This window comes from Enterobacter sp. V87_3 (genome assembly GCF_029967835.1).
Classification (GTDB): domain Bacteria; phylum Pseudomonadota; class Gammaproteobacteria; order Enterobacterales; family Enterobacteriaceae; genus Enterobacter; species Enterobacter cancerogenus.
Genome location: NZ_JASCAM010000012.1, coordinates 1 through 195,257, shown reverse-complemented (window position 1 = coordinate 195,257; position 195,257 = coordinate 1). Strand labels below are relative to the sequence as shown.

The window sequence follows — 195,257 nt, the reverse complement described above, 5'->3', positions numbered from 1 at the left end:
CCGATGGTAGTGTGGGGTCTCCCCATGTGAGAGTAGGGAACTGCCAGGCATCAAACAAGTGAAGAGGCCATCCGGAAGGATGGCCTTTTTGCGTTTTTGTACCCCAAAACCTCTCCACAAACTAATCCCCCAATTTCCTGCATATACGGTAAACTATCACCGTTTTTGCATCAGGATAGCGTCTATGAACCACTCCCTTAAGCCCTGGAATACCTTTGGCATTCAACGCAATGCTAATCAAATTGTACGTGCCGAGAGTGCTCAGCAACTGCTGGAAGCATGGCAAAACGCAGCAGAAAACGGTGAACCCGTACTTATTCTGGGCGAAGGAAGTAATGTCCTGTTTCTCGATGATTTTGCGGGAACGGTTATCGTCAACCGCATCATGGGAATTGATGTTAAAGAGTGCGCCGACAGCTGGCATTTGCACGTCGGGGCCGGCGAAAACTGGCACCATCTGGTGCAATACACTCTTGAACAAGGCATGCCGGGTCTCGAAAACCTTGCACTCATTCCCGGTTGTGCCGGATCGTCACCGATTCAAAATATTGGTGCGTACGGTATCGAGCTAAAACACGTCTGCGAATATGTCGACTGCCTCGAGCTGGCGACCGGAAACGCCCTGCGTTTGACCGCAGAGCAGTGCCGTTTTGGCTATCGGGACAGTATTTTCAAGCATGAATACCAGGATCGCTACGTGATTGTGGCCGTAGGTCTTCGTCTGGCGAAAGCGTGGACGCCCGTTCTGACCTACGGTGATTTAACCCGTCTCGATCCCGCGACCGTCACCGCCCGGGAAGTCTTTGATTCAGTCTGCCATATGCGGATGACAAAACTGCCTGATCCGAAAGTGAACGGTAATGCGGGCAGTTTCTTCAAAAACCCGGTTATCAGCGGCGAAACGGCGAAAGCTTTCCTGGCAGGCTGGCCAACGGCACCCCATTATCCACAGGCGGATGGCAGCGTGAAGCTGGCTGCTGGCTGGCTTATCGATCAATGTGAACTAAAAGGCACGTCGGTGGGCGGTGCTGCCGTTCATCGTCAGCAGGCGCTGGTACTGATCAATCAAAGCAATGCGACCAGTGAAGACGTGGTCAAGCTTGCTCATCATGTTCGCCAGCGTGTGGGCGAGAAATTCAACGTCTGGCTCGAGCCCGAAGTGCGCTTTATTGGTCGCATGGGTGAAGTCAGCGCCGTGGAGACAATTGCGTGAAGGATAATACCGTTCCCTTAACCCTGATCGGCATTCTGGCTGACGGAGAGTTTCACTCTGGCGAGCAGCTGGGCGAGCAGTTGGGCATGAGCCGCGCCGGTATTAATAAACATATCCAGACGCTCCGCGACTGGGGGGTCGATGTGTTCACCGTGCCCGGCAAAGGCTACAGCCTGCCGGAGCCTATCCAGCTCCTGAATGAGGAGGCGATCCGTAGCCAGATTGGTCAGGGAAAGGTGGCCGTCCTGCCGGTAATCGATTCCACCAACCAGTACCTGCTGGATCGCCTGGCCGATCTCGATTCGGGTGATGCCTGCGTGGCGGAATATCAGCAGGCCGGGCGGGGCCGCCGTGGGCGAAAATGGTTCTCTCCTTTTGGTGCCAACCTCTACCTGTCAATGTACTGGCGTCTTGAGCAAGGGCCTGCCGCCGCTGTCGGCCTGAGCCTGGTGATTGGGATTGTGATGGCCGAAGTGCTTCACGATCTGGGTGCCGATAAAGTACGGGTTAAATGGCCGAACGATCTCTATCTCGACGATCGTAAACTGGCGGGTATCCTGGTTGAATTAACCGGTAAAACCGGCGATGCCGCGCAGATTGTGATTGGCGCTGGCCTGAATATGGTCATGCGTAACGTGCAGAGTGATGTGGTGAATCAGGCCTGGACCAACCTGCAGGAAGCGGGGATCACCATCGATCGTAATACTCTCGCCGTACGCATGATAAAAGAGCTGCGCAGTTCCCTGACGCTCTTTGAGCAGGAAGGTTTAACGCCGTTCCTGTCGCGTTGGGAAAAGCTGGATAACTTTATCAACCGTCCGGTCAAACTGCTGATTGGCGAACGCGAGATCGTCGGAATTTCCCGGGGTATCAATGCACAGGGCGCGCTGCTCCTTGAACAAGACGGCGCGATCAAGCCCTGGGTGGGCGGTGAAATCTCGCTGCGAAGCGCAGAATAAAAAAAGGGAGCCGGTTGGCTCCCTTTTTAGTTGTACGTCGTTATTGCGGATAAGGAACCCAGTCCCCGCCGTTGAGACGAACATACGGTTTTTTCTGGTACTGGATCACCACCGCATTGGCGTTCTCCGATACCTCAGCCGTCTGCGGCAGATTGCTGGTAAGCTGATCCCAGTTCACGCTATCTTCCACAAACAGCTTGCCGTCGACCGCGCGGGCAACGATTTCTGAGATCGCCAGGTAGCTGCTTGGCTGCGTGATCTCAACCGGTGCGCCCTGGTGCGGTGCCTTCATGCCGATGAACTTAATCCCGGCAGGCACATTGGTGATGGACGGGCTTGGGATATCGCGCAGGCCGGACACCTGCATTCTGTCGCCCTTCAGCGCACCGCCGTGTTCTGGCACCACAACCACCATCACCTTACGGCCTGATTTTTCCAGCTCGGTTAAGAACGCGTCCAGCTCGTCAAAGAGCTTCTGCGCACGCACTTTATAATCCGCCGTTTTGCTCACGCCCGGGAAGTGGTTCCCGTCATGCAGCGGCAGGGTGTTATAGAACGTGGCGCTGCGTGGGTTCGTGTCTTTGTCGATGGTCTGAAGCCAGCGCTGCAGCACGGCGGCGTCGTCGTATACCGGCGAACCGTCAAAGCCCAGCAGTTGCACCGGCAGGCCGGTTTGATCCATCAGCGGGGCCTGCATTCCCCCTTGCTCACGCACCTCTTTCAGGAAGTTACCAAACTGACCGTTATGGCCGAGCATCAGGTGCTGCGTGAAGCCCAGCTTAGCCAGGTTATCAAACAGGTAACACTGGTTGCCCGCTGGCTGGTAAAGGTTTTTGTGCGATGGCTGACCGCAACTCGCACGCAGCAGACGAATGGCTGCCGGGCCGCTGTACGACGTGGCAGAGTTAAAATCTTTAAACTGGATGTCAAAGTGCGACCACAGCGGGTGCGACATCAACCCGGCGGCATCGACGTCGGCCCAGGACAGGGAACAGATGTTGATCACCAGCAGTTCAAACGGCTGAGCATCGGCAGGCAGCGCGTCCGGGAATTTGGTCTGACGCTTGTCTTCAGCCGTATAGAAACTTGAAAGCCAGTTATTCAGGTTCGCCGAGGTCGGCGGTGCCGTTTGCGCAGGGATATCACCTACCACCGGCGTGTCGCCCGCTGTCGCCACGGTAGCCGCCGCAGAGCCACCAGTGGTGGTGACCGTGGTGGTTGGCTGACCGGCTGGCCACAGGGAGAAGCTCGGGCCTGTCAGCGTCAGCACGTTAAGCCAGACCATAATCGCGACCACAAACACCGTGACGCGGATCCATTGTGACAGGAACAGCCAGGCGACCAGCAGCACGAACACTGCCCCAATCATCTCCCAGTTAATGAAACGCTCGGTCAGATCGAGAATATAGTCGGAACTAAAGCCCGCAACCTGCGAGCCCTGACTCATAATGCTTTCCGGGCCAGGCAGCCAGGTGTCATGCCAGAACAGACCAAACCCTATCGGAATAGCGATCCAGTGGCGTATACGGTGCAGCCTGACGTTGGGAATGGGCATCAGCAGGAATGCCATAAACACCAGGTTCAGCAGAGGGTGGAAATTAAGATAGCCTGCCCACAGCAGACCAAATTTCACCAGAAAGTAGAAGTTCCAGCCGGAAAGGCCGCGCCAGTATTGCCAGAGCGGCGATGGCGCCGACGTGGTATAGGTAGAATTAGTCATGTTTTCGGGTTGCCTTGACGTTCGGAGCTCGTGTCAGTGTTCCGGCGGGTTTAACGTAGCGAGGTTTTATAAACAGTATTCTGGCCGTATCGCGCATCCGACGCAGCGAATGACGCGCATAGTAGCCAAGCGGGAAAAATATCAGCGCACAGAGTATGACCAGCTGAAGGATATCGCTGATGCTCATTTTGATCCCTCCGGCTGCTCAGACAACAGACGCAGAGGTTCGGGAACCCGACGCCAGGTATGTCCGTCATGCTGCGCATTGAGGATCGGTTTGACACTCTTCGTCATCGGGAGCGGTTTTGACCATTGTTCCGGTTTCAGGGTACGCATCTGCACCAGTTCTGCGTTGATAAGATTATCTTCGAACCAAATCATGCGGTTAGAGAAAATATCCCCGGTTGGTAGCGGGAAGATGTGGTTAAGGGCCGTATCGAGATCGTTCACCCGACAGAAGGATAAAAACAGCACCAGGCGGTTATCCCCAATCGTCATGATATCCCCCGTGCGGTTGGGCCGGCACAGGGTCAGCGCCTGTTCAACCCGAATACCCGGCACCGGGCGCAGCGCGACCATCACGCCTTTGCCATCTGCCGGAAGCAGCGTGTTGCTCATCATATTGCTGACCGCATCGCAGAAGGTATCCCACTTTTGATAGCCACGCAGTTTCATCGGCTGGGTCATCGAAAGCAGGGTGCTGATATCTTCCGGAACGTGGCGGTTAAACTGCTGGCCCTGAATGCTTTCGATAAGCGTCAGGCAGCGTGAGAGTGGCGCATTCCAGGGCACGATCATATTGGCACCGCAGCCCAGAAGCAGCCGCTCATCGGTGGCGCGCAGGCTGGTATTGTTCTCACGCACGACGATTTTCAGTGCGCTTCCGCGCTGACGACGCAACGTGTGTATATGTCTCGCCAGCGTTTCAATCTGGTTATTCTGCATTAATGAAAAAACAATGGTCGCTGCCTGCGTCGTGCGGGCTTCATTAAAGACCGCTTCATTTGTATCGTAGAGGGACCAGTTTTCCGAGAGCGCAGGCGCACCTTCTAATACCGCAACATGGCTGAGAATGCGTTTTTCATCGCTGCGCGGCTGCACCACCGCCGTTTCCTGTCGGGAGAGATGCCACTGACCGTCGATCTGTTTCAGGGTAAGTTGTTGGCGGGCGCTCACCCCTTTTTCATTGCACCAGAACGCAATATCGTAAAGATAACTGTCGGTCTGGTCACGGATACTTGCGAGACCGAAAAGGGAACGATATTGCGCCATTAAAAATGAAAAAAGCTTGTCATTATTACTGCCGGGGTTAATGACCAATACTGAACAGTTTCGATTTTTCGCCCATTTGTTGATTTTTTCTATCCACTGCACAATTTTTTGTGGGGATATATTTTGCAGCACGTTATTTGCGCATTTAAGTATCAGTAAATAGTGATCCGGATCAATGGTGCACTGAATATCACGGGGCAGGAAGTTCAGGCTTTCGGTTTCGGATGACATCGTAAATAGCCTTACCGTCTGTGGGCCATTATTTTCATCGAGCCTGATAACCTGTTTAGGATCGTCGCCCATGGTGATAACGGCAACGCGGGAATCCCCGCCCTGCGCGGCTACGGTCTGGTTTACCAGGCTTATGGCGTCTTCATTGCGCTCCGTATTAATCCACCAGACTCCACCGACTGGCATGTGGCTCAATTCGTCCCATAATGACTGGATGCCAATAGAAAATATGGAGTCCACGGTGTCCCTCTATCATCGAATTTATCTGTATCTCAGTTTACTAGCGAAAGCGTAGAAATAAACCTAACATTGAAATTAAAGAACATCAGATTTAGCATGTAAATGAAAATTCGCAGGCAGGAGGCTTCGCTTCATCTGATCCCGCGACTTTAATCAACGTGATGGAATAAAAATGCATAATAATGAACCCGGAACGCCGGTCGACAGTAGCCTGGGTTACACATTCCAAAATGATTTTCTGGCGCTCTCGCAGGCTTTTTCTTTGCCTGAAATTGATTACACCGATATTTCCCAGCGGGAACAACTGGCAGCGGCGATTAAACGCTGGCCGTTGCTGGCTGAGTTTGCCCAACAACAATAAGGGAGCCATTGATGGCCATACTCGGATTACAGGGCGTCCGTGGCGGTGTGGGTACAACATCCGTCACCGCGGCGCTGGCGTGGTCATTGCAACTACTGGGTGAATCGGTGTTGGTCATTGATGCCTGCCCCGACAATTTGCTGCGCATGTCGTTCAACGTCGACTTCCGCCATCAAGACGGCTGGGCGCGAGCATTTCTCGATGGTAAAGAGTGGCAGGACGCGGGCCTGCGTTACACTTCCCTGCTGGATTTGCTCCCCTACGGGCAACTGACCGTTGCAGAACGCGAGAACGAAAATGCGCATCAGCCCCTGCTTGCGCAGTTCAGCAACGCTTTGCAGCGTTTGAAAGAGCAGGGCCATTACCGTTGGATAGTGCTCGATCTGCCGCACGGTAGCGATCCGCTGACGCGCCAACTCATTACCCAGTGCGATCACGTGCTCTCCATTGTTAACGTTGATGCGAATTGCCATATCCGGCTGCATCAGCAGGCTCTGCCGGCGAATGCCCACATTCTGATTAACGATCTGCGCCTCAGCAGCCAGATCCAGGACGATCTGTACCAGATTTGGCTGCAAAGCCAGCGACGCCTCTTGCCGATGGTCATCCATCGTGATGAAGCCATGGCGGAGTGCCTCGCCTCCAAACAGCCGCTTGGCGAATACCGGAGCGATTCACTGGCGGCGGAAGAGATCCTGACGCTGGCGAACTGGTGCTTGCTGCACTACGCCGGGCGCGGGGAATCTGCCGGGAGTCCTGCATGATCCGCGTGTCCACCTGGCTACTCATACCGCCGGTCAGCGCGCGGTTGAGCGAGCGCTATCGTCATTATCGTCACCACGGGGCGTCGTCGCTAAGCGCTGCGCTTGGCTGTTTCTGGACGATCCTGGCCTGGCTGTTCATTCCGCTGGAACACCCCCGCTGGCAGCGCATTCGCGCGCGGCACGGGGAGCTTTATCCGCACATTAATCCTGACAGGCCGCGCCCCCTGGACCCGGCGCGTTACGCCATTCAGGCGCTCTGGCTGGTAGCAACTTCGCCCGTATCAGATAAGAAAACGCCGCACTGGCGCAGCTTTAATCGGGTGCAGAATTTCCGCGAGCGCTACCACCGCTGGCTGGACAGGCTGCCCGAGCGCGTGGGCGACAGGACCAGCCATCTGGACGATCATAAAGAGCTCGGGCATCTGCATCCGGGCTTGCGTCGTTTTATCCTCGGCTTAATTGTCGTCTTCTCGCTGATTCTGGCACTGGTCTGTATTACGCAGCCCTTTAACCCGTTGGCGCAGTTCACCTTCCTGATCCTGCTCTGGGGCGTGGCGCTGCTGGTCCGGCGTATTCCGGGGCGGTTCTCGGCCCTGATGCTGATCGTGCTGTCGCTGACCGTCTCCTGCCGCTACATCTGGTGGCGCTACACCTCAACGCTTAACTGGGATGACCCGGTAAGCCTGGTGTGCGGCCTGGTGCTGCTGTTTGCTGAAACCTATGCGTGGATTGTGCTGGTGCTGGGGTATTTCCAGGTGGTCTGGCCGCTGAATCGTCAGCCGGTACCGCTGCCGAAAGACACGACCCAGTGGCCATCGGTCGATCTCTTCGTGCCGACCTATAACGAAGACCTGAGCGTGGTAAAAAATACTATCTACGCCGCGCTGGGTATCGACTGGCCGAAGGACAAGCTCAAAATCTGGATCCTTGATGACGGCGGCCGGGCGGAGTTTCGTCAGTTTGCGGAAGAGGTGGGGGTGGAATACATCGCCCGTACTACGCACGAACACGCCAAAGCCGGGAACATCAACAATGCGCTGAAATATGCCAAAGGGGAGTTTGTCTCCATCTTTGACTGCGACCACGTCCCGACGCGCTCGTTCCTGCAAATGACCATGGGCTGGTTCCTGAAAGAGAAAGAGCTGGCGATGATGCAGACGCCGCACCACTTCTTCTCGCCGGATCCGTTTGAACGCAACCTCGGGCGCTTCCGTAAAACCCCGAACGAAGGCACCCTGTTCTACGGCCTGGTACAGGACGGGAACGATATGTGGGACGCCACCTTCTTCTGCGGCTCGTGCGCGGTTATCCGCCGTAAGCCGCTGGATGAAATTGGCGGCATTGCCGTTGAGACGGTCACCGAAGATGCTCACACCTCGCTGCGCCTGCACCGTCGCGGCTATACCTCGGCCTATATGCGTATTCCGCAGGCGGCCGGTCTGGCAACGGAGTCGCTTTCTGCGCATATCGGCCAGCGTATCCGCTGGGCGCGCGGCATGGTGCAGATTTTCCGCCTTGATAACCCGCTAACGGGGAAAGGGCTGAAGCTGGCGCAGCGCCTGTGCTACGTCAACGCCATGTTCCACTTCTTATCCGGCATTCCGCGGCTCATCTTCCTGACCGCGCCGCTGGCGTTCCTGCTCTTGCACGCCTATATCATCTACGCGCCTGCGCTGATGATCGCGCTCTTTGTGCTGCCGCATATGATCCACGCCAGCCTGACCAACTCGAAGATTCAGGGCAAATACCGGCACTCGTTCTGGAGTGAAATCTACGAAACGGTGCTGGCCTGGTATATCGCGCCGCCCACCATGGTGGCGCTGATTAACCCGCACAAAGGCAAGTTTAACGTCACCGCCAAAGGCGGGCTGGTGGAAGAGGAGTACGTCGACTGGGTGATCTCCCGTCCGTATATCTTCCTTGTGCTGCTCAACATCGTTGGCGTGATTGCCGGTATCTGGCGTTACTACTACGGCCCGGAAAACGAAATCCTGACGGTGTTCGTCAGCGTGGCATGGGTGTTCTACAACCTGATTATCCTTGGCGGCGCGGTGGCCGTTTCGGTCGAGAGCAAGCAGGTCCGTCGCGCGCACCGCGTCGAGATCAGCATGCCGGCAGCCATTGCCCGTGAAGATGGTCACCTCTTCTCCTGTACCGTGCATGACTTCTCTGACGGGGGGCTGGGGATCAAGATCAACGGGCAGGCGAAAGTGCTGGAGGGGCAGAAGGTCAACCTGCTGCTCAAACGCGGCCAGCAAGAGTATGTCTTCCCGACGCAGGTGGCCCGTGTGTCAGGAAATGAAGTCGGTCTGCAGCTGATGCCGCTGACCAAGAAGCAACACATCGATTTTGTGCAGTGTACGTTTGCTCGCGCGGATACGTGGGCGCTCTGGCAGGACAGCTTCCCGGAAGATAAACCTCTGGAAAGCCTGCTGGATATTCTGAAGCTGGGGTTCCGTGGCTATCGTCACCTTGCAGAATTTGCCCCGTCGTCGGTGAAATTAATTTTCCGGTCACTTACTTCGCTGATTTCCTGGGTCGTGTCGTTCATTCCGCGTCGACCCGAGCGAAATGAAGCGAAGCAGGCGGACCCGGTTATGGCTCAACAATGATGATAACGCGATGAAAACTAAACTTTCCTGGTTATGTGCAGTGGCAATGGGGATGAGTGCGCTTCCCGCAACAGTGGCTAACGCCGCGCCGGATAATGCTGCGGCGACGCCGGCTCCCACGGTTCCCGTCGTCGCGCAGGCGACCGACCCCGTCGTGACCGCGGCGCCAGGGCAAACGGAAAACGTTGTCCCGAATCAACCGACCGAGGGGAACACCCTGCCGGTAAACCAGAACGGGGCGCAGGCTGCAACGCCGGTGGTCGGGCAGGTGATGCCGGGCGTAACGGGAGCCAACGCGCCCGTCGTGGCGGATAACGTTCCGTCACGTGACGTGAAGCTGACCTTTGCGCAAATTGCGCCGCCTCCGGGCAGCATGGTGCTTCGTGGCACCAACCCTAAGGGTGGCGTTGAGTTCGGCATGCGCAGCGATGAAGTGGTCTCTCAGGCGGTGCTGAATCTTGAGTACACGCCGTCGCCCTCGCTGCTGCCGGTACAGTCACAGCTGAAAGTTTATCTGAATGACGAGCTGATGGACGTTCTGCCGGTCACCAAAGAGCAGTTGGGTAAGAAAACCCAGGCTCAGGTGCCGATCAACCCGCTGTTCATCACCGATTTCAACCGCGTGCGTCTGGAGTTTGTCGGCCACTACCGCGACGTCTGTGAAAACCCCTCCAGCAGTACCCTGTGGATGGACGTGGGGCGGAACTCATCGCTGCAGATGACCTACCAGTCACTGGCGCTGAAAAACGATCTTTCTGCTTTCCCGGTCCCGTTCTTCGATCCGCGCGACAACCGTCAGCTAACGCTGCCGATGGTCTTTGCCGGTTCCCCTGACGTGACGGAACAGCTGGCGGCGACTATTGTGGCCTCGTGGTTTGGTTCCCGCTCCGGCTGGCGCGGTCAGAGCTTCCCGGTCATGTACGATAAAATGCCGGACAAAAACGCCATCGTGTTTGCCACTAACGCTAAACGCCCGGCCTTCCTGCGTGACCACCCGGACGTAAAAGCCCCGACGGTTGAGATGATGAACCACCCGGATAACCCTTACGTGAAGCTGCTGGTGGTGTTTGGTCGTGATGACAAAGACCTGGTGCAGGCAGCCAAAGGGATTGCCCAGGGGAACATCCTGTTTCGTGGCAGCAGCGTAGTGGTGGATGAGGTGAAGCCGCTGCTGGCGCGTAAGCCATACGATGCGCCGAATTGGGTGCGTACCGATCGCGCCATCACCTTCGGCGAGCTGAAAACCTATGAAGAGCAGCTGCAGTCCTCCGGGCTGGAGCCGTCGCCGGTCAATCTGTCGCTGAACCTGCCGCCGGATCTCTATCTGCTGCGCACCAACGGTATTGATATCAATCTGAAATACCGCTACACCGCGCCCGCGACCAAAGACAGCTCGCGCATGGACATCAGCCTGAACAACCAGTTCCTGCAGTCCTTCAGCCTGGCCAGCAACCAGGAGACCAACCAGCTAATGCTGCGCCTGCCGGTGCTGCAGGGGCTGTTGGATGGCAAAACCGACGTCTCGATCCCGGCTCTGAAGCTGGGCGCGATCAACCAGCTGCGCTTTGACTTCCAGTACGTGAACCCGATGCCTGGCGGCTCGGTGGAGAACTGCATTTCCTTCCAGCCGGTGGAGAATCATGTGGTGATTGGCGACGAGTCAACCATCGACTTCTCGACGTTCTATCACTTCCTCGCCATGCCGGACCTGCGGGCCTTCGCCAACGCCAGCTTCCCGTTCAGCCGTATGGCCGATCTCTCTGAATCCATTGTCGTTGTGCCAAAAACGCCAAACGAAGCGCAGGTCTCCACGCTGCTGGACACCATGGCGTCCGTGGGCGCACAAACCGGCTTACCGGCGATAAACGTCACCCTGACCGACGATGGCAGCCAACTGCAGAACAAAGATGCTGACATCATGGTGATCGGCACCATCCCGGACAAGCTGAAGGATGACAAACGCGTCGACCTGCTGGTGCAGGCCACCCAGTCCTGGGTGAACACCCCGCTGCGTCAGACCGACTTCCCGAGCATTATGCCGGATGACAATGGCCGTCAGGCTGGGGCGCAGACCGCCATTACGTCGCAAGGCCCGATGGCGGCAATTGTGGGCTTCCAGTCGCCGTATCACGACCAGCGTAGCGTGATTGCGCTGCTGGCGGACAGCCCGCGCGGGTATGAGCTGCTCAACAACGCCATGAACGACAGCGGTAAACGTGCTGCGATGTTTGGCTCGGTGGCCGTCATTCGTGAGTCCGGCGTCAACAGCCTGCGCGTCGGGGATATTTACTATGTCGGGCATCTGCCATGGTTTGAGCGTCTGTGGTATGCGCTGTCGAACCATCCGGTGCTGCTGGCCATTCTGGCCGCCGTCAGCGTCGTGCTGCTGGCGTGGGTGCTGTGGCGTCTGCTGCGCATCATCAGCCGTCGTCGCCTGAACCCGGATCGTGAGTAAGTTGTGATGAAAGCCTTACGCTGGTACGTATTCGCCGCGATGATGCTGGCGGTGACGGATCTCCGCGCCGCCTGCACCTGGCCCGCCTGGGAGCAGTTCAAACAGGACTACATGAGCGAAGGCGGGCGCGTCATTGATCCCAGTGACGCGCGCAAAATCACCACCTCGGAGGGGCAAAGCTACGGATTATTCTTTGCCCTTGTCGCCAACGACCGTAAAGCGTTCGACCAGCTGCTGGCGTGGACGCGCGACAACCTGGCCGAAGGCGATTTAACGCAGCACCTGCCCGCCTGGCTGTGGGGGCAGAAGAACAAAGAGACCTGGGCGGTCATCGACGATAACTCCGCGTCGGACGCCGATATCTGGATCGCCTGGTCGCTGCTGGAGGCGGGGCGGTTGTGGAAAAATCCTGACTATACCCGCACCGGCAACGCGCTGCTTGAGCGCATCGCCCGTGAGGAAGTGGTGAAAGTGCCGGGGCTTGGCTCCATGCTGCTGCCGGGAAAAGTCGGCTTTGCCGAAGAGAACGCCTGGCGTTTTAACCCCAGCTATCTCCCGCCGCAGCTGGCAAGCTACTTCACCCGTTTTGGCACCCCCTGGACGACACTACGTGAAACCAACCTGCGCCTGCTGCTGGAGACAGCACCCAAAGGCTTCTCCCCGGACTGGGTGCAGTACCAGAAAAGCAAAGGCTGGCAGCTAAAACAGAGCACCTCCCTTGTGGGGAGCTATGATGCGATTCGCGTTTACCTGTGGGCAGGCATGATGAACGATAAAGACCCGCAGAAAGCCCGGCTGCTGGCGCGCTTCCAGCCGATGGCGGCGACAACCGCTAAACAGGGTTTGCCCCCGGAAAAAGTCGACATCGCGACGGGGAAACGAACGAATGACGGCCCGGTCGGGTTTTCGGCCGCGCTGCTGCCCTTTTTGCAAAATCGCGATGCGCAAGCGGTTCAACGTCAGCGCGTGGCCGATCGTTTTCCCGATAACAACGCCTATTACAGCTATGTACTGACCCTCTTCGGACAAGGGTGGGATCAGCACCGTTTTCGCTTCACCGCACAGGGTGAATTAATACCGGATTGGGGCCAGGAATGCGCAAGTTCACAGTAAATCTACTCAGTTTATCGCTTGGCCTGGCGCTCATGCCGATGGCCCAGGCCACCAACTCGCCGCAGCAGCAGTTGCTGCTGGAGCAGGTGCGTTTGGGTGAATCGATGCAACGTGAGGATCTGGTCCGCCAGTCGCTGTATCGCCTCGAGCTTATCGATCCCAACAATCCGGATGTCATTGCCGCCCGCTTGCGTTACCTGCTGCGACAGGGTGATACCGGCGCTGCGCAAAAAGCGCTGGACCGCCTGAAGGAGATCGCCCCCGGCTCCGGCGCCTACCAGTCTTCCCGCAATGCGATCCTGCTCTCCACGCCGGACGGGCGTCAGGCACTCCAGCAGGCCCGCCTGCTGGCCTCGACCGGCCATACGCAGGAGGCGATAGCCGCCTATGACAAACTCTTTTCCGGTAACCCGCCGGGCGCCGAGCTGGCTTCCGAATACTGGAACGTGGTGGCGAAAGATCCGGCCCGCCGCAATGCGGCCATTAACCAGCTGAAAAAAATCAATGCCGATAATCCGGGGAATACCCAGCTTCAGGCCACGCTGGCGCAGCTGCTTTTCCAGACTGAACGCCGGGACGAAGGTTTCGCGGTCCTCCTGGAGATGGCGAAATCCAACAGCGGTCGCGGCCAGGCGTCGGATATGTGGTATGAGCAGATCAAAGATCGGCCCACCAGCGCGGCCAGCGTCAGCGAGCTACAGAAATACCTGAGCGTGTTTAGCGACGGCGATAGCGTCACGGCTGCGCGTTCTCAGCTGGAAGCCCAGCAAAAACAGCTCGCGGATCCGACCTTCCGTGCCAAAGCCGAAGGGCTGGCCGCCGTAGATGCCGGGCAGGGCAGCAAAGCTGTTGCCGAACTGCAAAAGGCCGTCAGCGCGAATCATACTGACAGCGAAGCCATTGGCGCGCTGGGGCAGGCCTATTCCCAGAAAGGCGATCGCGCCCGCGCGGTGGCGCAGTTCGAAAAAGCGATTGCGCTCGACCCGCAGAGTGATAACCGGGGCAAATGGGACAGCCTGCTGAAAGTCAACCGCTACTGGCTGCTGATCCAGCAGGGCGATGCCGCCCTGAAAGCCAACGATACCGCGCAGGCGGAGCGCTTTTACCAGCAGGCGCGTAACATCGACAATACCGACAGCTATGCGGTGCTGGGCCTGGGCGATGCCGCCACGGCGCGTAACGATAACGCAGCGGCTGAGCGTTACTATCGCCAGGCGTTGCGCATGGACAGCGGGAACAGCAACGCGGTGCGCGGTCTTGCCAGGCTCTACCGCGCGCAGTCCCCGGAAAAGGCGGCGGAATTTATTCAGTCTCTCTCTGCCAGCCAGCGCCGCAGTATTGATGATATCGAGCGCGGGCTGACCAATGACCGTTTGTCCGCCCAGGCGGAGCAGCTGGAAAACGAAGGGAAATTCGCGCAGGCTGCGGACATTCAGCGCCGTCGTCTGGCGCTCTCGCCGGGCGACGTGTGGATCACCTATCGCCTCTCACGCGATCTCTACAGCGCCGGGCAGCACGGCCAGGCAGATAACCTGATGCGCCAGCTCGCCAGCCAGAAACCGGGCGATCCGGAGCAGGTGTACGCCTACGGCCTGTACCTCTCCGGTAACAATCAGGATCGCGCCGCGCTGGCCCATCTCGACACGCTGCCGCGTGATAAATGGAACGGGAACATTCAGGAGCTGGCGGATCGCCTGCAAAGCGATCAGGTGCTGGAAACGGCAAACCGCCTGCGCGACAGCGGAAAAGAGCAGGAGGCCGAAACCCTGCTTCGCCAGCAGCCAGCCTCCACGCGTATCGATCTTACGCTGGCAGACTGGGCGCAGCAGCGCGGCGACAACGCTACAGCAAAAACCGCCTACGGCACCGTTTTGCAGCGCGAGCCGCAAAACGAGGACGCCCTTCTGGGGTTGACCGAAGTGTATATTGCCGAAGGCGATCGGCAGGCAGCGCGCGCCGAACTGGCAAAACTGCCTGCCACAGAAAACGGCCAGCCGCGCTCGCTTAACGTGCAGCGTCGGGTCGCTATGGCGCAGGCAGGGCTGGGTGACACCGCGGCGGCAGACCAGACCTTCAGCAAATTGATCCCGCAGGCGACGTCTCAGCCGCCGTCAATGGAGAACGCGCTGGTGTTACGTGATGCCGCGCGTTTTCAGGCGCAGAACGGCCAGCCTCAGCAGGCGCTGGAAACCTATAAAGATGCGATGGTCTCATCCGGCGTAACCACCACGCGCCCGGCGGACAACGACAGCTTTACCCGCCTCACGCGTAACGACGAAAAAGATGACTGGCTGAAGCGCGGCGTGCGCAGCGATGCCGGTGATTTATACCGTCAGCAGGATCTTAACGTGACGCTGCAGCACGACTACTGGGGCTCCAGCGGCACGGGAGGCTATTCCGATCTGAAAGCGCATACCTCCATGTTGCAGGTTGATGCGCCGTTGTCAGACGGCCGGATGTTCTTCCGAAGCGATCTGGTCAACATGGACGCCGGTTCGTTTGCCACCACTAACGGCACCTACGATCCAAAATGGGGTACCTGTGCCGAAACGCCGTGCAGCGGCAATACCAACCAGTCGGCAAACGGGGCCAGCGTGGCCGTGGGCTGGCAGAATAAAACCTGGGCGTGGGACATCGGTACCACCCCGATGGGCTTCGACGTGGTAGACGTGGTCGGCGGCCTGAGCTACAGCAGCGATCTGGGGCCGATTGGCTACACCCTGAATGCCCATCGTCGCCCGATCTCCAGCTCGATGCTGGCCTTTGCCGGGCAGAAAGATACCAACACCGGCACCACCTGGGGCGGCGTTCGCTCAACCGGCGGCGGCGTTAGCATTAGCTATGACAAAGGCGAGGCGAACGGCGTCTGGTCGAGCCTGAACGTCGACAGCCTGACCGGCAAAAACGTTGAAGATAACTGGCGCGTGCGCTGGATGACCGGCTATTACTACAAATTAATCAACGAAAACAACGAGCGCCTGACGGTTGGCGTCTCTAACATGGTATGGCATTACGATAAAGATCTGAGTGCCTATACGCTGGGACAGGGCGGTTACTATAGCCCGCAGGAGTATGTCTCGTTCGCGCTGCCGGTGACCTGGCGTAAGCGCACCGAGAACTGGTCCTGGGAGCTGGGCGGCTCTGTCTCCTGGTCGCGTTCGAAAACCGATGATGTAATGCGTTATCCGCAGCAGGGGTTAATCCCCACCAATGAGCCGGGCCGCTATACTGACCGGGACGAGATGGAAACCGGGAGCAGCTCCTCCGGCACGGGTTATACCGCTCGCGCCATTATTGAGCGCCGCGTCACGTCCAACTGGTTCGTCGGCATGGGCGTGGATATTCAGGAAGCGAAAGACTATACCCCGAGTCATGCACTGCTTTACGTGCGCTATTCTGCCGCAGGCTGGCAGGGCGATATGGACTTACCGCCTCAGCCGCTCACGCCGTATGCGGACTGGTAATCGGATTTTACTTAATCCATTTGTAAGTCTCTCTTAAAAGCATAGCAATCGGGTATACTCAGGCGCACCGGGTTCACTCCCTGGTGCGCCCTGCGCTTCGAGTTTTGTGGAGAGTCATTTTGCGTGTCAGCCGTTCACTAACGATCAAACAGATGGCGATGGTTTCTGCCGTCACATTGCTGTTTGTCTTCCTTTTTTGCGTCATTTTGCTGTTTCATTCCGTACAGCAGAATCGCTATAACACGGCTTCGCAATTAGAAAGCATCGCCCGCTCGGTACGCGGCCCGCTCTCCTCGTCGATTCTGAAAGGGGATATCCCCGAAGCGGAAACCATTTTAAAACGCATTCAGCCTGCCGGTATCGTCAGCCGGGCGGATGTGGTCTTGCCGAACCAGTTCCAGGCGCTGCGGATGAGCTTTATCCCTGAACGACCCGTCCCGATGATGGTGATGCGCATGTTTGAGCTGCCGGTCCAAATCTCGCTGCCGATTTACTCTCTCGAACGCCCGGCCAACCCCCAGCCGTTAGCCTATCTGGTACTGCAGGCGGACTCCTACCGCATGTATAAGTTCGTCATGAGCTGGGTCGCTACGTTAGTAACTACTTACTTACTTTTGACGCTGATGCTGAGTGTAGCGCTGACCTGGTGCATCAACCGGCTGATTGTGCACCCGCTACGCCGCATTGCCCGCGAGCTTAACGATTTATCCCCACAGGAGCAGGTCGGGCACCAGCTTGAGCTGCCGCGTCTTCACCATGACGACGAGATTGGCATGCTGGTGCGCAGCTACAACATCAACCAGCAGCGCGTGATGCGCAACCAGGCCGAGCTGAACAGCAGTGCTACTCGCTTCCCGGTCTCTGATCTGCCGAACAAAGCCTTCCTGATGGCGATGTTAGAGCAGACGGTGGCGCGCCAGCAGACGACCGCGCTAATGGTCGTGGCCTGTGAAACGTTGCAGGACACAGCGGGCGTGCTCAAAGAGAGCCAGCGTGAAATGCTGCTGCTGACGCTGGTGGAGAAGGTAAAATCGGTGCTCTCGCCGCGCATGGTGCTGACGCAGGTAAGCGGCTATGACCTGGTCATCATCGCCCACGGCGTGAAAGAGCCGTGGCACGCCGTTACGTTAGGTCAGCAAGTACTCACTGTTATTAATGAGCGGCTGCCGATTCAGGGCATTCAGCTGCGCCCAAGCGCGAGCATCGGGATTGCGATGTTCTATGGCGACCTGACGGCGGAACAGCTTTACCGCCGCGCCGTGTCGGCGGCCTTTACCGCCCGCCGTAAAGGCAAAAACCAGATCCAGTTCTTCGACCCGGAACAGATGGAAAAAGCCCAGCAGCGCCTGACGGAAGAGAGCGACATTCTGACGGCGCTGGATAACCGCCAGTTTGCCGTCTGGCTACAGCCGCAGGTGAATTTACTCACGGGCGAGGTGAAAAGCGCCGAAGCGTTGTTACGCGTCCAGCAGCCGGACGGCGCATGGGAGCTGCCGGAGGGGCTGATCGAGCGTATCGAGTCCTGCGGGTTGATGGTCACGGTCGGTTACTGGGTACTGGAAGAGTCGTGTCGCCAGCTGGCGGCGTGGCAGGAACGGGGCATTACCTTGCCGCTGTCGGTGAATGTCTCGGCGTTACAGCTGATGCACCCGACCATGGTCTCGGAGGTGCTGGAGCTGATCCACCGCTACCGGATCCAGCCTGACACCCTGATTCTGGAAGTGACCGAGAGCCGCCGCATTGACGATCCTAACGAAGCGGTCGCTATCCTCAAGCCGTTGCGTAATGCCGGTGTCCGCATCGCGCTGGACGATTTTGGCATGGGCTACGCCGGGCTGCGCCAGCTTCAGCACATGAAAACGCTGCCGGTAGACGTCCTGAAGATCGACAAAACCTTTGTCGACGGGCTGCCAAACGACAGCAGCATGGTGCAGGCGATCATTCAGATGGCGCGCAGCCTCAATCTGCATGTGATTGCCGAGGGCATCGAGACCGAGGCCCAGCGTCGCTGGCTGGCAGACGCGGGTGTAGAGGGTGGACAAGGCTTCCTGTTTGGCCGCGCCGTGCCGTCCGACGCCTTCGAAGAACGCTATCTTTCTGACGCTGACCGCCCCGCAAACCTGTAATTTGTTGCTGGCTTGTGCGAGCCAGCTCAAATTTCTTAACATTTGTGTTTCAAATTTGAACCTGGTTTATTTCTGTCCTGTTATGTGGGTGTTATTTTAAAGCCGCAGGTTAACCATAACCTTACAAAGCCTGTGGTTTTTCTTCCCAAGGACACCCTATGAAAACCTCGATCTTCAAGAGCCTTTACTTTCAGGTCCTGACGGCCATCGCAGTCGGTATTCTGCTTGGTCACTACTACCCTGAACTCGGCGCACAAATGAAACCGCTTGGCGACGCGTTCGTTAAGCTCATCAAAATGATCATCGCCCCGGTCATATTCTGTACGGTGGTGACCGGCATCGCTGGCATGGAGAGCATGAAGGCGGTTGGCCGCACTGGCGCCGTGGCGTTACTCTATTTCGAAGTGGTCAGTACCATTGCTCTGATCATTGGTCTGATTATTGTGAACGTGGTGCAGCCCGGCGCAGGCATGAACGTTGACCCGGCCACGCTGGATGCCAAAGCGGTGGCGATTTACGCCGAGCAGGCGAAGGATCAGGGCGTGGTCGCCTTCCTGCTGGACGTGATCCCGAGCAGCGTCATCGGCGCGTTCGCCAGCGGCAATATCCTCCAGGTTCTGCTGTTTGCTGTGTTGTTTGGCTTTGCCCTGCATCGCCTGGGCAGCAAAGGCCAAATCATCTTCAACGTGATTGAAAGCTTCTCGCAGGTCATCTTCGGCATCATCAACATGATCATGCGTCTGGCACCCATCGGGGCCTTTGGTGCCATGGCCTTTACCATCGGTAAATACGGTGTCGGCACGCTGGTGCAGCTTGGCCAGCTGATTATCTGCTTCTACATCACCTGTATTCTGTTCGTGGTGGTGGTGCTGGGGTCAATCGCGCGCGCAGCAGGTTTTAATATCTTTAAGTTTATCCGCTACATCCGCGAAGAGCTGCTGATTGTGCTGGGCACCTCCTCGTCCGAATCGGCGCTGCCGCGCATGCTGGATAAGATGGAAAAACTGGGCTGCCGTAAGTCGGTGGTGGGGCTGGTGATCCCGACGGGTTACTCCTTCAACCTGGATGGCACGTCCATTTACCTGACGATGGCCGCGGTGTTTATCGCCCAGGCAACCAACAGCCACATGGATATCTTCCATCAGATCACCCTGCTGGTGGTGCTCCTGCTGTCTTCAAAAGGGGCGGCAGGCGTGACGGGCAGCGGGTTTATCGTGCTGGCGGCGACCATCTCTGCGGTGGGCCACCTGCCGGTGGCGGGTCTGGCGCTGATCCTCGGTATCGACCGCTTTATGTCTGAAGCCCGCGCCTTAACCAACCTGGTGGGCAACGGTGTCGCGACCGTCGTGGTGGCGAAGTGGGTGAAAGAACTGGATCACAAAAAGCTCGACGATACGTTAAATAATCGTCCTGCCGAAGAAAAAACCCCAGGTTTATCCTCCTGATATCTTAGCAATTGCCCGCATTCCCTTGTCGGAATGCGGGCGTCTGCGCATAATACCCCCTACATACCTGTCATAATTCGACAAAATTTTTTTTGGGTATATTTCACTTCGAACCGTGACGTTTCGAAGAACACGCGGTCTAATCCTCGTGTTTTCATCGTCATCTTTAAAGAGTGCTCACGTCACGAGATGCTCGTTTTAACCAGGAATGTTGATCAGGGGTTCACATGCAGGGCACAAAAATTCGACTCTTAACCGGCGGTTTGCTGATGATGGCAGCAGCCAGTTATGTGCAGGCAGATGCGCTCCAGCCAGACCCGGCCTGGCAACAAGGAACGTTAGCGAATGGGTTTCAGTGGCAGGTGCTCGCCACGCCACAACGCCCCAGCGATCGCGTTGAAATCCGTCTGTCGGTGAATACCGGCTCCCTCACAGAAAGCACCCAGCAGACCGGTTTCAGCCATTTTATTCCCCGACTGGCGCTCACCCAGAGCGGCAGTTTGCAAGCGGTTCAGGTGCGTTCAATGTGGCAGCAAGCCATTGATCCCAAACGCCCGCTTCCACCGGCCGTGGTCTCTTATGACTACACCATGTTTAACCTGAGCCTGCCTAATAACCGTAACGATCTGCTGAAAGAATCGCTTACCTGGCTTGCGGATGCTACCGGCAAGCTGGCAATCACGCCTGAGACCATAAACTACGCGCTGAGCAACAGCGACATGGTCGCCACCTGGCCTGCGGATACCAAAGAGGGCTGGTGGCGCTATCGCCTGAAAGGCTCAACGCTGCTGGGCCATGACCCGGCCGAGCCGCTCAAGCAGCCAGTTGATATTGAGCAGGTTAAATCCTTCTACCAGCAGTGGTACACCCCGGACGCGATGACCCTCATTGTGGTCGGCAACGTTGACAGCCGCGCGGTAGTGGAGCAGATCAACAAGGCCTTTGGCGATCTGAAAGGCAAACGCGAAACCCCTGCGCCGGTGCCTACGCTCTCGCCGCTGCGGGCCGCGCCGGTCAGCATTATGACGGATACCGTGCGTCAGGACCGCCTGTCGATTATGTGGGATACCGCCTGGCAGCCTATCCGCGAATCCGCCGCACTGCTGCGCTACTGGCGTGCCGATCTGGCCCGTGAGGCGCTGTTCTGGCATGTTCAGCAGACGCTCAGCAAAAATAACGTGAAGAACATCGGCCTGGGCTTTGATTGCCGCGTGCTGTTCCAGCGCGCGCAGTGCGCCATCAACGTCGAATCACCGGGTGACAAGCTGAATGCCAATCTGGCCGTGGTGGCGAAGGAACTGGAGAAAGTGCGCAAAGATGGGCTGCCGGAAGAGGAGTTCAACGCTCTGGTCGCGCAGAAATCCCTTGAGTTGCAGAAGCTGTTTGCCACCTACGCCCGCGCGGATACCGACATCCTGATCAGCCAGCGTATTCGCTCGCTGCAAAACCAGGTGGTGGATATCGCGCCGGAGCAGTACCAGAAGCTGCGTCAGGACTTCCTCAGCGGGCTTACCGTCGATATGTTGAACCAGGATCTGCGCCAGCAGCTATCGCAGGATATGGCGTTAATTCTGATGCAGCCGAAAGGCGAGCCGGAGTATGACATGAAGGAGCTGCAGGCGACCTGGAATGGCATTATGGCCCCTGTGGCCCCGACCGCACAGCCTGTGCCAGCGGACGATCTCCATCAGGATGCTACGGACATCCCGCAAGGGCAGTAACGCAGCAGAAGGAAAGGGTGCGGGCATTCGCCCGCACCGTTGTTATGCAGGCATCGCCTCGCGTGGAATGATGGCGCCACGATACTGAATCACCGTGCTTGCCGTCAGGTGTCCACGCCGGGCAGCCGCTTCCGGCGTGCCGCCCGTCAGACGTACCGCCAGATACCCCGCGCTAAATGAATCTCCCGCGGCGGTGGTGTCGATCACTTTCTCTTTATCTAATTTCACTGCGGGCACCTCAACCACGGCGTCACCCGCCACGGAGACCAGGCATGCGTCCGCGCCACGTTTAATCACCACCTCGTTCACGCCTGCGGCATGCGTGCGGGCAATCACCTCGTCGACCGGTTTTTCGCCCCACAGGGCATCTTCATCATCTAGGGTCAGGAAGGCGATATCGGTGCATGCCAGCATCTGCTGGTAAACCTGCTGCGTCTCTTCGCGGCTGGCCCACAGGCGAGGGCGATAGTTGTTATCGAAAATCACTTTTCCGCCGTTGGCACGGCATTCGTGCAGCAGGGAAAACAGCTTTTCCCGGCTGGTGGGGCTGAGGATGGCCAGGCTGATGCCGCTCAGGTAGAGGTAATCAAAGGTGGCCAGCTCTTCGCAGATGGCGGCTGCGGCATCGCTCTCTAGCCAGAATTTCGCCGCCGCTTCGTTGCGCCAGTAATAGAACGTGCGCTCGCCGGTGCTGTCGGTTTCGATGTAGTACAGCCCCGGCAGGCGGTTTTCCATGCGCTGGATAAGCGCAGTATCAACATTTTCACTCTGCCAGGCGTCCAGCATTTGCTGGCTGAAGCTGTCCGTACCCAGGGCGGTAACGTAGTTAACGCTGAGCGCGTCTGCAGCAGCCTGACGGGCAATATAGACGGCAGTGTTTAAGGTATCGCCACCAAAACCGCGGCTAACATCCGCTCCTTTTTGTGACAGCTCAATCATGCATTCGCCAATCACGGCAATTTTTTTGGACATAGTCGTGAACCTGAACAGAGTATTTACCAGCAGTGTGCGCTGAGTGGATTATGTGGTCAACTATATTAAAACGTCGTTCCATTAATTTTCATGAGCCAGCGCGTGTTCCTTGAAATTTCTGTCATCTTAATTTCATCTTCCCGGTGCGCTGAACATAAAGTTCTCAATGGCCGCGCCGATAACTCAGTGACGAGTCCAGAAAAGCCATCCCATACAACAGGACATCTGAAATGAAGTCAGAGCAGGTTATCCAGCGGCTGAGCACTACGCCTGAGGCAAGTATCGAGAGCTTGCAGGAGCATCGCTACTGGCTGCAATGTGAGCGAACATACACCTATCAGCCCATCTACCGCACCGATGGACGCCTGATGGCGATTGAGATTTTGACGGTGGTCACGCACCCCTCAAATCCGTCGCAACGTATCGCGCCAGACCGCTATTTTGCGGAGGTGGCCGTGCGCCAGCGCATCGACGTGCTGGAAGAACAGCTGGAAATGCTGGCAACGAAGCAGGCTTTCTTCGAGCGCCACGGCATTCTGGCATCGGTGAACGTGGATGGCCCCACCCTGATGGCGCTGCGCCAGAATAAGACGCTGCAGGAGCTGATTGCCCGCCTGCCGTGGATGCGCTTCGAGCTGGTGGAGCACGTCCGTCTGCCGCAGGACTCCTCGTTTGCCTCAATGTGTGAATTTGGCCCGCTGTGGCTGGATGATTTCGGCACCGGCATGGCAAACTTTTCTGCGCTGAGCGAAGTGCGTTATGACTACATCAAAGTCGCGCGCGACCTCTTTATCATGCTGCGCCAGACGCCGGAAGGGCGAAACCTGTTTACGCTTCTCCTGCAGCTGATGAACCGCTACTGCCAGGGCGTAATTGTCGAAGGTGTTGAGACGCTGGAAGAGTGGCGCGACGTGCAAAATTCCCCGGCTGCCGCAGCGCAAGGCTATTTCCTCTCTCGCCCGGTCCCGATGGATACCCTGGAAAACGTGATTACCCACCTCTGATCCGACCCTTTCCCTTTGTCTGTTCTATAGTTTTAGAGGCAAGGTCATTCAGGAAAGGGGAATAAAATGACAAAAACAACCAGGGTTATCGCCTGGACAGCAGGGATTTTCTTGTTGTTGATCGTGGTCGCAATCATCATTATCGCCACGTTCGACTGGAACCGCCTCAAACCGACCATCAACCAGAAAGTCTCAACCGAGCTGAATCGCCCCTTCGCAATACGCGGCGATCTGGGCGTGGTGTGGGAACGCCAGAAAGAGGAAACCGGCTGGCGAAGCTGGGTTCCCTGGCCGCACGTGCATGCGGATGACATTATCCTGGGTAACCCACCGGATATTCCGGAGGTCACCATGGTTCATCTGCCTCGCGTAGAAGCCACCCTGGCACCGTTAGCGCTCCTGACCAAAACGGTGTATCTGCCGTGGATCAAGCTTCAGCAACCTGATGCGCGCCTGATCCGTCTCTCTGAAAAAAACAATAACTGGACGTTCAACCTCGCCAGCAGCGAGGAAAAAGATCCCAATGCTCAGCCGTCGGCGTGGTCTTTCCGCCTTGATAATATTCTCTTCGATCGCGGGCGGATCGCCATCGATGATAAGGTCAGCAAAGCGGACGTGGAGATCCTGGTCGATCCGCTGGGCAAACCGCTGCCGTTTAGCGAAGTGACGGGCAGTAAAGCGAAAGGGGACAAGGCGAAGGCGGGCGATTACGTCTTCGGCCTGACCGCGAAAGGGCGCTACAACGGCCAGCCGCTGACGGGTAAAGGGAAAATCGGCGGGATGCTGGCGTTGCGCAGTGAAGGCACACCGTTCCCGGTACAGGCAGACTTCCGCTCCGGGAATACGCGCGTGGCGTTCGTCGGAACGGTTAACGACCCCATGAATATGGGCGGCGTCGACCTACAGCTGAAGTTCGCTGGCGATTCCCTGGGCGAACTGTATGACCTCACCGGCGTGCTGCTGCCGGATACCCCACCGTTTGAAACCGACGGGCATCTGGTGGCGAAAATCGACACCGAGAAATCGTCGGTCTTCGATTACCGCGACTTCAATGGCCGCATCGGTGACAGCGATATTCACGGTTCTCTCACCTACACCACCGGCAAACCGCGCCCGAAACTTGAGGGCGATATGGAATCCCGCCAGCTGCGTCTGGCCGATCTGGGGCCGCTGATTGGCGTCGACTCCGGCAAAGGCACGAAGTCCAAAGAGGTGAAGAAAGATCTTCAGCCTGCGGGCAAAGTCCTGCCGTACGACCGCTTCGAAACCGATAAGTGGGATGTGATGGACGCGGATGTGCGCTTCAAGGGCAAGAAAATCGAGCACGGCAGCACCCTGCCGATAAGCAATCTCTCCACCCACATCATCCTCAAAAATGCCGATCTGCGCCTGCAACCGCTGAAGTTCGGCCTGGCGGGCGGGACCATTTCGTCGAACATCCATCTTGAAGGCGATAAAAAGCCGATGCAGGGGCGGGCGGATATTCAGGCGCGCCGGCTGAAGCTGAAAGAGCTGATGCCAAACGTCGAGCTGATGCAGAAAACCCTGGGTGAGATGAACGGTGACGCCGAGATTCGCGGCGTGGGGAACTCCGTTGCCGCGCTGCTGGGCAGCAGTAACGGTAACCTGAAACTGCTGATGAACGACGGGCTGGTCAGCCGCAACCTGATGGAGATCCTCGGGCTGAACGTCGGTAACTTTATTGTCGGGCAGATTTTTGGCGACGATGAGGTGCGTGTGAACTGCGCGGCGGCGAATCTGGACCTGGTGAATGGCGTGGCGCGTCCGCAGATCTTTGCCTTCGACACCGAGAATGCGGTGATTAACGTGACCGGTACGGCCAGCATGGCCTCTGAGCAGCTGGATTTGACCATCAATCCAGAGAGTAAAGGGTTCCGTATCATCACCCTGCGTTCACCGCTGTACGTGCGCGGCACCTTTAAAAACCCGCAGGCGGGGGTGAAAGCCGGGCCGCTGATTGCTCGTGGCGCGGTTGCCGCAGCGCTCGCCACGCTGGTGACGCCTGCCGCGGCGCTGCTGGCGTTGATCTCGCCATCAGAAGGGGATGCGAACCAGTGTCGGACGATACTGTCGCAGATGAAGAAGTAACAACCCCCTCTCCCACAGGGAGAGGGAGCAAACACTAAAAAAGGCAACTTGCGTTGCCTTTTTACGTTTATAACGACTGATGCTTTGTCTCATGCGTCAGTAGCAGCGCTATCAGCGTCAGCGCCGCCATGGCCGCCAGATAGACCCCGACATAGAACAGACCATAATTCGCCTGCAGCCAGGTCGCGATATACGGCGCAACGGATGCCCCCAGAATCGACGAGACGTTATAGGAGAACGAGGCACCGGTGTAACGCACTTCGGTCGGGAACAGCTCCGGCAGCAGCGCGCCCATTGGGCCAAAGGTTAGCCCCATCAGGCTCAGGCCAATCAGCAGATAGGCCATCACCAGCGCAGGGCTGCCTGAACTCAGCAGCGGCGGGAAGACAAACAGGGCAAACAGAATAATCAGCGAGGTGATCACAATCATGCTCGCGCGACGGCCAAACTTATCGGCCAGCAGGCCCGCAACTGGCACCATCACGCCAAAACCAATGACCGCCATCATCAGCATCCACAGCACTTCATTACGCGGCAGCCCCAGGCCAACTGGCGCAGCGGCGGTGCTGTAGGTCATGGAGTAGACGGTCATGATGTAGAACAGCGTATAGGTCGCCAGCATGATAAAAGTGCCGAGTACGGTCACGCGGACGTGTTTGGTCAGCAGCGTACCCAGCGGTACTTTCACCTGTTTTTTAGCCGCGGCCACTTTGGCGAAGACCGGCGTCTCGTGCAGGGAGACCCGCACGTACAGGCCAATCAGCACCAGCACCGCCGAGAAGATAAACGGAATACGCCAGCCCCAGCTCATGAACTGTTCGTCCGTCAGCAGCCACGAGAGCAGCAGGAAGGTGCCGTTGGCAAAGAAGAAGCCAATCGGCGCGCCCAGTTGCGGGAATGAGCCATACAGCGCGCGCTTGTGCGCCGGGGCGTTCTCGGTCGCCAGCAGCGCCGCGCCACCCCATTCACCGCCGAGGCCCAACCCCTGACCAAAACGCGCCAGTGCCAGCAGGACCGGTGCCAGAATGCCGATGGTTTCATAGGTCGGCAGCAGGCCAATCGCCACGGTGGAGATGCCCATCGTCAGCAGCGAAGCCACCAGCGTGACCTTGCGACCCACGCGGTCGCCAAAGTGTCCAAACAGCGCCGAGCCAATCGGACGCGCCACGAAGGCGATGGCGAAGGTTGCCAGAGACTGGAGCGTGGCTGCCGTCGGGTCGCCCTGCGGGAAGAAGATATGCGGGAAGACAATAACCGCCGCGGTGGCGTAAATGTAAAAGTCGAAGAACTCAATGGCGGTGCCAATCAGCGAGGCGACGACGACTTTATTGCGCGAGTTTAACGGAACCTGTTCCGCTTCGGAATCGAGTGTGGTGGCTGTTGCTTGCATAATATTTTCTTATTTTTGGACGAACGAACGGCCATATTAGGCATAGCAAAAGCGACATTTCAATCTGTAACAAACCCGCGCACTGGCTATAAAATCAACAAAAAGCGGATAATATTCAGACCAGCAAAATCCCTTCCATGAAATGCTTCACAGTTTTTAAATATCAGCGGATAAAACTGGTTTTTGGTTAAATAAAAGTTACGGACTGGATTTATATGCTGAAATGATGAATCGGGCTGACATTTCAGCCCGATACGCTGTTTAGCGATGCGTTTTGCCCGGCATGCGCGGGTCATCTTTGTACTCTGCGGTGGCAATCCATGCGGCGCAGAACAGCGTCAGACGGGCAAAGAAGTAGAAGAACGCCATCAGCCCCAGCACCGAACCAAACGCCGCGCCGGACGGCGATTTGACCAGCGAAGGCAGGGTGTAGGTCATCACGATTTTAATCACCTCAAAACCTACTGCCGCAATGAACGTCCCGCGGATCAGCGCCTTCTTGCGCGGGCGGTGGCGCGGCAATCGCCAGAAGATCCAGAAGAACAGCAGGTAGTTAGCAAAGATGGAGATCGCAAGCCCGATGCCGCGCCAGGCGGGCTTCAGCCAGTCGATGTAATCCAGGTAGAGTGCGGAGATAATCATCTGCTGCGCCGACCCTGCGACGGAGGTGATGGAAAGGGTCACCACCAGCGCCACCAGCAGGCCTATCAGCGAGATAAAATCGCGGAAATATTTTACCCAGATTTTCTCCTGATCCTGCGGCGTGCGCTCCCACACGTCGCGCGACTGCGCGCGGATGGCTTCGCGCAGGTTGCCCATCCAGTTCACGCCCGAGTAAAGCGCAATCAGCAGGCCGACGATCCCGACGGTGGTACGCTGCTGCACGGCAGTATTGATGGTGCTTTTGAGCGTGGTGGCGAGCGTCTGGTCGCTGACGTTGGTCAAAATTTTATTGAAGATGTCCTGCAAAAGCGTCGGATGCGATGCCAGTACAAAACCGGCAGCGGCAAAGGAGACCATCAGGATCGGGATCATCGACAGGAAGGAGAAGTAGGTTATAGCCGCGCCAAACTGGTTCCCCATACGGTCGTTGAAGCGTTCGGCGGCGCGAATGAGATGCGCAATCATCGGACGGCGCTGAATTTTTTCCGCTGTGCTGGTCACCGCCGCGAGCGCCGAGTTGGGTTTGTCCGGCGTTTTCTCCTCCTCCGGTTGGGTGTCCATCTTTTTGATGGGATCGTAATCTAATTCTTGAGTGGGTCGTTGCGGGTTATTTTCCGGCGTCACGCGCATTTTCCTTTTTCGTTTGGCTGGATGTTATTGAATTATAGCTTGCGGCTAGTCCACGTAAGCTTTTGTGAGTTCAGTGAGCCATTCCATGAACAGATGCACCCGGCGGGAGAGGTTGCGGCGGTGGGGATAAATCAGTGAAACGGGCATCGGCTCAGCGCGATACTGGGGAAGGATCTCCGTGAGCTTCCTGGCACGCAGCGCATCACGCACCCCGACGCGAGGCACCTGAATAATACCCAGCCCGGCAATGCAGGCGGCCTGGTACGTCTCCGTGCTGTTAACCGTCAGTACTCCGCCCGTTTTAACCCACTGCGTGGTGCTGCCGTTGTAGAACTCAAACCCCTGCGGCCGCGTGCCCAGCGTCGCAGAGTAGTGGATGACCGCATGCGAGGCCAGGTCGTCCAGCGTCTCAGGATAGCCGAAACGCGTCAGATAGTCCGGGCTGGCGCAGTTAATCACCGACAGTTTGCCGAGCGGGCGGGCGATAAGCCCGGAGTCCTTTAGCGCACCCACGCGAACCACGCAGTCGAATCCTTCCCGAATCACATCCACCAGGCGGTCGCTGCTGCTCAGCTCCAGTTCAATACCGGGATACTGCTGCAAAAAAGCCGGCAGTTTCGGAATGACTAAATTTCGAGCAACGCCGACCGGCATATCCACGCGCAGGCGCCCGCTGATGCTTGAGGGGTCGTGCTGGAACATGCCGTCCAGTTCGTCGAGATTGGTGAGCAGATCTTTTGCCCGCTCGTAATAGACCATGCCGTCCTGCGTCAGGCTCACGCGCCGCGTGGTGCGGTGCAACAGCTGCGTGCCCAGCTGGTTTTCCAGCGCCTGAATTTGCCGGGAAACGCTCCCCTTCGGCAGGCTCAGCGTCTCTGCCGCCCGGGAAAAACTCTCCAGTTCAGCGACGCGGAGGAAAAGCTGCATTGCGTGAATTTTATCCATAGGCGCGGCTCATTGTTATTCAAACTGAAACAGTGAAGCGTTTTTAGCTCTCTTTATTGATTTTCTATCACCTAATAAGCTCTTACTCAATCTCCATAACAACCGAAACGAGGTTTCTTATGAACGAACGTATTGCATTAGTGACCGGCGGGAGCCGTGGACTGGGTAAAAATGCGGTGTTAAAGCTGGCCGCCGAGGGCGTGGGCATTATCCTGACGTGGAACAGCAGCCAGCAGGAAGCGCTGGACGTCGTGCATGAAATTGAAGCCAACGGCGGCAAAGCGGCAGCATTGCAGCTTAACGTCGGCGATATTGCCAGTTTTGAGGGCTTCGCTCAACGCATGCAGGAGATCCTCCAGACCGTATGGCAGCGCGACAGGTTTGATTATTTAGTAAACAATGCGGGGACGGGCCTGTACGCTCCCTATACCGAGACGACGGAAGCGCAGTTTGACGAGGCGCTGAACATCCATTTTAAAGGCCCGTTCTTCCTCACCCAACGCCTGCTGCCAATGATAAACGACGGTGGGCGGATCCTGAACGTGTCGAGCGGGCTGGCCCGTTTCACCCAGCCCGGTTCCGGCACCTATGCGGCCATGAAGGGGGCGATGGAGGTATTAACCCGCTATCAGGCGAAAGAGTTGGGCGCGCGCGGTATCGCCGTCAATATCATCGCCCCCGGCGCGATTGAAACCGATTTTGGCGGCGGACGCGTGCGCGACAACGCCGGGCTTAATCAGCAGCTGGCCGCGCAAACGGCGCTGGGGCGCGTGGGCCTGCCTGACGACATTGGCAATGCCATCGTGGCGCTGCTCAGCGACAGGCTGGGCTGGATGAACGCGCAACGGATCGAAGTGTCGGGCGGGATGTTCCTGTAAGCGAAAATCCAACGGACTTAAGAAAATCCTTAAGACAGATGTGTCGAATTCGCGGCAGATTTTACGAACGGCCGGTGATTTGTAACCTGGCCGTTCATTGAGTTTTATCTTAAATTCCTCCCCGCTAGAATCCCCCCTCGCGTTTCTCAGAGGGAGGAAAACAATGCGAGTAATCATGTTTGACAGGCAGTCAATATTTATTCATGGAGCGATGAACAGTCTGCAGCAGTTAATTCCGGAATTAAATATCACAGGTACCCGTCAGGCTGATGAATTTTGGACACTTTTGTCTGCATCACCTTCCGCGATTGTCATGATTGATGGCAACATCATTCAGGATGACGGCATGGCCCTGCTTGAGGAGATCGTGTACCGCTTTCCGGGGGCGCGGGTCGTTATGGTGTTATCCAGGAAAGATCCGCGGTGGGTCGAGCAGTTGATGAAGCGCAACGTCATGGCGATCGTTCCCCGCAATGCCCGCCCGGAAATCTTCAGCGCCGCGCTGGATTCGGTCTGTGCCGGGATGGCATGCATGCCGGGAGAGTGGCTTCAGCCACAGCCGCAGCAGGAGCTGTCTGCTCTGAGCGACCGCCAGCACGACGTGCTCAAGCTACTGGCCGCCGGGGAGTCGAATAAAGAAATTGGACGCTCGCTGAACATTAGCGCCGCGACGGTAAAAGCCCATCTTGAGACGGTTTTTCGTCGGCTGGACGTCAAAAACCGTACCCAGGCAGCGATGATCTACACCCGCATGACGGCCTGATGCAGCGCCGTTTCTGAAAGGGGGGTATCACCCAGGCTAAATATCCATGCCACCAGCGTATCGTGCTGCCGCTGGGTCAAAGGCCGGGTGATATTTTCCCTTAGCAGCGCCTCGCATATGCGAAGGTCGTTCTCCAGCAGCATGTCTGCATCGTCGGGCGTGATGATGATGTCAAAACGTTCCCACGCGCGAATAACGTGACCATATCCAATGACCCACACACCCTGTGCATCCCGATACTTCTCAAGGGAAAGTCCCTGCTGTTTTTTAATTAACTCTACGGCAGCAAGCGATATTTGAAGCGAGTAACCATTCATATACGTTTCCTCTTTCTGACGCTACTGTAGAGGAAACGATGTACAGGACATATCCGCCAAATGGCTGTGGATCACCGATGGCTGGCGAGAACGTCCTTTTTCAGCAGACCGAACAGCCAGTCGTTATGCCAGCGTCCGGCCAGCTGATAGCTCTCGCGCAGCTCACCTTCCAGCCGGAAACCCACCTTTTCAAGCAGCCCCCGCGAGGCCAGGTTGCCCGCCGTCACGGTCGCCGTCAGCCGACGAATTTTCCCCTCATCGAAGGCGAAATCCCGCAGCGCCACCAGCGACTCATATCCGTAGCCTTTCCCCTGCGCTAACGGGGCGAACAGAAAGCCCACTTCGGCACAATCATCTTCACGATGAATGTATCCCGTCACCCCCAGCGGCGTCTGGGTGGCGGTATCACGCACCACCAGACAGAGCCAGTGCGGGCTGCCGGGTTCCCACGGGGTGAGTCGGGAATCAAATGCGACGCGGATCTCCGCCTCCGGGCGCGCTTCTGCGATAAAACGCATCACGTCCGGGTGCTGCTGCAGGGCCAGAAAAAAGGGCCAGTCCTGTTCCTGCAGCGGCGAGCAGGTGAGGCGTGATGTGGTAAAACCAACCATGGGGCTTCTCCGGAGACATTTATCAGGATTATAGAGTTGTCACTTTATTTCAACAAAAAGTCAGGTATGTTTATAACGTCGTATAAATAAAAAGAAAAACGACCTGCGCATGGTCCACTTTGGTGTATTCGTTGCCTCTCAAGGAAAATAATGACACTCAGCACATCACATCATATTCGTGAGCAGTTTGAACACTGCCTGGCGGTTATTCGTCAGGCGTCGGTGGAAATATTACTTCTCCTGAATGTGCATGTCTCTGAAGGTAAAGATCCGCGCTGGTTCCTTGAGCAGCTGGATAGCGCCCGCCTGGCCCAGGGGGGATGGACGGGCGTGGCGAAACAGCTCAACCTGAACGACGCTGAAATGTCGGAATTTACGCTCCAGCTGCGCCTTCTGCAGCAGCGCGTTCCGCAGTACGAAAGCGGTCAGGACGTCAGCGAAAATCAGCTGATTGCCGCGATGCGCTTCGTCACCACGCTGGAGCACCTGCGCCTGCAACAGCCGCTGCTGACCTACAGTACCGACCTGATGCCCGGTAGCGAGCTGCAACAGCAGCAGGCGCACAAGCAGGTTCGGGCGATTGAGCTGATGATTAAAGGGCTGATCCAGCAGGCGTGGCCCGATCCGACCCGGCTGAACAACCATCTTAAAACCCTGTTCAACGCCGACCGCGTGCGCCGCTGGCTGAAAATGGGGGAAATTAACGACGTCCTGAGCGGCATGATGTTCAGCGAACTGGCGCAAATGCTGGTGGATAAACGCGAATTTAGCCGCTATTACGCGTCATTGTTTAACGACCCGATGATGCTGACCTTGCTGGTCGAGCCGCGTAAAACCCTGCAAACCTTCCTCGAAGATATTCGGCAAATCCGCAATAACATTACGGTACAGCAGGCGCTGAGCCCGGCGCAAATTCAGCTGCTGGATAACTACTATTCCCAGATTACCCGCCCCGTACAGCGCGCGTTTGAAGAGGGGCGAACCCGTATCAACCCGGCAGGGCTGATGTCGGTAGATGCCGCCGGGCTGCATGCCTTCTGGGAAAATGCGCAGAAGATGGACCGTATCACCGGCGGCGATCTCTTTGAAGTGCGCGATACCATTGAAAAACCGACCCAGCGCGCGCCTCGTTCGCCTGAACAGCGCGAGCAGCTTATCTCGAGCGCGCTGTGGGGGGCCGTGGGGGTGATGGTGATTGCCATTGTCGTCGGAGGATTTTGGCTGGTCACCAGCAGCAAACCTCAGCAGGCCACGGCACGCGCCGCCGAGCCGTCCCCGCCCCAGGAAATGCGCGAAACCCCGTCCTCGCGCGAGACGCTGACGCGGATGGGCGTCACCTGGGACGAGAGTAACTTCCGTTCCGCCATCAACCGTAACGATACCCGCGTTGCGCTGCTGTTCCTGCAGGGCGGGATGGACTGGAAGGTGTCGTGGACGGAGCAGGCGCTGTCAGCGGATTATGATGACGTGCTGGAGCTGTTGCTGCGCTATCACCCGCAGATGGTCGAGCAGAAGCCGTGCCGCCGCTTTATCAACACGCTTAGCCACGCTATGTCAAACGGTGAACCGCTGACGTCAATGCGTAAGCAATTTTTAAAAGCGTTCTGCACCGTCCCGGCGGTGGTGAAGCGCCAGCAGCACGACGCGGACATGGCGAAGCGCCGGGCGCTGGCACAACCGGATGCGACAACGAAAAAATGGCAGTCTATTCAGACCGCCATTTATGATGTGATTCGTTGATTTCCTCCCTCTCCCAGTGGGAGAGGGAGCTGATCGAGCGGTTTTCAGACCGCACCCCACTCACGGCTCTCCGTACAACCCAATCAATCGGCGCACCACGCCGTTGGTCCAGCCGAATCCGTCCTGCAGAGGATATTCCCCCCCGCCACCTTCGCGCGGGGTGCTGCTGGCGATGTGGTACTTCTCAATCATCTTGTGATGCGTTTTGTAGAAGACGTTGACCGTCTGCAGCCAGCTCCACGCAATCTCATCGCCCAGCGAATCATTGCCGTACTGTTTGAAGCCCTGGATCGCCATCCACTGCAGCGGTGCCCAGCCATTCGGCTTATCCCACTGCTCGCCGGTCTCATACTCGGTTGCCATAATGCCGCCCGGAGTCAGCAGGCGCGCTTTCACCGTGTCTGACAGCCGCTCGGCCTGCTCGTGCGTGGCCATCCCGACGTAAAGCGGCACAATGCTCGCCGCAGAGAACAGCGCCATCTCCTCGCGTCGCCAGTCGTAATCGCGATAACAGCCGTTTTCTTCATCCCACAGATAGCGGTTCACCGCGGCACGGCGGTCGCTGGCCTTCTGGCGGAACTGTTCGGCGGTCTCTTTATCCCCTTTCGACGCCGAAATATTGGCGATCGCGCTTTCCAGTTTGAACAGGAAGGCGTTCAAATCGATCGGGATAAACTGCGTGGTCCGGATGCTGGCAAGCCGACCCGGATCCCGCAGCCAGCGGGAGGAGTAGTCCCAGCCGGAGGCCGCGCCCGCGCGCAGGTCACGATAGACTTCATTCGGCGGGCGGCCAGAATGACGGGCCGTTTCCACATCCTCAATCCAGGATTCGTCACGCGGCGTGTCACGGTCGTCCCAGTAGCGGTTCAGCAACGAGCCGTCCGGCATACGCACCGCGCTGCGATAGGCCTGGTTGAGCAACAGCGACTCCGCGCCATCCATCCAGAAGGCATATTCCATTTTCAGGTGATCAAGATAACGCTTTGCACCGCGCACGCCGTCCTCTTCGAACAGCTCCACCATCAGCGCAAACACCGGCGGCTGAGAGCGGCTGAGGTAGTAGGTACGGTTGCCGTTGGGAATATGCCCGTAACGTTCAATCAGCCAGGCGAAGTTATCCGCCATGCATTTCAGCAGGTCGTTACGGCCACTTTCCGCCAGGCCCAGCATGGAGAAATAGGAGTCCCAGTAGTAGGTCTCGCTGAAGCGTCCGCCGGGCACGATATAGGCCTGGGGCAGCGCCAGCAGCGATGACCAGGGAATGTGATCCTGCGGCTCGCGCGTCAGCACCGGCCACAGGTTATCAATGTGCTCTTTCAGGGACAGGCCGGGGTCCGAAATATACTCTTTGCTGTAGTCCTCCGGCATCCAGAAATGATTTTCCACGAACCGCGCCAGGTCAAAATCACGATGGCGACGCACCTTACGGTAGCGGATCAGAATATCCAGCGGATCCATTTTGGGCGCGCAGTCAGGGAAGGTTTTGCTGTCCGCAAACAGTCGCGACGACTGGACGTGTTCAAACAGTTCAAGGTAGCGGTCTGCGGGCGTCAGGGCATCGGACGCCGGCAGCCCTTCAATCATTTCCGGTTCCGGCTCTGCCTCGATCATCTCATCCAGTTTTAACTCACAGGGATCGGTTTCGTAGCGCAGCTCTTCTGCAATGTCGAACTCGATATCCTCAACAATCTGTAGTTTCTGGTTGAACATGGTGTTCAGGACCTCCGGTTTTTGTCGTAACAAATACGGGTTTTTCCCGGTCATCTTTTAAGCGTAGACATTCGCTTCGGTTAATGCGGTGCGAAGTGTGCGGTTGATCACGCTTTCATAACAGTTGTCAATACGCTGAAAATTCAATATCTCGTTGATTAGTAAATCGTTAATGGTGAATTTTCGGGAACAGGGCAGGAATAAAATTCAGAGCATTCAGTATTCCGCGTTCACGGTAAATGCCCTTGTCGCCAGCGCTATTCTCAGCGTTTTTTACGCTTTCATACAGGGCTTAATGCGCCTGTCGCGCATCGCCTGAAAGACTGGTAGCGGCTTGATGTGCTTTCTGGCTGGCACCTTCACTTTTTTCCATCGCCTTGCTGGCGGCCTTTTCCGCATGGGCGGCACTATACGCGGCCAGATGGGAAATAACGATGGCGTAAATACTCATCAATGAGACCCACAGGATACTGTTTTTCCACCACAGCAGGGTCGGAATAGTCAGTATCGCCCATACCAGCGCGAGGACGAGGTGCATTTTGGCCATCAGTTTGGCGGTGATCTTCACGTGCATTTTCATATCTCTAATCTTTATCCGTATTAACAGGCAAGCGCGTAGCGCCTTCTAAGATTAGTTAATTCCACCGCGCGTCGCGGGTAAATTTGTTACCGTTTGTACACCCGCTGGGTTTACCCGCCACAGGCATAAAAAAACCGGCCCGCGGGCCGGTTTTTGTCGCGGTTAAGACCGATCAGCGCATGGTAACAAACTCTTCCGCTGCCGTCGGGTGGATTGCCACGGTGTTGTCGAAATCTTTCTTCGTCGCGCCCATTTTCAGCGCCACCGCAAAGCCCTGCAGGATCTCGTCCATACCAAAGCCAATGCCGTGAATACCGACAATCTTCTCGTCCGCGCCAACGCAGACCAGCTTCATGCGGCAAGGCTGACGGTGAGAGGTAACGGCGGTGTACATCGCGGTAAAGGACGATTTATACACTTTCACCTGGTCATCGCCGTACTGCTCACGCGCCTGCGGTTCGGTTAAGCCCACGGTGCCAATCGGCGGGTGGCTGAAGACCACGGTCGGGATGTTGCGGTAGTCCAGATGCTCGTCCGGCTTGTTGTTAAACAGACGCTCGGAGAGGCGGCGGCCTGCTGCTACGGCAACCGGCGTCAGTTCAACCGCGCCGGTGTTGTCGCCTACCGCATAAATACCCGGTACGCTGGTGTTCTGGAATTTATCGACGACGATGTAGCCTTTTTCATCGGTTTTCACGCCGGTAACCGCCAGGTTAAAGGTATCGTTCGCCGGTTCGCGACCAATCGCCCAGATCAGACAGTCCACGGTCTGGCTGCGGCCGTCTTCCAGCGTCAGGGTCAGGCTGCCGTCGTCATTTTTCACCACGGCTTTCGGTACGGCATGGGTGTGCAGCGCTGGACCTTCGGCGTTCATCACTTCCACCAGCGTTTCGACGATCAGCGGGTCAAAGCTGCGCAGCGGCGCGTGTTTACGAACGAACAGGTGCGCTTCAGCACCCAGGCCGTTGATCACGCCCGCCAGCTCAACCGCGATATACCCCGCGCCGACCACCGCAACGCGTTTTGGCAGGGCAGGCAGCTCGAAGAAGCCGTCAGAATCAATGCCGTATTCCGCGCCCGGAATGTCCGGGTGGCTCGGACGGCCGCCGGTGGCGATCAGGATATGATCGGCGGTGATCGTCTCGCCGTTCACTTCGATCGTTTTCGCATCGACGAAACGGGCGAAACCGCGGATCACGTCAACGTTGTTCTTGCCCAGCACGTTATCGTACGAGGTATGGATCCGGTCGATGTAAGCGGTACGGCTGGCGATCAGCTTGTCCCAGTCAAAGCTATTGAGGGTGGTGTCGAAGCCGTAGTCCGGGCCATACATATGGATAGCTTCACGGATTTGCGCCGCATGCCACATCACTTTTTTCGGTACACAGCCCACGTTCACGCAGGTGCCGCCCAGCTCTTTGGCTTCAATCAGCGCACACTTCTGGCCGTACATGGCCGCACGGTTGATCGAGGCGATGCCGCCGCTGCCGCCGCCGATTGCGATGTAGTCATAATGCTTAGTCATAGCTTTTATCCTTAATCGTGAATTGCCGCGATTGTATACCTGAAATCAATTGGTTCCACCAATGACTGCGATTACTCAGGCACGATCCAACTGACGGTGGCGTGGCCTGTACCTGCGGGCACCAGCGTTTTGTGCAGCCAGGGCAGCACGTTGTTCATTTGCGCTTCGAGCTTCCACGGCGGGTTAATCACAATCATGCCGGAGGCGGTCATGCCGCGCTGGTCGCTGTCCGGGCGCACCGCCAGTTCAATCTGCAGGATTTTGCGGATGCCGGTAGCTTCCAGATCTTTAATCATGCGCTTGATTTGCGCGCGCAGCACCACCGGGTACCACAGGGCGTAGGTGCCGGTCGCAAAGCGTTTATAGCCTTCGTGAATGCCGGTCACCACCGCCTGATAGTCGGTTTTGATTTCGTACGGCGGGTCGATCAGCACCAGGCCACGGCGCGAAACCGGCGGCAATTTGGCTTTCAGCTGCTGGTAGCCATCGGCCTTTTCGACGCGGGCGCGGTTGTCCTTCTGGAATTCAGAGCGCAGCAGCGGGAAGTCGCTCGGGTGCAGTTCGGTCAGTTGAATGCTGTCCTGCTCGCGCAGCAGCTGGCGGGCAATCAGCGGTGAACCCGGGTAGTAACGCAGCTGGCCGCTGCGGTTGAAGTGATTCACCACGCCGATGTATGGCTCCAGCTCGGCGGGCAGATCGTCCTGCTGCCAGACGCGGGCAATGCCTTCCAGATATTCACCGGTACGCTCGGCGTGCTCGCCGCTCAGCTGATAACGGCCCGCGCCGGCGTGGGTGTCCAGATAGAGAAACGGCTTATCTTTCTCTTTGAGCGACTCGATGATCAGGCTCTGAACGGTATGTTTAAGAACGTCGGCGTGGTTGCCTGCGTGAAAGCTGTGGCGATAACTGAGCATGGATAGTGATATTCCGCTGAAAATGACGATTTGCCACAGTTTACAGCAGATCGGAACAGATTACCCGCAGGCCCGCGAAGCGCAGCGTCACCGGGCGCTTTTCCGCTACGGCTGGCATTGAAATCCTCTACACTTATCCCCATTACACAAACAATATGCACAGCGCCGGATGCGCGCTTCATTCACTCATTTCAACAGGACAGCGTTTATGACCAATCCATTACTGACGCCTTTTTCGTTGCCACCGTTTTCTAAAATTCTGCCCGAGCATGTGGTTCCAGCCGTTACCCAATCGCTGGAAAACTGCCGCGCGGCGGTAGAGAGCGTGGTAGCGCAGGGCGCGCCGTACACCTGGGAAAATCTGTGTCAGCCGCTGGCCGAAGTGGACGACGTGCTGGGACGTATTTTCTCCCCGGTCAGCCACCTGAACTCGGTGAAAAACAGCCCGGAACTGCGCGAAGCCTATGAACAAACCCTGCCGCTGCTCTCGGAGTACAGCACCTGGGTTGGTCAGCACGAAGGACTGTACAAAGCGTACCGCGACCTGCGCGACGGCGATCATTACGCATCGCTCAATACCGCGCAGAAAAAATCGGTTGATAACGCGCTGCGTGATTTCGAACTGTCCGGGATTGGCCTGCCAAAAGAGAAGCAGAAGCGCTACGGCGAAATCGCCGCGCGTCTGTCCGAACTGGGCAACCAGTACAGCAACAACGTGCTCGATGCCACCATGGGCTGGACGAAGCTGATTACCGACGAAGCCGAGCTTGCCGGGATGCCGGAAAGCGCGCTGGCGGCGGCGAAAGCACAGGCCGAAGCCAAAGAGCAGGACGGTTTCCTGCTGACGCTGGATATCCCGAGCTATCTGCCGGTGATGACCTACTGCGACAACCAGGCGTTGCGTGAAGAGATGTACCGCGCCTACAGCACTCGCGCGTCCGATCAGGGGCCAAACGCGGGCAAATGGGACAACAGCCCGGTCATGGCCGAGATCCTCGCCCTGCGTCACGAGCTGGCACAGCTGCTGGGCTTTGAAAACTATGCCGATAAATCCCTCGCGACCAAAATGGCGGAGAACCCGCAGCAGGTGCTCGACTTCCTGACAGATCTCGCGAAACGCGCCCGTCCACAGGGTGAGAAAGAGCTGGCCCAGCTGCGCGCCTTCGCGAAGGCCGAGTTTGGCGTAGACGAACTGCAGCCGTGGGACATCGCTTACTACAGCGAAAAACAGAAACAGCACCTTTACAGCATCAGCGACGAGCAGCTGCGCCCGTACTTCCCGGAAAACAAAGCCGTAAACGGCCTGTTCGAAGTGGTGCAACGCATCTACGGCATCACCGCCAAAGAGCGTAAAGATATCGACGTCTGGCATCCGGACGTGCGTTTCTTCGAGCTGTATGACGAGAAAAACGAACTGCGCGGCAGCTTCTATCTGGACCTTTACGCGCGTGAGAACAAGCGCGGCGGGGCGTGGATGGATGACTGCGTGGGCCAGATGCGTAAAGCGGACGGTACTCTGCAAAAGCCGGTTGCCTACCTGACCTGTAACTTCAACCGTCCGGTGAGCGGCAAACCTGCGCTGTTTACCCACGACGAAGTGATCACCCTGTTCCACGAGTTCGGTCACGGTCTGCACCACATGCTGACCCGCATCGAAACCGCGGGCGTTGCCGGTATCAGCGGTGTACCGTGGGATGCGGTCGAACTGCCGAGCCAGTTTATGGAAAACTGGTGCTGGGAGCCGGACGCGCTGGCGTTTATCTCCGGCCACTATGAGACCGGCGAACCGCTGCCGAAAGAACTGCTGGATAAAATGCTGGCGGCGAAAAACTACCAGGCGGCGATGTTTATTCTGCGCCAGCTGGAGTTCGGCCTGTTCGACTTCCGCCTGCACGCCGAGTTCAGCCCGGAGCAAGGGGCGAAAATCCTTGAAACGCTGGCCGAAATTAAGAAACAGGTCGCCGTTATTCCGGGGCCAACCTGGGGCCGCTTCCCGCACGCGTTCAGCCACATCTTTGCGGGCGGCTACGCGGCAGGTTACTACAGCTACCTGTGGGCCGACGTGCTGGCTGCAGACGCATACTCTCGCTTCGAAGAGGAAGGCATTTTCAACCGCGAAACCGGCCAGTCGTTCCTCGATAACATCCTGACGCGGGGCGGGTCTGAAGAGCCGATGGCGCTGTTCAAACGCTTCCGTGGCCGTGAGCCGAAGCTGGATGCCATGCTGGAGCATTACGGGATCAAAGGCTGATTGTTACGTGAAGATCTGCTTAGTAGATGAATCAGGCGCCGGAGACGGCGCCTTATCTGTTCTGGCGGCCCGCTGGGGGCTGGAGCACGATGAAGAGAACCTGATGGCACTGGTGATGACGCCCGCGCATCTTGAACTGCGTAAGCGCGACGAGCCGAAGCTCGGCGGGATTTTTGTCGATTTTGTCGGCGGGGCAATGGCGCACCGGCGCAAATTTGGCGGCGGTCGCGGCGAGGCGGTGGCGAAAGCGGTCGGCATTAAGGGCAGTTATCTGCCGGACGTGGTGGATGCCACGGCGGGACTGGGGCGCGACGCCTTTGTGCTGGCCTCGGTCGGGTGCCGCGTGCGGATGCTGGAACGCAATCCGGTGGTGGCCGCGCTTCTGGACGATGGCCTGGCGCGCGGTTATGCCGACCCGGAGATTGGCCCGTGGCTGCAGGAGCGCCTGCAGCTGATCCACGCCTCAAGCCTGACGGCGCTCACCGACATCACGCCACGCCCGCAGGTGGTCTATCTTGACCCCATGTTCCCGCATAAGCAGAAAAGTGCGCTGGTGAAGAAAGAGATGCGGGTGTTTCAGTCGCTGGTGGGGCCGGATTTGGATGCCGATGGCCTGCTGGCGCCTGCTCGTCTGCTGGCGACAAAGCGTGTGGTGGTAAAACGCCCGGACTACGCGCCGCCGCTGGCGGATGTCGCGACCACCAACGCGGTGACCACGAAAGGCCACCGGTTCGATATTTATTCCGGTACGCCGGAATAAAAAAGCCGGGTGGCGGCTGCGCCTTACCCGGCCTACGTTCAATGCCGCTTGTAGGCCCGGTAAGCGTGAGCGCCACCGGGCGTTATGCATTTACTCGTCTTCTTCGTCACGCAGTGGAACAATCAACATATCCACGTGAACGGTGTTGATCAGCTGGCGCGCGGAGGACATCAGCTTGCTCCAGAAGTCCTGGTGATGACCGCATACCACCAGGTCCATATCGTATTTCTTAATCGCATCAACCAGCACCTGGCCCAGATCGCCGCTACCGCTTAAGGTTTCGGTGATAGGGTAACCTGCGTTGGTGGACAGCTCGCTCAGGGCGTGGTGTGTCTCTTCGGAGATGCGTTTTTGCATATCACCGAGATTCACGTCAATCAGGCCGGTATAGAGATCGGAGTAATTCACGTCAACGTGAATCAGGGAAACTTTCGCGTTGTAAGGGCGTGCCATGGATACCGCTTTATCAACCAGCACTTTGCTCTCAGGTGAGAGGTCTACCGCGATGAGAATGTGTTTGTAAGCCATAGTGTTACTCCTTCCTTAAGTTATCGATGACTAAAAGAGAAAGCCGTCGTCTGATGCCTTCATTACGGCCCAGTTAAACAAAATTATCAAGCTTTGGTGTTGATAACGATTAACCTTGTGGCAAAAAAATTAACGGATCTCCTACACTATTTAATGAGCCGTTCGGATATTAAAACGCGAACCGGATCGACTTTTAGTCATTCTTTCACTGAACTGTCTGTCAGGGCATTGGGGTGCGGTAGCTCAGAAGGCTTTCTTCGTGGGCGGGCGCCGGGGAGGATGTATGATTAGCACCGTCGCATTGTTTTGGGCGTTATGCGTGGTTTGCATAGTGAATATGGCGCGCTACTTCTCATCGTTACGTGCGCTATTAGTGGTACTTCGTGGTTGCGATCCGTTGCTTTATCAGTATGTGGATGGTGGAGGATTCTTCACCTCGCATGGACAGCCCAGCAAACAGATGCGTCTGGTGGGGTATATCTATTACCAGCGCTATCGCGACCATCATGATGACGAATTTATCCGTCGCTGCGAACGCCTGCGTCGTCAGTTCATCCTGACCAGCGCCCTGTGCGGCCTGGTTGTTGTGAGTATGATTGCACTGATGATTTGGCATTGAGCGCAGGAAAGGCGGGGGGTTCCCTCGCCTTTATTCCTGGGATCACGGTTTTATCGTGAACCGAAGGTCAGATACGTTTTCATGCAGAGAAAACACGTTGCCACTGTAGGTAATGGCTACCTCGCCTTTATCGTTTATCCGTGCTTCAGAAATGCTGCCTGTTCCCTCCAGAACTGGCGATTTTGTCGCTAGCTCCTGGACAATGTCAGCGTTTTTACCCTGTAAAGGCTGCGACAAATAATATCGATAAATCGTAGGTACGGTTGCGCCTCCTTGGTTGTTCACTGTCATATAAAGCCAGATGCTATTTGAAATTTGATATGTACGGAGAAGTTCATCGCTTGCTCGCGGATTGGGCTGATGGTTTAGCCATGCGAATCCGATGACCATAATGAGCAGCGCCAGTGTGGTAAATCGATGAAGCCATTTAATAGCCGCTCTGAATGGTTCTTTATTGAGTGATCCTGGAACAGAAGCCATACACTCTCCGATATGCAGTATTTATCCTGATCGGAATGATAGTGACTCGTTACGGGCAATGATGTGCAAAAAATGTTCAGGTTTTTCTTAGGGTTGTAAGGTTTTCTGTAAACCGACAGCCATAAAAAAAGCGGGTCAGTTTCCTGACCCGCTTTTTGTCGCTCTCTGCCGATTACAGCAGCTTGAGCGAAAGCCAGTACAAACCGCCGGACAGCAGGATAGAGGCCGGCAGGGTGAATACCCAGGCCATCAGAATGTTGGTCACGGTTTTGCGCTGCAGACCGCCGCCGTCAACAATCATGGTGCCTGCCACGGACGAGGAGAGTACGTGGGTGGTTGAAACCGGCATACCGGTGTAGCTTGCCAGACCGATAGAAACTGCCGCCGTCATCTGCGCGGACATCCCCTGCGCATAGGTCATGCCTTTCTTACCGATCTTCTCACCGATGGTGGTCGCCACACGACGCCAGCCAATCATCGTACCGATACCCAGCGCCAACGCGACAGCCATGATGATCCAGATTGGCGCGTACTCGATGGTGCTGAGCATATCGCCTTTCAGTTTCTTCAGCAGACGCTGGTCGTCAGCATTCACTTCCGGCAGCTTCGCCACTTTATCGGTGATGTCGGAGATGCAGAGCATGATACGGCGCAGCTGACCACGTTGTTCAACAGGCAGTTTGTCGTAACTTTCGATATCGCCCAGCATACCTTTTGCACGTTCCAGCGCGTTAATCGCGTTTGCCGGATGACAATGGAACTCGCCAGGTGCCGTGGTTGCGCCCGCTTCCGGAGAAGGGATCAGCTGGTCAACGCCGGTCGCTTTCTTCAACAGCGCAGGGTGCTGCTGGAAGTAAACTTCAACGTTGTTGACCGCATCACGGGTACGGGTGATTTCGTAGCCGGAGGCATTCATGTTCACCACGAAACCTGCCGGGGCCACGCCAATCAGGACCAGCATCACCAGACCAATGCCTTTCTGACCGTCGTTCGCACCGTGTGAAAACGCCACGCCGATAGCGGAAATGATCAGGGCAATACGCGTCCAGAACGGCGGCTTTTTCTTGCCGTCTTTCTTTTCACGCTCTGCTGGCGTCAGGTGGATACGTGCACGCTTCTTCGTGTTGCTCCAGTAGCGACGCAGGATGAAAATTAATCCCCCCGCAACCACCAGGCCGACAATCGGGGAAACGATCAGCGAGCCAAAAATCCCCAGTACTTTCGGGATATTCAACGCATCAACGACGGAGGTGCCGGTCATCAGGGCATTGGTTAACCCGATACCGATAATCGCGCCGATGAGGGTGTGAGAACTGGATGCAGGCAGGCCGAAATACCAGGTACCGAGGTTCCAGATAATTGCAGCAAGCAGCATTGAGAACACCATGGCAAGACCATGGCCAGAACTAACGTTAAGAAGCAGATCCGTTGGCAGCATGTGCACGATGGCATACGCAACGCTCAGTCCGCCCAGGAGGACACCAAAAAAGTTAAATACCGCCGCCATAACAACCGCCAGTTGCGATCGCATTGCGCGAGTGTAGATAACCGTTGCTACTGCGTTTGCAGTGTCGTGGAAGCCGTTGATCGCTTCGTAAAACAGTACAAAAACCAGAGCAAGCAAGAGTAAAAGCCCGGTATGTAAATCCAGGCCAGCAAACAAATGTAGCATAGGACGTTACGCCATTTTGGAGGACATGAACGCGGCGCATTATCCAGGACAAATGCGCAACGGGCAAAGTGAAATATAGACTTTTTTTGACATACCACCTGTTTTGAGAAATATGCCAGAAAGGTTATTCGTTAAATTTCAATGGAATGGCTTTGTAATATCTTTTTACGCTGGTGTGACCACATAGGAAACTTTACAATCCGCGGCAGTTAACGATGAGGATTTAGACGTGGAAAGGTTTGATGCCGTGGTAATTGGCGCCGGTGCGGCGGGTATGTTTTGTGCGGCAATGGCCGGACAGGCGGGTCGTCGCGTGTTGCTGCTGGATAACGGTAAAAAACCAGGCCGTAAGATCCTGATGTCGGGCGGCGGGCGCTGCAACTTTACCAACCTGTACGTTGAACCCGCGGCCTATCTGAGCCAAAACCGTCATTTTTGCAAATCGGCGCTGGCGCGGTACACCCAGTGGGATTTTATCGACCTGGTGGGCAAGCACGGCATCGCCTGGCACGAAAAGACGCTGGGACAGCTGTTCTGCGATGACTCCGCGCAGCAGATTGTCGATATGCTGGTGGCCGAGTGTGAGAAGGGCGGCGTGGTGACGCGTCTGCGCACCGAGGTGCTGGCGGTGTCCCGTGACGAGCAGGGCTATACGCTGCAGCTCAACGGTGAAACGGTTAGCGCTGATAATCTGGTGATCGCCAGCGGCGGCCTGTCAATGCCCGGTCTGGGCGCATCGCCGTTTGGCTACAAGGTGGCCGAGCAGTTCGGCCTAAAGGTGCTGCCCACGCGCGCCGGGCTGGTCCCGTTCACGCTGCATAAACCCTTGCTGGAGCAACTTCAGACGCTGTCTGGCGTCTCGGTGCCTTCGGTTATTACCGCAGAAAACGGCACGATGTTCCGCGAGAATCTACTCTTTACCCATCGCGGGTTATCAGGCCCGGCGGTGTTGCAGATCTCCAGTTACTGGCAGCCGGGTGAGTTCGTGACCGTCAATCTGCTGCCGGACTGCGATCTCGACAGCTTCCTCAGCGAGCAGCGCGCCGCGCATCCGAACCAGAGCCTGAAAAACACCCTGGCGATGCAGCTACCGAAGCGTCTGGTCGAGTGCCTGCAGCTTTTGGGGCAAATCCCGGATGTGTCGCTCAAGCAGCTTAATGGCCGCGAGCAGCAGGCGCTGGTCGACACGCTGACCCACTGGCGCGTTCAGCCTAACGGTACCGAAGGCTACCGCACGGCAGAAGTGACGCTTGGCGGCGTGGATACGGACGGGTTATCGTCCCGCACCATGGAGGCGCGTGACGTGAAGGGCCTCTACTTTATCGGCGAAGTGGTGGATGTCACCGGCTGGCTGGGTGGCTATAACTTCCAGTGGGCATGGTCAAGTGCCTGGGCCTGCGCGCAGGCGCTGGCCGCAGAATAATTTTTTTAAGGAAAGACGTATGTCCTCTGCTCATCTCGGTTTCCCAACGGAAACCGTTGTTGTCTTTGTGGTGATGGCCGTTGGGGCGATGTTTATCGACCTCTTTATGCACCGTCACGATAAACCTGTCTCACTGAAAAGCGCCGCGATGTGGTCCATCTTCTGGGTCATGATGGCGATGGCGTTCGCCGGGTTCCTGTATGTGCATCACGGCGCGGAGATGGCCAGCCTGTTCCTGACCGGTTACGCGCTGGAAGAGGTGCTCTCCGTCGATAACCTGTTTGTGATGATGGCGATTTTTGCCTGGTTCGGCGTGCCGGATAAATACCGTCACCGCGTGCTCTACTGGGGCGTGCTGGGGGCGATTGTGTTCCGCGGTATCTTCGTTGCCATCGGCACCAGCCTGCTGAGCCTGGGGCCATACGTAGAGGTGATTTTCGCGCTGGTTGTCGGCTGGACGGCGGTCATGATGCTCAGACGCAACGAAGAGAGCGATGAAGTCGAGGACTACTCCGGTCATCTGGCTTATCGGCTGGTGAAGCGTTTTTATCCGGTCTGGCCAAAAATCAGCAGCAACAAATTTATCCTGACGCAGAAAGAGGTGGATGCGGAGCTGGAAAAACCGGAAAACCGCGACGTCATGGTTGGGCGCGTGAAAAAGGCGAAGCGCTACGCCACGCCGCTGCTGCTCTGCGTGGCGGTGGTGGAGCTGTCCGACGTGATGTTCGCGTTTGACTCCGTTCCGGCGATCATCGCCGTGAGCCGTGAACCGCTGATTATCTACAGCGCGATGATGTTCGCCATTCTGGGCCTGCGTACGCTCTACTTCGTGCTCGAGGCGCTGAAGCAGTACCTGGTGCATCTGGAGAAAGCGGTTATCCTGCTGCTGTTCTTTGTGGCGTTTAAGCTGGGGCTGAATGCCACCGACCACTTTTGGCACCACGGGTACAGCATTGGCGCGACGGCCAGCCTGTTCGTGGTATTGGGCGTGCTGGCGCTGGGGATTATTGCGAGCGTGATGTTCCCGGGGAAACGTGAAGCCTGATGTTCGCTTACCGGGCCTGCGATGCTAACGTAGGCCCGGCAACAAAGATTACTTGATCGGCGAATTGCGACGCTTGCGCGGGTGATGGAAATGCCGCCAGTGCGGGTCCTGGGCGGCCGCCAGCAGTTCGTGGTCACCACGGGTATCGCCCCAGGCGCGCAGGTGGTAGTCGCTCAGGTTGCCATACACTTTTTCCAGGCGCGCGACCTTCTGCGCACAGCGGCAGTTATGCCCGGTGATCCGCCCGGTCAGCTTGCCGTCTTTCACTTCAAGCTGAGTACCGATCAGCTTAATGCCGAGCTTGTCCGCCCACGGCTGCAGCACCAGAGCCGGAGACGCCGAGCAAATGGTCACTTCCGCACCGGCATTCACCTCAGCCGCCACGGCCATCACCCCTTCCGGGCGCATCAGCTTGTTCCAGTATTTTTCGCAAAACGCTTCCGCCTGCTGGCGTAACCAGCGCTCATCCACCCCCGTCAGGAACGTCCTGATGAGCACCTCTTTCAGCTCATCACGCGTTAACCTGCGGCGCACACAGTGAAGCGTAGGAAGCGCCATCCGTACCAGGCGGCCCGCAAAGTAACGCTTACCAAACGCGAAACGCAGGAAGGGGATAAAGCTGTCGTGGTGCGTCAATGTTCCATCAAAGTCAAAGACTGAGAGGACGCTGGACTTGGCTACTGCCTCGTCGGCAATCATATTGGTCATAAATACGTCTTAACTGAAATACACATTCTGCTCATTAGTTTACCTGTTTTAACGCCACAGTCCGTAAACCACACGCCTTTTTTTCTCGATCTTGCGACATGGCAAGCCTGTCCGAAATTGGATCCGATAAACATTGGGTAAAAAATGAGCTGGCTATATTATCGCCGCATCGAAAGATATTTTCAGGGGGTCGTTGGCCTCCACGCGTAAGGAAAAAATCACTCACTGCTGCTTTTGGTTATGAATTTTAAACATCTTATTTCAGTACTCTCGTTAACCTTTGCTTCGTTTTCGGCCTTCAGTTTTCAGTTGCCTGCGTCAATGCTCTTGCCGCACAGCCCGTTTGCGGCATCATCCGCCCGTGCGGCGCTGGTTCATCAAGCGTCGGGGCCGCTACGTTCCCGAATTATCGATCAATACCAGAAATGGAAAGGGACACAGTATCGGTGGGGGGGCACGACGCATCGCGGGGTGGATTGCTCGGCACTGATGCAGCATCTGTTCAGCGACGCGGCGCATCTCACGCTGCCGCGCACGACCGGGGAACAGATTCAGCGTGGCGTGCAGGTGGCGCAATACCGCCTGAAAGCCGGCGATCTGGTTTTCTTCCAGACCGGGCCGCACCGCCGACACGTTGGGGTATACATTGGCAACAGCCAGTTTATTCACGCCTCAAGCAGCCAGGGGGTGACGGTTTCCACCCTGACCGATAACTACTGGCAGGATCGCTACATTACCGCCCGCCGGGTGGCGGGCAGCCTGTCCTGACGGCTTTAGAGAATGTCATCCACCACGCCACCATCCACGCGCAGCGCGGCGCCGGAGGTGGCGGAGGCCTGCTCTGAACAGACGTAGATCACCATACTGGCGACTTCCTCAACCGTTGCTGCGCGCTGGATAACCGAGCTGGGGCGGTTCGCCATCACGAACTCTTTTGCCAGTTGCTCCAGCGATTTGCCCGTCTTTTCCATTTCGTCTTTCATCATGGCGGCAAAGCCGTCCGACATCGTCGGGCCGGGCAGAACGCTGTTTACCGTCACGCCGCTTCCCGCGACAAATTTTGCCAGCCCGCGCGCCAGCGAGAGTTGCGCCGTTTTGGTCACGCCATAGTGGATCATGTCTGCCGGAATATTGCGTGCGGATTCCGATGAGATAAACACCACGCGGCCCCAGCCTTTCTGCACCATGCCCGGCAGCAGGGCACGCGCAAGGCGCACGCCGGACATCACGTTGGTTTGCCAGTAGCGTTCCCAGGTCTCGTCGTCGGTGGAATAAAAATCCTGCGGCCCGTAAATGCCCGCGTTATTCACCAGAATATCGACGCTCGGGGCCACCTTCAGAAGGCTATCGACGCCCTCCTGCGTGCTGAGGTCGGCAATCGCCGCGCGAACCTGTACGCCCGGCACCACCTGCTGGAGCGCCTGAATTCCCTGGTTGACCGATTCGGTGCTCCGGCCGTTAACGATCACCTCTGCGCCGCTTTCAGCCAGCCCCCGGGCGATGGCAAACCCAATTCCACCCGTTGAGGCGGTGACCAGCGCCACTTTCCCCGCAAAATCGATTTTCATTATCGGCTCCTTATCGTTATCAACATTCAGACCTTAAAGCGTAGCAGGTGCAATTTACGGAGCCGGGCTAAAAAGGCGCAGCAGCGTCTCGACCTGCTCGTCCAGCGGCGTGAGCGTGCGTTTCACAATCAGATGCAGCGGCGTGGCGCGACGCACGCCGTGGCTAAGCGGCAGCGTTTTAAGCACCCCCTGTTCAAGCTGGGTCTGGATGCGCTCCTCCGGCAGCCAGCCGTAGCCCACCTGCGAAATCACCGCTTCGATGGCGGCATCGATAGTGGAGAAGGTCCAGGAGCCGCCTGCATCCCGCGCCGCCGTGTGGCTATCGGCAATCTGGATCAGCGGCCACGGGCGCAGCATGTCATCGTTAAGCGGTGCGTCGAGAGTAAACAGCGGATGATTACGATTGGCGACGGCGACAAAATCGATGTTCATCAGCCATTCGCCCAGCCCGGTGATGTCCTGACGCCGGGTTAACACCATGATGTCGGCTTCACTGGCGGCCACGTCAATGCTGGCGTTTTCCAGCACCTCGGTCAGCCGGACCTGCGTGTGCGGATAGCGCTGCTGGAACTGACGCAAAATGGCAAACAGGCGGCGGCGGGGGAAAATACTGTCTACCATTAAGTCGATGCGGGTGCGCATTCCGCTACGCAGGGTGGCCGCGCGCGTCTCCAGGTAGGTAAAGCCTTTAAGCAGGGGTTTCACCTGGCTCAGCAGCTGCTCCCCGGCGGGCGTCAGTACGGCCCGTCTCCCTTCCGCCACCAGCAGCGCCACGCCGATGCGCTCCTGCAGTAAAGAGAGGTTGTAGCTTACGGATGACTGGCTGCGGTTTGTCAGCTCTGCCGCTTTGGCAAAGCTGCCGGCTTCTACCACTTTTTCCAGTAATGACCACTGTTCAAGCGTTGTCTTGTGCATAACTCATCTAAATTTTGAATTAATTTGATTCAAACATAGCGTTATTCATTTGATTTTTGAAGGGGTACGATACGTTCATCAAAACAAAGGAGACACATTATGAGCAACTTCGACAAACACGACTTAAGCGGCTTTGTGGGTAAACACCTGGTCTATACCTACGATAACGGCTGGAACTACGAAATTTACGTCAAAAACGAAAATACCCTCGACTACCGTATCCACAGCGGTCTGGTGGGCAACCGCTGGGTTAAAGATCAGCAGGCGTATATCGTCCGTGTTGGGGAAAGCATCTACAAAATCTCCTGGACCGAACCTACCGGTACCGACGTCAGTCTGATTGCGAACCTGGGCGACAAACTGTTCCACGGCACCATCTTCTTCCCACGCTGGGTGATGAATAATCCGGAAAAAACCGTCTGCTTCCAGAACGATCACATTCCAGAGATGAATGCCTACCGCGATGCCGGCCCGGCCTATCCGACCGAGGTTATCGATGAATTTGCGACCATCACCTTTGTGCGAGACTGTGGTCCAAATGATGACAGCGTTATTGCCTGCGCGGCCAGCGAGCTGCCAGAAAACTTTCCCGCTAATTTAAACTAAGCGCGACAATTAACGTAAATGAAAAGTTCCCGGCGCATTTGTTATTTATTCAAATGGCCGGGATTTTCTTTTATTGGTTGACCTTCGGTTTAGGAAAATATTTTCAAATGTTAACGCAGCGCACAAATTAAATAATTCATATTAATACTAAGCTCTTGTTTACTAATGGTTTAAATTGAATTCCCGCATTTAAATAACTCCCTTCTTAATTTTTTCCTAAGAAATCAGCATTACCTTGAGATGAGTTTATGGTTCGTTGAAATAAACGGACCGGCTTTTGGTTAATATCCAAAAAATGCTTTTCACATCTCAAGGAAATTAAAGATGAGTGATTTCTTGCCTTTTTCCCGCCCGTCGATGGGGCCGGAGGAATTAGCGGCGCTGCAGGAGGTATTAACCTCTGGCTGGATCACCACAGGCCCCAAAAACCAGGCGCTTGAAGAGGCATTTTGCACGCTGACGGGCAACCGCCACGCTATTGCCGTCAGCTCCGCCACCGCCGGGATGCACGTTACGCTGATGGCGCTGGGCATTGGCCCCGGCGACGAGGTGATCACCCCTTCGCTGACCTGGGTGTCGACGCTGAACATGATCGTTCTGCTGGGCGCGACGCCAGTGATGATCGATGTCGACCGGGATACGCTGATGGTCACGCCGCAGGCGGTCGAGGCGGCGATAACGCCCCGTACCAAAGCGATTGTGCCGGTCCATTATGCCGGCGCGCCGTGTGATATCGACGGGATCCGTGCCATCGCTGAACGCCACGGTATTCCGGTGGTAGAAGACGCCGCACACGCCGCAGGAACCTACTACAAAAGCCAGCACGTCGGCCATCAGGGCACGGCGATCTTCTCTTTCCACGCCATCAAAAACATGACCTGCGCCGAGGGCGGATTGGTGGTCACGGACGATGAACAGCTGGCGCAGAACATCCGCAGCCTGAAGTTTCACGGCCTGGGCGTGGATGCCTATGACCGGCAGACCCATGGCCGCGCGCCGCAGGCGGAGGTCATTACCCCCGGCTTCAAATACAACCTGGCGGATATCAACGCCGCGCTGGCGCTGGTGCAGCTGGGCAAGCTCGGAGAGGCCAACCGGCGTCGCCGCGACATTGCCGACCGCTACCTGCATGAACTCTCTGATACGCCCTTCCAGCCGCTGCGCATTCCGGCGTGGCCGCACTTGCATGCGTGGCACCTGTTTATCATTCGCGTGGATGAAGCGCGCTGTGGGATATCCCGCGATGGCCTGATGGCCGCGCTGAAAGAGAAGGGCATTGGCACCGGCCTGCACTTTCGCGCGGCACACACGCAAAAATACTACCGCGAGCGTTTCCCGGATGTCTCACTGCCGAACGCCGAATGGAATAGCGCGCGCATTTGTTCCCTCCCTCTTTTCCCGGATATGACCCATGACGACACAACCCGCGTCATTACCGCGCTCCATCAGCTTGCAGGACATTGATATGTTCAGCGCCCCGACCGTACAGAAAGTTTCCGTGGTGATCCCGGTCTACAACGAACAGGAGAGCCTGCCTGAGCTTCTGCGCCGCACCACGGCTGCCTGCGAGACGCTGGGCAAGGCATACGAAATTTTGCTGGTGGATGACGGCAGCAGCGACGACTCCGCCCACATGCTCACCGACGCCGCGAACGAGCCGGGGAGCCACATTGTCGCCGTGCTGCTGAACCGTAACTACGGCCAGCACTCGGCGATCATGGCCGGTTTCAGCCACGTGACGGGCGATCTGGTCATCACTCTGGATGCCGACCTGCAAAACCCGCCGGAGGAGATCCCGCGCCTGGTTGCCAAAGCCGATGAAGGTTATGACGTGGTTGGCACCGTGCGGCAGAACCGCCAGGACAGTCTTTTCCGCAAGCTGGCGTCACGCACCATCAACCGCCTGATCCAGCGCACCACCGGCAAGGCGATGGGCGATTACGGCTGCATGCTGCGCGCCTATCGCCGCCATATTGTCGACGCCATGCTGCACTGCCACGAGCGCAGCACGTTCATTCCCATTCTGGCGAACACCTTTGCCCGTAAGGCCACGGAGATCCCGGTGCTGCACGCCGAGCGCGAGCACGGGGAGTCGAAGTACAGCTTCATGCGGCTGATCAACCTGATGTATGACCTGATCACCTGCCTGACCACCACGCCGCTGCGTCTGCTGAGCGTCTTCGGCAGCGTGATTGCGCTCGCCGGGTTTGCGCTTTCCGTGTTGCTGGTCGTTCTGCGTCTGGTCTTTGGCCCGCAGTGGGCGGCGGAAGGGGTCTTTATGCTATTTGCCGTGCTGTTCACGTTCATCGGCGCCCAGTTTATCGGTATGGGGCTGCTGGGTGAGTATATCGGCCGAATCTACAACGATGTTCGCGCGCGTCCGCGCTACTTTATTCAACGTGTTGTCCGTCAGGAACACAAAGCGTCTCAAGAGGAAAAACACCCATGAAAGCTGTCGTCTTTGCCTATCACGATATGGGGTGCACGGGCACACTGGCCCTGCTGGAAGCAGGCTATGACATTGCTGCCATTTTTACGCATCCGGATGCCGTCGGTGAAAACACCTTCTTCGGGTCGGTGGCGCGTATTGCGGCCGAGCGCGGCATCCCGGTTTACGCCCCGGATGACGTAAACCATCCGCTGTGGGTTGACCGCATCCGCAAGATCGCCCCGGAGATGATCTTCTCGTTCTACTACCGCAGCCTGCTGTGCGACGAGATCCTGAGCGTGGCGACAAACGGGGCGTTTAATCTTCACGGCTCCCTGCTGCCCGCCTATCGCGGCCGCGCACCGCTGAACTGGGTGCTGGTTAACGGCGAAACGGAAACCGGCGTAACCCTGCACCGCATGGTCAACCGCGCCGATGCCGGGGCGATCGTCGCGCAGCAGCGTGTGGCCATCGGCCCTGACGATACCGCCCTGGAACTTCATCATAAGCTCTGTGCTGCGGCGCAAACGCTGTTGCGTGATACGTTGCCGACGCTTCTGAACGGCTCCTTCAGCGAAATCGCCCAGGACGAGAGCAAGGCCAGCTGCTTTGGCCGCCGCACGCCGGAAGACGGGCGTCTGGACTGGCATAAACCGGCGCGACAGCTGCACAACCTGGTGCGCGCCGTGACCGACCCGTGGCCGGGGGCGTACAGCTTCGCCGGGGTCAGCAAATTTATCGTCTGGAAATCCCGGGTGCGTGACGATATTCCTGCCGCCAGGCCGGGCACCGTTGTCTCCGCCTCGCCGCTGATCATCAGCTGCGGCGAACAGGCGCTGGAGATCGTCACCGGGCAAACCGACAGCGGCCTGTACGTGCAGGGCGCGCAGCTGGCGCAGTCGCTCGGTCTGGTTGCCGGGGCACTGATCACCAGCGCGCCGGTTGTTGCTATTAAGCGCCGCACGCGCGTGTTAATCCTTGGGGTGAACGGGTTTATCGGCAACCACCTGACCGAGCGTCTGCTCAGGGACGACAACTACGAGATCTACGGTCTGGACATTGGATCCGATGCGATCGGCCGCTTCCTCGACAACCCGCGTTTTCACTTCGTCGAGGGGGATATCAGTATCCACTCCGAGTGGATCGAATATCACATTAAGAAATGCGACGTGGTGCTGCCGCTGGTGGCGATTGCGACCCCGATCGAGTACACCCGTAACCCGCTGCGCGTGTTCGAGCTGGACTTCGAAGAAAACCTGAAGATTATCCGCGACTGCGTGAAATACGATAAACGCATCATCTTCCCGTCGACCTCGGAAGTGTACGGCATGTGCACCGACAACAACTTCGACGAAGACACCTCGAACCTCGTGGTCGGGCCGATCAACAAGCAGCGCTGGATCTACTCCGTGTCCAAACAGCTGCTGGATCGCGTGATCTGGGCCTACGGCGAAAAAGCGGGGCTGCGCTTTACCCTGTTCCGTCCGTTTAACTGGATGGGGCCGCGGCTGGACAACCTCAACGCGGCGCGCATCGGCAGCTCGCGCGCCATCACCCAGCTGATCCTTAACCTGGTGGAAGGGTCGCCTATCAAGCTGATTGAAGGCGGTAAGCAGAAGCGCTGCTTCACGGATATCAGCGACGGCATCGAGGCGCTGTTCCGCATCATTGAAAACAAGGATAACCGCTGCAACGGCGAGATCATCAACATCGGTAACCCGGATAACGAAGCGAGCATTCGTGAGCTGGCCGAGATGCTGCTGGCGAGCTTTGAGCGCCACCCGCTGCGCGATCGCTTCCCGCCGTTTGCGGGCTTCCGCGAAGTGGAAAGCAGCAGCTATTACGGCAAAGGTTATCAGGACGTTGAGCACCGCAAGCCCAGCATCCGCAATGCGAAGCGTTGTCTGAACTGGACGCCGACCATTCAGATGGAACAAACCATTGATGAAACGCTCGATTTCTTCCTGCGCACCGTGGAGCTATCGGAACAGGCCTCATGAAAAAAGTCGGTTTACGCATTGATGTCGACACCTTTCGCGGCACGCGTGACGGCGTGCCACGGCTGCTGGCGCTGTTGAACAAGCACGGCGTGCAGGCCAGCTTTTTCTTCAGCGTCGGGCCAGACAACATGGGGCGTCACCTGTGGCGCCTGGTTAAACCGGCCTTTCTGTTCAAAATGCTGCGTTCGCGCGCAGCATCTCTCTACGGCTGGGATATTTTACTGGCCGGCACCGCCTGGCCCGGCAGACGTATCGGGGCAGGCAATGAAGCGGTTATCCGCGACGCCGCGCGCGATCATGAGGTGGGGCTTCACGCCTGGGATCACCACGCCTGGCAGGCGTGGGCCGGGGTCTGGGACATACCGCGTCTGACGCGCGAGGTGGATCGCGGCATGCTGGAGCTGGAAGCGATTACCGGCCAGCCTGTTCGCTGCTCGGCGGTGGCCGGGTGGCGGGCCGATCAGCGGGTGGTGAAAGCCAAAGAGCCGTTCGCCTTTCACTACAACAGCGACTGCCGGGGCACCGGGCCGTTTTTGCCGCTGTTAGGCGAGAACCGCTTCGGCACCGTGCAAATCCCGGTCACGCTTCCCACCTGGGACGAGGTGGTCGGGCGCGAGGTCTGTGCCGACGGCTTTAATCGCTTCATTCTGGACGCCATGCATCGCGATGCCGGGACGCCGGTCTACACCATCCACGCTGAGGTCGAAGGCATTGCGTATCAGCAGGATTTCGATGCGCTCCTGACGATGGCGGCGCGGGAGGGCATTCAGTTTTGCCCGCTGAGCGCGCTGTTACCGGACGACCTCCAGAGCCTGCCGCCCGGCAAAATAGTTCGTCGTGAAATGGCTGGCCGGGAAGGCTGGCTTGGCTATCAACAAACCGTGAGTTCGGGACTATGAAAACAGCCCGTTATGGCGCAGCACTTCTTGCCCTGTTTATCGTTTACTACCTCATTCCGGTCGATCTGCGCCTGCTGTGGCAGCCAGACGAAACGCGCTACGCGGAAATCAGCCGCGAAATGCTGGCCTCGGGCGACTGGGTGGTGCCGCATTTTCTGGGGCTTCGCTACTTCGAAAAACCGATTGCCGGATACTGGATCAACAGCATCGGGCAATGGCTGTTTGGCGACGGCAACTTTGCCGTTCGCGCCGGATCGATTTTCTCCACCGGGCTGACGTCGCTGCTGGTGATGTGGCTGGCCTGGCATCTCTGGCGCGATAAGCGCGTCGCCTTGTTATCCGGCGTGATTTTTTTAACCCTGCTGCTGGTCTACGGTATCGGGACCTATGCCGTGCTGGACCCGATGATTACCCTCTGGCTGGTGGCCGCGATGTGCAGCTTCTGGCTGGCCGCGCAGGCAAAAAGCCCCGGCGGGAAAGCGGCGGGCTATCTGCTGCTGGGGCTGGCCTGCGGCATGGGCGTGATGACCAAGGGCTTTCTCGCCCTGGCGGTACCGGTCATCGGCGTGCTGCCGTGGGTGATTGTGCACAAACGCTGGAAAGAGGTGCTGCTGTTTGGCTGGCTCGCCGTTCTGAGCTGCGTGCTGATTGTCCTGCCCTGGGGGCTGGCGATTGCGCACCGTGAACCTGACTTCTGGCGCTACTTCTTCTGGGTGGAACATATCCAGCGCTTTGCGCAGAGCGATGCCCAGCATAAAGCGCCGTTCTGGTATTACCTGCCGTTCCTGATTGCCGGTAGTCTGCCGTGGCTGGCGCTGCTGCCCGGCGCGCTGCGTCTGGGCTGGCGCGACAGGCAAGAGGCGGGGCACGGGTGGTATTTACTGGGCTGGGTGGTGATGCCACTGCTGTTCTTCAGCATCGCCAAAGGCAAGCTGCCGACCTACATTCTGCCGTGCTTTGCACCACTGGCGATCCTGATGGCACGCTATGCCTGCACCGTGGCGGAAAAAAGCGTTCGGGTGCTGCGCGTCAACGCGGGCATTAACCTGGCGTTCGGCGCGCTTGGCGTGGTGGCCGCGCTGGTGGTGTCACCGTGGGGGCCGACCGCGCATCCCGTCTGGGCGCCCGTTGAGCTGTATAAAATTTTCTGTGCGGTCATGGCGTTCCTCGTCTGGGCGGCGGTGGGCATGTACACCCTGCGCGACAGCCCGCGGCGCTGGTGGCTGGCGGCGCTCTGTCCGGCCGGGCTGGCGCTGCTGGTTGGGTTCGCCGTCCCCAGCAAGGTGGAGGATTCAAAGCAGCCTCAGTCGCTGATCGAGACCGTGCGCGTGCCGCTGCAGGAGAGCCGGTTCGTGCTTGCAAACAACGTGGGCGTGGCGTCGGGACTGGCCTGGGAGCTTAAGCGTAACGACATCATTCTTTACGGTCAGGCAGGGGAACTCCGCTACGGCCTGAACTACCCCGACGCACAGGGGCGCTTCGTGAGCAACGAGGCGATCGCCCAGTGGCTGGAGGAGCATCGCCAGCAGGGGCCGGTGTCGATGGTGCTTCTGCTGTCTAAAAACGACGATCTTGTTCGCGCGAAGCTGCCTGAACCGGACAGCCTGTACGTTCAGGGCCGCCTGGCTTATTTGCAGTATTTCCCGCAATGATGACCTGGATCGGGCTGATACTGGCAAGCCTGCTGAGCTGCGCAGGCCAGCTTTGCCAGAAACAGGCGACCCGTCCGGCAACAACCGGGCGGCGCGGCGCGCACCGTGCGCTCTGGCTTGGCCTTGCGCTGCTGGCGCTGGGCAGCGGGATGCTGGTCTGGCTGGTGGTGTTGCAGCATCTGCCGGTCGGGATTGCCTACCCGATGCTGAGCCTCAATTTTGTCTGGGTGACGCTGGCGGCGAAAACCCTCTGGCGTGAGCACATTTCGCCGCGCCACTGGCTGGGCGTGGGCTTGATTATCGTCGGGATTATTGTGCTGGGAGGAAGCCTGTGAAGGGCGTGTTATGGGCATTATGCAGTGTGATTCTGGTCAGCGCGGCACAGCTGTTGCTGCGCGCGGCGATGTTGGCCTTGCCCCCCGTCAGCGATCTCGCGGTATTTATGCCGGCGCTCTGGCACCGTGCGCCGGGCACCGGTTCGCTGGTGCTGGGCCTGATGGGCTATGTGGTATCAATGGGCTGCTGGTATCTGGCGCTGCATCGTCTGGCGCTCAGCAAAGCCTATGCCCTGCTGAGCCTCAGCTATGTGCTGGTGTGGGGCGCAGCCATTGTGCTCCCCGGCTGGGACGAACCCTTTTCCTGGCACGGGCTGGCCGGCGTCGGGTTGATTATTGCGGGTGTGCTGACAATTTTTCGCCCGACGCGTCGTTAACAGAATGGACCGCCGCCGCGGTAAGCGCAAAAGGGGTGGCGGTGCAGACGGCAAGACTCAGCGACGCAATCTGACACTGGCTGACCGAATGCAGCGCGTGGGCGGCGCTGTCGATGCTGACAATCTGCCACGAGTGCGCGCCGCGCTGTTTAACGATGGCACCTTTTCGCGTCCAGATGCGCCAGAATGCCGCAAGCTGGTTATCCGGCGCTTCATTTTCCAGTTCGGCATGTTCGGCACTACTGAACACGGCGTTGGCGAGCGTCCGCCAGTTATCCTGTGCACGAATATGTTCCAGCGAGCAGCCTACGTCACCTTCATCGCTGACGATCAGGGCAATATCATCCTCACAGTGGCTGACGCTGAACCACAGCGGGTAGTGGTCGGCAAAGCCCGGTTTTCCCTGTTCACTGTAGATAATCTCCGGCAACGGCTCTGGCGCAAACAGGCGCAAGAGCAGCCCGCGGCCCGCCAGCCAGCGGGCGCGCTGTGCGCCCTCAGGGGCATAACGGGTAAGGGCTTCGGCCCAGTTATCGGTACTGAGCGAGGAGATTTTTCCCAGAAAAACCTGGTACATAAGAGGTCTGGCCTTCAGTCGAAACAGAGATATCCGCACAGTTGCGCGGCGAAACCATTACTATAATCTATTGCTGCTCACAATAGCTAACCGGGAAGCGGATTACCCCGGCAATCGACTTTTTGGCCGCCCTGGTCCGAGCAGTATCGCCAGTTTACTGCCGCCGTTGGTGGTCTCCATCCAGATTTTACACACGCTGGTAAGCGGTACAGACAGCAGCATCCCGACCGGCCCCAGCAGCCATCCCCAGACCAACAACGACAAAAACACCACCATCGTCGACATGCCCAGCCGGTGGCCCATCATGCGCGGCTCCAGGATATTGCCCAGCACCATGTGCACCGCCAGGAACAGCGCCCCGACCAGCATACATTCATAAAAGCCATTAAATAAAAATGCCTGGATCATGGGCGGCACGGCGGAGAGCACCGCGCCAATGTTGGGCACGTAGTTCAGCAGAAACGCCAGCACGCCCCACATCAACGCGAACTGCACGTCCAGCAACACCAGCCCCAGCCAGACGATCACCCCGGTCCAGAGGCTCAGCAAGGTTTTCAGCGCCAGATATTTAGAGACGCCTTTTAACGCGCGGTGCAGGCCAGCGATGTGGATCTGCGGGTTATTCAGCGCAAAGCGCAGCTTGTAGGGAACATGGCGGACTTCAAAGAGCATGAATACCACCGTCATGACCAGCAGCAAAATGCTGGCCATCGCGCCGGACAGGCCGGTCATCAGCGTGGTGGCGTAGGTCATCACCTTCTCGGAATCCATCCGGCGCAGCATCCGTTCCGGCGAGATATGCAGGTTGATAAACGGCATCATTCGTTGCAGGTCGACCAGCTTGCGCGTCAGCTCTTTGTTGTATTGCGGCAGCATGGTGGAGAATTCACTTAGCGACGCGGCAAGCACGCCAAACAGGGCCGTCAGGACAATCAGCATCACAATCACCACAATGGTGATGGCGACCGGGCGACTGACTCCCCGGCGTAAAAACCACGTCACCAGCGGGTTGAGAACGATGGCAAAAAAGAGCGCCAGCAGGAGCTGGACAAGAATATCGGCGGCCGCGTGGATCCCCGCAAGGATCACCACCAGACAGGCGAGTTTGAGGAGAATGTGTAAACCCGCTTTGTCGGGCTGGGTGGTTAACATGGGTTTTCCTTAATGTGGTTGCACGCTAAGTGTAGTGCGGCGCAGGCGCTTCGTCTGGATCGATAATCTGAAAGTCGCTGCTGATTTTCTCATCCCGTCATGGTAATAGTGAAACACTGTTGCAAAACTCTGGTAGACCGTCATGCCCGAACCTGCCGCCGAACCGGCGCTAAGCGGATTGCGCCTCAATCTGCGCATTGTTTCTGTTGTTATTTTCAACTTCGCCAGCTATCTGACCATTGGCCTGCCGCTGGCGGTTCTGCCGGGCTACGTCCATGAGGTGATGGGGTTCAGCGCCTTCTGGGCGGGGCTGGTGATTAGCCTGCAATATTTCGCCACGCTGATGAGCCGTCCCCATGCCGGGCGTTATGCCGATCTGTTTGGGCCAAAAAGCATTGTTGTGGTGGGGCTGTGCGGCTGCTTTTTGAGCGGGCTGAGCTATTTTCTGGCGGCCACCACCAGCCATCTGCCGCTGGTGAGCCTGGTGCTGCTCTGCCTGGGGCGCGTCATTTTAGGCATCGGGCAAAGCCTGGCGGGCACCGGCTCGACGCTGTGGGGCGTTGGCGTGGTCGGCGCACCGCATATCGGGCGCGTTATCTCCTGGAACGGGATTGTGACCTATGGCGCGATGGCGATCGGCGCGCCGCTGGGCGTGGTGTGCTACGCCTGGGGCGGGCTGTATGGTCTGGCGATAACCATCATGGCGGTGGCGCTGCTGGCGATTGTGCTCGCGCTGCCGCGCCCGAAGGTGAAGGCCAGCAAAGGCAAGCCGCTGCCGTTTCGCGCGGTGCTGGGGCGCGTGTGGCCGTACGGGATGGCGCTTGCGCTGGCCTCGGCGGGATTCGGCGTCATCGCCACCTTTATCACCCTGTTCTACGATGCTAAAGGCTGGGACGGCGCGGCCTTTGCGCTCACCCTGTTCAGCTGTGCGTTTGTGGGCACACGCTTACTCTTCCCGAACGGCATTAACCGCCTGGGCGGACTGAACGTGGCGATGATCTGCTTTGCGGTGGAGTTTATAGGGCTGCTGTTGACCGGGTTCGCCTGCGCACCGTGGGTGGCGAAAGTGGGCGTTTTCCTCGCGGGCGCGGGCTTCTCGCTGGTCTTCCCGGCGCTGGGCGTGGTGGCGGTGAAGGCGGTGCCGCAGCAAAACCAGGGGGCAGCCCTGGCAACCTACACGGTGTTTATGGATATGTCTCTTGGCATTACCGGGCCGCTGGCCGGGCTGGTGATGGCGTGGGCGGGGGTGCCGGTGATCTATCTGGCGGCAGCGGGGCTGGTGGCTGTCGCGCTGCTGCTGACGTGGCGGCTAAAAAAATGGCCCCCGGTGCAGGCACCGGAGGCCACGTCCTCTTCGTGAAACTTACTGGATCACGAGGGTATTGATGATGTTTTCTGCGGCGGTCTGCGCTTTCTGCTGGTCGTCCGCTGGCAGGGTGATCTGAATGGTCAGCAGTTTGTTATCCACCTTGCCGAGCACCACAGACGAGTAGGCGGTCTGGCCTTTCGCCGAGATGATGCTGTCCAGCTGCTGCAGCGTGTGGCCTTTCAGGTCGATAGACTTGTTGGTCACAACCTGGAGCTGCGGGTCGCGGCTGCGCTGCTGGTCTTCCAGACGTTTAGACAGCACGGCCAGATCTTCGCTGGTGTCGTCGCCCACAATCACAATCACGGCTTTCTGCCCGGTGGCATCGGAATAGACGTGCATGTTGTTCGCCTGCGTGCCCAGCTTGCCGCTCTGATCGGTCATATCTGCGGGCAGAGAGAAACTGAGTTTGCCGTCCAGCAGGCTCACCGGCTGACCGGTGGCGTTGCTTTCTGCGGACGCGCCCTGAGCAGGCGTTTTCGTGTCGCTGTTATCACAGGCTGCAAGACCCACAACCAGCAGGCCAATCCCGACATATTTAACCAGATTGCGCATTGACTTCTTCCTTTCGATAAACGGCCATAGCGGCTCATTCGTCCATCTTATCACAACTGATAAAGCGAACCCTTAACCTGCCTGCAATGCAGAGATTTCAGATTTATCTGCCAGCCTTTTCAACAGCATATTCAACAGCACGCCGTACATCGGCAGGAAGAACGCAATGCTGATCAGCACTTTAAAGCAGTAGTCCACCAGGGCGATCTCCATCCAGTGCGCGGCCATGAACGCGTCCGGGCTGCGCCAGAAGGCGATGAAGAAGAAGGCCAGCGTGTCGCTGACGTTACCGAACAGCGTCGACGCGGTAGGGGCCATCCACCAGCGGTGGTTCTGACGCAAGCGGTTAAAGACGTGCACGTCGAGGATCTGCCCCAGGGCGTAGGCCATAAAGCTGGCGGCGGCGATACGCGCGACAAACAGGTTGAAGTGCGTCAGCGCCTCAACGCCCTGCCAGCTTCCCATGTAAAACAGGGAGGAGATAACGTACGAAATGAACAACGCCGGAAGCATAACCGCGAAAATAATGCGGCGTGCCAGCGGTGCGCCAAAGATCCGCACGGTTAAATCGGTGGCGAGGAAAATAAACGGAAAGCTGAACGCGCCCCAGGTGGTATGGAAACCAAAAATGGAGATAGGGAGCTGCACCAGATAGTTGCTGGAGGTGATCACCACCAGATGAAAAAGCGAAAGCCAGAACAACGCTTTTACGCGCTGCGATTGAGAAAACTGCGTCATATTGTGACCTTTTTGAACGTTGGGGTGAGGGAACCCAATAAAAACCGCCGCATCATACTGCTTTGACAGGACTTTGCAATGGCTAATTTTCACGCAATCGTTAACCTGTTTGCAATGCGGGCAGCGGGGCGTAAACTACAGCCGTTTTTTTAGCCTTGAGAAGATTATGACCGACCTGTTCGCCAGCCCAGACCATACCCTTGATGCCCAGGGCCTCCGCTGCCCGGAACCTGTCATGATGGTGCGCAAAACCGTACGCAACATGCAGACCGGCGAAACGCTGCTGATCATCGCCGATGACCCGGCCACCACCCGCGATATCCCCGGTTTTTGTACCTTCATGGAGCACGAACTGGTGGCGCAGGAAACCCAGGCCCTGCCGTATCGGTATCTGCTTCGTAAGGGATAACCCCTCCCGGCCCTCTCGCACAGTGAGAGGGCGAGCACTATTTTAAACCGTCGTTTCATTAATTCGCGCTTTTGTGAGGCGCTTCACCTCCGCCTTTCCAGCCGTAGTCTAATTTTTAAGCGTCTAAAAATAAAACACCGTTTTAACGCTTACCTCACTACCCTGGAGCTGACTCGATGAAAACGACCCTCAAGCCGTTACTGGCCGCGCTGTGTCTGTCTGTTATGGCCTGCCCGGTTTTTGCGCAAACCATCAAAGCCGCAGACGTTCACCCCGAAGGCTACCCGAACGTGGTCGCTGTGCAACACATGGGCGAAAAGCTCAAACAACAAACCAACGGCGAGCTGGAGATTAAGGTCTTCCCCGGCGGCGTGCTCGGTGATGAAAAGCAGATGATTGAGCAGGCGCAAATGGGGGCGATCGATATGATCCGCGTCTCTATGGCTCCCGTTGCGGCCATCCTGCCAGACATCGAAGTTTTTACGCTGCCCTACATCTTTCGCGATGAAGATCATATGCACAAGGTGATCGACGGGGAGATTGGCAAGCAAATCGGCGACAAGCTCACTGCAAACCCCAAATCCCGACTGGTGTTCCTTGGCTGGATGGACTCCGGCACCCGCAACCTGATCACCAAAGAGCCCATCGTCAAACCTGAAGATCTGAGCGGCAAAAAAATCCGTGTACAGGGCAGCCCGGTGGCGCTGGCGACCCTGAAAGATATGGGGGCCAACGCGGTGGCCATGGGCGTGAGCGAGGTATACAGCGGTATGCAGACCGGCGTCATCGACGGCGCGGAAAACAACCCGCCGACCTTTATCGCCCATAACTACATGCCGATTGCGAAAAACTACACCCTGAGCGGGCACTTTATCACCCCGGAAATGGTGCTCTACTCGAAGGTGAAATGGGACAAGCTCAATGCCGACCAGCAGCAAAAAATCCTGACCCTGGCCCGTGAGGCGCAGTTCGAGCAGCGCAAGCTCTGGAACGCCTATAACCAGCAGGCGCTGGACAAAATGAAGGCGGGCGGCGTGGCGTTTCACGACATCGACAAAACGGTGTTTATCAAAGCCACAGAGCCGGTGCGCGCCCAGTATGGCGACAAGCATCAGGATCTGATGAAAGCCATCGCTGACGTCCAGTAACCCGGAGCGCGTATGTCCGAACTCTACCTGAAGTGGATGGACCGTCTGTACCTGCTCGCCATGACCGTGGCGGGTATCTCGCTGCTGGTGATGACGATCGTGATCCCGATTGGCATCTTCTCGCGCTACGTGCTCAACCGCGGCGAATCCTGGCCGGAGCCGATAGCCATTATCTGCATGGTGACCTTCACCTTTATCGGCGCGGCGGTAGGGTACCGCGCCGGATCGCATATCGCGGTCAACATGCTGACTGACCGGCTGCCCGCGGCACTGCAAAGGCTGTGCGCGCGGGTGGTGGACCTGCTGATGCTGCTGATTTCCGGCCTCATGTGCTGGTACAGCTACTGGCTGTGCGTCGAGCTTTGGGAGCAGCCCGTCGCGGAATTCCCGCTTCTGACCTCCGGCGAAAGCTATCTGCCGCTGCCGGTCGGCTCGGCCATTCTGATCCTGTTTGTCGTTGAACGCCTGCTGTTTGGCTCGCAGGAACACCGTCCCGTCGTGCTGATCGGCAACCACAGTTAAGGGGTGAACCATGGATGCATTCGTATTGTTATTCACCCTCGCCATTTTGCTGGCGCTGGGGATGCCGGTGGCGTTTGCCGTCGGGCTTAGCGCCGTGGCGGGCGCGCTGTGGATTGATCTGCCGCTGGAAGCGCTGATGATCCAAATCACCAGCGGGGTGAACAAGTTTACCCTGCTGGCGATCCCGTTCTTTATCCTCGCCGGGGCGATCATGGCGGAAGGGGGCATCGCCCGGCGGCTGGTCAACTTTGCCTACGTGTTTGTCGGGTTTATCCGCGGCGGGCTGTCGCTGGTGAATATCGTGGCCTCGACGTTCTTCGGCGCCATTTCCGGTTCGTCGGTAGCGGATACGGCCTCCATCGGCAGCGTGATGATCCCGGAGATGGAGAAGAAAGGCTATCCACGGGAGTACGCGGCGGCCGTCACCGCCAGCGGCTCGGTGCAGGCGATTTTGATCCCGCCCAGCCATAACTCGGTGATTTACTCCCTGGCGGCGGGCGGCACGGTCTCCATCGCCACGCTGTTTATCGCGGGCGTGCTGCCGGGGCTGCTGCTGGGCGTCAGCCTGATGGTGCTGTGCTTATGTTTCGCCCACAAGCGCGGCTATCCGAAAGGGGACAAAATCCCGTTTATGCAGGCGCTGAAGATCATGCTTGATGCTCTGTGGGGGCTGATGACGGTGGTCATTATTCTCGGCGGGATATTGTCCGGGATATTTACCGCCACGGAATCCGCCGCCGTCGCCTGTCTGTGGGCGTTCTTCGTCACCATGTTTATCTACCGCGACTACAAGTGGAACGAACTGCCGAAGCTGATGTGCCGCACGGTAAAAACGGTCACTATCGTCATGATTTTGATTGGCTTTGCCGCGGCGTTTGGCGCGGTGATGACCTACATGCAGCTGCCGACGCGCATCACCGAGTTCTTCACCTCGCTCTCTGACAACAAGTACGTGATCCTGATGTACCTCAACATCATGCTGCTGCTGATTGGCACATTGATGGACATGGCGCCGATTATCCTGATCCTGACGCCGGTGCTGCTGCCGGTGACCAATTCGCTGGGGATCGACCCGGTGCATTTCGGGATGATCATGATGGTGAACCTCGGGATCGGGCTGATTACTCCGCCGGTCGGGTCGGTGCTGTTTGTGGCGAGTGCGGTAAGCAAGCAGCGAATCGAAACCGTGGTGAAGGCGATGCTGCCGTTTTACGGCATGCTGCTGGTGGTGCTGGGGATGGTAACGTACATCCCGGCAATTTCACTGTGGCTGCCGGGGGTATTAGGGATGCAGTGACGCCGCTCTTCTCCCTTTCACCGTGGGAGAGGGTTGGGGTGGGGCATCAGGCCGCACCCCAATCCAATCCATGACCGGGTAGCGGTGATGCCTTACCCGGTTAACGGTTCGATAACGATATTATTGTCGACGTAATAACCGCAGCGCGTTCGCCGTCACCAGCACCGTCGCACCGGTATCCGCCAGTACCGCCAGCCACAGCCCGGTGATGCCGAGCAGCGTGGTCACCAGAAATATCCCCTTCAGCCCCAGCGCAATGCCGATGTTCTGGCGAATATTGGCCCGCGTTGCCCGCGCGAGATCAATCATCTGCGCCAGCCCGGTCAGGCGGTTGTGGGTAAGCGCCGCGTCGGCGGTCTCCAGCGCCACGTCGGTGCCGCTGCCCATGGCGATCCCGATGGTCGAGGCTTTCATTGCCGGGGCATCGTTAATTCCGTCGCCGACCATCGCCAGCGGGGCGTGCGCGTTTAATTCCGTCACGGCACGCACCTTATCCGCAGGCAGTAACCCGGCTTTAAATTCGAGGCCCAGCTCACCGGCAATCGCCGCTGCCGCGCGCGGGTTATCGCCGGTCAGGATCACACCCTGCACGCCCAGCGTATGCAGGGCTGCAACCGCCTCTTTTGCATCGTCGCGCAGGGTATCGCGCAGGGCGAGCATCCCTTTCACCACGCCCTCCAGCACCACGACGACAACCGTCTGCCCGGCCTGTTCCAGCGTCTGGATCTGCGGGCTTAACCCGGTCGCCGGGGATTTATCCGCCGCGACGATCAGCACTTTTTTGCCCTCTACCTCGGCCTCAATACCCGAGCCTGCCAGCGCGCGCTGCGCGGTTGCCGGCGGAACCGTCAGCCCGCGAGACTGCGCTTCGCGCACGATTGCCTGTGCCAGCGGGTGGGTGGAGCCTTGCTCGACGGCGGCGGCCAGCGTCAGGAGAGCGTTTTCACTCATATCCTGCGGGTACAGGCCGGTAACCTGTGGCTTCCCGACGGTCAGCGTGCCGGTCTTATCAAAAGCGATGTGTTGCACCTGGCTCAGCTGCTCCAGCGCCGCGCCGCCCTTAATCAGCGCCCCGCGACGGGCCGCCGCTGCCAGCCCCGAGGTGATCGCCGCCGGGGTGGAGATCACCAGCGCGCACGGGCAGCCGATCAGCAGCAGCGTCAGGCCTTTATAAATCCAGCCCTCCCACGGCGCGCCAAAGAACAGCGGCGGCACGACAGTGACCAGCAGGGCCACCAGCATGATGGCAGGGGTGTAAATCCGGCTGAAACGGTCGATGAAGCGTTCGACCGGCGCGCGGCGCTCTTCGGCCTCTTCAATCAGCTTAAGAATGCGGTCGATGGCGCTGTCGCCCGGTTCGGAGAGCACGTTCAACTGCACCAGACGATCGACGCTGGTGGCACCGGCAGGCACTTTCTCACCCGCTTCGCGCTCAACCGGAATGGACTCGCCGGTCAGCGCGCTTTCGTCAAAGCTTGCGGTGGCGGTAAGCAGCGCGGCATCGGCAGGTAAACGCCCGCCCGCCGCCACTTCAATCACGTCGCCCGGACGCAGGGTAGCGATCGCCACCGTTTCACGACTGCCGTTCACCACGCGAATGGCGGTTTCGGGCTTGAGCGCCATCAGCGCGCTGACCCCTTTGCGTGCCCGGCTCGCGGCCCATCCTTCAAGGCGCTCGCCGATTAAGAACAGCAGCAGCACCATCGCCGCTTCCGCCGTCGCGCCGATGAACAGCGCGCCAATCGCCGCCACGCTCATCAACGTTTCGATGGCGAACCAGCTGCCGCTTTTCATCAGGCGCAGCGCCTGACGGGCAATCGGGAACAGCCCAACGAGCGTGGTGGCGATAAAGGCCAGGTTGCCAAACGGATGGTTGATCTGCTCCAGACCCCAGCTCACCGCCATCATGATGACGAGCGTTAACAGCGGCAAGTTTTCCCGCAGGAGAGAGGTTTTTTCGACCGGGGCGGATTCGCTGCGCAGGGAATAGCCTGCCTGGCTGACGGCGGTTTCAACCTGTTTGCTGACGTCGCGGTCGGCGCTGACCAGCAGCTTTTCGGTGGCGAACAGCACCTGAACGTGGCTGACGCCCGGCACCTGTTTAACCGCGTTTTCTACCTTGCGCGCGCAGGCGGCGCAGTCCATGCCGTTAACGACCCAGCTGTAGCGGCTGCCGGTGTCGGGCAGCGCGTCGTTTTGCGCCTCACACCCGGACTCGCAGCAGCAGTCGTCCTTCGGCGGTACCGGGCTGAGCTTAAGTGCAGAGAATTGTGGAACTTTTTTTGACGATTCAGGAGCAGACATAGCAGCCTCCGGCGAATGATAATTTTCTCATTAACCGGAGTATGCACTCTGGAGTCGACTCCAGAGTCAAGCGTTATTTAGATGTACAGCGACCGCACAATCAGGAAGTGCCCGGCAAAGTAACAGGCGGCAGCAATCGCGTTATCCGCGCGGAAACGGCGGCGATAGTGGCTACCCAGCCAGACGATATTCCCGAGCAGCAGCAGGGCCGCGCCGAAGAAGGCGGACATGGCCTGCGACGTCGGACGGAAGAACCACAGCTCGCCCGCCAGCCACACCATCACCAGCGTCATGGCGATAAAGGTGCAGACCGGCAAACGCATCTCTTCCAGGCGCGTCCAGATCACGGCGATCAGCAGCGCGCCAATTGCCAGCAGCACCAGCGGCAGCGGCCAGAAGAAGGAGAGCGTCATCTGGCTGGCAAAATAAATGGTGTAGAGCAGATGCGACAGGAAGAACGCCCCCACGGCATACAGCAGGCGCTGGCGCGGCAGCAGGGTTAAGGCATCGCCAATCAACGAGGCGCACAGCCCGGCGAGCACCAGATAGCTGATGGCGTTAAACATAGGTGCCTGCCAGGCCAACAGCAGCAGGAGCAGCAGCGTGACGGGTTTAAACAACCAGCGCTGCCAGGCGGGGCCACGGTACGACGCATCGACAAAGAGCCATGCGGACAAACAGACGGCGATAAATGACCAAAGCATATTAACTCCCTGTATCTGTTAAGGCTGAATTCTCAGTTTCTGATTCAGTGTAGTGACGCGCAGAGGCGTTTGGCAATGCCGGGAAAGGCAAGGTATCCTGAATTCCGCATTATCTGATGGAGTATTAGTGTGAGTAAGATGCCGCTGTTTTTGATTATTGTGGTCGCTATTATCGTCGTTGCCGCCTCGTTTCGCTTCGTGCAGCAGCGCCGCGAAAAGGCCGATAACGATGCCGCGCCGCTGCTGCAAAAACGCATGGTGGTGAGCAATAAACGCGAAAAAGCGATCAACGACCGACGTTCACGCCAGCAGCAGGTCACGCCTGCCGGAACCCTTATGCGCTATGAGGCGAGCTTCAGGCCGGAAAGCGGCGGGCTGGAGGTGACGTTCCGCCTGGAAGCGCAGCAGTATCATCAGCTGACCGTGGGGGAGAAAGGGGTGTTGAGCTACAAAGGATCGCGGTTTGAAGGGTTTGAACCAGAGCTGTAACGCCGGGCGGCACTGCGTTTGCCCGGCCTACAGGGGTTTCGTAGGCCCGGTAAGCGAAGCGCCACCGGGCGACTAAACGCACCTTACTTCTTCGCCTGCGCCTTAAACGTCTTCATCCACACCAGCAGTTCAAACACGCCAAAGATAAACACGCGCAGCTGCTGCCAGCCGGTCATCTGCGGGCCATCTTTCGGCAGGCCGTTTTTCAGCATCACCATCTGCAGGGCGTGCATGAAGGCGGTGAAGATCAGCGCGACGTTAACAAAGATATTCATTGGCCGCGGGAAAGGGTGCACCAGGTTGAGGATCAAAAACGCCCAGACGCCCAGCATCAGTAAGCGCCCCAGATTAATCAGTACCGGCATCGGATTCTCCTTGTGCCTGACGATGATACAGACGGTAAGCGACCTGACCGGCCACTTTTTCGCGGTGCAGATCCCAGTGAACCGGCACCGGAGGCAAACCGTTTTCCACTTCGCTCTCGACGTAAATCAGCGCGTCATCCGCCAGCCAGCCATTTTGTTCCAGCAGGGATAACGTCTCTTCCAGCAGACCTTTGCGGAACGGCGGATCAACGAAGACCACGTTATGCGGCGTGCCCTGTTGCGCGAGGAAGCTCAGGGTATTGGTGTTTACCACCTTCGCATTCTTTGCTTTTAGCGTAGCCAGATTTTGCTGCAGCGTCTGCGCCACGTTGCGCTCCATCTCCAGCAGGGTGGCGCTGGCGGCATAACGCGACAGCGCTTCCAGCCCTAACGCCCCGCTTCCGGCGAAGCAATCCAGGCAGTGGGCGTCTACCATTGACGGGGCAAGCCAGTTAAATAACGTCTCGCGTACGCGGTCCGTCGTGGGGCGTAAACCGGGGCTGTCCGGCACCGGTAATTTCCGGCCTCGCCACTGGCCGCCGATAATGCGAATTTGACCGGCCGGGGCGCGGTTGGGTTTCTTCATTTCAGGAAAGCTCTGTTAACAATTCGCCTGCGATTGCGGGCGGTGATGTCAATTAAGTAAAGTGTTAGACTATTTCATCATTTTTTTAGCTTCCATGTATATAGCGCCGCGAGGAGTGTAGTCGCAGATGGCAAAACAAAAAAAACGTGGCTTCTTTTCCTGGCTGGGCTTCGGTGAAAAAGAGCAAGAGACAGAACAGAAAACCGAAGAACAACAGCAGGTTGAGGAGCCGTCACAGCCTGAAACGCCTGTAGAAACCGCCGCGGTCATTGAAGCGGAGCAGCCTGCACACAGCAAAGAAGAGATTGAATCCTTTGCTGAAGAGGTCGTCGACGTCACTGAGCAGGTTCAGGAGAGTGAAAAGCCGGAACCGGTGGTGATTGAACAGGTTGCAGACGTTGTTGAGGTTGCAGAGGTTGTCGAAACGCCTGCGGCGGCCATTGAACACGAAGCGCTGCCGTTGCCGGAAGAGGTGAAAGCCGAAGAGATTTCACCGGAAGAGTGGCAGGCCGAAGCGGAAACCGTCGACATCATCGACGCGGTGGAAGAGGACGCGGCACTTGAGCCTGAGCTCACCGACGAAGAGCTGGAAGCCCAGGCGCTGGCGGCACAGGCCGCAGAAGAAGCGGTTATCGTCGTGCCAGTGGAAGAGCAAGCGCAGGCCGAAGAGGCGATCGTTCAGGAGCAGGAAAAACCGACCAAAGAAGGTTTCTTCGCACGCCTGAAGCGCAGCCTGCTTAAAACCAAAGAGAACTTAGGTTCCGGATTTATCAGTCTGTTCCGCGGCAAAAAGATCGACGATGATCTCTTTGAAGAGCTGGAAGAACAGCTGCTGATCGCCGACGTCGGCGTGGAAACCACCCGCAAAATCATCACCAACCTGACAGAGGGCGCGAGCCGCAAACAGCTGCGCGATGCCGAAGCGCTGTACGGTCTGTTGAAAGATGAGATGGGTGAAATCCTCGCAAAAGTTGACGAACCGCTTAATATTGAAGGCAAAACGCCATTTGTTATTCTGATGGTGGGTGTGAACGGTGTGGGTAAAACCACCACCATTGGCAAGCTGGCGCGCCAGTTCGAGCAGCAGGGCAAATCGGTGATGCTGGCGGCGGGTGATACCTTCCGTGCGGCAGCGGTGGAGCAGCTGCAGGTCTGGGGCCAGCGCAACGACATTCCGGTGATTGCCCAGCACACCGGCGCGGACTCCGCATCCGTTATCTTTGACGCCATTCAGGCGGCGAAGGCGCGTAACGTGGATGTCCTGATTGCCGATACCGCCGGACGTTTGCAGAACAAATCGCACCTGATGGAAGAGCTGAAAAAAATCGTTCGCGTCATGAAGAAGCTGGACGAAGATGCGCCGCATGAAATTATGCTGACTATCGACGCCAGCACCGGGCAGAACGCCGTCAGCCAGGCGAAGCTGTTCCATGAAGCGGTAGGGCTGACGGGCATCACGCTGACCAAACTGGACGGTACCGCCAAGGGCGGCGTGATCTTCTCCGTGGCCGACCAGTTCGGCATTCCTATCCGTTACATCGGTGTGGGCGAGCGTATTGAGGATTTGCGTCCGTTTAAGGCGGACGACTTTATTGAGGCATTATTTGCCCGAGAGGACTAACAATGATTCGCTTTGAACACGTCAGCAAGGCCTATCTCGGTGGGAGACAAGCGCTGCAGGGGGTGACATTTCACCTGCAGCCGGGCGAGATGGCATTCCTGACCGGCCATTCCGGCGCGGGGAAAAGTACCCTGCTCAAGCTTATCTGTGGGATCGAACGGCCCAGCGCCGGGAAAATCTTCTTCAGCGGCCACGACATCAGCCGCCTGAAAAACCGTGAGGTGCCGTTCCTGCGGCGTCAGATCGGCATGATTTTTCAGGATCACCACCTGCTGATGGATCGCACCGTGTTTGACAACGTCGCTATCCCGCTGATTATTGCCGGTGCCAGCTATGACGATATCCGCCGCCGCGTCTCTGCGGCGCTGGATAAGGTCGGGCTGCTGGACAAAGCGAAGAACTTCCCGATCCAGCTTTCCGGCGGTGAACAGCAGCGCGTGGGCATTGCCCGTGCGGTGGTGAATAAACCGGCGGTGCTGCTGGCGGATGAACCGACCGGGAACCTGGACGATGCCCTGTCCGAAGGGATTTTACGTCTGTTCGAAGAGTTTAACCGCGTGGGGGTAACGGTACTGATGGCGACGCACGATATCGGGCTGATCTCCCGCCGTTCGTACCGCATGTTGACCCTGAGCGACGGGCATTTGCACGGAGGCCACGGTGAATAAGCGTGATGCAATGAACCAGATTCGGCAGTTCGGGAACCGGTTTGACCGCTTCCGCAAGCCGCAGGGCGGTGGGGACGGTAATCGTCATGCGCCAAAGCGTGCAAAAGCCGCGCCGAAGCCGAACTCCCGCAAGACCAACGTCTTTAACGAGCAGGTGCGTTACGCTTTCCACGGCGCAGTGCAGGACCTGAAAAGCAAACCGCTGGCGACGTTCCTGACGGTGATGGTGATTGCCATCTCCCTGACGCTGCCGAGCGTCTGCTACATGGTCTATAAAAACGTTAATCAGGCGGCGTCACAGTATTATCCGTCGCCGCAGATCACCGTCTATCTGGATAAAGCGCTCGACGATAACGCGGCGGCGCAGGTAGTTGGGCAGATCCAGGCCGAACCGGGCGTGGAGAAGGTCAACTATCTGTCGCGCGACGAGGCGCTGGGCGAGTTCCGTAACTGGTCCGGGTTTGGCGGCGCGCTGGATATGCTGGAAGAGAACCCGCTGCCCGCCGTGGCAGTGGTGATCCCGAAGCTCGATTTCCAGGGCACCGATTCGCTCAACACGTTGCGCGACCGCATCACCCGTATTAACGGCATTGATGAAGTGCGCATGGACGACAGCTGGTTTGCGCGTCTGGCCGCGCTGACCGGGCTTGTGGGGCGCGTCTCGGCGATGATCGGCGTACTGATGGTGGCGGCGGTATTCCTCGTCATTGGTAACAGCGTGCGTCTGAGCATCTTCGCCCGCCGCGACACCATCAACGTGCAGAAACTGATTGGTGCGACGGATGGGTTCATCCTGCGTCCGTTCCTTTACGGCGGCGCGTTGCTCGGTTTTTCCGGCGCATTTCTTTCACTGATATTGTCAGAAATTTTGGTGATGCGGCTCTCGTCCGCCGTTACTGACGTGGCGCAGGTTTTCGGCACCAGGTTTGATATCAGTGGCTTAGGGTTCGACGAGTGTCTGTTATTGCTGCTGGTCTGCTCAATGATCGGCTGGATTGCCGCATGGCTGGCAACGGTGCAACATTTACGTCACTTTACTCCCGACTAATAAAAGCGTGATATAATCTTTCCCTGCACTGAGATGTTCGCTCTGCAGGGAAAGCGTCCCTGTTTGCGCTTCCCCGCTTTATCATCTCCATGTCACATTTTGTGCGTAATTTATTCACTGTTGCACTGGGAACTTGTGGATAAAATCACTGTCTGATAAAAGAGTGAATGCTATTCTCGTTGCTCAAATGCTTTGGCATGGTTGTTGCCTGATGGGGATAACCTGAGCCAGAAGAAATTGAATTGAGAGGAATGAATGACCAAAGAAATGCAAACTTTAGCTTTAGCCCCTGTTGGTAACCTGGAGTCTTACATCCGGGCTGCGAACACCTGGCCGATGTTGACGGCTGAGGAAGAAAAGGAGCTTGCTGAAAAGCTGCATTACCAGGGCGATCTGGAAGCAGCTAAGACGCTGATCCTGTCTCACCTGCGCTTTGTTGTTCACGTTGCTCGTAATTATGCGGGCTACGGCCTGCCGCAGGCGGATCTGATTCAGGAAGGTAACATCGGCCTGATGAAGGCTGTACGTCGCTTTAACCCGGAAGTGGGTGTGCGACTGGTCTCCTTCGCCGTGCACTGGATCAAAGCTGAAATTCACGAATACGTTCTGCGTAACTGGCGTATTGTGAAAGTCGCCACGACGAAAGCGCAACGCAAACTGTTCTTCAACCTGCGTAAAACCAAGCAGCGTCTGGGCTGGTTCAATCAGGATGAAGTGGAAATGGTGGCGCGCGAACTGGGCGTATCCAGCAAAGACGTGCGTGAGATGGAATCCCGTATGGCCGCGCAGGACATGACGTTTGACATGTCTTCCGACGATGACGCCTCTGACAGCCAGCCGATGGCACCGGTTCTGTATCTGCAGGATAAGACCTCTAACTTTGCTGACGGCATCGAAGAGGACAACTGGGAAGATCAGGCCGCGAACAAGCTGAGCTTTGCGATGGAAGGTCTCGACGAGCGTAGCCAGGACATTATCCGCGCCCGCTGGCTGGACGAAGACAACAAGTCCACGCTGCAGGAACTGGCCGACCGCTACGGCGTGTCCGCTGAACGTGTACGTCAGCTTGAAAAGAACGCCATGAAAAAACTTCGCGCCGCTATCGAAGCGTAATTTCTGCGAAGTCCCCGTTTAGCCGAAATAGTTCAGGCTGCAGGAAGGCGGCAAATGAGTGAATCCCGATGAGCTTACATGAGTAAGTGATTCGGGTGAACGAGAGCAGCCAACGTACCTGCGGCTTGAAATATGAAGGATAAAAGCCCCTGGATGAGAATCCGGGGGTTTTGTTTTTTTAACGCCCGATCTGGCGAAATTTTACCCCCTGGCAAACACTTACTGATGCGCTACACATGCGATCTTCGGGGGGATAAGGTGAACAATAAAGAACTGAATGACCGGCGCTTGCAGGCCACGCCGCGCGGCATTGGGGTGATGTGTAACTTCTATGCCGATAAAGCCGAAAACGCCACGGTGTGGGACGTCGAAGGCAATGAGTACATTGATTTTGCCGCCGGGATCGCGGTGCTGAATACCGGCCATCGCCATCCTGCCGTTATCGCCGCTATCGAAAAACAACTCCACGCCTTTACCCATACAGCCTACCAGATTGTGCCGTACGAAGGCTATGTCGCTCTGGCTGAACGCATCAACGCCCGCGTGCCGATTGACGGCCCGGCCAAAACCGCTTTCTTCTCTACCGGAGCGGAAGCGGTGGAGAACGCCGTCAAAATCGCGCGCGCCTGGACCCGTCGCCCCGGCCTGATTACCTTTGGCGGTGCTTTTCATGGCCGCACCTTTATGACCATGGCGCTGACCGGCAAAGTCGCCCCCTACAAACTCGGCTTCGGCCCGTTCCCCGGCTCGGTCTATCACGCGCAGTTTCCCGATCACCTGCGCGGCGTGAGTTCCCAGGAGGCGATCAAAAGCGTTGAACGCCTCTTTAAAGCGGATATCGCCCCTGACCAGGTGGCCGCCATTATCCTTGAACCTGTGCAGGGGGAGGGCGGATTTAACGTTGCCCCCGCCGATTTTATGCAGGCTCTGCGCACCCTGTGCGACACCCACGGCATTCTGCTGATTGCCGATGAGGTGCAAACCGGCTTTGCGCGTACCGGCAAACTGTTCTCAATGGAAAACCACTGCGTGAAGCCGGACCTGATCACCATGGCGAAAAGCCTGGCGGGCGGCATGCCGCTCTCGGCGGTCTCTGGCCGCGCAGAGGTGATGGACGCACCCGCGCCAGGCGGCCTGGGCGGCACCTATGCGGGTAACCCGCTGGCGATTGCGGCGGCGCATGCGGTGCTGGACGTGATTGACGAAGAAGATCTCTGCACGCGGGCGGCGCACCTGGGACATCATCTGGTTGAAGTGCTGAATAAAGCGAAAGACGGGTGTTCGTACATCGCCGATATCCGCGCGCAAGGATCGATGGTGGCGGTGGAATTTATCGATCCGCAGACCGGGCAGCCGTCGCCGGAATTCACCCGCGAGGTACAGGATCGCGCCCTGCAGGAGGGGCTGCTGCTCCTGAACTGCGGCGTGTACGGCAACGTGATTCGTTTCCTCTATCCGCTGACCATCCCGGAAGCGCAGTTCCGTAAAGCGCTGGATATTATTTCCGCCTCGCTGACACGATAAAGCCAAAAGCCCGGCGCAACAGGCTGCCGGGCTTAGCACAGTGACATGTCAAATTAGCTATTCCAAAATCATAAAAATGCGGTATGTTTTAGCAGAGTATGCTGAAAAAGCGCGGTCAGTACGCCTATAAACGAAATAAAGCGCTACACAACAACATCACAATAATCGTAATAACCATAATAATGGGGATTCTCAGGATGAACATGAAGGGTAAAGCATTACTGGCAGGATGTATGGCGTTGGCATTCAGCGCCATGGCGCAGGCCGATATTAAAGTCGCGGTAGTCGGCGCGATGTCCGGCCCGGTAGCCCAGTACGGCGACCAGGAATTTACGGGCGCAGAGCAGGCGGTTGCAGACATTAATGCTAAGGGCGGTATCAAGGGCGAAAAACTGCAGATCGTAAAATATGATGACGCCTGTGACCCGAAACAAGCGGTTGCGGTGGCGAACAAAGTGGTAAACGACGGCATCAAATATGTTATCGGCCACCTGTGTTCTTCTTCTACTCAGCCAGCGTCTGATATCTATGAAGACGAAGGCATTCTGATGATTACCCCGGCGGCGACGGCACCAGAGCTGACCGCGCGCGGCTATAAGCTGATCCTGCGCACCACCGGCCTGGATTCCGATCAGGGTCCAACGGCGGCAAAATATATCGTTGATAAAGTGAAGCCAAAGCGCATCGCGATTGTGCATGACAAACAGCAGTACGGTGAAGGTCTTGCGCGTTCCGTGCAGGATAACCTGAAGAAAGCCAAGGCTGACGTGGTGTTCTTCGACGGAATTACCGCCGGTGAAAAAGATTTCTCCACGCTGGTGGCGCGCCTGAAGAAAGAGAATATCGACTTTGTGTACTACGGTGGCTACCACCCGGAAATGGGCCAGATCCTGCGCCAGGCGCGCGCGGCGGGTCTGAAAACCCAGTTTATGGGGCCGGAAGGCGTGGCGAACGTGTCACTGTCTAACATTGCCGGTGAATCTGCCGAAGGCTTGCTGGTCACCAAACCGAAGAACTACGACCAGGTGCCTGCCAACAAACCGATTGTGGATGCGATCAAGGCGAAGAAACAGGACCCAAGCGGTGCGTTCGTCTGGACCACCTACGCGGCGCTGCAGTCTCTGCAGGCGGGCCTGAACCAGTCAGCCGATCCGGCGGAGATTGCCACCTGGCTGAAAGCCAACTCCGTGGAAACCGTGATGGGACCGCTGTCCTGGGATGAGAAGGGCGACCTGAAAGGCTTTGAGTTCGGCGTGTTTGACTGGCATGCCAACGGTACGGCGACCGACGCTAAATAATACGGGTGCGGATTGATGCCCTCACCCTAACCCTCTCCCACAGGGAGAGGGGATAGTTCGGTGTTTTTCCTCCCCTTTGGGAGAGGGGATAGTTCGGTGTTCTCCCTCTCCCCGTGGGAGAGGGCCGGGGTGAGGGCACCAGCCCGCACAAATTTAACGCTTCTCCCACCCGTTCGTCTGCGCCGTAAACCCTAACGCCTGCATAAATGCCGCCATTACGCCGCGGTCTTCCACGCCCACGTCGGCCATCCACCATGCGTCTACGCTCGGGTTATCGCGCATCACCTCTTCAATCAAATACTGCCCTACGCCGCGACGGCGGGTGACGTCACGCACGCGTAAAGAGTCCAGCGCGCCCTGGGTGCCGCTCAGCGTTACGCGTACGGCGGCCAGCAGACGCTCGTTAAAACGCGCGGCGTATATACGGTGATTCTCATCAACGTCCAGCGAAGAAGGGGAGTATTCCGGCCAGATTTTGCCCAGGTCGATATGATCCTGGTCGCTAAAGGTCACCAGACGAACGATAGTCAGTTTCATTAGCTGCTTGTCCACATCAAAAAAAGTAAGGGCAGTGTACTCAATTTATCCGCCCCGAGGCTTTCTCTTTTTCCCCCATTAACCAGGTGATTAGTTTTTTGGCTGCGCAATGTCCAGTCTGAAAACGCATGGATCGAAAAATAAGCAGGATTTTAACCTGAAAGGTAGTGATTTATTCGGCGCTTTGTACCGTTATTTTATGCTGCAAACCGCGCTTTTATTTGTTTATCTCTGCCTGATTTCAGAATATTATCTTTGCTTAATCGCCTGAAAAATAGAGATTTTAGTCTGGTTTTTGCTAAAAAACTGCGCTAAGCCATTAAAGGCACTGGTAAAAATAGCGTTGTTCATTAAAAGTACAGAATGCTTTTTAACCATAATAAAACAAAATATAAACATCACGTCACGAATGGGGATTCACAGATGAAAAGGAACGCGAAAGCATTAATCGCGGGAATGGTTGCACTGGCAATGTCGCAAAGCGCGATGGCGGAAGATATTAAAGTCGCCGTGGTCGGCGCGATGTCCGGTCCGGTTGCCCAGTGGGGCGATATGGAGTTCAACGGCGCGCGCCAGGCCATTAAAGACATCAACGCCAGTGGCGGCATCAAGGGCGACAAGCTGGTCGGCGTAGAGTATGACGACGCCTGCGATCCCAAACAGGCCGTAGCGGTCGCCAACAAAATTGTGAACGACGGTATTCAGTACGTGATTGGTCACCTGTGCTCATCGTCCACCCAGCCGGCGTCCGACATCTATGAAGATGAAGGCATTTTGATGATTACCCCTGGCGCGACTAACCCGGAGCTGACCCAGCGCGGTTACGCGCACATCATGCGTACTGCGGGTCTGGACTCCTCTCAGGGGCCGACCGCGGCAAAATACATCCTCGACACGGTCAAGCCGCAGCGTATTGCCATCATCCATGACAAGCAGCAGTACGGCGAAGGCCTGGCGCGTTCCGTGCAGGACGGCCTGAAAAAAGGCGGCGCGAATATCGTCTTCTTCGACGGTATCACCGCCGGTGAGAAAGATTTCTCGGCGCTGATTGCCCGTCTGCAGAAAGAAAATATCGATTTCGTCTATTACGGCGGCTACTACTCGGAAATGGGCCAGATGCTGCGCCAGGCGCGTGCGACCGGCCTGAAAACCCAGTTCATGGGCCCGGAAGGCGTGGGCAATGCCTCGCTGTCTAACATCGCGGGTGACGCGGCGGAAGGCATGCTGGTGACGATGCCAAAACGCTATGACCAGGACCCGGCTAACAAGGCTATCGTCGACGCGCTCAAGGCGCAGAAGAAAGATCCGAGCGGTCCATACGTGTGGATCACCTATGCCGCCGTGCAGTCGCTGGCAACGGCAATGGATCGCACCGGCAGCAAAGAGCCGTTGGATCTGGTTAAAGATTTAAAAGCACACGGGGCAAACACCGTGATTGGGCCGCTGAACTGGGATGAGAAAGGCGATCTGAAGGGATTTGAATTTGGTGTCTTCAAGTGGCACGCCGACGGATCTTCCACGGCAGCCAAATAATAATCCCACCGCCCGCGCAATGCGGGCGGGTTGAGAAAGGTTACGTTATGTCTGAGCAGTTTCTCTATTTCTTACAGCAGATGTTTAACGGCGTCACGCTGGGCAGCACCTACGCCCTGATCGCCATCGGCTACACCATGGTTTACGGCATTATCGGCATGATCAACTTCGCCCATGGCGAGGTCTACATGATCGGCAGCTATGTCTCCTTCATGATTATCGCCGCCCTGATGATGATGGGTATCGACAGCAGCTGGCTGCTGGTCGCCGCCGGGTTTGTCGGTGCGATTGTTATCGCCAGCGCCTACGGCTGGAGCATTGAGCGTGTAGCCTATCGGCCCGTGCGTAGCTCCAAGCGCCTGATTGCGCTGATCTCGGCAATTGGTATGTCTATCTTCCTGCAAAACTACGTCAGCCTGACCGAAGGCTCGCGCGACGTGGCGCTGCCAAGCCTGTTTAACGGCCAGTGGATTGTAGGGGCGAGCGAGAACTTCTCGGCGTCAATCACCACCATGCAGCTGGTTATCTGGGTCGTCACCTTCCTGGCGATGCTTGCTCTGACCGTGTTCATCCGCTACTCCCGCATGGGACGCGCCTGCCGCGCCTGCGCGGAAGACCTCAAGATGGCGAGCCTGCTCGGCATCAACACCGACCGCGTGATCGCCCTGACCTTCGTGATCGGCGCGGCGATGGCGGCGGTGGCAGGTGTCCTGCTCGGCCAGTTCTACGGCGTGATTAACCCCTACATCGGCTTTATGGCCGGGATGAAAGCCTTCACCGCAGCGGTACTGGGCGGCATCGGCAGTATCCCGGGCGCGATGATCGGCGGCCTGATCCTGGGCGTAGCCGAAGCGCTCTCCTCGGCGTACCTGAGTACAGAATATAAAGACGTGGTGTCGTTTGCCCTGCTGATTCTGGTTCTGCTGGTCATGCCTACCGGTATTCTGGGCCGTCCGGAGGTAGAGAAAGTATGAAACCGATGCATTTCGCGATGGCGCTGCTCTCTGCCGCCATGTTCTTCGTGCTGGCGGGCGTGTTTATGGGCGTCCAGCTGGAGCTGGATGGCACTAAGCTTGTGGTCGACACCGCGCCAGATATCCGCTGGCAGTGGGTGTTTATCGGCACCGCCGTGGTATTTCTGTTCCAGCTGCTGCGTCCGCTGTTCCAGAAGACGCTGAAAAACGTCTCGGGGCCAAAATTCGTGCTGCCGGCGATTGATGGCTCCACCGTGAAACAGAAGCTGTTCCTCGTGGCGCTGCTGGTGGCCGCCGTGGCGTGGCCGTTCGTGGTATCGCGCGGGACGGTGGATATCGCCACCCTGACCATGATCTACGTGATTTTAGGCCTCGGCCTGAACGTGGTGGTGGGTCTGTCCGGCCTGCTGGTGCTCGGCTACGGCGGCTTCTACGCCATCGGTGCTTACACCTTTGCGCTGCTGAACCACTATTACGGCCTCGGCTTCTGGACCTGTCTGCCGCTGGCAGGGCTGGTTTCTGCCGCTGCGGGCTTCCTGCTGGGCTTCCCGGTCCTGCGCCTGCGCGGCGACTATCTGGCGATTGTGACCTTAGGCTTCGGTGAAATCGTCCGTATCCTGCTGCTCAACAACACCGAAGTGACCGGCGGCCCGAACGGCATTAGCCAGATCCCGAAACCGACCTTCTTCGGCCTGGAGTTCAGCCGCACCGCCCGTGAAGGCGGCTGGGACACCTTCAGCAACTTCTTTGGCATTAAGTACGATCCGTCCGACCGTGTGATTTGGCTCTATCTGGTGGCGCTGCTGCTGGTCGTCATCACCCTGTTTGTGATTAACCGTCTGCTGCGCATGCCGCTGGGCCGTGCGTGGGAAGCGCTGCGCGAAGATGAGATCGCCTGCCGCTCGCTGGGCCTGAACCCGACCCGCATCAAGCTGACCGCGTTCACCATCAGCGCCGCGTTTGCGGGCTTTGCCGGAACGCTGTTTGCCGCGCGCCAGGGCTTCGTCAGCCCGGAATCCTTCACCTTTGCCGAATCTGCCTTCGTACTGGCGATTGTGGTGCTTGGCGGGATGGGCTCGCAGTTCGCCGTTATCCTCGCGGCCATCCTGCTGGTGGTTTCCCGCGAGCTGATGCGCGACTTTAACGAATACAGCATGTTGATGCTGGGTGGTTTGATGGTGTTAATGATGATCTGGCGTCCGCAGGGCCTGCTGCCGATGACCCGTCCGCAGTTAAAGCTTAAAGAGGCGGAAGTGAAAGGAGAGCAGCCATGAGTCAGCCATTATTATCGGTTAACGGCCTGATGATGCGTTTTGGCGGCCTGCTGGCGGTCAACAACGTATCACTGGACCTGCACAAGAAAGAGATTGTCTCCCTGATTGGCCCAAACGGTGCGGGGAAAACCACGGTCTTTAACTGCCTGACGGGCTTCTACAAGCCGACGGGCGGCACCATCATGCTGCGCGACCAGCACCTTGAAGGCCTGCCGGGCCAGCAGATTGCCCGCATGGGCGTGGTGCGTACCTTCCAGCACGTGCGCCTGTTCCGCGAAATGACGGTGATTGAGAACCTGCTGGTGGCGCAACATCAGCAGCTTAAAACCGGCATCTTCTCCGGCCTGCTGAAAACCCCGGCCTTCCGCCGCGCGCAGGAAGAAGCGCTGGACCGCGCCGCCACCTGGCTCGACCGCATCGGCCTGCTGCAGCACGCCAACCGTCAGGCCAGCAACCTGGCCTACGGCGACCAGCGTCGTCTGGAGATTGTGCGCTGCATGGTGACGCAGCCGGAAATCCTGATGCTCGACGAACCGGCGGCGGGCCTCAACCCGAAAGAGACCAAAGAGCTGGACGAGCTGATCGCCGAGCTGCGCGATCGTCACGACACCACCATCCTGCTTATCGAACACGATATGAAGCTGGTGATGGGCATTTCTGACCGTATCTACGTGGTAAACCAGGGCACGCCGCTGGCAAACGGGACGCCGGAAGAGATCCGCAACAACCCGGACGTGATCCGTGCATACCTGGGTGAGGCATAAGATGGAAAAAGCGATGTTAACGTTCGATAAGGTCAACGCGCACTACGGCAAGATCCAGGCGCTGCACGACGTCAGCCTGCACATTAATCAGGGCGAAATCGTCACCCTGATTGGGGCCAACGGCGCGGGTAAAACCACGCTGCTCGGCACCCTGTGCGGCGACCCGCGCGCCAGCAGCGGGCGGATTGTGTTTGACGGCAAAGACATTACCGACTGGCAGACCGCCAAAATCATGCGCGAAGCGGTGGCGATTGTCCCGGAAGGGCGTCGCGTCTTCTCGCGCATGACGGTGGAAGAGAACCTGGCGATGGGCGGTTTCTTCGCCCACCGCGACCAGTTTCAGTCCCGCATCAAATGGGTATACGAACTCTTCCCGCGCCTGTGGGAGCGCCGCGTGCAGCGTGCAGGCACCATGTCCGGCGGTGAACAGCAGATGCTGGCGATTGGTCGCGCGCTGATGAGCCAGCCGCGTTTGCTGTTGCTTGACGAACCTTCGCTCGGCCTTGCGCCGATCATTATCCAGCAGATTTTCGACACCATCGAGCAGCTGCGCAAAGAGGGAATGACCATCTTCCTCGTCGAGCAGAACGCCAACCAGGCGCTGAAGCTCGCCGACCGTGGCTACGTGCTGGAGAACGGTCGCGTAGTGCTGTCCGATACCGGCGACGCGCTGCTGGCGAACGAAGCGGTGCGGAGTGCGTATTTAGGCGGTTAATCGCATTTTCCCCTCACCCTAACCCTCTCCCCCAAGGGAGAGGGAACCGATCGGTTTTCTCCCTCTCCCCGTGGGAGAGGGCCGGGGTGAGGGCATCAAACCGCACCGATCCCCTTCACACAACCATCATCCCGCTGACGCGTTGTTGTCATCTTTCTGTAAACAAAAAGTTATTTTTCTGTCATTCGAGCATGTCATGTTACCTCGCGAGCATAAAACGCGTGATATCGCGCATCCGGCACAATAAGAGAGATGACAATGACATCGTTACGACACACAGCTTTGGGTCTGGCAATTGGACTGGCTTTTGCGACGAACGCAATGGCCGTCACCACCATTCCGTTCTGGCATTCCATGGAAGGGGAGCTGGGTAAAGAGGTTGACTCCCTGGCGCAGCGTTTCAACGACACCCATCCGGATTACAAAATTGTGCCGGTGTACAAAGGCAACTACGAGCAGAGCCTGAGCGCGGGCATTGCGGCATTCCGCACCGGTAACGCACCGGCGCTGCTGCAGGTGTATGAAGTGGGCACCGCCACCATGATGGCCTCCAAAGCGATTAAGCCGGTCTACGAAGTGTTCAAAGACGCAGGCATTAACTTTGACGAATCCCGCTTTGTGCCGACGGTTTCTGGTTACTACACCGACTCCAAAACCGGCCACCTGCTGTCGCAGCCGTTTAACAGCTCCACCCCGGTGCTGTACTACAACAAAGATGCCTTCAGGAAAGCCGGTTTAGACCCGGAGCAGCCGCCAAAAACCTGGCAGGATCTCGCCGAGTACACCGCGAAACTGAAAGCCGCAGGGATGAAGTGCGGCTACGCCAGCGGCTGGCAGGGCTGGATCCAGATTGAAAACTTCAGCGCCTGGCACGGCCTGCCAGTCGCCACCAAAAACAACGGCTTCGACGGCACCGACGCGGTGCTGGAGTTCAACAAGCCGGAGCAGGTGAAACACATCGCGCTGCTTGCCGATCTGAACAAGAAGGGCGATTTCAGCTACTTTGGCCGTAAAGATGAATCCACCGAGAAGTTCTACAACGGCGACTGCGCTATTACCACCGCCTCCTCCGGCTCGCTGGCGGACATCCGTCACTACGCCAAATTCAACTACGGCGTGGGCATGATGCCTTACGACGCCGACGTGAAGGGCGCGCCGCAGAACGCCATCATCGGCGGGGCGAGCCTGTGGGTGATGCAGGGCAAAGACAACGGCACCTACAAGGGCGTCGCCGAGTTCCTCGACTTCCTGGCGAAGCCGGAAAACGCCGCCGAATGGCACCAGAAGACCGGCTACCTGCCGATCACCAAAGCCGCCTATGACCTGACCCGCGAGCAGGGCTTCTACAGCAAGAACCCGGGCGCGGATATCGCGACGCGCCAGATGCTGAACAAGCCGCCGTTGCCGTTCACCAAAGGCCTGCGTCTGGGCAACATGCCGCAGATCCGTACCATCGTGGATGAAGAGCTGGAAAGCGTGTGGACCGGGAAGAAAACCCCACAGCAGGCGCTGGACTCCGCGGTTGAGCGCGGTAATCAGCTGCTGCGCCGCTTTGAGCAGTCGACGAAGTCTTAATCCTTTTACCCTCACCCTAACCCTCTCCCAAAGGGAGAGGGAACTCATACTCCCTCTCCCTTTGGGAGAGGGCCGGGGTGAGGGGCCACCTAACGCTGAGCTAACCTATGTCCTCATCCCGTCCGGTGTTCCGCTCCCGCTGGCTGCCCTATCTGCTGGTCGCGCCGCAGCTGATCATCACCGTTATCTTCTTTATCTGGCCTGCGGGCGAAGCGCTGTGGTACTCGGTGCAAAGCGTCGACCCGTTCGGGCTGTCCAGCCAGTTTGTCGGGCTGGACAACTTTATCGCGCTGCTTCACGACAGCTATTACCTCGACTCTTTCTGGACGACGATGAAGTTCAGCGCGCTGGTCACGGTCAGCGGGCTGGTCGCCTCGCTGTTTTTCGCCGCGCTGGTGGATTACGTAGTGCGCGGCAGTCGCCTGTATCAAACCTTGATGCTGCTCCCCTACGCCGTCGCGCCTGCCGTGGCTGCCGTGCTGTGGATCTTCCTGTTTAATCCCGGGCGCGGGCTGATTACCCACTTCCTGGCGGAGTTCGGTTATGACTGGAACCACGCGCAGAACAGCGGTCAGGCGATGTTCCTGGTGGTCTTCGCCTCGGTGTGGAAGCAGATCAGCTACAACTTCCTGTTCTTCTTCGCCGCGCTACAGTCCATTCCGCGCTCGCTGGTGGAGGCTGCGGCAATCGACGGCGCTGGCCCGGTTCGCCGCTTCTTTACGCTTTCGCTGCCGCTGATCGCCCCGGTGAGTTTCTTCCTGCTGGTGGTCAACCTGGTCTACGCCTTCTTCGACACCTTCCCGGTAATCGACGCCGCCACAGCAGGCGGCCCGGTGCAGGCCACCACCACGCTTATCTACAAAATCTACCGTGAGGGCTTTGCCGGTCTGGACCTTTCGGCCTCTGCCGCCCAGTCGGTGGTGCTGATGTTCCTCGTTATCCTCCTCACGGTGGTGCAGTTCCGCTATGTCGAAAGTAAGGTGCGCTACCAATGATTGAGAACCGTCGCGGGCTGACGATTTTCAGCCATACCATGCTGATTTTAGGGATCATCGTCATCCTGTTCCCGCTGTACGTGGCCTTTGTCGCCGCCACGCTGGACACCAAAGCGGTGTTCGACACGCCGATGACGCTGATCCCAGGCGGGCATCTTTTCGAGAACATGAAAACCATCTGGAACCAGGGCGTGGGTGCCAATAGCGCGCCGTTCTGGCTGATGATGCTCAACAGCTTCATCATGGCGTTTGGCATTACGGTGGGCAAAATCACCGTGTCGATGCTCTCGGCCTTCGCCATCGTCTGGTTCCGTTTTCCGCTGCGTAACCTGTTCTTCTGGATGATCTTCATCACCCTGATGCTGCCGGTGGAGGTGCGTATCTTCCCGACGGTGGAAGTGATCGCCAACCTCAAAATGCTGGACAGCTACGCGGGCTTAACCCTGCCGCTGATGGCCTCGGCGACCGCCACTTTCCTGTTCCGCCAGTTCTTTATGACCCTGCCGGACGAGCTGATTGAAGCGGCGCGAATCGACGGCGCCTCGCCGATGCGCTTTTTCCGCGACATCGTGCTGCCGCTGTCCAAAACTAACCTCGCGGCGCTGTTCGTGATCACCTTTATCTACGGCTGGAACCAGTACCTGTGGCCGCTGCTGATTATCCAGGACGTCAGCCTCGGCACCGCCGTCGCAGGTATCAAAGGCATGATCGCCACCGGCGAAGGCACCACCCTCTGGAACCAGGTGATGGCGGCGATGCTGCTCACCTTAATCCCCCCGGTCGTAATCGTTTTAGCCATGCAGCGCGCGTTTGTGCGTGGCTTAGTAGACAGTGAGAAATAAGATGGCAGGACTTAAACTTCAGGCAGTTTCCAAAAGCTGGGATAACAAAACCCAGGTCATTCAACCGCTGACTCTCGACGTGGCGGACGGGGAGTTTATCGTGATGGTCGGCCCCTCCGGCTGCGGTAAATCAACGCTGCTGCGCATGGTGGCGGGGCTTGAGCGCGTGACCTCCGGCGATATCTGGATCGACCGCCAGCGCGTGACCGAGAAGGAGCCGAAGGACAGAGGCATCGCGATGGTGTTTCAGAACTACGCGCTCTATCCGCACATGAGCGTGGAAGAGAATATGGCCTGGGGGCTGAAAATTCGCGGCATGGGCAAAGGCCACATCGCGGAGCGCGTGAGAGAGGCGGCGCGCATTCTGGAGCTGGACGGCCTGCTGAAACGCCGCCCGCGCGAGCTGTCCGGCGGCCAGCGTCAGCGCGTGGCGATGGGGCGCGCCATCGTGCGCGATCCGGCGGTGTTCCTGTTTGATGAACCGCTCTCCAACCTCGACGCTAAGCTGCGCGTGCAGATGCGCCTGGAGCTGCAGCAGCTCCATCGCCGCCTGAAAACCACCTCTTTGTACGTGACCCACGATCAGGTCGAGGCGATGACCCTCGCCCAGCGCGTGATGGTGATGAACAAAGGCGTTGCCGAGCAAATTGGCACCCCGGTGGAGGTCTATGAAAAGCCCGCCACCCGCTTTGTGGCGAGCTTTATCGGCAGCCCGGCGATGAACCTGCTGGACGGGCGCATCAGCAGTGCGGGAACCCACTTCGAGCTGGACAGCGGGATGGCATTGCCAGTCAACTGGTACTATCGTGGCTACGCCGGGCGTAAAATGACGCTCGGTATCCGCCCGGAGCACATTGGGTTAAGCTCTCAGGCGGAGGGTGGCGTGCCGCTGGTCATGGACACGCTGGAGATGCTGGGCGCCGACAACCTGGCGCACGGACGCTGGGGCGAGCAAAAGCTGGTGGTGCGTCTTGCACATCAGGAACGCCCGAAAGCAGGCAGCACGCTGTGGCTGCATCTGCCGGAAAATCACCTGCACATATTTGACGGTGAAACAGGACAACGTATATGAGTAACTGGCCTTATCCCCACATCGTCGCCCACCGTGGCGGCGGCAAACTGGCACCCGAAAACACCCTGGCGGCCATCGACACCGGTGCGCGTTTCGGCCATACGATGATCGAGTTTGACGCCAAACTGTCGAAAGACGGCGAAATCTTCCTGCTGCACGACGACAACCTCGAGCGCACCAGCAACGGCTGGGGCGTGGCGGGCGATCTGCCGTGGCAAGACCTGCTGAAGGTGGACGCCGGAAGTTGGTTCAGCAGCGACTTCAGGGGGGAACCGCTACCGCGCCTGGCGGACGTGGCGGACCGCTGCCGGACGCACAGGATGATGGCTAACATCGAAATCAAACCGACTACCGGCACCGGGCCGCTAACAGGCAAAGCGATCGCGCTGGCCGCGCGTGAGCTATGGGAAGGGATGACCGCGCCGCTGCTGTCGTCATTTGATATCGACGCGCTTGAGGCTGCCCAGGCCGCCGTGCCGGAACTGCCGCGCGGCCTGCTGCTGGATAAGTGGCGTAACGACTGGCGCGCGCTCACCACCCGTCTCGGCTGCGTGTCAATTCATCTCAACCACAGGCTGCTGAATGAGGCGCGGGTCAGAGAGCTGAAACAGGCCGGTCTGCATATCCTGGTCTACACCGTCAACACGCCCCAGCGTGCAGCCGAACTGCTGCGCTGGGGCGTGGACAGCATCTGCACCGATGCGATCGACCGGATAGGCCCGAACTTTAGTTCTGCGGATTGTTAAGCATACTGCCGTTCGACTGCGGCGTTAGCATGTGCTGCTGGCCGCTGTTCAGGGTATTTCCCCCGCCCAACATGCCGCCGCTGTTGTTTTGCAGCGGCTGCTCGCGCACCTGGCCCTGCTGAATTCGCTGAGTATTGGTATTCATCTGGTTTTGCAGATTTTGCTGCTGCATCTGGGTCTGGGTACGCAGCTGCTGATTGAGCATCCCTTTTTGCTGCTGCTGTTGGCTCATCATTTCCGTCTGCATACGCTGCTGGCTCGGAATAACGTAGCCCTGCTGGTTCGGGTTGTTCAGGGTATTCAGTGGCTGTGCGAGCGCGGCGAATGGCAGTAGCGCTGTCAGAATCAGTAAGCGTTTCATGGTTGTCTCCTCCTTTTGAGGCTTCTCTTAAGTTTACTCTGATTCCGCCAGAACGATGATTTTTTAAGAGTTGTGAACCAGGCTTAAGCGGGGAATATGGACCCCTTCACCTGGAGAACAATAATGATGAAACCAACGTTTTTGCGCTGGGTAGCGATCGCTGCGCTGATGGCTGGCGGCACGTTTAGCGTGGCGGCCAACCCACCGGCGGCTCCGCCCGTCTCCTATGGCGTCGAGGAAGATGTTTTTCATCCCGTGCGGGCAACCCACGGCATGGTGGCTTCCGTGGATGCGCTGGCGACGCAGGTGGGCGTCGATATTCTCAAGCAGGGCGGTAACGCGGTGGATGCGGCGGTTGCGGTGGGCTACGCGCTGGCGGTGACGCATCCGCAGGCGGGCAACCTGGGCGGCGGCGGGTTTATGATGCTGCGCACGAAAGACGGCAAAACCACCGCTATCGACTTCCGTGAAATGGCCCCGAATCAGGCCTCCCGGGATATGTTCCTCGACGAGCAGGGTAACCCGGACGGTAAAAAGTCCCTGACCTCGCACCTGGCAACCGGCACGCCCGGCACCGTGGCGGGCTTCTCGCTGGCGCTGGAAAAATACGGCACGCTGCCGCTGAACAAAGTCGTGCAGCCTGCGATTGCGCTGGCGCGTGACGGCTTTGAGGTAAACGATGCCCTGGCCGACGATCTCAAAACCTACGGCAGCGAAGTGATCCCCCATCATGAAAACAGCAAAGCCATCTTCTGGAAGGACGGCGAGCCGCTGAAGAAGGGCGACAAACTGGTGCAGACGAACCTCGCAAAAAGCCTGGAGCTGATTGCGGAAAACGGCCCGGATGCCTTCTACAAAGGGGCGATTGCCGACCAGATAGCCGATGAGATGCAAAAGAACGGTGGGCTTATCACCAAAGCGGACCTGGCGGAGTATAAAGCGGTTGAACGCGAGCCGATTAGCGGCACCTATCGCGGCTATGAGATCTTCTCCATGCCGCCGCCGTCCTCCGGCGGTATTCACATCGTGCAGATCCTCAACATTCTTGAAAACTTCGATATGCACAAGTTCGGCTTCGGCAGCGCAGACGCCATGCAGGTGATGGCCGAGGCGGAAAAACGCGCCTACGCCGACCGCTCGGAATACCTCGGCGATCCGGACTTCGTGAAGGTGCCGTGGCAGGCGCTGACCAACAAAGCTTATGCCAAATCCATTGCCGATGAGATCGACATTAACAAGGCTAAACCGTCGAGCGAAATCCGCCCCGGCAAGCTGGCCCCGTATGAAAGCAATCAGACTACCCACTTCTCGGTGGTGGATAAAGACGGTAACGCCGTGGCGGTGACCTACACGCTTAACACCACGTTCGGCACCGGCATTGTGGCGGGGAACAGCGGCATATTGCTGAACAACGAAATGGATGACTTCTCTGCCAAACCGGGCGTGCCGAACGTCTACGGGCTGGTGGGCGGCGATGCCAACGCCGTCGGGCCGAAGAAGCGTCCGCTGTCGTCTATGTCACCGACCATCGTGGTGAAAGACGGCAAAACCTGGCTGGTGACTGGTAGCCCGGGCGGGAGCCGTATTATCACCACCGTGCTGCAGATGGTGGTCAACAGCATCGATTTTGGGATGAACGTCGCCGAAGCAACCAATGCGCCGCGTTTCCATCATCAGTGGCTGCCGGACGAGCTGCGCGTTGAGAAGGGCTTTAGCCCGGACACTCTCAAACTGCTGGAACAACGCGGGCAGAAGGTGGCGGTAAAAGAGGCGATGGGCAGTACGCAAAGCATTATGGTCGGGCCGGACGGCGTGCTGTTCGGCGCATCGGACCCGCGGTCGGTGGATGATTTGACGGCGGGGTATTGATTGTGTTGCCCGGTGGCGCTGCGCTTACCGGGCCTACAACGGCACGAACGTAGGCCGGGTAAGGCGAAGCCGCCACTCGGCAACAAACTACTTCATCCGCGCCATATAATACGCATCCACATACTCGCCGTTGCGCAGGGCGTAGCGCTTGCCGGTACCTTCAATCTCGAACCCGTACTTTTTGTACACGGCTATCGCCGGTTCGTTATCCACAAACACCGTTAGTTCGATGCGGTCAACGCGAAGCCAGTTGTCACACATGTCGATCATGGTGCGCATCAGCGCGCTGGCTACGCCGCGGTTGTGCCACTTTGCGCCCACACAAATACCAAAATCGGCGACGTGGCTTCGGCGAGGGCGCTGGGCGACATCAATGGTGAGATGCCCAACCACGATATCATCAATGCAGGCAACCAGCTGCTTAATACCCTGCTGGTCGCCTAGCCGCATCTGCCACATTTCGAGCGAAGGATGAGGAACCTGTAGGGTATTGTGGTACACCTCCGGCTGGGCGTGAATCTGACGAATCGCGTCGATATCTTTCTGTTCAGCGTGGCGTATCACTATCTCACTCATTCCTTGTTCCTCAGGGGGGTTAAAAGTCCCTTCCAACATCAATGACTTTAAAATTTGAGTCAATCGCTATTTTTTGCAAAAAGTGTTGGACAAGTGCGAATGAGAATGATTATTATTGCTCTGCATTCAGGAAGACCGCTACGGGAACCTGAAAGCACGACATTGCTCACATTGCTTCCAGTATTACTTTAGCCAGCGTCTCGCTGGCTTTTTTTTTGTCTTTTTCCCCCTCTCCCCGTGGGAGAGGGCTGGGGTGAGGGCAAAACTTGCGCTATGGTTGCACTCAATAACCTTCCAAAAGGACTGAGCCATGACACTACATTGCGCATTTATTGGATTTGGAAAAAGCACCACTCGCTATCACCTTCCGTATGTTCTCAATCGTAAAGACACCTGGCACGTGGCGCACATCTATCGCCGCAGCGCGAAGCCGGAAGAGCAGTCGCCTCAGTATTCCCACATTCATTTCACCAGCGATCTTGATGAGGTGTTAACGGATCCGCAGGTCCAACTGGTGATCGTCTGTACCCATGCCGACAGCCATTTCGACTACGCGAAACGCGCGCTGGAGGCGGGCAAAAACGTGCTGGTGGAAAAACCCTTTACCCCGACGATTGCGGAAGCAAAAGAACTGTTCGCGCTGGCGAAAAGCAAAGGGCTAACCGTCACGCCGTATCAAAACCGCCGCTTTGACAGCTGCTTCCTCACCGCCAAAAAAGCGATTGAAAGCGGCAAGCTCGGCGAGATTGTCGAAATCGAAAGTCACTTTGACTACTACCGCCCGGTTGCGGAAACCAAACCTGGCCTGCCGCAGGATGGCTCTTTCTATGGCCTGGGCGTGCATACCATGGACCAGGTAATCTCCCTGTTTGGTCGCCCGGATCACGTGGCTTATGACATCCGCAGCCTGCGCAATAAGGCCAACCCGGACGACACCTTTGAAGCGCAGCTGTTCTTTGGCGATCTCAAGGCCATCGTCAAAACCAGCCATCTGGTGAAAATCGACTACCCGAAATTTATCGTCCATGGCACTAAAGGCTCGTTTATCAAATACGGTATTGACCAGCAGGAGACCAGCCTGAAGGCCAACATCATGCCGGGTGAGCCGGGCTTTGCGGCGGATGATTCCGTAGGCGTGCTCGAGTACGTCAACGACGACGGCGTGACGGTTCGGGAAGAGTGGGCCCCGGAATCAGGCGACTATGGCCGCGTCTACGATGCGCTGTATGACACTCTCACAAACGGCGCGCCGAATTACGTTAAGGAATCTGACGTACTCACGAACCTGGAGATCCTGGAACGCGCCTTTGAGCAGGCATCACCTGCCACGGTAACCCTCGCGAAATAAGCTGAAAAGCCTCCTCTGAACTCGTTCAAATATTTTGTACAGAGGAGTCAATTTTCACCCTCTATGATCCCAGACCGTTTGCGTCCACACTTACTCCATCGAAACGAACTGAGGGTGAAAACAATGATCTACTTACGCAAAGCAAACGAACGTGGTCACGCGAATCATGGCTGGCTGGACTCATGGCATTCATTCTCGTTTGCCGACTATTACGATCCGAATTTCATGGGCTTCTCGGCACTGCGCGTGATCAACGACGACGTGATTGACGCAGGCCAGGGCTTCGGTACCCACCCGCATAAAGACATGGAAATCCTGACCTATGTGCTCGAAGGTGCCGTAGCGCACAAAGACAGCATGGGTAACGAAGAGCAGGTTCCGGCCGGTGAGTTCCAGATAATGAGTGCGGGTACCGGTGTGCGTCACTCGGAATACAACCCGAGCAAAACGGAAAAACTGCACCTGTATCAAATCTGGATCATTCCAGAAGAAACCGGCATCACGCCGCGTTACGAGCAGCGCCGCTTCGACGCTAAACAGGGCAAACAGCTGGTGCTCTCTCCGGATGCGCGTGAAGGTTCCCTGAAGGTGCACCAGGATATGGAACTGTACCGCTGGGCGCTGGCGAAAGATGAGCAGTCCGTCCATCAGATTGCCGCTAACCGCCGCGTGTGGATCCAGGTGGTGAAAGGTGACGTCACCATTAACGGCACCAAAGCGACAACGGCGGATGGCCTGGCCATCTGGGACGAGCAGGCGATCTCCGTTCACGCCGATGGCGAAAGCGAAATTCTGCTTTTCGACCTGCCGCCAGTATAAATAATTTCTCAACCTTCCCTTTAATCGGGGAAGGTTGAGCTTTGTCCGTGATAAACTGAGAAAATCTCTCACTTCAAGATTTCTCAGGACGATGAAAAAGAAACGCCCCGTACTTCAGGATGTCGCCGATCGCGTCGGTGTGACCAAAATGACGGTCAGCCGTTTTCTACGTAACCCGGAACAGGTTTCCGTGGCGTTGCGTGGCAAGATTGCCGCTGCCCTTGATGAACTGGGTTATATCCCCAACCGCGCACCCGATATTCTCTCCAATGCTACCAGCCGTGCGGTGGGTGTCCTGCTTCCTTCCCTGACCAACCAGGTCTTTGCCGAAGTGCTGCGCGGTATCGAAAGCGTAACCGATGCGTTCGGTTATCAGACCATGCTCGCCCACTATGGGTACAAGCCTGAACTGGAAGAAGAACGTCTTGAATCGATGCTTTCCTGGAACATCGACGGCCTGATTTTAACGGAACGTACTCACACCCCGCGGACCCTCAAAATGATTGAAGTGGCCGGTATTCCGGTGGTGGAGCTGATGGACAGCCAGTCGCCGTGTCTCGACATTGCCGTCGGCTTTGATAACTTCGAAGCGGCTCGCCAGATGACCGCCGCCATCATTGCGCGCGGACATCGCCACGTGGCGTACCTGGGGGCGCGTCTGGATGAACGTACTATCATCAAACAGAAGGGATACGAGCAGGCGATGCTCGACGCCGGTTTAACCCCGTACAGCGTGATGGTGGAGCAGTCGTCCTCCTACACCTCGGGCATTGAGCTGATGCGTCAGGCGCGACGTGAGTATCCGCAACTGGACGGTATATTCTGCACCAACGATGACCTTGCGGTTGGGGCGGCGTTCGAGTGTCAGCGTCTGGGCCTTTCCATCCCGCGTGATATGGCGATTGCCGGTTTCCACGGCCACGATATCGGGCAGGTGATGGAGCCGCGTCTGGCCAGCGTCCTGACGCCGCGTGAACGCATGGGCCGCATTGGTGCAGAACGCCTGCTGGCGCGCATTCGTGGCGAGGTGGTTACCCCTAAAATGTTAGATTTAGGTTTCACCTTGTCACCGGGTGGATCTATTTAAGCTGACAAATTTGAAGTAGCTCACACTTATTTACTTCGCGCACGTTTGGATATTGCTTCTCTAAAGTCCCGGCAGGACAATGTTACCGATAACTGTTACCCGTAACAATTGACTGAGGGACACCCTTTGAGCACGACTAATCATGATCACCACGTTTACGTCCTGATGGGCGTTTCCGGTAGCGGTAAATCAGCCGTGGCCAGCGAAGTGGCGCATCAACTCCATGCGGCGTTTCTTGATGGCGACTTCCTCCATCCGCGCAGCAACATCATGAAAATGGCCTCAGGCGAGCCGCTGAACGACGACGATCGCAAGCCGTGGCTGCAGGCGCTGAACGACGCCGCTTTTGCCATGCAGCGCACCAACAAAGTGTCTTTAATTGTCTGCTCCGCCCTGAAAAAAACCTATCGTGACCTGCTGCGTGACGGCAACCCGAACCTTTCGTTTATCTATCTGAAGGGCGATTTCGAGGTGATTGAAAGCCGTCTGAAAGCGCGTAAAGGCCACTTCTTTAAAACCCAGATGCTGGTAACGCAGTTCGAGGCGTTGCAGGAGCCGGGTGCGGACGAGCAGGACGTATTGGTGGTTGATATCGATCAACCGCTTGACGGTGTTGTCGCCAGCACCATCGAGGTTATTACTAAAAGGCAGTAAGTTTTGAGTACATTAACGCTTGTTTTGACAGCCGTAGGCTCGGTATTGCTGCTGCTGTTTTTGGTGATGAAGGCGCGTATGCACGCCTTTGTTGCTTTGATGGTGGTGTCTATTGGTGCTGGTCTCTTTTCCGGTATGCCGCTCGATAAAATCGCCGCGACGATGGAAAAAGGGATGGGCGGCACGCTGGGCTTCCTGGCGATTGTGGTGGCGCTGGGCGCGATGTTCGGCAAGATTTTGCACGAGACGGGCGCGGTCGACCAGATTGCCGTCAAAATGCTGAAATCCTTCGGCCACAGCCGTGCGCACTATGCCATTGGCCTGGCGGGCCTGATTTGCGCGCTGCCGCTGTTCTTTGAGGTAGCCGTTGTGCTGCTGATAAGCGTGGCGTTCTCGATGGCGCGCCACACCGGCACTAACCTCGTGAAGCTGGTCATTCCGCTGTTTGCGGGCGTGGCGGCAGCGGCGGCGTTTCTGCTCCCGGGGCCTGCGCCAATGCTGCTGGCCTCCCAGATGCACGCCGACTTCGGCTGGATGATCCTGATCGGCCTGTGCGCGGCCATCCCGGGGATGATTATCGCCGGGCCGCTGTGGGGTAACTTCATCAGCCGCTACGTTGAGCTGCACATTCCGGATGACATCACCGAGCCGCACCTTGGCGAAGGCAAAATGCCGTCCTTCGGCTTCAGCCTGTCGCTGATCCTGCTTCCGCTGGTGCTGGTTGGCCTGAAAACCATCGCCGCACGTTTCGTGCCGGAAGGGTCTACCGCCTACGAGTGGTTTGAGTTTATCGGTCACCCCTTCACCGCGATCCTGGTGGCGTGTCTGGTGGCAATTTACGGTCTGGCGATGCGTCAGGGCATGCCGAAAGACAGGGTGATGGAGATCTGCGGCGCGGCGCTGCAACCTGCGGGGATTATCCTGCTGGTGATCGGCGCAGGCGGGGTGTTCAAGCAGGTGCTGGTGGATTCCGGCGTCGGCCCGGCACTCGGCGAAGCGCTGACGGGCATGGGCCTGCCGATTGCAGTGACCTGCTTCGTGCTGGCGGCTGCGGTACGTATCATCCAGGGCTCTGCGACCGTGGCGTGCTTAACGGCGGTAGGTCTGGTGATGCCGGTGATTGAACAGCTGAACTACTCTGGCGCGCAGATGGCGGCGCTCTCTATCTGTATCGCGGGCGGGTCTATCGTGGTGTCTCACGTTAACGACGCCGGCTTCTGGCTGTTCGGTAAATTTACCGGCGCGACCGAAGCGCAAACCCTCAAGACCTGGACGCTGATGGAAACCATCCTCGGCACCACGGGCGCGATTGTCGGGATGATTGCGTTTTCGTTGTTGAGTTAACCGTGAGCCCGGTAGCGCTGCTGCCGGGCTTAAGACGGTGCCGTTACTTTTTCGGCAAATAAGGCAGCAGGGTGTTAACAAACTCACCCGTATTTCTGGTCTGAATCAAGAGTCTGCCGCAGCCGGTAAAGACGTTCACAAGACCTTCACCGGTTTTCCAGCCCATCAGTCCCGACGCCGTTTTAATTTCATAAGAGAGGGTGTTTTCCCAGGCGACCACGTGGATGTTGTCGACAACCAGTGTGTCCTGACCGTCCAGCATGAGCTCGACTATTTCCCCAAAACTGTTCACCAGCACGGTTCCCGTCCCCGACGTCTCCATAATAAATAGACCGCCGTTGCTGCCAAAAACCGCACTTCTCAGGGTAAGGGGTTGCATTTTCATGTTACAGGTGACGGTACTGTCGCTGGCGAGGAATACGCCGTCATTCAGCCTCCACGACGTTTTACCCACCTCAAGCGCTTTGATATTACCCACCGACTTTGGCGCTATCGCAATGAGGCCATCCGGGGCCGTCCCTTTCGCGGTAGTGATAAAAAAGCTCTCTCCGCTGGTTAACGACCGGGCGGCGGCCCGGATAATGCCACCCACTGAGGAGCCGGACCCGTTTTGATTCATCCGGCCAGTAATGGAAACTTTGTTGTTGTGAAACACCATTGAGCCGCGTTCAATGTTCACTTCCTCATTTGTCGAGAGGGAGATAAGCACGAGCGGGCAGGACGCTTCGCTTGAAAACTCGTAGTGCATGAGGCCAATCCCTTAAAGAATGTCATCCTGAAAGGGGAATTCTAACTATCCTGCCTCGTGCGAGATCTTAGATTTATTTATGCGCTTGTTAAGAACTGTTTAATATATTTCTCAAAGAGATAGAAAAAGGGGTAGCGATCACCCCTTCATCCACGCCCGGATTCCGTCCAGGAACATCTGTGTTGCCATCATCACCAGAATCAGCCCCATCAGGCGTTCGAGGGCGTTCACCCCTTTCTCACCCAGCAGGCGCAGGAACAGCGACGACTGAAGCAGGATGATGAACGTCCCGCCCCAGGCGATCAGCAGGGCAATCACCAGGTGGCTCATCTGGTTTGGATATTGATGCGACAGCAGCATCAGCGTGGCCAGAATTGTCGGTCCGGCCACCAGCGGGATGGCGAGCGGTACGATAAACGGCTCCTCACCCGCTGGCAGGCCGCTGCTGTTGCCTTCGGCGCTGGGGAAAATCATCTTAATGGCGATCAGGAACAGAATAATCCCGCCGGAAATCGAGACCGTTTCGGCGCGTAAATTCAGGAAGGCGAGGATCTTTTCTCCGGCGAACAGGAAGATAAACATCACCAGCAGCGCGATAAGCAGCTCGCGGATCATGATCGCCCGGCGACGCTTCGGCTCGGTGTGTTTCAGCACCGACATGAAGATGGGCAGGTTGCCGAGTGGATCCATAATTAAGATTAATAAAACCGCGGCGGAAATGATTTCGCTCATGGTGCGTTATCCCTGAATGTTTATATGGTTATTCTCATGATTAGCTGCTTTTCTGATTGCAGGGCTATCATCGATTAATTTCGCTTGCGACTTTGGCAGCATTTTGTAATGTGAAGCATATCCCAGTTGAATACTGGTTTGCACAAACAGCACACACCCTCAGCAGGAAATAATAGCTATGAAAAACGTTGGTTTTATCGGTTGGCGCGGTATGGTCGGCTCTGTACTCATGCAACGCATGGTGGAAGAGCGCGATTTCGACGCCATTCGCCCGGTCTTCTTCTCCACTTCCCAGCTCGGCCAGGCTGCACCGTCCTTTGGGGGTACCACAGGCACGTTGCAGGATGCTTACGATCTGGAAGCGCTGAAGGCGCTCGACATTATTGTCACGTGCCAGGGCGGCGATTATACCAACGAAATCTATCCAAAGCTGCGTGAAAGCGGCTGGCAGGGTTACTGGATTGACGCGGCCTCGTCACTGCGCATGGAAGATGACGCCATTATTATTCTCGATCCGGTTAACCAGGATGTCATTACGCGCGGCCTGAACAACGGCGTGAAAACCTTTGTCGGCGGTAACTGTACCGTCAGCCTGATGCTGATGTCCCTGGGCGGCCTGTTCGCAGAAGACCTGGTGGAGTGGGTGTCCGTGGCGACCTACCAGGCGGCCTCCGGCGGCGGTGCGCGCCATATGCGTGAACTGCTGGCGCAGATGGGCCAGCTGCATCAGCACGTCGCAGGCGAGCTGGCAGACCCGGCATCGGCCATTCTGGATATCGAGCGTAAAGTCACTCAGCTGAGCCGCAGCGGCGACCTGCCGGTTGATAACTTCGGCGTTCCGCTGGCGGGGAGCCTGATCCCGTGGATCGACAAACAGCTGGATAACGGCCAGAGCCGCGAAGAGTGGAAAGGCCAGGCCGAGACCAACAAAATCCTCAACACCACGTCGGCGATCCCGGTCGATGGTCTGTGCGTGCGCGTTGGCGCGCTGCGCTGCCATAGCCAGGCATTCACCCTTAAACTGAAAAAAGATGTGTCCATTCCAACCGTGGAAGAACTGCTGGCCGCGCACAATCCGTGGGCGAAAGTGGTGCCAAACGATCGCGACATCACCATGCGCGAACTGACCCCGGCGGCCGTCACCGGCACGCTCACCACGCCGGTTGGCCGTCTGCGTAAGCTCAACATGGGGCCGGAGTTCCTCTCCGCGTTCACCGTGGGAGACCAGCTCCTGTGGGGCGCCGCCGAGCCGCTACGCCGCATGTTGCGCCAGCTGGCGTAATAATTTGTTAAAGACGAGGGGTGATTTTCACCCCTTTTTTTTGCGTACTACAGGGAGTAATACGCCAATGTCTTATTTTTTATCTGGAGGAACCACGTCGTTGGCTATGCTTTAAGGAAGATTTATTTCTCACCTGAGGGTAGGGCGGAGCAGAGAGGATGTGCTGCACCGTTCAAGGTCACATCAAAAGTCGTCCCGGAGCGCGTAAAAAGGGCGACATAAAAAAAACAGGATGAACACCATGTCCGATCGTATTTCGAGAGACGTGATTAATGCGCTTATTGCGGGTCATTTTGCTGACCCCTTTTCTGTGCTGGGGATGCACCGTACAGAGGCAGGGCTGGAAGTCCGTGCACTGCTGCCAGACGCCACTGAAGTATGGGTGATTGAACCCAAAACCGGCCGCAAGGTGGGGAAACTGGAGTGTCTCGACTCGCGCGGTTTCTTCTCCGGGGTAATGCCCCGCCGTAAAAACCCTTTTCGCTATCAGCTTGCCGTCATCTGGCACGGCCAGCAAAACCTGATTGACGATCCCTACAGCTTTGGGCCGCTGCTCAAAGAGATGGATGCCTGGCTGCTGTCAGAAGGCACCCACCTGCGTCCGTATGAAACGCTGGGCGCGCACGCCGACACGATGGATGGCATCACCGGCACGCGGTTTGCCGTCTGGGCGCCTAACGCTCAGCGTGTCTCCGTCGTCGGGCAGTTCAACTACTGGGATGGTCGTCGCCATCCGATGCGCCTGCGCCGTGAAACGGGCATCTGGGAGCTGTTTATCCCCGGTGCGCACAACGGTCAGCTCTATAAATTTGAGTTGATCGACGCGAACGGCAAGCTGCGCATTAAAGCCGACCCGTACGCCTTCGAAGCGCAGATGCGCCCGGACACCGCCTCGATGATTTGCGGCCTGCCGGAAAAAATCGTGCAAAGCGAAGAGCGCAAGCAGGCGAACCGCTTTGATGCGCCTATATCGGTCTACGAAGTGCATCTTGGCTCCTGGCGACGCCACACCGATAACAACTTCTGGCTCAGCTACCGCGAACTGGCGGATCAGCTGGTGCCTTACGCCAAATGGATGGGCTTCACCCACCTGGAACTGCTGCCGATTAACGAGCACCCGTTCGACGGCAGCTGGGGCTACCAGCCTACCGGGCTGTATGCGCCGACCCGCCGCTTCGGCACGCGGGATGACTTCCGCTATTTCATCAATGCCGCGCACGCCGCCGGGCTGAACGTGATCCTCGACTGGGTTCCGGGCCATTTCCCGTCGGATGAATTCAGTTTGTCGGATTTCGACGGCACAAAGCTGTACGAGCACAGCGACCCGCGCGAAGGCTATCACCAGGACTGGAACACGCTTATCTACAACTATGGTCGCCGCGAAGTGACCAACTTCCTGGTGGGCAACGCCCTGTACTGGATCGAGCGTTTCGGCATTGATGCCCTGCGCGTCGATGCGGTCGCGTCGATGATCTATCGCGACTACAGCCGCAAAGAGGGCGAGTGGATCCCGAACGAATTCGGCGGGCGCGAGAACCTCGAAGCCATTGAGTTTCTGCGCAACACCAACCGCATTCTTGGCGAGCAGGTTGAAGGTGCCGTCACCATGGCGGAAGAGTCCACCGATTTTCCCGGCGTCTCCCGTCCGCCGGCGATGGGCGGCCTTGGCTTCTGGTACAAGTGGAACCTGGGCTGGATGCACGACACGCTCGACTACATGAAGCTCGACCCGGTCTACCGCCAGCATCATCACGACAAACTCACCTTCGGGCTGCTCTACAACTACACCGAAAACTTCATGCTGCCCCTGTCGCACGATGAGGTTGTTCACGGCAAAAAATCGATTCTCGACCGTATGCCGGGCGACGCGTGGCAGAAGTTCGCCAACCTGCGCGCGTACTACGGCTGGCTGTTTGCCTTCCCCGGTAAAAAGCTGCTGTTCATGGGTAACGAGTTTGCGCAGGGCCGCGAGTGGAACCACGACACCAGCCTGGACTGGCATCTGCTGGAGGGCGGGGATAACTGGCACCACGGTGTTCAGCGTCTGGTGCGCGATCTCAACCTGACCTACCGCCACCACAAGGCGCTGCACGAGCTGGACTTCGATCCGTACGGTTTCGAATGGCTGGTGGTGGACGACCACGAACGCTCGGTGTTCGTTTTCGTGCGCCGCGACAAGGCGGGCAACGAAATCATCGTCGCCAGCAACTTCACGCCGGTGCCGCGCGAACATTATCGCTTCGGTATTAACCAGCCGGGTAAATGGCGAGAAATCCTCAACACCGACTCGATGCACTATCACGGCAGCAACGCCGGAAACGGCGGCCTGGTGCAGAGCGATGAATATGAAAGCCACGGGCGTCCGAACTCGCTGAGCCTGACGCTGCCGCCGCTCTCCACCATCTGGCTGGTCCGGGAGGGGGAATGACGCAGCTCACGGCAGGTAAACCCGAACCGCTCGGCGCGAGCGTCGAAGGAAAGGGCGTGAATTTCACCCTCTTTTCTGCGCACGCCGAGCGGGTCGAACTCTGCCTGTTTGACGGTGAAGGTAACGAACACCGCTACGACCTGCCGTCGCGCACCGGCGATATCTGGCACGGCTATCTGGCCGGTGGACGGGCCGGTATGCACTACGGTTTTCGCGTGCATGGCCCCTGGGACCCGTCGCAGGGGCACTGGTTTAACCCGGCGAAGCTGCTGATTGACCCCTGTGCGCACCGCGTGGACGGCGAGTTTAAGGATGACCCGATATTCCACGTCGGCTATGACGAGCCCGACCATCGCGACAGCGCGCCGATCGCGCCCAAAAGCGTGGTGGTTAACTATCTCTACGACTGGGAAGACGATGCGCCGCCACGTACGCCGTGGGGCAACACCGTAATTTACGAAGCCCACGTCAAAGGCCTGACGTACCTGCATCCGTCGATCCCCAAAGAGATCCGCGGCACCTACCGCGCACTCGCCCATCCCGAGATGATTGGCTATCTGAAGCATCTTGGGATCACTGCGCTGGAGCTGCTGCCGGTGGCGCATTTCGCCAGCGAGCCGCGCCTGCAGCGCCTTGGGTTGAGCAACTACTGGGGCTACAACCCGCTGGCGATGTTCGCGCTTGACCCACGCTATGCCGCCGATCCGACAAAGGCACGGGATGAATTTCGCGATGCGGTGAAAGCGCTGCATCGGGCAGGCATTGAGGTGATTCTGGACGTGGTGTTGAACCACAGCGCCGAGAGCGATCTCGACGGCCCGACGCTCTCCCTGCGCGGAATTGATAACCGTAGCTATTATTGGATCAGGGACGATGGCGATTACGAAAACTGGACCGGCTGCGGTAACACCCTGAACCTCAGCCATCCGGCGGTAATGCATTTCGCGCACGAATGCCTGAAGTACTGGGTGGAGACGTTTCACGTCGACGGTTTCCGTTTTGACCTGGCCCCGGTCATGGGGCGCACGCCGGCCTTCAGCCCGCAGGCGCCGCTGTTTGAGGCCATCGGAAACTGTCCGGTGCTCTCAACGGTGAAGCTGATTGCCGAGCCGTGGGATATCGGTGAGGGCGGCTATCAGGTTGGCAATTTCCCGCCGCTGTTTGCCGAGTGGAACGATCATTATCGCGATGCCGCACGGCGTTTCTGGCTGGAGCGAAATCTGTCGCTCGGTGAATTTGCTGGACGGTTTGCAGGTTCAGACGATCTTTTTCGTCGCGACGGCAAATTGCCCTCCGCCACCATTAACCTGGTGACGGCGCACGACGGTTTTACCCTGCGCGACTGCGTTTGTTTCAATCAGAAACACAATGAGGCAAACGGCGAAGAGAATCGCGATGGCACTAACAATAACCATAGCTTTAACCATGGTATAGAAGGATTAGGCGGTAGCCTTGACGTTATCGAGCGGCGACGCGACAGCGTTCATGCGCTGCTGACAACGCTGTTGTTGTCGCAGGGCACACCGATGCTGCTGGCGGGTGATGAACACGGTCACAGCCAGCACGGTAATAACAATGCCTACTGCCAGGACAACGCCTTAACCTGGCTTGACTGGCGTGAAGCGAATAGCGGCTTAACCCATTTTACCGCTGCGCTGATCCACCTTCGCCAGCAGATCCCCGCCCTGACCGCCGACCGCTGGTGGGAAGAGGGCGACGGGAACGTTCGCTGGCTCAATCAGAATGCGCAGCCCTTAAGCGCACAAGAGTGGCAACACGGCGCACCACGCCTGCAAATCCTGCTTTCGGATAGATGGCTTATTGCGCTGAACGCGACGGACGACGTCGCAGAGATTGTTTTACCTGACGGAGAGTGGCGCGCCATTCCCCCCTTTGCCGGAGCGGACAATCCGGTAGTTATGGCTGTCTGGCACGGGCCTGCACATGGAGTGTGCGTATTCCAAGATGATAAAAAAGGAGTTAGTCATGGTTAGATTAGAGAAGAACGATCCGTTGATGTTGGCACGCCAGCTCCCCTTAAAAACGGTTGCCCTGATACTCGCGGGTGGGCGTGGTACACGTCTCAAAGATTTGACCATCAAGCGCGCCAAACCGGCCGTTCACTTTGGTGGTAAGTTCCGTATTATCGATTTTGCGCTCTCCAACTGCCTTAACTCCGGTATCCGCCGCATTGGCGTGATCACGCAATACCAGTCCCACACCCTGGTGCAGCATATTCAGCGCGGCTGGTCTTTCTTCAGTGAAGAGATGAACGAGTTTGTCGATCTGCTTCCGGCGCAGCAGCGTGTTCACGGTGAAAACTGGTACCGCGGCACGGCGGATGCGGTCACGCAAAACCTCGATATTATCCGCCGCTACGGCGCGGAGTACATCGTGATCCTCGCCGGGGACCATATCTACAAGCAAGACTACTCCCACATGCTGATCGACCACGTCGAAAAAGGGGCGCGTTGCACCGTGGCGTGTCTGCCGGTGCCCGTTGCCGAGGCGACGGCGTTTGGCGTGATGCACGTGGATACTGACGACAAGATCATCGACTTTGTTGAAAAACCGGCGAACCCGCCGACCATGCCGGGAGACGACACCAAATCGCTCGCCAGCATGGGGATTTATATCTTTGATGCTGACTACCTCTACGAACTGCTGGAAGAAGACGACAAAGACGAAAACTCGAGCCACGACTTCGGCAAAGACATCATCCCGAAAATCACCAGGGCTGGCATGGCCTTTGCGCATCCTTTCCCGCTCTCCTGCGTGCAATCCGACCCGAATTCCGAGCCGTACTGGCGCGACGTCGGAACCTTAGAGGCGTACTGGAAAGCGAACCTGGATCTGGCTTCCGTTACGCCAGAGCTGGATATGTACGATCAAAACTGGCCGATCCGTACCCATATGGAATCCCTGCCGCCGGCGAAGTTTGTGCAGGACCGTTCCGGTAGCCACGGGATGACGCTGAACTCGCTGGTCTCTGGCGGGTGCATTATCTCCGGCTCGGTCGTGGTGCAGTCGGTGCTGTTCCCGCGCGTGCGCGTGAACTCGTTCTGTAATATCGACTCGGCGGTGCTGCTGCCGGATGTGTGGGTCGGGCGCTCATGTCGCCTGCGTCGCTGTGTTATTGACCGTGCCTGCGTTATTCCCGAAGGCATGGTGATAGGCGAAAACGCGGAAGAGGATTCACGTCGGTTCTACCGCTCAGAAGAAGGGATCGTGTTGGTCACACGCGAAATGCTGCGAAAACTGCAGATCAAACAGGAGCGATAATGCAGGTTTTACATGTCTGTTCTGAGATGTTCCCGCTGCTGAAAACCGGTGGGTTGGCAGATGTCCTTGGGGCGTTACCTGCAGCGCAGATTGCTGTGGGAACGGATGCCCGCGTGTTGTTGCCTGCCTTCCCGGATATTCGACGGGGGATCCCTGATGCTCAGGTGGTGACGCGACGCGACACCTTCGCCGGGCGCATCACGTTGCTCTTCGGTCACTACAACGGCGTCGGGATCTACATGATTGACGCCCCGCATCTGTATGACAGACCGGGTAGCCCGTATCACGACACTAACCTGTTCGCCTATACCGACAACGTACTGCGCTTTGCGCTGCTCGGCTGGGTCGGGGCGGAGATGGCGACGGGGCTGGATCCGTTCTGGCGTCCGGACGTGGTTCACGCCCACGACTGGCATGCCGGTCTCACGCCTGCATATCTGGCGGCGCGCGGTCATCCGGCGAAATCGGTGTTTACCGTCCATAACCTGGCGTATCAGGGCATGTACTATGCCCATCATATGAATGACATCGATCTGCCATGGTCGTTCTATAACATGCACGGTCTGGAGTTTAACGGGCAGATCTCCTTCCTGAAGGCGGGCGTGTACTACGCCGACCACATTACGGCGGTAAGCCCCACCTATGCCCGAGAAATCACCGAGCCGCAGTTTGGCTATGGCCTGGAAGGCTTGCTGAGCCAGCGCCACCGTGAGGGCCGTCTTTCGGGCATTCTCAACGGCGTTGATGAGAAGATCTGGAGCCCGGAAACCGACCTGCTGCTGACGTCCCGCTACAACCGCGATTCGGTGGAAGACAAGGCGGAGAACAAGCGCCAGCTGCAAATCGCGATGGGGCTGAAGGTTAACGACAAAGTGCCGCTGTTTGCGGTGGTAAGCCGCCTGACCAGCCAGAAAGGGCTGGATCTGGTGCTGGAAGCCCTACCGGGGCTGCTGGAGCAGGGCGGCCAGCTGGCGCTGCTCGGCGCGGGCGATCCGGTTCTGCAGGAGGGCTTCCTGGCCGCTGCGGCGGAACACCCCGGTCAGGTGGGCGTGCAGATTGGCTATCACGAAGCGTTCTCACACCGCATCATGGGCGGCGCGGACGTCATTCTGGTGCCGAGCCGCTTCGAGCCTTGCGGCCTGACGCAGCTTTATGGCCTGAAATACGGCACGCTGCCGCTGGTGCGGCGCACCGGCGGGCTAGCGGACACGGTTTCCGACAGCTCTCTGGAGAACCTGGCGGACGGCATCGCCAGCGGGTTTGTGTTTGAAGACAGTAATGCCTGGTCGCTGCTGCGCGCCATTCGGCGTGCGTTCGTCTTGTGGTCCCGGCCATCCCTGTGGCGCTATGTGCAACGTCAGGCGATGTCCATGGACTTTAGCTGGCACGTGGCGGCGCAGTCATACCGCGACCTTTATAAACGCTTGATGTAACGAGGCGAAGTGACAGATATGAACGCTCCTTTTAGCTACTCTTCACCGACACTCAGCGTTGAGGCGTTAAAGCACTCCATCGCCTATAAGCTGATGTTCACCATCGGGAAAGATCCGGTTATCGCCAACAAACACGAGTGGCTGAACGCCACGCTGTTTGCCGTGCGTGACCGCATGGTCGAACGCTGGCTGCGCTCCAACCGCGCTCAGCTTTCGCAGGAAACGCGGCAGGTTTACTACCTGTCGATGGAATTTTTGATTGGCCGTACCCTGTCTAACGCGCTACTGTCGCTCGGTATCTATGAAGACGTGAAAAACGCGCTCGAAGAGATGGGGCTGGACCTGGAAGAGCTGATCGACGAAGAGAACGACCCCGGCCTCGGCAACGGCGGCCTGGGGCGTCTTGCCGCCTGCTTCCTCGACTCGCTGGCGACCCTGGCGCTGCCGGGGCGCGGCTACGGCATTCGCTATGACTACGGGATGTTCAAACAGAACATCGTTGACGGGCGTCAGAAGGAGTCCCCGGACTACTGGCTGGAGTACGGCAACCCGTGGGAGTTCAAACGCCACAACACGCGCTACAAGGTGCGCTTCGGCGGACGTATTCAGCAGGAGGGTAAACGCTCCCGCTGGGTCGAAACCGAAGAGATCCTCGCCGTGGCCTATGACCAGATCATCCCCGGCTACGATACCGATGCCACCAACACGCTGCGCCTGTGGAGCGCCCAGGCGAGTAGCGAGATCAACCTCGGTAAGTTCAACCAGGGCGACTACTTCGCAGCGGTGGAAGATAAAAACCACTCCGAGAACGTGTCCCGCGTGCTCTATCCGGACGACTCAACCTACTCGGGGCGTGAGCTGCGCCTGCGTCAGGAATATTTCCTCGTTTCTTCGACGATCCAGGACATCCTCAGCCGTCACCATCAGCTGCACAAAACCTACGCCAACCTTGCGGATAAAATCGCGATTCACCTCAACGACACCCATCCGGTGCTGTCGATTCCTGAGCTGATGCGTCTGCTGATTGACGAACATAAGTTCAGCTGGGACGAGGCGTTCGAGGTGACCTGCCAGGTGTTCTCCTACACCAACCATACGCTGATGAGCGAAGCGCTGGAGACCTGGCCGGTGGATATGCTCGGTAAAATCCTGCCGCGCCATCTGCAGATCATCTTCGAGATCAACGACTACTTCCTGAAGACGTTGCAGGAGCAGTATCCGAACGACACCGGCCTGCTGAGCCGCGCGTCGATCATCGATGAGTCCAACGGTCGCCGCGTGCGCATGGCCTGGCTGGCGGTGGTGATCAGCCACAAGGTCAACGGGGTGTCCGAGCTGCACTCGAACCTGATGGTGCAGTCGCTGTTTGCTGATTTTGCCAAAATCTTCCCGACGCGCTTCTGCAACGTGACCAACGGCGTAACGCCGCGGCGCTGGCTGGCGCTGGCGAACCATCCGTTATCCGGCGTGCTGGACCAGAACATTGGCCGCACCTGGCGCACCGATTTGAGCCAGCTGAGCGAGTTAGAGCAGCACATCGATTTTCCGACGGTGAACAAAGCGGTGCGCGAAGCGAAGCTGCTGAACAAGAAGCGTCTGTCGGTCTGGCTGGCTATGCACCTGAACGTTGTGGCTAATCCGAAGGCGCTGTTCGACGTTCAAATCAAGCGTATCCATGAATACAAACGTCAGCTGATGAACGTGCTGCACGTCATCACCCACTACAACCGCATCAAGGCGGATCCTACCGCCGACTGGGTGCCGCGCGTGAAAATCTTCGCCGGTAAAGCGGCGTCGGCGTATTACATGGCGAAGCACATTATTCATCTTATCAATGATGTGGCGAAGGTGATCAACACCGATCCGGTCATTGGCGACAAGCTGAAGGTAGTCTTTATCCCCAACTACAGCGTGAGCCTGGCGCAGATGATCATTCCGGCGGCGGATCTCTCCGAGCAGATTTCCACGGCGGGAACGGAGGCTTCCGGGACCAGTAACATGAAGTTTGCCCTGAACGGTGCGCTGACCATCGGCACGCTGGACGGTGCCAACGTCGAGATGCTGGAGCATGTGGGCGCGGAGAATATCTTTATCTTCGGTAACACCACGGAAGAGGTGGAGGCGCTGCGCAGGAAGGGCTACCAGCCGCGTGAGTATTACGAGCAGGACGAGGAGCTGCGCCAGGTGCTGACGCAAATCGCGACCGGTCTCTTTAACCCTGACGAGCCGGGCCGCTACCGTGACCTCGTGGATTCGCTGATTAACTTCGGCGACCACTATCAGGTGCTGGCGGATTACCGCAGCTACGTGGATTGCCAGGATAAAGTGGACGATCTGTATCGCCAGCAGGAGAAGTGGACCAGCGCCGCGATGCATAACATCGCCAATATGGGGTATTTCTCGTCGGACAGAACCATCAAGGAGTATGCCGACACCATCTGGCATATTGATCCGGTGCGGTTGTAAAACAAAGCCGGGTGGCGGCTCCGCCTTACCCGGCCTACTCGATCCTGTAGGCCCGGTAAGCGCAGCGCCACCGGGCATTTTTTTCACCCTCAGGACGCGAGTGACAACTCACGCTTTCCCGCATGTTGTGCCAGCCACTGCGCCACGCGCGACTGCTCCTCGGCGTTAAGCCACATCCCTTCTTTGGTACGACGCCAGATGGCATCTTCCAGACGGCGCACCCATTCGTGCTCCACCAGATAGCGCAGCTCGGCTTCGTACAGCTCATGGCCGAAATGCTCGCCCAGATCCGCCAGCGTTTTCGCCTCACCGAGGATCAGGTCGGTATTGCTGCCATACGTACGGGCGTAGTGGCGCGCCATGTCTTCGGTAATGAACGGATAGCGACGACGCAGCTTCGCCGCGAAATCATCGCGGTTATCGCCAATATCACCGCCGGGCAGTACCGCCTCTTTGGTCCATGCCGGGCCGATGCCTTTATAGTACGGGGCCAGTTTTTCCAGCGCGTGCTCGGCCAGCTTGCGGTAGGTGGTGAGCTTGCCGCCAAAGACCGACAGCAGCGGAGCCTGGCCGTCCACGTCATGAATATCGAGCGTGTAATCGCGGGTGATGGCCTGCGGCGAATCGGATTCGTCATCGCACAGCGGACGCACGCCGGAGTAGGTCCAGACCACGTCATCACGCGCCAGCTGTTTCTTAAAGTGCGCGTTATAGACCTTCAGCAGGTAGTTCACTTCGCTCTCGTCGATCTCGACGTGTTTCGGATCGCCTTTGTACTCCACGTCGGTGGTGCCGATGATGGAGAACTCATCCATCCACGGGATCACAAACACGATGCGCTTGTCTTCGTTCTGCAGGATATACGCCTGCTTCTGCGTATGGACGCGCGGCACAACGATGTGGCTGCCTTTAATCAGGCGGATACCGTAAGGCGAAGGCAGGTGCATACCGTCATCAAAGAACTGTTTCACCCACGGACCAGTGGCGTTCACCAGGCCGCGCGCTTTCCAGCTGAATTTCTCGCCGGTATCCACGTCTTCCGCTTCCACAATCCACAGGCCGTTTTCACGGCGGGCCGCGGTAGCGCGGGTGCGGGTTTTCACCTCGCCGCCTTTCTTCTCGACCATTTGCGCATTGGCCAGCACCAGACGCGCATCGTCCACCCAGCAGTCGGAATATTCGAATCCGCGCACGATTTCAGGTTTCAGGACCGATTCTGAGCCAAAACGCAAGCCGTTCGATCCCGGCAGGCTGGTGCGTTTGCCGAGATGATCGTACATAAACAGGCCGATACGGATCATCCACGCCGGGCGCAGATGCGGGCGATGCGGCAGACGAAAGCGCATCGGGATCGCCAGATGAGGCGCCATCTTCAGCAGCACTTCGCGTTCAGCTAAGGCTTCACTGACCAGACGGAATTCGTAGTGTTCCAGGTAGCGCAGGCCGCCATGAATCAGTTTGGAACTGGCGGACGACGTCGCGCAGGCGAGATCGTTAGCTTCCAGCATCAGCACGGATAAACCGCGTCCTGCGGCATCAACCGCAATACCGGCACCGTTGATGCCCCCGCCTATCACAATCAGATCTTTGGTTTCCATAACACCCTCATGCACTTTCGTTAAAGCTCAGAAATGTTCGATATCGCTCATAATAGCAAAGGAACGCGCCTTTGGTAACATCAAAAAAACAATTTAGAGTGATATGGATAACATAATGGCGTTTACCCGCCGCCAGGACGTACACTACAGGGTAAAATAGTGCGGCCAACTTTTCTCCCTCTCCCTGTGGGAGAGGGCTGGGGTGAGGGCATCAGAGCGCACCCAACCTGAACAACAGAAAGAGAACACCATGGATCAGTTTGAATGTATTAACGTAGAAGAAGCCCACCAGAAGATGCACCAGGGAAAAGCGGTGCTGGTGGACATCCGCGATCCGCAGAGCTTTGCGATGGGCCATACGCCGGGCGCGTTCCATCTCACCAACGACACACTGGGCGCGTTTATGCGCGATAATGACTTCGAAACGCCGGTGATGGTGATGTGCTACCACGGCAACAGCAGCAAAGGCGCGGCGCAGTACCTGCTTCAGCAGGGTTACGATGCGGTGTACAGCGTTGATGGCGGCTTCGATGCCTGGCATCGCCATTTCCCGGCAGAAGTTGAGTACGCGTTTGAGCGCTGATCTCGCTATACTGTCCTCTTTTGTGTGGAAATAAGCGACCGCCGCCCATGTTGATGATCACCTCCTTTACCAACCCGCGCGTCGCCCAGGCGTTTGTCGACTATATGGCGACGCAGGGCGTTATCCTTACCCTTCAGCAACATACGCAAACCGACGTCTGGCTCGCCGACGAAAGCCAGGCCGCGCGCGTCAACGAGGAGCTGGCGCGTTTCCTTGAGAATCCCGCCGACCCGCGCTACCTCGCCGCGAGCTGGCAGTCCGGCCAGACGGGAAGCGGGCTGCAATACCGTCGTTTTCCTTTTATCGCCACGCTGCGCGAACGCGCCGGGCCGTTTACGCTGCTGCTGATGGCGGCCTGTATTCTGGTCTTTATCATTATGAACGTGGTCGGCGATCAGCCCGTGATGCTTGCGCTGGCGTGGCCGTACGATCCCTCCCTGCAGTTTGACGTCTGGCGTTACTTCACCCATACGCTGATGCACTTCTCGGTGATGCATATTCTCTTCAACCTGCTGTGGTGGTGGTACCTCGGCGGTATCGTTGAGAAGCGACTGGGCAGCGGCAAGCTGATTGTGCTCACCGTGATTAGCGCCCTGCTGAGCGGCTATGTGCAGCATAAATTCAGCGGGCCATGGTTCGGCGGCCTGTCCGGCGTGGTCTACGCCCTGATGGGGTACGTCTGGCTCAGAGGCGAGCGCGACCCGGAGAGCGGCATCTATCTGCAGCGCGGATTAATCGCCTTTGCGTTAATATGGCTTATTGCCGGATGGTTTGATCTGTTTGGTATGTCCATTGCCAACGGTGCCCACGTCACCGGTCTGGCCGTCGGGCTGGCGATGGCCTTCGCCGACACGCTCCATGCGCGAAAACGAACATAATTCCAGGGATATTTCATGAAACAAACGCAGCGTCATGACGCCATTATCGAACTGGTAAAAAAACAGGGATACGTCAGTACCGAAGAGCTGGTGGAGCAGTTTGCCGTCAGCCCGCAAACCATTCGTCGCGATTTAAACGACCTGGCCGATCAAAGCCGTATTCTGCGCCATCACGGCGGGGCGGCGCTGCCGTCCAGCTCGGTGAACACCTCCTGGCACGACCGTAAGGCGACACAAACGGCGGAGAAAGAGCGCATTGCGCGTAAGGTCGCCAGCCAGATCCCCAACGGCGCGACGCTGTTTATTGATATCGGTACCACGCCAGAGGCGGTTGCGCACGCGCTGCTGCAACACGAGAACCTGCGCGTGGTCACCAACAACCTGAACGTCGCCAATACCCTGATGCAGAAAGATGATTTCCGCATCATTCTCGCGGGTGGCGAACTGCGCAGCCGCGACGGCGGGATCATCGGCGAAGCGACGCTCGATTTCATCTCTCAGTTCCGCCTCGATTTCGGCATTCTGGGGATCAGCGGTATCGACAGCGACGGCTCGCTGCTGGAGTTTGATTACCACGAAGTTCGCACCAAGCGTGCGATCATTGAGAATTCACGCCACGTGATGCTGGTGGCGGACCACTCCAAGTTTGGCCGAAACGCGATGGTGAATATGGGCAGCATCAGCATGGTCAATGCGCTTTACACCGACGTGATGCCCCCGGCGGGCGTGTTGCAGGTGATTAAAGATAATAATTTGCAGTTAGAGTTGTGTTGAGCGGTCTTTCTCCCTCTCCCTGTGGGAGAGGGCCGGGGTGAGGGCATCAGGCCGCACAAAACCTACACGCCATACCCCATCATCTTCAGCAACTGCTGCGCATGCTGCACCGCATCCTGACGATGCGCCACGCCGAGCTTCTGATACAGATTACGGATGTGCGTCTTAATGGTCGTCGCCGCGACGGCCAGCTCGCCGGCAATCTGCTCATTGCTGTACCCTGAATAGATCAGCCCCAGCACCTGCCATTCACGCTGGGTGAGCGGACTGGTGCGGATAAGTTCCGGCACTTCAGGGTGGTTCAGCAACCGTTCGACGAAGTTCTCGTCAAAATGGGCGAACTTGTGCCGATGGTGCTGATTAATCTCACGCAGAATGCGCTGGGCGCGGTGCTGGTCCAGCTCCGGCAGCGTGTTGAGCTGAATCAGCTGGCGCAGCTGTTGCGCCATCACTTCACCCTCAATCACAAAGTGGCTGATAAACCCGGTACGGTTAGCCAGCTGCAGCGCTTCCAGCAGCACGCGCTGCGCGTCGTTTTTGCGACCCGCCTGCCAGTAAAGCTGGTTGAGCAGCAGCAGGTTACGGTTCAGATCGCTCATCAGGCGCAGGCTGCGGGCGTTTTCGTTCAACTCTTCCAGCACAATTTCGGCAGGCTCAAATTCACCGAGCAGGATCTGCACGCGGGCAATGTTTCGCCACTGGCTTTGCAGGAAGTGGTTATTGGCAAATTCAGGTTTCGGCGTGTGGCGCAGCCAGTTGGCGGCGGATTTTTTGTCGCCGGTCATCTGCCAGTAAATCACCCGGACCTTATCGGCGTTGGAAACCCAGTCGCTGTGGTACTGGCCGTTGCCGAGCAGGTTTTCCAGGCGGTTAAGATGGTTGCGCGCATTGTCCAAATCCCCACGCGCCAGCGAGCATTGCACCAGCAGCGCCAGGCATTGCAGCTGCTGCTGCGGCTGGAAGCTGGAGAGCACGTTCACGCCCTGACGCGCGGCGCTTTCCGCCTCGTCCAGACGCGACCACGCCCACAGCAGCTGAGCGCGAATGCGCAGCAGGAACTCGTGCATCGGCAGCTGTTCCAGATGCTGCTCACGAATAAGCTGGAAGGCTTTCTCCTGGTTCTCCCAGGCGGCCTGCAGGAACCCCTGCGCGAATAAAATCTCGCTTTGCTGGATCAGGCTCCACAGCGCGTAATGCCACACGTCATGGCGGCGCGCCATCTGTTCGGTTTGCTGCATCAGCGACAGCGAGCGCGTCAGGTCGCCTTTGCAGTGCAGCACTTCACCGTGTACCGAGGTCGCCACAATGCGGCTGTAGAAGTTCGCCAGCGGCAGTTCGTCCAGCGCGACCATCGCCAGACGTTCGGCCTCTTCCGGGTCGCCATCGTTGATAGCCACCTGGGCGCGCAGCGCGTTGAACTCGCCGTGCAGGGTGGCGTCCATCTCGCTTTCCATCTCCTGCTCGGCGCGCGCCAGCAGCGTATTCACTTCGCTGTAGCGATGCTGGCTCTGCATCAGCCAGGCCTGCAGCAGCACCAGACGCGGGTTTTCCAGCAGGCTTTCCCACGGCAGCGCTTTTAACGACTCTTCAAGCAGCGTCAGTTCGCTGTGGTTAAACAGCCCCCACGCATGGTTGAGCAGAATATCGCGCAGCATGTTGGCATCACCGGCGGCCAGCGCATGGTGGATCGCCTCGCTCGGGAAGCCCTGAGCCATCCAGCTCTCGGCGGCGGCGCGGTGGATCTGCGGCAGTTCGGCGGCCAGCTCCCACTGGCAGCGCTGGCGCAGGAAGCTGCCAAACAGCGGGTGATAGCTGAACCATTCGCCGGGATCGTCCATCCGCGTCAGAAAGAGTCCCTGACGTTCAATCTCTTCGAGCTGAAGCTGGCCGTTTTCCGTGCCGGTGACGCGCATAATCAGCGCGTCGTTCATGGAGCGCAGCAGGGAGCTTTTGAGTAGGAAGTTACGGGTAGAGGGATCAACGCTGTCCAGCACCTCGTCCACCAGATAATCCGACAGATGGCTGGCATTGATACCCGCCAGACGACGCGCGGACTGATGCGTCGGGCTGTTATTTTGTCGCGCAGAGAGGGCAATGAGCTGCAGGGCGGTCGCCCAGCCGGCAACGTCATCGCACAGACGGCTGCTCTCGGAGGCTTCAATCGGGGAGGTCAGGCGGCAGTCAAAGAACTGCTTGGCTTCCTGATGGGTAAAGGCCAGCTGCTGGCTGCCCACCTCGAGAAGCTGATCGCGCACGCGCAGGTTTGCGATGCCGAGCTGCGGTAAATTGCGCGACAGCACCACCAGGGTGAGATTTTCCGGCTGATGGCGCAGGAAAAAGCGCATCGACTCATGAATAACCGGGTTGGTGATCAGATGGTAATCATCAATCACCACGTACAGCGGACGATGCCATTCGGCCAGTTCAATAAAGAGCTGTGAGAAAAGGGAAGACAGGCTGGCGTACTGGCGTTTTTGCACCATCACTTCGCTGGCTACGCAATGGCCGTTGGTGGCCTGCTGAAGGGCAGCAATTAAATAACTGGCAAAACGCTCCTGCTGGTTATCGCCCTCATCAAGGGAGTACCAGCCGAGATCGCTTTTGCCCGCCGCCCACTGTGAAATGAGCGTTGTCTTTCCATAACCTGCAGGGCTCGTCACCAGCGCCAGTCGGAAATTATGCGCGCCGGAAAGTTTAGCCAGCAGACGCTCGCGGACCACCGTGTGGTCGAGGCGAACCGGGCGACTTAATTTGGACGGAATCAACATAGTTTTCACTTCACTGTGGGGAACGAGAAATTTATTTTTTTTGCGCTTCGTAATTAATAGATATAAGGTCGGTGAATAGAAGAACTATTGCAAGTTATGTCTGGGTTTTGTGCCTCTGAATTTGCACTGTGTCACAAAACATTCCGGCAGGCGGCGGAACTTTTTAAAAATGGCCCTCATGCCGCATGGATACTGGATTGTTTGCATGACGTGCGCTTACGCTGAAACGGGTTTCATAACGGGATAATCACGTCCGCGTTAATAAAGTTTGGGTAATGTTCAGCAGGCGTAATACTTCTCTGAGAAACCCCTTAATTGCAAAAAGCGTATTCTCTGTAAGAGATCGTTTCGACGTGAATTAATTTCTTACGAAACGGCATTTCATTTTTTTGACACTCTTCCCGGTTATCTTTTCGCCTTCAACGCACACTGCCGCCTGGCGCGCAAAGTGGCCTCGATCACACTTTTCTGCTCATCCCCGCTACTCCTCCCTGGCTAATCCTTTACGGGAGGAGGAAGTGGCGTAATGAGCCAGGCACACTAGCGCCAGTGGTTAATTTTCTCTCTACAGGATGCCGATTCCCTATGTCACAGCCTACCTTCAACAAAGCTCAATTTCAGGCTGCCCTGACGCGTCAGTGGCAGCGTTTTGGCCTTCATGCTGCAAACGAAATGACGCCCCACCAGTGGTGGCAGGCGGTGAGCGGTGCGCTCGCAGAGCAACTGGATGCTCAGCCGGTGGCGAAGCCCGTTAAGGGCCAGCGTCACGTGAACTATATTTCGATGGAATTCCTGATTGGGCGCCTCACCGGCAACAACCTTCTTAACCTCGGCTGGTATCAGGAGGTGGGCGATGTGCTGAAAGAGCACGACGTTAACCTGACCGACCTGCTGGAAGAAGAGACCGACCCGGCGCTTGGCAACGGTGGTTTAGGGCGTCTGGCGGCCTGCTTCCTCGACTCCATGGCGACCGTCGGCCAGTCGGCCATCGGTTATGGCCTGAACTATCAGTACGGCCTGTTCCGTCAGTCGTTCGCCGACGGGCATCAGATGGAAGCGCCGGACGACTGGCATCGCAACACCTACCCGTGGTTCCGCCACAACGCGCAGCTGGATGTGCAGGTGGGCATTGGCGGGAAAGTCTCGAAGCAAGGGCTCTGGGAGCCAGCGTTTACTCTTACCGGTGAAGCCTGGGACCTGCCGGTGCTCGGTTACCGTAACGGCGTCTCTCAGCCGCTGCGCCTGTGGCAGGCGAAGCACGCGCATCCGTTCAACCTGACCAAATTCAACGACGGCGATTTCCTGCGTGCCGAGCAGCAGGGCATCGACGCCGAAAAACTGACTAAAGTGCTCTACCCGAACGACAACCATCTGGCGGGTAAAAAGCTGCGCCTGATGCAGCAGTACTTCCAGTGCGCCTGCTCCGTGGCGGATATTCTGCGCCGTCATCATCTGGCGGGCCGTAAGCTGGCACAGTTGCCGGACTTCGAAGTGATTCAGCTCAACGACACGCACCCGACGATTGCGATCCCTGAGCTGCTGCGCGTGCTGATCGATGAGCATCAGCTGAGCTGGGATGACGCCTGGGCGATTACCAGCCGCACCTTTGCCTACACCAACCACACCCTGATGCCGGAAGCGCTGGAGTGCTGGGATGAGAAGCTGGTGAAAACCCTGCTGCCGCGCCACATGCAGATCATCAACACGATTAACGACCAGTTTAAAACGCTGGTGGAGAAAACATGGCCGGGTGATAACGCCGTCTGGGCGAAGCTGGCCGTGGTGTATGACAAACAGGTGCGCATGGCGAACATGTGCGTGGTGAGCGGCTTTGCGGTCAACGGCGTGGCGGCGCTGCACTCCGACCTGGTGGTGAAAGATCTGTTCCCGGAATATCACCAGCTGTGGCCGACCAAATTCCACAACGTGACCAACGGCATCACACCGCGCCGCTGGATCAAGCAGTGCAACCCGCTGCTGGCGGGCCTGCTGGACAAGACGCTGAAGAAAGAGTGGGCCAACGATCTGGACCAGCTCATCAGTCTGGAAAAACAGGCCGACAACGCCAAATTCCGCGAGCAGTACCGCGCCATCAAGCGGGAGAACAAAGTTCGCCTGGCGGCGTTTGTGAAGATGCGCACCGGAATTGAGATCAACCCGAACGCTATTTTTGATATCCAGATTAAGCGCCTGCACGAGTACAAGCGCCAGCACCTGAACCTGCTGCACATTCTGGCGCTGTACAAGGAGATCCGCGAGAACCCGCAGGCCGACCGCGTGCCGCGTGTGTTCCTGTTCGGTGCGAAAGCCGCGCCGGGCTACTATCTGGCGAAAAACATCATCCTCGCCATTAATAAGGTTGCGGCGGCGATCAACAACGATCCGAAGGTGGGAGACAAGCTGAAGGTGGTGTTCCTGCCGGACTACTGCGTCTCGGCGGCGGAAATGCTGATCCCGGCGGCGGATATCTCTGAGCAGATCTCAACGGCGGGTAAAGAAGCCTCCGGTACGGGCAACATGAAGCTCGCGCTGAACGGCGCGCTGACCGTCGGCACCCTGGACGGTGCGAACGTCGAAATCGCCGAGAAGGTTGGGGAAGAGAACATCTTTATCTTCGGCCATACTGTTGAAGAAGTGAAAGCCATCAAAGCCAAAGGCTACGACCCGGTGAAGTGGCGTAAAAAAGACAAAGTGCTGGATGCAGTACTGAAAGAGCTGGAGAGCGGTAAATACAGCGACGGCGACAAGCACGCGTTCGACCAGATGCTGCACAGCATGGGCAAACAGGGCGGCGACCCGTACCTGGTGATGGCGGACTTCACGGCCTACGTGGATGCGCAAAAGCAGGTCGATGTGCTGTACCGCGACCAGGAGGCCTGGACCCGCGCGTGTATCCTGAATACCGCCCGCTGCGGTATGTTCAGCTCTGACCGCTCAATCCGTGACTATCAGGCTCGTATCTGGCAGGCAAAACGCTAAGGAAGCGCGATGGAGAGTAAACGTCTGGATAGCGCCGCGCAGGCGGCGGGGATAAGCCTCAGTTACATTAATGCTCACGGCAAACCACAGTCTATTGGCGCTGAAACCAAAAGACGTTTGCTGGATGCCATGCACAACACCGGCGCGAAAGCGTCGGCCTCCCCGGTGCCGAACGTCAAGGTTTTTACCGCGGGCAAAAAAATGTCGCTGACGGTGGAGGGGCACGGCGAGTTTAGCTGGCAGCTCACTACCGAAGCGGGGCAGGCGCACACAGGCCACGCCACCGGCGGCAAACGCTTTACCCTTCCGGCAAAACTGCCGGAGGGCTACCACACGTTAACGCTCACCCAGAATGACAAGCCGTTCGCCTGCCGGGTGATCGTTGCGCCGAAGCGCTGCTATGAGCCGCAGGCGCTGGTGGAGGGCAAAAAGCTGTGGGGGGCCTGCGTGCAGCTCTACACGCTGCGCTCCGACAGTAACTGGGGCATCGGCGACTTCGGCGATTTGAAAAAGATGCTCTCGTCAGTGGGTGAGCGCGGCGGGGCGTTTATCGGCCTCAACCCAATCCACGCGCTCTATCCGGCGAACCCGGAAAGCGCCAGCCCGTACAGCCCGTCTTCGCGTCGCTGGTTAAACGTCATTTATATCGACGTTAACGCGCTGGATGATTTCAAAAACAGCAAAGAGGCGCAGGCGTGGTGGAGGCTGGAGACCACGCAGCAGATGCTGAAGCAGGCACGCGACGCCGAGTGGGTGGACTACTCTGCCGTCACCTCGCTGAAAATGGCCGCGCTGCGCCTGGCGTGGAAGGGGTTTGCGAAGCGCGATGACGAGCAGATGGCCGCTTTCCGTCAGTTTGTAGACCGGGAGGGCGAGAGCCTTTACTGGCAGGCGGCGTTCGATGCGCTGCACGCCTACCAGGTGAAGGAAGACGAGATGCGCTGGGGCTGGCCGGTATGGCCGAAGGCGTATCAACGGGTGGATACCCCGGAAGTAAAAGCCTTCTGTAAAAAATATGCCGACGAGGTGGATTTTTATCTCTGGCTGCAGTGGCTGGCGTACAGCCAGTTTGCCGCCTGCTGGCAGGTGAGCCAGGGCTATAACATGCCGATTGGCCTGTACCGTGATCTGGCGGTTGGCGTGGCAGAGGGCGGGGCGGAAACCTGGTGCGACCGCGAGCTTTACTGCCTGAAAGCCTCCGTGGGCGCGCCGCCGGACATCCTCGGCCCGCTGGGCCAGAACTGGGGTCTGCCGCCGATGGATCCGCACGTCATGGCCGCTCGCGCCTACCAGCCGTTCATCGATCTGCTGCGCGCGAATATGCAGAACTGCGGCGCGCTGCGCATTGACCATGTTATGTCGGTGCTGCGCCTGTGGTGGATCCCGTACGGTGAAACGGCCGATCACGGGGCATACGTGCAGTACCCGGTGGACGATCTGCTGTCGATCCTGGCGCTGGAGAGTAAACGTCATCAGTGCATGGTGATCGGCGAAGATCTCGGTACCGTGCCGGTGGAAATCGTCAGCAAGCTGCGCGACAGCGGCGTGTATTCCTACAAAGTGCTTTATTTTGAGAGCGACCATGAGAAAACCTTCCGCGCGCCGAAAGCGTACCCGGAACAATCAATGGCAGTCGCGACGACGCATGACCTTCCTACGCTTCGTGGCTACTGGGAAAGCGGCGACCTGACGCTCGGCAAAACGCTGGGGCTGTATCCGGATGAGGTGGTTTTACGCGGCCTGTACCAGGATCGCGAGCTGGCGAAACAGGGGCTGCTGGATGCGCTGCACAAGCACGGCTGTCTGCCGAAACGCGCCGGGCATAAGGCATCGCTGATGGCGATGACGTCCACGCTCAACCGCGGGTTACAGCGCTATATTGCCGACAGCAACAGCGCGTTGCTGGGTCTACAGCCGGAGGACTGGATTGATATGGCGGAGCCGGTAAACATCCCGGGGACCAGCTATCAATACAAGAACTGGCGACGCAAGCTTTCTGTGGGTCTGGAAGCGATGTTTACTGATGACGGGGTGAACAGGCTGATTAAAGATCTGGATAAGCGCAGAAGAGCGTTAACTAAGAAGCGGTGATTTTTCCCTCACCCTAACCCTCTCCCAAAGGGAGAGGGAATAGAATGTAGGCCGGGTAAGCGTTAGCGCCACCCGGCTTTTTTACATCAGATAGCCATATTCAGCAGCAGAACCCCGACCAGGCCGCACACGGAGATAATGGTTTCCAGCATGGACCAGGACTTGATGGTTTCACCGATCGTCAGGTTGAAGTACTCCTTGAACAGCCAGAAGCCCGGATCGTTGACGTGGGAGAAAATCACGCTGCCGGAACCTACCGCGATAACCATTAGCTCCGGGCTGACGCCCGTGGTGGCGATCAGCGGTGCCACGATACCACCGGCCGTGATGGCCGCAACGGTTGCGGAACCCAGCGCGATACGCAGAACGGCTGCGATAAACCATGCCATAAACAGTGGGGACAGGTTGGTGGCATGCATCATGGACGCAATGTATTTGTCCACGCCGCTGTCGACCAGAACCTGCTTGAACGCACCGCCACCGCCGATGATCAGCAGCATCATGGCGATGATTTTGATGGACGAGGTCAGCGTGTCGTTGATCTGGTCCATTGAACGGCCACGGTTCAGGCCGAAGGTGAACATCGCAATCAGAACGGCAATCAGCGTCGCCATGACCGGGTCGCCCAGGAACTCCGCCACGCTCAGGAACGCGTGACCTTTCGGCAGAACCATCTCGGCAATCGCACGCATCGCCATCAGGATCACCGGCACCAGCGAGGTCCAGACGCTGACGCCAAAGCCAGGCATCTCCTCTTCGGTGAAAGTTTTGGCGCTGTAGAGACCTTCCGGGATCGGCTTATCAATGCCTTTCAGGAAGCGGGCAAATACCGGACCGGCCAGAATCACGGTCGGGATCGCCAGGATGGTACCGAACAGCAGGGTTTTACCCATATCGGCGTGGAAGATGGTCGCGATAGCGGTTGGGCCCGGGTGCGGAGGCAGGAAGCCGTGGGTCACGGACAGCGCAGCCGCCATTGGCACACCGACGAACAGTAATGGGATGTTGGCCGCCGCCGCGATGGTGAACACCAATGGCAACATCAGGACGAAGCCCACCTCATAGAACAGCGCGAAACCGACGGTAAAACCGGTTAATACCACCGCCCACTGAATGTGCTGTTTGCCGAATTTGGCAATCAGCGTGGTGGCAATACGCTGCGCGCCACCGCAGTCCGCCAGCATTTTGCCGAGCATGGCACCAAAGCCCATGATCAACGCCAGGCTGCCGAGCGTGCCGCCGACGCCGGCTTTAATTGAGCTGATAACTTTTACCAGCGGCATGCCTTGCATCAGACCGACTGCAAGTGCCACCAGAACCAGAGCGATAAATCCGTTCAGTTTGAAACGGATCATCAAGAGCAGTAATAACACAACACCGATAGCGACGATGACTAATGGCATGATTTACCTGGCCTTTGAATTGTTATGGGTAACGTCATTGTTTCAACGACAAATTCCGATTGTCCCAACTGGGAACAGAGCGTTAACGGCACTAATACGGTCGCCTGTGAAACGATTAAGTTTAGTCGGCTGTTATGGGTATGTTTAGTGTCCGCAGGAATGATACGGGTAACATGACGTGATTGAGAATCACCCAGGCAGGCAAAATTTAAATAATGAGACGCAGGTCAACATATACAGAGGGGAGAGGCGGGCAAACAAAAGCCGGGCGGCGGCTTCGCCTTACCCGGCTTACGAATCAAAATGTGCAGCGTCACTGTAGGCCCGGTAAGCGCAGCGCCACCGGGCAAAGGCAGACGGCTTAGTAGTAAGAGTGCTCGCCGCGCTGGTGTTCGGTCAGGTCACGCACGCCTTTCAGTTCAGGGAACTCGTTCAGCAGCTGCTTCTCGATCCCTTCTTTCAGCGTCACGTCAACCATGGAACAGCCGTTACAGCCGCCGCCGAACTGAAGAATAGCCAGGCCATCTTCGGTGATTTCCATCAGGGTGACGCGACCACCGTGGCCAGCCAGCTGTGGGTTAATCTGGGACTGCAACATGTACTCCACGCGTTCCATCAGCGGAGCATCGTCAGACACTTTACGCATTTTCGCGTTCGGTGCTTTCAGGGTCAGCTGGGAACCCAGCTGGTCTGTGACAAAATCAATCTCCGCATCCTCAAGATACGGCGCGCTCAGCTCATCGACATAGGCCGTGAGCTGCTCAAATTTAAGGGCAGTGTCGGTTGCTTCCACGGCGTCCGGTGGACAATAAGAGACACCACATTCTGCATTCGGAGTGCCTGGATTGATCACAAACACGCGGATCTGCGTCCCTTCTTCCTGATTTGCCAGCAGTTTGGCAAAGTGCGCTTGTGCAGAATCGGAAATACGGATCATAGCTTTGGCCTAATAGTTGACTAAATTACCTGGGTATAATCATACGCCCATTGAAGAAGGGCTACAAGGTACGGCACAGACACCATACCTGAACCGACGCGGCGCCGCTTTGCAAAAGCAGCCGTGAAAGTTCGGCGACGGTGCTGCCCGTGGTGACGACATCATCCACCAGCGCGATATGGAGGCCGTTGACCGGCAATTCAAGGCGAAAGGCATTTTTCAGGTTTCGTTTGCGCAGCCGCGCGTTGAGCCGGTGCTGGGTCGCGGTGGCCTGAACGCGCGTTAATGCTGAGGCAGGGTAACGACACCCGAGCCAGTGGGCGAGCGGACGGCAAAGCAGGTCGCTTTGGTTGTAGCCTCGCCGCCAGTGGCGACGGCGATACAGGGGCACGTTCATGATCATGTCCACGCCCGGTAGCTGGCGCGTGCGTCGCGCCTGTAAAAGCGCCAGCAGCAGCAGACGGGCGAGGGGGCGCGCCAGCGAACTCTGGCTGGAAAACTTCAGGGAATGAATCAGACCGCTCAGGGGCGGAACGTAGTGGTCTACTGCCACCAGGGCACACCACGGCGGCGGTTTTTTCAGGCAGCGGCCGCACGGGAGCTGCGGGCTAGTCGCCGGTAAACCACATTGCGGGCAGCCGCTGATACCCCCTTGCAGCGAGCGCGTACAGACAGAACAGATGCCCCATCCGCTCAGCGTAAGCGGCATTCGGCATAGCCAGCACAAGCCGGGCGCTGTTAGCATAGACAACCTCCATGTCAAAAAGAGAACGATAGCTGATGAAGACGCTGTGGTGGCAGACCGTTGGGACGGGAAATTGTCATCTTGTGCTGCTGCACGGATGGGGACTGAACGCTGAAGTATGGCGTTGCGTAAGTGAGGAACTGGCCTCGCATTTTACACTGCATCTTGTGGACCTGCCCGGCTATGGCCGCAGCAGCGGCTATGGTGCGATGACGCTTGCTGAGATGGCAAACGAGGTCCTGGACGCGGCGCCGCAAAACGCCATCTGGCTGGGCTGGAGCCTGGGCGGGCTGGTGGCGAGCCAGATTGCGCTTACCCATCCCGAACGCGTGCAGGCGCTGGTCACCGTGGCCTCGTCGCCCTGTTTCAGCGCGCATGATGCATGGCCGGGGATCAAACCGGAGGTGTTGGCCGGGTTCCAGCAGCAGTTAAGCGCTGATTTCCAGCGCACGGTGGAGCGTTTTCTGGCGCTACAGACGATGGGCACGGAAACGGCGCGTCAGGATGCGCGTACGCTGAAACAGACCGTGCTCGCTCTGCCGATGCCGGACGTGGCGGTCCTCAACGGCGGGCTGGAAATCCTGAGAACGGTCGATCTGCGTGAACCGCTTGCCTCGCTGGCGATGCCGCACCTTAGGATCTACGGCTATCTTGATGGCCTGGTGCCGCGCAAAGTCGTTCCTCTGCTTGATACCCTTTGGCCGGAAAGTGAATCGCTGGTGGTGGCGAAAGCCGCCCATGCGCCGTTCATCTCTCATCCTGAGGAGATCGTTTCTGCGCTCGTTGCGCTACGTCAACGTGTGGCCTGATTGATTTCTCACCCGCCTGGCAAAAATGCCGCACCGCAACAATACTCAAGGTGTCGTTGCGGTTGTTCTGCCTACGATAATCAAAACAACAATCCTAAGGAGAGTCGGGTTATGAAACTTGTTACAGGTATTGTCACTTCTCTGGTTATTGGGTCTCTGTCATTTGGCGTGTTTGCGGCAGAAGAGCTGCAAAAAGATAAGGTCAAAGAGATGAATCTGACCAAGGTGGGGGAGATCACCACGTCTGACACCACAGCACCGATGGATGCGAAGCGCGAGCTGTCCAAAAAAGCGGATGAGCTGGGCGGAAAATACTACGTGATTACCAGCGCGCAGAAAGACACCAAAAACGTGCATGCTACGGCTGAAGTCTTTAAGTAATACAAAAGAGCCGGGCAGTTACGCCCGGCTCTCGCTTAACGCAGCGCCCACCACTCCCTGAGGCAGGCCTTTCCTTCAGGACAGCTTTTGCAGCTGCCCGACAGGCAATCGTTCGGCTCTTCCTGAATACGCACGGCTTTTCCCATGGCTTCCAGCCTTTCCAGCATGGCATCGATCATCGGTTGCGGCGTATGCAGGTTGATGCTCATCTGTTTTGCCTCCATCCGTCCCTGTAATGCCAGTAAATCCCGAACCTGAATTAACGATGCCATGGTGTTCACCTCTTAATGACAGTCGCCAGCCGGGCTGTTGCAGCAGGTGGCGGGGGTTTTACGGGTCGCCAGCAGGTTAACGTCAACGCGGCTACGCGCCCGACGCAGCAGGCCGATCACAACCACGTTGAACAGGATCACCGCCAGAATGCAGACCAGGCTGTAGCGCGGATGCTGGCTGAAGTTAGCCGCCTGATAAAACACCGTCGACAGCGAGTACGCGATGTTAAGCCCCCACAGTACGGAGAAGCCCATCCAGCCGCGGCTGGATTCACGGGCAATCGCCCCCATCACCGAGATGCACGGAATGTACAGCAGCACGAAGATCAGGTAGCTGTAGGCCGCTGACGCGCTGCCAAACTTCTCGCTCATCACGCCCATGGCACCGGTGGCCATTTCGCCGTCGCCTTTACTGGCTTCGATGGGGTTTGCCAGAACGCTCAGGCTAAAGGTGTCTTTCAGGCTCTGCCAGGTCTCATCCACCGCGCCGAGCAACTCGTCACCGAGGTGAAACTCTGCCGTGTTAAACTCCTGCTCCTGAATGTTTTCAGCGGTGTAGAGGGTGTTGAGCGTACCCACAACCACCTCTTTTGCCATCGCGCCGGTGAACAGGCCCACGGTCGCCTGCCAGTTATCTTCATGCACGCCAATCGGTTTGAACACCGGCGTGATGACGCGGCTGACTGAGGCCAGCGCGGAGTCGTTGATGTTATCTGCCGCTTGCCCGCTCAGGGTGAAGCTGTTCAACGCGCTCAGGAAAATACTGACAATCACGATAACTTTACCGGCGCGCAGTACGAAGCCTTTCAGGCGCTGCCAGGTCTGGATCACCAGGCTCTTAAGATGCGGCACGTGGTAAACCGGCAGCTCCATCACAAACGGCGACGCTTCCCCGCGCATGATGGTGTATTTGAGCATCAGGCCGGTCAGGATCGCCATCACGATGCCCAGCACGTACAGCGAGAAGACCGCCAGCGCACCCTGCTGGCCAAAAAAGGCCGCCGCAAAGACCGCGAAAATAGCCAGTCGCGCGCCGCAGGACATAAACGGTGCCATCATGATGGTCATCAGACGTTCACGTGGGGCATCGAGCGTGCGGGCGCCCATCACCGACGGGACGTTGCAGCCGAAGCCGACAATCAGCGGTACGAAAGATTTACCCGGCAGGCCCAGCGCCTGCATCAGACGGTCCATCACGAACGCGGCGCGGGCCATGTAGCCGGAGTCCTCAAGGAAGGAGAGGAACAGGTACATCATGCCGATCTGCGGCACCAGCGGCAGAACGGTATTGATACCGCCGCCCAGGCCCTGTGCGAGGAAGATGGTCAGCCATTCCGGGAAGTGCAGGGTGTAACCCAGCCACTGAATGCCGTGCACAAAGATCGCAACCGATCCGGCGTCGAAAATAGGCTGTAACGCACCGCCGATGTTAATGGCGAGCAGGAACATGAGGTACATCACGAGCAGGAAAACGGGCAGGCCGAGGAAACGATTGAGGACAATTTTATCAATCGCGGCGGTAAAGCGGCTCGGTTCTGCCGTTAACGCGTTGCTGACCACGTCGCAAATGGCCGCGATGGCCTGATAGCGCGCATCCGCGATATGCAGAGCCGGGTCGTCGAGTTCGTCATTGAGACGCGCCAGCGCAACGTCCAGCTTATCCGCCGCGTTGCCTGCATAGGCGCGGCTGTAAATATCGCCTTCCAGCATCTGCAGGCCGAGCCACTGGCGCTGGCGGGCGGGCAGGGTGCCGTCCATTGCCTGGGCCAGGGCGCTGGCTTCGCGCAGCAGCGGCCGGGCGTAATGCACCAGCTCAACGTCGCTGTTTCCGGTGTGACGGTCAATCGCCAGCTTCAGGGCATCAATGCCGCGAGCGCGGGTCGAAACCAGCGGCACCACCGGGCAGCCCAGACGGGCAGAGAGCGCATCGATATCAATACGCAGGTTCTGCTTTTCCGCAATGTCGAGCATGTTGAGCGCGACGATGCAGGGAATGCCCAGCTCAAGCAGCTGCAGCGTCAGGTAGAGGTTACGCTCCAGGTTGGAGGCGTCCACGACGTTAATCAGTAAGTCTGCATCGCCGCTCAAAATATAGTGGCAGGCGATCTGCTCATCAAGCGAGGTTTGCGAAGAGATGGTGGTTAACGAATAGGTGCCGGGCAGGTCAACTAACGTTACCTGATTATCCGTGGTCGTGAATTGACCCTCTTTTCGTTCTACCGTTACGCCTGCCCAGTTCCCCACGCGCTGACGTGCGCCGGTAAGCTGGTTAAATAAGGTTGTCTTGCCGGAATTAGGATTGCCAATTAAGCCAATAGTTAATTTTTTCATTGTAATAGACTCACTGAAACCGCTGGCGTGTTATCGGGATAAGGATTCGACTTCAATTAATGCGAGGTCTTTTTTACGCAATACCAGATTGACGCGTCGGGTTTCGATATGAACGGGATCGCCCAGGGGCGCAACGCGTACGACCTGGAATGACGAGCCGGGGAGCATGCCCAACGACAGCAGCTTCTGCCGATAGGCCGGGCTAATTTCACGGGTAAAACCGGTAATTTTCCATGCACTGTCTGGTGTAAATTGCATAATGCCTGATTCCACGGAAGGTTAAATAATCTACTACAGGATGATAATGAGAATAGTTTTTATCAGCAATAATAAAAATGTGACGGGATGTTGTCGGCGCAATTAATTTCGCGCCAGTTTGACCTTGCTCAATATTAGTGATTTTAAGAAATGAAGCGCAAAAGGGTTATTTGTTAAAGATGTGATAAATAGTGGTGTATATACGGATATACAACCGGTTTCATATTTTTGATAAATGAGTGAGGACTTAATTATTTAATTTTCTGCGATCTGTATGCCGGGCCTACAAAAATCGTAGACCCGGTAAGCGCAGCGCCACCGGGCGTTTAGCCACTTAGCGTTTTTTACCCATTGCCGCCGCCAGCGCATCCATCATCGCGCTATTGCCAGCCGGTTGTGCCTCGCGACCGCGTGGTTTTGCCGCTTTGGCCGCCGGGCGCTGCTGTTCGCGGCCACCGCCGTTGCTGCCACGGCGCGCGTTGGTTTCGCCAGGCTGCTCGTCCAGACGCATGGTCAGGGCGATACGCTTGCGCTGCAGATCCACTTCCAGCACCTTCACCTTCACGATGTCGCCCGCTTTGACCACGGTGTGCGGATCTTCCACGAACTTGTCGGCGAGGGAGGAGATGTGGACCAGGCCATCCTGATGCACGCCGATATCGACAAACGCACCAAAGTTGGTGACGTTGGTCACTGCGCCTTCCAGCACCATGCCCGGCAGCAGGTCGTTCATGGTTTCGACGCCGTCAGCAAAGGTGGCGGTTTTAAACTCAGGACGCGGATCGCGGCCCGGCTTTTCCAGCTCTTTGATGATGTCCGTCACGGTTGGTACGCCGAACTGTTCGTCGGTGAAATCGACCGCTTTCAGATTACGCAGCGCGCTGTTATCGCCCATCAGATCTTTCAGCGCCTGCTGGGTGGCCGCCAGAATACGTTCCACGACAGGATAGGCTTCCGGGTGAACGGTGGACGCATCCAGCGGGTTGTCGCCATGGTTGATACGCAGGAAGCCCGCGCACTGCTCAAAGGCTTTCGGCCCCAGACGGCTCACCTTCAGGAGCTGCTGGCGGTTCTTGAACTGACCGTTCTCGTCGCGCCAGGCCACAATGTTCTGCGCCATCATGCGGGTTAAGCCCGCTACGCGCGTCAGCAGGGGAACGGAAGCGGTGTTGAGATCTACGCCGACGGCGTTAACACAGTCTTCTACTACCGCATCCAGCTTGCGTGCCAGCTGCGTCTGGCTCACGTCGTGTTGATACTGGCCCACGCCGATGGATTTCGGGTCTATCTTCACCAGCTCCGCCAGCGGATCCTGCAGACGGCGGGCAATTGAGACGGCACCGCGCAGTGAAACGTCGAGATCCGGGAACTCCTGCGCCGCCAGTTCGGACGCGGAATAAACGGACGCGCCCGCTTCGCTGACGATGACCTTCTGCGCCGTGACTTTCGGGAATTGCTTCTGTACATCCAGGTAGAAACGCTCGGTTTCGCGTGACGCGGTGCCGTTACCGATGGCAACCAGCTCAACGTTGTACTTCTCGCACAGCGCCGCTACCGCAACAGCCGCTTTGGCTGCCTGGCCGGTATGCGGATAGATGGTGTCGGTCGCGACCAGCTTGCCGGTCCCGTCAACCACCGCCACTTTCACGCCGGTACGCAGGCCCGGATCGAGGCCCATGGTCGCGCGCAGGCCCGCCGGCGCGGCCATCAGCAGGTCGTGCAGGTTACGGGCAAAGACGTTGATCGCCTCGTCTTCCGCACGCTCGCGCACGGTACCCATCAGCTCGGTTTCGAGGTGCATCAGCACCTTAATGCGCCACGTCCAGCTCACTACGCCTTTACGCCAGGCATCTGCCGGGGCGTTGTTCAGGCGCAGGCCGAGGTGATCGATGATGATCTGCTCGCAGTGGCTCTCTTTTGGCGGCTCGTCGAACTGAGGGTCGGCATTCAGGGAGAGCTGCAATACGCCTTCGTTGCGGCCGCGGAACATGGCCAGCGCGCGGTGCGACGGCGCGGTAGAAATGGGTTCGTGATGGTCGAAATAGTCGCGGAACTTCGCGCCTTCTTCCTCTTTACCGCTGACAACGGTCGAGACGATATGGGCATTCTTCCACAGGTAATCACGCACTTTGGCGAGCAGCGCCGCATCTTCAGAGAAGCGCTCCATCAGAATATAGCGTGCGCCATCGAGCGCAGCCTTGGTGTCCGCCACGCCTTTATCGGCGTCGATAAATTTCGCGGCTTCGGTGTCTGGATCGTGAGAGGGGTCGTTCCACAGCAGCTCGGCCAGCGGCTCAAGACCTGCTTCGATCGCAATCTGCCCGCGCGTGCGACGCTTTGGTTTGTACGGCAGATAGAGATCTTCTAATTCGGTTTTGCTGAGGGTGCCGTTAATGGCTTTTTCCAGATCGCTGGTCAGTTTGCCCTGCTCGCCGATGGATTTCAGGATGGCCTGACGTCGGTCTTCCAGCTCGCGCAGGTAGCCCAGGCGGGTCTCCAGATTACGCAGCTGTGTGTCATCCAGACCACCGGTGACTTCCTTACGATAACGTGCAATAAACGGCACGGTGTTCCCTTCATCAAGCAGGCGAACGGCAGCTTCTACCTGTTCGGCTCTGGCCTGAATATCACCCGCAATAATGCGGCAGAGCGACTCTTTCATCATGGCTTTATCATCTGTTGGGTCGAAAAATCAGGGGATAGTTATACGGGCTGACACGGCAAAATGCCAGCCGTGGAGGGCGCTCTCGGACTATTTAACGTACTCGATTTCGTTCACGTACCAGCTCGCTTCCCCGCCAGGGGTCTGGACAACGGCTAAATCGCCCACTTCCTTTTTCAGCAGGGCGCGGGCCATGGGGGAATCGATGGAGATGTAATCCTTACGACCAAAAATTTCATCGTAGCCGACAATCCGAAAACGCAGGGTGTCGCCGTCGTCATTCTCTATTTCCACCCACGCGCCAAAGAACACTTTGCCCTCCTGCTGCGGAGAGTAATCGACGATTTTGAGGTGTTCGAGGCATTTCGTCAGGTAGCGTACGCGGCGGTCGATTTCGCGCAGCCGCTTTTTGTTGTACTGGTAGTCAGCATTTTCGCTGCGATCGCCCAGGCTCGCAGCCCAGGTGACTTTTTTGGTCACTTCCGGACGCTCTTCGCGCCACAGGTAATCCATCTCTTTTTTGAGCTTCTCGTACCCTTCGCGGGTGATCAGGGGCGTTTTCATGGTGTGACCTTCTGACTCGACATCGTTGCAAACCTTTCGCACATTACGTATCACATAAAATAACAGACAGTGTAAATAAGGGTTTATGTGATGATGTGTGCAGATAAGCTGCTGTTAAATATGCTTTGTAACAATTTCGACTAGAATTTATACCAGAATTCGCTGGTCGAATACGTGCACTTTTTTAGAATACGCTGTTATTAAACGATCCGAACCTTTGGGAGTACACATAATGCAAGAGAACTATAAAATTCTGGTCGTGGATGACGACATGCGCCTGCGCGCGCTGCTCGAACGTTATCTGACCGAGCAGGGCTTCCAGGTTCGTAGCGTGGCGAACGCCGAGCAGATGGACCGTCTGCTGACTCGCGAATCGTTCCACCTGATGGTCCTCGACCTGATGCTGCCGGGCGAAGACGGCCTCTCTATTTGCCGCCGCCTGCGTAGCCAGAGCAACCCGATGCCGATCATCATGGTGACGGCGAAGGGCGAAGAAGTTGACCGTATCGTGGGCCTGGAGATCGGCGCTGACGACTACATTCCAAAACCGTTCAACCCGCGCGAGCTGCTGGCCCGTATCCGCGCCGTGCTGCGCCGCCAGGCGAACGAACTGCCTGGCGCACCGTCGCAGGAAGAGGCGGTTATCGCCTTCGGCAAGTTTAAGCTGAACCTCGGCACGCGCGAGATGTTCCGTGAAGACGAGCCAATGCCGCTGACCAGCGGTGAGTTTGCCGTCCTGAAAGCGCTGGTGAGCCACCCGCGTGAGCCGCTCTCCCGCGATAAGCTGATGAACCTGGCGCGTGGCCGCGAATACTCCGCAATGGAACGTTCCATCGACGTGCAGATCTCCCGTCTGCGCCGCATGGTGGAAGAAGATCCGGCGCATCCTCGTTACATTCAGACCGTATGGGGTCTGGGCTACGTCTTTGTCCCGGACGGCGCTAAAGCATGAGGCGAATGCGCTTCTCACCGCGAAGCTCGTTTGCCCGCACTCTGCTCCTGATTGTCACCTTGCTGTTTGTCAGCCTGGTGACAACCTACCTGGTGGTGCTGAACTTTGCGATCCTGCCGAGCCTCCAGCAGTTTAATAAGGTTCTGGCGTACGAAGTCCGTATGCTGATGACCGATAAACTGCAGCTGGAGGACGGCACGCAGTTAGTTGTCCCCCCGGCGTTTCGCCGTGAAATCTACCGTGAACTGGGCATTTCGCTTTACTCGAATGAGGCGGCGGAAGACGCGGGTCTGCGCTGGGCGCAGCACTATGAATTCCTCAGCCAGCAAATGGCGCAGCAGCTGGGTGGCCCAACCGAAGTGCGCGTTGAGGTCAACAAAAGCTCGCCCGTCGTCTGGCTGAAAACCTGGCTGTCACCCAACATCTGGGTGCGCGTCCCGCTGACTGAAATCCATCAGGGCGACTTCTCTCCGCTGTTCCGCTATACCCTTGCGATCATGCTGCTGGCGATAGGGGGCGCGTGGCTGTTTATCCGTATACAGAACCGACCGCTGGTCGACCTGGAGCACGCGGCGCTGCAGGTCGGTAAAGGGATTATTCCACCGCCGCTGCGCGAGTATGGTGCGTCGGAGGTGCGTTCGGTGACGCGCGCCTTTAACCACATGGCGGCAGGCGTGAAGCAGCTGGCGGACGACCGCACGCTGCTGATGGCGGGGGTGAGCCATGACCTGCGTACTCCGCTGACGCGTATTCGTCTGGCAACCGAGATGATGGGCGAGCAGGACGGGTATCTCGCCGAGTCCATCAACAAGGACATCGAAGAGTGTAATGCCATAATCGAGCAGTTCATTGACTACCTGCGCACCGGGCAGGAGATGCCAATGGAAATGGCCGACCTGAACGCGGTACTGGGTGAAGTGGTGGCCGCCGAGAGCGGTTACGAGCGTGAAATTGATACCGACCTTCAGGCGGGCGAGATTCAGGTGCGTATGCATCCTCTCTCTATCAAGCGTGCGGTCGCCAATATGGTGGTTAACGCGGCGCGATACGGCAACGGGTGGATCAAGGTCAGTAGCGGCTCAGAACTTAACCGCGCGTGGTTCCAGGTGGAAGACGATGGTCCGGGCATTAAGCCTGAGCAGCGTAAACACCTGTTCCAGCCGTTTGTACGCGGCGACAGTGCACGCAGTACCAGCGGAACGGGCTTAGGCCTGGCGATTGTGCAGCGTATTGTCGATAACCATAACGGGCTGCTGGAGATTGGCACCAGCGAGCGGGGCGGTTTGAGCATTCGCGCCTGGTTACCGGTGCCGGTGACGCGCGGGCAGGTGAAAGAGAGTTAAAAAAGGGTGGCATCTGCCACCCTTTTTTTGTAGGTCGGGTAAGGCGATGCCGCCACCCGACAAAAATACGACCTCTGCGGTCTGATGCCCTCACCCCGGCCCTCTCCCACGGGGAGAGGGAGATGGGTTACAGCTTTGGTCCCGCACTCACCAGCGCAACGCCCGCCGGGGTGTCGGTATACTTCTCAAAGTTCTCAATAAACAGCTTCGCCAGCGATTCCGCCTTCTCACGCCACTGCTCCGGTGAGCCGTAGGTATTGCGCGGGTCGAGAATACGCGTCTCCACGCCCGGCAGCTCCGTCGGGATCGCCAGATCAAACATCGGCAGCGTGAAGGTTTCGGCGTTATCCAGTGAACCATCCAGAATGGCGTCGATAATGGCGCGGGTATCTTTGATAGAGATACGTTTGCCGGTGCCGTTCCAGCCGGTGTTCACCAGATACGCCTGCGCGCCGACGGCCTGCATGCGTTTCACCAGCACTTCGGCGTACTGCGTCGGGTGCAGCGACAGGAACGCCGCGCCGAAGCAGGCGGAGAAGGTTGGCGTTGGCTCCGTTACGCCACGCTCGGTCCCCGCCAGTTTAGCGGTAAAGCCGGAGAGGAAGTGGTACTGCGTCTGGCTGGCCGTCAGGCGAGAAACCGGCGGCAACACGCCGAACGCATCAGCCGTCAGGAAAATCACCTTCGTCGCGTGACCCGCTTTTGACACCGGCTTAACGATATTGTCGATGTGATAGATCGGGTAAGAGACGCGGGTGTTCTCGGTTTTCGAGGCGTCGTCGAAGTCGATGGAGCCATCGGCACGCACGGTGACGTTTTCCAGCAGCGCATCGCGACGGATGGCGTGGTAAATATCTGGCTCCGCCTCTTCAGACAGGCGAATGGTCTTCGCGTAGCAGCCGCCTTCAAAGTTAAACACGCCGTCATCATCCCAACCGTGTTCGTCGTCGCCAATCAGGCGGCGTTTCGGATCGGTGGAGAGGGTGGTTTTACCGGTGCCGGACAGGCCGAAGAATACCGCCACATCGCCTTTCTCGCCGACGTTTGCCGAGCAGTGCATCGAGGCAATACCGCGCAGCGGCAGCAGATAGTTCATCACCGAGAACATCCCTTTCTTCATTTCGCCGCCGTACCAGGTCCCGCCGATCAGCTGGATGCGCTCGGTCAGGTTGAAGGCGATGAAGTTTTCGGAGTTCAGGCCCTGCTCTTTCCACTGTGGGTTAGTGCATTTCGCGCCGTTCATCACGATGAAGTCAGGGGTGAAATCGTGCAGCTCTTCGTCGGTTGGGCGAATAAACATGTTCTTCACGAAATGCGCCTGCCAGGCCACTTCGGTGATAAAACGCACGGAGAGACGAGTGTCGGCGTTCGCGCCGCAGAAAGCATCGACAATAAACAGACGCTTGCCGGAAAGTTGATGGGTGACGAGCCCTTTCAGATGCTGCCAGGTTTCCGGGGAGAGCGGTTTGTTATCGTTCTTCCCTTTGCCTTTATCAGCCCACCACAGCGTATCGCGGGTGGTTTCGTCTCGGACGATATACTTATCTTTCGGCGAACGACCGGTAAAAATACCGGTATCGACGGCGATAGCACCAAGGTTCGTCAACACACCTCGCTCGTATCCTTCCAGTGCTGGATTGAGCTCTTCCTGATACAGCGTATCGTAATCGGGGTTGTAGACGACTTCCTGGACGTCGTGAATACCATAAGCCTTGAGATCTTGCGGGGTTAAACCAGTAACACGCATATCACTGCTCCTTAGCCAATATGTACTGCCTGAAATTGTAGGGTTTTTCTGGGGTTGTTAACCGCGACGGGGCTCATAGATTTACGTATCTGGACAAAACCCTTGCTAACGGAAAACGCTGCGACTCCAGTCACAGGGCAGGCGGATTATCGCAGGAATCGCTTTTTGGGTGGGGAAAATGTTCCTAAAAGGTTAAATGCTGGTGATTTTAACGGAGAGAATGTGAATGTAATCGCATACATGTTGGAAAATTACGTAAGAGTTACAGTGCTAAAAACGATTCACATCGCCTGCGGCAGTGCAGATTTCTGACTATGTTGAGGGTGCCTGTCCTGAAACAATACGCTTTTCGTGAAAAAGGGATGAGAAATGGAAAACAGTGAGACGCTGTCGCTCCCGGCGCGTGGTGCCGTGGTACTTGCCGGCGCATTGCAGGGAGCGCTGTGCTACGCGGTGACCTGGTACATCGACTATGCGTGCAGGTGCGGCTCATCGCCGCATTGCAGCATCTGCTCACGCTTATCGCCACCGGCCTGCTGCCGTTGACGGCGGCGCTGGCGTTGCTCTTTATCGGCGCATTGCCTTTCGTGGGCCTGGATACCATTTCAACACGCATCTCCGCAGCGGGCCTGCTCACGACGCTGGCGTTACTGTTGCTGCTTCTGGTGACGGTCGTCTGGCATCCGCAGCGCCGCACCTTGCCTTACTACTCTGCGCTGAACGCTTTGGTTCGCCTGGCGGTGATCGTTGTGCCGGTTTATCCCGTTCTGGCCGCATGGGCACTGTGGCTGCGCATTTCACAGTACGGCTGGTCGCCCGATCGCCTGTACGGCACGTTGGTCACTATGGTGGCGCTGGTGTGGGCGGTCGGTTTTTGCGTCAGCGTCCTTTTCTACCGTCGTGAATCGCAAAAGCTCCAGGCGTACGTCACGCCAGCGACAGGGTTGCTCTCACTGCTCTTTCTGATGTTGATCCACACCCCCGTGCTCGACCCGTGGCGCATTAGCGTGAACAGCCATATGGCGCGCTACAAGGAAGGGCGGCTCGCGGCAGATCAGTTAAGCCTGTATATGCTCAGCCACAGCGGGCGTAAGGGACGAGAGGCGCTGGAAATGCTGCAAAACGATCCGCAGTTTATTTCAAACCCTAAGCGCCAGCGCGAGCTTAATGGTCTTCTCTCTGGAAACCGTGGCGGGGCGGAGAAAATGACCGCCGCGATGCTGGAAAAGCAGGTCCAGCTCGCGCCGGGAATGGCCCGTCCTGACAAAGGATTATGGCAAGCCATGCTTAGCAATCAGTATCGCTTTGAGAGCTGTGATAGCGCCCAGGGTAACTGTTTGCTCATGTCGCTCGATCTCAACGGAGACGGCAAACCGGAAGCGGTACTGTATCAATTCACCGATCGCACGATCGTGGCTTACACACAAACAGACACAGGCTGGAGGATAGCCGGAGACGCGTGGAAAATGCCGGAGGCATTGACCAGAGAAGAACTCGACCGCGCATTACGGCAGGGGAGGGTGAAATCTATCGTGAAACCCTGGGCGGATATTGAGATTTTCGGGGAGCGTGTCGACATGAGTTACGACAGTTACAACAACGCGCAGTAGCGCTAGCGCACTTTCTTGCCGGGTCCTGCCGGGTGGCGCTACGCTTACCCGGCCTACAATGAGCAATCATATCAAGAGACTGCACAATTTTTGTAGGCCCGTGCAAGCATAGCGCCGCCGGGCAACAGGCTCAGAGCTTAGTGAACCTGCGGATCCGCCGGGGAGGCGTTATTGCGGATTTCCGCAATATCCATCGAATTGAACACGTAATGCGTGCCGCAGTAGTCACAGTGCATGTCGATTTCGCCGTCTTCCGCCATGATGCTGTCGATCTCTTCATCTGGCAGGGTTTTCAGCGCGCCCGCACAACGTTCGCGGGAGCAGGTGCACTTAAACTCAACCGCCTGCGGATCGTAAACCGTCACTTCTTCTTCGTGATACAGACGCCACAGCACGTCGGTCGCTGACAGGGTGAACAGCTCTTCCGCTTTGATGGTTTCCGTCAGCGTCGCCAGGTGCTCGAAATCGTTGGTCTGCGCGTCCTGAGCAGGCAGAACCTGCAGCAGCATACCGCCAGCCGCCGGCTGGCCGTCCACTTCACCGGTGCGGATGAACAGACGGGTAGGCAGCTGTTCAGAACGCATGAAGTAATCTTCCAGACAGGCGGCCAGGGTATCGCCTTCCAGGCCGACAACGCCCTGATAGCGCTCGCCTTCTTCTGGTGAAATGGTGATGACCAGGTAGCCATTACCCACCAGCGTTTTGAGGTCTGCGTTTTCAGGTACGTCGCCCTGAACGCGCGCCACGCCGCGCATCTGCTGCTGGTTGTTGCCATTGATCACTGCCAGCGTCATCGGGCCATCGCCCTGCAGCTGCACGGTGATATCGCCTGCGAATTTCAGCGTGGCGGTCAACAGGCTGGTGGCAACCAGCAGTTCGCCCAACAGGTTTTTCACCGGCAGCGGGTAGTTGTGGTTTTCCAGAATCTGTTTCCAGGTTTCGGATACGGTGACCAGCTCGCCGCGCACGGCGAATTGTTCAAACAGATAGCGGTGTAATTGGTCGTGTTGGGCCATTTTCATCTCTCGTGCAGGTGAGGTTATTCGCTCTCACCGTGTTTAAATTTCATCAGATCGCGGCGCTCTTTCTTATCCGGTCGCCGGTCCGGGTGTGGCATCGTCAGCGCGTTCATTTTGCGCGCCAGCGCGGTTTTCTCGCGCTTCTCAATGCTTTCTGCCGTCTCTTCATAAAGCAAAACGGCTTCGGTTGCGGGGCGCCGCTGCTCGGTGATGGCTTTTACCACCACCGTTTTTTCATCGTTGCCCTGGCGAAGCGTCAGGGTGGCATTCAGTTCAACCAGCTTGCTCGGTTTGCTGCGCTGGCCGTTGTAATGCACTTTGCCGCCGTCAACCATTTCACGGGCAAGGGCACGCGTTTTATAAAAACGGGCAGCCCACAGCCATTTATCCAGTCTTACCCCATCAACGGGCTTTTCTTTCATGGCGTCTCCTTCACGGTGAGTGAGGGGATCATCCGGCGATAATCGTTCAGCCCCGGATGCCGCACGTAGCTTTTCTCGGCCAGGCCAGAATCAGGATTGGTCACGCCCAGGCAGTAGCGGATCCCGAACGTGGCGGCCGCATCCAGAATCGGCTCGCTGTCATCAATGAACAGGGTTCGCTCCGGCTGTAAACCGGTCTCTTCCGCAACCGCATGCCACAAACGCTGATCCTCTTTCGGATAACCAAATGTGTGGGTGGAAAGTAATAAATCAAGGTGCGCAGCAAGACCGGTGTGTTCCAGCTTCACGGCCAGGTTATGAGGATGCGCGTTGGTCAGCAAAATACGGCGCTTGCCGCTTGCTTTCAGGGCATCCAGGAACGGCACCGTGTCTTCACGCAAGACGGCGCGCGGCCCCTGCGTCGTCGTCATGGCACAAATATCCAGGCCGAGGCGCTCGCTCCAGTAATCAAGACAGTACCAGTTTAGCGTATGCTGCACCGCGCTATATTGCGAACGAATGAATTCCTGTGCTTCTGCGGCGGAGATACCCTGCTGCTCGCCATAGGTTTCCGGCACCAGCTTTTGCCAGAAGTAGTTATCAAAGGCGAGATCGAGCAGCGTGCCGTCCATATCCAGCAGGACGGTATCGACGTCCTGCCAGGCGATATCAAGATGCATAAGGGAAACTCCAGCCAGAAGAAACGTGCGCGACAGGGTAGCACAACTTGTCGCGCGGTGACGTTATCCGATCAGGCTCTCGGGGGCGGAGATAAGCTGAGGATTAAGGCAGTTTTCATAATATTGCTGGATGTCGGCCAGACGCGAACGCGAGCGCTGATAGCGGCGTACCGCCAGATAGCCGTTGCAAATAATGCACACCAGCATCGTGAGCATCAGCAGGGAGGTGCCAATGTAACGCCATAACCCGGCGCTATCCGGCATGCGGTGCAGGCCGATATGACGTGTGCCGTTGGCATCGGTATAAATTCCCGTTACGATCCCTTCTGCGGTGAACGGCGTTTGCATCAGCATCTGCGCCAGCCGCTGGAATTCACCCCACTGCTCCTGAGCAGGGTAGTCGTAAAGAGAGACCTGAGGATAAGGCTGGTCGACCAGGTCGCTGCCCTCATCGCTGGCGATAACAAAGCCGCCCGGTGCCGGGCTGTTTAGCGCCTGCGCCGCACGGGTGGTTTCGCGCATCACGAACGGCGCGGTGGACGTTGCCACCAGGTTGTCCAGCGACTCGGCGCTGACCGGGCGCAGCAGCACGTTGACGCCATCCAGTCGTCCCGCTTCGGCGCGTTTCACCAAAGCATCCCAGTCTTTGCTGTTACCCAGGTTCACCAGGGCGTTTTTAAGGCGCACGCACTCGTCCTGAGCGGAACACAAATCCTCTGTCTTCAGCACGATTTCACCGAAGTCATCGAGCAGTACCATGCCGGATTTTTGAATTGCCGAGCGCAGCGCCGGGCTGACGCGAGAATCATCATCCGGTTTGGGGTGAAGCTGGCGGTTGACCGTCTGGGTGAGCGCATTGGCTTTGGTGACGATATCCGATTCCGGTAACGGCAGGGGAGGCGCGTCGTTCCAGATAATTTGCGAACAGTCGAACGGCATAAACGGTGAATTCTGACGGGTGTTCCACGCGCCCGGCGCATGGATATTACACATCCCGGTTCCCTTCAGACGCAGCGTATCGCCGACGCGCACGCCCGCGTCGTCCAGCTGTTTAACGCTGGTGGCTTCGACGGTTTGCGCCCCTTTAAACCACGACAGGGTGAATTTGATCGGCATATCCAGCGGAACGAAAAGCAGCAGCATCGCGAAGACCAGTGCGGCCCCCCCGGCGATCACCGTGCTGCGCAACCAGTGCTGAAGCGGGAAGTTTTTCACTTCATCATGCAGGGAGAGATACCGCCCCTGGCGCACAACGTGGCGGTCGAGGTAGATATCAATATCCGTTTTATGGCCTAAATCCTGGACGATCCACGGTTGCCAGTGGCGCGGGTAGATCAGATCGATAATGCCAAGCGAGATATTGTTGAGATGTTCCTGATCGTTCTCGCCGAACAACCCCCAGCGCTTTGGCGTTCCGCGCAGGCAGTGGATTTCACGCAGCGAAGTTTTCGCGGGAGGGGCATACAGGCCCCATAACCCGGCGGCCAGCAGCAGGATAGCCCCCCCGGCGAGCCACGGCACGAACACGTCGGGCGTGAGCAGGCAGAAGAAAAACAGCAGGAACGCGACCACGATCAGCACCGCTTCGCGGATGCCATCCGGGCGGCTCAGGGCGTACTCTTCATGCGTCTCCTGACGGATGTTCAGCAGCTCAATCTGCTCGGTCTCTTCACCCCGAATCGAGGCCTGCGTGGAGCTTGCACGCTCCAGCGCAAAGCGCGGCGCTTCCTGAACGTATTCGCTCAGGGTGTGGCCGTTAAGCGTAATCACTAGCGGAAGGGCGTCGGTATGGATCAGCTCTACGCTGTTCTCATCGTTGATGTACTGCTCCCAGAAAGGCGGCAGATGCACCTCAACCGAGTCGAGGTAGTAGCGCCATTTATTGGGATCGTCGGTAGTGATGCCATAGCGGGTAATGGAACGCGTCACGCACAGCACCGTATCGCTTTGCGCGTTCAGGTTGAGCGATACCGGCGCGGCAGTCGCACCCGTCGGCCCGGGCGATTGCTGAGAGCGATTAAGCGTTTCAAGGTATTGTTCAACTGCGCTGCGTTCTTCTGGCGACAGCTTACGCGTGGTCGCGCCAGCAAAAGCGTTCAGGAAGGGCAGCCGATATCGGCGATGTACGCGACGCCTGTATAGCCACCCTGCAATCATTGCGCCGGCCAGCATAGCAGCGAGAAAAATCAAAATGGTGCTCATGCTTTCCCCATCTTACTTAATTTTCTTACAGGTGTAGTCAGTTGCACCTTTAAAAATGAAACAGAGTCTGTGGTTGGCTATCGGCAAGTAAGGAGTCGAACTTGAGCATTTTGAAGCGCATCCCAGTGATCGATGATGATAGCAAAGCCTGCCATGGCGCGATATCAGCAAATTCCTGGAAACATTTCAACCTCTTGACTTTTCTTTTGAATTGAGAACTACATCCTTTTACGTTGCAAGAATGTAAATAAAGAACAATTGACATTGCCGAAACCGTGCGGCATATCGCACAATAAAGCCAGATCACACAGCAAAGACCCATCAAGATGAGCAAACCACTACAAAAACCCACCATTCTGCACGTTGAAACGGTCGCGAAATCGCGTCTGTTTAATGTCGAAAGCGTGGACCTGGAGTTCAGCAACGGTGTGCGTCGCGTTTATGAACGTATGCGCCCGTCATCGCGCGAAGCGGTGATGATCATTCCCATCGTTGACGATCATCTGATTTTGATCCACGAATACGCTGTGGGAACGGAATCCTATGAGCTTGGGTTCCCGAAAGGGCTGATTGACCCGGGCGAGTCGGTGTTTGAAGCGGCAAACCGCGAGCTAAAAGAAGAGGCGGGTTTTGGCGCAAACGCGCTGTCGTTCCTCAAAAAACTGAGCATGGCACCGTCCTACTTTTCCAGCAAAATGAACATTGTGGTGGCGGAAGACCTCTACCCGGAATGGCTGGAAGGGGACGAGCCTGAGCCGTTGCCGCAGGTTCGCTGGCCGCTGGCGCATCTGATGGATCTGCTGGAAGAGCCGGACTTTACCGAAGCGCGTAACGTGAGTGCGCTGTTCCTGGTGCGGGAATGGCTGAAAGGACAGGGGCGGCTGTAGCCCATAAAAAAGCCGGGTGGCGGCGTCGCCTTACCCGGCCTGCGATGTTATGCCCGATTTTCATCGGGCATTTTATTTTTTAAAACAGCTCGTGCGTCTCGCCGTTATCAATCAGCTCTGTACCCACCTCATGCACCGCCTGCGTGGTTGGCTGGGTGCCTTCGATGAAATACTCTGCACGACTGTTGCCGCCGTTCGCCAGCTGCCCGGTGCTGCGGTCAATATTAACCGTTACTATGCCAGGTGGTGGCGTCAGCGGCTGCTCCGGCACTCCTTCCAGAACGGATTTCATGAACGCATCCCAGGCTGGCTGAGCGCTTTTCGCGCCGCCCTCATAACCGGAGATCTGATCTTTGATCGCGCCGGAAGCGGTGGTGCGGCCCAAATCGCGACGGTGATCGTCAAAGCCGATCCAGACGGAAGTCACCACGCCCGGGCCGTAACCGGAGAACCACGCGTCTTTCGAGCTGTTGGTGGTCCCCGTTTTCCCGCCGATGTCGTGGCGCTGCAAATCGCGCCCTGCACGCCAGCCGGTGCCCTGCCAGCCTGGCTCACCGAAGATGTTGGTGTTCAGCGCGCTCTTAATCAGGAATGAGAGCGGAGTGTTGATCACGTGCGGCGCATACTCAGGCGCGCCGGTTTGCGCGACCAGCGCCTGGTTGGCCTGCTCCAGCTGCGGCTGCGGTACGGTTGAATTCTGCTGCTCCTGCGAGATAGCCACATCTTCCATATCCTTGTTCTCAAGCACGTTCGACTTCGGCGTATCGCCGTAAATCACCGGGATATCGCACTCGGCACAGGCGATTTTCGGTTTGGCTTCGAACAGAACGCCGCCCTGGTCGTTCTCAATTTTACTGATGAAATACGGATCGATCAGGAACCCGCCGTTTGCCATCACCGAGTACCCGCGCGCAACCTGTAGTGGGGTAAACGAGGCTGAACCCAGCGCCAGCGATTCAGTGTGAACGATGTTCTGCGCCGGGAAGCCGAAACGCTGCAGATACTCTGCGGCATAATCAACGCCCATCGCGCGCATCGCGCGTACCATCACCACGTTTTTCGACTGTCCCAGCCCCTGACGCAGGCGAATAGGGCCTGCATACTGCGCCGGCGAGTTTTTCGGCTGCCAGTCGGAACCGGCCCCGGCATCCCAGCGGGAAATCGGCACGTCGTTGAGGATGCTGGCGAGCGTCAGGCCTTTATCCATCGCCGCGGTGTAGAGGAACGGCTTGATGTTCGAGCCAACCTGACGCAGTGCCTGGGTGGCACGGTTAAACTTGCTCTGGTTGAAATCAAACCCGCCCACGAGGGCGATCACCGCACCGTTTTGAGGATTGATCGACACCAGCGCAGAGTTCACGTCCGGCACCTGCGCCAGCCACCAGGCATCTCCCACCTGGCGAACCCAGATCTGCTGACCCGTCTGGACGGCGTCGGTCACTTTACGTGGCGTTGGCCCCTGCAGGGTGTCAGACCGGTACGGTCGTGCCCAGCGGATGCCCTCCATGCGCAGCGATACCGAGGTACCGTCGGCCAGCATGGCCACCGCTTCCTGCGGATCGGCCTGGGTAATAACCGCAGGCAGCAGCGGGCCGTAGGTCGGCAGCGATTTCAGCGAGTCGGTGATTTTTTTGCTGTCCCATGCGCTTTCGCCCACTTTCCACAGCACGTTCGACGGACCGCGATAGCCGTGGCGCATGTCGTAATCCATCACGTTGTTACGCACCGCCTGCTGCCCTGCCTGCTGACCTTTGCGGGTCACCGTGGTGTAAACGCGATAGCCATCTTCATAGGCTTTCTCACCGTAACGCCTGACCATTTCCTGGCGAACCATTTCCGTGAGATACGGCGCGGAAAACGCGATCTCCGGGGCATGGTAGTTGGCATCGATAGCATCGCTGCGCGCCTGGTCATACTCGTTCTGGCTGATATAGCCTTCGCTCAACATACGCGACAACACAACGTTACGACGCGCCGTGGCACGTTCCAGCGAGTACAGCGGGTTAAACGTTGAAGGCGCTTTCGGCAGACCCGCGATAGTCGCCATTTCGCTTAAGGTAAGCTGCTCGATAGGCTTACCGAAATAGACCTGCGCCGCCGCCCCCACGCCATAGGCGCGGTAGCCCAGATAGATCTTGTTGAGGTAAAGCTCAAGGATCTCATCTTTGCTCAGCAGTTGCTCAATGCGGATGGCGAGGAACACCTCTTTAATCTTACGCATCAGCGTCTTTTCAGGGCTGAGGAAGAAGTTACGCGCCAACTGCTGCGTAATGGTACTCGCCCCCTGCGACGCATGGCCGGAGAACAGCGCGACGCTGGCGGCGCGGAAAATCCCCACCGGATCGACACCGTGGTGCTCGTAAAAACGGCTGTCCTCGGTGGCAATAAAGGCCTTCACCATGACGGGCGGAATTTGGTTTAAGGTCAGCGGGATACGGCGTTTTTCGCCATATTGCGCCATGAGCTCGCCATCGGCGCTATAGACCTGCATTGGGATCTGGAGACGCACATCGCGAAGCGTGGCGACATCAGGCAGCTGCGGCTCAATAAATTTGTACAAACCATAAATCGAGCCTGCTCCCAGCAGAATGCAACAGACTGCAAGGATCAATAAATACTTTACGAACTTCACCGGAGATTTCCCATTTGGTTTCACTTGGGCAGTTTCTAAACAATCGCGCGGTAGTATAAAGGCAAGCCTGATTCATTGATATAGCCGTCAACCTGACGGGCGATAAGGAGATCGTGAAGCATGGCTTTCAATACATGGCAAACGGGCGTTCATATTCAACAAGATAAGGTAATGATTGTTGCACTGGTGCGCGAGAAAACGGCCTGGCGTTTGCGGCGCTGGTGGGCCGTTCCACTGGCGCAAGGCATCATCAGCGAGGGCAAAATTCACAAGCCTGACCAGCTGATTGACGCGCTACGCGGCTGGCGGCGAACGTTGCCGCATTACCACCGGGTTTTCCTCGCCTTTCCCGCAGCGCGAACGCTGCAACGGTCGTTTCCCCGGCCCACCCTGACGCTTTGCGACAGCGAGCAGGTCTCCTGGGTCAGCTCTGCCCTGTCGCGCGAGCTGGAGATGCCAGCCGACGCGCTGTGCTTCGATTATTCTCAGGACACTTTCAGCAGCACCTGGCATGTCACGGCGGCACAAAACAAAGAGGTGGCAACGCTCCTGGCGTTGGCGAAGGCGCTACAGCTGCGCCTGGTGGCCATTACGCCCGATGCGGGCGCGCTGGCAAACTTTCTCCCGGCGGTGGCCCCCGCCTCGTGCGTGGCCTGGCGGGATAAAAGCCAGTGGCTGTGGGCGATGCGCCACCAGTGGGGACGACGTCCGATTGATGACGCGGCCGACATATCCGGGCTGGCCGCGCTGCTGGCGCTTTCTGCATCGGATATCGCGCTCTTTGATGCGACGCGCGATCCCTGGGAAACGCTAACGCGCTGCCAGCCGCCCTTACCCGAAAACGGTGCGGATTTTACCGTCGCCCTGGCGCTGGCGATGAGTGAGGTGCCCGCATGATCCCGGCAAACCTTTTACCCTGGCGACAGTATCGCCGGACGCGCTGCCTGCGCTTATGGGGCGTCATGTTTACGGGCTCGCTGGTGATGATCCTGACGGCATTGTCAGCCTTGCGGGTAGATAAGCTCCTGGCCCTGCGCGCGCGACAAAGTGAATGGGCGGGTATACACGCGGTTGAGCAGACGCTGAAAGCCCGCCAGCTGGCGTGGCTGGCTGCGCAAAAACACGCGGCGGTACCGGAAGCCGCGCCCCGGGTGGCGTGGCGACCGGTTCTGACCTCGCTGTCGGCGCTGATCCCGGAGCAGGCGTGGCTCACGGAGCTGCGCTATCAGCCGCCGGGGCTGGTGCTGACCGGTTATGCCACTACGGCTCCGGCCCTGACGGCGATGCGGGATGCGCTCGGGCGCGTGGACGGGTTTAGTCCCGGCACCGTGGGGGCGTTGCAGCAGGATAAGCAGGGCCGCTGGGCGTTTACCTTTCAGCTGAAACATCAGGGGTAGCGCGTGGAGAGGCTGGTTGAACGCTGGTGTACAAGCCCTCCGTGGTTGCGGGTGCTCTGCTGGGCGCTGTGCAGTACTGCGCTTGTGGCGATCGGCTGGGCCGCGTTGCTGCGGCCATTGGCGGAACAGATCGCCGAAGCACAACATCAGGTGAGTGTCGCGGGGCGAACCAACGCCTCGCTGTGGGCTGCTGTGAGAAAAATCCCGACCGAAACAGAGGAGCCGGTTGCCCCTGTGGTCAGGTCATTTTCACCGCTGGATTTTCAGGCCAACGGCACCCGACTGGTCCACTGGAAGCCCCTTTCGCACGGCGGGGAGCTGGAGCTTGATGCCGACTGGGCGGCGATCCCCGGCATCTTTGCACAGCTGGAACAGTGCAACGTCAGGATCGGCACCTTCGTGATAACGGCCGAATCAGGCCGGTTGCGCCTGCGAATGGAGCTGCAACATGGGGCATAACATGCGGTTAATGATTGTCGCCTCGCTGGTGTGCCTCACGGGCATGCGCGATCCGTTCCAGCCCCCGGCAGACACCTGTCTTACCGGGCTACTGCCGCAATGGCGCTATCAGGGAAAGGTGAACGACGTGGGTTTTATGCAGGACGGGCAACAGCGCTGGCATCGTGTGAAGCAGGATCAGCGATTGCTTCCCGGATGGCGCGTGATGGCAATGGATGAACAGCAGCTGACTGTTGAGGTTGGCGAAACGTGTGACCCTCGGCAATGGATATGGCAACGAGAAGGAACGAAAAAGCATGAAGATAAGGACAGCCCTGTTGTTAATGGCCCTCAGCGCATCGCTGTGGGCCGCTGAGCCAAAACCGGTCACGCTGGTAGTGGATGAGGTTCCTGTGGTTCAGGTGCTGCAGGCGCTGGCGACGCAGGAGAACCGCAATCTGGTGGTGTCGCCTGATGTAAATGGCTCGCTTTCGCTCAGCTTAACGCGCGTCCCCTGGCGCAAGGCGCTGCAAACCGTGGTGAATAGCGCCGGGCTTGTCCTGCGGGAGGAGGGCGGGATTTTTTATGTCCATACGGCAGCCTGGCAGCAGGCACAGCAAACGCGTAAGGCGCAAGAGCAGGCCCAGAGACAGCTCGACGCGCCGCTTGTCTCTCACGGCATCTCTTTTTCCTATGCGGATGCCGGGGAGCTACAGAAAGCCGCGGAAAAGCTGCTCAGCCCGAAGGGCAGCCTTTCCGTGGACAAGCGAACCAACCGCTTGCTGGTAAGGGATAACCAGACGGTACTGGATACGCTCGCGCGCTGGGCCGAGCAGATGGACCTGCCGATCGACCAGGTGGAACTGGCGGCACACATTGTGACCATCAATGAAAAAAGCCTTCGCGAGCTCGGCGTGAAGTGGAACCTTGCTGAGGCGTCAGAGGCGGGGCGGGTCGGGGAGGTGACGGCGCTGGGCGCGGACCTGTCGGTTGCCAACGCCACGACGCACGTGGGGTTTAATATCGGGCGCATCGATGGCAGGCTTTTGGATCTGGAGCTGTCGGCCCTTGAGCAGAAACAACAGGTCGATATTATCGCCAGCCCACGCCTGCTCGCGTCGCACATGCAGCCAGCCAGCATCAAGCAGGGCAGTGAGATCCCCTATCAGGTTTCCAGCGGTGAAAGCGGGGCAACGTCGGTGGAGTTTAAAGAGGCGGTGCTCGGCATGGAGGTGACGCCGGTGGTACTGCCGGGAGGACGCGTGCGGCTCAAATTACACATCAGCGAAAATATGCCAGGGCAGGTTCTGCAGCAGGCTGATGGCGAAACGCTGGCCATCGATAAACAGGAGATTGAAACTCAGGTTGAGGTCAAAAGCGGTGAAACCCTGGCGCTGGGCGGCATTTTCTCGCAAAAAAATAAAACCGGCAGCGATAGCGTGCCGGGGCTGGGGCGCATCCCCTGGCTTGGACAACTTTTTCGCCATGACGGGAAGGATAACGAGCGGCGGGAGCTGGTAGTGTTTATTACGCCACGGCTGGTTGGCATTCACTGATGGGCGACGATCCCCGCAATGATTTTGCATACAGATTGTTGCAGATGTTTGACGTGGGGCATGAATTAGCATACAAGGAGTACCGATTTGAATCGGACTTACGTCTTATTACCTTATGCGTTTGGTACGGTGATTTAATCAGTTGCCAAACAAGCCGGAGTATTGAGATAATTTTTAGTCTGACTCTCGCTCTATTGCATATGAGGTTTCAGTTCATGTCCCGCTACGCTGGGTGTCTTCGAAGCGGGGATTACCATTAACGAATAGTCTTAGTAGTACCGAAAAAATGGCAGAGAAACGCAATATCTTTCTGGTTGGGCCTATGGGTGCCGGCAAAAGCACTATTGGGCGTCAGTTAGCTCAACAACTCAATATGGAATTCTACGATTCTGATCAAGAGATTGAGAAACGAACCGGAGCGGATGTGGGCTGGGTCTTCGATGTAGAAGGCGAAGAAGGTTTCCGTGACCGAGAAGAAAAAGTGATCAACGAACTCACGGAAAAACAGGGCATCGTGCTGGCGACTGGCGGCGGCTCTGTGAAATCTCGCGAAACCCGTAACCGTCTCTCCGCCCGTGGCGTTGTGGTCTATCTTGAGACGACCATCGAAAAACAGCTGGCACGTACGCAGCGCGATAAAAAGCGCCCGTTGCTGCAGGTTGAAACGCCGCCACGCGAAGTTCTGGAAGCCCTGGCCGGTGAGCGCAATCCTCTGTACGAAGAGATTGCGGATGTTACCATTCGTACTGACGATCAGAGCGCTAAAGTGGTTGCAAACCAGATTATTAATATGCTGGAAAGCAACTGATTCTGGCTTTATATACACTCGCCTGCGGGTAAAAGCATTTAAGGTGGATGTCGCGTCATGGAGAGGATTACAGTTACTCTCGGGGAACGTAGTTACCCTATCACCATCGCGGCTGGTTTGTTTAACGACCCAGCTTCCTTCTTGCCACTGAAAGCGGGTGATCAGGCGATGCTGGTCACCAATGAGACGCTGGCTCCGCTTTATCTCGACCGTGTGCGTCACCTGCTTGAGCAGGCGGGCGTAAAGGTCGACAGTGTGATTCTGCCCGATGGCGAGCAGTATAAAAGCCTGGCGGTGCTCGATACCGTCTTTACCGCATTACTGCAAAAACCGCACGGTCGCGACACTACACTGCTTGCCCTGGGCGGCGGTGTTGTCGGCGATCTTACGGGGTTTGCGGCCGCCAGCTATCAGCGTGGCGTGCGCTTTATTCAGATCCCCACCACGTTATTGTCTCAGGTCGACTCCTCCGTTGGCGGCAAAACGGCCGTTAACCATCCGCTCGGCAAAAACATGATCGGTGCGTTCTACCAGCCGGTCTCGGTGGTGGTGGATCTCGACTGTCTGAAAACGCTGCCTGCACGCGAACTGGCGTCTGGCCTTGCAGAAGTGATCAAATACGGCATTATTCTTGATGGCGAGTTCTTTAACTGGCTGGAAGAGAATATGGACGCCTTGCTACGCCTTGACGGGCAGGCACTGGCGTACTGTATCCGCCGTTGTTGTGAGCTGAAAGCAGAAGTGGTGGCAGCAGACGAGCGTGAAACCGGCTTACGTGCTTTACTGAATCTGGGGCATACGTTTGGTCACGCCATTGAAGCCGAAATGGGCTATGGCAACTGGCTTCACGGCGAAGCGGTGGCTGCCGGAATGGTGATGGCAGCGCGGGCATCTGAACGTCTGGGCCAGTTTAAACCGGAAGAGACGGCGCGTATCATCGCACTGCTTGAACGCGCAGGCTTACCGGTAACCGGTCCGCAGGAGATGTCTGCACAGGCGTATTTACCCCACATGATGCGCGATAAAAAAGTATTGGCAGGCGAGATGCGTCTTGTACTCCCGCTTGCAATAGGGAAGAGTGAAGTACGCGGCGGAGTGTCGCACGACGTGGTTCTTGGCGCTGTGGCTGATTGCCAGCAGGCCTAACAACTAGAAAGGTCAGGCCGCCGTAACAGGTGGTCGTTTAGCTTCAGGTGAAATGCAAAGACGTTGGCATAAGCCTTTGAGTGGGGTGTTAAATGGATGAATTCAAACCAGAAGACGAGCTGAAACCCGATCCCAGCGATCGTCGTACTGGTCGTTCTCGTCAATCTTCAGAACGTGATAACGAGCCGCAGATCAATTTTGACGATGTCGATCTGGATGCAGACGATCGTCGTCCTTCGCGCAGCCGCAACGCACGCGATGAGCGAGAAGAAGAAGATTACGAGTCTGAAGAAGATTCAATGGACGAAGAGCCTGTAGAGCGTCGCCCGCGTAAGCGTAAAAAAGCGGCGGCGGCAAAACCCGCTTCCCGTCAGTACATCATGATGGGACTTGGCGTACTGGTGCTCTTGCTGCTGATTATCGGCATCGGCTCCGCGCTAAAATCACCGTCTACCCACTCAGGCGAGCAAACCGCGTCCACTGAGAAGAGCATCAACCTTTCAGGCAACGATGCTGCCGATCAGGCCAATGGCGCGCAGCCTGCTCCGGGCACGACGTCTGCCGAGCAGACTGCGGGTAATCCGCAGGATGTCTCTCTGCCGCCGGTCTCTTCGACGCCGACTCAGGGCCAGACGGTCATTGCGCCGGAAGGCCAGCAGCGTGTTGAGGTTCAGGGCGACCTGAATAATGCGCTGACGCAACCTCAGAATCAGGAGCAGGTGAACAACGTAGTGGTTAACTCTACGCTGCCAACCGAGCCTGCGACCGTTGCACCTGTTCGCGGCGGTAATGCCCAGCAGCAGACTGCGGCGACGGAAACCAAACCGCGCCAGACGCATACGCAAACGCAGACCGCGCCGCGTCAGGAACGTAAGCAGGCGGTGATTGAGCCAAAACGTGAAACTAAGCCTCAGACCGTTGCAAAAGCGCCTGAAGTGAAGGCACCGGCTCAGCCAAAACGCACAGAAACGGCAGCGGCAAGCGAACCGGCAAAAGCGCCAGTGACGCAGACTGCACCGAAAGCGACGGCGACGACCACGGCACCGGCTGCGACAGCCGCACCGGCTGCGACAGCGTCTACGGGTGCATCGGGTAAAACGGCGGGTAATGTGGGTTCTCTGAAATCTGCGCCTTCCAGCAATTACACCCTGCAGCTGAGCAGCTCGTCGAACTACGACAACCTCAACGGTTGGGCGAAAAAATCAAATCTGAAAAACTACGTGGTTTATCAGACGACCCGTAATGGCCAGCCATGGTATGTCCTGGTGAGCGGTGTTTACGCATCGAAAGATGAAGCGAAACGTGCCGTTGCATCACTGCCAGCCGATGTTCAGGCGAAAAACCCATGGGCGAAGCCAATTCATCAGGTCCAGGCCGATCTGAAGTAATGTTTAAAGCGCAGGATGCTGTCGGAGCTTTCTCCACAGCCGGAGAAGGTGTAACCAGTTAGTCAGCATGAAAAAAAATCGCGCTTTTCTGAAATGGGCAGGGGGGAAATACCCCCTGCTCGACGATATCAAAAAACACCTGCCAAAAGGCGAGTGTCTTATCGAGCCCTTTGTGGGGGCGGGATCGGTGTTCCTGAATACCGATTTTTCGCGTTATATCCTGGCGGATATCAACAGCGACCTGATCAGTCTTTATAACATCGTCAAACTGCGTACCGACGAGTACGTGGATGAGGCGCGTAAACTGTTTACGCCTGAAAACAACAACCCGGATGTCTACTACCAGTTCCGCGCTGAGTTTAACCAGTGTCAGGAGCCGTTCCGTCGCGCCCTGTTGTTCCTCTATCTCAACCGTCATGGCTACAACGGCCTGTGCCGGTATAATCTTCGTGGTGAATTCAACGTGCCGTTTGGCCGCTATAAGCGTCCTTATTTCCCGCAGGCTGAGTTGTACCACTTTGCTGAAAAAGCGCAGAACGCGGAGTTTCACTGCCTCTCTTATGAGGAGTGTATGGATCGCGCTGACGTCAATTCGGTGGTCTATTGCGATCCGCCTTACGCGCCGCTGTCTGCCACCGCAAACTTCACCGCCTATCACACCAACAGCTTCAGCCCGGCTGAACAGGCTCGTCTGGCGGAGATGGCGGAAAAACTGGTCAGCAAAAGAATTCCGGTGTTAATTTCGAATCACGACACGCCTGATACGCGCGAATGGTACAAAGCCGCGAAACATTTTCAGGTTAAGGTGCGGCGCAGCATTAGCAGCAATGGCGGCACGCGTAAAAAGGTGGACGAACTCCTGGCTCTGTATCGACCCTGAGCCGTTTTGCCCGCCGGTAAACACATTTCAAGGAGAAGCGGATGAAACAGTTTTTGATTGCTCCCTCAATTCTGTCGGCCGATTTTGCCCGCCTGGGTGAAGATACCGCCAGCGCCCTTGCGGCCGGCGCGGATGTCGTCCATTTCGACGTTATGGATAACCACTACGTTCCCAATCTGACCATCGGCCCGATGGTGCTTAAGGCGCTGCGCAACTACGGCATTACCGCGCCGATTGACGTGCATCTGATGGTAAAGCCGGTCGACCGCATCGTGCCTGATTTCGCGGCCGCGGGTGCCAGCATCATTACGTTCCACCCTGAAGCCTCTGAACACGTTGACCGCACGCTCCAGCTCATTAAAGAGAACGGCTGTAAAGCCGGTCTGGTGTTTAACCCGGCCACGCCGCTGAGCTATCTCGACCATGTAATGGACAAGCTGGACGTGATTTTGCTGATGTCCGTTAACCCGGGTTTCGGCGGTCAGTCGTTCATTCCGCACACGCTCGACAAGCTGCGTGAAGTGCGCCGCCGTATTGATGAGTCGGGCTATGACATTCGCCTGGAAGTGGACGGTGGCGTGAAGGTGAATAATATCGGTGAAATCGCGGCGGCGGGTGCGGATATGTTCGTTGCAGGCTCGGCCATCTTCGACCAGCCGGATTACAAAAAAGTCATTGATGAAATGCGCAGTGAACTGGCGAAGGTAAGTCATGGATAAATTGCAGGCAACCCGGGGTGTAGCATTTGACCTCGACGGCACGCTGGTCGACAGCGCGCCGGGCTTAAGCAGCGCGGTTGATCGGGCGCTGTATGCCCTTGAATTACCCGTTGCGGGCGAAGATCGCGTTGTGACGTGGATTGGCAACGGCGCGGACGTGCTGATGGAACGCGCCCTGACCTGGGCGCGCCAGGAGCGTGCGTCACAGCGTTCCGCACAGGGTAAACCGAGCGTCGATCACGCTGATATTCCGCAGGAAGAGCAGCAGCGTATTCTGCGCAAACTGTTCGATCGTTTCTACGAAGAGACCGTCGAAGAGGGCAGCTTCCTGTTCCCGGACGTCGCGGAAACGCTGAGTGTTCTGCATGCTAAAGGCATTCCGCTGGGGCTGGTAACCAACAAGCCTACGCCGTTTGTCGCACCTCTGCTTGAGGCGCTGGATATCGCGAAGTATTTCTCGGTAATTGTCGGCGGCGATGACGTGCAGAACAAAAAACCGCATCCGGAACCGCTTTTGCTGGTGGCAGGAAAATTATCCTTAACACCTGCGGAGCTGCTCTTTGTCGGTGATTCGCGCAATGATATTCTGGCCGCCAAAGCGGCAGGCTGTCCGTGCGTCGGATTAACCTATGGCTACAACTACGGTGAGGCGATTACGCTGAGTGAGCCGGACGTTGTATTCGATCGTTTCAAAGATTTATTGCCCGCACTCGGGCTTTCGCACAGTGAACATCAGGAATTGAAAAATGACTAAGCCCATCGTTTTTAGCGGCGCACAGCCGTCCGGTGAATTGACCATTGGTAACTACATGGGTGCGTTACGTCAGTGGGTGAGCATGCAGGACGACTACCATTGCATCTATTGCATCGTGGATCTCCATGCCATCACGGCGCGTCAGGATCCTGAGAAGCTGCGCAAAGCCACGCTGGATACGCTGGCACTCTATCTGGCATGCGGTATCGATCCGGAGAAAAGCACCATCTTCGTGCAGTCTCACGTGCCGGAGCACGCGCAGCTGGGCTGGGCGCTGAACTGCTACACCTATTTCGGTGAACTGAGCCGTATGACGCAGTTCAAGGACAAATCTGCCCGCTATTCTGAAAACATCAACGCCGGCCTGTTTGACTATCCGGTACTGATGGCGGCCGACATTCTGCTGTATCAGACCAATCAGGTTCCGGTAGGTGAAGACCAGAAGCAGCACCTGGAGCTGAGCCGCGATATCGCCCAGCGCTTCAACGCGCTTTATGGCGACGTGTTCAAAGTGCCAGAGCCGTTTATTCCGAAATCCGGCGCGCGCGTGATGTCGCTGCTGGAGCCAACCAAGAAGATGTCCAAGTCTGACGATAACCGCAACAACGTTATCGGCCTGCTGGAAGATCCAAAATCGGTGGTGAAAAAGCTCAAGCGTGCGGTGACCGACTCCGACGAGCCACCTGTTGTGCGCTACGACGTGCAGAACAAAGCGGGCGTGTCTAACCTGCTGGATATTCTCTCCGGCGTGACCGGTCAAAGCATCCCTGAACTGGAGAAGCACTTCGAAGGCAAGATGTACGGCCACCTGAAAGGCGAAGTGGCGGACGCGGTCTCCGGTATGTTGACCGAGCTGCAGGAGCGCTATAACCGCTACCGCAACGATGAAGCCTTCCTGCAGAAAGTGATGAAGGATGGCGCGGAAAAAGCCAGCGCGCGCGCGTCAGAGACGCTGAAAGCGGTGTATCAGGCGATTGGATTTGTAGGTAAGCCTTAATCCTGTCGTGCCGGGATCCAAACAAAAAAACCGGGAAATTCCCGGTTTTTTTACGCCTGAAAAATGCTTACTGCTGTGCCGCCGGGCCACAGCCACCGATGATCTTGGAAATGGAGATCGCCGGGTGCAGCAGGTAATCATAGCTGCAGTTATTTTTGGTATTTTGAACGTGACCTGTGCAGGCGGTCAGCGTCGATAACATGCCTACCAGAACGGCGGCCTTTGCCAGCTTAAACATACTTATTCCTTGTACTCAAAAACGATAAATTGAAGTGAAACGAGGGAATAAATGGAAAAGTTCCATTTTGCGGGCGGTATGTTATCGATAGCGGTAAGAGGGGAGTAGTCCGGTTAAGGACTACTCAGTAAAGGGGGGGGGTGCGTCAGTGATTTGAGAACCAGTTCAGCTTGTCGCGTAGCTCAACCACCCGACCAACGATAATCAGCGCCGGGCTTTCGACCTGCTGCGCCAGCTCGCCGAGCTGCGTCAGGACGCCATTCACCACGCGCTGCTTCGTGGAGGTGCCGTTTTCCACCAGCGCCACGGACATGTCTTCATCCATGCCATGCTCCAGCAGTTTGGCCTGAATGGTCGCGGCCTGATTCAGGCCCATATAGAACACCAGCGTCTGTTTCTCTGCGGCCAGGTTGTGCCAGTCCAGCTCGCTGCCGGTCTTCAGGTGACCTGTCACCAGCCGCACGCTTTGGGCGTAGTCACGGTGGGTCAGGGGAATACCGGAATAGGCCGAACAGCCCGATGCTGCCGTAATGCCCGGCACCACGGAGAACGGAATGCCCGCGTTGCACAACGTTTCCAGCTCCTCGCCGCCGCGGCCAAAGATAAACGGATCGCCGCCCTTAAGGCGCACCACGCGTTTGCCTTTTTGCGCCTCGCGCAGCAGGATCTGGTTAATCTCTTCCTGAGGTACGCAGTGGTAGCCCGCGCGTTTGCCGACAAACACGCGATCGGCGTCGCGGCGCACCAGGTTCATGATGTCATCCGAGACCAGACGGTCGTACACCACGATGTCCGCCTGCTGGATCTGCTGCAACCCCTTGAGCGTCAGCAAGCCTGCATCGCCCGGCCCTGCGCCTACCAGCACCACTTCACCGCGATGATCCAGCGGCTCGGCAAGCAGCGTTTCTGTGGTCTCTTCAACGGCCTGGCGATCCTGATTAGCCAGCGACTGTGCCAGCCTGTCATTCACAAAGAACTTTTCCCAGAAACGGCGGCGCTCGCCTACGGTCGCGAAGGTTTTCTTCACGCGGGCGCGCAGCTGGCCTGCATATTGCGCCACCTGGCCGAGATGCTGGGGCAGAATCGACTCGAGCTTTTCACGCAGCAGACGCGCTAAAACCGGGGAGGTGCCGCCGGACGACACGGCCACCATCAGCGGGGAACGGTCAATGATCGACGGCATGATAAAGCTGGCTTCTTTCGGCGCATCCACCACGTTACAGAAAATTCGACGCGTTTCGCAGGCATCACTGACGCGCTGGTTAACGGCGTCATCGTCGGTTGCGGCAATGGTGAGCCAGCAGGTATCAAGCAGGGATTCGTCGAACTCACCCTCGACAAGGGTGAGCATGCCTTCCTGCGCCCAGACGTCGAACTGCGGCGCAAAGGCGAGGGCGTTGACGGTCAGCCGGGCACCGGCCTCTAACAGCAGGCGCGCTTTGCGCTCGGCCACGTCACCGCCGCCGACAAGCAGGCAGTCGCGATGGCGTAATTGACAGAAAATCGGCAGGTGATCCACGACATTACCTCGCAGCATTCAGGGGAGGAGGAGAATTTGAGGTCAGGATAACAGCAGGGATCGTACAGAACATACGGTTTTTCCTGCCGTTACCCATAAGGGGTCATAAGCCTTTCCTATTGAAAAGGCTGGAGGTTAGGCTCTTAGCTGCACCATGCCGTCCTTCACGCGGGCGTCGTAGTGCTTCACAGAATGGCTCTCATCTTCCATGCAGCGTCCATCTTTTAAGTTGAAACGCTGCTTTTTCAACGGGCTGGCGACCCACAGTTCGCCCTGATGTTCCGCGATGATGCCGCGGGACAGGACGCTGGCCTCAAAGAACGGGTCAATATTGCTGATGGCAAAAACCTGTTCATCGTGGCGAGGACGGAAAATGGCGACCTGCTCGTGACCTAACAGCGCACAGACGCCGGTTGCTGGCAGAATGTCGTTAATGCTGCAGATATTTACCCACTGGCTCATGCGTTTTCCTCCACCAGAGTCACCGGAATACGTTCGTACGGCGTTGCCGGACGATGCTGTTCACGCTCAGGAACGATCTGTACGTTCGGATCGCGCTGGGTGCTGTTGATAAAGTGTCTGAAGCGCGTCTGCGCCGCCGGGGTATTTACGGTTTCGGTCCACTCGCAGATCACCGCTTCGCGCAGGCGCGCCATCTCTTCTTCCAGATGGTCGTTCAGGCCCAGCTTGTCGTCGATGATGACCGACTTCAGGTAGTCGATGCCACCTTCCAGATTGTCCAGCCAGGAGGCGGTACGGGTCAGCTTGTCGGCAGTGCGGATGTAGAACATCATGAAGCGATCGAGGTACTTAATCAGCGTGTCGTGGTCGAGATCCGCTGCCAGCAGGTCCGCATGACGAGGTTTCATCCCGCCGTTACCGCAGACGTACAGGTTCCAGCCTTTCTCTGTGGCGATAATACCCACGTCTTTACCCTGCGCTTCCGCACATTCACGGGTACAGCCGGAGACGCCGAATTTCATTTTGTGCGGGGTACGAATACCTTTATAGCGGTTTTCCAGTTCCACGCCGAAGCCCACGCTGTCGCCCACGCCGTAGCGGCACCAGGTGCTGCCCACGCAGGTTTTCGCCATGCGCAGCGCTTTAGCATACGCGTGACCGGTTTCGAAGCCCGCTTCAATCAGCTGACGCCAGATTTCCGGCAGGTCGTCTTTCTGCGCACCGAACAGGCCAATACGCTGAGAGCCGGTGATTTTGGTGTAGAGGTTGAATTCGCGGGCGATACGACCCACGGCGACCAGCCCTTCCGGCGTAATTTCGCCCCCGGCTGAACGTGGGATCACCGAGTAGGTGCCGTCTTTCTGGATGTTCGCCAGGAAGTTGTCGTTGGTGTCCTGCAGCGGAGTATGTTCCGGCTTCAGAACGTATTCGTTCCAGCAGGAGGCCAGCAGGGAACCGACGGTCGGTTTACACACTTCACAGCCGTAACCCTGGCCGTGTTTTGCCAGCAGCTCGTCGAAGGACTTAATGCCTTCCACGCGGATCAGGTGATAAATCTCCTGGCGAGAGTAAGCGAAGTGCTCGCACAGGTTGTTATTCACTTCGATACCCTGTTTCGCCAGCTCTGCGTTCAGAACCTGCGTCACCAGTGGAATACAGCCGCCGCAGCCGGTACCGGCTTTGGTTTCAGCTTTCAGCGCGGCGACGGTGTGGCAGCCCTTGTTGATGGCTGCAACCAGCATGCCTTTGGTGACGTCGAAGCAGGAGCAAATCTGCGCGCTGTCCGGGAGTTTATCCACGCCGATGGACGGCTTACCGCTGGAGGCGTGAGCCGGGAGGATCAGCGCGTCCGGGTTTTCCGGCAGCTCAATGGCGTTCAGCACCAGCTGCAGCAGGTTGCCGTAATCGCTGGTGTCACCCACCAGCACCGCGCCGAGCAGGGTTTTGTTGTCCTGGCTTACGATCAGGCGTTTGTAGACCTCTTTGCTTTCGTCGAGGTACACATAGCTGCGGGAGTTCGGGGTGCGGCCGTGCGCATCGCCGATACCGCCCACATCCACGCCCAGCAGCTTCAGCTTGGCGCTCATGTCTGCGCCTTCGAAGGCGTTTTCATTACCGAGGATATGGTCAACGGCGACCTGCGCCATTTTGTAGCCAGGTGCGACCAGGCCGTACACGCGGTTATTCCAGCTGGCGCATTCGCCGATGGCGTAAATATCCGGGTCAGAAGTCTGGCAGGAATCGTTGATCATGATCCCGCCGCGCTGTGCCACGGCCAGACCACACTGGGTCGCCATTTTGTCGCGCGGGCGAATACCGGTGGAGAAGACGATAAAGTCCACTTCCAGCTCGCTGCCGTCGGCAAAGCGCATGGTTTTGCGCGCTTCGGTCCCTTCCTGAACGATCTCTTTGGTGTTTTTGCTGGTGTGAACCTTCACACCCATACTTTCGATTTTACGGCGCAGCTGGTCACCACCCATGTGGTCCAGCTGTTCTGCCATCAGCATCGGGGCAAATTCGATGACGTGGGTTTCAACGCCGAGGTTTTTCAGCGCGCCCGCGGCTTCAAGGCCGAGCAGACCGCCGCCAACGACCGCACCGCGTTTGCTGCGACGCGCGCAGGCTTCGATAGCCTTGAGGTCTTCGATGGTACGGTAAACGAAGCAATCCTGTGTTTCCGAGCCTTTGATTGGCGGGATCCACGGATACGAGCCAGTCGCCATAATCAGCTTGTCGTAAAAAACCGTGCGTCCGGCGCTGGAGTGGATCACTTTTTCCTGACGGTTGATGGTGATAGCGCGTTCGCCCACCAGCACTTTCACGCCATGCTTCTCGTAGAAACCTTCACGCACCAGAGAGAGCTCTTCGGCGGTATGATGGGAGAAGTAGGAAGACAAGTGCACACGGTCGTACGCCTTGCGGGGTTCTTCACAGAACACGGTAATGTCGAAACGGTCAGCGTCAGCTTTATCGAGTAGATCCTCAATAAAGCGGTGACCGACCATGCCGTTACCGATGATAGCGAGTCTGACTTTGCTCATTTTTGCCTCGATTTCTTTTCTATTACTGCCTACCTTAACGATTCAGCAGGGGCACTTATTGATGCAAATCAAATACGCCTTAACCTACCCCTTAGGGGGTAGATCGCTGATTTGTCAGGTTTTTTATAAGTTATGGAAATCGCAGGCTTTTCACGGTCGTCGGTTTTGTGTACAAAAATGGGTACTATTCCGTAAATTTTTGTACTCCTAAATTTCAGCAGCGTTTTTCGGGGGAAAGGTATGTCAACGACACCACTATGGCTGGTTCAGAATGTCCGTTTACCGGGTCGGGAAGGGCTGTGGCAAATCGCCATCGAAGAAGGTCGGTTCGGTGACATCATGCCGATGGACGGCTCCCATGAGGAAAGCCATGAGATATTAAATGGGCGCGGCGGCCTGGCCATACCTCCCTTTATTGAGCCGCATATCCACCTTGATACCACCCAGACGGCGGGGGAGCCTGCCTGGAATGAGTCCGGCACGCTGTTTGAGGGGATAGAGCGCTGGGCCGAACGTAAAGCGCTGCTCAGCCATGAGGATGTCAAAGCGCGGGCGTGGAAAACGCTTAAATGGCAGATCGCCAACGGTATTCAGTTTGTGCGTACCCACGTCGATGTCTCCGACCCGTCGCTGACGGCCCTCAAGGCGATGCTGGAGGTCAGGCAGGAAGTCACGCCGTGGATCACGCTGCAAATAGTCGCGTTTCCGCAGGAAGGCATACTCTCTTACCCGAACGGTGCGGCACTCCTGGAAGAGGCGTTAAGGCTCGGGGCTGATGTGGTCGGGGCCATTCCCCATTTCGAATTCACCCGCGAGTACGGCGTACAGTCGTTGCATATCGCCTTTGAGCTGGCAAAAAAATATGACCGTCCGCTCGATATCCACTGCGACGAGATCGACGATGAGCAGTCCCGGTTTGTGGAGACGGTGGCAACCCTGGCCTATGAGGCCGGCATTGGCCCGCGCGTGACGGCCAGCCATACCACGGCCATGCACTCCTACAACGGCGCATACACGTCAAGGCTGTTCCGCCTGCTGAAGATGTCAGGCATAAACTTTGTGGCTAACCCGCTGGTGAACATCCATTTGCAGGGGCGTTTTGACGACTACCCGAAACGACGCGGCATTACGCGCGTGAAAGAGCTACAGGAAGCGGGGATCAACGTCTGCTTCGGCCATGACGATGTCTTTGACCCGTGGTACCCGCTCGGCACCGGTAATATGCTCCAGGTGTTGCATATGGGGCTGCACGTGTGTCAGATGATGGGATATTCACAAATCGACAGCGGCCTGAATCTGATCACCCACAATAGCGCCCGAACCTTTGGGCTGAACGACTACGGTATTGAGAAGGGGAATCCGGCGAATCTGATTATTCTGCCCGCAGAGAGCGGGTTTGAGGCGGTGCGCTGCCAGGTGCCGGTGCGCTGGTCGATTCGTCAGGGCAGGGTGATTGCGTCAACGCAGCTGGCGCAGACGTGGATCCAGATGGATAACGGAGGAGAGGAGCTGTTCTTTACGAAGAATAGCCCCTTTGCCGGGCGCAAAGGGGCGTAGGGAAACCTGTTACGCTGCCGCCGTATTATGCTGGCGGTGGCGGGTCACGAAGCCCAGAACAAAGCACATGATGAACACCACGGCATACAGACCGTTTGCGGTGTGCAGCGCCGCCAGTGGGCCGCTGTGGGCCACAATCGGGCCGGTGACCACGAAGGTCAGCATGGTACCGATGGTGCCGCAGGTCAGCACAAAGTTAACCAGCTTCGGCGAGGCCACTTTGGTCTGCAGCGATCCCAGCGTGATGATTGAGGTGTAAATGGCGCTGGAGAAGAAGCCGAGTGTCAGGATGAACCACGGCATATGCTCAGGCGAGCCGTTGATGAACAGATACATCAGCACGGTAGCCAGGCCAGCCAGCACGGTTAAAATGCGCTGCAGATCGAAGAAGCGCAGAATGAAGCTAAACGCCCACATGCCAAACATGTAAGACATCCAGAAATCGCTCACCAGTTTGCCCGCGTCGTTCAGGCTCATGCCCAGGCCTTTGGCGTATTCCGGCACCCAGGAGATAAAGCCCAGCTGGCCGAGGATGTAGCACAGCGCGGCGATAGAGAGGAACAGCACGCCGATCCCCCATTTCTCTTTCGCAACCGGCTCAGCGGTATCTTGCGACTTTTTGCCCAGAACCGGGAATTCACAGCCGAAGGTCAGGATAAAGATCGCCACGTAGACCAGACCGATACAGGCGTACACCCAGTACCATTCAATGCTGCGGGCCAGCAGCCAGGCGGCAACCATCGGGAAAATCATCCCGGCCATGCTGAAGAAGGAGTCGGTGAACAGCAGACGCGCGCCGCGCTGGCGGCCTTCATACATATGGGTAATCAGGAACGTACCGATGGACATGGTAATACCGCTCACCAGCCCCAGCACGAACATGGCGGCAGAGAACAGGGCAATGCTGTGGCTAAGCATCAGGCCAGCCACGGCGGCGACCATCAGCACAAAGCCAAAGCGCAGCTGCGTTTTCAGCGGCACGATTTCCATCAGCCAGGCGTTAAGGAAGATGGAGATCAGGATCCCCGCGTTGAGGAAGGTGAAGGTGTTACTCATGCTGGAAACGGGCAACTGGAAATAGTCTGCGATATTTCCCATCACCATCCCGGTGACGATCACCAACGCGCCGGTCAGGGCGTAGGAGAAGAAGCTGATCCATGTGAGCTTGATGCGATTGCTGTTAGTCATGTCTGGCCTGTTCAAAGTAAAGTAAAACGCATTGACTGCGTTTGAGCGGGCAGATTTTAGTCGCGAAAGTGATCTATTCCTATCTTTAAGGATTAATTTGCAGGTTATTGCACGATTTAATGTGATCTAAGTCACGTTAACGGCCGTGAAAGCCAATCGTTTGCGCGGTTACAACTGTTTCAAATTCGTAAAATTAGGTAAAAGGCTGGTCTCCGTTCATACTGCTCTTTAGAATCAAGCCATTCGCTTTCTCTACTGCGCTTTGTTAAGGAATTCTCATGCTCAAATCAACACTGGCGGCTGTTGCAGCTGTGTTTGCTCTTTCTGCCGTTTCCCCTGCTGCGCTGGCAGCCAAAGGAGACCCTCACGTCCTGCTGACCACCTCCGCCGGCAATATTGAGCTGGAACTGAACAGTCAGAAAGCTCCCGTCTCTGTGAAAAACTTCCTCGACTACGTGAACAGCGGTTTCTATAACAACACCACGTTCCACCGCGTGATCCCGGGCTTTATGGTGCAGGGCGGTGGCTTTAACGAGCAGATGCAGCAAAAGAAACCTAATCCGCCCATCAAGAACGAAGCGGACAACGGCCTGCTGAACAAGCGCGGCACTATCTCGATGGCGCGTACCGCGGATAAAGACAGCGCGACCAGCCAGTTCTTCCTGAACGTCGCCGATAACGCCTTCCTCGACCACGGCCAGCGCGACTTCGGGTACGCCGTGTTTGGTAAAATTGTGAAAGGCATGGACGTGGCCGACAAGATTTCTCAGGTGCCAACCCATGACGTCGGTCCGTACCAGAATGTGCCGACCAAGCCGGTTGTTATCCTCTCCGCAAAAGTTCTGCCGTAATCCTCTTTAACACGGGCATCTCTGCCCGTGTTGTTTAGCCCTCCCTGCGAAAGCGCGTTTTGCTGCTTATACTTGTGGCAAACGGACATATTCAGGGAGGCGTTAAGTGAAAAAACTCACCGACAGGCAAAAGTCCCGACTCTGGGAACAGCAGCGCAACGTTAATTTTCAGGCCAGCCGCCGCCTTGAAGGCGTCGAAAGTCCCCTTGTCACGCTAAACGCCGAGGATGCCCAGCGCCGCCTTGATGAACTCAGGAGGCACTATGAGCGATAAAATCGGTGACGACCGCGACCCGTATCTCTACCCCGGCCTGAACGTCATGCGCAACCGTCTTAACATGCGCCAGGCGGACCGACTGGCGCAGGCGGCGTACGAAATCACCGCGCTGCGTGCGGCCACGCTACCGTTGGGGCCGTCCGCGCCGGGGCTTCCGCACCTGTGCGCTATTCATCGCCATCTTTACCAGGATATTTTCGAGTGGGCGGGGGATATCCGCGAAGTCGATATTTATCAGGGCGATACCCGCTTCTGCCACTTTGCCTATATCGAGAAAGAGGGCAACGCGCTGATGCAGGATCTCGAAGAGGAGGGCTATCTGGCGGGGCTGGAGAAAGACGAATTTATCGCTCGTCTCAGCCATTACTACTGCGAGATTAACGTTCTGCATCCGTTCCGCATCGGTAACGGCATCGCGCAGCGCATCTTCTTTGAGCAGCTGGCGCTCCACGCGGGCTATCAGCTGAGCTGGGAAGGCATCGACCCGGACGACTGGGCCACCGCCAACCAGAACGGCGCGATGGGCGATCTCACGGCGCTTAACGCCATCTTTGCCAAAGTAGTGAGCGAAGCGCGGGAAACTGAGTAGAATAGGGCGGCATTTTTTTCCGGAGCCGCCATGATCCTGCTGATTGATAACTACGATTCCTTCACCTGGAACCTTTACCAGTATTTTTGCGAACTGGGTGCAGAGGTGGTTGTCCGCCGTAACGACGACATCACCCTGGCTGAGATTGACGTGCTGGCCCCGCAGAAAATAGTGATCTCGCCGGGGCCGTGCACGCCGTCGGAGTCCGGCATCTCTCTGGACGCGATCCGCCACTACGCGGGCAAACTGCCAATTCTGGGCGTTTGTCTCGGCCATCAGGCGATCGCCCAGGCCTTTGGGGCAACCATCGTGCGTGCCGCGAAAGTGATGCACGGCAAAACCTCGCCCGTCACCCACGCAGGCGCTGGCGTGTTTTCCGGGCTGAATAACCCGTTAACCGTTACCCGCTATCACTCTTTAGTAATTGACCCGCCGACGCTGCCCGAATGCTTTGAGGTTACTGCCTGGAGCGAGACGCAAGAAATTATGGGGATTCGCCATCGCGAATGGGATCTCGAAGGCGTGCAGTTCCACCCCGAAAGCATTCTCAGCGAACAGGGACACCCGCTGCTGGGCAATTTCCTCCATCGCTGAATATCTATTGCCTTGTTGTGATTTTTTATGCATATTTTGTGATTATATTTTCACAATCACTGTGACATAAAATGGATGGGCATGACATGGCAACTGAACAATCCGCAATTACCCGCGCAACATTCGACGAAGTGATCCTGCCGGTTTATGCACCGGCCGAGTTTATCCCGGTAAAAGGGAAAGGCAGCCGCGTGTGGGATCAGCAGGGCAAAGAGTATGTGGATTTCGCGGGCGGGATTGCGGTGACGGCGCTGGGTCATTGCCATCCTGCGCTGGTAGACGCCCTGAAAACTCAGGGCGAAACCCTGTGGCACACCAGCAACGTCTTCACCAACGAGCCTGCGCTGCGCCTGGGGCGCAAGATCATCGACGCTACCTTTGCCGAGCGCGTGCTGTTCATGAACTCCGGCACTGAAGCCAACGAAACCGCGTTCAAGCTGGCGCGCTATTATGCGTCAACGCGCCACAGCCCGTATAAAACCAAAATCATCGCCTTCCATAATGCCTTTCACGGTCGCTCGCTGTTTACCGTGTCCGTTGGCGGCCAGCCGAAATATTCCGACGGCTTCGGCCCGAAACCTGCCGACATCATCCACGTGCCGTTCAACGATCTGCATGCGGTGAAGGCGGTGATGGACGACCACACCTGCGCGGTGGTGGTGGAGCCGATTCAGGGCGAAGGCGGCGTGACGGCGGCCACGCCGGAATTCCTGAAAGGGCTGCGTGCGCTGTGCGACGAGCACAAGGCGCTGCTGGTGTTTGATGAGGTGCAATGCGGCATGGGACGCACCGGGGATCTGTTTGCCTACATGCACTACGGCGTCACGCCGGATATCCTGACCAGCGCCAAGGCGCTCGGCGGCGGCTTCCCGATAAGTGCGGTGCTGACCACCCAGGATATCGCTTCCGCGTTCCACGTCGGCTCCCACGGTTCCACCTACGGCGGCAACCCGCTGGCCTGCGCGATTGCCGGTGCGGCGTTCGATATCATCAACACGCCGGCGGTTCTCAACGGCGTGAACGCGAAACGCGAGCAGTTTGTGAAGCACCTTCAGCAGATTGACGAACAGTTTGATGTCTTCAGCGAGATCCGCGGGATGGGGCTGTTGATTGGTGCCGAGCTGAAGCCGCAGTACAAAGGCCGCGCCCGTGATTTCCTGCACGCCGCCGCGCACGAAGGGGTGATGGTGCTCAACGCCGGGCCGGACGTGATGCGCTTTGCGCCGTCGCTGGTGGTGGAAGATAAGGATATTGAAGACGGGTTAACCCGGTTTGCCGCGGCGGTCGGTAAAATAGTCCGGGGATAACCTCATTGCCCGGCGGCGCTGCGCTTGCACGGGCCTACAAAACCGTAGGTCGGGTAAGCGCAGCGCCACCCGACAAAATGGCAGGCACGGTGTTCAGGTCTTGTAGGTCGGGTAAGCGTAGCGCCACCCGACAAAACGGCATGCACGGTGTTCAGGTCTTGTAGGTCGGGTAAGCGTAGCGCCACCCGACAAAATGGCAGGTACGGTGTTCAGGTCTTGTAGGTCGGGTAAGCGCAGCGCCACCCGACATAATCAGTACGGCGTGCGTTTCAGTACGCGCGTTAACCAGATCCCATGATGCGGTCGCTGACGCCATGCCACCGACGAAATGGTGTGCATGGTGTTCAGATGCCCTAACACGCGCTGTAAATGCTGCTCCAGGGTGCTCATCGGCCCGTGGGTTAGCGTTTCCGGCGCTTCAAGAATGTTTGAATCCCCCGACTCACCCGGCGAGTCATACTCCAGACGCTGCTGGCACCGCTGCAACGCAATCTCGCACGACTGCAAATAGCGCTGCGCCAGATCCGGGGTCAGCATCGTGTGCTCGCGCGCCAGGGTCGTCATCGCATTGATGTGCTCGACGATAAACTGGCTGTGCGTCACCCACAGTTTCATGTCTGCCAGATAGTGCGAGTTAAAGCCAGGCTCCTGCATCGCCTGGTTGAGCGAGTTAAACAGGGCGTTGTGCGCCTGGTTGACCTTCATGCGCTGATAGGCCAGCGGCGAGGGCTGCGGGTCGTCGCTGAGGATCAGCCGGATAGCCTCCTGGTCTGCCTCCAGCGCGTCATGGGCGTTTTGCCTGAGCAGCCCGCTCTGCCACTGCGGCCACAGCCAGACCATGCCGCCAAACGCAATCAGGCAGCCAATCAGCGTATCAACCAGCCGGGCGATGATGAACTGCTCGCCGTTGAGCGTAAGCAACTGCAGGGTATATACCGCCGTGACCGTAAAGCCAACCATCGCCCAGCCGTAGCTTTTGCGGATAATCAGGTAGCTCACCAGCGTAATTGCCAGCATTCCCGCCAGCGTATATCCCTCCGGCACGTGGAAGTGCAGGGTGACCCCGGCAATGACCAGCCCGGCAATCGTGCCGCCCGCCCGGTGCAGGATGCGCACCCGCGTGGCGCCGTAGCCGTTTTGGGTAACAAACAGCACGGTCATTAAGATCCAGTATGGCTTCGGCAGGTGCAGCGCCATCCCCATCAGGCTGGCGATGCTCAGCATCACACTAATGCGCGCGGCGTTACGCAGCGCCGGGGATTTCAGCGACAGGTAGCTTTTAAGGGCGGGCAGCAGCGGGAGCCGTTTTTGTTTATCGGCCATCAGGTCGCGTGGGTAGAGCGGACGCTGGGTGCGCAGGACGCGCGCGATGCGGCTGAAGTGCCAGGCGGCGAACTGCCCGACCGGGTTATCCGGGTGCTGGCGGGCAATCTTCTCCAGCGCGCCGAGGGGCTTATCCATGTTAAAGCGCGTGGGGTAGCGGTGATAAAGAATGTCGTCCGCCAGCACCCGCAGGCGCGCGGATACCGTCTGAGCGTTCCAGCGGATCACCGCTTCGGCGTGGCTACGCTCGACCAGCTTTTGCACCTCTTGCGGGTGATGCAGGCTGACCGAGATGTGCTCCTGCAGATCCAGCCCCACCTGGAAGATGCGCAGCAGCCGCTTGTAATCATGGTTTTTATTGGCGGCAAGCATATGCAGCTGCTGGTAACACTGGCCAATCAGATCCACCACCTTTTGCTGTCGCGTCAGCAGCGGCGGCAGTGATTTTTCCGGATCGGTGTGCTGGGTCAGCAGGGTGTATTTGGCCTCGCAGTACTCCGCCAGCTGCACGTAGAGCAGGCTCAGGGATTCGCGCAGCGGCTGTTCCCGCCACAGCCAGAACCAAAACCAGTTGAATACGCCGTACCACAGCGTGCCGAGGGCGTAGATCAGCAGCGGCTCCCACACCGGCATATTGCCCGCCAGGCTCAGCGTAAAGATGGCGGCAATCAGTGAGGCGGGCAGCAGTCGGGCGTGCAGCGAGCTGATTTCAGCAGTCACGCCGAGCGTCATTGCCAGCACGGTCAGAATGAGCGGCAGCGGAATATCCCGGGCCAGCAGAAGCTGCACCGCGAGGCTACAGCCTGCAAACAGGCAACCGCCAACGATCAGGCGTTTGAAAAAGCGTTTATGCGGCGTGTCGAGGCCCGCAATGTTGCAGCAGGCAGGCACAAGGGAAAACAGCAGACCCTGCTGGAGATGACCAAGGATCAGGCCCACGGCCACAGGAAGGCACAACACCAGCGTTTGCCGCAGTGCGTAGTTAACTTCCGGGTGATAGATCAGCCTGCGCCACATGGGGAGTAGAGACAAAAACGGCGTGTCACCTTGCGGTGGCACGCCGTTTGACCGTAATTAACGGGTACCGTAGACCACGATGGTTTTACCGTGGGCAGAGATCAGGTTCTGGTCTTCCAGCATTTTCAGGATACGGCCCACTGTTTCACGGGAGCAACCAACGATCTGACCAATTTCCTGGCGGGTAATTTTAATTTGCATGCCGTCAGGGTGGGTCATCGCGTCCGGCTGTTTAGCCAGGTTCAGCAGGGTCTGCGCGATACGGCCAGTAACGTCGAGGAAGGCAAGGTTGCCCACTTTCTCAGACGTCACCTGCAGACGGCGAGCCATCTGGGAAGAGAGACGCATCAGGATGTCAGGGTTAACCTGAATCAGCTGACGGAACTTCTTGTAAGAAATTTCAGCCACTTCACATGCGGTTTTCGCACGAACCCAGGCGCTACGTTCCTGGCCCTCTTCAAACAGGCCCAGTTCACCGATGAAATCGCCCTGGTTCAGATAAGAAAGGATCATCTCTTTCCCTTCTTCATCTTTGATCAGCACTGCCACCGAGCCTTTGACGATGTAATACAACGTTTCCGCTTTTTCACCCTGGTGAATCAGCGTGCTCTTCGATGGGTACTTATGAATGTGGCAATGAGACAAGAACCATTCGAGAGTCGGGTCTGTTTGCGGTTTGCCAAGCACCATGCGCTGTTATCCTCTGTTATAAGCTGTCACCAGAGCCATAAATCGCATCCTGACTCTGGGGTTGCAATCGAATTCTTACCCATACCCTGGGAAGTCGGCTGTCGTAACGTTTCGCAGCCAGTAAAGTTTGATGTCCTCTGCATACATGTGTAACGTCAATGTATTACTGTAGCATCCTGAGTGTTTTAGCATAGCTTTTGACGCGTGTCTCCTGGTGTCTCGCTTCAGCATGATGCAGGTCGCCTTCCGTTGCGTGAAATGTAACGCGCGCGTACTCTGTCACCAAAAATGCAACGTTGGAGTTAATGAATATGCAAGCGCGTGTAAAGTGGGTAGAAGGGCTGACGTTCCTGGGCGAGTCTGCATCAGGCCACCAAATTTTGATGGACGGTAACTCCGGCGATAAAGCCCCAAGCCCTATGGAGATGGTGCTGATGGCGGCGGGGGGATGCAGCGCTATCGACGTGGTGTCGATCCTGCAAAAAGGCCGTCACGACGTGACCGACTGCGAAGTGAAGCTCACGTCTGAACGCCGCGAAGAGGCGCCACGCCTGTTCACGCATATCAATCTGCACTTTATTGTCACGGGTAAAGACCTGAAAGACGCGGCGGTGTCGCGCGCGGTTGACCTGTCTGCGGAGAAGTACTGCTCTGTGGCGTTAATGCTTGAGAAAGCGGTGAATATTACCCATTCGTATGAAGTGATTGAGGCCTAATCTTTTGGCGGGTGGCGCTTCGCTGACCCGCCCTACAAAAGCACGACCGTAGGCCCGGTAAGCGCAGCGCCACCGGGCAAAACAACTCACGCGATCTGCTTGCCTTCCATCAACCGCTGCACCAGCGGCGTCATGATTAACTCCATCGCCAGCCCCATTTTTCCGCCCGGCACCACCAACGTATTGATATGTGAAATAAACGACCCCTGCAGCATCGCCAGCAGCCACGGGTAGTCGATCCCGTCCAGATTGCGGAAATGGATGACCACAAAGCTCTCGTCCAGCGACGGAATGGTTTTGGCGGCGAACGGGTTGGAGGTGTCTACCGTCGGCACGCGCTGGAAGTTGATATGGGTGCGGGAGAACTGCGGCGTCAGGAAGTTAATGTAATCTTCCATCGAGCGCACCACCGAGTCCATCACCGCCTCGCGCGAATGACCGCGTTCGCTGATGTCGCGCGTCAGCTTCTGGATCCACTCCAGGTTAACAATCGGCACCACGCCCACCAGCAGGTCAACATGGCGCGCCACGTCGTGCTGTGGCGTGACCACGCCGCCGTGCAGCCCTTCATAAAACAGCACGTCGGTGGGTTCCGGCAGCGGCTGCCAGGGCGTAAAGGTGCCTGGCACCTGGTTCCAGGGTACGGCTTCGTCATAGGTATGAAGATATTTACGGGATTGCCCTTTACCGCTCAGGCCATATTCCGCAAAGGTCTGCTCCAGCAGGCCGAAGTCATTCGCCTCCGGGCCGAAGTAGCTGATGTGTTTCCCCAAATCGCGCGCCTTGCGGATGGCCATGTCCATTTCCGGACGCGTATAGCGGTGAAAGCTGTCGCCCTCTACCTCAGCTGCCCGGAGATTGAGCTGGGCGAAAATCTTGCGAAAGGCGAGGCTGGTGGTGGTGGTTCCCGCACCGCTCGAACCCGTGACGGCAATAACCGGATGTCTGGCAGACATAGCAACTCCCTGACTGAAAAGGTTTAGCGGTCAGCCGTGAAACGCGTTGCGGGGCATGATATTGACCGTCTCATGCAGTTCGGACCACACCAGCACCACGTCGCCGCTTTTCAGCTGGCGTTTTACATCGCTGACCTTTTGTTCAAGCGAACGTTCATGTTCACCATAATCGGTGCCTTCCCGCAATACAAAGCTTTCAATCAGATTATCGAGCGTTTCGGGAGAGAGATCCTGCCAGGGAATAATCATTTTATACCGTCCAGATAAGTCGTTAACCAGTCAGGAATGCGCGTCTCAAGCCACATTTTTGGCCGACGCAGCGTGCCGCCGACAAAGCCGACGTGCCCGCCGTACTCGGTGAGCTGATACTGCACGTTTGCCGGTAAATGCCCGGGCGACGGAATGGAGTGGTGATCCATAAACGGATCGTCCTTCGCGTGAATAATCAGCGTCGGCTTTGTAATTTGATTCAGCAGCGGCATGGCGCTGCACTGACGATAATAGTCAATCGCGTCGGCAAAGCCGTGAATTTTTGAGGTAATCAGATCATCAAACTCGCGCAGACGCTTCACCCGCTTGAGCTGCTGCAGGCTGATAGGCAACGTGTCCGGGTAGGCCTTCAGCTTACGGGCGGCGTTGGCCTTCAGCAGGTTAAGCAGATAGCGCTGATAGACCCGGGAAAAGCCTTTTTCCATATGGTAGCTGCACTGCTCCAGCATAAACGGCGCGGAGACGATGACGGCGGCGTCCAGCGGAACCGCGTCGCTCTCTTTCGCCAGCAGGCAGGCCAGCATGTTACCGCCCAGCGAATACCCGACGGCGGCCGTCGGCACGGTGCCGAAACTGTCGCGCAGCCAGTGCAAAAACCAGGTGCCGTCTTCGGTCTCACCGGAGTGATAAATGCGTTTCTGACGGTTTGGCTCGCCGCTGCATCCGCGAAAGTGCATCACCACACCGAGCCAGCCACGTGCTTTTGCCGCCTGGATTAACCCGTGCGCGTAAGGGCTGTGCAGGCTGCCTTCCAGACCATGAAATACCACCAGGCGCGGCTTGTGGCGCGCCTGATCGGGATCTTCGCTCCAGGCCAGATCCAGAAAGTCGCCGTCCGGCAAATCGAGCCGTTGCCAGTGCGGGGTGAACTGCACCTTGCGACGGATCAGGCGCGGCAGCATGGTTTGCAGATGAGGGTTCGCCACGCCGCGCATAGGCACGAATTCGGCGCGTTCTTCAGCGGCTATCTCAAAGTCGGACGGGATTATTTGGGTCATAACGGCGATGCTAATTATTGTCTGTTATTTACGATATCTTCCGAATTGTACCCCGTTTAGCCCGTTTTTCCGAAACATGAACTGATCCCGATCACATTTCTTTACTGAGATTATTACTCTCAGGCTAATGATTACGCTCTACGCTTAATTGATGCCTTTCTCACCAGAGCGCACACTTTACTCAACGTTAAGCAATCAGAATGATGTGCTGAATCAGGAGGTTAATAATGTTATCTGGGCAAACACCTACCCGGCAATGGAACACACGACGCACGGAAAAAGCGCGCCGTCTGGCATCCGTACCGGTGCAGGGCAAGGTACTACCCACCGGCGATATCGTCGCCATGCTGGAAAAACTGATCGCGCCTGGCGACAAAGTCGTTCTGGAAGGTAACAACCAGAAACAGGCCGATTTCCTTTCCCGCTCCCTCGCCGACGTCAACCCGCAAATCGTGCATGACCTGCATATGATCATGCCAAGCGTCGGTCGCAGCGAGCATCTGGATATCTTTGAAAAAGGCATCGCCCGCAAACTGGACTTCTCTTTCTCCGGCACCCAGAGCCTGCGTATTTCGCAGCTGCTGGAAGACGGCCAGCTCGAAATCGGTGCCATTCATACCTACATCGAGCTCTATTCACGCCTGTATGTCGATCTTTCTCCGAACGTTGCGCTCATCGCCGGTTTCAAAGCGGACCGTAAAGGCAACCTGTATACCGGGGCGAGCACCGAAGATACCCCGGCGCTGGTTGAAGCCGCCGCGTTCCACGACGGGATCGTCATCGCACAGGTGAACGAGCTGGTGGACGACGAATGCGATCTGCCGCGCGTGGATATTCCAGGCTCCTGGATCGACTACGTGGTAGTGGCCGACAAGCCGTTCTTTATTGAACCGCTGTTCACCCGCGACCCGCGCCTGATCAAACAGGAACACATCCTGATGGCGATGATGGCGATTAAGGGCATCTACGCGGAACATCAGGTGCAGTCCCTCAACCACGGGATCGGCTTTAACACCGCAGCGATTGAGCTGCTGCTGCCGACCTACGGCGAACAGCTCGGCCTGAAGGGCAAAATCTGTAAGCACTGGACCCTGAACCCGCATCCAACGTTGATCCCGGCGATTGAAAGCGGCTGGGTGGAAAGCGTGCACTGCTTCGGCGGTGAGCTGGGGATGGAAGAGTACATCCGCGCCCGCCCGGACATCTTCTTTACCGGTGCCGACGGCTCCATGCGTTCCAACCGCGCCTTCTGCCAGCTGGCAGGCCAGTATGCAGTGGATATGTTTATTGGCTCCACCCTCCAGGTGGACGGCTACGCTAACTCCTCAACCGTGACCCGCGGGCGTCTTTCCGGCTTCGGCGGCGCGCCAAACATGGGGCACGATCCGCACGGTCGTCGCCACGCCACACCGGCCTGGCTGAACATGATCACCGAGCCTGACCCACTGCAGCGCGGTAAAAAACTGGTCGTGCAGATGGTGGAAACCTTCCAGGCAGGCGTGAAGCCAACCTTTGTGGAGAAACTGGATGCCGTCGACGTGGCGAAAGCCTCCGGGATGCCGCTGGCACCGGTAATGATTTACGGCGATGACGTGACCCACGTCCTGACCGAAGAGGGGATTGCTTACCTCTATCGCGCCAAAGATCTGGAAGAGCGTCGGGCGATGGTTGCCGCCGTGGCGGGGATCACCGATATCGGTCTGGGCGTAGACGCCAAACGCGTCGCAGAACTTCGCCAGAGCGGAAAAGTGGTTTACCCGGAAGATATGGGCATTCGCCGCACCGATGCCACCCGCTCACTGCTGGCGGCGGGCAGCGTGTCTGACCTCGTTGAGTGGTCCGGCGGTCTGTATAACCCACCTGCGAAATTCCGGAGCTGGTAATGAAACTTCTGCCCCAGATTCAGGTTGAAGGCGGTGCCGAATGGCTGGCGCGAACCGCCACGCAGTGTCTGATTGACGAAGCACGATTAAGCCCGAAACCCGGTCTGGTGGACAGTCGGGGGAACGGCGCGCACCACGATCTTACGCTGGCGCTGATGGAGCGCTCCGCGCACAGCCTGACCCCTACGTTTCAGGCGCTGGCGCAGCAAAGCTGGCAGCGTCCGGCTGACGTTGCGCTCAGGCAAACCGTCGGGCGGCTTGGCCGCGAAGGCGAGCAGCAGATGATGAATGCAACCGGCGGGGTCAATACCCACCGGGGTGCGATTTGGGCGCTGGGATTACTGGTCAGCGCGGTGGCGATGCAGGGCGGCGACGCCTCTGCGCAAACCGTCGCAGACACTGCCGCCCGGCTGGCAAAACTGCCGGATGACGCCGCACCGAAAGTGTTCAGCAAAGGGCTACGCGCCACGCATCGCTATCGCGTGCCGGGCGCGCGTGAAGAGGCGCAGCAGGCGTTTCCGCACATTATGCAGCGTGCGCTGCCGCAGCTTCGTCTGAGCCGACTTAACGGCAGCAGCGAAGCGCAGGCGAGGCTCGACGCGCTGATGGCCATCATGACGTCGCTTACCGATACCTGCGTGCTGTCGCGCGCCGGAATGGAGGGGCTGGACGCCATGCAGGACGGCGCCCGCGCCGTGCTGAACGCCGGAGGATGTGCCACGCCCGCAGGCCAACTGGCGCTGGCAACGTTAGATCGTCAGATGCTGGCACTCAACGCCTCACCGGGCGGCGCTGCCGACCTGCTTGCCGCCACGCTGTTTCTCGACCGCGTCGAAACGCCTTATTCAAAGCATTAAGAGGATGTTATGGAAAAAATCACATTAACCATGCCTGCCAGCCGCGCGTTAAGCGGTAAAGCGCTGGCAGGGGTTGTCGGTTCCGGGGATATGGAGGTGCTTTTCGCCGCCGAACCGGGCCAGACGTTAACCATTGATATCACCACTTCCGTCGATAACAGCCGCGGTCGCTGGGAAGCCCTGTTTACCCGCCTGCAAACCGTCAGCAGCCTGCCCGCAGGCAAACTGACCATCCACGACTTCGGCGCGACGCCGGGCGTGGCGCGCATTCGTATCGAACAGGTTTTTGAGGGGGTGAGCCATGCGTGATGACAGCAGCTTTATCGAACTAAAAGCACGCCAGCGTGCGCAGGCGCTGCTGGATGAGGGCAGCTACCGCGAACTGCTGGATCCGTTTGAAGGCATTATTTCTCCGTGGCTGGGGCCGCAGGGGATTGTGCCGCAGGCCGACGACGGCATGGTGGTAGCGAAAGGGACCATCAACGGTCAGCCTGCCGTGGTAGTTGCCATCGAAGGCGCGTTCCAGGGCGGCAGTATGGGCGAAGTGTCCGGTGCCAAAATGGCGGCGGCGCTGGAGCTGGCGGCGGAAGATAACCGCAACGGCATCCCGACTCAGGCGGTGCTGTGCCTCGAAACCGGCGGCGTGCGCTTGCAGGAAGCCAACCTGGGCCTGGCGGCGATTGCCGATATCCATGCCGCGATTGTCGATCTGCGTCGCTACACGCCGGTGATCGGCATTGTGGCCGGGACCGTGGGCTGCTTCGGCGGGATGTCTATCGCCGCAGCGCTGTGCAGCTACCTGATTGTGACCCGCGAAGCGCGTCTTGGCCTGAACGGCCCGCAGGTTATCGAACAGGAAGCGGGGATTGAAGAGTACGACTCCCGTGACCGTCCGTTTATCTGGAGCATGACCGGCGGCGAAGTGCGCTATGAAAGCGGCCTGGTGGATGCGCTGGTGGGTGACGGCGTGAACGCGGTGAAAGCGGCAATGAACGACGCGATTGCGAAAGGCGTGCCGGCGAAACACCGTACCGATAACTACGACGATTACCTGAACCGTCTGACCAATTTCGACACCCGCAAACAGGCCGATGCCGAACAGATTAAAGCGCTTTTTGCCCGGGAGGTGAAATGATGAGTAATTCAATGAGCCGTGGCGAACTCTGGCTGGAAACCCTCGCCCCGAACGCCAAACGTCTGGAAGGACTTTGCCCGTCCGTGCAGGCCGCAGACGGTGAGCTTAACGGTGAAACGGTGCGTTTTGTCGCCGTCGTCCCGGATGCCAACAACCACTATCCGCGTGCCGCGCAGGGCGAAGTGGGCCTGCTTGAAGGCTGGACGCTGGCAAAAGTGGTCAGCGAAACCGTTGCCGCCGATGCCGATAAAGCCGTTAAACGCCCGATTGTGGCAGTGATTGACGTCCCAAGTCAGGCCTATGGTCGTCGTGAAGAGGCGTTTGGTATTCACCAGGCGCTGGCCGGTGCCGCTGCGGCCTACGCTAACGCGCGTCTGGCCGGTCATCCGGTGATTGGCCTGATTGTCGGCAAAGCGATGTCCGGCGCGTTTCTGGCGCACGGCTACCAGGCTAACCGCCTGATCGCCTTTAACGACAAAGGCGTGCTGATCCACGCGATGGGTAAAGAATCTGCGGCGCGTATTACCCTGCGTACCGTGGAGGCGCTGGAAAAACTGGCGGCCACCATTCCGCCGATGGCGTATGACATCAGCAACTACGCCACGCTGGGGCTGCTTTCCAGTCTGCTGGACATCAGCAACCCGGATGCCCCAACCGATAACGATCTGGCGCAGGTGAAAACCACGCTGCAACAGGCCATCAACGACGCGCGTCAGGACGCCACCCTGAAAAACCGCTTAGGCGCTGACAACCGCCGCAGCTCGGCACTCGTTCGCGAACGCATGCGGGCCAGCTGGTAAGTAAAAAGAGACCTGCCAGATGCACAACCCCGTGGGCGTACGTTGCGCCCACGCGGGAGGCTGCATCCTGAAAATAATAAACATCGCGCCAGTGCTATAACTTTTTTACTACAGGTGATTTATGACTTACGTAATTGTTCATGCTCTTGCACCGATTTTCGTCATCATGCTGCTGGGATTCTGGGCCGGTAAGGCAAAGATGGTCGATAACAAAAATGTTTCCCTGCTTAATATTTTCGTCATGGATTTTGCACTGCCTGCCGCGCTGTTCAGCGCCACCGTGCAAACGCCGTGGACCGGCATCGTGGCCCAGTCGCCGCTGATTCTGGTGCTGACTCTGGCGATGTGGATAACCTATGCGGCCATCTACTTCCTCGCCACCAAAGTCTTTAAAAAATCTCCGCAGGATGCGGCCGTGCTGACGCTGACCGTCGCCCTGCCGAACTATGCGGCACTCGGCCTGCCAATCCTGGGCAGCGTGCTGGGTGAAAGTTCTTCTACCTCGCTCTCCGTGGCGGTCTCCATCGCCTGCGGCTCCGTACTGATGACGCCGTTCTGCCTGCTGATCCTTGAGCGTGAAAAAGCGCGCGCCGAAGGGAATAACTCCGGCTCAACCCTCTCCATGCTGCCGGTGCTGATGTGGCGCTCGATTAAAAAACCGATCGTTATGGGTCCGCTGCTGGGGGTGATCCTCTCCGCTATCGGCATCAAAATGCCGGAACTGGTTCTCGCGGCGATTAAACCGCTGGGGCTGTCCGCCACCGCAGCTGCGCTGTTCCTGACCGGGGTGATCCTCTCTGCTCGTAAGCTGCAGATCAACACCATGGTGATCACCTCCACCATCGCCAAGCTGCTGATCCAGCCTGCGATTGCCTGGGGTATCGTCTTGATCTTCGGTCTGCACGGGTCTGTGGCGATCACCGCTATCCTGATGATTGCGCTGTCCGCGGGCTTCTTCGGCGTGGTGTTCGGTAACCGCTTTGGCGTGCAGTCACCGGATGCGGAAGCCGTGCTGCTGTTAAGCTCCGTACTGTGTATCCTGTCGCTGCCACTGTTTATCTCGCTGACTTCAGGAATGTAATCATGACCACAACATTACGCCCCCACGACCTCATCTGGCTTACCGCGCGTGACGCGCTGGAAGGCATCACCGAATCCTGGGTGAAGGCGGCCTGGCATACCGGCCTGCCGGTAGTGGTGCGGCGTGATGTTGATAGCGAAGGCCGTATTCCCGTTGGCGTGCGCGGATTGCGCCGCGACCAGCGGGCGGCCGGATGGGTGAAGCCAGAACGCGTGACGCGCGTGGTTACGCCCGAATCACTGAGCGTAACGGCCGATCTGCTGCGCTCGCCCTTTGTGACGCAGCCGCCGGTTCAGGTGGCGCTGCAACTTTCCCAGCAGCCGTGGCCGTGGTCGTGGGGCATTACCGGCAGCACCGGCTACGCGCTGGCAACCGGCATTCCGGTTATCCATGCCGACAGCGATCTCGACCTGCTGATCCGCGCTCCGCAGCCTCTCTCCCCCGATACGTTTGCCGCCTGGCAAGCCCAGCTTAGCCGCGCGCTGTGCCGGGCAGATACGCAGGTGGATACGCCCGAGGGCGGCTTTGCGCTGGCGGAGTGGCTGCGCGACGGCAAAACGCTGTTGAAAACCCGCCGCGGGCCGCGTCTGGTGACGGACCCGTGGCACAGGGAGGCGTGATGAAAATACTGTTTACTTTTCCGGGGCAGGGCACGCAGCATGAAGGCATGCTGCAAAACCTGCCGGGTACCGAGCTGGCTCAGGCGCGCGAGGTGTTGGGGGCGGAGGTTGATACGCTGGATAGCGCAGCTTCGTTATCCCATACCCGCGCGGTGCAGCTTTCGCTGCTGATAGCCGGTGTCGCCTGGGCGCGCGAGCTTGAGCGACGCGGCGTAACGCCGGATATCGTCAGCGGGCTGTCCATTGGCGCATACCCGGCGGCGGTTATCGCGGGCGCGCTGGATTTCACCGACGCGCTTAGGCTGGTCGCGCTGCGTGGCGATTTAATGGAGCAGGCGTATCCGCACGGCTATGGCCTGACGGCGATTATGGGCTTGACCCTGCCGCAGGTGGAACAGCTTATCGAAGGCACCGGAACCTATATTGCGAACCTGAACGCCGAAACGCAGATCGTGATCGCCGGACGCGATGACGGGATGGCGCAGGTAGCCGAGCGCGCGCTGGCGAAAGGGGCGAGCAAGGCCAAACGACTGGCGGTCAGCGTACCATCGCACTGCGCGCTGCTGGCGGAGCCGGCGCAGAAGCTGGTGGCGGCGTTTGAAAAAGTGACGCTCTCTCGCCCACGCTTAGCGTATCTTAGCGGCAGCACCGGCCGCGTGCTGTGGCAGCCGGAGAAGATCGCCGACGATCTGGCGATGAATATGGCCCGCACCGTGCGCTGGCAAGAGGCAGTCATTTCCGCCAACGAACGCGACGCGCGACTGGCTATTGAAATGCCGCCCGGCGGCATATTGACCTGCTTAACGCGCCAGGCGGCGTGGGAAGGGGAGTCTATTTCGCTGGAACGCAGCGGGGTTGAGGTAGCGGTACATTTGGCGGGGCGGCTCCGTACGTAGGTTTTTTGCCCGGTGGCGCTTTCGAAAAACGTAAGGTAAGTTAGGCACTGATAGCTCAGGGTGGAAATCTCCCTGAGCATGCGTCAGCGACGCAGATGATGAGTGTTAGGGTAAACACCCTTTTTTTATTAAATCGATTGCCTGCTCAAGTTGCTGATAAAGCCTATGGCTCAAATCTTCCAGCTCGTCATTCTCTTTACGGAGCGGTAGCCCATTTTTGTGAAGAACAATATCGTTAAAAGACCCCATTCCACCGTAAACTTTTTTTAATGCGTATATTGAAGTTTCACAGTCGACGTCAAGTTCACTACCAAGTGTCTCAAAGGTTTTGGCCCATGCATTCTCATTGTTTGAGCGCAGTACGCTAATAATATTGGTTAATGTTTTCTTTATTTCATTTATCATTTCAAACTCACACTATTCAGTATCCTAACACCAGGTATTCTCCACGGTTCACGCACGAGTTCTTGCTCCGTTACAGTGAAAAATGCGGCAGCTGAAATGGGAGAGTAACTCTACTACGCTGGAACACAGCAGCGTTGAGAGTGGATGATAGCAGCGCTTCCTGAGCACATTTTCGTTATGCCGGGTACGGATGTCAGGGGCAATCATTAAGCGCTTAATGACCTCTTGTCCGCACAATTTCTGCTGTTAATGCGTCATAAAGTTGATCCTGCAGTATGTTTAACTCTCTGTTTTTACTAGTTAACATTTGACCGTTTTGATGTAAAACTACGTCATTAAATGACCCAGCGCCACCGAATGTACGTTTAATCTTGATTAACGTTGTGTCGTAATCTACCTCCAGGTCCTTGCTGAAATTCTCAAATGTTGCAGCCCATTTCGTTTCACCACTAACTGAAAGCAGATGGGTTATTTTTACCAATAATTTCTGAATATTAGCTTTCATTTTAGATTACCAAAACCTAGTGTTTTCACTCCTGGTATATCCCATGGAGCTGGAATTAAAACCTGTTCTGAACCACCCGCATAGAAACCCGTTTGGTAACCGACATTTCCAATATAGACCTTTGAGCCAGCAGGGATTTCTACTTCAAAGTAACTATCAATTATTGATTTGCTTCCATCAGGCCATTCAGGCAGAACTGCTTTATCGATTCGAGTTTGGATAATACCTTGAGGTTTCTCGTAACTAAAAAAACGTCCTAAATCAGTACCGTTCTGGCCGCCTCGATAGAAAACTGTATCTTCAGAAAGCGTTATTTCTTTATATACACCTCCTGAGAAAGTTTCGGCAAATCTATTACTCAATGGTCCAGGCTTGATCATCGAATATTCACCCTCGACCTTTCCAAGAACATGGAGATTCTCCAGTTCAGAAAGCTCACTTGCCGTACCTAATCGACTAAGGCCAAGTCCCGCAGCGACAGAAGCGCCAGCAATGATTAGCCCCTTATTGTCCATGACTTCAGTGTATCCGGCTGGCGCATCACCACCAAGTTGTTCCGCTGTTTGCCTAAAGCCTTCAATGTTGCCGTTGTAGATTCCACCTGCCGCAAGTAATCGTCCGGCTGCTTTGCTGTTGATGGTTTTGGTGGCCTGTGCGTGCTGTACGGGAGCATCGGAATCATGCTGTTTAATGGTCGGAGCGGGTTTTCGTCCCGGATGTGCGTTCAGGCAATGCTCGTAAATATTCCGTACTTCCCGCTGGAAACTGTCGCTATAGCTGTCCATGAAACAGTCATAAACCAGATTACCGTCGTCATCGAAGAAGAAGGGGTTGCGGAAACGGTCCCACTTCTCTGCGGCGTTTACGCCAACCATCCAGCCCTGCTCCAGATTCCATTTTACTTCATCATAAAGGCCGTCATATTCCGTGTGGTGCTTGCGGTTGTATGGTTGCGCCGCGAAGCGGTGGTATACGCCGTCACGACGTTTGGGGATGGTGAAATGTTGAAAACGGGTTTGAGGGGCATATTTTAGATAATCCAGTTCGTAAAATACGCTCGCCATTTCCAGTGCATCGCGTGGCGTGAGGATGAACTGAATATCAGCCGGTGCTAAATCACAGCCAGCATCCCATTTCATGTAGAGTGTGAACATCCTGTTCCTGCTTTAAGCCATGTTATTTTTGTGGATATTCAGAGATAACGGATGATAAGTCAAACGTGGCGTTCAGTTTCTGTTGAGCACTTCCCCAATAGTTCCTGCCTCTCACTTCGGTTGGATATAATCTGCCACCTGGCTGGGTAACAGTGAAGGCATCGCAATAGTTCGCCCATCATCATCAACAAATTCAACCATGTAAGCCAGATAGGGTTTTTCATGTATCAATACTATGGCACCCAGCATACCTTTGGTTAACCCTTCCTCCGGCAAATCTTCAGCTAACACAACCACCTCAAACTCTTCTCTTCTCATCGGCTGTACTCATTTAACAAAAATCGTCGTCATGCGTGGAACGATGGCATCTGGTTCATACCCAACTAAACGCCGTTCCGTTGCTCGGGAGGGGGAAATGTTGATAACGGGGGCGCGGGTCATATTCCAGGTAATCCAGTTCGTAAAATACACTCGCCATTTCAGCGCATCGCGTGGCGTTCAGTTTTAGTGAACCCTGGAACAGGGGGAATGCACTACGCTTACGGGGCCGAGGCATCTACCGTGAGGCTTCGCGCATACATCCGCCCTTCGGCGGCCAGTGCGCGCAGGCTGGGATCCTGCTCGCGGTTGCGGGCAAAGACGATGGCGATCAACTGCTGCATCTGATACGGCTGCGCCAGCTTCAGTAGCTGCACCGAGTTCTCATACACTTTCTTCATCCTGCCCGGCATCAGCGTAAAACCGACGCCCGCCTGCACCAGGCTCAACATAGAGAAAATGTCGTTCACGCGCGTGACGATTTCCGGCTCGAATCCGGCGATGTGGAACGCTTCCTGGAACCCGGCGTAGGTGGCGAACCCTTCTGCCAGCGCGACGAATTTCTGATCTTTATAATCACGCAGGTCGGCCAGCTCGCCGGTGTTGAGGGACGCAGACGCAGGTGCGGCAAGGAAAATATCGTCGTGGAACAGGGGAAGCACTTCAAGACTGTTACGATCGATATCGCTTTCGGAAATGGAGATTAAAATCGCGTCCAGCGAACCCTCGTCCAGCATATGCAGCAACGTTTCGTTGGAGCCCATCGTCAGGTCCATCTCCAGGTCCGGACGGCGCAGCTTCATGCCCATGATCAGGCGCGGTACGGTCTCCAGCGTTAGCGAGTAAAGCGTGCCGACGCGCAGCCGCCCCTGACCTATACCGGCAATTTTACGGGACTCTTCCACGCCGCGCGCCATGACCTGCATCACCTCCTGGCAATACTCCAGCAGCGTCCAGGCGGAGGGGAGCGCAATCAGGTTGCGCCCCTTATGGGTGAAGAGCGGGCAGCGCACGTTCTCTTCCAGGGTGTGTAGCGCGCGGTGCACGCTGACGCCGCTGAGGCCCAGAGTTTCGGCGGTACGCGCGATATTGCCCTTCTCCATGAACGTCATGAAGATGCTGAGCTTGCGAAATGTAATGTCGCTCGTGGTATCGAAACTCATACTCCTCCCGGCGGTTTAGTCGGCCTGTAGCATCGCTTCCAGCTGTTCCTGGGCGTCCAGCCACGCCATCTCACACGCTTCGAGGCTGGATTTGGTTTTGGCCTGGGTTTGCAGGCAGTCCGTCAGCTCGGCCTTGCGGCTCTGATCGTACAGCTCGCTGTCGCCCAGCTTCTCTTCAACGGCCGCAAGCGTGGCGTTGAGCTTTTCCATCTCTTTTTCCAGGCGCGCGATCTCTTTACGCAGCGGTTGCGTCTGGGTGCGCAGTTCCGCTTCCCGGCGCTTCTGGTCTTTACGCGCCTGCGCGCTGTTGGCGTTGTCTTTTGCCGACTCGTCCGGCTGGTTTTCCTGCTTCTGCACGTCCGTCAGCCACTGCTGATAGTCTTCCAGGTCACCGTCGAACGGTTCGACCTTGCCGTCGTGCACCAGATAGAGATCGTCCGTGGTGGAGCGGATCAGGTGACGATCGTGCGAGACAACCACCAGCGCGCCTTCGAACTCAATCAGCGCTTCGGTCAGCGCCTGACGCATGTCGAGATCCAGGTGGTTGGTTGGTTCATCAAGCAGCAACAGGTTCGGACGCTGCCAGACGATCAGCGCCAGCACCAGACGGGCTTTTTCACCCCCGGAGAAGCGCTCGGTATTCTCGGTGACTTTATCACCCTGGAAACCAAACCCGCCGAGGTAGTCGCGCAGCTTCTGCTCCATCTCCTGCGGTGCCAGCCGCACCAGGTGCTGAATCGGCGATTCATCCGCGCGTAAAAATTCCAGCTGGTGCTGGGCGAAGTAGCCAAGCTTAATGCCCTTTGCCAGACCGATTTCGCCGCTGACCGGGTTAAGCTCGCCCGCCAGCAGTTTGATCAGCGTTGATTTACCGGCACCGTTACGCCCCAGCAGACCAATACGTGAACCCGGCACCAGGTTGAGCTTGATAGAGTCGAGAATCGTACGCTCGCCGTAGCCAGCGCTGACCTTTTCCATCTTCAGCAGCGGGTTCGGCAGGCTCTCCGGCGCGCGGAAGCTGAAGTGGAACGGGTTATCGACGTGCGCAGGCGCAATCATCTCCATGCGTTCAAGCATCTTAATGCGGCTTTGCGCCTGCTTGGCCTTCGAAGCTTTCGCTTTGAAACGATCGACAAAGCTCTGCAGGTGCGCCACGCGCTGCTGCTGGCTTTCATACATCGATTGTTGCTGGGCAAGACGCGTTGCGCGCTGGCGCTCGAAGGAGCTGTAGTTGCCGGTGTATTCGAACATCGTTTGCTGTTCGATATGGATAATTTTATCCACCACCGGATCGAGGAAGTCGCGGTCGTGGGAAATCAGAATCAGAGTGCCCTGATAGCTCTTGAGCCACTTCTCCAGCCAAATAACCGCATCGAGATCGAGGTGGTTGGTCGGTTCATCAAGCAGCAGTAAATCAGAGCGGCAAATCAGCGCCTGCGCCAGGTTAAGGCGCATACGCCAGCCGCCGGAGAAGTCGCTCACCGGGCGTTCGAGCTGGTCGTTGCTAAAGCCGAGGCCGTGCAGCAGGCTGGAGGCGCGGGAGCGGATGGTCCACGCGTCGATGGCGTCCAGCTTGCCGTGAACGGTGGCGATGGCGTGGCCGTCGTTGCGCTCGTTTGCGGCATTGAGCTCCGCTTCCAGCTTGCGGTATTCGCGGTCGCCGTCAATCACATAGTCGAGCGCCGGTTCGCTCAGCGCGGGCGTCTCCTGGTTAACCCAGGCGAGCTGCCAGTTTCCGGGGTAGGTAAAGTTCCCGCCGTCAGCGCTAATCTCGTTTTTCAGCAGCGCCAGCAGGGTGGATTTACCGCAGCCGTTTTTGCCGACCAGCCCGACCTTCTGGCCAGGGTTGATGGTGGCAGTGGCGTTGTCCAGCAGGACGCGCACGCCGCGACGAATTTGTAACGAGGAGAAAACAATCATAGAAGCGCCGTATGTTCCGACTATGTTAATTTGTCATTATGATAATGTAAGGTGTGGACCATTTGCCGCCGCACCGGGCCGCCATGGTAGCCCAAAACAACAACGATACACAAAAACAGAAACAGGACCGGGAGGGGAATGATGTCTCAGACAGCCAAAGTGCTGCTGCTGTATGCCCATCCGGAATCTCAGGACTCGGTGGCGAACCGGGTGCTGCTTAAGCCGGCGACACAGCTCAGCAACGTAACAGTGCACGATCTCTACGCGCACTATCCTGATTTCTTTATTGATATTCCCCACGAGCAGGAACTGCTGCGTCAGCATGACGTTATCGTGTTCCAGCATCCGCTTTATACCTATAGCTGCCCGGCGCTGCTGAAAGAGTGGCTGGACCGCGTGCTCAGCCGGGGCTTTTCAAGTGGGGTAGGGGGCAACCAGCTCGCGGGAAAGTACTGGCGTAGCGTGATTACCACCGGGGAGCCGGAAAGCGCCTACCGTCACGATGGTCTCAACCGCTATCCGATGAGCGATATCCTGCGCCCGTTTGAGCTGACCGCGGCGATGTGCCGTATGCATTGGCTGAACCCAATTATTGTCTACTGGGCGCGACGTCAGGATCCGAAGGCGCTGGCGAGCCATGCCAAAGCGTATGGCGACTGGCTGGCATCGCCGATTCAGGCGGGAGGACGCTGATGGAAGGTTCCAATTTACTGTTAGCCGGCGTGCTCTTTTTATTTGCGGCGGTCGTTGCCGTGCCGCTGGCTGCCCGGATCGGCATCGGTGCGGTGCTGGGCTATCTGTTGGCGGGTATCGCTATCGGCCCCTGGGGGCTGGGATTCATCAGCGATGTGGATGAAATCCTCCACTTCTCCGAGCTGGGCGTGGTGTTCCTGATGTTCATCATCGGCCTTGAGCTGAACCCGTCCAAGCTGTGGCAGCTTCGGCGCTCAATCTTCGGCGTGGGGGCCGCGCAGGTGTTATGCAGCGCCGCGATACTTGCCGTGCTGCTGATGCTGACGGACTTTTCGTGGCAGGCCGCCGTCATTGGCGGGATCGGGCTGGCGATGTCCTCCACCGCGATGGCGCTGCAGCTGATGCGCGATAAAGGCATGAACCGCAACGAAGCAGGCCAGCTGGGCTTTTCGGTGCTGCTGTTCCAGGACCTGGCGGTTATCCCGGCACTGGCGCTGGTGCCGCTGCTCGCGGGATCGGGTGACGACAGTTTCGACTGGGTGAAAATCTCCATGAAGGTGCTCGCCTTTGCGGGCATGTTGATTGGTGGACGCTTTTTATTACGCCCGGTGTTTCGGTTTATTGCCGCTTCCGGCGTGCGCGAGGTGTTTACCGCCGCGACGCTGCTGCTGGTACTTGGCTCGGCGCTGTTTATGGATGCGCTGGGGCTGTCGATGGCGCTCGGGACGTTTATCGCAGGCGTACTTCTTGCGGAAAGTGAGTACCGCCACGAACTGGAAACGGCCATCGATCCATTCAAAGGCCTGCTGTTAGGGCTGTTCTTTATTTCGGTGGGCATGGCGCTCAACCTTGGCGTGCTCTATACCCATCTGCTGTGGGTGATAATGAGCGTGGCCGTGCTGGTGGCGGTGAAAACGCTGGTGCTGTATGTGCTGGCGCGCATTTACGGGCTGCGCAGTTCGGAGAGAATGCAGTTCGCCAGCGTGCTGAGCCAGGGCGGTGAATTCGCGTTTGTGCTGTTCTCGACGGCATCGTCGCAGAAGCTGTTTAAAGACGACCAGATGGCGCTGCTGCTGGTGACGGTGACGCTGTCGATGATGACCACGCCGCTGCTGATGAAGCTGGTCGATAAACTGCTGTCGCGCCGCCTGAACCCGGTGGACGACGAAGCGGAAACCCCGTGGGTGGAGGACGATAAACCGCAGGTGATTATCGTGGGTTTTGGTCGCTTCGGGCAGGTGATTGGCCGCCTGTTAATGGCCAACAAAAAGCGTATCACCGTACTGGAGCGGGATATCAGCGCGGTGAACCTGATGCGAAAATATGGCTATAAGGTTTACTACGGCGATGCCACGCAGCTTGAACTGCTGCGCTCTGCTGGTGCGGAAGCGGCGGAATCGATCGTTATCACCTGTAACGATCCGGAAGACACGATGAAGCTGGTGGAACTGTGCCAGCAGCATTTCCCGCACCTGCACATTCTGGCGCGTGCGCGCGGACGTGTGGAAGCTCACGAACTTTTGCAGGCGGGTGTGAAACACTTCTCCCGCGAAACCTTCTCAAGCGCCCTGGAGTTGGGGCGTAAAGCGCTGGTGTCGCTGGGGATGCATCCTCACCAGGCCCAGCGCGCACAGATGCACTTCCGCAGGCTTGATATGCGTATGCTGCGCGAGCTGATGCCGGTGCATTCAGATACGGCGCAGATCTCCCGCGTGCGGGAAGCGCGTCGCGAGCTGGAAGAAATTTTTCAGCGCGAGATGCAGCAGGAACGACGCCAGCTCGACGGCTGGGATGAATTTGAATAAAGGGTAACGAAAGATGGCTGTACGTAAACGCTTTATCGCGGGCGCAAAATGCCCATCCTGCCAGGCGCAAGATACGCTGGCCATGTGGCGTGAAAATAATATCGATATTGTTGAGTGTGTTAAGTGCGGCCATCAGATGCGCGAGGCTGACAAAGAGGCCCGCGATCACGTTCGCAAAGAAGAGCAAGTGATCGGCATTTTTCATCCGGACTAGCGATATGCCCTGAGTTTTTTTAAGCTAAAGGGTACACGGGTGCAGATTTCCGCTACAATCTGCGCCAGTAATTTTCCCACGCTCAGGAGATATCATGAAAGTAGCAAAAGACCTGGTGGTCAGCCTGGCCTATCAGGTACGTACAGAAGACGGTGTGTTGGTTGATGAGTCTCCGGTGAGTGCGCCGCTGGACTACCTGCATGGTCACGGTTCCCTGATCTCCGGCCTGGAAACCGCGCTGGAAGGTCATGAAGTTGGCGATAAATTTGACGTTGCTGTTGGCGCAAACGACGCTTACGGCCAGTACGACGACAACCTGGTTCAGCGCGTTCCTAAAGACGTGTTCATGGGCGTTGACGAGCTGCAGGTTGGCATGCGCTTCCTGGCTGAAACTGACCAGGGTCCAGTACCGGTTGAGATCACTGAAGTTGAAGACGACCACGTTGTGGTTGACGGCAACCACATGCTGGCTGGCCAGAACCTGAAGTTCAACGTTGAAGTTGTTGCGATACGTGAAGCAACCGAAGAAGAACTGGCTCATGGCCACGTTCACGGTGCGAACGGTCACGACCATGACCACGATCACGGTCATGACGGCTGCTGCGGTGGTCACGGCCACGATCACGACCATGGTCACGACCACGGTAAAGGTGGTTGCGGCGGCAATGGTGGCTGCGGCTGCCATTAATTCCGATACGCGGAAAATAAAAAAGCGGGATTGTTATCCCGCTTTTTTTACGCCTCAATAATGAGGTGGGGGCGTCTCTTCAGACTGAGAGGCAATGTGCGATGACTGCGTGGCCTTCACCTTTTCAGTGAGCAGTCGCATCAGGTCCCTGAGTTTTGCCATTTCCAGTTCGTGCGCAGTCACCGTCTGGTTAAGCTCTTCGATGGTGATGTCCTGAAAAGCCAGGCGGCTTTCCAGTTCAGCCAGTCTCGCTTCAATCATTGTGTCCTTCATCATTCACCTCGTTTATATCTAACGCTTTCGTGGGCCAGCGGCGGCGAAGTTTAACTGAGTTTATCCTTAAGTACAGTATCCATCCCCTTGGCAAGAAACTTATTTAAACAAAAATAGTCTGAAAAGAGGCGAGAATTGGAAGTGTCTGTCTGTAGATTTCTTCCGCAACGATTTATAGTACGTCACTCATTTACGTTTAATGCTGGGGTGAGAGTCCCCAGGCCCTGGAGATATGGATGAAATCACTGTTTAAAGTTACGCTGCTGGCGACCACGATGGCCGTTGCGCTGAACGCACCGCTGTCTTTCGCTGCTGATACTGCTGCGAAGCCTGCTGCGACTGCAGACAGCAAAGCGGCGTTTAAAAATGACGACCAGAAATCCGCCTATGCACTCGGCGCGTCTCTGGGTCGTTACATGGAAAACTCTCTGAAAGAGCAAGAAAAACTGGGCATCAAACTGGACAAAACTCAGCTGATCGCGGGTGTTCAGGATGCGTTTGCCAACAAGAGCAAACTGTCTGACCAGGAAATCGAGCAAACTCTGCAGGCGTTTGAAGCACGCGTGAAAGGCGCAGCTCAGACCAAAATGGAAGCAGATGCGAAAGATAACGAAGCAAAAGGTAAAGCCTACCGCGATGCCTTTGCTAAAGAAAAAGGCGTAAAAACCTCCTCTACCGGCCTGGTGTATAAAGTAGAGAAAGAAGGTACCGGCGCGTCTCCGAAAGACAGCGATACCGTAGTGGTTAACTACAAAGGTACGCTGACCGATGGTAAAGAGTTCGATAACTCCTATACCCGTGGTGAACCGCTCTCCTTCCGTCTGGATGGTGTTATCCCTGGCTGGACTGAAGGCCTGAAGAACATCAAGAAAGGCGGTAAAATCAAGCTGGTCATTCCACCGGATCTGGCTTACGGCAAAACGGGTGTTCCGGGTATCCCTGCCAACTCTACGCTGGTCTTTGATGTAGAGCTGCTGGACATCAAACCGGCTCCGAAAGCGGATGCGAAACCAGACGCTGCAGCTGACCAAAAAGCAGCAGCAGACGCGAAGAAGTAATGCGATAAACGCCGCCGCCTTTAAGGCGGCGGTTTTTTTATTGTGGGGCAGATATAATTAACACTGGAAAGCGTTATACACGCTGTATTAATTTAGTTGTCCGTGTAGATAATGAGCCTGCCCTGACAACGTAACGACAGGCTCCTGAAAAGGAGTGTTTTTTTCATGTCCAGGTCGCTTTTAACCAACGAAACCAGTGAGCTTGATTTGCTGGATCAACGTCCTTTCGATCAGACCGACTTCGATATTCTGAAATCCTACGAAGCGGTGGTGGACGGGTTAGCGATGCTCATTGGGTCCCATTGCGAAATCGTTTTGCACTCCTTGCAAGATTTGAAGTGTTCCGCCATCCGTATTGCGAACGGTGAACATACCGGCCGTAAAATTGGTTCGCCCATCACCGACCTTGCTTTGCGTATGCTGCATGATATGACCGGCGCGGACAGCAGCGTCTCTAAATGCTATTTCACCCGCGCCAAAAGCGGCGTGTTGATGAAATCTGAAACCATCGCCATTCGCAACCGCGAGCACCGCGTTATCGGGCTGCTGTGCATCAACATGAACCTTGATGTGCCGTTCTCGCAAATTATGAGCACCTTCGTTCCGCCGGAAACGCCAGACGTTGGCTCGTCCGTGAACTTTGCCTCATCGGTTGAAGATCTTGTGACCCAGACGCTGGAGTTCACTATCGAAGAGGTGAATGCCGATCGCAACGTCTCCAACAACGCCAAGAATCGTCAGATCGTGCTGAATCTCTACGAGAAAGGGATTTTCGATATCAAAGATGCCATTAACCAGGTGGCCGACCGTCTGAATATCTCTAAGCACACCGTTTATCTGTACATCCGTCAATTCAAAAGCGGTGATTTCGCAGGGCAAGATAAGTAATGCGTTTTGCGTTAATGGTGACAGGCCCGGCATACGGCACCCAGCAGGCCAGCAGCGCGTTGCAGTTCGCCCATGCGCTCATTGAAGCCGGGCACGAACTGGCGAGCGTCTTTTTCTATCGGGAAGGGGTCTATAACGCCAACCGGTTTACGTCGCCGGCGAACGATGAGTTTGACCTGGTGCGTGCCTGGCAGGCGTTAAATGAAACTCAGGGCGTTGAGCTGCACATCTGCGTGGCCGCCGCGCTGCGCCGCGGCATTACCGATGCCGCAGAAGCCGAACGTCTTGGGTTACCTGGCGCGAACCTGCAGCCTGGATTTTCTCTCAGTGGCCTGGGCGCGTTGGCGCAGGCTGCGCTGACCTGCGACAGAGTGGTGCAATTCTGATGAAACGTGTCGCTTTTGTATTTACCTCTGTACCCCACGGGAGCACGTCAGGCAGAGAAGGGCTGGATGCGTTACTGGCGACGTCAGCTTTAACGGAAGATATCGGCGTGTTCTTTTTGGGCGACGGGGTTTTCCAGCTGCTGGCAGGCCAACACCCGCAGGCTATCCTCGCGCGCGATTACATCGCGACCTTTAAGGTGCTGCCGCTCTATTACATTGATACTTATTATGTGTGCGCGGATTCATTAGCCGCTCGCGGACTCAATGACAAGACGCCTTTCGTGCTGGATGCGACGATCCTGCCATCCGGTGCGCTGCGCGACCACCTTTCTCACTATGATACTGTTCTGACTTTCTGAGGCCGTCATGCTCCATACCCTGAGTCATTCACCCTGGCAATGTGATATCGACGCGCTACTGAGCATGCTGCGCGAAGGTGATGATCTCCTGCTGATACAGGATGGGGTCATCGCCGCGCTCGACGGCAGTCGCTTCGTTGAAATTCTCAGCAATGCCCCCATATCCCTCTCTGCGCTTAAAGACGATCTGGATGCGCGAGGTCTTACTGGTCAAATTTCAGCCAAAATTGACGTGGTTGGCTATACTGATTTCGTCAATCTTACTGTGAAGCATGCCAGTCAAATGAACTGGTGATTTGAGATCGCTGTATATTTCTTGACACCTTTTCGACGTGGCCCTAAAATTTCGCGTCCTCATATTGTATGAGGTCGATTTATTACGTGTTTACGAAGCAAAAGCTAAAACCAGGAGCTATTTAATGGCAACAGTTAACCAGCTGGTACGCAAACCACGCGCTCGCAAAGTTGCAAAAAGCAACGTGCCTGCGCTGGAAGCCTGCCCGCAGAAACGTGGCGTATGTACTCGTGTATATACCACCACTCCTAAGAAACCAAACTCCGCACTGCGTAAAGTATGCCGTGTGCGTTTGACTAACGGTTTTGAAGTGACTTCCTACATCGGTGGTGAAGGTCACAACCTGCAGGAGCACTCCGTGATCCTGATCCGTGGCGGTCGTGTTAAAGACCTTCCGGGTGTTCGTTACCACACCGTTCGTGGTGCGCTTGACTGCTCTGGTGTTAAAGACCGTAAGCAGGCTCGCTCCAAGTACGGCGTGAAGCGTCCTAAGGCTTAATGGTTCTCCGTTAAGTAAGGCCAAACTGATTTATCTTAATGTCAAACTAAACTCGTAGAGTTTTGGACAATCCTGAATTAACAACGGAGTATTCCCATGCCACGTCGTCGCGTCATTGGTCAGCGTAAAATTCTTCCAGATCCGAAGTTCGGATCAGAACTGCTGGCAAAATTTGTAAATATCCTGATGGTAGATGGTAAAAAATCTACTGCAGAAGCAATCGTATACAGCGCGCTTGAGACCCTGGCTCAGCGTTCTGGTAAAAATGAACTGGAAGCTTTCGAAGTCGCTCTCGACAACGTGCGCCCGACTGTAGAAGTTAAGTCTCGCCGCGTTGGTGGTTCTACTTACCAGGTTCCAGTTGAAGTTCGTCCGGTTCGTCGTAATGCTCTGGCAATGCGTTGGATCGTTGAAGCTGCTCGTAAACGCGGTGATAAATCCATGGCTCTGCGTCTGGCGAACGAACTTTCTGATGCTGCAGACAACAAAGGTACTGCAGTTAAGAAACGTGAAGACGTTCACCGTATGGCAGAAGCCAACAAGGCGTTCGCACACTACCGTTGGTAATCCCTTCGGAGTCATAGTCACCAGGCGGGCGCTTCAGAGAAGCCGCCCGCTCTGGGTTACTTAACTGAACGCCTAAAGATATAAACGAGGAATCAAATGGCTCGTACAACACCCATCGCACGCTACCGTAACATCGGTATCAGTGCGCACATCGACGCCGGTAAAACCACTACTACCGAACGTATTCTGTTCTACACCGGTGTAAACCATAAAATCGGTGAAGTTCATGACGGCGCAGCCACCATGGACTGGATGGAACAGGAGCAGGAGCGTGGTATTACTATCACCTCCGCAGCGACTACTGCATTCTGGTCAGGTATGGCTAAGCAGTACGAACCGCATCGCGTAAACATCATCGACACCCCAGGGCACGTTGACTTCACCATCGAAGTAGAACGTTCCATGCGTGTTCTTGACGGCGCGGTAATGGTTTATTGCGCAGTTGGTGGTGTTCAGCCACAGTCTGAAACCGTATGGCGTCAGGCGAACAAATATAAAGTTCCACGCATCGCGTTCGTTAACAAAATGGACCGTATGGGTGCTAACTTCCTGAAAGTTGTTGGTCAGATCAAAACCCGTCTGGGCGCGAACCCTGTTCCGCTGCAGCTGGCAATTGGTGCTGAAGAAGCTTTCACCGGCGTTATCGACCTGGTGAAAATGAAAGCCATCAACTGGAACGAAGAAGACGCAGGCGTTACCTTCACTTATGAAGATATCCCAGCAGACATGCAGGACCTGGCTGACGAATGGCACCAGAACCTGATCGAGTCCGCAGCGGAAGCTTCTGAAGAGCTGATGGAAAAATACCTGGGTGGTGAAGAACTGACTGAAGAAGAGATCAAGAAAGCTCTGCGTCAGCGCGTTCTGAACAACGAAATCATCCTGGTAACCTGTGGTTCTGCGTTCAAGAACAAAGGTGTTCAGGCGATGCTGGATGCGGTAATCGATTACCTGCCATCCCCGGTTGACGTTCCTGCGATCAACGGCATCCTGGACGACGGTAAAGATACTCCGGCTGAGCGTCACGCAAGTGATGACGAGCCGTTCTCTGCACTGGCGTTCAAAATTGCTACCGACCCATTCGTGGGTAACCTGACCTTCTTCCGCGTTTACTCTGGTGTGGTTAACTCCGGTGACACCATCCTGAACTCCGTGAAAGCGGCGCGTGAACGTTTTGGCCGTATCGTACAGATGCACGCTAACAAACGTGAAGAGATCAAAGAAGTTCGTGCGGGCGACATCGCTGCAGCAATCGGTCTGAAAGACGTGACTACTGGTGACACTCTGTGTAACCCAGATCACCCGATCATTCTGGAGCGTATGGAATTCCCAGAGCCGGTAATCTCTATCGCCGTTGAACCAAAAACCAAAGCTGACCAGGAAAAAATGGGTCTGGCTCTGGGCCGTCTGGCTAAAGAAGACCCATCATTCCGCGTATGGACTGATGAAGAATCTAACCAGACCATCATCGCTGGTATGGGTGAACTGCACCTGGACATCATCGTTGACCGTATGAAGCGTGAATTCAACGTTGAAGCGAACGTGGGTAAACCTCAGGTAGCTTACCGCGAAGCGATTCGCACGAAAGTTACCGATGTTGAAGGTAAACACGCTAAGCAGTCTGGTGGTCGCGGTCAGTACGGTCACGTTGTGATCGACATGTACCCACTGGAGCCGGGCTCTAACCCTAAAGGTTACGAGTTCATCAACGACATCAAAGGTGGTGTAATTCCTGGTGAATACATCCCTGCCGTTGACAAAGGCATCCAGGAGCAGCTGAAAGCTGGTCCTCTGGCTGGTTACCCGGTTGTTGACATGGGTGTTCGTCTGCACTTCGGTTCTTACCACGACGTTGACTCCTCTGAACTGGCGTTTAAACTGGCTGCGTCTATTGCCTTTAAAGAAGGCTTTAAAAAAGCGAAACCAGTTCTGCTTGAGCCAATCATGAAGGTTGAAGTAGAGACTCCTGAAGAGAACACCGGTGACGTTATCGGTGACTTGAGCCGTCGTCGCGGTATGCTGCGCGGTCAGGAATCCGAAGTAACTGGCGTTAAGATCCATGCTGAAGTTCCGCTGTCTGAAATGTTCGGATATGCAACTCAGCTGCGTTCTCTGACCAAAGGTCGTGCATCATACACTATGGAATTCCTGAAGTATGATGATGCGCCTAACAACGTTGCTCAGGCCGTTATCGAAGCCCGTGGTAAGTAATCCACAGGATTAAAACCTAAGTCCCGTGCTCTCTCCGAAGGGGAGAGCACTATAGTAAGGAATATAGCCGTGTCTAAAGAAAAATTTGAACGTACAAAACCGCACGTCAACGTTGGTACTATCGGCCACGTTGACCATGGTAAAACTACTCTGACCGCTGCAATCACTACCGTTCTGGCTAAGACCTACGGTGGTTCTGCTCGCGCATTCGACCAGATCGATAACGCAC

Annotated in this window: 181 protein-coding genes; 116 read left to right on the top strand and 65 right to left on the bottom strand. The window is 57.3% G+C overall.

All coding sequences use genetic code 11. The features are described from left to right. Positions 1-184 precede the first annotated feature (184 nt). A complete protein-coding gene (murB, locus tag QLG21_RS05060) occupies positions 185-1,213 on the top strand; it encodes a UDP-N-acetylmuramate dehydrogenase (protein WP_137903908.1) in 1,029 nt (342 codons plus the stop codon). Then, positions 1,210-2,172: a bifunctional biotin--[acetyl-CoA-carboxylase] ligase/biotin operon repressor BirA gene (gene birA, locus QLG21_RS05055; protein ID WP_282483992.1), complete on the top strand. Its 963-nt coding sequence runs from the start codon at positions 1,210-1,212 to the stop codon at positions 2,170-2,172. Before murB ends, birA begins: the two co-directional genes overlap by 4 nt. A 40-nt stretch (positions 2,173-2,212) precedes the next feature. Here the strand turns inward: birA and bcsG are convergent, their stop codons facing one another. The 3 genes from bcsG to bcsE are packed head-to-tail and all read right to left on the bottom strand — an operon-like array spanning position 2,213 to position 5,635. Further along, on the bottom strand, positions 2,213-3,892 hold the full coding sequence (gene bcsG, locus QLG21_RS05050; protein ID WP_137903907.1) for a cellulose biosynthesis protein BcsG: 1,680 nt from the start codon (positions 3,890-3,892) through the stop codon (positions 2,213-2,215). Then, the gene (bcsF, locus tag QLG21_RS05045) at positions 3,885-4,079 is read right to left on the bottom strand and encodes a cellulose biosynthesis protein BcsF (RefSeq protein WP_137903906.1); all 195 of its coding nucleotides are present in this window, start codon (positions 4,077-4,079) and stop codon (positions 3,885-3,887) included. Before bcsF ends, bcsG begins: the two co-directional genes overlap by 8 nt. Then, the gene (gene bcsE / locus QLG21_RS05040) at positions 4,076-5,635 is read right to left on the bottom strand and encodes a cellulose biosynthesis c-di-GMP-binding protein BcsE (protein WP_282483991.1); all 1,560 of its coding nucleotides are present in this window, start codon (positions 5,633-5,635) and stop codon (positions 4,076-4,078) included. Before bcsE ends, bcsF begins: the two co-directional genes overlap by 4 nt. Before the next feature lie 172 nt (positions 5,636-5,807). Between bcsE and bcsR the strand changes: the two genes are divergently transcribed. The 9 genes from bcsR (at position 5,808) to QLG21_RS04995 (ending at position 21,696) form a co-directional block, all read left to right on the top strand. After that, the gene (bcsR, locus tag QLG21_RS05035) at positions 5,808-5,996 is read left to right on the top strand and encodes a cellulose biosynthesis protein BcsR (protein ID WP_006178030.1); all 189 of its coding nucleotides are present in this window, start codon (positions 5,808-5,810) and stop codon (positions 5,994-5,996) included. An 11-nt stretch (positions 5,997-6,007) separates the two neighbouring features. Continuing rightward, positions 6,008-6,760, top strand: coding sequence for a cellulose biosynthesis protein BcsQ (gene bcsQ, locus QLG21_RS05030; RefSeq protein ID WP_058609734.1), 753 nt, complete (start codon positions 6,008-6,010; stop codon positions 6,758-6,760). Beyond that, positions 6,757-9,372 (top strand): UDP-forming cellulose synthase catalytic subunit, encoded by a 2,616-nt coding sequence (bcsA, locus tag QLG21_RS05025; RefSeq protein WP_282483990.1) that lies wholly within the window; start codon positions 6,757-6,759, stop codon positions 9,370-9,372. The genes bcsQ and bcsA overlap by 4 nt, the downstream gene beginning before the upstream one ends. A gap of 10 nt (positions 9,373-9,382) precedes the next feature. Continuing rightward, a complete protein-coding gene (gene bcsB / locus QLG21_RS05020) occupies positions 9,383-11,827 on the top strand; it encodes a cellulose biosynthesis cyclic di-GMP-binding regulatory protein BcsB (protein ID WP_282483989.1) in 2,445 nt (814 codons plus the stop codon). A 6-nt stretch (positions 11,828-11,833) separates the two neighbouring features. After that, positions 11,834-12,940, top strand: coding sequence for a cellulose synthase complex periplasmic endoglucanase BcsZ (gene bcsZ, locus QLG21_RS05015; RefSeq protein WP_220711490.1), 1,107 nt, complete (start codon positions 11,834-11,836; stop codon positions 12,938-12,940). Then, on the top strand, positions 12,922-16,404 hold the full coding sequence (gene bcsC / locus QLG21_RS05010; RefSeq protein ID WP_282483988.1) for a cellulose synthase complex outer membrane protein BcsC: 3,483 nt from the start codon (positions 12,922-12,924) through the stop codon (positions 16,402-16,404). Before bcsZ ends, bcsC begins: the two co-directional genes overlap by 19 nt. A gap of 119 nt (positions 16,405-16,523) precedes the next feature. Next, complete coding sequence (hmsP, locus tag QLG21_RS05005) at positions 16,524-18,530, top strand: biofilm formation regulator HmsP (RefSeq protein ID WP_282483987.1); 2,007 nt, start codon at positions 16,524-16,526, stop codon at positions 18,528-18,530. A gap of 158 nt (positions 18,531-18,688) precedes the next feature. Continuing rightward, positions 18,689-19,975 carry a dicarboxylate/amino acid:cation symporter gene (locus QLG21_RS05000; protein ID WP_282483986.1) on the top strand — a complete coding sequence of 429 codons (1,287 nt, stop codon included), beginning with the start codon at positions 18,689-18,691 and terminating at the stop codon, positions 19,973-19,975. Between the two features lie 227 nt (positions 19,976-20,202). Then, positions 20,203-21,696, top strand: a complete 1,494-nt coding sequence (locus QLG21_RS04995; RefSeq protein WP_058609739.1) for a pitrilysin family protein — start codon at positions 20,203-20,205, stop codon at positions 21,694-21,696. Positions 21,697-21,738: 42 nt separating this feature from the next. Here the strand turns inward: QLG21_RS04995 and QLG21_RS04990 are convergent, their stop codons facing one another. Further along, a complete protein-coding gene (locus QLG21_RS04990; RefSeq protein ID WP_137903899.1) occupies positions 21,739-22,668 on the bottom strand; it encodes a sugar kinase in 930 nt (309 codons plus the stop codon). A gap of 230 nt (positions 22,669-22,898) precedes the next feature. Here QLG21_RS04990 and pdeH point away from each other — a divergent pair, with 230 nt between their 5' ends. Beyond that, complete coding sequence (gene pdeH, locus QLG21_RS04985) at positions 22,899-23,672, top strand: cyclic-guanylate-specific phosphodiesterase (RefSeq protein ID WP_101738447.1); 774 nt, start codon at positions 22,899-22,901, stop codon at positions 23,670-23,672. A gap of 66 nt (positions 23,673-23,738) precedes the next feature. Continuing rightward, positions 23,739-25,781, top strand: coding sequence for an AsmA family protein (locus tag QLG21_RS04980; RefSeq protein WP_282483985.1), 2,043 nt, complete (start codon positions 23,739-23,741; stop codon positions 25,779-25,781). Between the two features lie 67 nt (positions 25,782-25,848). Here QLG21_RS04980 and QLG21_RS04975 read toward each other — a convergent pair whose 3' ends face one another. From QLG21_RS04975 to QLG21_RS04965, 3 genes are all read right to left on the bottom strand, one after another. Beyond that, entirely contained in the window at positions 25,849-27,171 is a 1,323-nt protein-coding gene (locus tag QLG21_RS04975) for an MFS transporter (RefSeq protein ID WP_088209265.1), read from the bottom strand. 261 nt (positions 27,172-27,432) lie between these two features. Beyond that, complete coding sequence (gene yhjD / locus QLG21_RS04970) at positions 27,433-28,458, bottom strand: inner membrane protein YhjD (RefSeq protein ID WP_042322260.1); 1,026 nt, start codon at positions 28,456-28,458, stop codon at positions 27,433-27,435. Positions 28,459-28,509: 51 nt separating this feature from the next. Then, the gene (locus QLG21_RS04965) at positions 28,510-29,409 is read right to left on the bottom strand and encodes a LysR family transcriptional regulator (RefSeq protein ID WP_006178014.1); all 900 of its coding nucleotides are present in this window, start codon (positions 29,407-29,409) and stop codon (positions 28,510-28,512) included. Positions 29,410-29,528: 119 nt separating this feature from the next. On the opposite strand from QLG21_RS04965, the gene QLG21_RS04960 reads away from it, so the two are divergent. Beyond that, entirely contained in the window at positions 29,529-30,287 is a 759-nt protein-coding gene (locus QLG21_RS04960) for an SDR family oxidoreductase (protein ID WP_220710794.1), read from the top strand. Between the two features lie 163 nt (positions 30,288-30,450). Next, a complete protein-coding gene (locus tag QLG21_RS04955; RefSeq protein ID WP_058609744.1) occupies positions 30,451-31,050 on the top strand; it encodes a response regulator transcription factor in 600 nt (199 codons plus the stop codon). Here QLG21_RS04955 and QLG21_RS04950 read toward each other — a convergent pair. Further along, the gene (locus QLG21_RS04950; protein WP_058609745.1) at positions 31,029-31,367 is read right to left on the bottom strand and encodes a lysozyme; all 339 of its coding nucleotides are present in this window, start codon (positions 31,365-31,367) and stop codon (positions 31,029-31,031) included. The two genes, QLG21_RS04955 and QLG21_RS04950, sit on opposite strands and share 22 nt — an antisense overlap. Positions 31,368-31,438: 71 nt before the next feature. Beyond that, positions 31,439-31,978, bottom strand: coding sequence for a GNAT family protein (locus QLG21_RS04945; RefSeq protein WP_282483984.1), 540 nt, complete (start codon positions 31,976-31,978; stop codon positions 31,439-31,441). 150 nt (positions 31,979-32,128) lie between these two features. Between QLG21_RS04945 and QLG21_RS04940 the strand changes: the two genes are divergently transcribed. Then, positions 32,129-33,718 (top strand): STY4199 family HEPN domain-containing protein, encoded by a 1,590-nt coding sequence (locus tag QLG21_RS04940; protein WP_282483983.1) that lies wholly within the window; start codon positions 32,129-32,131, stop codon positions 33,716-33,718. A 60-nt stretch (positions 33,719-33,778) separates the two neighbouring features. Here the strand turns inward: QLG21_RS04940 and QLG21_RS04935 are convergent, their stop codons facing one another. The 4 genes from QLG21_RS04935 to QLG21_RS04920 all read right to left on the bottom strand — a co-directional run bounded on the left by QLG21_RS04935 (position 33,779) and on the right by QLG21_RS04920 (position 38,447). Next, on the bottom strand, positions 33,779-35,428 hold the full coding sequence (locus QLG21_RS04935; protein WP_042322257.1) for an alpha,alpha-trehalase: 1,650 nt from the start codon (positions 35,426-35,428) through the stop codon (positions 33,779-33,781). Between the two features lie 292 nt (positions 35,429-35,720). After that, positions 35,721-35,996: a monooxygenase gene (locus QLG21_RS04930; RefSeq protein WP_321572686.1), complete on the bottom strand. Its 276-nt coding sequence runs from the start codon at positions 35,994-35,996 to the stop codon at positions 35,721-35,723. A 184-nt stretch (positions 35,997-36,180) separates the two neighbouring features. After that, positions 36,181-37,533, bottom strand: coding sequence for a glutathione-disulfide reductase (gorA, locus tag QLG21_RS04925; protein ID WP_282483982.1), 1,353 nt, complete (start codon positions 37,531-37,533; stop codon positions 36,181-36,183). 71 nt (positions 37,534-37,604) lie between these two features. After that, a complete protein-coding gene (locus tag QLG21_RS04920; RefSeq protein WP_137903924.1) occupies positions 37,605-38,447 on the bottom strand; it encodes a 23S rRNA (adenine(2030)-N(6))-methyltransferase RlmJ in 843 nt (280 codons plus the stop codon). On the opposite strand from QLG21_RS04920, the gene QLG21_RS04915 reads away from it, so the two are divergent. From QLG21_RS04915 to rsmJ, 3 genes are all read left to right on the top strand, one after another. Next, complete coding sequence (locus QLG21_RS04915) at positions 38,446-38,568, top strand: hypothetical protein (protein ID WP_006177994.1); 123 nt, start codon at positions 38,446-38,448, stop codon at positions 38,566-38,568. The two genes, QLG21_RS04920 and QLG21_RS04915, sit on opposite strands and share 2 nt — an antisense overlap. An 87-nt stretch (positions 38,569-38,655) precedes the next feature. After that, positions 38,656-40,698, top strand: coding sequence for an oligopeptidase A (gene prlC / locus QLG21_RS04910; protein ID WP_058609749.1), 2,043 nt, complete (start codon positions 38,656-38,658; stop codon positions 40,696-40,698). Between the two features lie 7 nt (positions 40,699-40,705). Continuing rightward, a complete protein-coding gene (rsmJ, locus tag QLG21_RS04905) occupies positions 40,706-41,458 on the top strand; it encodes a 16S rRNA (guanine(1516)-N(2))-methyltransferase RsmJ (protein WP_006177991.1) in 753 nt (250 codons plus the stop codon). Between the two features lie 90 nt (positions 41,459-41,548). Here rsmJ and uspA read toward each other — a convergent pair whose 3' ends face one another. Beyond that, the gene (uspA, locus tag QLG21_RS04900; RefSeq protein WP_003861223.1) at positions 41,549-41,986 is read right to left on the bottom strand and encodes a universal stress protein UspA; all 438 of its coding nucleotides are present in this window, start codon (positions 41,984-41,986) and stop codon (positions 41,549-41,551) included. 283 nt (positions 41,987-42,269) lie between these two features. Here uspA and uspB point away from each other — a divergent pair, with 283 nt between their 5' ends. Further along, positions 42,270-42,605, top strand: coding sequence for a universal stress protein UspB (gene uspB, locus QLG21_RS04895; protein WP_102890054.1), 336 nt, complete (start codon positions 42,270-42,272; stop codon positions 42,603-42,605). Positions 42,606-42,647: 42 nt separating this feature from the next. Here uspB and QLG21_RS04890 read toward each other — a convergent pair whose 3' ends face one another. Then, a complete protein-coding gene (locus tag QLG21_RS04890) occupies positions 42,648-43,085 on the bottom strand; it encodes a hypothetical protein (RefSeq protein WP_282483981.1) in 438 nt (145 codons plus the stop codon). Between the two features lie 172 nt (positions 43,086-43,257). Continuing rightward, complete coding sequence (gene pitA / locus QLG21_RS04885; protein ID WP_282483980.1) at positions 43,258-44,757, bottom strand: inorganic phosphate transporter PitA; 1,500 nt, start codon at positions 44,755-44,757, stop codon at positions 43,258-43,260. Positions 44,758-44,986: 229 nt separating this feature from the next. Between pitA and QLG21_RS04880 the strand changes: the two genes are divergently transcribed. Both QLG21_RS04880 and QLG21_RS04875 read left to right on the top strand, forming a co-directional pair. Further along, positions 44,987-46,180 carry an NAD(P)/FAD-dependent oxidoreductase gene (locus QLG21_RS04880; RefSeq protein ID WP_101738442.1) on the top strand — a complete coding sequence of 398 codons (1,194 nt, stop codon included), beginning with the start codon at positions 44,987-44,989 and terminating at the stop codon, positions 46,178-46,180. 19 nt (positions 46,181-46,199) lie between these two features. Continuing rightward, a complete protein-coding gene (locus tag QLG21_RS04875) occupies positions 46,200-47,225 on the top strand; it encodes a TerC/Alx family metal homeostasis membrane protein (protein ID WP_282483979.1) in 1,026 nt (341 codons plus the stop codon). A gap of 48 nt (positions 47,226-47,273) precedes the next feature. Here the strand turns inward: QLG21_RS04875 and QLG21_RS04870 are convergent, their stop codons facing one another. Beyond that, the gene (locus tag QLG21_RS04870; RefSeq protein ID WP_137903849.1) at positions 47,274-47,933 is read right to left on the bottom strand and encodes an HAD family hydrolase; all 660 of its coding nucleotides are present in this window, start codon (positions 47,931-47,933) and stop codon (positions 47,274-47,276) included. A gap of 240 nt (positions 47,934-48,173) precedes the next feature. Between QLG21_RS04870 and QLG21_RS04865 the strand changes: the two genes are divergently transcribed. Next, positions 48,174-48,701, top strand: coding sequence for an NlpC/P60 family protein (locus QLG21_RS04865; RefSeq protein ID WP_006177980.1), 528 nt, complete (start codon positions 48,174-48,176; stop codon positions 48,699-48,701). A 5-nt stretch (positions 48,702-48,706) separates the two neighbouring features. Here QLG21_RS04865 and QLG21_RS04860 read toward each other — a convergent pair whose 3' ends face one another. Next, the gene (locus QLG21_RS04860; RefSeq protein WP_006177979.1) at positions 48,707-49,501 is read right to left on the bottom strand and encodes an SDR family NAD(P)-dependent oxidoreductase; all 795 of its coding nucleotides are present in this window, start codon (positions 49,499-49,501) and stop codon (positions 48,707-48,709) included. A 54-nt stretch (positions 49,502-49,555) separates the two neighbouring features. Beyond that, positions 49,556-50,416, bottom strand: a complete 861-nt coding sequence (locus tag QLG21_RS04855; RefSeq protein ID WP_282483978.1) for a LysR family transcriptional regulator — start codon at positions 50,414-50,416, stop codon at positions 49,556-49,558. Positions 50,417-50,515: 99 nt separating this feature from the next. Here QLG21_RS04855 and QLG21_RS04850 point away from each other — a divergent pair, with 99 nt between their 5' ends. The 8 genes from QLG21_RS04850 to arnF all read left to right on the top strand — a co-directional run bounded on the left by QLG21_RS04850 (position 50,516) and on the right by arnF (position 58,713). Next, positions 50,516-51,022 carry a phenolic acid decarboxylase gene (locus tag QLG21_RS04850; protein ID WP_006177976.1) on the top strand — a complete coding sequence of 169 codons (507 nt, stop codon included), beginning with the start codon at positions 50,516-50,518 and terminating at the stop codon, positions 51,020-51,022. Positions 51,023-51,346: 324 nt separating this feature from the next. Continuing rightward, positions 51,347-52,486 carry a UDP-4-amino-4-deoxy-L-arabinose aminotransferase gene (gene arnB / locus QLG21_RS04845; RefSeq protein WP_088209254.1) on the top strand — a complete coding sequence of 380 codons (1,140 nt, stop codon included), beginning with the start codon at positions 51,347-51,349 and terminating at the stop codon, positions 52,484-52,486. Position 52,487: 1 nt separating this feature from the next. Next, on the top strand, positions 52,488-53,471 hold the full coding sequence (arnC, locus tag QLG21_RS04840; RefSeq protein WP_042321668.1) for an undecaprenyl-phosphate 4-deoxy-4-formamido-L-arabinose transferase: 984 nt from the start codon (positions 52,488-52,490) through the stop codon (positions 53,469-53,471). Continuing rightward, the gene (gene arnA, locus QLG21_RS04835) at positions 53,468-55,450 is read left to right on the top strand and encodes a bifunctional UDP-4-amino-4-deoxy-L-arabinose formyltransferase/UDP-glucuronic acid oxidase ArnA (RefSeq protein ID WP_101738437.1); all 1,983 of its coding nucleotides are present in this window, start codon (positions 53,468-53,470) and stop codon (positions 55,448-55,450) included. The genes arnC and arnA overlap by 4 nt, the downstream gene beginning before the upstream one ends. After that, positions 55,447-56,349 carry a 4-deoxy-4-formamido-L-arabinose-phosphoundecaprenol deformylase gene (gene arnD, locus QLG21_RS04830; RefSeq protein ID WP_282483977.1) on the top strand — a complete coding sequence of 301 codons (903 nt, stop codon included), beginning with the start codon at positions 55,447-55,449 and terminating at the stop codon, positions 56,347-56,349. Before arnA ends, arnD begins: the two co-directional genes overlap by 4 nt. After that, positions 56,346-58,001: a lipid IV(A) 4-amino-4-deoxy-L-arabinosyltransferase gene (gene arnT / locus QLG21_RS04825; protein WP_282483976.1), complete on the top strand. Its 1,656-nt coding sequence runs from the start codon at positions 56,346-56,348 to the stop codon at positions 57,999-58,001. Before arnD ends, arnT begins: the two co-directional genes overlap by 4 nt. Continuing rightward, positions 57,998-58,336, top strand: a complete 339-nt coding sequence (arnE, locus tag QLG21_RS04820) for a 4-amino-4-deoxy-L-arabinose-phosphoundecaprenol flippase subunit ArnE (RefSeq protein ID WP_046886803.1) — start codon at positions 57,998-58,000, stop codon at positions 58,334-58,336. Before arnT ends, arnE begins: the two co-directional genes overlap by 4 nt. Next, positions 58,333-58,713, top strand: a complete 381-nt coding sequence (gene arnF / locus QLG21_RS04815; RefSeq protein ID WP_282483975.1) for a 4-amino-4-deoxy-L-arabinose-phosphoundecaprenol flippase subunit ArnF — start codon at positions 58,333-58,335, stop codon at positions 58,711-58,713. The genes arnE and arnF overlap by 4 nt, the downstream gene beginning before the upstream one ends. Here the strand turns inward: arnF and acpT are convergent. After that, positions 58,670-59,290: a 4'-phosphopantetheinyl transferase AcpT gene (acpT, locus tag QLG21_RS04810; RefSeq protein ID WP_282483974.1), complete on the bottom strand. Its 621-nt coding sequence runs from the start codon at positions 59,288-59,290 to the stop codon at positions 58,670-58,672. The genes arnF and acpT overlap by 44 nt on opposite strands. Positions 59,291-59,392: 102 nt before the next feature. Next, positions 59,393-60,442: an AI-2E family transporter gene (locus tag QLG21_RS04805; RefSeq protein ID WP_006177963.1), complete on the bottom strand. Its 1,050-nt coding sequence runs from the start codon at positions 60,440-60,442 to the stop codon at positions 59,393-59,395. 142 nt (positions 60,443-60,584) lie between these two features. On the opposite strand from QLG21_RS04805, the gene QLG21_RS04800 reads away from it, so the two are divergent. Next, positions 60,585-61,802 (top strand): MFS transporter, encoded by a 1,218-nt coding sequence (locus tag QLG21_RS04800; RefSeq protein ID WP_282483973.1) that lies wholly within the window; start codon positions 60,585-60,587, stop codon positions 61,800-61,802. A gap of 3 nt (positions 61,803-61,805) precedes the next feature. Here QLG21_RS04800 and QLG21_RS04795 read toward each other — a convergent pair whose 3' ends face one another. After that, positions 61,806-62,363, bottom strand: a complete 558-nt coding sequence (locus QLG21_RS04795) for a DcrB family lipoprotein (protein WP_006177958.1) — start codon at positions 62,361-62,363, stop codon at positions 61,806-61,808. A gap of 72 nt (positions 62,364-62,435) precedes the next feature. Further along, positions 62,436-63,101, bottom strand: coding sequence for a 7-cyano-7-deazaguanine/7-aminomethyl-7-deazaguanine transporter (locus QLG21_RS04790; RefSeq protein WP_282483972.1), 666 nt, complete (start codon positions 63,099-63,101; stop codon positions 62,436-62,438). Between the two features lie 166 nt (positions 63,102-63,267). Here QLG21_RS04790 and tusA point away from each other — a divergent pair, with 166 nt between their 5' ends. The 4 genes from tusA to QLG21_RS04770 all read left to right on the top strand — a co-directional run bounded on the left by tusA (position 63,268) and on the right by QLG21_RS04770 (position 66,477). After that, on the top strand, positions 63,268-63,510 hold the full coding sequence (tusA, locus tag QLG21_RS04785; protein WP_042321664.1) for a sulfurtransferase TusA: 243 nt from the start codon (positions 63,268-63,270) through the stop codon (positions 63,508-63,510). Between the two features lie 176 nt (positions 63,511-63,686). Next, a complete protein-coding gene (locus tag QLG21_RS04780) occupies positions 63,687-64,658 on the top strand; it encodes a TRAP transporter substrate-binding protein (RefSeq protein WP_282483971.1) in 972 nt (323 codons plus the stop codon). A gap of 12 nt (positions 64,659-64,670) precedes the next feature. Beyond that, positions 64,671-65,180, top strand: coding sequence for a TRAP transporter small permease (locus tag QLG21_RS04775; protein ID WP_088209245.1), 510 nt, complete (start codon positions 64,671-64,673; stop codon positions 65,178-65,180). Between the two features lie 10 nt (positions 65,181-65,190). Beyond that, complete coding sequence (locus tag QLG21_RS04770; RefSeq protein ID WP_282483970.1) at positions 65,191-66,477, top strand: TRAP transporter large permease; 1,287 nt, start codon at positions 65,191-65,193, stop codon at positions 66,475-66,477. Between the two features lie 120 nt (positions 66,478-66,597). Here QLG21_RS04770 and zntA read toward each other — a convergent pair whose 3' ends face one another. Together zntA and QLG21_RS04760 are read right to left on the bottom strand one after the other, a co-directional pair. Continuing rightward, positions 66,598-68,781: a Zn(II)/Cd(II)/Pb(II) translocating P-type ATPase ZntA gene (zntA, locus tag QLG21_RS04765; protein ID WP_282483969.1), complete on the bottom strand. Its 2,184-nt coding sequence runs from the start codon at positions 68,779-68,781 to the stop codon at positions 66,598-66,600. A gap of 77 nt (positions 68,782-68,858) precedes the next feature. Further along, a complete protein-coding gene (locus QLG21_RS04760) occupies positions 68,859-69,485 on the bottom strand; it encodes a lysoplasmalogenase (RefSeq protein ID WP_006177951.1) in 627 nt (208 codons plus the stop codon). Between the two features lie 129 nt (positions 69,486-69,614). Here QLG21_RS04760 and QLG21_RS04755 point away from each other — a divergent pair, with 129 nt between their 5' ends. Beyond that, the gene (locus tag QLG21_RS04755) at positions 69,615-69,974 is read left to right on the top strand and encodes a DUF2500 domain-containing protein (protein ID WP_282483968.1); all 360 of its coding nucleotides are present in this window, start codon (positions 69,615-69,617) and stop codon (positions 69,972-69,974) included. A gap of 83 nt (positions 69,975-70,057) precedes the next feature. On the opposite strand, the gene QLG21_RS04750 is transcribed toward QLG21_RS04755, so the two are convergent. Together QLG21_RS04750 and rsmD are read right to left on the bottom strand one after the other, a co-directional pair. After that, positions 70,058-70,339: a DUF1145 family protein gene (locus tag QLG21_RS04750; protein ID WP_006177949.1), complete on the bottom strand. Its 282-nt coding sequence runs from the start codon at positions 70,337-70,339 to the stop codon at positions 70,058-70,060. Further along, positions 70,323-70,925 (bottom strand): 16S rRNA (guanine(966)-N(2))-methyltransferase, encoded by a 603-nt coding sequence (gene rsmD, locus QLG21_RS04745; protein ID WP_006177948.1) that lies wholly within the window; start codon positions 70,923-70,925, stop codon positions 70,323-70,325. Before rsmD ends, QLG21_RS04750 begins: the two co-directional genes overlap by 17 nt. Positions 70,926-71,052: 127 nt before the next feature. Between rsmD and ftsY the strand changes: the two genes are divergently transcribed. The 6 genes from ftsY (at position 71,053) to livJ (ending at position 78,197) form a co-directional block, all read left to right on the top strand. Beyond that, positions 71,053-72,546, top strand: coding sequence for a signal recognition particle-docking protein FtsY (gene ftsY / locus QLG21_RS04740; RefSeq protein WP_101738432.1), 1,494 nt, complete (start codon positions 71,053-71,055; stop codon positions 72,544-72,546). 2 nt (positions 72,547-72,548) lie between these two features. Then, entirely contained in the window at positions 72,549-73,214 is a 666-nt protein-coding gene (ftsE, locus tag QLG21_RS04735) for a cell division ATP-binding protein FtsE (protein WP_006177946.1), read from the top strand. Next, entirely contained in the window at positions 73,207-74,262 is a 1,056-nt protein-coding gene (gene ftsX / locus QLG21_RS04730; protein ID WP_101738431.1) for a permease-like cell division protein FtsX, read from the top strand. Before ftsE ends, ftsX begins: the two co-directional genes overlap by 8 nt. Positions 74,263-74,517: 255 nt before the next feature. Further along, on the top strand, positions 74,518-75,375 hold the full coding sequence (gene rpoH, locus QLG21_RS04725) for an RNA polymerase sigma factor RpoH (RefSeq protein ID WP_006177943.1): 858 nt from the start codon (positions 74,518-74,520) through the stop codon (positions 75,373-75,375). 258 nt (positions 75,376-75,633) lie between these two features. Continuing rightward, positions 75,634-76,899: a 4-aminobutyrate--2-oxoglutarate transaminase gene (locus QLG21_RS04720; protein ID WP_282483967.1), complete on the top strand. Its 1,266-nt coding sequence runs from the start codon at positions 75,634-75,636 to the stop codon at positions 76,897-76,899. A gap of 197 nt (positions 76,900-77,096) precedes the next feature. Next, on the top strand, positions 77,097-78,197 hold the full coding sequence (gene livJ / locus QLG21_RS04715) for a branched chain amino acid ABC transporter substrate-binding protein LivJ (protein ID WP_081047609.1): 1,101 nt from the start codon (positions 77,097-77,099) through the stop codon (positions 78,195-78,197). Positions 78,198-78,350: 153 nt separating this feature from the next. Here the strand turns inward: livJ and panM are convergent, their stop codons facing one another. Next, entirely contained in the window at positions 78,351-78,734 is a 384-nt protein-coding gene (panM, locus tag QLG21_RS04710) for an aspartate 1-decarboxylase autocleavage activator PanM (protein ID WP_058609763.1), read from the bottom strand. 423 nt (positions 78,735-79,157) lie between these two features. On the opposite strand from panM, the gene livK reads away from it, so the two are divergent. The 10 genes from livK to ugpQ all read left to right on the top strand — a co-directional run bounded on the left by livK (position 79,158) and on the right by ugpQ (position 89,224). After that, on the top strand, positions 79,158-80,267 hold the full coding sequence (gene livK, locus QLG21_RS04705; RefSeq protein WP_282483966.1) for a high-affinity branched-chain amino acid ABC transporter substrate-binding protein LivK: 1,110 nt from the start codon (positions 79,158-79,160) through the stop codon (positions 80,265-80,267). A 47-nt stretch (positions 80,268-80,314) separates the two neighbouring features. After that, entirely contained in the window at positions 80,315-81,241 is a 927-nt protein-coding gene (livH, locus tag QLG21_RS04700) for a high-affinity branched-chain amino acid ABC transporter permease LivH (RefSeq protein ID WP_006177935.1), read from the top strand. Continuing rightward, positions 81,238-82,515, top strand: a complete 1,278-nt coding sequence (locus tag QLG21_RS04695) for a high-affinity branched-chain amino acid ABC transporter permease LivM (protein ID WP_006177934.1) — start codon at positions 81,238-81,240, stop codon at positions 82,513-82,515. Before livH ends, QLG21_RS04695 begins: the two co-directional genes overlap by 4 nt. After that, a complete protein-coding gene (gene livG / locus QLG21_RS04690) occupies positions 82,512-83,279 on the top strand; it encodes a high-affinity branched-chain amino acid ABC transporter ATP-binding protein LivG (RefSeq protein WP_006177933.1) in 768 nt (255 codons plus the stop codon). Before QLG21_RS04695 ends, livG begins: the two co-directional genes overlap by 4 nt. A 1-nt stretch (position 83,280) precedes the next feature. Further along, positions 83,281-83,994 (top strand): high-affinity branched-chain amino acid ABC transporter ATP-binding protein LivF, encoded by a 714-nt coding sequence (livF, locus tag QLG21_RS04685; protein WP_137903862.1) that lies wholly within the window; start codon positions 83,281-83,283, stop codon positions 83,992-83,994. Positions 83,995-84,252: 258 nt separating this feature from the next. Beyond that, positions 84,253-85,569, top strand: coding sequence for a sn-glycerol-3-phosphate ABC transporter substrate-binding protein UgpB (gene ugpB / locus QLG21_RS04680; RefSeq protein WP_042321653.1), 1,317 nt, complete (start codon positions 84,253-84,255; stop codon positions 85,567-85,569). A 107-nt stretch (positions 85,570-85,676) separates the two neighbouring features. Further along, positions 85,677-86,564, top strand: coding sequence for a sn-glycerol-3-phosphate ABC transporter permease UgpA (gene ugpA, locus QLG21_RS04675; RefSeq protein ID WP_282483965.1), 888 nt, complete (start codon positions 85,677-85,679; stop codon positions 86,562-86,564). After that, positions 86,561-87,406 carry a sn-glycerol-3-phosphate ABC transporter permease UgpE gene (gene ugpE, locus QLG21_RS04670; RefSeq protein ID WP_282483964.1) on the top strand — a complete coding sequence of 282 codons (846 nt, stop codon included), beginning with the start codon at positions 86,561-86,563 and terminating at the stop codon, positions 87,404-87,406. Before ugpA ends, ugpE begins: the two co-directional genes overlap by 4 nt. A 1-nt stretch (position 87,407) precedes the next feature. Next, on the top strand, positions 87,408-88,478 hold the full coding sequence (locus QLG21_RS04665; RefSeq protein ID WP_006177927.1) for a sn-glycerol-3-phosphate import ATP-binding protein UgpC: 1,071 nt from the start codon (positions 87,408-87,410) through the stop codon (positions 88,476-88,478). Then, positions 88,475-89,224 carry a glycerophosphodiester phosphodiesterase gene (gene ugpQ / locus QLG21_RS04660; RefSeq protein ID WP_282483963.1) on the top strand — a complete coding sequence of 250 codons (750 nt, stop codon included), beginning with the start codon at positions 88,475-88,477 and terminating at the stop codon, positions 89,222-89,224. Before QLG21_RS04665 ends, ugpQ begins: the two co-directional genes overlap by 4 nt. Here ugpQ and QLG21_RS04655 read toward each other — a convergent pair. Further along, complete coding sequence (locus tag QLG21_RS04655) at positions 89,205-89,585, bottom strand: DUF2756 family protein (protein WP_058609769.1); 381 nt, start codon at positions 89,583-89,585, stop codon at positions 89,205-89,207. The two genes, ugpQ and QLG21_RS04655, sit on opposite strands and share 20 nt — an antisense overlap. A 123-nt stretch (positions 89,586-89,708) precedes the next feature. Here QLG21_RS04655 and ggt point away from each other — a divergent pair, with 123 nt between their 5' ends. Further along, on the top strand, positions 89,709-91,454 hold the full coding sequence (gene ggt, locus QLG21_RS04650) for a gamma-glutamyltransferase (protein ID WP_282483962.1): 1,746 nt from the start codon (positions 89,709-89,711) through the stop codon (positions 91,452-91,454). A gap of 87 nt (positions 91,455-91,541) precedes the next feature. Here ggt and yhhY read toward each other — a convergent pair whose 3' ends face one another. Next, positions 91,542-92,030 (bottom strand): N-acetyltransferase, encoded by a 489-nt coding sequence (gene yhhY, locus QLG21_RS04645; RefSeq protein ID WP_006177923.1) that lies wholly within the window; start codon positions 92,028-92,030, stop codon positions 91,542-91,544. A gap of 310 nt (positions 92,031-92,340) precedes the next feature. Between yhhY and QLG21_RS04640 the strand changes: the two genes are divergently transcribed. The 5 genes from QLG21_RS04640 to gntU all read left to right on the top strand — a co-directional run bounded on the left by QLG21_RS04640 (position 92,341) and on the right by gntU (position 97,282). Next, the gene (locus tag QLG21_RS04640; RefSeq protein ID WP_282483961.1) at positions 92,341-93,378 is read left to right on the top strand and encodes an oxidoreductase; all 1,038 of its coding nucleotides are present in this window, start codon (positions 92,341-92,343) and stop codon (positions 93,376-93,378) included. 123 nt (positions 93,379-93,501) lie between these two features. After that, positions 93,502-94,197: a pirin family protein gene (locus QLG21_RS04635; protein WP_006177921.1), complete on the top strand. Its 696-nt coding sequence runs from the start codon at positions 93,502-93,504 to the stop codon at positions 94,195-94,197. A gap of 91 nt (positions 94,198-94,288) precedes the next feature. After that, positions 94,289-95,284: a gluconate operon transcriptional repressor GntR gene (gene gntR, locus QLG21_RS04630; protein ID WP_006177920.1), complete on the top strand. Its 996-nt coding sequence runs from the start codon at positions 94,289-94,291 to the stop codon at positions 95,282-95,284. 126 nt (positions 95,285-95,410) lie between these two features. Further along, positions 95,411-95,938 carry a gluconokinase gene (gene gntK, locus QLG21_RS04625; RefSeq protein WP_042321647.1) on the top strand — a complete coding sequence of 176 codons (528 nt, stop codon included), beginning with the start codon at positions 95,411-95,413 and terminating at the stop codon, positions 95,936-95,938. A gap of 3 nt (positions 95,939-95,941) precedes the next feature. Then, on the top strand, positions 95,942-97,282 hold the full coding sequence (gntU, locus tag QLG21_RS04620) for a gluconate transporter (RefSeq protein ID WP_282483960.1): 1,341 nt from the start codon (positions 95,942-95,944) through the stop codon (positions 97,280-97,282). Between the two features lie 43 nt (positions 97,283-97,325). On the opposite strand, the gene QLG21_RS04615 is transcribed toward gntU, so the two are convergent. After that, positions 97,326-98,030 carry a TIGR00266 family protein gene (locus tag QLG21_RS04615; RefSeq protein WP_282483959.1) on the bottom strand — a complete coding sequence of 235 codons (705 nt, stop codon included), beginning with the start codon at positions 98,028-98,030 and terminating at the stop codon, positions 97,326-97,328. Between the two features lie 138 nt (positions 98,031-98,168). Next, positions 98,169-98,762, bottom strand: coding sequence for an NAAT family transporter YhgN (gene yhgN, locus QLG21_RS04610; protein WP_101738424.1), 594 nt, complete (start codon positions 98,760-98,762; stop codon positions 98,169-98,171). A 178-nt stretch (positions 98,763-98,940) separates the two neighbouring features. Between yhgN and asd the strand changes: the two genes are divergently transcribed. The 6 genes from asd (at position 98,941) to glgP (ending at position 109,653) form a co-directional block, all read left to right on the top strand. Continuing rightward, positions 98,941-100,044: an aspartate-semialdehyde dehydrogenase gene (gene asd / locus QLG21_RS04605; RefSeq protein ID WP_282483958.1), complete on the top strand. Its 1,104-nt coding sequence runs from the start codon at positions 98,941-98,943 to the stop codon at positions 100,042-100,044. A gap of 241 nt (positions 100,045-100,285) precedes the next feature. Further along, entirely contained in the window at positions 100,286-102,472 is a 2,187-nt protein-coding gene (gene glgB, locus QLG21_RS04600; RefSeq protein WP_282483957.1) for a 1,4-alpha-glucan branching enzyme, read from the top strand. After that, complete coding sequence (glgX, locus tag QLG21_RS04595; protein ID WP_282483956.1) at positions 102,469-104,466, top strand: glycogen debranching protein GlgX; 1,998 nt, start codon at positions 102,469-102,471, stop codon at positions 104,464-104,466. Before glgB ends, glgX begins: the two co-directional genes overlap by 4 nt. Further along, entirely contained in the window at positions 104,459-105,754 is a 1,296-nt protein-coding gene (gene glgC, locus QLG21_RS04590) for a glucose-1-phosphate adenylyltransferase (RefSeq protein WP_137903722.1), read from the top strand. The genes glgX and glgC overlap by 8 nt, the downstream gene beginning before the upstream one ends. Beyond that, positions 105,754-107,187: a glycogen synthase GlgA gene (gene glgA, locus QLG21_RS04585; RefSeq protein ID WP_137903721.1), complete on the top strand. Its 1,434-nt coding sequence runs from the start codon at positions 105,754-105,756 to the stop codon at positions 107,185-107,187. The genes glgC and glgA overlap by 1 nt, the downstream gene beginning before the upstream one ends. A gap of 18 nt (positions 107,188-107,205) precedes the next feature. Then, entirely contained in the window at positions 107,206-109,653 is a 2,448-nt protein-coding gene (gene glgP, locus QLG21_RS04580) for a glycogen phosphorylase (protein ID WP_137903720.1), read from the top strand. An 89-nt stretch (positions 109,654-109,742) separates the two neighbouring features. On the opposite strand, the gene glpD is transcribed toward glgP, so the two are convergent. After that, positions 109,743-111,251, bottom strand: coding sequence for a glycerol-3-phosphate dehydrogenase (gene glpD / locus QLG21_RS04575; RefSeq protein ID WP_137903719.1), 1,509 nt, complete (start codon positions 111,249-111,251; stop codon positions 109,743-109,745). Between the two features lie 250 nt (positions 111,252-111,501). On the opposite strand from glpD, the gene glpE reads away from it, so the two are divergent. The 3 genes from glpE to QLG21_RS04560 are packed head-to-tail and all read left to right on the top strand — an operon-like array spanning position 111,502 to position 113,486. Next, positions 111,502-111,834, top strand: coding sequence for a thiosulfate sulfurtransferase GlpE (gene glpE / locus QLG21_RS04570; RefSeq protein ID WP_006177908.1), 333 nt, complete (start codon positions 111,502-111,504; stop codon positions 111,832-111,834). A gap of 47 nt (positions 111,835-111,881) precedes the next feature. Then, positions 111,882-112,712 (top strand): rhomboid family intramembrane serine protease GlpG, encoded by an 831-nt coding sequence (gene glpG, locus QLG21_RS04565; protein ID WP_006177907.1) that lies wholly within the window; start codon positions 111,882-111,884, stop codon positions 112,710-112,712. Between the two features lie 15 nt (positions 112,713-112,727). Next, on the top strand, positions 112,728-113,486 hold the full coding sequence (locus QLG21_RS04560) for a DeoR/GlpR family transcriptional regulator (protein WP_006177906.1): 759 nt from the start codon (positions 112,728-112,730) through the stop codon (positions 113,484-113,486). A gap of 62 nt (positions 113,487-113,548) precedes the next feature. On the opposite strand, the gene malT is transcribed toward QLG21_RS04560, so the two are convergent. Continuing rightward, the gene (gene malT / locus QLG21_RS04555) at positions 113,549-116,254 is read right to left on the bottom strand and encodes an HTH-type transcriptional regulator MalT (protein ID WP_006177905.1); all 2,706 of its coding nucleotides are present in this window, start codon (positions 116,252-116,254) and stop codon (positions 113,549-113,551) included. Positions 116,255-116,839: 585 nt separating this feature from the next. Here malT and malP point away from each other — a divergent pair. Both malP and malQ read left to right on the top strand, forming a co-directional pair. After that, entirely contained in the window at positions 116,840-119,233 is a 2,394-nt protein-coding gene (gene malP / locus QLG21_RS04550) for a maltodextrin phosphorylase (RefSeq protein WP_088209229.1), read from the top strand. A gap of 9 nt (positions 119,234-119,242) precedes the next feature. Continuing rightward, a complete protein-coding gene (gene malQ / locus QLG21_RS04545) occupies positions 119,243-121,324 on the top strand; it encodes a 4-alpha-glucanotransferase (RefSeq protein ID WP_282483955.1) in 2,082 nt (693 codons plus the stop codon). Between the two features lie 86 nt (positions 121,325-121,410). Here the strand turns inward: malQ and gntT are convergent, their stop codons facing one another. From gntT to gntX, 3 genes are all read right to left on the bottom strand, one after another. Further along, a complete protein-coding gene (gene gntT, locus QLG21_RS04540) occupies positions 121,411-122,727 on the bottom strand; it encodes a gluconate transporter (RefSeq protein WP_006177901.1) in 1,317 nt (438 codons plus the stop codon). A 361-nt stretch (positions 122,728-123,088) separates the two neighbouring features. Beyond that, the gene (gene nfuA, locus QLG21_RS04535) at positions 123,089-123,664 is read right to left on the bottom strand and encodes a Fe-S biogenesis protein NfuA (RefSeq protein WP_006177899.1); all 576 of its coding nucleotides are present in this window, start codon (positions 123,662-123,664) and stop codon (positions 123,089-123,091) included. Positions 123,665-123,725: 61 nt separating this feature from the next. Next, the gene (gene gntX, locus QLG21_RS04530) at positions 123,726-124,409 is read right to left on the bottom strand and encodes a DNA utilization protein GntX (protein ID WP_137903715.1); all 684 of its coding nucleotides are present in this window, start codon (positions 124,407-124,409) and stop codon (positions 123,726-123,728) included. A gap of 35 nt (positions 124,410-124,444) precedes the next feature. Here gntX and bioH point away from each other — a divergent pair, with 35 nt between their 5' ends. Both bioH and QLG21_RS04520 read left to right on the top strand, forming a co-directional pair. Then, on the top strand, positions 124,445-125,218 hold the full coding sequence (bioH, locus tag QLG21_RS04525; RefSeq protein ID WP_137903714.1) for a pimeloyl-ACP methyl ester esterase BioH: 774 nt from the start codon (positions 124,445-124,447) through the stop codon (positions 125,216-125,218). Between the two features lie 111 nt (positions 125,219-125,329). Further along, positions 125,330-125,599, top strand: a complete 270-nt coding sequence (locus QLG21_RS04520; RefSeq protein WP_006177896.1) for a YdgH/BhsA/McbA-like domain containing protein — start codon at positions 125,330-125,332, stop codon at positions 125,597-125,599. Between the two features lie 35 nt (positions 125,600-125,634). Here QLG21_RS04520 and feoC read toward each other — a convergent pair whose 3' ends face one another. The 5 genes from feoC to greB form a co-directional block, all read right to left on the bottom strand. After that, complete coding sequence (feoC, locus tag QLG21_RS04515) at positions 125,635-125,871, bottom strand: [Fe-S]-dependent transcriptional repressor FeoC (protein WP_137903713.1); 237 nt, start codon at positions 125,869-125,871, stop codon at positions 125,635-125,637. 12 nt (positions 125,872-125,883) lie between these two features. After that, positions 125,884-128,202 (bottom strand): Fe(2+) transporter permease subunit FeoB, encoded by a 2,319-nt coding sequence (feoB, locus tag QLG21_RS04510; protein ID WP_282483954.1) that lies wholly within the window; start codon positions 128,200-128,202, stop codon positions 125,884-125,886. A gap of 30 nt (positions 128,203-128,232) precedes the next feature. After that, positions 128,233-128,460: a ferrous iron transporter A gene (feoA, locus tag QLG21_RS04505; RefSeq protein ID WP_006177893.1), complete on the bottom strand. Its 228-nt coding sequence runs from the start codon at positions 128,458-128,460 to the stop codon at positions 128,233-128,235. Between the two features lie 334 nt (positions 128,461-128,794). Continuing rightward, positions 128,795-131,125, bottom strand: coding sequence for a Tex family protein (locus QLG21_RS04500; protein ID WP_137903711.1), 2,331 nt, complete (start codon positions 131,123-131,125; stop codon positions 128,795-128,797). Between the two features lie 87 nt (positions 131,126-131,212). Continuing rightward, positions 131,213-131,686: a transcription elongation factor GreB gene (gene greB / locus QLG21_RS04495; protein ID WP_006177891.1), complete on the bottom strand. Its 474-nt coding sequence runs from the start codon at positions 131,684-131,686 to the stop codon at positions 131,213-131,215. Between the two features lie 232 nt (positions 131,687-131,918). Here greB and ompR point away from each other — a divergent pair, with 232 nt between their 5' ends. Both ompR and envZ read left to right on the top strand, forming a co-directional pair. Continuing rightward, complete coding sequence (gene ompR, locus QLG21_RS04490; RefSeq protein WP_006177890.1) at positions 131,919-132,638, top strand: two-component system response regulator OmpR; 720 nt, start codon at positions 131,919-131,921, stop codon at positions 132,636-132,638. Next, complete coding sequence (gene envZ / locus QLG21_RS04485) at positions 132,635-133,981, top strand: two-component system sensor histidine kinase EnvZ (RefSeq protein ID WP_058609488.1); 1,347 nt, start codon at positions 132,635-132,637, stop codon at positions 133,979-133,981. The genes ompR and envZ overlap by 4 nt, the downstream gene beginning before the upstream one ends. 127 nt (positions 133,982-134,108) lie before the next feature. Here envZ and pckA read toward each other — a convergent pair whose 3' ends face one another. Then, a complete protein-coding gene (gene pckA, locus QLG21_RS04480) occupies positions 134,109-135,728 on the bottom strand; it encodes a phosphoenolpyruvate carboxykinase (ATP) (RefSeq protein ID WP_058609487.1) in 1,620 nt (539 codons plus the stop codon). A gap of 443 nt (positions 135,729-136,171) precedes the next feature. Here pckA and QLG21_RS04475 point away from each other — a divergent pair, with 443 nt between their 5' ends. After that, a complete protein-coding gene (locus tag QLG21_RS04475) occupies positions 136,172-137,338 on the top strand; it encodes a DUF4153 domain-containing protein (RefSeq protein WP_249357457.1) in 1,167 nt (388 codons plus the stop codon). A gap of 137 nt (positions 137,339-137,475) precedes the next feature. Here QLG21_RS04475 and hslO read toward each other — a convergent pair whose 3' ends face one another. From hslO to QLG21_RS04455, 4 genes are all read right to left on the bottom strand, one after another. Next, positions 137,476-138,354, bottom strand: coding sequence for an Hsp33 family molecular chaperone HslO (gene hslO, locus QLG21_RS04470; protein WP_058609502.1), 879 nt, complete (start codon positions 138,352-138,354; stop codon positions 137,476-137,478). A 23-nt stretch (positions 138,355-138,377) separates the two neighbouring features. Next, on the bottom strand, positions 138,378-138,779 hold the full coding sequence (gene hslR, locus QLG21_RS04465; protein WP_006177885.1) for a ribosome-associated heat shock protein Hsp15: 402 nt from the start codon (positions 138,777-138,779) through the stop codon (positions 138,378-138,380). Continuing rightward, positions 138,776-139,459: a GMP/IMP nucleotidase gene (gene yrfG / locus QLG21_RS04460; protein WP_006177884.1), complete on the bottom strand. Its 684-nt coding sequence runs from the start codon at positions 139,457-139,459 to the stop codon at positions 138,776-138,778. The genes hslR and yrfG overlap by 4 nt, the downstream gene beginning before the upstream one ends. 63 nt (positions 139,460-139,522) lie before the next feature. Continuing rightward, positions 139,523-141,661: an intracellular growth attenuator family protein gene (locus tag QLG21_RS04455; protein ID WP_058609484.1), complete on the bottom strand. Its 2,139-nt coding sequence runs from the start codon at positions 141,659-141,661 to the stop codon at positions 139,523-139,525. A 326-nt stretch (positions 141,662-141,987) separates the two neighbouring features. Between QLG21_RS04455 and nudE the strand changes: the two genes are divergently transcribed. Then, positions 141,988-142,548 (top strand): ADP compounds hydrolase NudE, encoded by a 561-nt coding sequence (nudE, locus tag QLG21_RS04450; protein ID WP_006177881.1) that lies wholly within the window; start codon positions 141,988-141,990, stop codon positions 142,546-142,548. Between the two features lie 79 nt (positions 142,549-142,627). On the opposite strand, the gene mrcA is transcribed toward nudE, so the two are convergent. Then, positions 142,628-145,180: a peptidoglycan glycosyltransferase/peptidoglycan DD-transpeptidase MrcA gene (mrcA, locus tag QLG21_RS04445; protein ID WP_282483953.1), complete on the bottom strand. Its 2,553-nt coding sequence runs from the start codon at positions 145,178-145,180 to the stop codon at positions 142,628-142,630. A 120-nt stretch (positions 145,181-145,300) separates the two neighbouring features. Here mrcA and pilM point away from each other — a divergent pair, with 120 nt between their 5' ends. The 12 genes from pilM to trpS all read left to right on the top strand — a co-directional run bounded on the left by pilM (position 145,301) and on the right by trpS (position 155,263). Then, a complete protein-coding gene (pilM, locus tag QLG21_RS04440) occupies positions 145,301-146,077 on the top strand; it encodes a pilus assembly protein PilM (RefSeq protein WP_282483952.1) in 777 nt (258 codons plus the stop codon). Continuing rightward, positions 146,074-146,577, top strand: coding sequence for a PilN domain-containing protein (locus QLG21_RS04435; protein WP_282483951.1), 504 nt, complete (start codon positions 146,074-146,076; stop codon positions 146,575-146,577). Before pilM ends, QLG21_RS04435 begins: the two co-directional genes overlap by 4 nt. Before the next feature lie 84 nt (positions 146,578-146,661). Further along, entirely contained in the window at positions 146,662-147,036 is a 375-nt protein-coding gene (locus QLG21_RS04430) for a HofO (RefSeq protein ID WP_282483950.1), read from the top strand. Further along, on the top strand, positions 147,026-147,391 hold the full coding sequence (locus tag QLG21_RS04425; protein ID WP_282483949.1) for a HofP DNA utilization family protein: 366 nt from the start codon (positions 147,026-147,028) through the stop codon (positions 147,389-147,391). The genes QLG21_RS04430 and QLG21_RS04425 overlap by 11 nt, the downstream gene beginning before the upstream one ends. Then, entirely contained in the window at positions 147,333-148,571 is a 1,239-nt protein-coding gene (hofQ, locus tag QLG21_RS04420) for a DNA uptake porin HofQ (protein ID WP_282483948.1), read from the top strand. Before QLG21_RS04425 ends, hofQ begins: the two co-directional genes overlap by 59 nt. 286 nt (positions 148,572-148,857) lie before the next feature. Next, positions 148,858-149,379, top strand: coding sequence for a shikimate kinase AroK (gene aroK, locus QLG21_RS04415; protein WP_006177873.1), 522 nt, complete (start codon positions 148,858-148,860; stop codon positions 149,377-149,379). Positions 149,380-149,436: 57 nt separating this feature from the next. After that, entirely contained in the window at positions 149,437-150,525 is a 1,089-nt protein-coding gene (gene aroB / locus QLG21_RS04410) for a 3-dehydroquinate synthase (protein WP_282483947.1), read from the top strand. Positions 150,526-150,617: 92 nt separating this feature from the next. Next, positions 150,618-151,913, top strand: a complete 1,296-nt coding sequence (gene damX, locus QLG21_RS04405) for a cell division protein DamX (RefSeq protein ID WP_282483946.1) — start codon at positions 150,618-150,620, stop codon at positions 151,911-151,913. 67 nt (positions 151,914-151,980) lie between these two features. Further along, positions 151,981-152,793 (top strand): adenine-specific DNA-methyltransferase, encoded by an 813-nt coding sequence (gene dam / locus QLG21_RS04400; RefSeq protein WP_006177870.1) that lies wholly within the window; start codon positions 151,981-151,983, stop codon positions 152,791-152,793. 41 nt (positions 152,794-152,834) lie between these two features. Then, on the top strand, positions 152,835-153,512 hold the full coding sequence (gene rpe / locus QLG21_RS04395; RefSeq protein ID WP_006177869.1) for a ribulose-phosphate 3-epimerase: 678 nt from the start codon (positions 152,835-152,837) through the stop codon (positions 153,510-153,512). Continuing rightward, positions 153,505-154,266: a phosphoglycolate phosphatase gene (gene gph, locus QLG21_RS04390; protein WP_058609475.1), complete on the top strand. Its 762-nt coding sequence runs from the start codon at positions 153,505-153,507 to the stop codon at positions 154,264-154,266. Before rpe ends, gph begins: the two co-directional genes overlap by 8 nt. Next, positions 154,259-155,263, top strand: coding sequence for a tryptophan--tRNA ligase (gene trpS, locus QLG21_RS04385; protein ID WP_006177867.1), 1,005 nt, complete (start codon positions 154,259-154,261; stop codon positions 155,261-155,263). Before gph ends, trpS begins: the two co-directional genes overlap by 8 nt. 67 nt (positions 155,264-155,330) lie before the next feature. On the opposite strand, the gene QLG21_RS04380 is transcribed toward trpS, so the two are convergent. From QLG21_RS04380 to nirB, 4 genes are all read right to left on the bottom strand, one after another. Then, positions 155,331-155,501 (bottom strand): YhfL family protein, encoded by a 171-nt coding sequence (locus tag QLG21_RS04380; protein ID WP_020884583.1) that lies wholly within the window; start codon positions 155,499-155,501, stop codon positions 155,331-155,333. A gap of 145 nt (positions 155,502-155,646) precedes the next feature. Further along, complete coding sequence (gene cysG / locus QLG21_RS04375; protein WP_088209216.1) at positions 155,647-157,020, bottom strand: siroheme synthase CysG; 1,374 nt, start codon at positions 157,018-157,020, stop codon at positions 155,647-155,649. Between the two features lie 135 nt (positions 157,021-157,155). Continuing rightward, on the bottom strand, positions 157,156-157,482 hold the full coding sequence (gene nirD / locus QLG21_RS04370) for a nitrite reductase small subunit NirD (RefSeq protein ID WP_006177864.1): 327 nt from the start codon (positions 157,480-157,482) through the stop codon (positions 157,156-157,158). Then, positions 157,479-160,022: a nitrite reductase large subunit NirB gene (gene nirB / locus QLG21_RS04365; protein ID WP_101738412.1), complete on the bottom strand. Its 2,544-nt coding sequence runs from the start codon at positions 160,020-160,022 to the stop codon at positions 157,479-157,481. Before nirB ends, nirD begins: the two co-directional genes overlap by 4 nt. A gap of 240 nt (positions 160,023-160,262) precedes the next feature. On the opposite strand from nirB, the gene QLG21_RS04360 reads away from it, so the two are divergent. After that, positions 160,263-161,579 carry a cytosine deaminase gene (locus tag QLG21_RS04360; protein WP_282483945.1) on the top strand — a complete coding sequence of 439 codons (1,317 nt, stop codon included), beginning with the start codon at positions 160,263-160,265 and terminating at the stop codon, positions 161,577-161,579. Positions 161,580-161,588: 9 nt separating this feature from the next. Here QLG21_RS04360 and tsgA read toward each other — a convergent pair whose 3' ends face one another. Beyond that, positions 161,589-162,767, bottom strand: a complete 1,179-nt coding sequence (tsgA, locus tag QLG21_RS04355) for an MFS transporter TsgA (RefSeq protein WP_058609471.1) — start codon at positions 162,765-162,767, stop codon at positions 161,589-161,591. Between the two features lie 278 nt (positions 162,768-163,045). Between tsgA and ppiA the strand changes: the two genes are divergently transcribed. From ppiA to QLG21_RS04330, 5 genes are all read left to right on the top strand, one after another. Next, positions 163,046-163,618: a peptidylprolyl isomerase A gene (ppiA, locus tag QLG21_RS04350; protein ID WP_006177859.1), complete on the top strand. Its 573-nt coding sequence runs from the start codon at positions 163,046-163,048 to the stop codon at positions 163,616-163,618. 106 nt (positions 163,619-163,724) lie between these two features. Further along, positions 163,725-163,892, top strand: coding sequence for a YhfG family protein (locus QLG21_RS04345; RefSeq protein ID WP_006177858.1), 168 nt, complete (start codon positions 163,725-163,727; stop codon positions 163,890-163,892). After that, positions 163,882-164,484: a putative adenosine monophosphate-protein transferase Fic gene (locus QLG21_RS04340; protein ID WP_058609470.1), complete on the top strand. Its 603-nt coding sequence runs from the start codon at positions 163,882-163,884 to the stop codon at positions 164,482-164,484. The genes QLG21_RS04345 and QLG21_RS04340 overlap by 11 nt, the downstream gene beginning before the upstream one ends. Before the next feature lie 30 nt (positions 164,485-164,514). Then, complete coding sequence (gene pabA / locus QLG21_RS04335; protein WP_282483944.1) at positions 164,515-165,078, top strand: aminodeoxychorismate synthase component 2; 564 nt, start codon at positions 164,515-164,517, stop codon at positions 165,076-165,078. Positions 165,079-165,164: 86 nt separating this feature from the next. Further along, complete coding sequence (locus QLG21_RS04330; protein ID WP_282483943.1) at positions 165,165-166,385, top strand: aspartate aminotransferase family protein; 1,221 nt, start codon at positions 165,165-165,167, stop codon at positions 166,383-166,385. Between the two features lie 252 nt (positions 166,386-166,637). On the opposite strand, the gene QLG21_RS04325 is transcribed toward QLG21_RS04330, so the two are convergent. Both QLG21_RS04325 and crp read right to left on the bottom strand, forming a co-directional pair. Beyond that, a complete protein-coding gene (locus tag QLG21_RS04325; RefSeq protein WP_006177852.1) occupies positions 166,638-168,725 on the bottom strand; it encodes a YccS/YhfK family putative transporter in 2,088 nt (695 codons plus the stop codon). Positions 168,726-168,782: 57 nt separating this feature from the next. Further along, positions 168,783-169,415: a cAMP-activated global transcriptional regulator CRP gene (gene crp / locus QLG21_RS04320; RefSeq protein ID WP_000242758.1), complete on the bottom strand. Its 633-nt coding sequence runs from the start codon at positions 169,413-169,415 to the stop codon at positions 168,783-168,785. Between the two features lie 311 nt (positions 169,416-169,726). On the opposite strand from crp, the gene QLG21_RS04315 reads away from it, so the two are divergent. Further along, on the top strand, positions 169,727-170,131 hold the full coding sequence (locus QLG21_RS04315; protein ID WP_058609467.1) for an OsmC family protein: 405 nt from the start codon (positions 169,727-169,729) through the stop codon (positions 170,129-170,131). An 86-nt stretch (positions 170,132-170,217) separates the two neighbouring features. On the opposite strand, the gene QLG21_RS04310 is transcribed toward QLG21_RS04315, so the two are convergent. The 3 genes from QLG21_RS04310 to QLG21_RS04300 are packed head-to-tail and all read right to left on the bottom strand — an operon-like array spanning position 170,218 to position 172,355. Next, positions 170,218-171,087: a phosphoribulokinase gene (locus QLG21_RS04310; protein ID WP_006177850.1), complete on the bottom strand. Its 870-nt coding sequence runs from the start codon at positions 171,085-171,087 to the stop codon at positions 170,218-170,220. A 30-nt stretch (positions 171,088-171,117) separates the two neighbouring features. Then, positions 171,118-171,336, bottom strand: a complete 219-nt coding sequence (locus QLG21_RS04305; protein WP_006177849.1) for a YheU family protein — start codon at positions 171,334-171,336, stop codon at positions 171,118-171,120. Then, positions 171,333-172,355, bottom strand: a complete 1,023-nt coding sequence (locus tag QLG21_RS04300; protein WP_088209210.1) for a hydrolase — start codon at positions 172,353-172,355, stop codon at positions 171,333-171,335. The genes QLG21_RS04305 and QLG21_RS04300 overlap by 4 nt, the downstream gene beginning before the upstream one ends. Positions 172,356-172,582: 227 nt before the next feature. Between QLG21_RS04300 and mdcA the strand changes: the two genes are divergently transcribed. From mdcA to mdcH, 8 genes are all read left to right on the top strand, one after another. Then, positions 172,583-174,238: a malonate decarboxylase subunit alpha gene (mdcA, locus tag QLG21_RS04295; RefSeq protein WP_040078326.1), complete on the top strand. Its 1,656-nt coding sequence runs from the start codon at positions 172,583-172,585 to the stop codon at positions 174,236-174,238. Then, complete coding sequence (locus QLG21_RS04290) at positions 174,238-175,095, top strand: triphosphoribosyl-dephospho-CoA synthase (RefSeq protein WP_006177846.1); 858 nt, start codon at positions 174,238-174,240, stop codon at positions 175,093-175,095. The genes mdcA and QLG21_RS04290 overlap by 1 nt, the downstream gene beginning before the upstream one ends. Before the next feature lie 9 nt (positions 175,096-175,104). After that, positions 175,105-175,404 carry a malonate decarboxylase acyl carrier protein gene (gene mdcC / locus QLG21_RS04285; protein WP_006177845.1) on the top strand — a complete coding sequence of 100 codons (300 nt, stop codon included), beginning with the start codon at positions 175,105-175,107 and terminating at the stop codon, positions 175,402-175,404. After that, positions 175,397-176,230, top strand: a complete 834-nt coding sequence (locus QLG21_RS04280) for a biotin-independent malonate decarboxylase subunit beta (RefSeq protein ID WP_046886743.1) — start codon at positions 175,397-175,399, stop codon at positions 176,228-176,230. The genes mdcC and QLG21_RS04280 overlap by 8 nt, the downstream gene beginning before the upstream one ends. Next, positions 176,230-177,030, top strand: a complete 801-nt coding sequence (mdcE, locus tag QLG21_RS04275) for a biotin-independent malonate decarboxylase subunit gamma (protein WP_042321604.1) — start codon at positions 176,230-176,232, stop codon at positions 177,028-177,030. Before QLG21_RS04280 ends, mdcE begins: the two co-directional genes overlap by 1 nt. Before the next feature lie 121 nt (positions 177,031-177,151). Further along, on the top strand, positions 177,152-178,111 hold the full coding sequence (locus QLG21_RS04270) for an AEC family transporter (RefSeq protein WP_006177842.1): 960 nt from the start codon (positions 177,152-177,154) through the stop codon (positions 178,109-178,111). A 2-nt stretch (positions 178,112-178,113) separates the two neighbouring features. Beyond that, positions 178,114-178,731 (top strand): malonate decarboxylase holo-ACP synthase, encoded by a 618-nt coding sequence (locus tag QLG21_RS04265; RefSeq protein ID WP_282483942.1) that lies wholly within the window; start codon positions 178,114-178,116, stop codon positions 178,729-178,731. Then, positions 178,731-179,627 (top strand): malonate decarboxylase subunit epsilon, encoded by an 897-nt coding sequence (gene mdcH, locus QLG21_RS04260; RefSeq protein WP_282483941.1) that lies wholly within the window; start codon positions 178,731-178,733, stop codon positions 179,625-179,627. Before QLG21_RS04265 ends, mdcH begins: the two co-directional genes overlap by 1 nt. Before the next feature lie 105 nt (positions 179,628-179,732). Here mdcH and QLG21_RS04255 read toward each other — a convergent pair whose 3' ends face one another. The 6 genes from QLG21_RS04255 to QLG21_RS04230 form a co-directional block, all read right to left on the bottom strand. Next, positions 179,733-180,032 carry a hypothetical protein gene (locus QLG21_RS04255; RefSeq protein ID WP_282483940.1) on the bottom strand — a complete coding sequence of 100 codons (300 nt, stop codon included), beginning with the start codon at positions 180,030-180,032 and terminating at the stop codon, positions 179,733-179,735. 214 nt (positions 180,033-180,246) lie between these two features. Continuing rightward, complete coding sequence (locus QLG21_RS04250; protein ID WP_282483939.1) at positions 180,247-180,537, bottom strand: hypothetical protein; 291 nt, start codon at positions 180,535-180,537, stop codon at positions 180,247-180,249. Next, complete coding sequence (locus QLG21_RS04245) at positions 180,534-181,691, bottom strand: hypothetical protein (RefSeq protein WP_282483938.1); 1,158 nt, start codon at positions 181,689-181,691, stop codon at positions 180,534-180,536. The genes QLG21_RS04250 and QLG21_RS04245 overlap by 4 nt, the downstream gene beginning before the upstream one ends. A gap of 111 nt (positions 181,692-181,802) precedes the next feature. After that, the gene (locus QLG21_RS04240; RefSeq protein ID WP_101738392.1) at positions 181,803-182,009 is read right to left on the bottom strand and encodes a DUF4926 domain-containing protein; all 207 of its coding nucleotides are present in this window, start codon (positions 182,007-182,009) and stop codon (positions 181,803-181,805) included. 221 nt (positions 182,010-182,230) lie between these two features. Next, positions 182,231-183,172, bottom strand: coding sequence for a LysR family transcriptional regulator (locus tag QLG21_RS04235; RefSeq protein WP_282483937.1), 942 nt, complete (start codon positions 183,170-183,172; stop codon positions 182,231-182,233). Positions 183,173-183,187: 15 nt separating this feature from the next. Further along, positions 183,188-185,092 carry an ABC transporter ATP-binding protein gene (locus QLG21_RS04230; RefSeq protein ID WP_282483936.1) on the bottom strand — a complete coding sequence of 635 codons (1,905 nt, stop codon included), beginning with the start codon at positions 185,090-185,092 and terminating at the stop codon, positions 183,188-183,190. 141 nt (positions 185,093-185,233) lie between these two features. Here QLG21_RS04230 and kefG point away from each other — a divergent pair, with 141 nt between their 5' ends. The 4 genes from kefG to slyD all read left to right on the top strand — a co-directional run bounded on the left by kefG (position 185,234) and on the right by slyD (position 188,492). Then, positions 185,234-185,785: a glutathione-regulated potassium-efflux system ancillary protein KefG gene (gene kefG / locus QLG21_RS04225; RefSeq protein WP_161975921.1), complete on the top strand. Its 552-nt coding sequence runs from the start codon at positions 185,234-185,236 to the stop codon at positions 185,783-185,785. Next, a complete protein-coding gene (kefB, locus tag QLG21_RS04220; protein ID WP_006177832.1) occupies positions 185,785-187,590 on the top strand; it encodes a glutathione-regulated potassium-efflux system protein KefB in 1,806 nt (601 codons plus the stop codon). Before kefG ends, kefB begins: the two co-directional genes overlap by 1 nt. Positions 187,591-187,603: 13 nt before the next feature. Further along, on the top strand, positions 187,604-187,804 hold the full coding sequence (locus tag QLG21_RS04215) for a YheV family putative zinc ribbon protein (RefSeq protein ID WP_003861689.1): 201 nt from the start codon (positions 187,604-187,606) through the stop codon (positions 187,802-187,804). 94 nt (positions 187,805-187,898) lie between these two features. Next, the gene (gene slyD, locus QLG21_RS04210; RefSeq protein ID WP_006177830.1) at positions 187,899-188,492 is read left to right on the top strand and encodes a peptidylprolyl isomerase; all 594 of its coding nucleotides are present in this window, start codon (positions 187,899-187,901) and stop codon (positions 188,490-188,492) included. Positions 188,493-188,546: 54 nt separating this feature from the next. Here the strand turns inward: slyD and QLG21_RS04205 are convergent, their stop codons facing one another. Then, positions 188,547-188,765 carry a protein SlyX gene (locus QLG21_RS04205; protein WP_042321599.1) on the bottom strand — a complete coding sequence of 73 codons (219 nt, stop codon included), beginning with the start codon at positions 188,763-188,765 and terminating at the stop codon, positions 188,547-188,549. Between the two features lie 236 nt (positions 188,766-189,001). Between QLG21_RS04205 and fkpA the strand changes: the two genes are divergently transcribed. The 9 genes from fkpA to QLG21_RS04160 form a co-directional block, all read left to right on the top strand. Next, positions 189,002-189,823 carry an FKBP-type peptidyl-prolyl cis-trans isomerase gene (fkpA, locus tag QLG21_RS04200; RefSeq protein WP_006177827.1) on the top strand — a complete coding sequence of 274 codons (822 nt, stop codon included), beginning with the start codon at positions 189,002-189,004 and terminating at the stop codon, positions 189,821-189,823. Positions 189,824-189,988: 165 nt separating this feature from the next. After that, positions 189,989-190,711, top strand: a complete 723-nt coding sequence (locus QLG21_RS04195; protein ID WP_058609456.1) for a transcriptional regulator — start codon at positions 189,989-189,991, stop codon at positions 190,709-190,711. After that, positions 190,711-191,097: a sulfurtransferase complex subunit TusD gene (gene tusD / locus QLG21_RS04190; RefSeq protein ID WP_101738390.1), complete on the top strand. Its 387-nt coding sequence runs from the start codon at positions 190,711-190,713 to the stop codon at positions 191,095-191,097. Before QLG21_RS04195 ends, tusD begins: the two co-directional genes overlap by 1 nt. Then, entirely contained in the window at positions 191,097-191,456 is a 360-nt protein-coding gene (gene tusC, locus QLG21_RS04185) for a sulfurtransferase complex subunit TusC (protein ID WP_282483935.1), read from the top strand. Before tusD ends, tusC begins: the two co-directional genes overlap by 1 nt. 7 nt (positions 191,457-191,463) lie before the next feature. After that, on the top strand, positions 191,464-191,751 hold the full coding sequence (tusB, locus tag QLG21_RS04180) for a sulfurtransferase complex subunit TusB (RefSeq protein ID WP_006177823.1): 288 nt from the start codon (positions 191,464-191,466) through the stop codon (positions 191,749-191,751). Positions 191,752-191,875: 124 nt separating this feature from the next. Then, positions 191,876-192,250, top strand: coding sequence for a 30S ribosomal protein S12 (rpsL, locus tag QLG21_RS04175; protein WP_000246815.1), 375 nt, complete (start codon positions 191,876-191,878; stop codon positions 192,248-192,250). A gap of 96 nt (positions 192,251-192,346) precedes the next feature. Beyond that, a complete protein-coding gene (gene rpsG / locus QLG21_RS04170) occupies positions 192,347-192,817 on the top strand; it encodes a 30S ribosomal protein S7 (protein WP_004106370.1) in 471 nt (156 codons plus the stop codon). A gap of 96 nt (positions 192,818-192,913) precedes the next feature. After that, on the top strand, positions 192,914-195,028 hold the full coding sequence (gene fusA / locus QLG21_RS04165; RefSeq protein WP_137903692.1) for an elongation factor G: 2,115 nt from the start codon (positions 192,914-192,916) through the stop codon (positions 195,026-195,028). 69 nt (positions 195,029-195,097) lie between these two features. Next, positions 195,098-195,257: GTP-binding protein (locus tag QLG21_RS04160; protein WP_227507214.1), on the top strand; the 160-nt coding region annotated here is incomplete at its 3' end.

Coding starts and splice junctions, on each gene's coding strand:
- gph (WP_058609475.1), top strand. CDS start 153,505: ATGGATAAATTGCAGGCAACCCGGGGTGTAGCATTTGACCTCGACGGC.
- livF (WP_137903862.1), top strand. CDS start 83,281: ATGGAAAAAGCGATGTTAACGTTCGATAAGGTCAACGCGCACTACGGC.
- QLG21_RS04215 (WP_003861689.1), top strand. CDS start 187,604: ATGGCTGTACGTAAACGCTTTATCGCGGGCGCAAAATGCCCATCCTGC.
- QLG21_RS04790 (WP_282483972.1), bottom strand. CDS start 63,101: ATGACGCAGTTTTCTCAATCGCAGCGCGTAAAAGCGTTGTTCTGGCTT.
- ggt (WP_282483962.1), top strand. CDS start 89,709: ATGATGAAACCAACGTTTTTGCGCTGGGTAGCGATCGCTGCGCTGATG.
- QLG21_RS04310 (WP_006177850.1), bottom strand. CDS start 171,087: ATGTCTGCCAGACATCCGGTTATTGCCGTCACGGGTTCGAGCGGTGCG.
- QLG21_RS04255 (WP_282483940.1), bottom strand. CDS start 180,032: ATGATAAATGAAATAAAGAAAACATTAACCAATATTATTAGCGTACTG.
- rpsL (WP_000246815.1), top strand. CDS start 191,876: ATGGCAACAGTTAACCAGCTGGTACGCAAACCACGCGCTCGCAAAGTT.
- QLG21_RS04975 (WP_088209265.1), bottom strand. CDS start 27,171: ATGCAAGCAACAGCCACCACACTCGATTCCGAAGCGGAACAGGTTCCG.
- QLG21_RS04860 (WP_006177979.1), bottom strand. CDS start 49,501: ATGAAAATCGATTTTGCGGGGAAAGTGGCGCTGGTCACCGCCTCAACG.
- arnB (WP_088209254.1), top strand. CDS start 51,347: ATGAGTGATTTCTTGCCTTTTTCCCGCCCGTCGATGGGGCCGGAGGAA.
- rsmD (WP_006177948.1), bottom strand. CDS start 70,925: ATGAAGAAACCCAACCGCGCCCCGGCCGGTCAAATTCGCATTATCGGC.
- bioH (WP_137903714.1), top strand. CDS start 124,445: ATGAAGACGCTGTGGTGGCAGACCGTTGGGACGGGAAATTGTCATCTT.
- fkpA (WP_006177827.1), top strand. CDS start 189,002: ATGAAATCACTGTTTAAAGTTACGCTGCTGGCGACCACGATGGCCGTT.
- QLG21_RS04235 (WP_282483937.1), bottom strand. CDS start 183,172: ATGAGTTTCGATACCACGAGCGACATTACATTTCGCAAGCTCAGCATC.
- hofQ (WP_282483948.1), top strand. CDS start 147,333: ATGAAGATAAGGACAGCCCTGTTGTTAATGGCCCTCAGCGCATCGCTG.
- ugpE (WP_282483964.1), top strand. CDS start 86,561: ATGATTGAGAACCGTCGCGGGCTGACGATTTTCAGCCATACCATGCTG.
- QLG21_RS04195 (WP_058609456.1), top strand. CDS start 189,989: ATGTCCAGGTCGCTTTTAACCAACGAAACCAGTGAGCTTGATTTGCTG.
- QLG21_RS04240 (WP_101738392.1), bottom strand. CDS start 182,009: ATGAGAAGAGAAGAGTTTGAGGTGGTTGTGTTAGCTGAAGATTTGCCG.
- asd (WP_282483958.1), top strand. CDS start 98,941: ATGAAAAACGTTGGTTTTATCGGTTGGCGCGGTATGGTCGGCTCTGTA.
- ppiA (WP_006177859.1), top strand. CDS start 163,046: ATGCTCAAATCAACACTGGCGGCTGTTGCAGCTGTGTTTGCTCTTTCT.
- malP (WP_088209229.1), top strand. CDS start 116,840: ATGTCACAGCCTACCTTCAACAAAGCTCAATTTCAGGCTGCCCTGACG.
- QLG21_RS04945 (WP_282483984.1), bottom strand. CDS start 31,978: ATGGTTGGTTTTACCACATCACGCCTCACCTGCTCGCCGCTGCAGGAA.
- QLG21_RS04340 (WP_058609470.1), top strand. CDS start 163,882: ATGAGCGATAAAATCGGTGACGACCGCGACCCGTATCTCTACCCCGGC.
- trpS (WP_006177867.1), top strand. CDS start 154,259: ATGACTAAGCCCATCGTTTTTAGCGGCGCACAGCCGTCCGGTGAATTG.
- bcsA (WP_282483990.1), top strand. CDS start 6,757: ATGATCCGCGTGTCCACCTGGCTACTCATACCGCCGGTCAGCGCGCGG.
- kefB (WP_006177832.1), top strand. CDS start 185,785: ATGGAAGGTTCCAATTTACTGTTAGCCGGCGTGCTCTTTTTATTTGCG.
- QLG21_RS04940 (WP_282483983.1), top strand. CDS start 32,129: ATGACACTCAGCACATCACATCATATTCGTGAGCAGTTTGAACACTGC.
- hslO (WP_058609502.1), bottom strand. CDS start 138,354: ATGGCCCAACACGACCAATTACACCGCTATCTGTTTGAACAATTCGCC.
- livK (WP_282483966.1), top strand. CDS start 79,158: ATGAAAAGGAACGCGAAAGCATTAATCGCGGGAATGGTTGCACTGGCA.
- mdcE (WP_042321604.1), top strand. CDS start 176,230: ATGAGTAATTCAATGAGCCGTGGCGAACTCTGGCTGGAAACCCTCGCC.
- glpE (WP_006177908.1), top strand. CDS start 111,502: ATGGATCAGTTTGAATGTATTAACGTAGAAGAAGCCCACCAGAAGATG.
- QLG21_RS04695 (WP_006177934.1), top strand. CDS start 81,238: ATGAAACCGATGCATTTCGCGATGGCGCTGCTCTCTGCCGCCATGTTC.
- ugpB (WP_042321653.1), top strand. CDS start 84,253: ATGACATCGTTACGACACACAGCTTTGGGTCTGGCAATTGGACTGGCT.
- arnA (WP_101738437.1), top strand. CDS start 53,468: ATGAAAGCTGTCGTCTTTGCCTATCACGATATGGGGTGCACGGGCACA.
- bcsZ (WP_220711490.1), top strand. CDS start 11,834: ATGAAAGCCTTACGCTGGTACGTATTCGCCGCGATGATGCTGGCGGTG.
- QLG21_RS04850 (WP_006177976.1), top strand. CDS start 50,516: ATGAGCAACTTCGACAAACACGACTTAAGCGGCTTTGTGGGTAAACAC.
- yrfG (WP_006177884.1), bottom strand. CDS start 139,459: ATGCATCTTGATATCGCCTGGCAGGACGTCGATACCGTCCTGCTGGAT.
- QLG21_RS04325 (WP_006177852.1), bottom strand. CDS start 168,725: ATGTGGCGCAGGCTGATCTATCACCCGGAAGTTAACTACGCACTGCGG.
- tsgA (WP_058609471.1), bottom strand. CDS start 162,767: ATGACTAACAGCAATCGCATCAAGCTCACATGGATCAGCTTCTTCTCC.
- bcsF (WP_137903906.1), bottom strand. CDS start 4,079: ATGAGCATCAGCGATATCCTTCAGCTGGTCATACTCTGTGCGCTGATA.
- bcsQ (WP_058609734.1), top strand. CDS start 6,008: ATGGCCATACTCGGATTACAGGGCGTCCGTGGCGGTGTGGGTACAACA.
- QLG21_RS04635 (WP_006177921.1), top strand. CDS start 93,502: ATGATCTACTTACGCAAAGCAAACGAACGTGGTCACGCGAATCATGGC.
- nfuA (WP_006177899.1), bottom strand. CDS start 123,664: ATGATCCGTATTTCCGATTCTGCACAAGCGCACTTTGCCAAACTGCTG.
- QLG21_RS04890 (WP_282483981.1), bottom strand. CDS start 43,085: ATGGCTTCTGTTCCAGGATCACTCAATAAAGAACCATTCAGAGCGGCT.
- ompR (WP_006177890.1), top strand. CDS start 131,919: ATGCAAGAGAACTATAAAATTCTGGTCGTGGATGACGACATGCGCCTG.
- arnD (WP_282483977.1), top strand. CDS start 55,447: ATGAAAAAAGTCGGTTTACGCATTGATGTCGACACCTTTCGCGGCACG.
- acpT (WP_282483974.1), bottom strand. CDS start 59,290: ATGTACCAGGTTTTTCTGGGAAAAATCTCCTCGCTCAGTACCGATAAC.
- QLG21_RS04520 (WP_006177896.1), top strand. CDS start 125,330: ATGAAACTTGTTACAGGTATTGTCACTTCTCTGGTTATTGGGTCTCTG.
- QLG21_RS04920 (WP_137903924.1), bottom strand. CDS start 38,447: ATGCTCAGTTATCGCCACAGCTTTCACGCAGGCAACCACGCCGACGTT.
- prlC (WP_058609749.1), top strand. CDS start 38,656: ATGACCAATCCATTACTGACGCCTTTTTCGTTGCCACCGTTTTCTAAA.
- QLG21_RS04615 (WP_282483959.1), bottom strand. CDS start 98,030: ATGCACTACGAGTTTTCAAGCGAAGCGTCCTGCCCGCTCGTGCTTATC.
- rpe (WP_006177869.1), top strand. CDS start 152,835: ATGAAACAGTTTTTGATTGCTCCCTCAATTCTGTCGGCCGATTTTGCC.
- arnC (WP_042321668.1), top strand. CDS start 52,488: ATGTTCAGCGCCCCGACCGTACAGAAAGTTTCCGTGGTGATCCCGGTC.
- envZ (WP_058609488.1), top strand. CDS start 132,635: ATGAGGCGAATGCGCTTCTCACCGCGAAGCTCGTTTGCCCGCACTCTG.
- glpD (WP_137903719.1), bottom strand. CDS start 111,251: ATGGAAACCAAAGATCTGATTGTGATAGGCGGGGGCATCAACGGTGCC.
- murB (WP_137903908.1), top strand. CDS start 185: ATGAACCACTCCCTTAAGCCCTGGAATACCTTTGGCATTCAACGCAAT.
- livG (WP_006177933.1), top strand. CDS start 82,512: ATGAGTCAGCCATTATTATCGGTTAACGGCCTGATGATGCGTTTTGGC.
- QLG21_RS04230 (WP_282483936.1), bottom strand. CDS start 185,092: ATGATTGTTTTCTCCTCGTTACAAATTCGTCGCGGCGTGCGCGTCCTG.
- QLG21_RS04870 (WP_137903849.1), bottom strand. CDS start 47,933: ATGACCAATATGATTGCCGACGAGGCAGTAGCCAAGTCCAGCGTCCTC.
- ftsE (WP_006177946.1), top strand. CDS start 72,549: ATGATTCGCTTTGAACACGTCAGCAAGGCCTATCTCGGTGGGAGACAA.
- kefG (WP_161975921.1), top strand. CDS start 185,234: ATGTCTCAGACAGCCAAAGTGCTGCTGCTGTATGCCCATCCGGAATCT.
- QLG21_RS04990 (WP_137903899.1), bottom strand. CDS start 22,668: ATGTCCAAAAAAATTGCCGTGATTGGCGAATGCATGATTGAGCTGTCA.
- QLG21_RS04290 (WP_006177846.1), top strand. CDS start 174,238: ATGAAACTTCTGCCCCAGATTCAGGTTGAAGGCGGTGCCGAATGGCTG.
- QLG21_RS04960 (WP_220710794.1), top strand. CDS start 29,529: ATGAACGAACGTATTGCATTAGTGACCGGCGGGAGCCGTGGACTGGGT.
- livH (WP_006177935.1), top strand. CDS start 80,315: ATGTCTGAGCAGTTTCTCTATTTCTTACAGCAGATGTTTAACGGCGTC.
- aroK (WP_006177873.1), top strand. CDS start 148,858: ATGGCAGAGAAACGCAATATCTTTCTGGTTGGGCCTATGGGTGCCGGC.
- glgA (WP_137903721.1), top strand. CDS start 105,754: ATGCAGGTTTTACATGTCTGTTCTGAGATGTTCCCGCTGCTGAAAACC.
- QLG21_RS04795 (WP_006177958.1), bottom strand. CDS start 62,363: ATGCGCAATCTGGTTAAATATGTCGGGATTGGCCTGCTGGTTGTGGGT.
- QLG21_RS04300 (WP_088209210.1), bottom strand. CDS start 172,355: ATGACCCAAATAATCCCGTCCGACTTTGAGATAGCCGCTGAAGAACGC.
- feoA (WP_006177893.1), bottom strand. CDS start 128,460: ATGCAATTTACACCAGACAGTGCATGGAAAATTACCGGTTTTACCCGT.
- bcsR (WP_006178030.1), top strand. CDS start 5,808: ATGCATAATAATGAACCCGGAACGCCGGTCGACAGTAGCCTGGGTTAC.
- QLG21_RS04305 (WP_006177849.1), bottom strand. CDS start 171,336: ATGATTATTCCCTGGCAGGATCTCTCTCCCGAAACGCTCGATAATCTG.
- slyD (WP_006177830.1), top strand. CDS start 187,899: ATGAAAGTAGCAAAAGACCTGGTGGTCAGCCTGGCCTATCAGGTACGT.
- QLG21_RS04250 (WP_282483939.1), bottom strand. CDS start 180,537: ATGAAAGCTAATATTCAGAAATTATTGGTAAAAATAACCCATCTGCTT.
- tusC (WP_282483935.1), top strand. CDS start 191,097: ATGAAACGTGTCGCTTTTGTATTTACCTCTGTACCCCACGGGAGCACG.
- QLG21_RS04435 (WP_282483951.1), top strand. CDS start 146,074: ATGATCCCGGCAAACCTTTTACCCTGGCGACAGTATCGCCGGACGCGC.
- arnE (WP_046886803.1), top strand. CDS start 57,998: ATGATGACCTGGATCGGGCTGATACTGGCAAGCCTGCTGAGCTGCGCA.
- feoB (WP_282483954.1), bottom strand. CDS start 128,202: ATGAAAAAATTAACTATTGGCTTAATTGGCAATCCTAATTCCGGCAAG.
- aroB (WP_282483947.1), top strand. CDS start 149,437: ATGGAGAGGATTACAGTTACTCTCGGGGAACGTAGTTACCCTATCACC.
- ugpQ (WP_282483963.1), top strand. CDS start 88,475: ATGAGTAACTGGCCTTATCCCCACATCGTCGCCCACCGTGGCGGCGGC.
- gntT (WP_006177901.1), bottom strand. CDS start 122,727: ATGCCATTAGTCATCGTCGCTATCGGTGTTGTGTTATTACTGCTCTTG.
- feoC (WP_137903713.1), bottom strand. CDS start 125,871: ATGGCATCGTTAATTCAGGTTCGGGATTTACTGGCATTACAGGGACGG.
- QLG21_RS04655 (WP_058609769.1), bottom strand. CDS start 89,585: ATGAAACGCTTACTGATTCTGACAGCGCTACTGCCATTCGCCGCGCTC.
- QLG21_RS04315 (WP_058609467.1), top strand. CDS start 169,727: ATGCAAGCGCGTGTAAAGTGGGTAGAAGGGCTGACGTTCCTGGGCGAG.
- uspB (WP_102890054.1), top strand. CDS start 42,270: ATGATTAGCACCGTCGCATTGTTTTGGGCGTTATGCGTGGTTTGCATA.
- glgX (WP_282483956.1), top strand. CDS start 102,469: ATGACGCAGCTCACGGCAGGTAAACCCGAACCGCTCGGCGCGAGCGTC.
- pitA (WP_282483980.1), bottom strand. CDS start 44,757: ATGCTACATTTGTTTGCTGGCCTGGATTTACATACCGGGCTTTTACTC.
- rpsG (WP_004106370.1), top strand. CDS start 192,347: ATGCCACGTCGTCGCGTCATTGGTCAGCGTAAAATTCTTCCAGATCCG.
- hslR (WP_006177885.1), bottom strand. CDS start 138,779: ATGAAAGAAAAGCCCGTTGATGGGGTAAGACTGGATAAATGGCTGTGG.
- QLG21_RS04760 (WP_006177951.1), bottom strand. CDS start 69,485: ATGCTTTGGTCATTTATCGCCGTCTGTTTGTCCGCATGGCTCTTTGTC.
- QLG21_RS04280 (WP_046886743.1), top strand. CDS start 175,397: ATGCGTGATGACAGCAGCTTTATCGAACTAAAAGCACGCCAGCGTGCG.
- yhgN (WP_101738424.1), bottom strand. CDS start 98,762: ATGAGCGAAATCATTTCCGCCGCGGTTTTATTAATCTTAATTATGGAT.
- glgP (WP_137903720.1), top strand. CDS start 107,206: ATGAACGCTCCTTTTAGCTACTCTTCACCGACACTCAGCGTTGAGGCG.
- bcsB (WP_282483989.1), top strand. CDS start 9,383: ATGAAAACTAAACTTTCCTGGTTATGTGCAGTGGCAATGGGGATGAGT.
- rpoH (WP_006177943.1), top strand. CDS start 74,518: ATGACCAAAGAAATGCAAACTTTAGCTTTAGCCCCTGTTGGTAACCTG.
- QLG21_RS04955 (WP_058609744.1), top strand. CDS start 30,451: ATGCGAGTAATCATGTTTGACAGGCAGTCAATATTTATTCATGGAGCG.
- panM (WP_058609763.1), bottom strand. CDS start 78,734: ATGAAACTGACTATCGTTCGTCTGGTGACCTTTAGCGACCAGGATCAT.
- QLG21_RS04965 (WP_006178014.1), bottom strand. CDS start 29,409: ATGGATAAAATTCACGCAATGCAGCTTTTCCTCCGCGTCGCTGAACTG.
- QLG21_RS04750 (WP_006177949.1), bottom strand. CDS start 70,339: ATGCCGGTACTGATTAATCTGGGGCGCTTACTGATGCTGGGCGTCTGG.
- pilM (WP_282483952.1), top strand. CDS start 145,301: ATGGCTTTCAATACATGGCAAACGGGCGTTCATATTCAACAAGATAAG.
- gntR (WP_006177920.1), top strand. CDS start 94,289: ATGAAAAAGAAACGCCCCGTACTTCAGGATGTCGCCGATCGCGTCGGT.
- glgB (WP_282483957.1), top strand. CDS start 100,286: ATGTCCGATCGTATTTCGAGAGACGTGATTAATGCGCTTATTGCGGGT.
- bcsC (WP_282483988.1), top strand. CDS start 12,922: ATGCGCAAGTTCACAGTAAATCTACTCAGTTTATCGCTTGGCCTGGCG.
- QLG21_RS04855 (WP_282483978.1), bottom strand. CDS start 50,416: ATGCACAAGACAACGCTTGAACAGTGGTCATTACTGGAAAAAGTGGTA.
- tusD (WP_101738390.1), top strand. CDS start 190,711: ATGCGTTTTGCGTTAATGGTGACAGGCCCGGCATACGGCACCCAGCAG.
- pdeH (WP_101738447.1), top strand. CDS start 22,899: ATGAAGTCAGAGCAGGTTATCCAGCGGCTGAGCACTACGCCTGAGGCA.
- QLG21_RS04780 (WP_282483971.1), top strand. CDS start 63,687: ATGAAAACGACCCTCAAGCCGTTACTGGCCGCGCTGTGTCTGTCTGTT.
- damX (WP_282483946.1), top strand. CDS start 150,618: ATGGATGAATTCAAACCAGAAGACGAGCTGAAACCCGATCCCAGCGAT.
- QLG21_RS04245 (WP_282483938.1), bottom strand. CDS start 181,691: ATGTTCACACTCTACATGAAATGGGATGCTGGCTGTGATTTAGCACCG.
- QLG21_RS04455 (WP_058609484.1), bottom strand. CDS start 141,661: ATGAGCACCATTTTGATTTTTCTCGCTGCTATGCTGGCCGGCGCAATG.
- dam (WP_006177870.1), top strand. CDS start 151,981: ATGAAAAAAAATCGCGCTTTTCTGAAATGGGCAGGGGGGAAATACCCC.
- QLG21_RS04500 (WP_137903711.1), bottom strand. CDS start 131,125: ATGATGAAAGAGTCGCTCTGCCGCATTATTGCGGGTGATATTCAGGCC.
- nirD (WP_006177864.1), bottom strand. CDS start 157,482: ATGAGCCAGTGGGTAAATATCTGCAGCATTAACGACATTCTGCCAGCA.
- QLG21_RS04665 (WP_006177927.1), top strand. CDS start 87,408: ATGGCAGGACTTAAACTTCAGGCAGTTTCCAAAAGCTGGGATAACAAA.
- nudE (WP_006177881.1), top strand. CDS start 141,988: ATGAGCAAACCACTACAAAAACCCACCATTCTGCACGTTGAAACGGTC.
- tusB (WP_006177823.1), top strand. CDS start 191,464: ATGCTCCATACCCTGAGTCATTCACCCTGGCAATGTGATATCGACGCG.
- QLG21_RS04775 (WP_088209245.1), top strand. CDS start 64,671: ATGTCCGAACTCTACCTGAAGTGGATGGACCGTCTGTACCTGCTCGCC.
- QLG21_RS04380 (WP_020884583.1), bottom strand. CDS start 155,501: ATGTTTAAGCTGGCAAAGGCCGCCGTTCTGGTAGGCATGTTATCGACG.
- mdcC (WP_006177845.1), top strand. CDS start 175,105: ATGGAAAAAATCACATTAACCATGCCTGCCAGCCGCGCGTTAAGCGGT.
- tusA (WP_042321664.1), top strand. CDS start 63,268: ATGACCGACCTGTTCGCCAGCCCAGACCATACCCTTGATGCCCAGGGC.
- glpG (WP_006177907.1), top strand. CDS start 111,882: ATGTTGATGATCACCTCCTTTACCAACCCGCGCGTCGCCCAGGCGTTT.
- QLG21_RS04265 (WP_282483942.1), top strand. CDS start 178,114: ATGACCACAACATTACGCCCCCACGACCTCATCTGGCTTACCGCGCGT.
- QLG21_RS04875 (WP_282483979.1), top strand. CDS start 46,200: ATGTCCTCTGCTCATCTCGGTTTCCCAACGGAAACCGTTGTTGTCTTT.
- pckA (WP_058609487.1), bottom strand. CDS start 135,728: ATGCGTGTTACTGGTTTAACCCCGCAAGATCTCAAGGCTTATGGTATT.
- pabA (WP_282483944.1), top strand. CDS start 164,515: ATGATCCTGCTGATTGATAACTACGATTCCTTCACCTGGAACCTTTAC.
- QLG21_RS04770 (WP_282483970.1), top strand. CDS start 65,191: ATGGATGCATTCGTATTGTTATTCACCCTCGCCATTTTGCTGGCGCTG.
- mdcH (WP_282483941.1), top strand. CDS start 178,731: ATGAAAATACTGTTTACTTTTCCGGGGCAGGGCACGCAGCATGAAGGC.
- QLG21_RS04935 (WP_042322257.1), bottom strand. CDS start 35,428: ATGTTCAACCAGAAACTACAGATTGTTGAGGATATCGAGTTCGACATT.
- QLG21_RS04805 (WP_006177963.1), bottom strand. CDS start 60,442: ATGTTAACCACCCAGCCCGACAAAGCGGGTTTACACATTCTCCTCAAA.
- mdcA (WP_040078326.1), top strand. CDS start 172,583: ATGTTATCTGGGCAAACACCTACCCGGCAATGGAACACACGACGCACG.
- QLG21_RS04270 (WP_006177842.1), top strand. CDS start 177,152: ATGACTTACGTAATTGTTCATGCTCTTGCACCGATTTTCGTCATCATG.
- QLG21_RS04360 (WP_282483945.1), top strand. CDS start 160,263: ATGTCAACGACACCACTATGGCTGGTTCAGAATGTCCGTTTACCGGGT.
- zntA (WP_282483969.1), bottom strand. CDS start 68,781: ATGTCTGCTCCTGAATCGTCAAAAAAAGTTCCACAATTCTCTGCACTT.
- gntX (WP_137903715.1), bottom strand. CDS start 124,409: ATGCTAACAGCGCCCGGCTTGTGCTGGCTATGCCGAATGCCGCTTACG.
- QLG21_RS04950 (WP_058609745.1), bottom strand. CDS start 31,367: ATGAATGGTTACTCGCTTCAAATATCGCTTGCTGCCGTAGAGTTAATT.
- QLG21_RS04995 (WP_058609739.1), top strand. CDS start 20,203: ATGCAGGGCACAAAAATTCGACTCTTAACCGGCGGTTTGCTGATGATG.
- QLG21_RS04915 (WP_006177994.1), top strand. CDS start 38,446: ATGGATAGTGATATTCCGCTGAAAATGACGATTTGCCACAGTTTACAG.
- nirB (WP_101738412.1), bottom strand. CDS start 160,022: ATGAGCAAAGTCAGACTCGCTATCATCGGTAACGGCATGGTCGGTCAC.
- fusA (WP_137903692.1), top strand. CDS start 192,914: ATGGCTCGTACAACACCCATCGCACGCTACCGTAACATCGGTATCAGT.
- QLG21_RS04865 (WP_006177980.1), top strand. CDS start 48,174: ATGAATTTTAAACATCTTATTTCAGTACTCTCGTTAACCTTTGCTTCG.
- crp (WP_000242758.1), bottom strand. CDS start 169,415: ATGGTGCTTGGCAAACCGCAAACAGACCCGACTCTCGAATGGTTCTTG.
- QLG21_RS04800 (WP_282483973.1), top strand. CDS start 60,585: ATGCCCGAACCTGCCGCCGAACCGGCGCTAAGCGGATTGCGCCTCAAT.
- arnT (WP_282483976.1), top strand. CDS start 56,346: ATGAAAACAGCCCGTTATGGCGCAGCACTTCTTGCCCTGTTTATCGTT.
- bcsG (WP_137903907.1), bottom strand. CDS start 3,892: ATGACTAATTCTACCTATACCACGTCGGCGCCATCGCCGCTCTGGCAA.
- greB (WP_006177891.1), bottom strand. CDS start 131,686: ATGAAAACGCCCCTGATCACCCGCGAAGGGTACGAGAAGCTCAAAAAA.
- QLG21_RS04560 (WP_006177906.1), top strand. CDS start 112,728: ATGAAACAAACGCAGCGTCATGACGCCATTATCGAACTGGTAAAAAAA.
- uspA (WP_003861223.1), bottom strand. CDS start 41,986: ATGGCTTACAAACACATTCTCATCGCGGTAGACCTCTCACCTGAGAGC.
- QLG21_RS04640 (WP_282483961.1), top strand. CDS start 92,341: ATGACACTACATTGCGCATTTATTGGATTTGGAAAAAGCACCACTCGC.
- ugpA (WP_282483965.1), top strand. CDS start 85,677: ATGTCCTCATCCCGTCCGGTGTTCCGCTCCCGCTGGCTGCCCTATCTG.
- malT (WP_006177905.1), bottom strand. CDS start 116,254: ATGTTGATTCCGTCCAAATTAAGTCGCCCGGTTCGCCTCGACCACACG.
- QLG21_RS04330 (WP_282483943.1), top strand. CDS start 165,165: ATGGCAACTGAACAATCCGCAATTACCCGCGCAACATTCGACGAAGTG.
- QLG21_RS04205 (WP_042321599.1), bottom strand. CDS start 188,765: ATGAAGGACACAATGATTGAAGCGAGACTGGCTGAACTGGAAAGCCGC.
- QLG21_RS04980 (WP_282483985.1), top strand. CDS start 23,739: ATGACAAAAACAACCAGGGTTATCGCCTGGACAGCAGGGATTTTCTTG.
- ftsY (WP_101738432.1), top strand. CDS start 71,053: ATGGCAAAACAAAAAAAACGTGGCTTCTTTTCCTGGCTGGGCTTCGGT.
- yhhY (WP_006177923.1), bottom strand. CDS start 92,030: ATGAGTGAGATAGTGATACGCCACGCTGAACAGAAAGATATCGACGCG.
- malQ (WP_282483955.1), top strand. CDS start 119,243: ATGGAGAGTAAACGTCTGGATAGCGCCGCGCAGGCGGCGGGGATAAGC.
- livJ (WP_081047609.1), top strand. CDS start 77,097: ATGAACATGAAGGGTAAAGCATTACTGGCAGGATGTATGGCGTTGGCA.
- QLG21_RS05000 (WP_282483986.1), top strand. CDS start 18,689: ATGAAAACCTCGATCTTCAAGAGCCTTTACTTTCAGGTCCTGACGGCC.
- QLG21_RS04425 (WP_282483949.1), top strand. CDS start 147,026: ATGGGGCATAACATGCGGTTAATGATTGTCGCCTCGCTGGTGTGCCTC.
- gorA (WP_282483982.1), bottom strand. CDS start 37,533: ATGACTAAGCATTATGACTACATCGCAATCGGCGGCGGCAGCGGCGGC.
- glgC (WP_137903722.1), top strand. CDS start 104,459: ATGGTTAGATTAGAGAAGAACGATCCGTTGATGTTGGCACGCCAGCTC.